General features: G+C 60.2%; 182 protein-coding genes and 5 pseudogenes (1 of these 187 cut by a window edge). 78 read left to right on the forward strand and 109 right to left on the reverse strand.

What is annotated here, in order from left to right:
* Both ACSQ8V_RS26550 and ACSQ8V_RS26555 read left to right on the forward strand, forming a co-directional pair.
* Positions 1–567: the 3' portion of a recombinase family protein gene (locus ACSQ8V_RS26550; RefSeq protein ID WP_436207673.1), read on the forward strand. Its footprint begins 48 nt before the window's first position; only the last 567 of its 615 coding nucleotides appear in the window; its start codon lies off the left edge, out of view; the stop codon is at positions 565–567.
* A 123-nt stretch (positions 568–690) separates the two neighbouring features.
* Entirely contained in the window at positions 691–1,428 is a 738-nt protein-coding gene (locus tag ACSQ8V_RS26555) for a 2OG-Fe(II) oxygenase (protein ID WP_436207674.1), read from the forward strand.
* Between the two features lie 33 nt (positions 1,429–1,461).
* On the opposite strand, the gene ribA is transcribed toward ACSQ8V_RS26555, so the two are convergent.
* A complete protein-coding gene (gene ribA, locus ACSQ8V_RS26560) occupies positions 1,462–2,112 on the reverse strand; it encodes a GTP cyclohydrolase II (RefSeq protein WP_213768786.1) in 651 nt (216 codons plus the stop codon).
* A 319-nt stretch (positions 2,113–2,431) separates the two neighbouring features.
* On the opposite strand from ribA, the gene ACSQ8V_RS26565 reads away from it, so the two are divergent.
* The gene (locus ACSQ8V_RS26565; protein ID WP_436184597.1) at positions 2,432–4,078 is read left to right on the forward strand and encodes an ABC transporter substrate-binding protein; all 1,647 of its coding nucleotides are present in this window, start codon (positions 2,432–2,434) and stop codon (positions 4,076–4,078) included.
* Between the two features lie 61 nt (positions 4,079–4,139).
* On the opposite strand, the gene ACSQ8V_RS26570 is transcribed toward ACSQ8V_RS26565, so the two are convergent.
* The gene (locus ACSQ8V_RS26570; protein ID WP_436184598.1) at positions 4,140–4,835 is read right to left on the reverse strand and encodes an NADPH-dependent F420 reductase; all 696 of its coding nucleotides are present in this window, start codon (positions 4,833–4,835) and stop codon (positions 4,140–4,142) included.
* A 294-nt stretch (positions 4,836–5,129) separates the two neighbouring features.
* Between ACSQ8V_RS26570 and ahpC the strand changes: the two genes are divergently transcribed.
* The 3 genes from ahpC (at position 5,130) to ACSQ8V_RS26585 (ending at position 8,183) form a co-directional block, all read left to right on the forward strand.
* A complete protein-coding gene (gene ahpC, locus ACSQ8V_RS26575; protein ID WP_213768783.1) occupies positions 5,130–5,693 on the forward strand; it encodes an alkyl hydroperoxide reductase subunit C in 564 nt (187 codons plus the stop codon).
* Positions 5,694–5,838: 145 nt separating this feature from the next.
* Complete coding sequence (gene ahpF, locus ACSQ8V_RS26580) at positions 5,839–7,428, forward strand: alkyl hydroperoxide reductase subunit F (protein WP_436207675.1); 1,590 nt, start codon at positions 5,839–5,841, stop codon at positions 7,426–7,428.
* 272 nt (positions 7,429–7,700) lie between these two features.
* The gene (locus ACSQ8V_RS26585) at positions 7,701–8,183 is read left to right on the forward strand and encodes a hypothetical protein (protein ID WP_213768781.1); all 483 of its coding nucleotides are present in this window, start codon (positions 7,701–7,703) and stop codon (positions 8,181–8,183) included.
* Between the two features lie 147 nt (positions 8,184–8,330).
* On the opposite strand, the gene tssF is transcribed toward ACSQ8V_RS26585, so the two are convergent.
* The 10 genes from tssF to ACSQ8V_RS26635 all read right to left on the reverse strand — a co-directional run bounded on the left by tssF (position 8,331) and on the right by ACSQ8V_RS26635 (position 24,571).
* Positions 8,331–10,100, reverse strand: coding sequence for a type VI secretion system baseplate subunit TssF (gene tssF / locus ACSQ8V_RS26590; protein ID WP_436207676.1), 1,770 nt, complete (start codon positions 10,098–10,100; stop codon positions 8,331–8,333).
* On the reverse strand, positions 10,097–13,471 hold the full coding sequence (locus ACSQ8V_RS26595) for an ImcF-related family protein (RefSeq protein ID WP_436207677.1): 3,375 nt from the start codon (positions 13,469–13,471) through the stop codon (positions 10,097–10,099). The genes tssF and ACSQ8V_RS26595 overlap by 4 nt, the downstream gene beginning before the upstream one ends.
* Positions 13,472–13,550: 79 nt before the next feature.
* Positions 13,551–14,720: a hypothetical protein gene (locus ACSQ8V_RS26600; RefSeq protein WP_436207678.1), complete on the reverse strand. Its 1,170-nt coding sequence runs from the start codon at positions 14,718–14,720 to the stop codon at positions 13,551–13,553.
* A 140-nt stretch (positions 14,721–14,860) separates the two neighbouring features.
* Complete coding sequence (locus ACSQ8V_RS26605; protein WP_436207679.1) at positions 14,861–15,118, reverse strand: PAAR domain-containing protein; 258 nt, start codon at positions 15,116–15,118, stop codon at positions 14,861–14,863.
* A gap of 1,506 nt (positions 15,119–16,624) precedes the next feature.
* Entirely contained in the window at positions 16,625–17,302 is a 678-nt protein-coding gene (locus tag ACSQ8V_RS26610; protein ID WP_436207680.1) for a hypothetical protein, read from the reverse strand.
* Positions 17,303–17,310: 8 nt separating this feature from the next.
* Positions 17,311–18,117 (reverse strand): hypothetical protein, encoded by an 807-nt coding sequence (locus tag ACSQ8V_RS26615; protein ID WP_436207681.1) that lies wholly within the window; start codon positions 18,115–18,117, stop codon positions 17,311–17,313.
* A 608-nt stretch (positions 18,118–18,725) separates the two neighbouring features.
* Positions 18,726–19,157: a hypothetical protein gene (locus ACSQ8V_RS26620; RefSeq protein WP_436207682.1), complete on the reverse strand. Its 432-nt coding sequence runs from the start codon at positions 19,155–19,157 to the stop codon at positions 18,726–18,728.
* Between the two features lie 57 nt (positions 19,158–19,214).
* The gene (locus ACSQ8V_RS26625; RefSeq protein WP_436207683.1) at positions 19,215–19,847 is read right to left on the reverse strand and encodes a hypothetical protein; all 633 of its coding nucleotides are present in this window, start codon (positions 19,845–19,847) and stop codon (positions 19,215–19,217) included.
* A gap of 1 nt (position 19,848) precedes the next feature.
* Positions 19,849–22,212: a peptidase M23 gene (locus ACSQ8V_RS26630; RefSeq protein ID WP_436207684.1), complete on the reverse strand. Its 2,364-nt coding sequence runs from the start codon at positions 22,210–22,212 to the stop codon at positions 19,849–19,851.
* A gap of 4 nt (positions 22,213–22,216) precedes the next feature.
* Positions 22,217–24,571 (reverse strand): type VI secretion system Vgr family protein, encoded by a 2,355-nt coding sequence (locus ACSQ8V_RS26635; protein WP_436207685.1) that lies wholly within the window; start codon positions 24,569–24,571, stop codon positions 22,217–22,219.
* 354 nt (positions 24,572–24,925) lie between these two features.
* Here ACSQ8V_RS26635 and ACSQ8V_RS26640 point away from each other — a divergent pair, with 354 nt between their 5' ends.
* The 7 genes from ACSQ8V_RS26640 (at position 24,926) to ACSQ8V_RS26670 (ending at position 34,013) form a co-directional block, all read left to right on the forward strand.
* The gene (locus tag ACSQ8V_RS26640; RefSeq protein ID WP_436184600.1) at positions 24,926–26,002 is read left to right on the forward strand and encodes an LLM class flavin-dependent oxidoreductase; all 1,077 of its coding nucleotides are present in this window, start codon (positions 24,926–24,928) and stop codon (positions 26,000–26,002) included.
* Positions 26,003–26,016: 14 nt separating this feature from the next.
* Positions 26,017–26,613 carry a cysteine dioxygenase gene (locus ACSQ8V_RS26645; protein WP_436207686.1) on the forward strand — a complete coding sequence of 199 codons (597 nt, stop codon included), beginning with the start codon at positions 26,017–26,019 and terminating at the stop codon, positions 26,611–26,613.
* On the forward strand, positions 26,610–28,199 hold the full coding sequence (locus tag ACSQ8V_RS26650) for a rhodanese homology domain-containing protein (RefSeq protein WP_436207687.1): 1,590 nt from the start codon (positions 26,610–26,612) through the stop codon (positions 28,197–28,199). The genes ACSQ8V_RS26645 and ACSQ8V_RS26650 overlap by 4 nt, the downstream gene beginning before the upstream one ends.
* A gap of 130 nt (positions 28,200–28,329) precedes the next feature.
* Entirely contained in the window at positions 28,330–29,265 is a 936-nt protein-coding gene (locus tag ACSQ8V_RS26655) for an ABC transporter substrate-binding protein (protein WP_255631810.1), read from the forward strand.
* 25 nt (positions 29,266–29,290) lie between these two features.
* The gene (locus ACSQ8V_RS26660) at positions 29,291–30,508 is read left to right on the forward strand and encodes an acyl-CoA dehydrogenase family protein (RefSeq protein ID WP_436207688.1); all 1,218 of its coding nucleotides are present in this window, start codon (positions 29,291–29,293) and stop codon (positions 30,506–30,508) included.
* A gap of 865 nt (positions 30,509–31,373) precedes the next feature.
* A protein-coding gene (locus ACSQ8V_RS26665; protein ID WP_436204582.1) for an IS3 family transposase occupies positions 31,374–32,554 on the forward strand; the annotation gives its coding sequence in 2 pieces (ribosomal slippage) (positions 31,374–31,626 and positions 31,626–32,554; 1,182 coding nt in all).
* Between the two features lie 340 nt (positions 32,555–32,894).
* A complete protein-coding gene (locus tag ACSQ8V_RS26670; RefSeq protein WP_436207689.1) occupies positions 32,895–34,013 on the forward strand; it encodes an LLM class flavin-dependent oxidoreductase in 1,119 nt (372 codons plus the stop codon).
* An 809-nt stretch (positions 34,014–34,822) separates the two neighbouring features.
* On the opposite strand, the gene ACSQ8V_RS26675 is transcribed toward ACSQ8V_RS26670, so the two are convergent.
* The 8 genes from ACSQ8V_RS26675 to ACSQ8V_RS26710 all read right to left on the reverse strand — a co-directional run bounded on the left by ACSQ8V_RS26675 (position 34,823) and on the right by ACSQ8V_RS26710 (position 40,817).
* Entirely contained in the window at positions 34,823–35,317 is a 495-nt protein-coding gene (locus ACSQ8V_RS26675; RefSeq protein WP_436207690.1) for an Lrp/AsnC family transcriptional regulator, read from the reverse strand.
* Positions 35,318–35,361: 44 nt separating this feature from the next.
* Positions 35,362–36,087 (reverse strand): haloacid dehalogenase type II, encoded by a 726-nt coding sequence (locus tag ACSQ8V_RS26680; RefSeq protein WP_436207691.1) that lies wholly within the window; start codon positions 36,085–36,087, stop codon positions 35,362–35,364.
* A gap of 116 nt (positions 36,088–36,203) precedes the next feature.
* Positions 36,204–36,929: a haloacid dehalogenase type II gene (locus ACSQ8V_RS26685; RefSeq protein ID WP_436207692.1), complete on the reverse strand. Its 726-nt coding sequence runs from the start codon at positions 36,927–36,929 to the stop codon at positions 36,204–36,206.
* 297 nt (positions 36,930–37,226) lie between these two features.
* Positions 37,227–38,213, reverse strand: a complete 987-nt coding sequence (locus ACSQ8V_RS26690) for an NrtA/SsuA/CpmA family ABC transporter substrate-binding protein (protein WP_436207693.1) — start codon at positions 38,211–38,213, stop codon at positions 37,227–37,229.
* 93 nt (positions 38,214–38,306) lie between these two features.
* Entirely contained in the window at positions 38,307–39,014 is a 708-nt protein-coding gene (locus ACSQ8V_RS26695; protein ID WP_255631834.1) for an ABC transporter ATP-binding protein, read from the reverse strand.
* The gene (locus ACSQ8V_RS26700) at positions 39,014–39,883 is read right to left on the reverse strand and encodes an ABC transporter permease subunit (RefSeq protein WP_436207694.1); all 870 of its coding nucleotides are present in this window, start codon (positions 39,881–39,883) and stop codon (positions 39,014–39,016) included. Before ACSQ8V_RS26700 ends, ACSQ8V_RS26695 begins: the two co-directional genes overlap by 1 nt.
* 336 nt (positions 39,884–40,219) lie before the next feature.
* Positions 40,220–40,510 (reverse strand): HigA family addiction module antitoxin, encoded by a 291-nt coding sequence (locus ACSQ8V_RS26705; protein ID WP_436207695.1) that lies wholly within the window; start codon positions 40,508–40,510, stop codon positions 40,220–40,222.
* Positions 40,511–40,520: 10 nt separating this feature from the next.
* The gene (locus tag ACSQ8V_RS26710) at positions 40,521–40,817 is read right to left on the reverse strand and encodes a type II toxin-antitoxin system RelE/ParE family toxin (protein WP_436207696.1); all 297 of its coding nucleotides are present in this window, start codon (positions 40,815–40,817) and stop codon (positions 40,521–40,523) included.
* 487 nt (positions 40,818–41,304) lie between these two features.
* On the opposite strand from ACSQ8V_RS26710, the gene ACSQ8V_RS26715 reads away from it, so the two are divergent.
* Entirely contained in the window at positions 41,305–42,045 is a 741-nt protein-coding gene (locus tag ACSQ8V_RS26715; protein WP_436207697.1) for a spherulation-specific family 4 protein, read from the forward strand.
* Positions 42,046–42,215: 170 nt separating this feature from the next.
* Positions 42,216–42,371 (forward strand): hypothetical protein, encoded by a 156-nt coding sequence (locus tag ACSQ8V_RS26720; RefSeq protein ID WP_436207698.1) that lies wholly within the window; start codon positions 42,216–42,218, stop codon positions 42,369–42,371.
* A 224-nt stretch (positions 42,372–42,595) separates the two neighbouring features.
* Here ACSQ8V_RS26720 and ACSQ8V_RS26725 read toward each other — a convergent pair whose 3' ends face one another.
* Positions 42,596–43,828 (reverse strand): sensor histidine kinase, encoded by a 1,233-nt coding sequence (locus ACSQ8V_RS26725; protein WP_436207699.1) that lies wholly within the window; start codon positions 43,826–43,828, stop codon positions 42,596–42,598.
* 198 nt (positions 43,829–44,026) lie between these two features.
* Positions 44,027–44,986 carry a LysR family transcriptional regulator gene (locus tag ACSQ8V_RS26730; RefSeq protein WP_436207700.1) on the reverse strand — a complete coding sequence of 320 codons (960 nt, stop codon included), beginning with the start codon at positions 44,984–44,986 and terminating at the stop codon, positions 44,027–44,029.
* Between the two features lie 156 nt (positions 44,987–45,142).
* Between ACSQ8V_RS26730 and ACSQ8V_RS26735 the strand changes: the two genes are divergently transcribed.
* Both ACSQ8V_RS26735 and ACSQ8V_RS26740 read left to right on the forward strand, forming a co-directional pair.
* Positions 45,143–46,075: a dihydrodipicolinate synthase family protein gene (locus ACSQ8V_RS26735; RefSeq protein WP_436184610.1), complete on the forward strand. Its 933-nt coding sequence runs from the start codon at positions 45,143–45,145 to the stop codon at positions 46,073–46,075.
* An 81-nt stretch (positions 46,076–46,156) separates the two neighbouring features.
* Positions 46,157–47,740 (forward strand): aldehyde dehydrogenase (NADP(+)), encoded by a 1,584-nt coding sequence (locus tag ACSQ8V_RS26740; protein ID WP_436184611.1) that lies wholly within the window; start codon positions 46,157–46,159, stop codon positions 47,738–47,740.
* A 20-nt stretch (positions 47,741–47,760) separates the two neighbouring features.
* Here the strand turns inward: ACSQ8V_RS26740 and ACSQ8V_RS26745 are convergent, their stop codons facing one another.
* Positions 47,761–48,501: a TenA family transcriptional regulator gene (locus ACSQ8V_RS26745; RefSeq protein WP_436207701.1), complete on the reverse strand. Its 741-nt coding sequence runs from the start codon at positions 48,499–48,501 to the stop codon at positions 47,761–47,763.
* The gene (locus ACSQ8V_RS26750; RefSeq protein WP_436207702.1) at positions 48,501–50,960 is read right to left on the reverse strand and encodes a putative bifunctional diguanylate cyclase/phosphodiesterase; all 2,460 of its coding nucleotides are present in this window, start codon (positions 50,958–50,960) and stop codon (positions 48,501–48,503) included. The genes ACSQ8V_RS26745 and ACSQ8V_RS26750 overlap by 1 nt, the downstream gene beginning before the upstream one ends.
* A gap of 563 nt (positions 50,961–51,523) precedes the next feature.
* On the opposite strand from ACSQ8V_RS26750, the gene ACSQ8V_RS26755 reads away from it, so the two are divergent.
* Positions 51,524–53,254, forward strand: coding sequence for a hypothetical protein (locus ACSQ8V_RS26755; protein WP_436207703.1), 1,731 nt, complete (start codon positions 51,524–51,526; stop codon positions 53,252–53,254).
* A 143-nt stretch (positions 53,255–53,397) separates the two neighbouring features.
* Entirely contained in the window at positions 53,398–54,480 is a 1,083-nt protein-coding gene (locus tag ACSQ8V_RS26760; protein ID WP_213768972.1) for a TAXI family TRAP transporter solute-binding subunit, read from the forward strand.
* Positions 54,481–54,544: 64 nt separating this feature from the next.
* Here the strand turns inward: ACSQ8V_RS26760 and ACSQ8V_RS26765 are convergent, their stop codons facing one another.
* Genes ACSQ8V_RS26765 through ACSQ8V_RS26780 form a run of 4 tightly spaced genes read right to left on the reverse strand, consistent with a single transcriptional unit; the run spans position 54,545 to position 61,100 of the window.
* Positions 54,545–57,277, reverse strand: a complete 2,733-nt coding sequence (locus ACSQ8V_RS26765; RefSeq protein WP_436207704.1) for an MGH1-like glycoside hydrolase domain-containing protein — start codon at positions 57,275–57,277, stop codon at positions 54,545–54,547.
* A gap of 41 nt (positions 57,278–57,318) precedes the next feature.
* Positions 57,319–59,286, reverse strand: a complete 1,968-nt coding sequence (locus ACSQ8V_RS26770) for an amylo-alpha-1,6-glucosidase (protein ID WP_436207705.1) — start codon at positions 59,284–59,286, stop codon at positions 57,319–57,321.
* Complete coding sequence (locus ACSQ8V_RS26775; protein ID WP_436207706.1) at positions 59,283–59,759, reverse strand: nuclear transport factor 2 family protein; 477 nt, start codon at positions 59,757–59,759, stop codon at positions 59,283–59,285. The genes ACSQ8V_RS26770 and ACSQ8V_RS26775 overlap by 4 nt, the downstream gene beginning before the upstream one ends.
* 60 nt (positions 59,760–59,819) lie before the next feature.
* A complete protein-coding gene (locus ACSQ8V_RS26780) occupies positions 59,820–61,100 on the reverse strand; it encodes a DUF445 domain-containing protein (protein WP_436207707.1) in 1,281 nt (426 codons plus the stop codon).
* A 1,304-nt stretch (positions 61,101–62,404) separates the two neighbouring features.
* Between ACSQ8V_RS26780 and cynS the strand changes: the two genes are divergently transcribed.
* Positions 62,405–62,854, forward strand: coding sequence for a cyanase (cynS, locus tag ACSQ8V_RS26785; protein WP_436184618.1), 450 nt, complete (start codon positions 62,405–62,407; stop codon positions 62,852–62,854).
* A 6-nt stretch (positions 62,855–62,860) separates the two neighbouring features.
* Here cynS and uvrA read toward each other — a convergent pair whose 3' ends face one another.
* Both uvrA and ACSQ8V_RS26795 read right to left on the reverse strand, forming a co-directional pair.
* Positions 62,861–68,698 (reverse strand): excinuclease ABC subunit UvrA, encoded by a 5,838-nt coding sequence (gene uvrA / locus ACSQ8V_RS26790; protein ID WP_436207708.1) that lies wholly within the window; start codon positions 68,696–68,698, stop codon positions 62,861–62,863.
* A 491-nt stretch (positions 68,699–69,189) separates the two neighbouring features.
* Positions 69,190–69,552: a translation initiation factor Sui1 gene (locus ACSQ8V_RS26795; protein WP_213764585.1), complete on the reverse strand. Its 363-nt coding sequence runs from the start codon at positions 69,550–69,552 to the stop codon at positions 69,190–69,192.
* A gap of 376 nt (positions 69,553–69,928) precedes the next feature.
* Between ACSQ8V_RS26795 and ACSQ8V_RS26800 the strand changes: the two genes are divergently transcribed.
* The 3 genes from ACSQ8V_RS26800 (at position 69,929) to ACSQ8V_RS26810 (ending at position 74,100) form a co-directional block, all read left to right on the forward strand.
* Positions 69,929–70,675 (forward strand): SDR family NAD(P)-dependent oxidoreductase, encoded by a 747-nt coding sequence (locus ACSQ8V_RS26800; RefSeq protein WP_436207709.1) that lies wholly within the window; start codon positions 69,929–69,931, stop codon positions 70,673–70,675.
* A gap of 363 nt (positions 70,676–71,038) precedes the next feature.
* Positions 71,039–71,893, forward strand: coding sequence for an SDR family NAD(P)-dependent oxidoreductase (locus ACSQ8V_RS26805; RefSeq protein WP_436207710.1), 855 nt, complete (start codon positions 71,039–71,041; stop codon positions 71,891–71,893).
* A 593-nt stretch (positions 71,894–72,486) separates the two neighbouring features.
* Positions 72,487–74,100, forward strand: a complete 1,614-nt coding sequence (locus ACSQ8V_RS26810) for an MFS transporter (RefSeq protein WP_436207711.1) — start codon at positions 72,487–72,489, stop codon at positions 74,098–74,100.
* Between the two features lie 105 nt (positions 74,101–74,205).
* Here the strand turns inward: ACSQ8V_RS26810 and ACSQ8V_RS26815 are convergent, their stop codons facing one another.
* Positions 74,206–75,099 carry an alpha/beta fold hydrolase gene (locus ACSQ8V_RS26815; RefSeq protein WP_436207712.1) on the reverse strand — a complete coding sequence of 298 codons (894 nt, stop codon included), beginning with the start codon at positions 75,097–75,099 and terminating at the stop codon, positions 74,206–74,208.
* 421 nt (positions 75,100–75,520) lie between these two features.
* Between ACSQ8V_RS26815 and ACSQ8V_RS26820 the strand changes: the two genes are divergently transcribed.
* A complete protein-coding gene (locus tag ACSQ8V_RS26820) occupies positions 75,521–77,149 on the forward strand; it encodes an FAD-dependent monooxygenase (protein ID WP_255631369.1) in 1,629 nt (542 codons plus the stop codon).
* A gap of 26 nt (positions 77,150–77,175) precedes the next feature.
* On the opposite strand, the pseudogene ACSQ8V_RS26825 reads toward ACSQ8V_RS26820, so the two are convergent.
* Positions 77,176–77,385: pseudogene (locus ACSQ8V_RS26825) on the reverse strand (hypothetical protein); the annotation flags it as partial.
* 108 nt (positions 77,386–77,493) lie between these two features.
* Here ACSQ8V_RS26825 and ACSQ8V_RS26830 point away from each other — a divergent pair.
* On the forward strand, positions 77,494–78,507 hold the full coding sequence (locus ACSQ8V_RS26830; RefSeq protein ID WP_436207713.1) for a GlxA family transcriptional regulator: 1,014 nt from the start codon (positions 77,494–77,496) through the stop codon (positions 78,505–78,507).
* On the opposite strand, the gene ACSQ8V_RS26835 is transcribed toward ACSQ8V_RS26830, so the two are convergent.
* From ACSQ8V_RS26835 to ACSQ8V_RS26895, 13 genes are all read right to left on the reverse strand, one after another.
* On the reverse strand, positions 78,496–79,743 hold the full coding sequence (locus ACSQ8V_RS26835) for an NAD(P)/FAD-dependent oxidoreductase (protein WP_436207714.1): 1,248 nt from the start codon (positions 79,741–79,743) through the stop codon (positions 78,496–78,498). The genes ACSQ8V_RS26830 and ACSQ8V_RS26835 overlap by 12 nt on opposite strands.
* A gap of 35 nt (positions 79,744–79,778) precedes the next feature.
* On the reverse strand, positions 79,779–81,464 hold the full coding sequence (locus ACSQ8V_RS26840; protein WP_436207715.1) for an NAD(P)/FAD-dependent oxidoreductase: 1,686 nt from the start codon (positions 81,462–81,464) through the stop codon (positions 79,779–79,781).
* A 61-nt stretch (positions 81,465–81,525) separates the two neighbouring features.
* Positions 81,526–82,893, reverse strand: a complete 1,368-nt coding sequence (locus ACSQ8V_RS26845) for an MmgE/PrpD family protein (RefSeq protein WP_436207716.1) — start codon at positions 82,891–82,893, stop codon at positions 81,526–81,528.
* Between the two features lie 24 nt (positions 82,894–82,917).
* A complete protein-coding gene (locus ACSQ8V_RS26850) occupies positions 82,918–84,006 on the reverse strand; it encodes a flavin reductase family protein (RefSeq protein WP_436207717.1) in 1,089 nt (362 codons plus the stop codon).
* Positions 83,999–85,273 (reverse strand): aromatic ring-hydroxylating oxygenase subunit alpha, encoded by a 1,275-nt coding sequence (locus tag ACSQ8V_RS26855; protein ID WP_436207718.1) that lies wholly within the window; start codon positions 85,271–85,273, stop codon positions 83,999–84,001. Before ACSQ8V_RS26855 ends, ACSQ8V_RS26850 begins: the two co-directional genes overlap by 8 nt.
* A gap of 34 nt (positions 85,274–85,307) precedes the next feature.
* Positions 85,308–86,204 (reverse strand): nitrilase-related carbon-nitrogen hydrolase, encoded by an 897-nt coding sequence (locus ACSQ8V_RS26860; RefSeq protein ID WP_436207719.1) that lies wholly within the window; start codon positions 86,202–86,204, stop codon positions 85,308–85,310.
* Positions 86,205–86,225: 21 nt separating this feature from the next.
* Positions 86,226–87,149, reverse strand: coding sequence for a glycine betaine ABC transporter substrate-binding protein (locus ACSQ8V_RS26865; protein ID WP_436207720.1), 924 nt, complete (start codon positions 87,147–87,149; stop codon positions 86,226–86,228).
* Positions 87,150–87,211: 62 nt separating this feature from the next.
* The gene (locus tag ACSQ8V_RS26870; RefSeq protein ID WP_436207721.1) at positions 87,212–87,946 is read right to left on the reverse strand and encodes an ABC transporter permease; all 735 of its coding nucleotides are present in this window, start codon (positions 87,944–87,946) and stop codon (positions 87,212–87,214) included.
* Positions 87,947–87,948: 2 nt separating this feature from the next.
* Complete coding sequence (locus ACSQ8V_RS26875) at positions 87,949–89,184, reverse strand: ABC transporter ATP-binding protein (protein WP_436207722.1); 1,236 nt, start codon at positions 89,182–89,184, stop codon at positions 87,949–87,951.
* Positions 89,181–89,918 (reverse strand): ABC transporter permease, encoded by a 738-nt coding sequence (locus ACSQ8V_RS26880; RefSeq protein ID WP_276572812.1) that lies wholly within the window; start codon positions 89,916–89,918, stop codon positions 89,181–89,183. The genes ACSQ8V_RS26875 and ACSQ8V_RS26880 overlap by 4 nt, the downstream gene beginning before the upstream one ends.
* A 356-nt stretch (positions 89,919–90,274) precedes the next feature.
* Positions 90,275–90,961, reverse strand: coding sequence for a GntR family transcriptional regulator (locus ACSQ8V_RS26885; RefSeq protein WP_213764571.1), 687 nt, complete (start codon positions 90,959–90,961; stop codon positions 90,275–90,277).
* A 42-nt stretch (positions 90,962–91,003) separates the two neighbouring features.
* Positions 91,004–92,677: a dihydroxy-acid dehydratase gene (locus ACSQ8V_RS26890; protein WP_436207723.1), complete on the reverse strand. Its 1,674-nt coding sequence runs from the start codon at positions 92,675–92,677 to the stop codon at positions 91,004–91,006.
* Positions 92,678–92,689: 12 nt separating this feature from the next.
* A complete protein-coding gene (locus ACSQ8V_RS26895; protein WP_436207724.1) occupies positions 92,690–94,036 on the reverse strand; it encodes an FAD-dependent oxidoreductase in 1,347 nt (448 codons plus the stop codon).
* Between the two features lie 122 nt (positions 94,037–94,158).
* Here ACSQ8V_RS26895 and ACSQ8V_RS26900 point away from each other — a divergent pair, with 122 nt between their 5' ends.
* Entirely contained in the window at positions 94,159–95,529 is a 1,371-nt protein-coding gene (locus ACSQ8V_RS26900; RefSeq protein WP_213764568.1) for an MFS transporter, read from the forward strand.
* A 207-nt stretch (positions 95,530–95,736) separates the two neighbouring features.
* On the opposite strand, the gene ACSQ8V_RS26905 is transcribed toward ACSQ8V_RS26900, so the two are convergent.
* Complete coding sequence (locus ACSQ8V_RS26905) at positions 95,737–96,213, reverse strand: Rieske 2Fe-2S domain-containing protein (RefSeq protein WP_436207725.1); 477 nt, start codon at positions 96,211–96,213, stop codon at positions 95,737–95,739.
* Between ACSQ8V_RS26905 and ACSQ8V_RS26910 the strand changes: the two genes are divergently transcribed.
* Positions 96,212–99,391, forward strand: a complete 3,180-nt coding sequence (locus ACSQ8V_RS26910; RefSeq protein WP_436207726.1) for an EAL domain-containing protein — start codon at positions 96,212–96,214, stop codon at positions 99,389–99,391. The two genes, ACSQ8V_RS26905 and ACSQ8V_RS26910, sit on opposite strands and share 2 nt — an antisense overlap.
* Before the next feature lie 108 nt (positions 99,392–99,499).
* On the opposite strand, the gene ACSQ8V_RS26915 is transcribed toward ACSQ8V_RS26910, so the two are convergent.
* Both ACSQ8V_RS26915 and ACSQ8V_RS26920 read right to left on the reverse strand, forming a co-directional pair.
* Positions 99,500–100,906 (reverse strand): DHA2 family efflux MFS transporter permease subunit, encoded by a 1,407-nt coding sequence (locus ACSQ8V_RS26915; protein WP_436207727.1) that lies wholly within the window; start codon positions 100,904–100,906, stop codon positions 99,500–99,502.
* Positions 100,907–100,921: 15 nt separating this feature from the next.
* Positions 100,922–101,350 carry a MarR family winged helix-turn-helix transcriptional regulator gene (locus tag ACSQ8V_RS26920; RefSeq protein ID WP_213764554.1) on the reverse strand — a complete coding sequence of 143 codons (429 nt, stop codon included), beginning with the start codon at positions 101,348–101,350 and terminating at the stop codon, positions 100,922–100,924.
* Between the two features lie 227 nt (positions 101,351–101,577).
* On the opposite strand from ACSQ8V_RS26920, the gene ACSQ8V_RS26925 reads away from it, so the two are divergent.
* The 5 genes from ACSQ8V_RS26925 to ACSQ8V_RS26945 all read left to right on the forward strand — a co-directional run bounded on the left by ACSQ8V_RS26925 (position 101,578) and on the right by ACSQ8V_RS26945 (position 105,932).
* Positions 101,578–101,904 carry a hypothetical protein gene (locus ACSQ8V_RS26925; RefSeq protein WP_436207728.1) on the forward strand — a complete coding sequence of 109 codons (327 nt, stop codon included), beginning with the start codon at positions 101,578–101,580 and terminating at the stop codon, positions 101,902–101,904.
* Between the two features lie 328 nt (positions 101,905–102,232).
* Complete coding sequence (locus ACSQ8V_RS26930) at positions 102,233–103,345, forward strand: ABC transporter substrate-binding protein (protein ID WP_436207729.1); 1,113 nt, start codon at positions 102,233–102,235, stop codon at positions 103,343–103,345.
* Positions 103,342–104,187 carry an ABC transporter ATP-binding protein gene (locus tag ACSQ8V_RS26935; protein WP_436207730.1) on the forward strand — a complete coding sequence of 282 codons (846 nt, stop codon included), beginning with the start codon at positions 103,342–103,344 and terminating at the stop codon, positions 104,185–104,187. The genes ACSQ8V_RS26930 and ACSQ8V_RS26935 overlap by 4 nt, the downstream gene beginning before the upstream one ends.
* Complete coding sequence (locus ACSQ8V_RS26940) at positions 104,180–105,064, forward strand: ABC transporter permease (RefSeq protein WP_436207731.1); 885 nt, start codon at positions 104,180–104,182, stop codon at positions 105,062–105,064. Before ACSQ8V_RS26935 ends, ACSQ8V_RS26940 begins: the two co-directional genes overlap by 8 nt.
* A complete protein-coding gene (locus tag ACSQ8V_RS26945) occupies positions 105,057–105,932 on the forward strand; it encodes a substrate-binding periplasmic protein (RefSeq protein WP_436207732.1) in 876 nt (291 codons plus the stop codon). The genes ACSQ8V_RS26940 and ACSQ8V_RS26945 overlap by 8 nt, the downstream gene beginning before the upstream one ends.
* A gap of 166 nt (positions 105,933–106,098) precedes the next feature.
* Here ACSQ8V_RS26945 and ACSQ8V_RS26950 read toward each other — a convergent pair whose 3' ends face one another.
* A complete protein-coding gene (locus ACSQ8V_RS26950) occupies positions 106,099–106,641 on the reverse strand; it encodes a hypothetical protein (RefSeq protein ID WP_436207733.1) in 543 nt (180 codons plus the stop codon).
* A gap of 486 nt (positions 106,642–107,127) precedes the next feature.
* Between ACSQ8V_RS26950 and ACSQ8V_RS26955 the strand changes: the two genes are divergently transcribed.
* On the forward strand, positions 107,128–108,081 hold the full coding sequence (locus ACSQ8V_RS26955; RefSeq protein WP_436208019.1) for an ABC transporter substrate-binding protein: 954 nt from the start codon (positions 107,128–107,130) through the stop codon (positions 108,079–108,081).
* A gap of 265 nt (positions 108,082–108,346) precedes the next feature.
* Positions 108,347–110,041 (forward strand): AAA family ATPase, encoded by a 1,695-nt coding sequence (locus ACSQ8V_RS26960; RefSeq protein ID WP_436207734.1) that lies wholly within the window; start codon positions 108,347–108,349, stop codon positions 110,039–110,041.
* Positions 110,042–110,205: 164 nt separating this feature from the next.
* On the opposite strand, the gene ACSQ8V_RS26965 is transcribed toward ACSQ8V_RS26960, so the two are convergent.
* On the reverse strand, positions 110,206–110,856 hold the full coding sequence (locus ACSQ8V_RS26965) for a BON domain-containing protein (protein ID WP_436207735.1): 651 nt from the start codon (positions 110,854–110,856) through the stop codon (positions 110,206–110,208).
* A gap of 49 nt (positions 110,857–110,905) precedes the next feature.
* Positions 110,906–111,016: pseudogene (locus ACSQ8V_RS26970) on the reverse strand (Hsp20/alpha crystallin family protein); the annotation flags it as partial.
* A 250-nt stretch (positions 111,017–111,266) separates the two neighbouring features.
* Between ACSQ8V_RS26970 and ACSQ8V_RS26975 the strand changes: the two are divergent.
* From ACSQ8V_RS26975 to ACSQ8V_RS26990, 4 genes are all read left to right on the forward strand, one after another.
* Entirely contained in the window at positions 111,267–112,094 is an 828-nt protein-coding gene (locus ACSQ8V_RS26975; RefSeq protein WP_436207736.1) for a universal stress protein, read from the forward strand.
* A 33-nt stretch (positions 112,095–112,127) separates the two neighbouring features.
* Complete coding sequence (locus ACSQ8V_RS26980; RefSeq protein ID WP_436184656.1) at positions 112,128–112,466, forward strand: c-type cytochrome; 339 nt, start codon at positions 112,128–112,130, stop codon at positions 112,464–112,466.
* 21 nt (positions 112,467–112,487) lie between these two features.
* The gene (locus ACSQ8V_RS26985) at positions 112,488–112,844 is read left to right on the forward strand and encodes a DUF3564 family protein (protein ID WP_436207737.1); all 357 of its coding nucleotides are present in this window, start codon (positions 112,488–112,490) and stop codon (positions 112,842–112,844) included.
* Positions 112,845–113,095: 251 nt separating this feature from the next.
* Entirely contained in the window at positions 113,096–114,190 is a 1,095-nt protein-coding gene (locus ACSQ8V_RS26990) for a PAS domain-containing sensor histidine kinase (protein WP_213764542.1), read from the forward strand.
* A 34-nt stretch (positions 114,191–114,224) separates the two neighbouring features.
* On the opposite strand, the gene ACSQ8V_RS26995 is transcribed toward ACSQ8V_RS26990, so the two are convergent.
* The 3 genes from ACSQ8V_RS26995 to ACSQ8V_RS27005 all read right to left on the reverse strand — a co-directional run bounded on the left by ACSQ8V_RS26995 (position 114,225) and on the right by ACSQ8V_RS27005 (position 121,520).
* Entirely contained in the window at positions 114,225–114,953 is a 729-nt protein-coding gene (locus ACSQ8V_RS26995; RefSeq protein WP_436207738.1) for a Crp/Fnr family transcriptional regulator, read from the reverse strand.
* Positions 114,954–115,372: 419 nt separating this feature from the next.
* Positions 115,373–119,857, reverse strand: coding sequence for a chemotaxis protein CheB (locus tag ACSQ8V_RS27000; RefSeq protein WP_436207739.1), 4,485 nt, complete (start codon positions 119,855–119,857; stop codon positions 115,373–115,375).
* 1,393 nt (positions 119,858–121,250) lie between these two features.
* Positions 121,251–121,520, reverse strand: coding sequence for a hypothetical protein (locus tag ACSQ8V_RS27005; protein ID WP_436207740.1), 270 nt, complete (start codon positions 121,518–121,520; stop codon positions 121,251–121,253).
* 562 nt (positions 121,521–122,082) lie between these two features.
* Between ACSQ8V_RS27005 and ACSQ8V_RS27010 the strand changes: the two genes are divergently transcribed.
* Together ACSQ8V_RS27010 and ACSQ8V_RS27015 are read left to right on the forward strand one after the other, a co-directional pair.
* Positions 122,083–123,942 carry a hybrid sensor histidine kinase/response regulator gene (locus ACSQ8V_RS27010; protein WP_436207741.1) on the forward strand — a complete coding sequence of 620 codons (1,860 nt, stop codon included), beginning with the start codon at positions 122,083–122,085 and terminating at the stop codon, positions 123,940–123,942.
* Positions 123,943–124,407: 465 nt separating this feature from the next.
* A complete protein-coding gene (locus ACSQ8V_RS27015) occupies positions 124,408–126,210 on the forward strand; it encodes a hybrid sensor histidine kinase/response regulator (protein ID WP_436207742.1) in 1,803 nt (600 codons plus the stop codon).
* On the opposite strand, the gene ACSQ8V_RS27020 is transcribed toward ACSQ8V_RS27015, so the two are convergent.
* From ACSQ8V_RS27020 to ACSQ8V_RS27065, 10 genes are all read right to left on the reverse strand, one after another.
* Entirely contained in the window at positions 126,152–126,901 is a 750-nt protein-coding gene (locus ACSQ8V_RS27020; RefSeq protein ID WP_436207743.1) for a response regulator transcription factor, read from the reverse strand. The genes ACSQ8V_RS27015 and ACSQ8V_RS27020 overlap by 59 nt on opposite strands.
* Positions 126,902–127,090: 189 nt before the next feature.
* On the reverse strand, positions 127,091–127,822 hold the full coding sequence (locus ACSQ8V_RS27025; RefSeq protein WP_436207744.1) for a GntR family transcriptional regulator: 732 nt from the start codon (positions 127,820–127,822) through the stop codon (positions 127,091–127,093).
* A 32-nt stretch (positions 127,823–127,854) separates the two neighbouring features.
* Positions 127,855–128,241, reverse strand: coding sequence for an oxalurate catabolism protein HpxZ (gene hpxZ / locus ACSQ8V_RS27030; RefSeq protein WP_436207745.1), 387 nt, complete (start codon positions 128,239–128,241; stop codon positions 127,855–127,857).
* Between the two features lie 14 nt (positions 128,242–128,255).
* The gene (locus ACSQ8V_RS27035) at positions 128,256–128,915 is read right to left on the reverse strand and encodes a cysteine hydrolase family protein (RefSeq protein ID WP_436207746.1); all 660 of its coding nucleotides are present in this window, start codon (positions 128,913–128,915) and stop codon (positions 128,256–128,258) included.
* Positions 128,916–128,940: 25 nt separating this feature from the next.
* Entirely contained in the window at positions 128,941–130,551 is a 1,611-nt protein-coding gene (locus ACSQ8V_RS27040) for an ABC transporter ATP-binding protein (RefSeq protein WP_436207747.1), read from the reverse strand.
* A gap of 2 nt (positions 130,552–130,553) precedes the next feature.
* The gene (biuH, locus tag ACSQ8V_RS27045; protein ID WP_436207748.1) at positions 130,554–131,246 is read right to left on the reverse strand and encodes a biuret amidohydrolase; all 693 of its coding nucleotides are present in this window, start codon (positions 131,244–131,246) and stop codon (positions 130,554–130,556) included.
* 36 nt (positions 131,247–131,282) lie between these two features.
* Positions 131,283–132,209 (reverse strand): ABC transporter permease, encoded by a 927-nt coding sequence (locus ACSQ8V_RS27050; RefSeq protein WP_213764531.1) that lies wholly within the window; start codon positions 132,207–132,209, stop codon positions 131,283–131,285.
* A complete protein-coding gene (locus ACSQ8V_RS27055) occupies positions 132,202–133,317 on the reverse strand; it encodes an ABC transporter permease (protein ID WP_213764530.1) in 1,116 nt (371 codons plus the stop codon). The genes ACSQ8V_RS27050 and ACSQ8V_RS27055 overlap by 8 nt, the downstream gene beginning before the upstream one ends.
* A 34-nt stretch (positions 133,318–133,351) precedes the next feature.
* Positions 133,352–134,449, reverse strand: a complete 1,098-nt coding sequence (locus ACSQ8V_RS27060; RefSeq protein WP_436207749.1) for a BMP family ABC transporter substrate-binding protein — start codon at positions 134,447–134,449, stop codon at positions 133,352–133,354.
* Positions 134,450–134,856: 407 nt separating this feature from the next.
* Positions 134,857–136,008, reverse strand: a complete 1,152-nt coding sequence (locus ACSQ8V_RS27065; protein ID WP_436207750.1) for an acyltransferase family protein — start codon at positions 136,006–136,008, stop codon at positions 134,857–134,859.
* 191 nt (positions 136,009–136,199) lie between these two features.
* On the opposite strand from ACSQ8V_RS27065, the pseudogene ACSQ8V_RS27070 reads away from it, so the two are divergent.
* The 3 genes and pseudogenes from ACSQ8V_RS27070 to zwf all read left to right on the forward strand — a co-directional run.
* Positions 136,200–136,373: pseudogene (locus ACSQ8V_RS27070) on the forward strand (GntT/GntP/DsdX family permease); the annotation flags it as partial.
* A 195-nt stretch (positions 136,374–136,568) separates the two neighbouring features.
* Positions 136,569–138,374, forward strand: a complete 1,806-nt coding sequence (locus tag ACSQ8V_RS27075; RefSeq protein ID WP_436207751.1) for an EAL domain-containing protein — start codon at positions 136,569–136,571, stop codon at positions 138,372–138,374.
* A 242-nt stretch (positions 138,375–138,616) separates the two neighbouring features.
* A complete protein-coding gene (gene zwf, locus ACSQ8V_RS27080; RefSeq protein ID WP_213764526.1) occupies positions 138,617–140,092 on the forward strand; it encodes a glucose-6-phosphate dehydrogenase in 1,476 nt (491 codons plus the stop codon).
* A gap of 1,115 nt (positions 140,093–141,207) precedes the next feature.
* Here the strand turns inward: zwf and ACSQ8V_RS27085 are convergent.
* From ACSQ8V_RS27085 to ACSQ8V_RS27120, 8 genes are all read right to left on the reverse strand, one after another.
* Positions 141,208–142,563: a sensor histidine kinase gene (locus ACSQ8V_RS27085; protein WP_436207752.1), complete on the reverse strand. Its 1,356-nt coding sequence runs from the start codon at positions 142,561–142,563 to the stop codon at positions 141,208–141,210.
* Complete coding sequence (locus ACSQ8V_RS27090) at positions 142,553–143,230, reverse strand: response regulator transcription factor (protein WP_213764599.1); 678 nt, start codon at positions 143,228–143,230, stop codon at positions 142,553–142,555. The genes ACSQ8V_RS27085 and ACSQ8V_RS27090 overlap by 11 nt, the downstream gene beginning before the upstream one ends.
* 142 nt (positions 143,231–143,372) lie before the next feature.
* Positions 143,373–144,665, reverse strand: a complete 1,293-nt coding sequence (locus tag ACSQ8V_RS27095; RefSeq protein ID WP_436207753.1) for an MFS transporter — start codon at positions 144,663–144,665, stop codon at positions 143,373–143,375.
* A 115-nt stretch (positions 144,666–144,780) separates the two neighbouring features.
* The gene (locus tag ACSQ8V_RS27100; RefSeq protein ID WP_213764523.1) at positions 144,781–145,770 is read right to left on the reverse strand and encodes a quinone oxidoreductase family protein; all 990 of its coding nucleotides are present in this window, start codon (positions 145,768–145,770) and stop codon (positions 144,781–144,783) included.
* Positions 145,771–145,840: 70 nt separating this feature from the next.
* Positions 145,841–146,863 carry an ABC transporter substrate-binding protein gene (locus ACSQ8V_RS27105; protein WP_213764522.1) on the reverse strand — a complete coding sequence of 341 codons (1,023 nt, stop codon included), beginning with the start codon at positions 146,861–146,863 and terminating at the stop codon, positions 145,841–145,843.
* A gap of 242 nt (positions 146,864–147,105) precedes the next feature.
* Complete coding sequence (locus tag ACSQ8V_RS27110; RefSeq protein WP_213764521.1) at positions 147,106–147,900, reverse strand: MetQ/NlpA family ABC transporter substrate-binding protein; 795 nt, start codon at positions 147,898–147,900, stop codon at positions 147,106–147,108.
* Between the two features lie 43 nt (positions 147,901–147,943).
* Positions 147,944–148,597: a methionine ABC transporter permease gene (locus tag ACSQ8V_RS27115; RefSeq protein ID WP_436184678.1), complete on the reverse strand. Its 654-nt coding sequence runs from the start codon at positions 148,595–148,597 to the stop codon at positions 147,944–147,946.
* Entirely contained in the window at positions 148,587–149,621 is a 1,035-nt protein-coding gene (locus ACSQ8V_RS27120; protein ID WP_213764519.1) for a methionine ABC transporter ATP-binding protein, read from the reverse strand. The genes ACSQ8V_RS27115 and ACSQ8V_RS27120 overlap by 11 nt, the downstream gene beginning before the upstream one ends.
* Before the next feature lie 333 nt (positions 149,622–149,954).
* On the opposite strand from ACSQ8V_RS27120, the gene ACSQ8V_RS27125 reads away from it, so the two are divergent.
* The gene (locus ACSQ8V_RS27125) at positions 149,955–150,620 is read left to right on the forward strand and encodes an NAD(P)H-dependent oxidoreductase (RefSeq protein ID WP_213764518.1); all 666 of its coding nucleotides are present in this window, start codon (positions 149,955–149,957) and stop codon (positions 150,618–150,620) included.
* A 1,089-nt stretch (positions 150,621–151,709) separates the two neighbouring features.
* Here ACSQ8V_RS27125 and ACSQ8V_RS27130 read toward each other — a convergent pair.
* The 3 genes from ACSQ8V_RS27130 to ACSQ8V_RS27140 all read right to left on the reverse strand — a co-directional run bounded on the left by ACSQ8V_RS27130 (position 151,710) and on the right by ACSQ8V_RS27140 (position 154,273).
* Positions 151,710–152,843, reverse strand: a complete 1,134-nt coding sequence (locus ACSQ8V_RS27130) for an IS701 family transposase (protein ID WP_436205429.1) — start codon at positions 152,841–152,843, stop codon at positions 151,710–151,712.
* Positions 152,844–152,921: 78 nt separating this feature from the next.
* Positions 152,922–153,732 (reverse strand): IS5 family transposase gene (locus ACSQ8V_RS27135; RefSeq protein ID WP_436180705.1). Its coding sequence is split into 2 segments (ribosomal slippage): positions 152,922–153,384 and positions 153,383–153,732, totalling 813 coding nucleotides; the frame shifts between segments, so codons are not numbered across the junction.
* A 325-nt stretch (positions 153,733–154,057) separates the two neighbouring features.
* Positions 154,058–154,273, reverse strand: coding sequence for a hypothetical protein (locus ACSQ8V_RS27140; protein ID WP_436207754.1), 216 nt, complete (start codon positions 154,271–154,273; stop codon positions 154,058–154,060).
* A gap of 369 nt (positions 154,274–154,642) precedes the next feature.
* On the opposite strand from ACSQ8V_RS27140, the gene ACSQ8V_RS27145 reads away from it, so the two are divergent.
* The 6 genes from ACSQ8V_RS27145 to ACSQ8V_RS27170 all read left to right on the forward strand — a co-directional run bounded on the left by ACSQ8V_RS27145 (position 154,643) and on the right by ACSQ8V_RS27170 (position 159,617).
* The gene (locus tag ACSQ8V_RS27145; RefSeq protein ID WP_436207755.1) at positions 154,643–155,575 is read left to right on the forward strand and encodes a TauD/TfdA dioxygenase family protein; all 933 of its coding nucleotides are present in this window, start codon (positions 154,643–154,645) and stop codon (positions 155,573–155,575) included.
* A gap of 72 nt (positions 155,576–155,647) precedes the next feature.
* Entirely contained in the window at positions 155,648–156,715 is a 1,068-nt protein-coding gene (locus tag ACSQ8V_RS27150) for an ABC transporter substrate-binding protein (RefSeq protein ID WP_436207756.1), read from the forward strand.
* A 29-nt stretch (positions 156,716–156,744) separates the two neighbouring features.
* On the forward strand, positions 156,745–157,584 hold the full coding sequence (locus tag ACSQ8V_RS27155; protein WP_213764514.1) for an ABC transporter permease: 840 nt from the start codon (positions 156,745–156,747) through the stop codon (positions 157,582–157,584).
* Positions 157,585–157,596: 12 nt separating this feature from the next.
* Positions 157,597–158,412 (forward strand): ABC transporter permease, encoded by an 816-nt coding sequence (locus ACSQ8V_RS27160; protein ID WP_436207757.1) that lies wholly within the window; start codon positions 157,597–157,599, stop codon positions 158,410–158,412.
* Between the two features lie 39 nt (positions 158,413–158,451).
* A complete protein-coding gene (locus ACSQ8V_RS27165; RefSeq protein WP_436207758.1) occupies positions 158,452–159,237 on the forward strand; it encodes an ABC transporter ATP-binding protein in 786 nt (261 codons plus the stop codon).
* Positions 159,238–159,401: 164 nt separating this feature from the next.
* The gene (locus ACSQ8V_RS27170) at positions 159,402–159,617 is read left to right on the forward strand and encodes a hypothetical protein (protein ID WP_031357276.1); all 216 of its coding nucleotides are present in this window, start codon (positions 159,402–159,404) and stop codon (positions 159,615–159,617) included.
* Positions 159,618–159,673: 56 nt separating this feature from the next.
* Here the strand turns inward: ACSQ8V_RS27170 and ACSQ8V_RS27175 are convergent, their stop codons facing one another.
* Entirely contained in the window at positions 159,674–160,621 is a 948-nt protein-coding gene (locus ACSQ8V_RS27175) for a TauD/TfdA dioxygenase family protein (RefSeq protein ID WP_436184682.1), read from the reverse strand.
* Positions 160,622–160,897: 276 nt separating this feature from the next.
* On the opposite strand from ACSQ8V_RS27175, the gene ACSQ8V_RS27180 reads away from it, so the two are divergent.
* The 4 genes from ACSQ8V_RS27180 to ACSQ8V_RS27195 all read left to right on the forward strand — a co-directional run bounded on the left by ACSQ8V_RS27180 (position 160,898) and on the right by ACSQ8V_RS27195 (position 164,541).
* Complete coding sequence (locus ACSQ8V_RS27180) at positions 160,898–161,689, forward strand: SDR family NAD(P)-dependent oxidoreductase (protein ID WP_436184972.1); 792 nt, start codon at positions 160,898–160,900, stop codon at positions 161,687–161,689.
* Between the two features lie 107 nt (positions 161,690–161,796).
* Positions 161,797–162,612 (forward strand): MetQ/NlpA family ABC transporter substrate-binding protein, encoded by an 816-nt coding sequence (locus ACSQ8V_RS27185; protein WP_436184683.1) that lies wholly within the window; start codon positions 161,797–161,799, stop codon positions 162,610–162,612.
* A gap of 106 nt (positions 162,613–162,718) precedes the next feature.
* The gene (locus ACSQ8V_RS27190) at positions 162,719–163,573 is read left to right on the forward strand and encodes a CmcJ/NvfI family oxidoreductase (protein ID WP_436207759.1); all 855 of its coding nucleotides are present in this window, start codon (positions 162,719–162,721) and stop codon (positions 163,571–163,573) included.
* A gap of 164 nt (positions 163,574–163,737) precedes the next feature.
* Complete coding sequence (locus ACSQ8V_RS27195; RefSeq protein WP_436207760.1) at positions 163,738–164,541, forward strand: MetQ/NlpA family ABC transporter substrate-binding protein; 804 nt, start codon at positions 163,738–163,740, stop codon at positions 164,539–164,541.
* Positions 164,542–165,908: 1,367 nt separating this feature from the next.
* Here the strand turns inward: ACSQ8V_RS27195 and ACSQ8V_RS27200 are convergent.
* From ACSQ8V_RS27200 to ACSQ8V_RS27235, 8 genes and pseudogenes are all read right to left on the reverse strand, one after another.
* The gene (locus tag ACSQ8V_RS27200) at positions 165,909–166,124 is read right to left on the reverse strand and encodes a TOBE domain-containing protein (RefSeq protein WP_031357267.1); all 216 of its coding nucleotides are present in this window, start codon (positions 166,122–166,124) and stop codon (positions 165,909–165,911) included.
* Between the two features lie 71 nt (positions 166,125–166,195).
* Positions 166,196–166,978, reverse strand: a complete 783-nt coding sequence (locus ACSQ8V_RS27205; protein WP_436208020.1) for an ATP-binding cassette domain-containing protein — start codon at positions 166,976–166,978, stop codon at positions 166,196–166,198.
* A 53-nt stretch (positions 166,979–167,031) separates the two neighbouring features.
* Positions 167,032–167,826, reverse strand: a complete 795-nt coding sequence (ssuC, locus tag ACSQ8V_RS27210) for an aliphatic sulfonate ABC transporter permease SsuC (protein WP_436184688.1) — start codon at positions 167,824–167,826, stop codon at positions 167,032–167,034.
* Positions 167,827–167,839: 13 nt separating this feature from the next.
* Positions 167,840–168,988 (reverse strand): FMNH2-dependent alkanesulfonate monooxygenase, encoded by a 1,149-nt coding sequence (gene ssuD, locus ACSQ8V_RS27215; RefSeq protein WP_213764505.1) that lies wholly within the window; start codon positions 168,986–168,988, stop codon positions 167,840–167,842.
* Between the two features lie 224 nt (positions 168,989–169,212).
* Complete coding sequence (locus ACSQ8V_RS27220; RefSeq protein WP_436207761.1) at positions 169,213–170,241, reverse strand: sulfonate ABC transporter substrate-binding protein; 1,029 nt, start codon at positions 170,239–170,241, stop codon at positions 169,213–169,215.
* A gap of 17 nt (positions 170,242–170,258) precedes the next feature.
* Positions 170,259–170,432, reverse strand: a pseudogene (locus ACSQ8V_RS27225) (c-type cytochrome); the annotation flags it as partial.
* A gap of 5 nt (positions 170,433–170,437) precedes the next feature.
* Positions 170,438–170,584 (reverse strand): annotated as a pseudogene (locus ACSQ8V_RS27230) (sulfite dehydrogenase); the annotation flags it as partial.
* A 7-nt stretch (positions 170,585–170,591) separates the two neighbouring features.
* Entirely contained in the window at positions 170,592–171,614 is a 1,023-nt protein-coding gene (locus ACSQ8V_RS27235; RefSeq protein WP_436184690.1) for an aliphatic sulfonate ABC transporter substrate-binding protein, read from the reverse strand.
* 211 nt (positions 171,615–171,825) lie between these two features.
* Here ACSQ8V_RS27235 and ACSQ8V_RS27240 point away from each other — a divergent pair, with 211 nt between their 5' ends.
* Positions 171,826–172,854, forward strand: a complete 1,029-nt coding sequence (locus ACSQ8V_RS27240; protein ID WP_436184691.1) for a S1C family serine protease — start codon at positions 171,826–171,828, stop codon at positions 172,852–172,854.
* 31 nt (positions 172,855–172,885) lie between these two features.
* Here ACSQ8V_RS27240 and ACSQ8V_RS27245 read toward each other — a convergent pair whose 3' ends face one another.
* The 5 genes from ACSQ8V_RS27245 to ACSQ8V_RS27265 all read right to left on the reverse strand — a co-directional run bounded on the left by ACSQ8V_RS27245 (position 172,886) and on the right by ACSQ8V_RS27265 (position 176,964).
* Positions 172,886–173,425, reverse strand: a complete 540-nt coding sequence (locus tag ACSQ8V_RS27245) for a cytochrome b (protein WP_436207762.1) — start codon at positions 173,423–173,425, stop codon at positions 172,886–172,888.
* Positions 173,422–174,516: a catalase family peroxidase gene (locus ACSQ8V_RS27250; protein ID WP_436207763.1), complete on the reverse strand. Its 1,095-nt coding sequence runs from the start codon at positions 174,514–174,516 to the stop codon at positions 173,422–173,424. Before ACSQ8V_RS27250 ends, ACSQ8V_RS27245 begins: the two co-directional genes overlap by 4 nt.
* Before the next feature lie 188 nt (positions 174,517–174,704).
* Positions 174,705–175,568 carry an anti-sigma factor family protein gene (locus ACSQ8V_RS27255; RefSeq protein ID WP_436207764.1) on the reverse strand — a complete coding sequence of 288 codons (864 nt, stop codon included), beginning with the start codon at positions 175,566–175,568 and terminating at the stop codon, positions 174,705–174,707.
* A complete protein-coding gene (locus ACSQ8V_RS27260; protein ID WP_165104522.1) occupies positions 175,565–176,083 on the reverse strand; it encodes an RNA polymerase sigma factor in 519 nt (172 codons plus the stop codon). The genes ACSQ8V_RS27255 and ACSQ8V_RS27260 overlap by 4 nt, the downstream gene beginning before the upstream one ends.
* Positions 176,084–176,241: 158 nt before the next feature.
* Positions 176,242–176,964: a transcriptional regulator gene (locus tag ACSQ8V_RS27265; protein WP_436207765.1), complete on the reverse strand. Its 723-nt coding sequence runs from the start codon at positions 176,962–176,964 to the stop codon at positions 176,242–176,244.
* 242 nt (positions 176,965–177,206) lie between these two features.
* Here ACSQ8V_RS27265 and ACSQ8V_RS27270 point away from each other — a divergent pair, with 242 nt between their 5' ends.
* The 5 genes from ACSQ8V_RS27270 (at position 177,207) to ACSQ8V_RS27290 (ending at position 180,219) form a co-directional block, all read left to right on the forward strand.
* Entirely contained in the window at positions 177,207–177,485 is a 279-nt protein-coding gene (locus tag ACSQ8V_RS27270; protein ID WP_436184696.1) for a DUF4148 domain-containing protein, read from the forward strand.
* A gap of 72 nt (positions 177,486–177,557) precedes the next feature.
* Complete coding sequence (locus ACSQ8V_RS27275) at positions 177,558–177,878, forward strand: DUF4148 domain-containing protein (RefSeq protein WP_213764495.1); 321 nt, start codon at positions 177,558–177,560, stop codon at positions 177,876–177,878.
* Between the two features lie 161 nt (positions 177,879–178,039).
* Positions 178,040–178,459 (forward strand): secondary thiamine-phosphate synthase enzyme YjbQ, encoded by a 420-nt coding sequence (locus tag ACSQ8V_RS27280; RefSeq protein ID WP_436207766.1) that lies wholly within the window; start codon positions 178,040–178,042, stop codon positions 178,457–178,459.
* 81 nt (positions 178,460–178,540) lie between these two features.
* The gene (locus tag ACSQ8V_RS27285) at positions 178,541–179,785 is read left to right on the forward strand and encodes an aspartate carbamoyltransferase (RefSeq protein WP_218627270.1); all 1,245 of its coding nucleotides are present in this window, start codon (positions 178,541–178,543) and stop codon (positions 179,783–179,785) included.
* Positions 179,786–179,880: 95 nt separating this feature from the next.
* Positions 179,881–180,219, forward strand: coding sequence for a hypothetical protein (locus ACSQ8V_RS27290; RefSeq protein WP_436207767.1), 339 nt, complete (start codon positions 179,881–179,883; stop codon positions 180,217–180,219).
* Positions 180,220–180,243: 24 nt separating this feature from the next.
* On the opposite strand, the gene ACSQ8V_RS27295 is transcribed toward ACSQ8V_RS27290, so the two are convergent.
* Positions 180,244–180,951: an aspartate/glutamate racemase family protein gene (locus tag ACSQ8V_RS27295; protein WP_436207768.1), complete on the reverse strand. Its 708-nt coding sequence runs from the start codon at positions 180,949–180,951 to the stop codon at positions 180,244–180,246.
* Positions 180,952–181,437: 486 nt separating this feature from the next.
* Between ACSQ8V_RS27295 and ACSQ8V_RS27300 the strand changes: the two genes are divergently transcribed.
* The gene (locus ACSQ8V_RS27300) at positions 181,438–181,806 is read left to right on the forward strand and encodes a type II toxin-antitoxin system death-on-curing family toxin (protein ID WP_436207769.1); all 369 of its coding nucleotides are present in this window, start codon (positions 181,438–181,440) and stop codon (positions 181,804–181,806) included.
* An 85-nt stretch (positions 181,807–181,891) separates the two neighbouring features.
* Here the strand turns inward: ACSQ8V_RS27300 and ACSQ8V_RS27305 are convergent, their stop codons facing one another.
* Entirely contained in the window at positions 181,892–182,686 is a 795-nt protein-coding gene (locus ACSQ8V_RS27305) for a CDP-diacylglycerol diphosphatase (protein ID WP_436207770.1), read from the reverse strand.
* Between the two features lie 40 nt (positions 182,687–182,726).
* Positions 182,727–184,118 (reverse strand): PLP-dependent aminotransferase family protein, encoded by a 1,392-nt coding sequence (locus ACSQ8V_RS27310; protein ID WP_213764491.1) that lies wholly within the window; start codon positions 184,116–184,118, stop codon positions 182,727–182,729.
* A 423-nt stretch (positions 184,119–184,541) separates the two neighbouring features.
* Between ACSQ8V_RS27310 and ACSQ8V_RS27315 the strand changes: the two genes are divergently transcribed.
* The 8 genes from ACSQ8V_RS27315 to ACSQ8V_RS27350 are packed head-to-tail and all read left to right on the forward strand — an operon-like array spanning position 184,542 to position 191,464.
* Positions 184,542–185,024 carry an MSMEG_0572/Sll0783 family nitrogen starvation response protein gene (locus ACSQ8V_RS27315; RefSeq protein ID WP_436207771.1) on the forward strand — a complete coding sequence of 161 codons (483 nt, stop codon included), beginning with the start codon at positions 184,542–184,544 and terminating at the stop codon, positions 185,022–185,024.
* Positions 185,025–185,062: 38 nt separating this feature from the next.
* Positions 185,063–186,076, forward strand: a complete 1,014-nt coding sequence (locus ACSQ8V_RS27320) for a Nit6803 family nitrilase (RefSeq protein WP_213764489.1) — start codon at positions 185,063–185,065, stop codon at positions 186,074–186,076.
* On the forward strand, positions 186,069–187,151 hold the full coding sequence (locus ACSQ8V_RS27325) for an MSMEG_0568 family radical SAM protein (RefSeq protein ID WP_436207772.1): 1,083 nt from the start codon (positions 186,069–186,071) through the stop codon (positions 187,149–187,151). The genes ACSQ8V_RS27320 and ACSQ8V_RS27325 overlap by 8 nt, the downstream gene beginning before the upstream one ends.
* A 2-nt stretch (positions 187,152–187,153) precedes the next feature.
* Complete coding sequence (locus ACSQ8V_RS27330) at positions 187,154–187,714, forward strand: MSMEG_0567/Sll0786 family nitrogen starvation N-acetyltransferase (RefSeq protein WP_436207773.1); 561 nt, start codon at positions 187,154–187,156, stop codon at positions 187,712–187,714.
* Positions 187,711–188,682, forward strand: coding sequence for a sll0787 family AIR synthase-like protein (locus tag ACSQ8V_RS27335; protein ID WP_436207774.1), 972 nt, complete (start codon positions 187,711–187,713; stop codon positions 188,680–188,682). Before ACSQ8V_RS27330 ends, ACSQ8V_RS27335 begins: the two co-directional genes overlap by 4 nt.
* Before the next feature lie 10 nt (positions 188,683–188,692).
* Entirely contained in the window at positions 188,693–189,862 is a 1,170-nt protein-coding gene (locus tag ACSQ8V_RS27340) for an MSMEG_0565 family glycosyltransferase (protein WP_436207775.1), read from the forward strand.
* Between the two features lie 9 nt (positions 189,863–189,871).
* Complete coding sequence (locus ACSQ8V_RS27345) at positions 189,872–190,156, forward strand: MSMEG_0570 family nitrogen starvation response protein (protein ID WP_436207776.1); 285 nt, start codon at positions 189,872–189,874, stop codon at positions 190,154–190,156.
* 27 nt (positions 190,157–190,183) lie between these two features.
* Positions 190,184–191,464 carry an MSMEG_0569 family flavin-dependent oxidoreductase gene (locus tag ACSQ8V_RS27350; RefSeq protein ID WP_436207777.1) on the forward strand — a complete coding sequence of 427 codons (1,281 nt, stop codon included), beginning with the start codon at positions 190,184–190,186 and terminating at the stop codon, positions 191,462–191,464.
* 112 nt (positions 191,465–191,576) lie between these two features.
* Here the strand turns inward: ACSQ8V_RS27350 and hydA are convergent, their stop codons facing one another.
* The 5 genes from hydA to ACSQ8V_RS27375 form a co-directional block, all read right to left on the reverse strand.
* Complete coding sequence (hydA, locus tag ACSQ8V_RS27355) at positions 191,577–193,055, reverse strand: dihydropyrimidinase (RefSeq protein ID WP_213764482.1); 1,479 nt, start codon at positions 193,053–193,055, stop codon at positions 191,577–191,579.
* Between the two features lie 30 nt (positions 193,056–193,085).
* A complete protein-coding gene (locus ACSQ8V_RS27360; protein ID WP_213764481.1) occupies positions 193,086–194,594 on the reverse strand; it encodes an NCS1 family nucleobase:cation symporter-1 in 1,509 nt (502 codons plus the stop codon).
* 125 nt (positions 194,595–194,719) lie between these two features.
* The gene (preA, locus tag ACSQ8V_RS27365; protein WP_436207778.1) at positions 194,720–196,012 is read right to left on the reverse strand and encodes an NAD-dependent dihydropyrimidine dehydrogenase subunit PreA; all 1,293 of its coding nucleotides are present in this window, start codon (positions 196,010–196,012) and stop codon (positions 194,720–194,722) included.
* Positions 196,013–196,049: 37 nt separating this feature from the next.
* A complete protein-coding gene (locus tag ACSQ8V_RS27370) occupies positions 196,050–197,387 on the reverse strand; it encodes an NAD(P)-dependent oxidoreductase (RefSeq protein WP_213764479.1) in 1,338 nt (445 codons plus the stop codon).
* 58 nt (positions 197,388–197,445) lie between these two features.
* Complete coding sequence (locus ACSQ8V_RS27375; RefSeq protein WP_436207779.1) at positions 197,446–198,705, reverse strand: Zn-dependent hydrolase; 1,260 nt, start codon at positions 198,703–198,705, stop codon at positions 197,446–197,448.
* A 383-nt stretch (positions 198,706–199,088) separates the two neighbouring features.
* Between ACSQ8V_RS27375 and ACSQ8V_RS27380 the strand changes: the two genes are divergently transcribed.
* The 3 genes from ACSQ8V_RS27380 to ACSQ8V_RS27390 all read left to right on the forward strand — a co-directional run bounded on the left by ACSQ8V_RS27380 (position 199,089) and on the right by ACSQ8V_RS27390 (position 203,738).
* Positions 199,089–199,772, forward strand: a complete 684-nt coding sequence (locus ACSQ8V_RS27380; protein ID WP_436207780.1) for a TetR family transcriptional regulator C-terminal domain-containing protein — start codon at positions 199,089–199,091, stop codon at positions 199,770–199,772.
* Positions 199,773–201,045: 1,273 nt separating this feature from the next.
* Positions 201,046–202,296 carry an amidohydrolase family protein gene (locus ACSQ8V_RS27385; protein ID WP_436207781.1) on the forward strand — a complete coding sequence of 417 codons (1,251 nt, stop codon included), beginning with the start codon at positions 201,046–201,048 and terminating at the stop codon, positions 202,294–202,296.
* Positions 202,297–202,358: 62 nt separating this feature from the next.
* Positions 202,359–203,738, forward strand: a complete 1,380-nt coding sequence (locus tag ACSQ8V_RS27390) for an MFS transporter (protein ID WP_213766110.1) — start codon at positions 202,359–202,361, stop codon at positions 203,736–203,738.
* A 36-nt stretch (positions 203,739–203,774) separates the two neighbouring features.
* On the opposite strand, the gene ACSQ8V_RS27395 is transcribed toward ACSQ8V_RS27390, so the two are convergent.
* From ACSQ8V_RS27395 to ACSQ8V_RS27410, 4 genes are read right to left on the reverse strand one after another with little or no spacing between them, the layout of a single operon-like run.
* Positions 203,775–207,980 carry a molybdopterin-dependent oxidoreductase gene (locus tag ACSQ8V_RS27395; RefSeq protein ID WP_436207782.1) on the reverse strand — a complete coding sequence of 1,402 codons (4,206 nt, stop codon included), beginning with the start codon at positions 207,978–207,980 and terminating at the stop codon, positions 203,775–203,777.
* A 28-nt stretch (positions 207,981–208,008) separates the two neighbouring features.
* Positions 208,009–208,356: a nitrite reductase small subunit NirD gene (gene nirD, locus ACSQ8V_RS27400; protein ID WP_213766108.1), complete on the reverse strand. Its 348-nt coding sequence runs from the start codon at positions 208,354–208,356 to the stop codon at positions 208,009–208,011.
* 31 nt (positions 208,357–208,387) lie between these two features.
* Positions 208,388–210,928: a nitrite reductase large subunit NirB gene (nirB, locus tag ACSQ8V_RS27405; RefSeq protein ID WP_436207783.1), complete on the reverse strand. Its 2,541-nt coding sequence runs from the start codon at positions 210,926–210,928 to the stop codon at positions 208,388–208,390.
* A gap of 13 nt (positions 210,929–210,941) precedes the next feature.
* The gene (locus tag ACSQ8V_RS27410) at positions 210,942–212,270 is read right to left on the reverse strand and encodes an MFS transporter (protein WP_436207784.1); all 1,329 of its coding nucleotides are present in this window, start codon (positions 212,268–212,270) and stop codon (positions 210,942–210,944) included.
* Positions 212,271–213,012: 742 nt separating this feature from the next.
* Here ACSQ8V_RS27410 and cobA point away from each other — a divergent pair.
* The 5 genes from cobA to ACSQ8V_RS27435 all read left to right on the forward strand — a co-directional run bounded on the left by cobA (position 213,013) and on the right by ACSQ8V_RS27435 (position 219,221).
* Complete coding sequence (gene cobA, locus ACSQ8V_RS27415) at positions 213,013–213,825, forward strand: uroporphyrinogen-III C-methyltransferase (protein ID WP_213766105.1); 813 nt, start codon at positions 213,013–213,015, stop codon at positions 213,823–213,825.
* A gap of 112 nt (positions 213,826–213,937) precedes the next feature.
* Positions 213,938–214,513 carry an ANTAR domain-containing response regulator gene (locus ACSQ8V_RS27420; RefSeq protein ID WP_213766104.1) on the forward strand — a complete coding sequence of 192 codons (576 nt, stop codon included), beginning with the start codon at positions 213,938–213,940 and terminating at the stop codon, positions 214,511–214,513.
* 9 nt (positions 214,514–214,522) lie between these two features.
* Complete coding sequence (locus tag ACSQ8V_RS27425) at positions 214,523–215,680, forward strand: CmpA/NrtA family ABC transporter substrate-binding protein (protein WP_436207785.1); 1,158 nt, start codon at positions 214,523–214,525, stop codon at positions 215,678–215,680.
* A gap of 396 nt (positions 215,681–216,076) precedes the next feature.
* Positions 216,077–217,411 carry a YihY/virulence factor BrkB family protein gene (locus ACSQ8V_RS27430; protein ID WP_436207786.1) on the forward strand — a complete coding sequence of 445 codons (1,335 nt, stop codon included), beginning with the start codon at positions 216,077–216,079 and terminating at the stop codon, positions 217,409–217,411.
* Between the two features lie 622 nt (positions 217,412–218,033).
* The gene (locus ACSQ8V_RS27435; RefSeq protein ID WP_213766101.1) at positions 218,034–219,221 is read left to right on the forward strand and encodes a porin; all 1,188 of its coding nucleotides are present in this window, start codon (positions 218,034–218,036) and stop codon (positions 219,219–219,221) included.
* Positions 219,222–219,499: 278 nt separating this feature from the next.
* Here the strand turns inward: ACSQ8V_RS27435 and ACSQ8V_RS27440 are convergent, their stop codons facing one another.
* The 7 genes from ACSQ8V_RS27440 to ACSQ8V_RS27470 all read right to left on the reverse strand — a co-directional run bounded on the left by ACSQ8V_RS27440 (position 219,500) and on the right by ACSQ8V_RS27470 (position 228,882).
* Complete coding sequence (locus ACSQ8V_RS27440) at positions 219,500–220,369, reverse strand: proteasome-type protease (RefSeq protein WP_213766100.1); 870 nt, start codon at positions 220,367–220,369, stop codon at positions 219,500–219,502.
* 252 nt (positions 220,370–220,621) lie between these two features.
* Positions 220,622–221,419, reverse strand: coding sequence for a transglutaminase family protein (locus ACSQ8V_RS27445; RefSeq protein WP_213766099.1), 798 nt, complete (start codon positions 221,417–221,419; stop codon positions 220,622–220,624).
* A 34-nt stretch (positions 221,420–221,453) separates the two neighbouring features.
* Positions 221,454–222,407, reverse strand: coding sequence for an alpha-E domain-containing protein (locus ACSQ8V_RS27450; RefSeq protein WP_213766166.1), 954 nt, complete (start codon positions 222,405–222,407; stop codon positions 221,454–221,456).
* A gap of 81 nt (positions 222,408–222,488) precedes the next feature.
* Positions 222,489–223,895, reverse strand: coding sequence for a circularly permuted type 2 ATP-grasp protein (locus ACSQ8V_RS27455; RefSeq protein WP_047847114.1), 1,407 nt, complete (start codon positions 223,893–223,895; stop codon positions 222,489–222,491).
* A gap of 685 nt (positions 223,896–224,580) precedes the next feature.
* Entirely contained in the window at positions 224,581–226,119 is a 1,539-nt protein-coding gene (locus ACSQ8V_RS27460; RefSeq protein WP_436207787.1) for an efflux transporter outer membrane subunit, read from the reverse strand.
* Between the two features lies 1 nt (position 226,120).
* Entirely contained in the window at positions 226,121–227,689 is a 1,569-nt protein-coding gene (locus ACSQ8V_RS27465) for a DHA2 family efflux MFS transporter permease subunit (RefSeq protein ID WP_213766097.1), read from the reverse strand.
* A complete protein-coding gene (locus ACSQ8V_RS27470; protein WP_436207788.1) occupies positions 227,686–228,882 on the reverse strand; it encodes an HlyD family secretion protein in 1,197 nt (398 codons plus the stop codon). Before ACSQ8V_RS27470 ends, ACSQ8V_RS27465 begins: the two co-directional genes overlap by 4 nt.
* A gap of 498 nt (positions 228,883–229,380) precedes the next feature.
* Between ACSQ8V_RS27470 and ACSQ8V_RS27475 the strand changes: the two genes are divergently transcribed.
* The gene (locus ACSQ8V_RS27475) at positions 229,381–229,779 is read left to right on the forward strand and encodes a hypothetical protein (RefSeq protein ID WP_436207789.1); all 399 of its coding nucleotides are present in this window, start codon (positions 229,381–229,383) and stop codon (positions 229,777–229,779) included.
* A 238-nt stretch (positions 229,780–230,017) separates the two neighbouring features.
* On the opposite strand, the gene ACSQ8V_RS27480 is transcribed toward ACSQ8V_RS27475, so the two are convergent.
* Entirely contained in the window at positions 230,018–230,500 is a 483-nt protein-coding gene (locus ACSQ8V_RS27480) for an HU family DNA-binding protein (protein WP_213766094.1), read from the reverse strand.
* Positions 230,501–230,686 lie beyond the last annotated feature (186 nt).

A 230,686-nucleotide genomic window follows, 5' to 3' on the forward strand; every position in this document is an offset into this window, starting at 1 on the left:
GACAACGACCTGTTCCAGATCGACGAAGCCGGTTTCCTGGTCGACATGGGGTACGTGCTGGTCGATCACTGCAGTCATGCCGTGAACGCCACCTCGCGCCCCGCGCTCCAGCGAGCCATCCGCCGCGTCAAGCCCGGCGACACACTGGTGGTCACGCGCCTCGGATACCTGGGAAGCAGCATCAGCGACGCCGTGTCGACACTCACCACGCTGGCGGCAAAAGGGGCGCACGCCATCTGCCTCGACGTAGGCAAAGCCGATCTTTGCGCGAGCGGTGAAGGCTCACCAATCCGCGTGCTCCAGCTTGCCGCCGAACTGGAGCGCGATGCCAAACGCGCCCGCGCACTCGACGCGGCCGCGATCGCCAAGAAGGACGGCATGCATCAGGGACGTCCCGCCTCGTTGTCCGATTCACAGCGGCAACAAGCGCTGAAGGCGCTTGCCGCAGGCAGCACCGTGACGGCAATCGCACGGGTGCTCAGCACGTCGCGGCAGACGATCATCCGCCTGCGCGACGCGGCATCGCGCGATTCCGCCGCAGTGGAATCACCGTCAGTGGAGCACTAGGAGCGCGCGAGCGGGAAGGCGTCAGTATTTTCATCAGAGGATTGTGCAGATCACTAATATGAACGCAACATCCGGAGTGTTTTGAAACCCGAGGCAGCGGACATTGGGGGCATCGAAACCTGCATGGAGAAACTGCCAATGGATGCCCTGACGACGAATATAGAAGCTCGCGTGAACGCCGTCGACTGGCATGCGGTGCAAGAGGAACTGGATGAATTCGGCTGCGCAACAGTCCAGCGCCTGCTCACGCCCGCGGAATGTGACGCGCTGAAAGCGCTTTATGTGCGTGACGAGTTGTATAGAAGCCGCGTGGTCATGGCGCGCCACGGTTTCGGGCGCGGCGAGTACAAGTACTACGCTTATCCGCTGCCTGAGGTGATCGGTACGTTACGCAGCGCGACGTATCCGCATCTTGTCGGAATCGCTAATCGATGGAACGAGATCATGCGTATCGACACCCGGTATCCACCGGACCACGCCGCTTTTATCGATCGATGCCACGCGGCCGGCCAGCTTCGCCCCACACCGCTGATCCTGCAATACGCGCAAGGCGACTACAACTGCCTTCATCAGGACCTGTACGGCGAGCACGTATTTCCGCTTCAGCTCGCGGTTCTGCTGTCGGTACCGGGACGTGACTTTACGGGCGGGGAGTTTGTGATGACCGAGCAGCGGCCGCGCATGCAGTCGCGGGCCGAAGTCGTGCCGTTAGTGCAAGGGGACGCCGTGATTTTTGCCGTGCATAACCGGCCGGTGAACGGAACGCGCGGAGCGTATCGCGTGAATCTCAGGCATGGCGTGAGCCGGCTGAGATCGGGGCACCGGCATACGGTCGGCATCATTTTCCACGACGCAACCTGAGACCCGGGGGACTACCGCTACCCCCGCGGTCAACTATTCATTTTCATCGAAGTAGTGGCCAAAGCGGACCTGCTTCGTCTTGATGTAGCGTTCGTTTTCTTCCCGCACGGGAATGGCCAGCGCCACTCGTTCGCAGACCGGGATATCGTGCTTGAGCAGCGTGTCGAACTTCGACGGATTGTTGCTCATCAAGCGCACCGACCGTACATCGAGCGCACGCAGGATAGCGGCGGCCGAATCATATTCCCGCGCGTCGTCGGGCAAACCGAGATGCAGGTTGGCATCAACGGTGTCGTACCCCTGCTCTTGCAGCGCATACGCGCGGATCTTGTTCGCCAGCCCGATGCCGCGCCCTTCATGACCGCGCAGATACAGCAAGATACCGCGATTTTCAGCCGCGATATAACGCATGGCGAGGTCCAGTTGCTCGCCGCAATCACACCGATACGAGCCGAATACATCGCCCGTGACACACTCGGAATGCAGCCGGCACAGCACGGATTCGCCATGGCTGACATCGCCCATGACAAGCGTCAGATGCTCGGCGCCCGTGCTTTTCACGCGATACACATGCGACTCAAACACGCCGTAACGCGTGGGAATCGTGGCCTTCGCCACGAGTTCGACGCATTCTTCGTGGGTTGCTACGGCAGTGGCTGCCGGTGAATCAGAAACGTTTTTCATGTTCTCTTGTACTGCCTAGGAGGGCGTGGGCCGCATACCGGTATTTAATCGGTAACTTTAGCAAGAAGCTGGAAGAAAGCGGGAGCGCCCGGTCCGACATGTTAAAACGCCCGGGAAATATTTGCAGCCCGCAGGCTGGAAGGACCTGTGGCCGTCCGATGAACCGGGTGAAACCGCCCCAGGTCCCGACGACGGTTTTCGACATATCAAAAGAAGAACGTATCGCTTCGTCAAAAATTCCGTGGTTGGTAAAGTACATGACTACTTAGGCGCGCCCGCGTGCCTCCGGGCAGCGCCCGTCAACCCTTACCGACCTTACATGCCATATCAAAGCCCGAATCAAAGCTCGACAGCCAGCTCGTTCTTCGCGCTGGCCCGCACTGCGGTTTGCACGCTTGCCGCCCTTGGGGCGCTCACCGGCACGGCCCAAGCGGCGGGCAAAACCTTGGTGTTCTGTTCGGAAGGCAGTCCCGCGGGCTTCGATTCCGCGCAATACACCACCAGCACCGACTTCGACGCCGGCGCGCACGCAGTCTACGACACCCTGGTCGAATTCGAGCGCGGTTCGCTCACCCTGGTGCCCGGTCTGGCCGAGTCATGGGACGAATCGGCCGACGCGAAGACCTTCACGTTTCATCTGCGGCACGGCGTCAAGTTCCAGACCACGCCCTGGTTCAAGCCCACGCGCGACTTCGATGCGGACGACGTCATCTTCACGTTCAAACGCATGATCGATCCGGACAATCCGTTCCAGAAAGCGCATCCGGTCAGCTTCCCGTATCTCAGCGATCTCGGTTACGACAAGAACATTGCATCGATTGAAAAACTCGATGACTACACGGTGCGCTTCACGCTGCACACCTCCGACGTAGTGTTCGTACGCAATATAGCGATGGAGTTCGCCTCCATCGTGTCGGCGCAATACGCCGACCAGTTGCTGAAGGCCGGCAAGGCGGAGGACCTGAACCAGAAGCCCGTGGGCACCGGGCCGTTCGTGTTCCGTGATTATCAGAAAGACGCGATCATCCGCTACGACGCGAATCCGGACTTCTGGAACAAGAAGGACGTGCATATCGCAAAACTGGTGTTCGCCATCACGCCGGACGCGGCTGTGCGCATGCAAAAACTCGCGAGCGGCGAATGCCAGATGACCGCCTTCCCGCGCCCCGCCGATATCCAGACCGCGCGCAGCAATCCGAACCTCACGGTGCTGTCAGGCGTAGGTTTCAACGTGGCTTATGTCGGCTACAACACCACCCACAAACCGCTCGATAACGTGCTGGTGCGCCGCGCGCTGGACATGGCCGTCGACAAACCGGCCATCCTGAAGAGCGTCTACGAAGGGGCTGCGACCGTGGCCTCGAATCCGATGCCGCCGTCACAATGGTCGTATAACAAGGCGCTGAAAGATGCGCCGTATGATCCCGCGAAGGCGCGTGAACTGCTGAAGCAGGCGGGTTTTCCGAACGGCTTTTCGATCACGTTATGGGCCATGCCCGTGCAGCGCGGCTATAACCCCAACGCGCGCCTGATGGCGCAATTGATTCAATCGGACTGGGCGAAGATTGGCGTGAAAGCGAACATCGTGACCTACGAATGGGCCGAATATAACAAGCGCGCGAAAGAAGGCGGCGAGCACGACGCCATCCTTTACGGCTGGATGGGCGATAACGGCGACCCGGACAACTGGCTCGGCACGACCCTCGGCTGCGACGCAGTGCATGGCAGCAACGTGGCGAAGTGGTGCGACAAGCAATTCGACGACCTGATCGGGAAAGCGCGGCTGATCACCGACCAGCCGGCCCGCACCAGGCTGTATGAGCAGGCGCAGGTCGTGTTCAAGGATCAGGTTCCGTATACGCCGATCGCCCACGCGAACGCGTTTCAGTTGATGACGAAGGACGTCAAGGGCTACGAGATCAGCCCGCTGGGCGGTCATCGTTTCGACGGCATCTCGCTCGACTGACAACCCGCCCCGGCTTCAAGGCGACGGGCTTTGAATTTGAAAGGCCCGTCGCCGTGTTGCTTCATGCGGGGTGATCGAAGCTGCCGGGGCTCTTGTCCGTCGCGCTCCATTGCGGCTTGCGAGCCTTCTCTGCCTTCTGCAAACCGGCCTTCAGGCCCTCGCGGTCGAAATCCTTCGTGTAGACCGGCGTGCCCGGCTGGTGACGCCAGGAGTCGTCAATACCGCCGTTATCTACCGGATCGAAGCCGATCTCGTTGACCAGTTGCATTACGACGGCTTTGGCATCGGCGTTATCGCCCGAGACCGGCAACGCCACGCGTCCCGACGTGCCCTCAGGCTTGCCGAGATCGCGCAAATGCGCCGCGTAGATGTTGTTGAACACCTTGATGACCGGACGCCCGATCTGCTGCGAGACCCACGCACTTTCCATCATGCCGGACTCGATCCCGTCGATACGGCCATCGCGCTCGCGCGGATAGTAATTTCCGGTGTCGATCACGACCGTGGTCTCCGGCACGTCGTCGAACAAGCCGGCCGGCAGATTCAGCACTTTCTTTTCGGGAATCGTGACCACGATCACGGCCGCGCCGCGTACCACGTCGGTAAGCTCGGCGGCCGTTGCCCCGGTTTCGGCCGCGACTTCGGCCAGCGTATCCGGCCCCCGCGAGTTGCCGATCAGGACCTCATGCCCATGCTCGACCCAGCGCAGCGCCAGTACGCGACCAATATTACCCGCGCCAATGATGCCGATTTTCATACACCCTCCTGTTGATTCCGTTAGCTAAAAGCGGGATGTGCGCAACGCCCATGCCCGTCGTGTTCGTTGAACCTGCCTGCGATCCCGGATTCCGGCGATCTTGATATTGGCAGCAGGTTCCAGGTAACGATAAAATGCGGCCCCGTTAATGCGGCGGCCTCACTCAGCCGTATTAACCCTGATAGCCTCACCACATCGGCCCCATTAAATCATTCGATTTTCCATATTGGGCGCCTCCCGTCATACTTCGTTCACTTCCTTACCACTTAACCACTTAACACAAGGACATACGCAATGCCGATCATCAACAGCCAGGTCAAACCGTTCAAAGCCAATGCTTACCACAACGGCGACTTCGTCACCGTGACCGAAGAAAGCCTGAAGGGCAAATGGTCCGTCCTGGTGTTCTACCCGGCTGACTTCACGTTTGTTTGCCCGACGGAACTCGGCGATCTGGCCGACCGTTACGCAGAATTCAAGAAGCTGGGCGTCGAAATCTACAGTGTGTCGACCGACACCCATTTCACGCACAAGGCATGGCACGACACGTCGGACACGATCGCCAAGATCCAGTATCCGATGATTGCCGATCCGACGCTGGTGATCTCGCGCGCCTTCGACGTGTTGATCGAAGAAGAAGGCCTGGCGCTGCGCGGCACGTTCGTGATCAACCCGGAAGGCGAGATCAAGCTGTGCGAAATCCACGACAACGGCATCGGCCGTGACGCTGGCGAACTGCTGCGCAAGGTGCAGGCCGCGCAATACGTCGCCTCGCATCCGGGCGAAGTCTGCCCCGCCAAGTGGACGCCGGGCGCTGAAACGCTGACGCCGTCGCTTGACCTCGTCGGCAAGATCTAAGCTTTAAATCCTCGCTGCTTTTGCTTTAAATCCTCGTTGTAAAGCGCTGTACAGTCCGGGCCGCTCGCGGCCCGGATGACGCTCGCCTCGCATTCCCTTGCGTTAATAGTTAATAAAAACCCTCGTCACACGGACTCGAATCGCCATGCTGGAAGCCAACCTCAAGACTCAGTTGAAAGCGTATCTGGAAAAGGTCAGCCGGCCGATCGAGATCGTCGCTTCACTCGACAACTCGCCGAAATCCGTCGAGCTGCAAGGCCTGCTGCATGAAATCGCCACGCTGTCGGACCGCATTGCGGTGATCGAGAAGCGCGACGATGCGCAACGCAAGCCCTCGTTTTCCATCGGCGAGCCGGGCAAACCCACGGGTATCCGTTTCGCGGGCATTCCGATGGGCCATGAATTCACGTCGCTGGTCCTGGCGCTGCTCCAGACCGGCGGCCATCCGGTCAAACTCGACGACGCGGTGATCGAACAGATCCGCGCGCTCGATGGCGACTATGAGTTTGAAACGTATATCTCGCTGTCGTGCCAGAACTGCCCGGAAGTCGTGCAGGCGCTGAACGTGATGGCGCTTATCAATCCGCGTATCCGCCAGGTCACCATCGACGGCGCGTTGTTCCAGGACGAAGTCGAGCAGCGCCAGATCATGGCCGTCCCCACCGTCTACATGAACGGTGAAGTGTTCGGGCAAGGCCGAACCGGCGTGAAGGAAATCCTCGCGAAGCTCGATAGCAACGCCGGCGCCCGCGCCGCGAAGGAACTCGAAAAGAAAGGCGTATTCGATGTGCTGATCGTCGGCGGCGGACCTGCCGGCGCGGCGGCGGCCATCTACTCGGCGCGCAAGGGCATTTCGACCGGCGTGGCCGCTGAGCGCTTTGGCGGGCAAGTGCTGGATACGCTCGCCATCGAAAACTTTGTCTCGGTGCAAGCGACCGAAGGGCCGCAGTTCGCAACCGCGCTCGAGCAGCACGTCAAGAGCTATGACGTCGACATCATGGACGTGCAGCGGGCCGAAGCGCTCGTGCCGGGCAAGATTCACGAGGTGCGCCTCGCCAACGGCGCGGTGCTGAAAGCGAAGACGATCGTGCTTGCCACGGGCGCTCGCTGGCGCGAAATCAACGTGCCGGGTGAGAAGCAATATCGCAATCACGGCGTGGCGTATTGCCCGCATTGTGACGGCCCGTTGTTCAAGGGTAAGCGTGTTGCGGTGATCGGCGGCGGCAATTCCGGCGTTGAGGCGGCAATCGATCTGGCTGGACTGGTCAGCGCGGTGACGCTGCTCGAATTCGGTACGGAGTTGCGTGCCGACGCCGTGCTGCAACGCAAGCTGCGCAGCCTCAAGAACGTGACCGTCATCACGCAGGCTCAGACCACGGAAGTCACCGGCGACGGCAAGAAGGTCAACGGCCTTTCGTACAAGGACCTGAGTTCGGGCGAAGCGAAGCACATCGAACTGGAAGGTGTATTCGTGCAGATCGGGCTGGTGCCGAATACGGAATGGCTCAAGGGCACGGTCGAGTTGTCGCGTCACGGGGAGATCGTGGTCGATGCGCGCGGCGCGACATCGGTGCCCGGTGTATTCGCGGCCGGCGATGTCACCACAGTGCCGTTCAAGCAGATCGTTATCGCGGTCGGCGAAGGCGCCAAAGCGTCGCTCAGCGCATTCGATTACCTGATCCGGAATTCGGAGACGGAAACGGTTGAGGCCGAAGCCGAGGAAGTTGTGGCCTGACGCGGTTGCGCCAAGCAGTTCACCTTACGGATAGCTGTTTAAGCCTCAATCCGATTGCTGCAGTCAAACGCCCGATAATCACTATCATATTGATTATCGGGCGTTTTTTCGTCTTTTTTGCGGCTTTCATCGTGTAAAAAATACCGTTAATCAGGCAGTGCTTAAAAAACCTAAAGAATTGCCCCGAGTTGCCGTAGATACCGGAAGAGTGCACATCTGCGGCCATCGGACAGCACTTGCCGATGAACAAATCATCTCGAGGTCATGACGGTATGGGAATTCTCGGAAACACCTTCAGCACCCTCTTTCGCGGCCACGGGCGATCGCACCCCGGCATGGCGCAAAAGCTCGAACGCGCGCTTCGGCGGGAAGGCGATTTGAAACGCGAACTGACCCAATTGCAGCTCAGGATGTCGGCGGATGCGCCAGGCATTGACGTCAAGGTGGACCTGATGAAATTCGACGTGGCGCAGGAAAAAGCCGCGGTCGCGAGTTTGACAGCGGCATTGCTCAGCGCGCAGGAAGACCTGGAACTCGAAAAGGCGAACCGGTCGGCTGCGGTTCATCTCTTGAAGAAACATGGCGTGATCGACGGCGTGGCGTATGCGAGTTTTACGCGCGAGCAACGGGTCGAATTGATCGCGGTGGCAATGGACGAAGTTGCTGGGAAAGAGACGACCAGCCGGTGGCGGGCAAGGTCGCCGGCTAGTGCGAAGTCGGGGTCGGGGTCGTCGGGGAAGAGTAAGGAGTTGTAAGGTCTGGCCGACGGCGGGCATTAAATGGCGACGGGTAATCCCGCCTTGTTCGCGCCGATGCCTTTGCGGCCATCCTCCGCTTTTAATCAGCGTGCGCTTCTTTTAGCTCCGGCAATGCGTCAATGCAAAGGCCAGGCGCGCACACCGTTAAAAGCTCGGCCCATCAAACTCGCAGGACGGATACCGCTTCTCAGCATCACCCGTCCTGACGACCAATCGCACAAAAATATTCGACGAGGTGTACCGCGCCATAAACCGGTTCAGCACATCGCTGAATAACGCGACGTCACCTGCGCCCAGAAACCCGCTGGAATGAAGCGACACCTCAATCTCAACTCCACGCTCCAACCGGTTACGCCCGAGGCGCTGCAAAGTCTGCAAGCGCACATCCTGCACCGCGTCAATACGACGCTGGTTTTGCTCATCCGAGGTCCAGTTATAGAGCGATAGTATTTCTCGCAAGACCACCGCGTCCAACATTGATAGTCCATTAGCCGCGAAGTGCGACATCACCTTCCACTGATAGCGCTTCGTGTCAGGAGGATAAGCAGGCATGCTTGGCTGCGTCAGATTGCGTACCTTCTCAATACCGGCGATCGCCGATATTGGTTCAGTCAACATGGTTTCGCGCAACTCCATGCGTGGCAACGTACCGTTATTAGCCAGCACACGCGCAGTAATATGGTCGTCAGGAACACTGCCGGGCACATCCCACGCAAGACCGCCTAGCGCCAACCACATCTCGCGCGTCCCGGATGGTCCAAGGACATTTCTAGTATGGAAGTAGCGTTCGGGCGCTTCGTGCCTTAGCATTCCACCGCGATGCCGGAACTCTTCGAACGGCACGTAATGGTGCTTTTCGGCTGATCTGTGATCGACTGCAATCACGGTCACCGCCGAATAGGATTCGACGTGCTCACCGGCTGAGCGAGACGTACGCACCCGGTAGTCGTGCTCAAATGCATCTGTCTGAATTGGCTCGGCATCCAGTTCAAACAGGTTGATCACAGGCGTGCAGTGCAGGCGGAAATTCGACGAATCGATCCGCGTGCCGGGCGGCAATGGACGGCTGAGCACAATCTCGAACTCGACATGCGTTTCGTCCACGGGAACCGTTGTCGCATCGAAGCCGCATAGATCGATGAAGTGAAACTTCTCGGGGAATGTGAAGTATTCGAGTAGGCCTTGTTCTCCGTCGGATTGCGGATTTGCATCGGGCCATACACGGGTCTCAGGGCCGAAGCCCGATGCCTCAATACGCAAACCCATTGCCAACTGGGCACGACCGTCGTGAATAGATGGCATACAAACCGCGATCGAACTTACGTCGCGGGTAAGCGCAGCGTAAAGCACCGACGCATCCGCGCGTTCACCGTGCAAGTAGAGGCGGATACACGACAAGTCACCAAGCGCGTGTTGATCAAAGCGTTGCGGTTCAAATACGACACGGACTACGCTGCGGCCGTCTGCACGTGTCGACGTAGAGGCATCGGTCAATGTTAGCGGTAGAACTTGAACCACCCTCGTGGTGCGATAGATGCAAGTGGTCTTCGCAGGTCCGACAGGTTTCGAGCGCAGTGCAGTGCCTGCCGGCACTGAATTGAATCCAACCCTGTCCGTGCGCGGTACGCACTCAAGAATCGCTAGCGACGGGATCGTTCGTACCATATGCGGCCAAAGCATGCTGACGATAGGCTCCGTTATTTCCGGTAGATCGTCGTCAAGCTTCTCGCGCAAGCGCGCGCTTAAAAAGGCGAAACCCTGGAACAAGCGCTCGACGTTCTCGTCTGGAGCACCCACATTCATCAATCCGAGACGATGCGCTGCTTCCGGATGCGCTTGCGCGAACTCCTTGCTGGCTTCGCGGAGATAGCGCATTTCCGCTTCGTAATACTTGAGGATTTTATTTTCGGTCACGGCTGCAGTTCCGGTGGCAGAGGAGGCAGTGTTGCGACCGCTGCTGTTTTTGAAGAGCCGGCACCAATGGCAAATATCCGCTCAGGCATCTTGAAGCCGCGTAGTTTGAGCAGGTCGAGCGGTCCAGCGCCGGTTTGAGTACGCATCACATAATGCAATGGCTCCGTGTTTCCCTGAGTCCAGGTCAATGCCGTACGAGTACTGTCCAGAGGGCTCGTTTCGGCCTTTTCCAGCAAACGCAAGAATGCCCAGTCCCCAGTGTTCTCGAAGGCGATTCGCGTGCCTGCATCAAACGTCTGCCAAGTCAGGATTGCCCGGCCGTTCAAGCCGTTGCCCGGCCACTGCATTGCCTTCCAGGTCTCGCGCTGATTGAAATACACGATCGGCACGCCATCGATATTCAGTTCCGTACGCGTTACGTCCACGGTGGAAAGCGCCATCAGATCGAAGCGATAGCCCGCATCGCCTTGCGCGTAGAGTCGTGCGCCGGTGGCGGATAGTTGCGCAAGCGCCTTCAGGAACGCGGGGTCGAATTGAAGCGCTTGCGGCGCAAGTTCGTTCGGCGTCCAGCGGTCGCCGCTTTGTTGAAGCACGCCGGCCAACTGCGTCGTTATGAAACGAGCGATCAGACCGGTGTCGGGGCGTATGTAGCGGCCAAGCTCTGCAAACGATGCATCGGCGGATGTGTCGGCGAAAGGATAGTGTCCGTCGAAAGCGGTCTTGAACGGCGTCGCGACACCCGTTCGCCAGAGATCATTCAGGCCAGCTGCAGCAGGGGTCAGGATTGTTTGCCAGGCTGTGTCGAGCGGTTGCGCAAACAGTGCATTGCCGAAGCCTGCCCAGTGCGCGCCGAGACTGGCTGCCGTCAGATTGGCATCGTCGCGAGCTTGCATCAGCTCTGACAACTTACCCTGGAATATGGCCTGCGCCAGTGATCGAGCCATTGCTTGCGGCTCGGGACTCGATGCGATTTGCTGCAGTTTCAGGCGAACCGCCGTCACACGATTGAGGTAGTGCGCGAGACTGATATCGTTTGATGCTACCGCTGTTTTCGCCGCGCTTCCGTTGTCCGCACTATCGCCCACCAACGCCAGTAGTGGTCCGAATGACAGGTCGAGGGGATTAATTGGCAGCGGTTGAATCTGCGAGCTTGCATCGCTACCGTGCAGGAGATCCTGAGCCTTGCGCACAAGCGTATCTGATAGAGCTTGTGATTGCCGTCCGGCTTGTGCTTGAAACTGCACTGATTTCATCAGCGCAATTAGCGGCGACTGCTGTGCGTCGGCGAGCCGGGTCAATTGATCGATAGCGCCACTCAGGTTTGTTGACGGCTGCCACCGCACGCTATTGAGAAAACCTTGCCACGCAGCAGCGTAGTCAGCGAAATAGCGCTTAGTGAGGCGTTGTTTGATGTCTTCCTGCGAGTCGTCGTCGGCGTCTTGCGCCGCATCTTTTTTTCCGGAACTTGCTGCAAGCACCCAATCGCCGCCGGTCTTGCGCTCACGAGAAATCTTGTCAATGGATTCGGCGACGACACCGTCCCAAGCGGCTCGCGTATAGATGCCCGGTACGCTTTGCGCCGTAGCAAATAAGCCGCGCGCATCTGCACCGTTCATAAGAGTGGCGAGCGTTGCATCGGAATACTTACCTTTGGCTTCGTCCAGCAGGCTCTTGTAAAGGGCATCGTCAGCGTTCTGCAGGCCAATCTGGTTGACTAGCGCATTGCGGGCGCCACCGATCGTTGGATCGAGCGAAACGTCATTGATAGCCGTCCGCCACTCCGGATGAGCCAGAAGTTGATCCGCGTAGAAGCCAGCGAGGCGCGGTGACTTGTCGAGCCATTCACCTATGGGCATGTCGGGCGGCGCTTCCCAGGTCGCGACGAGTTGTTGCGTGAGGAACGCTGGATCGGCTCGCTTTGGTTCAGCGAGCATCAAGTAAGCCTTCAGCGCGTTGTAATAACGCTGCATGGCCTCCGGACCCTGCGGACTGTCGGAGCGCAACTCCGCAAGCGTGACGAGCGTTGATTGCAGCGACTGCGCAACCGGCTCTTGCAGGTTGCGCGTGCTTACCGTCCTATACGGCCGCCAAAGCGTTGCGAGGATGGCATCGTTGGAATTCAGTCCCGCGCGCAGGTACCAGGGTGCGCCGTGTTGGCGGCGCTGCTCGAGTATCTCTATGGTTTGCTGGAGCTGCAATTGCGTACGTATCGCCGCACTGCTGCCCGGCGAAGCGGCCAACGCCTGCTTTGCCGCCGTATCCGCCGATCGCACGATGCTCTGATTGCCGATGAAAGAGATCACGAGCGCCACACACCACGCCATCGTCGCGACGGCGGCCATGGCAGCGATCACGTTCGGCCAATGGAAGCCGATGCGCTTGCCGCGTTGAGTGCTCGCCGCTGCGGCTAGAAACTGCCATGTGGGCAACACAGATGCTGGCAGCAGCATGGGTTGATCGGGGTCGAAAGCGGACGACGTCGGGTAGGCTGGTGTGAACACCATGCCGGCAAGCGGTGCACGCCGCCATTTCGATGCGACCAGCGCGTCGAATTGCACGATGATCCGAGTGCTTTGATGGTCCATGTATTGCGAGAGCTGCGCCATGTATGGAATCCGGCGCGGCTCGAACAACGCAAGCGTTCCGCGGTGGCTGCTGCCGCGCATGATGGTGTACAGATCAGACGAGAAGGTCGAGGGGTCGTTTAGCGTCAGGCCGACGGCCTCGTAGGTGTCGGGGCGGCCGCCGCCGACTTCCACGCTATGGAGCAGGTAGACCGGAGCAGCCCATTTCAGATCGATTGCCTGGGTCGCGAGAGTTCGGGCGAGTTCAGTGTCGGGCCGACTGGCATCGGTCGTGCGCATGACCTGCGCCACTGCATCGATAGGACGGCGCCACCGCATGCGGCTGATCTGCTCGCGCCAGGTTTTAGCATCTACGTTCTCAGGCGATGCATGCAGCAAGACCGCATGTTCGGTAAGTACAAAACCAGTCTGGCGCAGACCCGGTGCGACAGTTTCGGTTAGCGCGTCTTCGCCGGTGACGAGAAGCCAGGGCTGGCGGTATTTCCAGCGCCAGCCGAATTGCGCGTGGAGTTCAGCGCGGAGGTCTGTTAAGCGAGGGTCGTATTTCGACGGCTTCGGGACAACTTGCCCCGGCGTAGCATTGCCGGCACCCTTGCGGAACACCATACCGATCGCCGTCCATGCACCAGTGCGTGAGGCGAACAGATTAAGCACCATCAATCCTGTTAGCACGCTTAGGATCCAGATCGAGGCAGTTTTCTTCTCTTCGAGGCGCGGCGTGTGGACCAGATCACCATTGAGCCAGACCAAGCCCAACGCAATCGCGGCCAGTACGATTGCGGCCATCGCAATGCCCCATGTCGGGATAGGCCGTACCTCCGAAATCGGAGGGTCGACCGGCTCAATGCGAGCAAGTTCTTTGATGCTATTCGGCTCGATCTTCATGCCTGGACCGTGGGTGCGCATAGAGAACCGCCGACTGAACGGTTTCCGTGCGATTGATAATAAGTTGAGGGTCCTCCAGACCAGACTCGATCGCGGCAGCAATCGCGAGCCAGCCTGCGCCCGAGCCGGCATGGCCAATAACGCGGTCCGGTAAAAGTTGCGTATCCGGGGTATCAAGACCTGTCAGCGACGCTTCGCTGAATGCGCTCGCGAGCGTGGCATCGTCGTCGATATTGAAGCCACTGATCCAACTGCGCTTGATTTTGGCTGCTACGGTCTTGCCCCATAAGACCGCATTCGACAATCCTTCGTTGAGAGCATCCATGCCGACGGCGACCGGACGATGTAGCGTGCCGACGGCTGCAAGCGCCCCCGCAGACGGGCCAGCGCTCAGTAATACGGCAACGCCCCCTTCGGTGCTGCCTGGAGGCGGCAACGTGTCATGCCACTCCGCGGCGATCACGAGTAAAGGGCGACGCTCAAGCGCGTCCAGCCATGTATCGGCCAGCATGAGGCCGTCGCTCGCCGGCGCAGCCTCGCAATGAAACGGCGGCAATCCTAGCGCGGCGAGCGTATCGCGTACCTGCTGGACGCGTGAGGACGCTGCATCGGGATTAGCAGTCGCAAGTCGCACGATGGGCATGCGCTTTGAGCCCAACCGCGAGATCGTGTGCAACGAGTCGATGAGAGGAATTAGCACCTGCTTTACGACATGACCGAAACCATCTTGAGGCACGCGGCCAGCTTGCGAATCGGAAGCCTCTACTGTCTCCGGGATTTCTGCTTCAGAATCGTGGTCTGCATCGGCCTCGTCCACGAGGGGCGATTCGAAATCAGGAAACCGCATATGAAGGACCCGGTCAACTCCGGTGCGGGTATTCTGCGGCGCTATAAGCGGCTTACCTGACAGGATCCGCGGTACAAGCGCCTCCTTACCCAGCGGCAAATGATAGGCGTATGCCAACACGTAGAGCGGCTGCTGTGCATAGGTGACACGCTCACGCATCCAGTTCTGACGATGCTGGTTGCCATACAGCGCGTGCAGGTACGCCGTCTCATACGCAGCGCGAGCACATCCGAGCACGAACAAGAAGAAGCCGTTCGGTAATCCCACGACACAAAACCAAAAGAACGGGCCCTGCGCTGGCATGCTCGCGGGCCAGATCAGCAGCGCGAATCCAGATCCAATCGCGCAGCAGAGAGCCCAGATACCTAGCCACGGGAGAAAACCAGGATTCCGGGGAGGATAGGCAAGCGGAGGGCCAGCGGCGCTGAAATCGACTGACATGATCAGGCTATGGACGCATTGGTCAGAGACGATATCAGGCGACAGCCGCATACACATCGATGGAAGTGCAGCGCCACCGGGATGCCCTTATCGGTAAAGAATGGATGACCTTCAGCGATCGTTGTTTCGCCGTGGAGATCACAGATTGCTGAATCACCCTTGCGTGCCACACGGAGGTCGATGAACTCCATGTCCGGCGAGCCGCTTGTAACGTGGCCGCCATTTTCCAATGCGTCTCCGACGCGGATGGGATTTTGCATAGGTCTTCTACTTCGCCTCGAAAAGTTGAGCGCAAGACGCGTCATCAGTAATGACACGTCGATTTTTGTGTATGTCCCATACACCCCGGTAAGCATGCTGGTCGCAACTCATTGCGCCAGAAGGTGAGACGTAGTTGCCATCCGGCGAGATGATTGCATTCGGCCGTCGCCGGTGCTGATGAATGCGAGTCTCCTGAGTGCCGTTAGCGAGTGCCCCTGAACATATGCCCTGGGAAGATTCACCATATTTCGCTGGCTATCTATGCGCGACATGGTTGCCAACCAAGAGAGCGGCTGAACACTCACAAGCTCCACCGTCACATAAATTCATTTTCCTATATTTATATCTGACAATATTCTCGTACGACTTGGGATATTAGAAACGCACACGGAGACGTTATTTTTACAATTCTCTAAATCCTTCACGGTCACATATCCAAAAAGGCGAAACCATGACGGCTGATTTACCAAAGCTAACATCAGCAGATTTAGAGGGGGTGACTAAGATGGCACTCGTGAAAACTGCCATTTCCTGAGACGACGATCAAATCCCCCTTGATCCAATAATTTTCTTCGGCATGAACCAACCCAACAAAATATAAACTACTCAGGAAAATATAAAGGAAACATTTTGTCATAATTTCGACCCGACGAATGCCACCTCAATTTCTTGCGGAGCTTTGTTTTTGAGATGCAAGTCAATTGCAAAATTTTAAAATTTTACCCGAGTTTCCTAAAAAAACACGAGTACCACTGTATGTTTCCCCCATAAAGTTCTATTGTCCCTCTACGAAACGTATTGATTTAATCATCTCTATAAAAACCCGCAGGTGAGCCCGGCGTCGAGATCAAAATCTCGTGACCTCCGCCTCAGACAGTGTTTTGCCATAGTTTCACTCATTCGCGAACTCCCAATCACCAACGTAACGCATCGGTTGCTATCGGTATAACGTCGGCAATATTCGAGGGGGGGTGATTTGTACGGGGTTTTTCGATAGATATCTTCCATTAACCAGTCCCGCTTCTGTTGGAATACTCGGACTATCGCCAAGAATAAAATAGGCGTAGCGAAAAACTGCTCACGTTCGGGCAAGCCACCTGCGCCACCAACTAGGCTAAAACAGGATTGGGCATCCTGATTAGTGATTTTCATCGGTGAGAGGAAGCTAACATTTATAATCAGCGGCTACGCTATTGGGAGAACAGAACATCATCCTTGATTTATCGAAGTTCAGGATGTATTCATCTTGCATTCGGCGAGAGTTGTAGCCTTGACCAACTGATATTTTGAAGACGACAGTCCGAGCTGCTTTATAAGGCTTAGAAAAAAATTGCATGCCGGATCCCCGATTACTAGCTGATAAGAATACTTATTGGTTTTTTCGAACAAACTACAAGACGCAGTATTAGTCGATCTCCCGTGAACGGCAACGATAGTACCTTTGTCAGTAGAGGTCTTCCATTCAATGGCAGAAAATACTTTATCCGATTTTATATGCACACCCGTTATTTTTTAAAAGCAAGTGCTTCTTTGGATGTCGAAAATTTACTTAGCATCCTCACGGCGGGAAACCCTACTTCTGACCCGCCACGGACGTCGTTTTCACCCGCAGGTGGATTTGACGTCGATATTGAGCACTTATATTTTTCCGATATGCTATCTGGATGACAAAAGAGATTATTTGACGAGTCGAACAATAATTCAAAATCCATTTTATCCTCAGGACTGTCAAATGATTGTCTAATGAAAACTCCGAATTTTATAGTCGGCAAGCCGGTGGCCGCCTTGCCCACTGCGACATCGATAAAACCGCAGAACGGTTGACCTGTTACAAATGCGAAGGGCGCGTCCCCAACCTGTTCAAAGAAAGAGCAACTAGCTGCACGTCCGACGCCTTCGCGAACGGCGACCAACGTTCCTCGCTCGGATCCGGAATGCCATTCGACTACTCTAAATATCTTATGATTGGCGATATCAATATCTGGAACAGTTCGTAAACCATTTTCAATGATCCTCATGCGTTGGGTGGAAACGGCGCGCGGAGCACTGATGCGGAGATCATATGGATTTTCATTTTTTTGAAAAGCCTGCGCCACTAGTGCGAAGCTCAGACAGGACATCAAGACGCATATCGCGATATAAGCCCGCCCGTTGAGGTCTTTGAGAATTTTTTTTATATACATTTTCAACCCTAATCTGATGAGGTGAAATCGACCCGAACGGAACCGCGCGGCGTATTGATTACCTCCTGCATCACCGTATCCACCCCATCCAGCAAAAATCTAGCAACGAAGGCCGTATATGCCTGTCTTTCAATATAGCCATTTCCTCCTCCGTTAACTGAGCGACTGACATCGCCGATCATTTCGGGGGTCCAAGCGAGATCAGCTTTCCTACCAATATTGAGTCCACTTTTATACTTTTTCGAAACCCAATAGAATCCTCCAGAGTCACATGAACGAGCGGGATCGTCTGCGATTAAATTGGGGTTGTATCGACTAGCCCATCGAATTTCCGTTCCGCCATCATTGGGATGAACCGTCCAGTGAGTGGAAATAGCAGTAATCCTGGGGCTTAGCGGTAGCAACCGGTCACTGTAAGCGCCAGCATGTGGCAACATGTTGGGAGCAAAAAATTTAAGATAGTCATCATAGTTAGCAGCCCAGGTCAGCTGCATTATTCCTCGACCATAAAAAGCACCGTAGTATTTTGTAGCTGGATTTTTAATATTAAATTTTCCAAATCCCCATTCGTGCATCATTGGGTACCTAGTCAGATTTCGCCATTGCGCCGTCTCCCAATTAGCTTGCGCAATAAACAAGGCTTTTCTTTGAGCACCGTCTAACCCAAATTTACGAAGAGTGTTATTAAAATGCAGGAGATAAGGACTTTGATTCGATTTTACTGTTTCCAAGTGCATCGTCGTGGCCGCACCTGTAATGATGGCAACACTCATTCCACCCTGTGGTTGATAGAACGGAAACTTCGGTAGCGTCATTGCGAGTTCGTTGCCACTCAGCCGGCGATAGAGGCGGATAGTGCAACACGTCTTTAGATGCCGTTAGCGAGTGCCCCTGAACATATGCCCCGGGAAGATTCACCATATTTCGCCGGCTACCTATGCGCGACACCGTTGCCGACCAAGAGAGCGGCTGAACACTCACAAGCTCCACCGTCACATAAATTCCATTTCCTATATTGATATCTGACAATATTCCCATACGAGTTGGGATATTAGAAACGCGCACTGAGACGTTATTTTCACAATTCTCTAAGTCATTCGCGGACACGTATCCATAAGGCGAAACCGTGACGGCTGATTTATCGAAGCTAATATCAGCAGATTTAGGGGATTAACTAAGGCGGCATTCACGCAAACGGCCACTTCTTGAGACGACGATCAAATCCCCTTGATCCAGTACTTTCCTTCGGCATGAACCAACCCAACAAAATATAAACTCCTCAGTAAAATATAAGGGAAAAATTTTGTCATAATTTCGATCGACCTGATGACGCCACCTTGATTTCATGGAGTTTTGTTTTTTAGATAGGACTCAATCTCAATAGCAGAGCACATCAGATAACATGTAAAATAGCAATATTGTATTAACACATTTTTTTAAACAATTTAACAATCTCAAGTCTGTGTTGTGCGAATTGTAGATTTAGTTCAGCACCTAGCCATCCAGGAAAATGATCTGCTTCATTGACCACGCTCTTCGACAAGGTTGACGAATCATTGATGTATTTTTTTGCCATTTCAGAACATTTATGAGAAAGCGATTTGTTAATCTCGATTAAAATGATTTCCGTTTTTTTATCTACATCCATCGCCGCTTCGGCGTAGCAACTTTGCAAAATCATGCCGCAGCTCGAACCACAATTTTCGCGATCCGTTTCCGCATTTTTTAGACACGCGGAAAAAGAATGGGACCGACTGGCGGGTGTCAAAACGACATCGATTGGACCTCCCAGTGGCGACGATGCCGGTATCAACAAGATGATTAAACAGCAGATTGCAGGAAAATATTTCATCATCAGAGATCGGGTTACCTTTAACGATCGGCGCCAAAGGGTACGCTTGTTAAGCGCAAGTCAAGGAAAACTGAATAGCCGCTCACACGACTCATCGTCCATCACAACGTGCTTGTTTCTCGATATATCCCACACGCCCGGATACGCGTCATCCCGACATCTCAATTCGCCGCTCGGCGCGACAAAGCGACCGTCTGGGGAAATGGTGGCGGATCCCGCATCTCCTGATCCGCCGAAGGCGTATTTTTGTTGAATCGAAAGCTTGCTCCCTGGGACGTTTGCGCCGTGAAGTGTTACTAAATTTCTCGGGCTACCGATGCGACCCACTGTCGCCAGATACAAGAACGGTCGCACGCTCACGAAATCAAGCGCGATATAGAGCTGCTGACTCAAATTTATGTCTGCAAGAACGCCCGTTCCTTTGGGAATAGAGGAAACATGTACCGACTGCGCTGACGTACAGCTATCAAGAGACAATACCGAAACAAACCCCGTTTCAGAGACGATCACTGCGGATCTATCAAAGCTCTCAACAGCAAAACGAGGAAGTTGGTCCAGCTTGCAAATGCGTGACTGACCATTCCTTGATACTATTAAGTGGTTTCCATCCACGCCGTAAGTGCTATCGGGAGACGCGACGGCAGCAGATCCGGTGAGAAACAATACAAGTGCTAGTCGATTAATTTTTTTCATATCAGATCAGAATATCTTTGGCAGCCCGGGTGAACTCCAACCGTCGTGCATCATCCAGATAACCACCATTAATTGCGTACGTGACAGCTCGGACAATACGTTGCTCCTCTGCCCTGCCTTCAGTAGACAGTGCGATCCCAAGATCGCGATCGATTTCCCTAGCGACAGCTGGGCGCTTGCATCTCAAATAGAAACCCCCGCTATCCATACTATTTTTAGCAAGTGAGACTCGCTGAGGATCGCCAATCTGTGCTGGTTGCTTCTTCATTCCGTGTCGGTTGTGTGAAATGAACGACAAATCGGTCCACCACGACGATGAAAAACTAGACAGAGGCAGCCAGCCTCGAAAAACCCAATAATCGGCATAGTTACTTCGTCCGGTTAACTGTTTGAAACCGCGGCCGCGAAATTTCTGCGCATCCTCAGGATCACAGTTGCCGTTTTTCCATTCATAAGAGCCGGAGATTCGTGTGCCTTTACTATTAAATTTAACTGAGCGAAACCAAGCATCTTCCTCCGTCGAAATTTGACCATACCAATGCCCCAGATCAACTTCTTGAAGAAGTGAAGTAGGATTTTGGACTGTCCCATGAAAACCGGTCGAATCCAAGTTTCCGAGCATGCTTGTCTCCTGCATCGAGGCGAGCCATTCACTCTCCACTGCACCTTGACCCAAGAAATGCGCTTGCCTTACAGCCACAGTTAAACCGTACTTTCGCAACGCCAGATTCATGTGGGGAAGATAAACGGCCCGCATCTCCCCTGGGCTAGGACTTCGAGCACGGTGATAACGATTGTCAGGGTATATTTGTTCAAACTCATGCACACTCAACCACCCGCACTTCCTAAAATGCCGCACAAACGCCATCGGATGGAAAAACCACAATTTCTCGCCAGCCGGCAGTCCAGTCTTATCCCAGAACTGAAACGACTCCAGCAACTTGATGAACTTGTTGTATCCAGCCTCGTTGCCGTCGTAAAACTCGCCCGGCTCTTTCAGCTTCCGGAATCTCGCATCGTTGTGCGAGCCGTCCCATTCGCTGGGCGCTTCACATACAAACCCCCTTAACGCGTCACGAATCGGCTTATGCGTCTTGACGTAGCGAACCAGCTCGTCTTCCTTGTTGTATAGTGCCCGCTCCGCTTTTTCCTCAGCCGTTTCACGAGCCTTCGTATCGCTGAGAATCTTCTTCAGCGCATCGATGTCGCATAGTCCGTCGTCGCTATGCAATCCAGTGCCTTCGCTGATCTTCTTCCAGCCTTTGAAGAACGGAAAATCCGCATCCGAGAGCTTCAGAATCGAAGCCTGGCTGACATCGATGTAACCCTCTTGGCCTTTAGCGAACGCTACGCGCATCCATGTGCTTTGTGCGGTCGACGCAAGCGTGACCGGCGTGCTCAGAATCCGGCCAAAGCGCAACATCTCGTACCCGTCGCTCGGACAGTCGGGATACAAGGCCATCGCCCGCTTGTACAGGTTGTATTCGTAATCCGCCTCCCGCAGCGGCGCCTCGGTGAGCGCTTCCAGCCGCCCCTGACCCGCGCCGCGCGAGACCGTTGTGTACTTGCTGCCCTTGTGGAAATACGACTCCACGTACAGCGTGTCTTCGTTATTGCCTGTGTGCCGTGCATCGAACGCAATGCCGTGTAGTTGCCCCTTCGCATCTGAACCCGGTGGCATCGGATAAAACTGTTGCCCCGGTGGAATGACGTAGTAGCTGCTGCCCCAATAATCGGTTGTCGTCGGCGTTGACACCTGTTCACGACCCAACTGCGTATGCCCGAAATACGCCTCGAAATCCGGCTTGGTCATGAAGATCTCGACGTGCAGATGCGTGCGATCCTGGCATTTCCCAGTGAACCCCAACACGTCTTTTCGACGCACTTTCTTTCCTCCACCCGACTGGGCAGGAGGAACAATCGGAGACGCGGGGCCAGCGCCCGGTGAAGGCATGCGCAGGAAATCAGGCAGAAACTTTCCATCGGATCCAAGGCTCTGGTACCCGTTCAATTCCAGCAGGTGCATATAGAGCGAATAGAACGTCAGCGTGCGGCCTTCACCGGTCTCCGTCGTATGCTTGAGCAATACGAAACCGGCGTTGCTGTCCGAAGCGCCGCCGCCTCCGTCGTAAGCACGCTGGCATACTCGATACGCAATGACTTCGCCATCAGCAATCGCGTACACGCGCTCGTTGTACATTCTCGGCGCGAGATGCATTCCCGGATGCCAGCGCCGGTCAGCAGCAATTGGATACATTCCGCTCGTCGCCTCGTACGCATCGACTGTGTCCATCATCGGGTCGGTCGAACTCTCGTCATTGGATGTGCGGCCTGCATCGGGCAAGTAAGGTGGACTGATGATCATGGCTTTACGAAGTCAGGTTGTAGTAGGCGGTAGGCTTGAAATCACTCTTGGGGAGGTTCGGCAACGGAATATCGAAGCCCCCAGGTCCCTCGAACCTGAACGAAGCGGCCTTGATCGTGAAGCCGCCTGGACAAACGATCTCACCAGTACCATTCTCGAATTTGATGTAAGCACCGCCGCTGGTCATGACTGCCTTGCTGCGCGCCGCGATCAGCACATCCTCGTCAACACTGGCAATATGAACCTGCTTTGAGGCGAATAGATCCAGCCCATCGCTTTGCGCCTGGATCTCGACCTTGCCCTTGGCCGCAAAGAGCTTTATGCCGAGCTTGTGCGCGCACATGGAAATGAGCTCACCCGCGGCTAATGTGAAGCGCTTCACAGCGCTCACGTCAACGTGCTTACCCGCAGTGAGCATCACGCTATGGCCTGCTGCATGATGGATCGCACGCGGCGTTGTCAACGCAATGCCCGCTGGCGCGCTTGCAATGAGGCCGGCATCTTTTAGTTGGGTGAGCGCATCTTTAAGGCTTGCCTGAGCAGTTTTATCGGCGGGCGTGGCCCCCGCAACTGTACTGGCATCAACCAGGGCCGTCACGTTCGCCAGTGCCGACTGAAGCTGTGCAAGCGCAGCCTGCATCTCAAGATGCGGTGCACCAGGGCTGGTCAATCCGTCAGCGGACAGCAACACGCCTTTGGCGCCGCGCACAGTTGCCCAGCCCTGCGTCGTCGCTTCAAGTCCCTGCCCCCGCTCCTTCTTCTCGCTATCGACCAGAAACCCCAGGCTCACCGACGTATTCTGAAACACGGTCGCGACCTTGACGCCTTCATGTCCCTTGAAGTCTTCCAGGCGCACATCATTACGACGCAGCGGCGATCGCCATATCGAACGCGTATTCCATCCCTCGCGGCCGTAAACAATGTCGGTACGTTGAAAATCATGCACGGCGCCCATGATCACGGGGCGATCAATATCCCCACCAGTAAAATCCACCCTTACTTCGGTGCCTGGCAGAAGCGGATCATGCGAACCGCTGGTGAACGATGCCGAAGATCGCAAAAGCCGCAGCGGCGCGCTGCTAAACCCGGGCTTGGTCTCGCGCCAATCGAAGCCATACTTCACCGGGTAGCGACCATACTCATCCGGATGCGCATACTCGTCGGTGTAACGTGATTCGATCAATGCCTTCACTGGCCCTGGCATCCAGCGCCAGTGCTTTTGCGGATCGTATTCAGGCCGAAACGGCAGGTGCGACGGGATTGCTTCGAACTCGTTCACGAATGCCTTGCCGCGTGCGCCGCGACTCGTCACCGATGTAACCACCAACCCATACTTCGCATCCGGCAGTTCGCGGTTAGTCAGCCGCACAACCATCCCGGGCGTCAAGCCAACAACGTTGCTAGTACCGGCATAGGTTGTCTGGCGCGCAATCTGTTCCTCGCGCCGGAGGTTGGCAACGGCCTCTCCATCAGCCTGTGATCCATGATGCTCATTGCTGCGTCGAATCGTGCCAATAACCGAGCGGTCTTCAAAGGCAATGCTCGCTTCAGCCTTAAGCGGATCTTCCGGAATGCGGTAGTTGTGTTCCCGTAAGCTGATGGTTTCGGGAACCGTAGTGCGCAAAGTGCGCAGCGTATGGATCGACTCCTGTCCGGTGTTCGTCAGCCCTGCTTCACCCAGCACCGGCACTTCGAGCGCACGAACATATCCCTTGGCTGAATCGCCGAATACGATCGTTTCCCGGCGAGCGCCGTTTTGATCGTCCGATTGCTTGAAGTAGTAATAGACGCCGTATTTACGGCACAAACGCGAGATGAACGCCTCGATCGATTCCTCGTACATCAGGACCTGTTCGAAGACCGGCTCCTTACCTTCAAACTGCCATTCAATATCCCAATGGTTAAAAACTTTTTCGTCGATGATTGACGCGTTGATGATGTCCTTGAGACTTGCGTCCAGAAACACGCGTGAATCCGTAGTCTGGCGCAGGAGCGCGAAACGCGGTTTGATACAAATCCGATAAGTGGCTTCATCAGCGCTCGAGGAGACGTGTTCCCAACTGCTGACTACCCCGTGAAGCGTTCGCAGCCTCTCGACGTCTCGAGCTGACGACGACCAAGCAAAAGAACCTTCCGCATCGATATGGAAGATGGACCAGCGTCCGATGCTTTCGGCGCCGGAAATCGCCATGTTCGGCGAAGTAACAACAATATTGGCCCAGAAAGGCTCGTTGAAGCGTTCGACTAACTCGTATTCAATGATAGACAGCGAAAGCTTCGTACCGGGGATCTCTACGGCGTAGCGGTTGGTCGTGACATGGTTTGGATTTGCAACGGCGTTTCTGACGGTAGGCTGCATTGAATGCGGGGTCTCGGATTGTTGGTATCCAACCCGGCGGTAGCGCGTCAATCAGGCTATCGTTCGAATCGATCTCTCAGTCGGTGGAGAACCATACTTTCGATTGACCGCTCAAATCCACACGAAAACTCTTAAAGTTTCAATTTTTGAAACAATATTCGCATGATCGGCCGCCGCAGCGCCCAATTTTCCCCTCCAATTCGCCTGCCCCATCCGCCCCCGCCCCATATGTTTAGCTCGTTTTGATATTTAAGATCTGCGTCAGCCGATGTTAGCCTTTGAAGCTATCGGCAGCGTCCTGAAGCGTCTCTTCACGCACTGCCTTACAGTGTGAATCAACGAGGAGCGTCTTTCGTGAGCGTCGAATTCATCGGCATGATCCAGCAGCAAAAAGTGTCGGAGACGCATTTGGCGAGCGGTCCGGCAATCGATATCGACTACCTCCGCGACTTCGCCCAGGCGCACGAAAAGGCCGGCTTCGACCGCATTCTCGTGCCCTATCAGTCGACCAGCCCCGATGCCATGCTGACCGTCGGCTACGCCGCCGGCGTCACGCAGCGCATTCACTTCATGCTCGCGCATCGCCCGGGATTCGTCGCGCCAACTCTCGCCGCACGCCAGCTCGCCACGCTCGATCAGCTAAGCGGCGGCCGCCTCGCGGTCCACTTCATCTCGGGCGGCAGTGACGTCGAACAACGCCGCGACGGCGACTTTCTCTCACACGACGAACGCTACGCCCGCACCGATGAATATCTGCAGATCCTGCGGCGCGTGTGGACCGAATCCGAACCCTTCGATCACGAAGGCCGCTATTACCGCTTCGAAAAAGCGTTCTCAGAAGTGAAGCCCAAGCAAGCCCCGTATGTACCGATCTATTTCGGCGGCGCATCGGCACCGGCTATCGAAGTCGCGGGCAAGCACGCGGACGTCTACGCGCTGTGGGGCGAATCGAAGGAACAGGTGCGCGAACAGGTCACCCGCGTTCGCGCCGAAGCGGCAAAACATGGGCGCAACGTGCGCTTCTCCGTATCGTTCCGACCGATTCTTGCGGCAACGGAAAAGGCCGCGTGGGAACGTGCGGAACATATTCTTGCTGAAACGCGGCGGCTGCGTGCCGAGCAAGGCCTCGGTGAAGCAACGCCGCAGCAAAGCGAAGGCGCGCGCCGCCTGTTGGCCGCAGCGGGCGATGGCGTGCGCGCAGATGATCGCCTGTGGACCGGCGTGGCGAAGGAGATTGGCGGCCGATCGAATTCGACGGCACTCGTTGGCACGCCGGCACAAGTGGCGCAAACGCTGGCCGAATATCATGCGCTTGGCGTAACCACGTTCCTGATTCGCGGCTTCGATCCGCTGGAAGACACGCTCGATTACGGTCGCGAGTTGATCCCGGCCACGCGTGAACTGACCTCGCATATTGCACACGCGGCCTGAAGCTGTACTAAACGATGAGCCACGAAAAACTGCGCGGATTCATAAGCGAGATTGCGCAACTCGTCGATAAAAATTTACCCGAAGCGCACCTGCTCGAACAAGGTGCGGTTTCGCTGAGCAAACTGATAGCCGAAGACGACTGGCTGCCCGATGCCTACGCGCAACCGTCGCCTGATCGCTACCAGCAATTCCTGCTCTACGCCGATGCCCGTCAACGCTTCTCGGTCGTCAGCTTCGTGTGGGGACCGGGTCAGCAAACGCCCGTCCACGATCACACGGTATGGGGCCTCGTCGGCGTATTGCGCGGCGCGGAAGTTGCACGCTCGTATGCACGCAGCGACCACGGAGCGCTCGTCACATCGGGCGCAGACCAGTTACTCGAACGTGGCGCAGTGGCGGCGGTGTCGCCTTCCATCGGCGATATTCATCGCGTGAGCAATGCGTTCGACGACCGTGTGTCCATCAGCATTCATGTGTACGGTGCGAACATCGGCGGCATCTCGCGACACGTCTATCCTCCCGATGGTCCGCCGAAACCGTTCGTCTCCGGTTATACAAACGATACGCTTCCCAACCTCTGGAACCCCTCGAAGGAACGACTCGACTCATGAGCGCCATTCCCCAGCGCAGCTTCAACGACGTGCGCGACGCCCTGCTTTCAAAGCGCGAAATTGCATTCCTCGATGTCCGCGAAGAAGATCCGCACGCGCAACGTCATCCCTTGTTTGCAGCGAACCTGTCGCTGTCGAAGATCGAACTCGACGCCTTTACCAAGCTGCCACGCAAGAGCGTGCCGATCGTTCTGCTCGATGACGGCGAAGGTCTCGCGGAACGCGCTGCACGACGATTCGAAGAACTCGGCTATACCGATGTTGCGTTGTTCGAAGGCGGCCTGAAAGGCTGGGAACGCGCGGGCGGCGAAGTGTTCCGCGATGTCAACGTCCCCAGCAAGGCGTTCGGCGAATTCGTGGAAGCGAAGCAGCATACGCCGGCGTTATCGGCTGAAGCAGTCGATGCGCTGCTGAAAAGCGGCGAGGACGTGGTCGTGCTGGACGCGCGCCGCTACGACGAATATCAGACGATGAATATCCCCGGCAGCATCAGCGTGCCGGGCGCTGAACTCGTGTTGCGTGCCCGTGCGCTCGCGCCCGATCCCAAGACACGCGTGATCGTGAATTGCGCGGGGCGTACGCGCAGCATCATCGGCACGCAGTCGCTGGTGAATGCCGGCATTCCGAACCCGGTGGCCGCGTTGCGCAACGGCACGATCGGCTGGTTGCTCGCGGGCCAGTCGCTCGCCCATGGCAGCGCGCGGCAGTTCGCCACCGACGACGGCCGCACCGACGCCGCTTCGCGTGAATCAGCTCGCGCCGTGGCCGATCGCGCGGGCGTGACACGCACGACGCTAACGGACGCACAACGCTGGGCGGACGATGCGGAACGCACGACGTATCGTTTCGATGTCCGCACGCCGGCCGAATACGAACATGCGCATGCAGCAGGTTTTCAAGGCACGCCGGGCGGCCAGCTCGTGCAGGAAACGGAGATGTTCGCGCCGGTCCGAGGCGCTCGCGTGGTCCTCTTCGACGACGACGGCGTACGCGCCAACATGACGGCGTCATGGCTCGCGCAGATGAACATCGACGTGTATGTAATCGACGGCGCGACAAGCGCCGATCTGACCGAACAAGGCCCATGGCGCGCCGTGAAACCGCTGCCCGCCGCCACGCCCACGATCACCGCGAGCGACCTCGCCGCCTTGCTCGACGATCCCGCGAGCCAGACCATCGTGCTCGACTTCACGGCGAGCGCCAACCATGTGAAGGGACACATTCCCGGCGCATGGTGGACCGTGCGCTCGCGGCTTGCGCTCGACCTGCCTGCATTGCCGGATGGGAAGCAATACGTGGTCACGTGCGGATCGAGCGCGCTTGCCGCGTTCGCCGGACCTGAAGTGGCGGCGCTCACATCGAAGCCGGTGCTGTTGCTCGAAGGCGGTACCGCTGCCTGGACTGCGGCAGGCTTGCCGCTTGCGAAGGGCGAGACGCATCTGGCGTCGCCGCGTATCGACCGGTATCGGCGTCCATATGAAGGCACCGACGCTCCGCACGAAGCAATGAACGCGTACCTTGAGTGGGAGTACGGCCTTGTCGCGCAACTCGAACGTGACGGCACGCATGGCTTCTTCGTGATCTGAAACATCAGACATGACGCGGCTCGGCCCGATCCGCGTCATTCCAATTCCGGCGATTAGCAAAGCAGAACAATGCGTTTGTCTAATGCCGCGGCGAATCGTATCGTGAATGCTTTTTCCTGATGGACGATTCATGAAACGACGCAGCCTCCTGTTGATCGCCGCGCTGACTGCATTCACTGCGCTGCGTCCTCTTGCTTCGGTAGCCGAACCTGTTCTGAAGGTTGGCGACCAGCAATTGCAGACACGCGGCATTCTTGAGGCATCCGGTCAGTTGAAAGATGTGCCGTACAAGATCGAGTGGTTCAACTTTCCCGCCGCGCAACCGCTTGGTGAGGCCTTGAACGCGGGCGCAATCGATATAGGTGGGCTCGGCGATGCGCCGCTGATCTTCGCTTACGCCGCCGGTGCGCGTGTGCGTGCGGTAGCGGCAACCCGCTCACAACCGGTCGACCTCGCGATTCTCGTGCCGGCCGGGTCACCCATCAAGAACGCAGCCGATTTGAAAGGCAAACGCATTGCGACCACACGCGGTTCCATCGGCCATTTTCTGGCCATCGCGACGCTGGAACGTGCGGGCATCAAGCTCTCTGACGTGACCCTTGAGTTCATGCAACCCGCCGATGCCAAGTCAGCGCTGGAGTCGGGCAACGTCGATGCATGGTCTACATGGGACCCGTATGTCGCGCTCGGTGAATTGCGCGATAACAACCGCAGCGTGGCGAATGGTGTGGGACTTTCATCGGGGCTGAGCTTTCAGGCGGCTACCGACGAATCGATCAAGACCAAACGCGCGCAAATCGATGACTTCGTGCGTCGCGTAGCCGCTGGTCAACAATGGGCGTTATCGCATCCCGACGAGGTCGCGGCTATCCAGTCGCGCGTCACGCACCTGCCCGCCGATGTGCTGAAGGTCGTCTATCAGCGGGCGCAATTAAAGCCGATCGCGATCGACAGCAAGGTAATCGCCGAGCAGCAACGCACCGCCGACCTCTACGTTCGTGCAGGCGTGATCAAGACGACGCTGGACGTAACACCGAGTTTCGACGCCCAGTTCACGGCGCACTAAGAATATTTTATCAACGGACCTTCCGATGACCGTACGGCATCCACCCACAGCCTTGCAGGACCCGATCGCGCTTGACGCCCTCGCCGATCTCGACAGCGCCGCTGCCGATCAATGGCTCGCCGCGCTCACTCAGGATTTCGCTGCGAGCGCGGGCGCGCTGGATCGTGATGCGATCTTTCCCGACGACAACCTCGCGCGTTTGCGAAGCGCCGGCTTGCTTGCGCTGACGGTGCCGCAAGCGCTTGGCGGCCGTCAGGCGACGCTCCCGCAAGTGCTCAAGGTAGTGCGCGCGGTTGCACGGGGTGAGCCGTCGACGGCGTTGATCCTTGTGATGCAGTGTCTTTATCATCTGCGCTTGCAGGCCAATCTGAACTGGCCGCAAGCGCTGAAGGAACAGGTGGCGCGCGATGCGGTGGAACACGGCGCGCTCATCAACTCGCTGCGTGTGGAGCCCGAATTGGGCTCTCCCTCGCGCGGCGGTTTGCCCGGCACGATCGGTCGTCTGACCGATAGCGGCGACGCGTGGATTCTCAACGGCAGCAAGATTTATTCGACAGGCAGTCCGGGCCTGACATGGTTTGCTGTTTGGGGCCGCACGGACGAAAGTTCGCCGCGTGTGGGGACGTTCCTCGTACATCGTGATACACCGGGTATCCGTTTCGGTGAGCCGTGGAACCACCTCGGTATGCGTGCAACCGGCAGTCACGAAGTGATCTTCGAGAACGTGCGTGTTCCCGTGGCTCACGCAGTCGACCTGAATTCTCCCGAGATTGCCGCGAGCGGCATGGACCCGGTCACCACGTTGTGGATGAATGTGCTGCTTTCGTCGATCTACGATGCTGTCGCCCGGTCTGCGCGTGACTGGTTTGCTTCCTGGGCTGCGGATCGCAAGCCTGCCAACCTGGGTGCGCCGTTGTCGAGTCTGGGCAGTTTCCAGCAGACGCTTGGCCGTATCGATGCATTGCTGCTTAACAATCGCGTTCTGCTGGATGCGGGTTCGCACGGCGACATTCCGCTGCATGAAGCACCCGCTATCAAGTATCTCGTTACGCAGAACGCGATCACTGCTGTTGAACTCGCGGTCGAGGCAAGCGGCAATCCGGGGTTGAGCCGTAACAATGCGCTCGAACGTCATCATCGGGATGTGTTGTGTTCGCGGATTCATACGCCGCAGAATGATGCGTTGCTCGGCGCGCTTGGGCGGGTGGGGTTTAGCGCGCACGAAGCCGCGTTTTTGTCTTGAGGGTGGTGGGGGTTTATGGGTTGGGTGGGCGGGGTTGGTCGGTTGCTAGATTCCGGGTTAGCGGTTCTGGTTAATGCCGGGTTGCTGCTTTCAGCGTTAGTGGTCTGCGTGAGTCGGATTTTCTCTTTATCACTATTAGCCACTGTGCGTGGCGGCACGTCATTTCTTTGTCCAAAGCGACAAAGAAACGAAGCAAAGAAAGCGCTTTAACCGCTCTACCCTAAGTGTCCACAGCGTGCAGTTTCTATTCATAGGTGCCCCAAAAGCACGGTGCTCGCCAGAGCGGAGGATGTGTGAACCCCTCCTTCTCGCGAATCCTGACACGAACACGCTTCGCCCCGTACGCTCTCGGGCAAGCACGTGTGGCCAAGGAACCGGTACGGCCTCACGCGTTCTGCATGCTTCGTTTTTTGGTGGGTTGGCTGCTTGATCGGTTCGCTTATTTCGTAGGTCACAGCTTAATCCGCAGCAGCTCGACGTAACGCGTATTTACTGCCTCAGTCTTTGGTGAATTGACTACGCGGCCTACACCGGTATTTTCGTCGGTTACGGCCTTAAGCATTGTTGGGGCTTTACTACTTAGTAGGTTGGCGGCGTGGTTCGAGGTGCGTACAAATTGGTGGGGGTCGTCCGCGGATAGCGCGGGGTGCCCCTTGGGCAGGTTCAATCACTGGTGGCGAAGCGTGTGGGTATCGGTGTTCGGAGAAGGAGGGTTTCACACATCCTTCGCTCTGGCGAGCACCGTGCTTTTGGGGCACCTATGAATCAAAACTGCACGCTGTGGACACTTAGGGTAGTGAGCTTCCCCCGAAATTTAGCCTTCCACAGGTGACGTAAAATTGACGTTACTTTGGAAAGACTAGAAATGAAGAAGATACCGAAAAAGGCGTACACGGCAGAGTTCAAGGAACTTGCTGTCAAACGCGTGAGCGATGGACAGACGATCACGGAAGCGGCGAAGGAGCTCGGCTTGAGCAGCCAGAGTCTGCGCAACTGGATTAAGGCCGCTGTGGCGGGCAAGCTGACGGGGGCTGGCAGCAAGGTCGTCACGCCGGAAGCAATGGAGCTGTCCCACCTGCGCTCCGAGGTCGCTCGCTTGAAGCGGGAGAACGAGATCATAAAAAAAGCAGCGGCGTACTTCGCGCGGGATGTTCTGTGAAGTACGCCTGGATTGGCACGCATATCAAGGCGTTCGCGCTGCTTGAAATGTGCGTGGTGCTCGACGTTAGCATCAGTGGCTACAGAGCGTGGAAGCGCGGCGGCACGCCTGATCGCAAGCGGTTGACCGATGATCAAATGCTGGCCTTGATTGGCGCCATTCATGCCGAACTCAAGGGCGCTTACGGCAGTCCGCGCATGATGCGTGAATTGCGCCTGCGAGGCTTCAGCGCCGGCAAGCAGCGAGTCGAAAGGCTCATGCGTGAGAATGGCATCCACGCTCGTCACAAGCGGCGCTACAAGGTCACCACGGACTCAAAGCACGGCTTGCCGGTGGCTGAGAACCTGCTCGATCGCAACTTCACTCCGGCAGCGCCGAACCAGGTCTGGACATCGGACATCACGTACCTTTGGACCGACGAGGGCTGGCTGTATTTGGCTGTCGTTTTGGACCTGTTCAACCGCGAGGTAATTGGCTGGTCGCTCAAGCCGCGCATGACGGCAGACATTGCGACGGACGCGTTGGCGATGGCCTGGTTTCGCCGCCGGCCGGCCGCGGGCGTCATGCATCACTCGGATCGGGGCAGCCAATATGCCAGCCACGCGTTCCAAGACAAGCTCAAAGAATATGGCATGACCTGCTCGATGAGTCGCAAGGGCAACTGCTGGGACAACGCCCCCACTGAAAGCTGGTTTAACAGCTTTAAAAACGAGCGGTATCATGGCGTGCGTTACGCCACACACGCCGAAATGAAGGCGGCGAGCTTCGACTATATTGAAGTCTTTTATAACCGCAAACGGCAGCATTCAACGCTCGGCTACAGGTCACCAATCCAGTATCTCGACCGCTGGATCAGTGAACAAAATCAGGGCGAGCAAGCTGCATAAGTTCCACCTACTGGAAGACGAAATATCGAGGGAACCTCATAGAGCGGTTAAAGCGTTTTCTTTGCTTCGTTTCTTTGTCGCTTTGGACAAAGAAATGACGTGCCGCCACGCACAGTGGCTAATAGTGATAAAGAGAAAATCCGACTCTCGCAGACCACCACGGCCGAAAGCAGCAACCCGGCATCAACCCCGACCGCTAACCCCAGAACCGACCAACCCAGCATTGACCCCGACCACTAACCCCGAACCCCGAACCCCGAACCCCGCCCCAACCACTAACCCAAAAACCACCAAAACCCGTCCACCGGCGCGAGCAAAAAACCCAAGGAGTTATTTTACTATGAGCATTGAATTCATCGGCTACGTGAGCCATCAGGAATCAAGTGAAATCCACTTACCGCATGGACCCGCGGTCAATCCGCCGTACATCGCCGCAGTCGCGCAAGCGCACGAATATGGCGGTTTCGACCGCGTGCTAATCGCTCACTCAAGTGCGTCCCCAGACGGTTTCCAGATCGCGTCGTTCGTCGCGCAACAAACCAAGCGCTTGGGCATCCTGCTTGCGCATCGGCCGGGCTTTGTCGCGCCGACACTCGCCGCCCGTCAGCTCGCCACGCTCGATCACTTCAGCGCAGGCCGCACCGCCGTGCACATCATCTCCGGCGGCGACGATACCGAACAACAACGCGACGGCGACTTCCTCGAGCACGACGACCGCTACAAGCGCACCGATGAATATCTCGATGTCGTGAAGCGGTCATGGACCAGCGAAACGCCATTTGATCATGAGGGTGAATTCTATCGGGTGAAAGGTCACCGATCGCTGGTTCGTCCCCTGCAGAAACCGCATCTACCGGTGTATTTCGGCGGTTCGTCGGAAGCCGCAATCCAGGTCGCGGGCAAGCACGCCGATGTTTTCGCGCTGTGGGGCGAGTCGCTGGCCCAGGTCGCCGAAACCATTGCCCGGGTGCGCGCCGCCGCCAAGCCGTATGGCCGTGAAAACGCAATCCGCTTCAGCCTTTCGCTGCGCCCGATCATCGCTTCGACCGAAGATGCCGCATGGGCACGCGCGGAATCGATCCTCGCACGCGCGACAGAAGCAGTGAAAAGTAATCCTAACTTCACACGGCGACCGAGTGAACCCAAGAATGTCGGTTCGCAGCGCTTGCTTGCCGAAGCGGCGAAGGGAACCGTGGTGGACAAGCGTCTGTGGACCGGCATCGCCGCGCTGACAAAAGCGGCGGGCAACTCCACGTCGCTGGTCGGTACGCCCGAACAGGTGACGGAAGCGTTGATCGAGTATTACCGTCTCGGCATCTCGACGTTCCTGATCCGAGGTTTCGATCCGCTGGAAGACGCGCTGGGTTACGGCCGCGATCTGTTGCCGCTGGTACACGCGGCAGTGGCAAAGGAGGACAGCAAAGCGAGCAAGAAGGAACTCGAAGCAGTTCGGGCCTGAACCAAATCGGCTAACGTGAACGGCGGCGACATCGGGCAACGCCCATGAGTTTCTTTACTACCGTTGCGGCGCCGCCGACCCGTTGCAATTCCACTGTCGCGCGGTCGTGGACAATAAATGCCGCCGCAAGGTCGTCAACCGCCGTCGTCGCAAGACGTCTGGGCACAGCGAACGTTGTTCCTATGCCCTGAACGCTAACCCAAGAAGAAATCAAGTGATAAAGACGCGTGAGGCCACCTCGGTTCCTGGGCACATCGTGCTTGCCCGAGAGCACTGGTGGCGAAGCGTGTTCATGTTAGGAGATGAACGCTAACCCACCAAGAAATCGAGTGGTAAAGACGCGTGAGGCCGCCCCGGTTCCTGGGCACCTCGTGCTTGCCCGAGAGCACTGGTGGCGAAGCGTGTTCATGTCAGGATGAACGCTAACCGACCAAGAAATCAAGCGGTAAGGACGCGTGAGGCCGCCCCGGTTCCTAGGCACCTCGTGCTTGCCCGAGAGCGTACGGGGCGAAGCGTGTTCGTGTCAGGATTCGCGAGAAGGAGGGTTTCACACATCCGTGGCTCTGGCGAGCACCGTGCTTTTGGGGCACCTATGAATGAAAACTGCACGCTGTGGACACTTAGGGTAGCGTGGTTTAAAAGCGCTTTCTTTGCTTCGTTTCTTTGTCGCTTTGGACAAAGAAATGACGTGCCGCCACGCACAGTGGCTAATAGTGATAAAGAGAAAATCCGACTCTCGCAGACCGCTAAGGCCGAAAGCACCAACCCGGCATCAACCCGACCACTAACCCCAACAACCCAGCCCCACCTCACAGTTCGTCCGACAGCAGTCTGTCCAGCGGCGCGGCGTGCTTCACGAACGGCGACCTGATGACGATATAGCTAAAGTACTTCTCGATACCAATGTTGAGATCCAGCAGCCTTTCCACCACCTCCTGATAGTGGCCGATATCGCCGACGAGAAATTTCAACAGATAGTCATACCCTCCACTGACCAGATGACATTCGATGATCTCGTCGATCTCCCTAACGTTCGCCTCAAACCGTATGAAATCCTCGCGCCGATGGTCTTGCAGCATTACCTCGGTGAACACCGTCACCGTAGTCGTCAGCTTCGCAAGATTGAGACGCGCGCCGTATCCCGAGATGATCCCCGACGATTCGAGCCGTTTGACCCGCTGAAGACATGGACTCGGCGATAGCCCGACTGCGTTGGCCAGATTTGCATTCGTTATATTGCCGTTCTTCTGCAGTTCCGCCAGGATCTTGATGTCGATCCGATCCAGTTTCTGTCGAGTGGTCATGTCGTGCTCTCGCGTCCGGTGATTTCGCAGGCGGGTCTATCCGGTCACCCTCTGCTTAGCTCTTCGTGGTGCGCCTTCACCAGTTGCGCCATGCTCGTGAACTTGAACTCAACCGTCGGCTCATTGAGCGTGCGCATTGTGGCGCCAAAGCCCCGCTGCTCGAACCGACGATAGATCCAGCAAGATTTTATGCCAAGCTCAGCCGCCGGTTCGTGATCGTGAAATATGCTGTCGGCAATGTGCAGCGTCTCTTCCTTGCGCACGCCAAGGGAAGGGAGAATATCAAACATGTAGTCGAAGTTGCGATGAGACGGTTTATAAGAACCGACATCTTCCGCTGTGATGACCGCGTCGAAGTCTACTTGCAGCATCGAGCGGCTGTCGGCAAAACTTTCATTGTCAACGTTCGACAGGATGATCAGCTTGAAGTACTTCTTGAGATATTGAAGCGTACTCGCGGAGTCAGGGAACGCAGGCCACTGCCCCACTGACCGTCCGTATGCTACAGCCTCGTCCATCGTATAGTGAACGCCCCATTCCTCCGCGAGCCGCTTGAAGACGACGGCGAGCAGATCCCGATAAGGCATCTCCGGCGTGTAGCGCTGCTGGGAGGATTCGTGACGCGCATGCGCCTCAAGCACCTCGTCACGCGTCAACGGCTTCTCAAGGCGGTTGATCAGAGGCATGAGACTCGCCGTTATACCGCGTTCCCAGTCGATCAGCGTGCCGTAACAATCGAAGGTGAGCGCCTTGAAATCGGTAAGCCGCACGTGAACCTCCCAAGAAAATAAATCGCGTTGGACTGCGCGGCCCTTCATGCGGCCCCGGCCCGCCGCGCGACGTCCTGCGCGTTCGAATCAACGAGGCGGCGGACGCTATCAAGGCGTTACTTTTGCAGCAAGGCTTCCTGATGCGCTTTCACCAGGTCAGCCATATTGTTGAAACGGAAGTCCACCTTGGGCTGCTGGCCCGGATTCATTGTCGCACCGAAGCCTCCCTGATCGTGGCGGCGATAAATCCAGCACGACGCCAGGCCAAATTCGTTTGCGGGTTTGTGATCGTGAAACAGGCTCTCGGCGGTATGCAGGATTGTTTCTTTCCTTATCCCACGGTCACCAAGCTTGTCCAGCATGTAGTCGAAATTACGTGCTGACGGCTTGTACGAACCAACGTCTTCGGCCGTGATGATCGCGTCGAACTCGACCTGCAGTTTCGCATTGCTGTAGGTGAAGCTTTCGTTATCGATGTTCGAGAGCACAACGAGCTTGTAATGCTTCTTGAGGTATTGCAAGGCGCTTGCCGCATCTTCGAAAGCCGGCCAATTCTGCACCGACTTTCCATACGCTACGCAGTCGCCCAGCGTGAACGGCACCTGCCATTCTTCGGCCAGTCGTTTATAGACAATAGGCAGCAGTTCCTGATACCGCTTGGCAGGCGTGTATTTCTGCTGCGAGGATTCATGGCGTGCGTGAGCCTCAAGGACCTGATCGCGCGTCAGCGGCTGCTTGACGCGCTCAAGAAGGGGACGCAGGCCTTCGAAAATCCCGGTCTCCCAATCGATCAAGGTGCCATAGCAGTCAAAGGTCAACGTGTCGAAGTCGGTGAGTCTCATAACAGTTTGCCCTCAGTTGTTCACAGGATGAGCTCACAGTGTATTGACTCATGGCAGCAGCCGTAACTGATGTCGAGATCAGCATCAGCATGCGGTTTCGTCCGATGGCGCCCCGACAGCAGATTCTGCTGCCGGGGCGCCACCTCGCGGATTCCGGTCTCTGATCCTGCTCATCGCGCAGGGTATAGGCCCTGATTTCTGTCGGTCCGAGTCTTCCTGAACCCACCCTGCTTGAAGGACAAGATACCGCGTCGGAGGCGCTACAGCATGCCCCGCTCAATGCCGCACGACAACCCTTCAAACCTTCGCGAGATAGTCCGACACGTTGATCTTCTGCGGCAGGACGCTGCGCGCCGCCAGCCAGTCCGCTGCTTTCTGCAGCTCCTGCACGAAGGCTTTGTCGCCGACGCCGTGCATGTTGAACTTGCGCTTCATGCTGCTGAGCGTATCGCGGACTTCGTCGCTGTAATGACCCTGCTGCTGGGCGATCGTCTCGGCTTCGAGCGAGTTGTCCGATGCCCATTTCGCTTCCTGTCCGTATGCGGCATTGACCGCCTTCACCAGATCGGCGTTGTCCTCGGCGAACTTGCGCGTGGTCACATAGGAATTGAAATCGATCTGGAAATCCAGGTCCCGACCTTCGAGGAAAATGTTGTGGCCTTTGTAGTTCGCACGCGCAATGTCCACGCCGGGGCTCCACATCGACCATGCATCGATCTTGCCTTGCGAGAACGCGGGCGCCGCGTCGGGCGGATTCAGATAAACGATCTTCACCGCATCGCGTGGAACCTTGTGTTTTTCGAGTGCGGCCACAAGCAGGAATTCGCCGAGTCCTGAACGATTCACCGCTACCGTCTTGCCCACCAGATCTTCCACCCGGTTGATACCCGATCCGTCCTTCGCAATGATCGCCGTGCTGCGCGGATCAACGACGCAAAACTGCGTGAACACGAGTGGCGAACCCGCGATCATTGCCGCCAACGCGGGTGTCGTGCTGCCGCCGAAGCTGAAGTCCGCGCTGCCGCCGGTGACCGCTGCGAGCGATGGCGCGTGATTGGGGAAGGGTCCGATCCACTCCACCTTGATACCGTCTTTCGCGAGGGTTTTTTCGAATTCGCCGCGGACCTTTGCGAGCATCGGCAAGCCGCCGAGTCCCCAGCCAAGGCGAACCGTGTCGGTTTTCCGGCTGCCGCAAGCGGCGAGGCCGGTGGCCAACGCCGATGCAGCCACGGTGGTTTGGAGGAAGCGGCGGCGCGACCAGATAGAAGAACTTGGATTTGACATGGCGGGATGGAATCGAACAGATGAACGGAATCGCGCCCGCCGTTGAAGGCGGGCGAGAGGCAAGACAAATTGAATGGGATGAGACGCTGGGGACTAGTGAGTTGCCGTATCGTCCACGCCAAGTTGCGCGAGCAATGTCTCCCGCAGTGCGGGCCTGGCGGCATCCGTCACACGATACTCGGCGGCAATCGCGCCGCTCCGCATGATCAGCGCGCGATCCGCGAGCGCAATCGCTTCATCTACATCGTGCGTAACGAGCAATACACCCGGCTGATGCCGTTCGATCAAATGCTTCACCAGACGCTGCATCTTGATGCGCGTCAACGCGTCGAGCGCGGCAAACGGTTCGTCGAGCAGCAACAGTTGCGGCTCCTGCACAAGCGCACGCGCCAGCGCCACCCGCTGCGCCTGGCCACCGGACAGGTTACGCGGCCAGTCTTCCAGGCGTTCGCCCAGCCCCACTTCTGCCAGCGCCGCTTGCGCGGCCGCAAGGCTTTTCGGACCCGGCGCAAGCCCAAGCGCGACGTTGCGAGAGAGCGTCTCCCACGGCAACAAACGCGGCTCCTGAAACACGATAGCCGGCAAACGCGGCCCGTCAATCGAACCACCGTCGATAGGATCAAGCCCCGACAACGCCCGCAGCAAAGTGGTCTTGCCGCAGCCGCTTTCGCCCAGCAAAGCGACGAATTCGCCCCGCTCGATCCGCAGGTTCAAACTATCGATAACGATTCGTTCTCCGTACAAACGCCGCAGATTACGCACGACAACCGCCGGTCCCGACGACTTCAAAGTTGCACTCATCAGCGGGACACCTTCGCAAAATTCACGTGCCATGAGAGCAACCGGCGCTCGAGGAAACGCGCCAGCGAATCCGCCAGCACGCCGATCGCGGCATAGATCACGATGGTCATCACGATCACATCGGTACGCAGGAATTCGCGTGCGTCCATCGCGAGAAAGCCAATGCCCGTACTGGTCGCAATGGTCTCCGCCACCACCAGCGCGAGCCACGCCGTGGCCAGCGCATAACGCACGCCGGCAAGCACCGAGGGCAACGCGCCGGGCAGCACGATGCGCCGGATCAGCGTCCAGTTCGACAGCCCGAGCACGCGGCCGAGTTCGATCAGTTTGGGATCGACCTGACGAATCCCGAGAACGGTATTGATGTAGATCGGGAACATGACGCCGAGAGACACCAGAAAGATCTTGCCTGCCTCGCCCACGCCGAACCACACGATCACCAGCGGCAACACTGCAAGAAATGGAATGGCGCGCAGCATCTGGATGTTGCGATCGAGAAATGCCTCAGCCACTTTGGAAAAGCCCACGGCCGTGCCGAGCACGAACCCGATCGAGCCGCCAATGACGAAACCGGTTGCGGCGCGCAGCAGACTCACCGCCATGTCGCCGATCAGACGCCCTTCTTTCACGAGTTCGAATGCGGTGAGAGCGACCTTCGACGGCGCGGGCAGCACGTTCGGCGACAGCGCGCCGAGACGCGCGAACAACTCCCACACGATCAGCAGCAGAACCGGCATGCTCCACGACACATAACGCAGCCATGGAGACACCGGACCCGCATGATTGGGTTTCTGCGCGACGGTGGAATTTGCGTCGGGATCAAGATGCGAATGGAGAACGGATGCCCGGCGGGCGAATACGTCTGCCATCGGTTGAAGACTCCTTTTGTCCGGGTGGCTCGCCGCGCCCGGGCACGGCAACGAGCATCAGCAAATGCTAGCCACACGATGTTAAACAAAAGGAAAAATACTGGAACCACATAAAACTTCTATGCTTAGCAGCGGTGCCGGGAAACATCGAAACATCGGGTCCAGCGACACGCAACGACGGCCGTTTGCTGCGGGACTGCAGGAGACTAACCTCGTGAAAACCAACTGAACCGGGGGGAGAAACCGGATATGAAGCCAAGCGGGACCAGCGAAGCTGCACATTCTTTGGGTGTAAAAAAACCGCCTCCAAGGCGGTTCAGGCGAGGCGATTGCGCGTCAGGCCGCTCGTGCCAGTTCGGGAAATGGCTCAACCTTCCGGTGCGGTTTCTGTTGTGCCTGCCACAGATCGTAGCGCGCCTGCATGATGGTCCACATTTCGGCCGACGTTCCGAGCGCGGCACCAAGCAATACAGCCATGTCGGCCGAAATCCCGGCGTGACCATTGAGAATGCGCGAAAGCGCGGCGCGCGTAACGCCAAGCCGCTCAGCAACGGTCGTAATACTGAGTTCGCCCAGGTAGTCGCGCAACACCAGTCCGGGGTGCGCCGGGTTATACATCGATGTCATCGTCGGCTCCTTAGTGATAGTCCTGGTAATCAACAAGAACAGCATTTGTTTCTTCGAAAAAAAACGTCAAATGCCAGTTGCCGGTTACCCATATTGACCAGTGACCTTCGACATCCTGTTTCTTCGCGTTCTGCCCGCTGAGCGGGTGAAGCTTCCACGCCGCAGCGTTCATGTCATCGGGACCCGTCGCGGCATGGAGCGCCGTCAGGCGAACCTGCAGTTTCCCCGCATGAGCGGCGGTAATGCCAGCTTTTGATCCGGTTAGAAAAAACCGCTCCAGCCCTTTGTGTCGAAAGCTCTTGATCATTCGTATAGTGTATATGAACACTATACGAATGCAAGACCGCTCGATGGCGAGCCACCTAAGCAAGTTGCGATTGTTCGGCCTCGCTCAACGTCAACTCGAAGTCCGGTCCACCCGTTGGCAGCCTGGTATCTGCAGTTCCGTTGATAACGACATCCTACACAAACATAGTTCAGTGAAAACGGAATAGAACACTAGGTGATGCAGATCAATATCACTATCCTGATCACGACTCTGTCTTGCGTCAATCCACCGCACACGCGTGACACATTAATCGCGCATGAGTGGTCTGCCGTTTGTTATGCTCATTTTCGACGAGTCGTTTCACTCAGATTCCGAGAACGAATTTTTCTCACTTAGGTTATTTCGGTATTCTTATTAATTTATGAGAGGGAATGATCGTGAGCACAGCTCGTCAGCAAGGAAAGCGTCGCATGCGCGGCACTTTTTGAAGGATGGCCAATCAGGCCGCTATTTGGAGGATTTCAGAATGAGTATGTCCATCACCGTACCCGCTTACTTTGACCCGAGCGGCAGCACCGTCAAGTACTGGAACGATCTCGTGACGGCAGCGGCCAAGGTACCCCTCATCGTCATTTTCAATCCGGACAGCGGCCCAGGAAAAACCCCAGCCGCGGTGAAGAATGCGGCGGCAGAATACAATCCTTATATTCAGAAAGTTCAGGCTGCAGGCGGCAAGGTATATGGCTACATTGCGTCACGCGTTGGTTCCGACGCCGACGGGCCCATGCGCTCGCTATCTGCGGTCGAGGCAGACATCAACGCGTACGTCACTAACTATAAAAAGCTCAATGGCTTTTTCATCGACCAGATGAGCAACGATACCAACGCGTCGCACATCAGATTTTATAAGTCGATCTATAGCTTTATCAAGGGACTGTCGAGTTCGTACACGGTCATGGGCAATCCGGGCAGCAACGTTCCCGCGGGCTACGCAACGCCGTGGCCGCAAACAGCAGATCAGTTCGTTCTGTTCGAAGACACGAAGGCCAAATACACCAGCTACAAGCCCGAATCGTGGCAGAACAGCATGCCGACTAGCCGTTTCGTGCATATGGTGTACGGTGAGACGCAGAGCGATTTGAAGAGCGCGCTGTCGCTCGCGGTCAAGAATAAAGCGGGCAGTGTTTACCTGACGACAAATAACGCGTACAACACCTTGCCCTCGTACTGGAACGACTTGGTCGCCGATGTGGCCGCGATGAACTAGTGTCCTGTTCCGTTGTTATCGGAACTTTGTCTGCGTAGGATGTTGGTATCAACGAAACTGGAGATACCAGCAGCCAATGGGACGACCGACGGTAGAGTCAACTCGTACGCGAATCAGCGGACCTGGAGACCAGCCGCGTTGTCAGCGCATGCTCGCTGCCGACCGTGCCGATGTTGATGCCAGATGCGTTATCGATCGAGATTGGTCTGCCGGGTACGTGGGAGCATGCGCTCGCCACTGAGCTTCGAAAGCCGCCACGCGAGGACAGCTCCCCCCGCATGGTGCATTGGGTCGCGGTCGGCCAGGGGACCGGTGGTGGTCCCTAGCAGCGGGGTTTGACGATCATCTGATCAACCTATGACCCTTGCGTCTTTTGTCGGCCTGTTTGGCCGTTGCGGGCGCCTAAACACGTAACGAACGTCTATGGTTATCTAACGGGAACTCAATGCGGATAAATCGCCGATGGGTCGAAAAACTGATTGAGCATGTCTGCTAGGGAAACTGACGGCAGGCGGTTTTGGTACAACGGAAATATTCTGACCGTCCAGCCTCACCCCACCGAAGCCCCGCCCTCGATTTCAAGCACCAGCGGAAAACGCACTTCGAACACGCTGCCGCGGCCCTTGTACGATTCAAAGCGGATCACGCCCTGCAGTTCGCGCGCCAGTTCCTTCACGATCGCCAGTCCCAATCCGGTGCCGGGAATTTCGTCGGAAGCCGCGCGTTCGAATTCCTCGAACACCCGTTCGCGATCCTCCTCGCTGATTCCCATGCCCGTGTCCGACACACGCAGCGTCCAGTGTTTCGCGCCCGACGTGATGAACGCCAGCTCCACCTCGCCCGTCGTGGTGTATTTGATTGCGTTGGACAGCAGGTTCAGCGCAATCTGCTTCATCTTCAGCCGGTTGGACGTGATCATGCTCAATGCTGGATCGACGCGCCCCTTGAGCGTCAACCCCTTCACCCTGGCAGACGCCCGGCAAAGCAGCGTGAGTTCGTCGAAGAGTTCGGTCAGGTCGAAACGCTCGACCGTCAGGATGGAATCATCGCCGAGCACTTTCGAGTATTCGCCCATTTCATCGACGAGCGTGGCCATGTCGCTGACTTGCCGTTTCGCGAGCGCGATCGCCCGGTCGTTTTTCGCCTGCGAGCGGCCGATCAATTGCAGCACGGTGGCGAATACGTTCAGGAAGTTGCGCAGGTCGTGAGCGACACGCCGGGCAACCTGCATGCGCGTTTCGTAAAGGTCGCTGATCAACCGTTGCCGCAAGGTCAGTTCCTGATTCGCTCGCTCCAGCATGCCGGTGTATTCATCGAGTTTCCGGTCGCGTTCGCCCATCGCCTCGCGAACGGAGGCAAGCGTAACGAAACTGAGCGTCTGGTCGGTGATCAGGCGCGCGCGTTCCTCGCGCTTGCGGTCGAACGAGGGATGCTTCTGCGCGAAATCACCAATGGCCGCAAGCAAAACCTGGCGCAACAGATCAAGCTCCCGGACCAGTTCATCTATACGATACCCCTGCTGCCAGCGCCATTTTCCGTGTTCGCGCGCGTCGCGTTCGATCGCGTGCTCCTGCGAATCCATATCCTGCGATTCGAGCACCAGACAGATTTCGTCGAAAATGCGCGGGACATGATCGGCAAGCTGCCGGTAAGTGAGATCGTCGGAATGCTCTACCTCGGCGTCGCCAAAGACGAGTTGCATCCAGTGGTCGGTAAGCTGCTTCTGCTGCCCACGCAAGGCGCTGGCAAGGCCCTTCAAGGCGCCACTGGTAATTTGGCTCATGCCCGGGATCCGTAAGGCCGTAGCGCGCCTGATCGGCGCCTGGAGTCATGCTGATGCCCGCAAGCAGTGGTAATGCCCGCCGGAACGCCCGGTCCGGGTATTGGACGCGAGTGACTAAAGTATAAGACGACGCAATACCGGCGTGGTCGGATTGGTTTGCGCGCCCATGCCCGGCCGGCCAGCGTCAGTTCCCCAGCGTCAGTCTCCGCTTGCCGCCGCGAGCGGCATCGACTCGCTCGCGTCCATCAAGCGCTGAACAAACTGACGTGCCGACGGCGACAATACCCCCACCTTGCGCGTCACGATCCCGAACGTCTGCGACTTCGACTTGAATCCGATCGGCAGCGTGCGCAGCATGCGATGTTTGCAAAACAGCCTGGCAACCCCCGCCGGCAGCACCGACACCAGGTCGGCGCTACATTGCAGCAGCGCGACCGTCACGAACGTCGACGCCGTCGAGATCGCGCTCACGGGCACCTGCGCCCCCGCCAGATCCATCTCGCGCTGCAACAGCGCCTGCATCGGCATGGCGCTCGGGTACGTGACCCAGCGATGCCCATCCAGATCGGCAAACGTCAGCTCACCGGCCGCAAACGGCGGATGATCGTAGCCCACTACCACCGATAAAGGCTCGTCGCCAAGCGGCTGATAGAGATATCTCGACGGTTCATCGCTGACAATCGAGCGGCCAACGACGAGGTCCAGCCGCCCTTCGTCAAGCAGCGCCAGCATCCGCGCGCTCGTGTCCTCCACGATTTCTATCGACAAGCCCGGATTGCACGCTTGCAACTCGTTCAGGATCGGCACGACCAACTCCGGCACCGAGCCCATGATCGCGCCAACCGCCAGACGGCCGCCCGTGCCCGAGCGGATATCGGCGACTTCCTGGCACAGCGAGGTCAGGTCGGCCGCCAGCAGCCGCGCGTAACGGATGACGCAAAAACCGAACTGGTTCGGCACGAGCCCCTTCTTCGCGCGCTCGAACAATGGCGCTTCCAGCATTGACTCAAGCTCGGCGAGCGCCTTGCTCGCGGCCGATTGCGTCATCGACATCGCGCTCGAGGCCTTATGCAGCGACTTGTGGTCATCGAGCGCGATCAGCAACTGCAACTGCCTCATGCGCAAGCGGCCCATTAATACATCCAGCGTGGATTTCATCGCGCGTTCGTCAAACCTTGGAGGGGTGTAGTGGTCAACGGTAAGTCAAATAAGTAAGGGTGAGTCGCAAAAGCGATCACGAGATGGAAAGGTTTCACTATACAGCGCCTTCTGCCAGCACCTATAGTTCCCTCAAATACACAATGGAGACTTCCGATGTCCAATCCGACTCACCGCGCGACCTACCGCGGCGTGTTCCCCGTTGCCCCGACCGTTTTCGACGCCTCCGGACGCCTCGACCTGGACGGCCAGCGACGCGCGATCGACTTCATGATCGATGCCGGATCGCACGGTCTGTGCATCCTCGCCAACTTCTCCGAACAATTCGCGCTCACCGACGACGAACGCGCCGCCGTGCAGAAAGCCGTGCTGGAACACGTGGCCGGCCGCGTGCCGGTGATCGTGACCACCACGCACTTCAGCAGCGATGTCTGCGCGGCCCGCAGCCGCGCCGCGCAGGACGCGGGCGCCGCGATGGTCATGGTCATGCCGCCCTATCACGGCGCGACCATCCGCGTGGGCGAACGCGGGATCTACGAGTTCTTCAATCGCGTGTCGGACGCCATCGACATCCCGATCATGATCCAGGACGCACCGGTCGCCGGCACGCCGCTCTCCGCAGCGTTCCTGGCGAAGCTGGCGAAGGAAATCGCGAACGTGTCGTACTTCAAGATCGAAACGGCGCAAGCGGCGTCGAAGCTGCGCGAGCTGATCGAACTCGGCGGCGATGCAATCATCGGCCCGTGGGACGGCGAGGAAGCCATCACGCTGATTCCGGATTTCGATGCCGGCGCGACCGGCGCGATGACCGGCGGCGGTTATCCGGACGGCATTCGCAAGATTGTCGATGCCTACACATCCGGCGACACGGACGGCGCTGCAGCGCTGTATGAGCAGTGGCTGCCGCTCATCAACTACGAGAACCGCCAGTGCGGTCTCGCCGCCTGCAAGGCGCTCATGATGGAAGGCGGCGTGATCCGCTCCGACACCACGCGTCACCCGTTCGCAGCGATGCATCCGTCGACCCGCGCCGGCCTGCTGAAAGTCGCGCGCCGCCTCGATCCGCTCGTGCTGAGCTGGGGCAAGTAACGCACGTAACGCGGGACAAGCAGCGCGGGGCAAGCAACGCAATCCGGACACTTTAATTACACCAACAGGATTCAAACCATCATGGAAATTTCCGGCGATCTGCTGATCGGCAAACACACCCTTCGCGGCACGAACGGCTCGATCAAGGGCATCGATGCAGCCACGGGCGAGCCGCTCGCGCCCGCCTTCGGCGGCGCTTCGCTCGATCAACTGGAACAAGCCTGCGCGCTCGCCTGGCAAGCGTCCGACATCTATCGCGAACTGCCGCTTGAAACCCGTGCCAAATTCCTGGAAACGATCGCGCAGAACATCCTCGATATCGGCGATGTCCTGATCGAGCGCTGCGTGACCGAAAGCGGCCTGCCGCGCGGACGCATTGAAGGCGAACGCGGCCGGACCGTCGGCCAGTTGCGCATGTTCGCAGCCGTCGTGCGCGAAGGCGATTTCCTCGGCGTGCGTATCGACCCGGCGCAGCCGGAGCGCAAGCCGCTGCCGCGCGTCGACCTGCGACTGCGTTATGTGCCGCTCGGTCCCGTCGCCGTATTCGGTGCGAGCAATTTCCCGCTGGCGTTCTCGGTCGCGGGTGGCGACACCGCCTCCGCGCTGGCCGCCGGTTGTCCGGTGATCGCGAAAGCTCACTCGGCGCATCCAGGGACGTCGGCGCTGGTCGGACGCGCCGTGCAGAAAGCGGTCGCGGACTGCGGTTTGCCGGAAGGTACGTTCTCCCTGCTCTTCGATAGCGGCCGCGACATCGGCCAGGGTCTCGTCTCGGACCGGCGTATCAAGGCGGTCGGGTTCACCGGTTCGCGCGGCGGCGGCACGGCGTTAATGAAGCTCGCGGCGGCTCGTCGCGAACCGATCCCGGTCTACGCCGAAATGAGCAGCATCAACCCGGTTTTGCTGTTCCCGCACGCGCTGAAAAATCGCGGCGCGGCGATCGGCAAGGCCTTCGCCGGCTCGCTTGCGCTCGGCGCCGGCCAGTTCTGCACGAATCCTGGCCTGGTGCTTGCCATCGATGGTCCTGAGCTCGATGCGTTCATCGAAGCAACGGCTGCCGCCCTGGGCGAAATACCCGCCGCCACGATGCTCACGCCGGGTATTCACAAGGCTTACGAATCGGCTGTGAACAAAACAGCGGAGCACGGCGAGGTCAAGACGCTCGCGCGAGGCTGCGCGGCAAAAGGCGTGACGCAGGGGCAAGCAGCGTTGTTCTCGACCACCGCTGCAGCGTTCCGCGCTAACCCGGAATTGCACGAGGAGATTTTCGGCGCGGCTTCACTGATCGTGCGATGCCCGGACCTGGCCACAGTGCTCGAGTTGGTGGAGCAATTGGAAGGCCAGTTGACCGCGGCCTTGCACATCGACGAAGCGGATCATGACGATGCCCGCCGTTTCCTGCCGGCGCTCGAACGTCGCACCGGCCGGATTCTCGTGAATGGTTTCGGTACGGGCGTAGAGGTTGGACATGCCATGGTCCACGGCGGCCCCTTCCCCTCCACCGCCGACGGCCGATCGACTTCCGTAGGCAGTCTCGCCATCGACCGTTTCCTGCGGCCAGTGAGCTACCAGGACATGCCCGACGGCCTGCTGCCGGACGCGCTGAAAACCGCCAATCCGCTCGGACTGAACCGGCGGCTGGACGGCAAGCTGCAGTTATCGAAGTAAGGATATAAAGCGGCTCGCGGCTACGCTTCGAGGCAACAGTTCAGGCTGACCTCGAAGTATTCATAGCTGCGCTGGATGCCGCGTTTGACTTCGCGGATGTCGGCCATGCGCGGCGTGCGGCCCAGCAACGTGGCGACTATATCGAGTGCTTCCCACGGATGTGCGTCGTCGTAATGCGCGTGCATCCTGAGCCAGCGCATGGCCGTCTTGCGGATCGATTCAGGGTAGCTGTGCGCGAGCGTGTCGCGGCTGCAAAGCAGCCTCGACCATTCGCCGGTCACACCTTCAACGGCAAAATTGGTCGCCGCTATCGACGCATGCAGCGGGTCCGCATTGCTGCTTTTCCAACACCAGTGGCTCAGTGCAAATGCAAGCGCGGGCGCTTCGCCGGCTTGCAGATCTTCGCGCGAAACATCGTGGGCCGCGGCCCAGTCGACCCAATAATCAGCGTGATTCTGCTCGACGCGAATATTGCGCGTGAGATACCGCCGCGCCATGCGCGAGCCGACCGTTTCTTCGGGTCCGATCTTCTGCAGGTTCATGCCCATGTACTGCGGAAACTGATTGATCACCGGCCAGCCGTTGATCAGGAACGCACGCATTTCACGCAGGCCAAGCTCTCCGTCGCGCAAGGATCGAAAAAGAGGATGAGACGCCACACGGCTTTTTGCCGCGCCGGTTTCCAACAAAACTTCCTGCAACCAAAGTGGGTAGCTTGCTGTGTTCTTGAGGTCGCCCTCTCTGGTAAACCCACCCCCCATCACGCCTCCTTAGCTAGTGTCTGAACGGCCGGCTCTGTCCAAAGCGTTGGCCTTCCTATGTAAAACCCTTGCGCATAATCCACCCCGAGCCCATGCAGCGCTCGCAGGATTCCTTCGCTTTCCACATATTCCGCGATGGTCCGGCATTTCATTGAATGGCCCATCTCGTTGATGGCCGCGACCATCTCGCGGCTCACCGGATCGAGCACCATGTCGGTCACGAAGCTGCCGTCGATCTTCAAATACTCCACCGGCAGATGCTTCAGGTAACCGAACGACGACATCCCGGCGCCGAAATCATCGAGCGCGAAATGACAGCCGAGCGCATTCAGTTCATGCATGAACCGCGCCGCCGACGCCAGGTTGGCAATCGCGGTCGTTTCTGTAATTTCGAAGCAGATCATGCCAGGGGAGACGCCTGTGCGCTGGAATTGCTCGCGCACGAAACCGAGGAAACGTTCGTCGCCCACCGAGGCGCCCGACAGGTTGATCGCATATTCCTTGAAACGCTTATGGCGGGTACACGAAAGCATATCGAAGGCGTTGCGGATCACCCACCTGTCGATAGCCGTCATCAGGCCATATCGCTCGGCGGCAGGAATGAACAAGGTCGGCGCGATCACGCCGTTGGGCACGCCCGGGTCGAGCATGCGCAGCAGCAATTCGGCGCGCTGCCCTTCCGTGGAGGCGGGCACGCCGTCGCCCACGGCCACGATAGGTTGCACGTAGAGGCAGAAGTCATCGTGTTCGAGCGCGTGCTTGAGCCGTCGTCCCCACGATACTTCGCTCGCGTGGCGCGCCAGTTCGCGGTCGCCCAGGTCCGCCAGTTGCACCCGGTCGCGGCCGCGTTCCTTCGCCATGTAGCAGGCGATATCGGCGAGCCGCATGGCCTCTTCCACACTCATTTCCGTATTACGCAGGTCGACCACGCCGACGCTCACGCTGGTGCTGAACGGCTGCGCCTCCCAGTTGAAGACAAAGTCATTCAGGCATGCGCGCAGGCGTTCCGCGACCGCCTGAATGCCCGGGGTATCGTAACCCTGCAGCAGCACGCCGAACTCGTCGCCGCCCAGCCGCGCGAGCGTGTCGTCCGGTTGCAGGCTCGATTCGAAGCGCAACGCGACTTCACGCAGCATGGCGTCGCCGGCCGCGTGACCGCAGGTGTCGTTGACCACCTTGAAGCGGTCGAGATCGAGAAACAGCAGCGCCGATGCCGCCGGCAGCCACGACGCCACCTCGCTCCATCGCGTCCCCAGCGCGTGTTGCAGGCGCCGCTCGAATTCGGCGCGGTTCACGAGCGCCGTGAGCCCGTCGTGCGTGGCTTGCCAGGCCAGGCTTTCGATATATTCGTACTCGCGCGTCATGTTGCGCAGGATCAGCACGAAGCCGGATTCCGCATCCGCCGTGGTGGGACTCGCGCCGGCGGCGCTGATCCGCGACGTCACCGCCTGCACGCGGATCTCGCCGCCGTCACGCCGTTTCAGCAGCATTTCGGCGGCTTCGCCGTCGGGGCGCGTACCCGCCCGGGCATCCTCGATCGGGTTGAGCGGCTGGCGGTTATCAGCGTGCAGCAACCTGAAGGTCTGGACCAATGGCCGCCCGAGACAGTCGTCTGCCAGACGTCCGGCGATCCGCTCGGCCGCCGGGTTGATGAATTCGATATGCCCCGACGGCCCCGTCGCGATCACGGCCTCGCCGATCGAACCAAGCGTCGCCTTGGCGCGCGCCTCGCTCTGCTTGAGCGCGGCTTCAATGCGCCCCCGCTGCCTGATCAGCCGCCGCACATGCACCGTCGAAAGGCACACGAGCAGCAGCGCGGCGACCAGGTCGACGGTCAGCAGCAGCGACGCTGTCTTGCGGAATGCGGTACTCAATACCTGCGAGAAACCCCATGACAACGGCGCAATGGTCGCGTTGATGGTCCATATCTGCGATTTGTAGGCACCGACGAGAGCCATGGGCAACCCACCGGCCTCGACCCGTGCATGCAACTCGTTGCCGACCCGCTCCAGCTTCGCCAGTTCGGCGTCGCCGCGTGACCAGTAACCGACCGCCTCGCTGAAATAGCTGACGTGGCGAAACATCTTGAAGGTCCAGATGACGTCGCTGACGTCGTCCGGATCCACGCCGCTCGCGATCAGCGCCGCGCGCGCGGTAGCCGTATCGGGCTTGCTCTGGTCGAGCGCCAGACGGGCCGTGTGCATGTTGCGCGGGCCTTCCATGGCGGTCAGATATTGCTTGTAGCTGCTTTCGGAGCCGGTTTCGGCGTACAGGTTCAGATAGAAAGCCGCGTCTTTCTGGCCCTTCGACCAGATGCTTTCCCCGCCGATGTAAGCACGCACCGACGACATGATGTCGATACTGAAAATGGCGAGCGAAACGAGGACAAGAATGACGACCAGGAACGGCCAGGTGATCCGTATGAGCTGCGCATTCTCCCCCTTAGACGGCATGTCCATCGGTATGTCCCTTCTCCAGACCCGATGCACGGATGACCTGCCGAGGTCAGGCCGCGAGCATCGGATGGTGAGTCATTTGTATTTTTGACGGCTCGTGGGGTGCAGCGCCCAGCGGCTCGCCGCGCGCATACATCCTACCAAATCGCCAGTCTGTCTCAAATTTATTACTCAGTGTGCTAATCAGCGTGGACACCTGAAAATAATTGGGCTCCCGTTGTTGTTTTCGCCTGCGCGGCGGCCGGTTTCGGCGCGCCCCGAAGCGCCATATTCGGACAGAACCTAGGCGCCTGCCGACGAAACCACCGGCCGCTTTTACCTGTTCGCCCATGCCTTGACCGGCGCGGCCAAAGCAGGCATTTGAGCGGCGTGGCGCACGCGTCGCGTGGCTGTTCGCGGCCGTGTTGACGTCGCCTCGGAGATGTCACATATTGGTTCCGGCTCCCTCGGCGACCGTCCAGCATAGGGAGTCCGAAGCATTTTCATCATACGAGTGACCGTTTTGTCCGATCAAACCGGACACGCAAGCGGGAAGGACAACCCTTGTGTCCCGGGAGGTTTTTCGCATGGCCCGTCTCTTCTTTCCCTCATCATCCGATTCCGTGACCTGCAAGCGTTGCGGCAACGACATTCCGAGCGATGCGGATACCTGTCCGCATTGCGGCGCCGATCATGGCCCGGGCTTCGGCGCCGCGAAGACGGCCGCGCTCTCGACGGGCCTGCGCCTGCCCTTCGGCGCGCGCCGCGAAGCCCTCAACGTTCCATCGCCCTACCCGAGCGTACCGGAAGAGTCCGAACTGACCGGCGCCGGCGAGCAGCGCTGGGATAGGTCGAAGACCGTCACGCTGGGCGCCGTGGCGCTGGCGCTGGTAGCCGGCGGCGTCATCTATTCGCAGCACGGCAGCAGCGGTGACGATGCCACCCGTTCCGACCTGCCGGCCGGGCATAGCGCGTACGGCGCCGTCGATATGAAAACCGCGCACGATGCACCTGCGCGACTGGCTGCTCCGGCGGCCGCGGTGCCCCCGGCGAGGTCCGCAGCAGCGGTGGCGACCATGACGACCACCAGGCAGGCGCAAACGGCGGCAGCGCCCTCCGTTGCCGCCCGCGAAGCCTTGCCCACCGACACCTCCTCCAGTCGCGCAGCGGCCGCGCTCGCCAGCGCGACCGATAACTTGCAGGCCGCGCGTGACGCCATCGCGCGCGGCGACCTGACCACGGCGCGCCGGCGGTTCTCGAAGATCCCGGCGTCGCAACTGAACGCCGCCAATGTGCAGCGGACCCAGGCGGACCTAACCGGCCTCGAACACGCACGCGACGAGATGCTGCAAGTCGCACGCGGTTGCGAAGCGACGGGCTCGTGGTTGTGCGTGCGCCAGAATGCCCGCGACGTGCTGACCATCGATGCCAGCAATGTGGAAGCACAAACGCTCGTCGAACACGCCATCGCCCGGTCGGGTTGGCTCAATAAACCCCCTCCCGCGACCGCAGCGGTGCATGGCGCCCCCCACAACAACGCGCAGACGGCCGCAGCGGCGCCCACCGCTCCTGTGCCCATGTTCGTGCCCGGGCCACGCGTTGCGCCCGCGCCTCCCCCCGCGTCGACGCACAGGCCCACCGTCACCGTCTCGGCCGCCCAGCATGCGCGCGCGGTCGCCGCGATGGGCGTGCCTGCGCCTATCGTGGCACCCGTGCCGGCTGCGCCGGCCGCACCCGTGGTCGTCACGACCATGCGCGCGCCTGCCGCCGCGCAGGCTGTTCCAGAGCCGGCGCGCATAAGCACGGGCTCGCAGGCTCCGCTCACATCGTCGCCGTATACCCCGCTGCCGCCGCTGCAACAGGCCGCGCCGCCTCGTCCGCCAGCACCCGCGTTTGTCCCCATGCCGGACGGACCGAATGCGGCGCCGCCAGCGGTGCGCAGCGCCCCAGCGAACGCCACGGCGCGTGCACCGGCGCAGCCGGAACCTGAGCCTGCGGCCGCTATTCAGGCTCCAGGCAATACCGCGTCGCCTTCCTTGCACACAGTCGCGCCAATCGGCGAAGCCGTTCCGGTGCGGGCGGGCATTGTGTCGCCTCCCGTCGCGGCGAACAGCGCGCCGCCGGCTATGCAAAGCAATACGCGTCCAGCATCGCCCACGGCCAACCGCACGCTCGCGTCAGGAGACAACGCGGCAAGCGCAGCGCAGCCGCGTGCGCCCGGCTTCAATGCCACCAATCCCGACGACGAAGAGCGCGCGATCCTGGAGTCGGGCTGGGCCAGGAGCCAGTCACCGGCGCAGCGCCCGCCACCGCAGTAGAAGCGACGCAGCAAGGCAGGAGGCAGGAGGCAAGGAACAGGAGACTTTGAGGAGGTTGAAGGCCGCGCCGGGAGACGCAGGCCGCCGTGATCTATCCGTGTAATGAAAGTTGGCCAACACATTAAAACGACTCACACGACATCATGCACAAGACTTTTCTCATGCTGTTCGCCCTTTTCGGGCTCGCCGGCCTCGTTGCGGAGGCTCACGCGCAAGCCGACTACAAGATCGTCACCGGGCCGGAACGCGGCACTTACATCCAGATAGGCCAGGACCTGGCGAAGTGGGTAGCAGACCCGATCGGCATGGACCTCGATGTGCTCGCGTCGAAAGGCTCCGCCGAAAACGTGCAGCGCATGCGTTACGAGCCGGGCGTGAAATTCGCGCTCGTGCAGTCGGACGTGTACCAGGCTTACCTCGATATGGCGAAAGCCGGCAACGCTGAAGCAGGCAAGGTCATCCAGCCGCTGCGGCTCATCATGCCGTTGTATAACGAAGAGATTTACTTCGTTGTACGATCAGATTCGCCGCTTAACTACATCCACGAGATCAAGGACAAGAACATTAGCGTCGGGCTGATTGGCAGCGGCACGGCGCAATCGGCGACCACGCTTTACAGGTTGATGTTCAACGAGCCGATTCCCGACCAGAACGCGCAGCACTACAGCAACGAGGACGCGCTCGCGAAGCTGATCGTGCGCAAACTCGATGTGGCGGTCATTGTCGCGGGGCAGCCGGCCAAGCTGTTTCAGGACCTGAACCCCGACCTGCTGAGCCAGATCAAATTGCTCAAGCTCGATCCTTCAGTCCCCGAAACCGCGCGTGCTGAACAGACCTATTTCCCGGCCACCATCCGTACGTCGAGTTATCCTAACTGGATCAAGGAAGATTCGCCTACCTTGACCGTGAAGGCGTTTCTCGTCACCTACGATTACAACCTGCGCGGCACCGTCGGCGCGATGACACAATTCGCCGACTCGCTCTGCACGCACTTCGACGAACTGCAGGCCAACGGCCATCCGAAATGGAAGCAGGTGAAGATCGAATTGCCGCCGCTCAGCCGAGGCTGGAAATACTACCCGCCGATAGAAAAGCGCTTGCGGGCATGCATCCGCAAGATGGCGTCAACAGGCACCGGCGACGCTGTAACGCCCGTGACGCAACGCGCGCCGAAGCGCTCATGCACTGATGCCGAAAAGGTGTTGATGCTGTGCAATGACGAATGATGCGAACACGCATGCCGACCTGGGACCGGCGACTCAGGTGGGCAGAACCCGCCCGCCTGCTTCGTTACTTCGTCGCCAGTTCCACTTCGGGCTGAACCTCGCCGCCGACCGGCAGGTTCTGCGCCACGGTGCTCACGCGCGGCTGCAACAGCAACGCGACCAGCCCGCTCCAGCCCGTCTGATGCGACGCGCCCACGCCGCGTCCTGTATCGCCATGAAAGTATTCATGGAACAGCACGAGGTCATCCGAGCGCGGGTCCGCCTGCAGTTGCGGATACGCGGCCATGACCGGACGCACGCCGTCCTTGTTCTTCAGGAACAGGCGCGTCAGGCGTCGCGCGAGTTCATCGGCTATGTCGCTCAGCGACAGTTTCTGGCCCGATCCGGTCGGATATTCCACGCGGAAATCATCGCCGTAATAACGATGGAATTCGTATAGCGACTCGATCAGCAGATAGTTGACCGGCATCCAGATCGGCCCGCGCCAGTTCGAGTTGCCGCCGAACACGCGCGAGTCCGATTCCGCCGGCAGATACTCCACGCAGAAGCGGTCGCCGTTGTGCTCAAGCACAAATGGATTGTCCCGATGCACCCGCGACAACGCCCGTACGCCGTAGTCGGACAGGAACTCGCTTTCGTCGAGCATGCGCCGGAGCAACGCCTTCATGCGATGTCCGCGCAGCACCGACAGCAGCAGGCTATTGCCCTTGCCCGGCTCGTTCCAGCGTGACACCAGCTTGGCCAGATCAGGCCGGTGCTCGAGGAACCATGTCAGCCGTTCCCGCAGCCCCGGCAACTGGCCGTGCAGATGCTCTTCCAGCACATGCACCGCGAACAGCGGAATCAAGCCGACGATAGAGCGAATGCGCATCGGCACGCTCGTGCCGTCGGGGAGTTGCAGCACGTCGTAGAAGAACTCGTCGCGTTCATCCCAGAGGCCGGTGTCGCAGGTATCGCTGCAACCGACCGCCTCGGCGATGTACAGGAAATGCTCGAAGAACTTCACGCCGATATCGACGAACACGTGATTCGCCACCGCCAGTTCCAGCGCGATCCGCATCAGGTCGAGCGCGTAGGCTGCCATCCATGCAGTGCCATCCGACTGGTCGATACGGCCGCCGGTGGGCAACGGCGCCGAGCGGTCGAAGATGCCGACGTTATCCAGCCCGAGAAAACCACCCTGGAAAATGTTACGGCCGTCCGCGTCCTTGCGGTTCACCCACCACGAGAAATTCAGCAGCAACTTGTGGAACACGAGCTCCAGGAAGTCGCGGTCCGTCTTGCCCGTGATCGCACGATCAATTTCATAGACGCGCCATGTCGCCCATGCATGCACCGGCGGATTGGCGTCGCTGAACGCCCATTCATAGGCCGGCAGTTGCCCGTTCGGATGCTGGTAGCGGTCCTTCACCAGCAGCAGCAATTGTTTCTTCGCGAACGCCGGATCGATCAGCGCGAACGCGGCTGCATGAAAGGCGAGATCCCACGACGCGTACCACGGGTATTCCCACTTGTCCGGCATCGAGACAATGTCCGCATTGCACAGATGCCGCCAGTCGGCATCGCGGCCACGCTTGCGGGCCGCCGGCGGCGCCGGTTGCAACGGGTCGCCGTCCATCCAGCGGGTGACATCGAATTGGTAATACTGCTTCGACCACAGCATGCCCGCCAGCGCCTGACGTTGTACGAGCCGCTGGTCGGCGTCATCGATTTCGTGTTGCAGGCCCGCATAAAAGGCATCGGCTTCGGCGATCCGGCGGGCGAACAGCGCGTCGATATCGAGCGCTTGCCGCTCACGGTCTGCCTCCGACTCCGGACGCCAGCGCATGGTCACGACCGTGCGGCTGTTCGGGGCGAACTCTAGATGCACATGTGCGGCGGCGCGCGTGCCGGTATCGCGCCGGATGGCGTTTTCTTCGCCCTGCACGATGTAGTCGTTGAAGCCGTCCTTGAACGGTCCTGGCCCTTCTGAGTTGAACAGGCGCCTGACGTTGGTTTCGTTCTCGCAGAACAGCCAGTTGACCGTAGCGTCGCCACGGGCTTCGGCCGTCACGACCAGCGGCTCATGGCCGTCGCTTTGAGCGATCACGCGGCTGCCCTTCGCGTCGGAGTGCAAGGTGAGCGAAGGTTTCTTCGATGGCTGCCACGACCACGTGTTGCGCGCCCAGATCTGCGGCAGAAGGTCGAGCGACGCGGGGCAATCCCCGCGATTCTCGACCGTCACGCGCATCACGATATCTTCAGGCGTATTTTTCGCATATTCGACATGGACATCGAAATATGAATTGTCTTCGAACACGCCGGTGTCGAGCACTTCGTACTCCGGCATGTCCGCGCCGCGGCGGCCGTTTTCCGCAACGAGGTCATCGTACGGAAACGCCGCGTGCGGGTATTTGTACAGCATGCGCATATAGGAATGCGTCGGCGTGCCGTCGACGTAGAAGTACAGCTCCTTCACGTCCTCGCCGTGGTTGCCCTGCGCGTTCGTCAGCCCGAACAAGCGTTCCTTTAGAATCGGGTCGCGGCCGTTCCACATTGCGAGCGAGACGCACCAGTTGAGGTGATCGTCGCCGAATCCGGCAATGCCGTCTTCGCCCCAGCGGTAAGCGCGGCTGCGCGCATGATCGTGCGGAAAATAGTCCCAGGCGGTGCCGTTTTCGCTGTAGTCCTCGCGCACCGTGCCCCACTGCCGCTCACTGAGATACGGTCCCCAGCGTTGCCAGCGCGAACAGTCGGTGGAATGGAGCCGGGCTCCTTCTATGGTGTCGAGTGACTTGGTGGCGCGCAGTGGCGGCATGGGACGTCCTTGACTAAAAGCGTGACGGAAAGACCGATAATCTAGCGCGTTTGCGGCATCTCGGCAGAATCGGCTGGGTCGGCGGGTTGGCTATCAAGCAGACGTTCGAGGCGCATGAGTTCGCCGAGCGACCACGCCTGGAATGGCGTGCCGCCGGGCGTATGCGGTGCATCGCCGTCCGCGACTTCGGAAATGTGGTCCAGTCCCGCATGATGCAGGTGGTTGCGCAGCGGCCTGAGAAAACGCTCGCGGGCCACGGCTTTGGATGCTTGATCATCGCCATGAACCCTCAGCCACGCGTCGACAAACGGCCCCATGAGCCACGGCCAGACTGTGCCCTGGTGGTAAGCACCGTCACGTTCCAGCGGCGTGCCGGTGTAACGGCCCTTGTAGGCAGGGTCGTTCGGTGACAGGGTCCTAAGCCCCAGCGGCGTGAGCAAAAGCTGCTCGCATTGATCGACGATCGCGCGAGCCGTTGCGCTATTGTCGATCACCGCGAACGGCAGCCCGCCCACAGCAAAAAGCTGGTTCGGACGAATGGAATGGTCGAGCTTGCCCGGCTCGTGATCGGCGTCGACCACGTCGTAGAGCGCACCGCCGGCGGGATTAATGAAACGCTGCTGAAAAGCCTGAGTTGCACGCGTGGCCGGCTCCGTCCAGCGTGGGTTCCATGCCGCCGCTATGCGCAGCGCGTTGATCCACAACGCCTGCACTTCCACCGGCTTGCCGATGCGCGGCGTCACCACCCAATCGCCCACCTTCGCGTCCATCCACGTCAGTTGCACGCCGGGAACGCCTGCCCGGAGCAGTCCATCTTCAGGATCGGCTGCGATCTGGAAACGCGTGCCGCTGGAGTAACCGTCGAGAATGCCATCGACGGCTTGTTGCAACCGGTCCTGCGTTTCCCGTTGAGCGTGGCCCGTGCAAAGATAATCGTGCACGGCGATCACGAACCACAACGATGCATCCACCGAGTTGTATTCCGGCGCGCCGCTGTCCGGAAAACGATTCGGCAACATGCCGTCGGAGAGCGTTCCGGCCCATTCGAGCAGGATCGATTCGGCGTCGCTGGTTCGGCCGGATGTGATCAGCAGACCGCGCATGGCGATGAACGTGTCGCGGCCCCAGTCGGTAAACCATGGGAAGCCGGCGAGGATTGTGCTGCCCTCGTTTCGCGCCACGATGTAGGCATCGGCGGAACGATGCAGCGGCGTCGGAAAAGCCGCGCGACGTGCTCGTTCGATATCGGCAAGCTGCTTCGCGGTATCGGCCGCATTCGTCTTCGCACCCTCGTTCGCGCTCAACACGAGCACCGCTTCGCCAAGCGATAAATCGAACGAAAAGATCCCGGGCGTGGCGAGGTCCTCGTTGAAATCCATGCCGCGTTCGCGCTCGACGGTGTAGCAGAAATTACGATACCAGTCAGGCGCATGAACGTACGATCCATTCGATGCCGCGACCACCGCCGGCACATCGCCATACGCTTGCCAGCGAACCTGATCGCCCGTCGCCGTGTACGAGAAATTAAACGCCGGGTTCTCGTGATGCAGCGCGTGATAGTCGCGGCCGGAAAGCAACGGCCGAACTTTCAGCGTGAAGGCCTCGCCGTCGAGCCGCCAGCGCAGCACCGTCTGCGCGCTCTGCTTCGCGACAAATAGTTCGGCGGTCAGGATATGATTTTCGCCGACCTGGAAGCGCCACGTGGGCCAAGGGTCGGTATCGAAGGAAAGCAGACTCTCCGATGGGTCCGGCCAGACCGCACCGGCGCCATAACGCTGCATGGACAGCGGAATGCGTGTCTGCCCCGATGCATCCTCCAGCCAGGCCTCCACGCCGTTCACCAGCACCATGCGCCCCGCCGGCGGTTGCGTGGCGGTGAGAAGCAGTGCGTGATATCTGCGGGTCCGTTCGGTGCCAGCCGTGCCCGACGCAAAACCGCCCAGCGCATCGGCTTCGAGCCATTCGTCGTTGAGACACCCTTCGCTAGCAGGACATTCGAGGCGGGTCATTTTTTGGGTTGCTGCCGGTATGCGCGAAGACCCTTGCTCGCCTGCGCCCGGATCTTGTTCTGCATGAACGACGACCAGCCGAGCAGCACGCCCTTGAGTCCGAGCGCCTGGCGGCTCCAGGTCCAGAGGTCGAAGCTGTCGTGATGTTCGACGATCAGTCCATCGCGAATCGCAAACCGCGCGTTGATACGATTGACCACCTTGCGCCCCGTCTGGGTGAAACGATAGGTCGCGACCCATTTCGCCGTCGCCGTCTGCCCGACGGTCTGGATGTCGCTGAAGGTCAGCGAAAATCCCGTGGCGCGAGAGATCAGCATGCGCCACATATCCGAGGCTTCGCGGCCTCGCAGCACGCCGAACACGGGATCGCTGAACTGCACGTCGGGCGCGTAGCACGCGGCCATTGCTTCAGCGTCGGAACGCTGAAAGGCTTCGTAGAAACGCTGGATCAACGCGGCGTTCGGGTCCGTCATGTTCGGTCTCTTCAAGAGGGAAATTAGCTGACCGCGGCTACAAGGTTTTGATTCTGCAGCTTAAACCATGAACATGGAGACTGCGTGAATGATCAGACCAACCGCACCGCCCACCAGCGTGCCGTTCACCCGGATGAATTGCAAGTCGCGGCCCACGCTCAGTTCCACGTCGCGCACGAGCGTGGCGTCGTCCCAGTTGCGCACCGTTGCCGCAATATGCTTTGCAATGCCGTCGCGTAAATCCGGCGCCAGTGACTTGAGCGCGTCGCGCATGTGCTCGTTGATCGATTCACGCAGCGCCGGGTCGTTGCTCAACGCGGCCGCAAACGACGCCGATGCGCCCGTCACCTTTTTGTGCAGCGACGAATCTGCCTGCGCGAGATCGCGGCGCAGCCAGTCCTTGAACTCGTCCCATAGTCCGTTCACATAGGTACGCAATTCCGGGCGTTCGAGCCATTCGCGCTTGTGCTGGTCGATACGCGCCCGGAAGGCCGGGTCCGTTTTCAGACGTTCGATGAACCCTTCCACCGAGCGGTCGAAGGCGTGACGGCGCTCGTGTTCCGGGTTTTCGCTGATGTCGTGCAGCCACTTGTTTGCGCCGCGCACCAGGCCGCCCGCGAACTTGTTGCCGAGGTCTTCCGCGCTCAGGCCCACGAAACCGAGCATGCCGATCAATTTCGGATATTCCTCGCCGGCCACGTCCAGGATCTTGGCCGCGAGGATTGCTTGTACTTCCTCGCGGTCGAGCCATTGTGCGAGTTCGCGCAGGCCCTCGTCGAGCAGCATTTGATGGCGGCGATCCGCCGTCAGCGTGGACAGCAATCCGCCCACTGCGCCCGCCAGGTCGAATTGTTCAGCGCGGCGGCGCAGGGCTTCGTGGAGCATCGTTTTGACGCGTTCATCGTCGATGAAATCGAGCATCTGGGCCGCCGCCGCGACGGCTTTTGCGCCCAGCAGCGCTGCGTTCGCCGGTTCGGCCAGCCAGACCGCTAGGCGGCCGGCGGGATCGAAGGCGTTCACGCGGGCGACCAGTGCGTCGGTGCCGAGGAATTTGTCGCGGACGAATTCGGCGAGATTGTCCGCCACGCGGGCCTTGTTTGCCGGCAGGATGGCGGTGTGCGGGATTGGCAGCCCGAGCGGGTGGCGGAATAGCGCGACGACCGCGAACCAGTCGGCCAGCGCGCCGACCATGGCGGCTTCGGCGAAGGCCGAGACCCACGCCCAGGCGCCGGCGTCGTGGTGGCTCTTGGCGAGCAAGAATAGCGCGGCTGCCGCGACCAGGAGACCGGCGGCGAACCATTTCATCTTCTTTAGTGCGAGTGCTTTGTCCTGCGTGGCCATCTTGATCCGGGGGTTTCTTGGTGGAATGAGGCCGTCAGCATACCAGTGACACCGGGGCCCGGTGTGTGGCGGGGGAGGGTTTGGGGGGGGCGGTTGGCGGGGGCGGGGGTGGTCAGGTTATGGGGTTGGTGGTTGGGGTCTATGCCGGGGTGGTCGGTTCTGGGGGTAGTGGTCGGGGGTCGGGGGTCAGTGCCGGGTTGGTCGGTTCTGGGGGTAGTGGTCGGGGTCAGTGCCGGGTTGCTGCTTTCGGCCGTGGTGGTCTGCCTGAGTTGGATTTTCTCTTTATCACTATTAGCCACTGTGCGTGGCGGCACGTCATTTCTTTGTCCAAAGCGACAAAGAAACGAAGCAAAGAAAACGCTTTTAACCACGCTACCCTAAGTGTCCACAGCGTGCAGTTTCTATTCATAGGTGCCCCAAAAGCACGGTGCTCGCCAGAGCGAAGGATGTTTGAACCCCTCCTTCTCCGAACACCGATACCCACACGCTTCGCCACCAGTGATTGAACCTGCCCAAGGGACATCCCGCGCTATCCGCGGATAACCGAGCTCCGAATTTGTACGCGCCTCGAACCACGTCGCCAACCCTGCTGAAAATGAGGTCGCGAAGACGCGGGCGGCCGTAACCGACGAAATAGCTGTACAGAACGCGCAGCCAATTCACAAAAACTGAAGCAGTAACCACAAACACGCATCAAGCTGTGACCTATGAATACGGTCGCACAGACCAAGTAGCTAACCTGTCAAAAAACCGCAGCCGTAAATATCTGTAAGGCCGTGCGGGTTCATTGGCAATTGTGCTTGCCCGAGAGCGTACGGGGCGAAGCGTGTTCGTGTCAGGATTCGCGAGAAGGAGGGGTTCACACATCCGTGGCTCTGGCGAGCACCGTGCTTTTGGGGCACCCATGAATGAAAACTGCACGCTGTGGACACTTAGGGTAGAGCGGTTAAAGCGTTTTCTTTGCTTCGTTTCTTTGTCGCTTTGGACAAAGAAATGACGTGCCGCCACGCACAGTGGCTAATAGTGATAAAGAAAAAATCCGACTCTTGCAGACCACCACGGCCGAAAGCAGCAACCCAGCATTGACTCCGACCGCTAACCCCAAAACCGACCAACCCAGCACTGACCCCGCCGCTACCCCAAAACCCAGCCCCCCGACCTTGCCCCCTGCCCACAAACCCAAACCCAAAACCCACCGTCCACCGGCGCGAGCGAACCGAATTTCCCGCAGCTTTTTTGTCCGCCAGCCAGCCCCGCGATTAGCCAATACACTCGCTTGAAACCACCCTCAAGGAGCAACCCGAATGATTTCCGATCGCAGCGAAGTGACTCACATGATTCTCGCCGCCAAGGTGAGCAAAGGACTGAAATGGGCCGACGTGGCGGAGAAAGTCGGCTTGAGCAAGGAATGGGTAACGGCCGGTTGCCTCGGGCAGATGACGTTCTCCAAAGCACAGGCCGAAGTCGTAGGCGCCCTCTTCAACCTCTCCGATGAAGCCGTCGCCTGGCTGCAGATTGTGCCCTATAAAGGCTCCCTGCCGACCGCCGTCCCCACCGATCCTCTCATCTACCGATGGTACGAAATAGTGAGCGTTTACGGGAGCACGATCAAGGAACTGATCCACGAGGAATTCGGCGACGGAATCATGAGCGCCATCGATTTCTCGATGGATATCCAGCGCGAACCCGATCCCAAAGGGGACCGGGTCAACGTGGTTTTATCAGGCAAGTTCCTGCCCTACAAGAGTTACTGAACCGAGTTACTGAACCGCCTCGGCCGCCACGGCCCCGCGCTCGAGCACCGGCCGCAGCGCGGCGCCCGTGTGACTGCGCGGATTCTTCGACAACGTATCCGGATCGGTCGCGGCCACGATCGATCCGCCTTCCGTGCCGCCTTCCGGCCCCAGATCGATCACCCAGTCGGCTTCGGCAATCACGTCCAGATCATGCTCGATCACCACCACCGAATGCCCGCCATCGACCAACCGGTGCAGTACGCGGATCAGCTTCGCGACGTCGGCCATATGAAGGCCCACTGTCGGCTCATCGAGCACATACAGCGTATGCGGCGCCTTCTGCCCACGCCTGCCGATGTCGTCCCTTACCTTCGACAACTCCGTCACCAGCTTGATCCGCTGAGCCTCCCCGCCTGACAACGTGGGCGATGGCTGCCCAAGCGTCAGATAACCCAGCCCCACATCCTTCATGAGTTGCAGCGGATGCGAGATGCTTGTCATCGCGGAGAAGAACTCGACAGCCTCGTCAATCTCCATGGTCAGCACTTCGCCGATGTTCTTGCCGCGCCACGTCACCGCCAGCGTTTCCGGATTGAAACGCTGACCGTGGCAGACATCGCACGGTACTTTGACGTCGGGCAGGAAGCTCATGGCGATGGTGCGCACGCCCTGGCCCTCACAGGCCGGGCAGCGGCCATCGCCCGTGTTGAACGAAAAGCGCGACGGCGTATAACCCCGCGCGCGGGCTTCCAGAGTGTCAGCGAACAGCTTGCGGATGGTGTCCCACATGCCGATATACGTCGCCGGGCACGAGCGCGGCGTCTTGCCAATCGGCGTCTGGTCGACTTCCAGTACACGGTCGATGGTCTCGAACCCGGTCACCTCCGTGCACCCCTGCCAGCGATGCGCAACGTCGAACTTCACACGCGGCGCCTCGCGCGACAACACGCTCGAACGGTTACGCGCGGGCATGTCGGCTTGCGCGGTCTTGCGTGCGCGGCGCGTAGCCGGCGACGACAGAACCGAGCGGCCCACGGCATCGAGCAGGTTGGTCATCAGCACGTCACGAGCGAGCGTGGACTTGCCGGAACCGCTCACGCCCGTGATGGCAATCAGACGGCCGAGCGGCATGCTCGCGGTGACGTTGCGCAGGTTGTGCAGCGTCGCACCGTGAACCGTAAGCCAGTTCTCGGGCGTTGCGGCCCGCTTCGCGGTCGCCGTTTTTACATCACGACGCGCTTGCAACGGATGCTGGATCGGGTTCGCCAGATACTGGCCCGTGAGCGAATCCGGCTGCGCCGCGAGATCAGCCACGCTGCCTTGCGCCACCACCGTGCCACCGCGTTTCCCCGCTCCCGGACCGATATCGATGATGTGATCCGCCCGGCGAATGGTGTCCTCGTCGTGCTCCACGACCACCAGCGTGTTGCCCTTGTCGCCGAGTTTCTTCAGCGCATCCAGCAGGATCTTGTTGTCACGCGGATGCAGTCCGATGGTCGGCTCATCCAGCACATAACACACGCCCTGCAAGTTGCTGCCGAGCTGCGCGGCAAGGCGAATGCGCTGCGCTTCGCCACCCGACAACGTGGGCGCCGCGCGATCCAGGCTCAGATAACCAAGACCGACTTCTTCGAGGAACAACAAGCGGCCTTCGATTTCACTGACTACGTCGCGGGCGATATCGGCATCGCGGCCCTTGAGCTTCAGCTTCTTGACCCAGCCACGCGTCGCGCTGACCGTCCAGCGGCCGACTTCCGTTATCGGTTGATCGCCGAACGTCACCGCCCGCGCGACTTCATTCAGGCGCGTGCCGCTGCAATCCGGGCAAGGCTGATCGCCGACATCGTCCGGTTCCTGTTGCGCCGATGGAATCGTCTGCTCACGCCCACGGCCATCATCGGAGAGCACGGTGTCGTCGTAGACTTCGCGCTGCTCGCGCGTGAGCGTGACGCCGGTGCCCACGCAGGTGTTGCACCAGCCGTGCTTGCTGTTGTACGAGAACATGCGCGGGTCAAGTTCGGGATAACTCGTGCCGCAGACCGGACACGCGCGTTTGGTCGAGAATACCCGGATCTCGCCAACGTGCTTCGTCCCCTTCTTGCCGCCGTTCAACGCACCATGCAAGTCGTCGAGCGGCGCAAGCAGATGCATCACGCCCTTGCCGAGTTCGAGCGTCTCCAGAAGCATGGCTTTCAGCGTCGCTTCATCGTTCGCGTTGACGATCAGATCGCCGACCGGCAACTCGATGGTGTGCTCCTTGAAGCGATCGATCTTCGGCCACGGATCGACGGAAAGGAACTCGCCGTCCACGCGCAAATGCGTATGCCCGCGTGTCTTCGCCCACTTCGCGAGGTCCGTGTAAATCCCCTTGCGGTTCACCACGAGCGGTGCGAGCAAGCCGATATGCTGGCCTTTGAAATCCCGCATGATCTGCGCGACGATCGATTCGGGACTCTGCGCCGTGACGGGCGCGCCGTCGTGGATGCAATGCTGGATACCAAGCTTCACGTACAGAAGCCGCAGGAAATGCCAGACTTCGGAGGTGGTCGCGACCGTGCTCTTGCGGCCACCACGCGATAAACGCTGCTCGATGGCCACCGTTGGCGGAATGCCGTACACGGCGTCCACTTCAGGACGTCCGGCCGGTTGCACGATCGAACGCGCATACGCATTCAACGATTCCAGATACCGGCGCTGGCCTTCATGGAAGAGGATATCGAACGCTAACGTTGACTTGCCCGAACCCGATACGCCCGTGATCACGTTGAACTTGCCGTGCGGGATATCGACATCGAGCGACTTCAGGTTGTGCTCGCGTGCGTTGACAATCCGCACCACGTCTTCGCCCTGCAACGCGCGCCGCGCCGCCGCGATTTCCGCAGCCAGTTGCAGCGGAGCGCCCGCTGCGCGCTTCTGCGCTGCGCCCGGCGCCATCGACTCTTCGTAGTCGAGCAGCGCCTTACCGGTGTGCGATTGTTCGCATGCCGAAACATCGTCCGGTGTGCCGACGCAGACGACCAGACCGCCCGCATCGCCGCCTTCCGGACCAAGATCGATGATCCAGTCGGCCGCGCGGATCACGTCAAGGTTGTGCTCGATCACGATCAGCGAATGACCGCGTTCCAACAGGCGTCTCAATGCCTGCATCAGCTTGGCGATATCGTCGAAATGGAGGCCCGTCGTGGGCTCGTCGAACATGAACAAGCGGCCCGGCAGGTTGCCGCTCGCCTGTGCCGTTTCCGCCAGGAAACCCGCCAGCTTCAGGCGCTGCGCTTCACCGCCCGAGAGCGTGGGAACCGGTTGCCCAAGCTTCACATATTCCAGTCCAACATCGACAATCGGCTGCAACACCCGCAGCACTTCCTTGTCTTTCGCAAAGCACGCAACGGCTTCACTCACGGTCAGGTCGAGTACATCCGCGACGCTGAGCGACTTGCCGTCGCGTTCGATCTGCACATCCAGGATTTCCGCCCGATACCGCCGTCCATCGCAATCCGGGCAGCGCAGATAGACGTCGCTCAGGAACTGCATCTCGACGTGTTCGAAGCCCGAACCGCCGCAGGTCGGGCAACGGCCATCGCCGGAATTAAAACTGAACATGCCGGCGCTATAACCCCGTTGCGCGGCCAGTGGCGCCTTGGCAAACAGCTTGCGAATCTCGTCGAAAGCACCAACATAACTCGCTGGATTCGAACGCGCCGTGCGGCCGATCGGCGATTGATCCACGAAGATCACTTCACTCAAGGCATCCGCGCCCTTCAACGCGCGGAATGCGCCTGGCGATTCCGTCGCCTTGCCAAAATGACGCTGCAATGCGGGAGCGAGCACGTCCTGGATCAGCGTCGATTTACCCGACCCCGATACACCCGTCACGCACACCAGCCGCTGCAACGGGATCTCGACCGTGACGTCGCGCAGGTTGTGTTCGGTCGCGCCTTCGAGCACGAGCCGCGGCGCTTTTGCATCGACCGCGCGGCGCTGCCAGTTCGATGCGTGCGCCACATGTTTGCGGCCGCCGAGGTACGCGCCCGTCAGCGTGTCGCTATGCTCGATTTCGTTCGGCGGCCCGTCATAGACAATCTCGCCGCCGCGTTCGCCCGGTCCCGGACCCATATCGATAAGACGATCCGCCGCAAGCATCACCGACGGATCGTGCTCCACCACCACGAGCGTATTGCCCGCGTCGCGCAACCGGTGCATCGCTTCCACAATGCGATTCAGGTCACGCGGATGCAAGCCGATGCTCGGTTCATCGAGCACGAACAGCGTGTTCACCAGTGACGTGCCGAGCGCGGTCGTCAGGTTGATCCGTTGTACTTCGCCACCGGACAACGTACGGCTCTGGCGGTCCAGCGTGAGGTAACCGAGGCCGACATCGCAGAGATATTTCAGGCGCGTGCGGACCTCGTTATGCAGAAGCTTGAGCGCGTCGTCGAGCAGCGTGCTTGGCAAGGTCAGCGAGTCGAAGAACCGGCGAATGCGGTCGATCGGCATCAGCATCAGATCGTGCAGGGTGAGACCCGGCAGCGCTTCGAGTTGCGCCCGCGTCCACTCCACGCCTGCCGGCAGGAAACGATCGGCCGGCTTCAGCACGGCGTCCGCTTGCTCCTTCGTGCCGAGGCGCCACAGCAGCGCTTCTGTCTTGAGCCGCGCGCCTTCGCACGTCGGACATTTCGTATAGCTGCGATATTTCGACAGCAACACGCGGATGTGCATCTTGTACGCTTTCGATTCGAGGTAATCGAAGAAACGCTGCACGCCGTACCACTGGTTTTGCCACTTGCCGGACCAGTCGGGCGAACCGTTGATCACCCAGTCGCGCTCCTTTTGCGTGAGTTCGCTCCAGGGCACACCAAGGCGAATACCCGCTTTCGCGCCGTAGCGCAGCAGGTCGTCCTGATTCTCTTTCCATGCGGGCGTTTGCAGCGTCTTGACCGCGCCGCCGCGCAAGGTCTTGCGTTCATCGGGAATCACGAGGCCGAGATCAACGCCGATCACCCGGCCGAAGCCGCGACACGTTTCACACGCGCCATACGCCGAGTTGAACGAGAACAACGCGGGTTGCGGATCGGCGTAGCGGATGTCGCTTTCCGGGCTGTGCAGGCCCGTGGAGAAGCGCCACGTGGGAACGTCCACGGGCTTGTCCGCGTCGTCCGCGCCCGGCTCCGGCAGCACGTAGACATTCACGCGGCCCGTGCCGCGTAGCAACGCACCTTCAATGGCCTCCAGCGCCCGCGACCGCTCCGTCTTCTGCAAGCGGAACCGGTCTGCGACCACGTCGAGCATTTGCCGGCCGTCCACATGCCGCTTTGCCTGCACGCGCGTGTAGCCGCTGGCGGAAAGCCACTGTGCGACTTCGTCGTCGCTCGCGGACTCAGGCAGTTCCACCGGGAACGTGATTGCGATCCGCGGATCACTCACCTTCGTGCGCCCGAGCAATTCGACGTAGATGCTCTCCGGCGTGTCGTGCCGGACCTGATGCGAGGTCTTTTTATCGAAGAGCTCGGCGGCGCGTGCGTAGAACAGTTTCAGGTGATCGTTCAGCTCGGTCATCGTACCGACGGTCGAGCGCGAACTGCGCACCGGATTGGTCTGGTCGATGGCAATTGCCGGCGGCACGCCGTCCACGCGATCCACCTGCGGACGGTCCATGCGGTCGAGGAATTGCCGGGCATACGCGCTGAACGTCTCGACGTAGCGACGCTGGCCTTCGGCGTAGAGCGTATCGAACACGAGGCTCGATTTGCCCGAGCCCGAAGGACCGGTCACCACGGTCATCTGACCCGTGTAAAGGTCCAGATCGATGTTCTTGAGATTGTGCTGGCGAGCGCCGCGAATGCGGATTGCGTTGTTGGATGCCAATTTTTCCTAACCGGTTCAATGAGTTAGATCGTCCGCCAGTGCGCTTGGGCGAAGCGTGGCTCGCCTTGGGAAGCCATCGCTCGACACGCATTAGCGAGATAACGGCCGATGAAGTCGACACTGTACACCCATACAGTGTTTTCGGCAGGAGGGGAACCGGCAACACGGTCACAGCCAAACGAAACCTGTTCCGATTTTTTTCGACAAACAAACCCATCTCCGCGTCACGCTAAATAAGTAGGGTTACTGAACAACTGCTTTCAAATCGAAGCCAGCGATATGCCCGGCCGATCCTGAACCGGGCTGGCAAGCCCATCCGCCCTGCTCCGTCAAAAGTACGACTAGCGCCATGAGATAGAACATTGAGTACAAGGGACCGGTCTGCGATGCCGTCAAATTCCCAGCGGCTACACGTTTTGACATACCCTGGGCGGCACGCGATCATGCGGTCCGTGGTACTCAAGCACCTGCGCGCATTGAAGCTGAAGCGATTAGCCCCCGGCCCGCTTCGCGCTGTGGCCGTACTTTTTGAGCACTTCGATAACCCGCTCGCAATGGTCACCCTGCACTTCAATCACGCCATCCTTGACCGTTCCACCCGAACCGCAGGCCGTGCGCAACTGCTTCCCTAGCGAGGCCAAGGCAAGAGGATCGAGCGCCAGCCCTTTAATGATCGTCACGCTTTTCCCGCCCCGCCCCTTTGTCTCGCGAGTCACCCGCACCACGCCATCACCTGCCGGCAGTCTCTTGGTAACCGTCTCGCAGACACATTCCGCGAGCACCTGCCTGCATTCGGGACACATCCGACCGCCGTCGGTAGAATAAACAAGGCCGCCTTTTGCACTACTTTTCATAAATAATTGGCTTGCTCGAAGACACCCAGATCGGGAATCGGGCCGAGTTTAGCAGGTGCGCTTTAGCAACCCCCCTCTGCCCAAGTCCGGTCTCATTTTCGTATTTCCGGCGTCGACCCTTCATAGATCGCTCGCCGCCTCTCCCGGGAAACAACGGCTTACAGGAGACGACAGTCGTACGGTCCGTTGAGCGCTCCGCTCCTGGATCCGTTCCAGGTGGGGAGCGTTACTCTCAGGAAGGAGGCCGGCTTCGGCGAAAACGCCATAAAGGAGGCAAACTAGGATGCCTTGCGGCAACGCCTTGCTCGGCAAAACCACGCCTCGCAGACGCTGCCGCAGCAGGCTCTGCCAAAACCGCGCAAGAGAGGAGTTCTTCATGCCTGCACATTTACCCAATTTGAACGATCGTGTCGCCCTGGTGACCGGCGGCTCGCGCGGAATCGGACGCGCCATATCGATCGCGCTTGCCTCGGCCGGCGCAGCGGTCGCCGTCAACTATCGGGAACGCGAGAACGAAGCTGCCGGCGTCGTCGCGGAAATTGAACGCGCAGGCGGCCGCGCGATCGCGGTACGCGCTGACGTATCGGTCGGAGACGACGTCAAAGCGATGTTTCATGAAGTGGAGAACCGCCTCGGTCTTATCGACGTGCTCGTGAACAACGCGGGCACCGGTACGATCGTCGACATAGACGATCTCACGGAAGCGGAGTTCGATCGAACGCTCGCCGTCAATCTGAAATCGGCGTTCCTCTGCACGCAGGCAGTGCTGCCCGGCATGCGCGCGAGACGCTGGGGCCGGATCGTCAACCTCTCGTCGGCGGCTGCCCGCGGCGCGGGCCTGCTTGGCGTTCACTACAACGCATCGAAAGCCGGCCTCGAGGGCCTGACGCGCGGCTATGCGGCAAGGCTTGCCCGCGAAGGAATTACCGTCAACGCCGTTGCACCGGGGCCGATCGACACCGACATGGCTGGGCCGCTGAAGGCGTCCAACGTCGCGGAAAAACTGCCCGTGGGACGCTTGGGCGAAGCGAGCGAAGTTGCGCAGGCGGTACTGATGGTCATCGGCAACGCATTCATGACGGGCCAAACGATTCCCGTCAACGGAGGCGCAAGCTTCATATAGATCCTTGGCCGCATCGCGTCGCGCGCGGGCAAGATCCGATGCGCGAGCGCCGCACACGCTCGGTGCGCTGATCGTGGGAGAAATCGACATGCGCAAGACACGACGTCGCAGTGTCGCGGACGTCCCCGGTGCTCCGGTTCACGCCACGATCCCGCCTCGCTGCAAAGGCCGGCCAGGAACCCCGTGGCCCGGATCATCTTGCAGATGGCTTTCGACAGCCGCAAGGTAATCCCCTCGACGCACATCCTTTGCAAGTCCGTGATAAAAATCACCATGCGTGTTGCCGCGTGCTTTGCCGCGGGTCTCTCCGCATGAATGATTTGAATCTTCGCCTCCACGGCGGCCAACGACCAGGAATCTTGCATGACACTTTCTACCCTTGCTCCAGAGTCAGTTGCGGTCATCACCGGCGGCGCTTCCGGTATCGGACTCGCCGCCGCCATGCGCTTTGCCGCGCGCGGCTTGCGCATCTGCATCGCGGACACCGACGACCAACGGCTCGCCGCCGCTGCCGACGCCATTGCCCTCGTGAGCGCGAACGGCGCCGACGACGTGCTGGCGGTCAAGACCGACGTGAGCCGCATCGACGATCTGGAGCGGCTGCGCCAGCAGGTCGACGAGCGTTTCGGCGGCACCGACATCCTGATGAACAACGCGGGCGTGCAGGTCGGCAGCACGGTCTTCGGGCCGGCGCAGAACTGGGAACGCGTGCTCGGCGTCAACTTGATGGGCCCCGTCCTCGGCACCCGGACCTTCGTCCCTTCGATGATCGAACGTAAGCGTCCCGGCATCGTGATCAACACAGGGTCGAAGCAGGGCATCACCACGCCGCCGGGCGATCCGGCCTACAACGTGTCGAAGGCTGGCCTGAAGGCGTTCACGGAAGCGCTGCAGCACGAGCTGCGCAACACCCCCGGCTGCAGGATCAGCGCGCACCTGCTAATTCCGGGCTTCGTGTACACGGGCCTCACCGCCCGGGGACGCACGGAGAAACCGGCGGGCGCGTGGACCGCGGAGCAGACGGCGGATTTCATGATCGAACGGCTGGAGGCGGGCGACTTCTACATCCTCTGTCCCGACAACGACGTACCCCGCGCAACCGACGAGCGGCGCATCCTCTGGGCGGCGCAGGACATCATCGAGAACCGGCCGCCGCTCTCGCGCTGGCACCCGGACTACGCAAAGGCGTTCGAAGCCTTCAGCCAAAAGAAGAGCTGAACGGCCGCGCCGCGTTTCGCGTAACGGATCGATCCGCGCTGCACTGTGCGCGCATTTGCCGCGAAGATGCGCAGGCATCGAAAACGGGTCCGGCCGGCCGATCCGCTCTCTCTTTATGGGGACGTGATGAACCCGCGCGCGACGCCCGGCGCGGACCCCGAGCACGACGCGCAGGGGCGCGCCTCACGAGCCACTGACGGCGTACTACCCGGACGATTTTCCGAAACCGACGCGCTCGCCGAAACTGTGCATAGGGGGCCTGCGTCGGCGGTTGCGCAGACAGATATTGCCAATATGGTTAGTGCGCCTGTGGGACACGAAATGATCTAAGAGGCGGTGGTTGCGCCTCAATTGTCGCGCCGATCGCTTTGCGGATATCTAGCCGTGACGCGTGACGCCCTGCTGCTCTCCAACAGTTGACGATTCAACCGCGACATGCAGTCAGTTCTTCATTATTCGTGTTTCCCGACAGATGAATTCGCATTGTCTTTCTTTATCCATAAAACCAACACCCCTAGGATTGATGCCTTCCGGGACCGGAAGGCATCTATTGCGCCGCTCCTGTATAGCGTGAACCTTAGGGAATCTTATCGATGCACCAGCACTCCACGCATGCTTCCCCGACAGTGCCGCGGTCCACACGCGCTAAAACCCTTGTTCTCATCGCGGTCATCCTGGCCTGCATTAGCCTGCCTTTAAGTCTTTCGGCTGGGCCGGCCGCCCAAACGTTCATTGGTCGTGACCTTGCGGGAGGGACGGTTGCTCTTTCGTGGATCACCAATGCCTTCATGCTCGCCTGCGGCAGTACCCTGATGGTGGCAGGTGCGCTTGCCGATCACTATGGCCGCAAGAAAATCTTCTTCATCGGCATGTTGGTCATGACGCTCGTTTCGCTTGCGATGCCGCTCGCACCGAGCGTCTTGTGGCTTGACTTCCTTCGCGTTCCGCATGGTCTTGCGGCTGCCTGTGCGTATGCCGGCGGCGTATCAATGCTGGCCCAGGAATTCGAAGGTCCGGCGCGCGTCAGGATTTTCAGCCTTATCGGCATCGCGTTTGGCGCAGGCCTCGCTTTCGGCCCGACTCTGGCGGGCATTCTGATCGCTCTTTTCAACTGGCACGCGGTCTTCCTCAGTAGTGCGCTGATCAGTTTTATCGCACTGATATTGTGCGTTTTCTACATGACGGACAGCAAGAATCCTTCGGCCCATGGCCTCGACTGGGCAGGCGCCGGCACCTTCACCCTCATGCTGACGCTCTTCACCTTCGCCGTGGTTGAAGCCCCGGTGTATGGATGGACGGGCCCGCTTGTCCTGGGACTCTTTGTGGCAAGCGGTCTCGTGCTGGTCCTGTTTGTCGTGATAGAGACGAAAGTCTTGAATCCCATGCTTGACCTCAGCCTGTTTCGCTATCCGCGCTTCGTGGGCGCGCAGCTTCTACCGCTCGCGACAGCGTATTCATATATTGCGTTGCTCGTTATTCTGCCGCTGCGTTTCATCGGGATTGAAGGGCTGAGTGCCCTGGATGCCGGAATACTGATGCTTTATTTTTCGGCGCCGTTGCTCTTTGTCCCGTTCCTTTCAGCGATGCTTACCCGATTTATTCCGGTTGGCATCCTCTCGGGTGTCGGCATGCTGATCTCGGTCGCAGGGCTCTTTCTACTCACCCAGGTGCCGCTCGGAGATCATGGCATCCTGATGCGCGTGGATCTGCTCCTGATCGGCCTGGGCGCCGCCATTCCATGGGGGTTGATGGATAACCTTGCCGTCAGCGTCGTCCCTAGCGACAAAGCCGGGATGGCTGTCGGTATCTTTGGCGCTTTGCGCGTCTCGATTGATAGCACGGCCATGGCCATTGTTGGTTCATTGCTGGCGTTTTTCGCCCGGCAAACCCTGACCGACATCAGGCCTGATCAGAGTCCGGACACCCTGGCATCCGGTGCGGCGCAACTCGCCGCCGGAACGCTGGAGAAAGCCGGCTCGATTCTTTTGGGCTTCGATCACGCGCACCTGCTCCTGGCCTATGATCTCGCGTTCAAGAAGCTTCTTTGGGTGGCGATTATCCTGACCTTGGGCGCAGCCGTTCTGGTCTTTGCGCTGCTTGGGCGCGTTCGCTCCGACCACGGAGAAGTCGCTGCAGGAGAAAAGGAAGAGGAAGCGCGTCGGGAAGTATCCGCGTCGTTAGCACAAGAATCGCCGGCGCTGGATTAGCGGCTTCCTGATTCATTAATGCCCTGACGCCGAGGCACGCATCACCGATGCGTGCACTCCGATGCCGAGACCGTGCAAGGGGTCAGAGACCTCATGCGTGAAGCGTCAATCCGCCCACGCGTTGATATCAAGTACCGCGCTGACGAATGCGTCTGGCGCCTCCTGCGGAAGATTATGACCTGCGTTCGGCACGACGCGGTTCTCATGGCGTCCAGTGAACCGCTTTAAGCCCGCCGGTCTTCCCCCCGGCGGCGCGACGCCATCAGCGTCGCCTTCGAGTGTGATCGTGGGCACGGTGATCGACGGCATGGCGGACAAGCGACGCTCCATATCGTCGAACTGTGGATCGCCATCGACCAGTCCGGCACGGTGCCGATACGAATGGATGACAACATCGACGAAATCCGGATTGTCGAACGCGGCTGCCGAGCGCGCGTAGGTGTCGTCGTCAAAGCCCCAGCTCGGCGACCATAACGACCACAACAGGCGGCAAAACGCGCGCCGGTTTTCAGTCAGTCCAGCCCGGCCACGCTCACCATGAAAGTAATATTGGTACCAGAGCCGATGTTCTTTCTCCGGGTCGTCTGGCCGCATGGCGGTGGCTATATTCTGAATGTTGTAGCCATTAACCGAGACCAGCCCCCGCGCTCTCGACGGATACAGCGCCGCCACAATGCATGCTGCCCGCCCGCCCCAGTCGTATCCGCCCAGCACAGCCTGTTCAATCTCAAGTGCATCGAGCAGCGCTAACAGGTCCGCCCCCAGCGCTGCCTGCTGACCCGAACGAAGTGTTGCCGGCGCCAGGAAACGCGTAGGCCCATATCCCCGAAGATAAGGTGCGATAACACGAGCACCCTGGGAGATAAGGTGTGGCGTCACTTCCTTATACGCGTGGATATCGTAGGGAAAACCGTGTAGCAGGATGACCGGCCATCCGTCGACATCACCTTGTTCGTCATAGGCGATGTCAAGCAGGTTGGTTGCAATTCTTTTAAGCATGAAGCCCCCCTTTCGCATGAAGTTGTCCAGCCGGTCGCGGCGGATTGCCGTCGGAATAACGAGTCTGACAGCATCCAGCCGACTTGCCCGGTCACGTGGCTACGCAAGAGCAACAATAATGCGCTTCAAGCGACGTCAAATCCCCAGACAAACCGATCGTCATTGGCAGCGACCGTATCGGCGTCCATAGCGCGACGAACAGCACGGGCATCACCCATGGAACACGAACCTCCACGCGCCTTGCGGCGATATCGATCCCCTGGAGCCCTGCCCACGGGTCTATAACTGATTTGGGCGCATCATAGCGAGGCGCTGTTGTCGCGGCGCCGGCGACGTTCCGGACAGCGCGCCCGTTCCCCGTTCGGCCCATTGCGGGCATTTCGCTGGCGGCCGAATCGCAACCCCACTGGAGGCCAATGACATGATGCAGGAATCGACAGATGTACTGATCGTGGGAGCGGGCCCGGTCGGTCTGCTGCTTGCAACCGAACTGTGCCGCGACGGCGTGAACGTATGCGTGATCGAGCAACACGCCGGGCGCACGTTTTTTTGCAAGGCCCTGGGCGTCACGGCTCGCACGCTGGAGATTTTCGACGACCTGGGCATCGCGCTCGATGCAATCGACGCCGGCGTGTGGCTGACGGGCGTGGAGACGTGGAGCGACGGCACACCCGCGCAGCGTATGCAGGTGCCGTCGGAAGGATTGCCGTACGGGTCCCTGTCGTTAGCACAGTACGAGACGGAGCGCCTGCTCGAAGCGGCGCTTGAGCGGCAGGGCGGCCACGTGACCTATGGCTGGTCGCTCACGGGTTTCGTCGAAACGGCGGACGACGTCGCCGCGCAACTGGCGGGACCGGACGGCGAATCGCAGACGCTGCGCTGCCGCTGGATCGTGGGTTGTGACGGAGCCCGCAGCGCCGTGCGCGCGCAACTGGGATTGCCGTTCGAAGGGGGCCAGTATCCGCAGACGTTTGCGCTGGCCGATGTCGATGTCGACTGGACGTTGCCGCGCGGCCCGATGTACCGCTTCAACTGGTCGGAGGGTGCCGGACGGACGCAAACCTCGCTGGCGGCCGTCCCGGTGCGCGGGTCGGTTCATCGTTACCGCCTTTCGATCATCATTGCGTCCGACGAGACCGCTACGCGACTTGCCGCCACACCATCGCCGGATTTCAACGAGGTTTGCCGGCTCATGTTGCCTGCCCTGCCGGACGGCACCCAGCTATCAGCGATGCGATGGTCGTCGGTGTACCGCGTCAGTCACCGGATCGCCTCGACTTATCAGGCTGGACGCGCCTTCATCGCGGGAGATGCCGCGCATCTTCATCCGCCGGTTGGCGGCCAGGGCATGAACACCGGCTTGCAGGACGCGCACAATCTCGCGTGGAAGCTCGCGCTCGCCGCGAAAAACCAGGCGCTGCCGGCACTGCTGGATAGCTATTCGGCGGAGCGCCATCCGGTCGGCCTCGACGTCGTGCAGTCGACCAGCCGCGCGCTGAACACGGTTCTCGCGCAGGGCGTGATGACTCCGGCGTTGCGGGAGACCCAGCTTTTAGTGAGCTACCGCGATAGTCCGGTTGCGATCGACGCCTGTGCGCAGTTCGCCGCTGAACTACCCGCGCCGGGGGATCGCGTGCCGGAAGTGGGCGGTCTGCGACAAGCTTTTATTGGCCATCCACTGCGCCTGCAAGACCGTCTCGGACGTGGCCGGCACGTCCTTGTTGGCTACGTCGATTGCGCGGAAGAGCAGTACGTGGCGTTCGTCGAGGGCTACCGCGCGCTGCATGCGGTGCTGGGCTCCGCAGCGGCCGGGATTTTGATTCTGGCGCCGGGCAGCGCGGTGCCATCGGATGAATCGATCACGGTATTGAACGACACCGCCGGTGAATTTGCCGCCGCTTTCCACGCGCCCGGAGGCACCGTCTGGATGGTCCGGCCTGATGGGCACATTGGCTGGCGCAGCAGCGAATGCTCGGCGCTGTCGGTCACGTCGTGGCTGCAACGCTCGGTTGTTTTGACGAATCCGATCGCGAGGCGAACGTCAGCTTGACCGTCACAATCCCGGTCAGGGATGCCTTACCCTAATCTCTTGCAAGCTGGCGACAGCGGCGGTCGCGGCGACTTGCCGAGGACGATATGCCCCCCGGCCGTGTCCTCGATAAAGTCGTGGCTGACGCCGCCAATGCTTCGTACGAACAGCATGCCGGCCGGTATGTGCGGAGCGATGAGCTGGGCATCATGACAGGCCTCGCTCGGCATGCGCATCCACTGCCCGAGAGCCATAGCCGTACCAGAAAAAGACGGCCGTTTTATTGAAGGCGTACGATACTTGAAGGAGTCTCCGCACAGTACCGTCCGCGCGAGCGTTGCTCGCAGATATGCCTTCAGTGAACCATGAATTCTGACAGCCTCGACACGCTAAACCCGCCCCACATGTCCGAATCGCAGACCGTCGCCGTTATGCGGCGCTTCGTGTTCCTGCTGGTGGAAGGACTGTCCATGATGAGCCTGTCGTCCGCTATCGAGCCCTTGCGCTCGGCTAATCGCCTCGCCGCCCAGCCGCTTTATGCATGGGACATGGCCAGTCTCGACGGAACACCCGTACAGGCCTCGAACGGCATTGAACTGCAGGCTCGCCCGCTCACCGAAGCCATGCTCCACGCGGACTATGTGTTCGTGTGCGGCGGCCTGCGGCTCGACCCCGAACTCGAACCCCGCTACCTGCGCGCGCTGCGCACGGCGGCACGCAGCAAGGCTGTGATCGGGTCGTTATCGACGGGCAGTTATCTGCTGGCCCGCGCGGGATTGCTCGATGGTTACCAATGCACCATCCACTGGGAAAACCTGCCGGCGTTCGCGGAGGAATTTCGCGACTTGCTGTGCTCGGGAAAGATCTACGAGATCGATAGAAACCGGATGACCTGCTCAGGCGGCATCGCGGCAATGGACATGATGCTGCATTTGATCTCAGAGCAGCACGGCGCCGAACTCGCGGTGCGCGTGGCAAACCAGTTTCATCATGAGCGCATCCGCGACGGCCGCGACGATCAGCGCGGCTGGCGCGACCACAATCACGCCAGCCTGCCAAGAGGCATCCGGCGAGCGATCGACCTGATGCGGGCGAACGTGGAAGCACCGCTGCCGATTGCGCAGATCGGCACGACTATCGGCATGACATCGCGGCAACTCGAACGCCTGTTCCTGCGTCATCTGAACGCCACGCCCGCACGCTACTACGTGCAGTTGCGGCTCGAACGCGCGCATGAATTGCTGGCCTATTCAAGCGTGCCCGTGGCCGACATCGCGCTCGCTACGGGCTTTGCCTCGCCATCGCATCTGGCGCGATGGGTACGTCGTGTCTATCAGGCGAGTCCGTCGGACCTGCGGGGCGCGCAGTCACGATCCTAGTGGCGCGAGAATGTCTTGCTCAGGTTCATTGCAACGTGGAAAAGCCAGCGGCGAAGGGAACGGCAACCAGCCCTGTAACGTCCGCCAGTCCGGTTCAAGATTCGCAAATCGCGAAAGTGCAAAGCTCGAAAGATCCGCGAAGCTGCATGTGCCGTCGATCACGAGATCGCGGATGGCGTGGCCGCTAGCCGGCGATAATCCGAATCCCACGCTCGACAACGTCGCCAGGGTGAGGTTATCGAATTGAGCGGGCTGGTCGATGATCGGCCGGCCGTCGGGAGTATTCTCTATAAAGCCCGCCCAGCTGCGAATCACGCGCGCATGCGCGACCTTCGGGAACAACGCAGCCACGCGGGCCGCGATGCTGCATTGCAAAGGTGTGGAATGAGGCCGCTGGCGGTTCACGTCGGCGAGATCGATCCACTCGTGCGGACCGCCGCCATAGGCAAGATTGCCGCGCAGCGTCTGCCGTCCATACAAGCCATTACCGTCAACGCCGCCTATGCTCATGGGCGGCAGCGGTTCCGTCACGATCATCTCGGCGCGCGCGCTCGCAAGCGGGACATCCACGCCGAGTTGCGCGGCAAGCTCGCCGGTGTGCGGTCCGGCGGCAAGCACCAGATGATCGCAGGCAATGTGGCCACGATTTGTATTCACCCCGCTGACGTGGTCGCCGTTCGTCGTGAAGCCGGTCACGTTCGTATGCTGCAGCAAGCGCCCGCCGCGGTCCTGCATCGCCCATGCGTAAGCCTGCAGCGTCCGGTGTGGATTCGCGTGGCCGCCGAAGTGATAGAAATAACCGCCAAAGACGTTGTCGCCCGCGAACGGCACGAGTTCGCGGACCTGCCTCGGATCGAGAACGTCTGAGCGCAAACCGTGAAACGCACCGTTATCGAGCGCCCGGCGATAGAGCAGGAACTGATGCGCGTCGAGTGCAATGCGAATGCGGTTGGGGCGAAATTCGGTAGGATAGCCAAGCAACTCGTCCATCATCGGCCAGAGCCGCTGCTCTTCCAGGAACAGCGGGCTGTGATGATGCGAGCAGCCGCCGCCGTTGCGGCCGGACGCGCCCCAGCCAATCAGGCCGGCATCGAGCACCAGCGCGTCGACGCCGGCCATGGCCAGCCACCATGCTGCGCTCAGGCCCGTGACGCCTCCTCCGACGATGACTACCGAGGCGCCTGCCGGTACGTCGCTGGGACCGGAATGGTTGGTCGGGTGGTGTTGCGCTGTCATTGTGCTTGTCCTCGTGCTTGCGCGTTTTTTGAAGCCTACTCGCTCGCCACGGCTGCGCCGCGCTCGCGTCCCGCCGCCGTATAAAGCGGCATGGGCCGCCAGAACGGCACCCATTGCGAGGCCATCCCAAACCAGCTATCCCAGTGCTCGCGAAGTTCGGGCACTTCTTCCAGGGTCGCAAGCTGACGCAGCGGCAGCGGGCGCACCGGCGAGCGGAATGTGGCGAGCGGTATGGCCGCCAGCGCGATGCCCGAGCCGATGGACATCAGTGCCGCGACCTGCTCCCGGCACCGGCGTCCCTGGCATGGGCCCATGCAGGCGCGCGTGAGACGTTTGACGATGTCGGGGTTCGGCGGCGCATCGCCGGCCAGTTGTGCGAGCGTGTGCGGGTGCTCATCGTCCTTCTTGCTTTCCCAGCCGATGTACCGCGGTGGGCGAACCAGCAGGATCTCGGCGGCCGTTACCTCCTCGCATTGGCAGACATAAGGCTCGCCATCCGCTTCGATCACCGACGCACGCACCCACGCGCAGCGCTCGTGTGCGGGATCGATGTGAACCGCATCGGGCACGATGGGCGCTTCTTCAGCAACGTCCTGATCATTCACGCCCAGCGCGCTCAATGCGGCCGCCGCTGCAATCCGCCCTTCGCGCCTCGCGATCGAGGGCGTTACACTTTTATCGGCCCATGTCCCCGCGCAATCACCTGCCGCGAAAATGAACGGCAACGACGTGCGCTGCGCTTCATCGACCCGCGCAACGTGCCCGCCGCGCTCCGGGATGAACGCGGTATCGCAGCCGGCTGCCTCAAGTAATTCGATAGCCGGTACTGTCGCAATCCCGAGCAACACCGTGTCGCAAGCCAGGCGCTTCAGTTCGTCCTTCCGATGCCGCCCGTCAGCGTCCACTGCCGCGAGCGTCACGGCCTCGACCTCGCCCGATCCAGTACCACCGCCCTCCGCCCGTTCGATCACATGGCGCGTGAACACCTGCGTTCCCCGTGCGATCAGGCGTGCGAGCAAACCAGCGTCGCCCGTCACGGTTTCGCCTTGCTCGATCACCGCCGCAATACGCACGCCTTTGTCGGAGAGTACATTGGCTATCTGCAACGCAGCGGTACTGCTGCCGACCAGCACGGCCACGCGCGCGCTGAGCGCGTCGTAAGTCACTGCAAGCCGATACGCCGCGCTCGCGCCCATCACGCCCGGGCGTTCCCACCCCGCGAATGCGAGCCCCATGTCACGGCTGCCCGACGCGACGATCACCTGCTTGAAACGCAGCAAATAAGCACGTTCCTCATCTGCCAGGCCCACGACGCGGCCATCGATCCACGCTGCTGTCGGACGTTGCGGAAACAGTCCCCATGCAACCGTACCGAGGCGCACATCGACGCCGGCTTCCAGCGCATCGGCGAGTTCAGGTGTGCTCTCGAGCAGCGCTTCGAGCATGGCGTTCCGGTTTGCCACGATCGCGCCGATACGACCGCCGAAGTGCAGCGGAATCTCTTCGCCCATCGTCTCTAACGGCACCGGGTTTTCGTCGATCAACGTCACCCGCACGCCCCGGTTCGATGCAGCCAGCGCAGCGGCAAGCCCCGCCGGTCCCGCGCCGATCACGAGCAGATCGGTTTCGTCGGCGATGGGCGGTTGCTTGCCTGCGACCGACGCGGGATCGTATTCCACAGGACCGGAAGGTTCAGCAGGATGCCGCACGGGTTGGTCCACGAGTTGTCCTCGATCGATGAAGGGTTGTCCGATTATCAGGTGATGCGCGCAGCGCGCCAGATCACAAAACCGACCTGATCGCTTCCACGAGCGACGTTTCCGGCTGGGTCAGCACGAGATCGAGAAGCGGGCTCAGGGCGTGCGCCGGTTCGCTCAGCGCGAACACTTCCCTTTCTATCCGCGCCGTCCGGTCCGGGCTCATGCGCACCTCGGAAAAGGCGCGAAACTTCGCACGCAACGCATCGCGCGGCAACGGCCGTTCAGGGTCGCCTTGCGATTGCATCGGGCCGGAATCAAGCGTCCTGCCATCGCGGGTGTGCACGATGACACGGGCCCAACGCTGCGCGGGGAAAAGCGCGCTGAACGAAGCGGAATCACCCAGCTTCATGCGCGGAATCAGACCGCACAGACGAACGTCGGCGAGACCCTTCGACCCGATCGTTTCCGCATCCACGCGTCCGTCCAGCAATGCTGCCGCGACAGGAAAGAGCACGCCGTACTGGGCTTCCTCGGTCGTGACCGGAACAGATGCGCACAGCCGGGTCGCCTCGTGAAACGTCTCGATCTCGACGCTTTCAATCGCATCCGCCGCGAAGACATTCGTCTCGCGCAAATGCAGCGCACAAGCGATTGCCGGATGTGCCCAGCGGCACACGGGGAATGGCTTGAAATACTGGTCGAGAATGAACCAGCGGCGCCCGAGATCGGACCACAACGCACCTTCTTCGCCGGCTTCAACCGTTAGTGCGGGAGCGCCGGTAAAGTGACGCGCGGCGAGCAGCGCGGCGCTCACGCCCGCCATGCAACCCCAGCCCGAGCCGTCCTTGAGCATGGTCGGAAAATCGATGCAGCGCATCATGTCGCTGCGTGGTCCGTGATACTCCGCGATACCTAACGCATGACGCGTTCGTTCAACATCGAGCTTCAGCCCTCGCGCGATTATCGCCGCCGCGGCCAATGCGTTCCACGCGCCGGACGTGTGGTATTCGCTGCTGGTTGCGTGCAGCGCGATGCCGGCACGCGTACCGATCTCGTAGCCGAGCACAAGGCTCGTGAGGAAGGAACGGCCGTCCATCGACGGGTCCAGTTCTGCCATTGCCAGCAAGGCGGGCAGCACGGCCACGCCGACGTGGCCCTTCGTCAGCGAATGGCCGTCGTGGCCGTCGAAGCTGTCGATCGTCATAGCACCGGCCAATGCCGCACCGAGCGGACTCGCGATACGTCCGTTGAACAACAGCCGTGTGCGCATGCTGCCCGCGCCGAAAAATTCAGCGGCATGATCGCAGGCTATCTGCGCGAGTTGCGTGCTGCTGCCCGCCGCCGCGACACCGAGCAGATCGAGCAGGCAGTATTGCGCCTGCTCGACCACGGCATCGGGCAGATCCTCGAAGCGAAGCGAGTGGATGAATTGTCCAACGTGATCGTTCATTGTGCGTGGTCTGCCGGAGAAGGGTTAGAAGTCAAGCACCAGATCAGATAATGGCCGGCTTGAGCAAGCAAGAATGAAGCCCTCCGCTTCGTCATGGGTGGAGAGCCCTCCTTGATGCTGCATGTCCACCGCGCCCGAACGTTTGTGCAGCTTGCAGGTCCCGCAGATGCCGCTCGCGCAAGCGCAGGGAATGACGACCTGCTGCCGCGACGCGGCCATCAAAACCGTTTCGCCCGCGCGTGCAGTGAAGTGCTTGTTGCCCAGCGTGACATCGAAACTCTTGTCTGTTTCGGAAGCTTCGCTGTCTGCCGGCGGAGTCGATACCGTCACCGCGCCGAAATGCTCCACATGAAAACGTGCATGCCTGGCGCCATCGGCGGCGTGAATGCGCCGGATATCGTCCATGAACGATGCCGGGCCGCAGCAATAAACTTCACGCGTGAAAAAATCGGGCATGGCCGCCGCAATAAGCCGCCGCGATGCGCGCCCGCGCAAACCAAACCAGCCGGGTCCAGGCAGACTCAGCGTGACGGTCGCTTGCAGCCTGGGCATGCGCGCTTGCAACCTAGCAATTTCGTCGGCAAACAAGATGTCTTCCACACGGCGTGCCGCGTGAAACCACGCGATATCCTGCTCTGGCGCGTGGTGCGCGAGCGTGCGCAGCATCGACATCAACGGCGACGCACCTGATCCTGCCGAGACCAACGCGAGCGTCCCTTGCGGCATGGCGTCGAGTCGAAATACGCCTAGCGGGTAACGCGAACTTACGCGCATGCCGGGCTTCAGTTCGTCATGCAACCAGCGCGTGGCGCGTCCTGCCGGTTGCCGCTTGAGCGTGAGTTCGAGCGTCTCGCTACCGGCAACAGTACCCGGCGCCGATGCTATCGAAAACGTCCGGTCCACGCGTTCACCGTCAATATGGAGCGTCAGCAGCATCGATTGCCCGGCAACGAACCGAGGTGCATCGCGCGTGGTATCGCGGAAAACAAACGTCTTCACATCGGGTGATTCGGACCTCACGGCGACGCATTCGAGCACGCGGTCCACAGGCGCATCCGGCATGCCGGGGAACGGCGCTTCGAGCCCAGTGATATCGCCAGGGACGTTAGCCATTGGACACCTGCAATTCGATCGTCCGGGGCTTCGAACTCGTGCGCTCGACATACGCGGCAAGTTTGTCCGCGTACCAGTTCGTGAAGTTGCGCAACATGAACTCCGACGGCGCGTACGGTCCCGGCACATAGGCTTTCGATGCAATGCCCAAATGATTGTTTGCCGCCAGCCGCGCGTCCTGGTCGTTGGTCGCGCGCCAGACCGACGTGAGCGTTTCGACATCGTAGTCCACGCCTTCCACCGCGTCTTCATGAACGAGCCAGGTCGTGCGCAACTCGGTCCGGTTTGCGGAAAGCGGCAGGATCCGAAAGTGGATGATGTGATCGGAGAGAAAATGATTCCAGTTATTAGGTACCCTGAACATTCTCACCGAACCCAGGTCCGGTTCGGTCAACTCACCGAGCAGCTTGGTACAGGCCGGCGAACCATCGGCCGTGAACGATACCGCGCCGCGATGGAACGGCAAGCGGATGCAACGGAACTCGTTGCCACCGTCCGCGGGCTGATGCGGCAAGCTCAGGCTGTCCCACTGGCGGCCTTTATCATTCATCAACTGGCGAAAATCCTGCGAGCCGCGCGGATCGTCGGGCAACGCGAATTCGATCAGCGTGGCGAGCAGTTCGGGATGATTGCCCGAGCAGTGGTAACACTCGCGGTTGTTCTCTATCACGAGCTTCCAGTTCGCGTTTTCCACAATGGTCATGGAACACGCCACCTTCGTCCGTTCAGGCTGATGTGGCGCAATGTACGGCGTCACCGCACGGCGAAAGCGTGACAGGTCAGGCGTGATCGAGTGGGGATCGGAAGGATCGGCGAGACAGATATAGACCATGCCGCAGATAACTTCCACCTGCACCGGCGCGAGTCCATAACCGTCGCGTTCGAAATCAGGCGGCATCTGGCGCGCGTGCAACAGCGCGCCGTCCAGGTCGTACACCCACTGGTGATACGGACATACCAGCCTATGCACATGCCCCTGCGGTTCCATGCAGATACGCGATCCGCGATGCCGGCAAGTATTGAAGAATGCCTTGATCTCGCCATGCGGATCGCGCAACACGATCACGGACGTCCCGCCGACTTCCAGCGTCTGATAGTCGCCGGGCTGGGGAATCTCGCAGGCGTTCAGCGCGAACAGCCAGTCGTTCATAAAGACGGCGTCGAGATCCAGCGCATGAAACGATTCGTCGATATAAAACGGCTGGGCCAGACTGAATCCTTCGCGCCGGCTGGCCAGTAGAGCGTGAACCCGTGCTGCGTCCAACATCGTCATGTCCGCCCAAGAAAACATTCGTGTGAAGCTATTGTGTTCCGCCGTTTTGCGGCGTGAGCGCAGGTTCACGACCAAGCCCATCACGAAACCGACACGATGCAACAGCCGGATTCAACTTCAGCGCGTTGGCGTCGCGAATAGTGGGCAACGCGAAACGCGCCTGGCGCACGGCGTCGTAGTCCAGTGTCGCGATCACCAGTTCTTCGCGGGCCTGTTCGCTTTGAGCAATGACGTGACCATCGGGGCCGACGATGCGCGAACCACCCCAGAAATGGAGATCGCCCTCGCGGCCCACGCGGTTTGCCATCACGACCGGCGTACCGTAGACCAGCGCGTAGAAACGCAAGGCAAGATCCCAGCCGCGCGGGTTATCGAAGTCCTGGCCGACGGCTTCGAGCGCCGAGCTGACCGGCGCCGCGAACAAGGTCGTGCCCGCACACGCCGATGCATGCACGAGCGCCGGATTCCACAGGTCGGCGCAGACCGGCGTAGCGACGCGCCAGTGCGCATCGAGATCGAAACCACCGAGCGCGTCGCCGGGGGCAAAATACTTGCCGTCGTCGAGCTTTCCGTAGGTCGCCAGGGAAATCTTCCGATGCACATGGACCACGCAGCCTTGCGCCAGCGTGGCCACGCTGTTGTAGAACTGCGCGCCCGGCGCTTCTTCCATGAAGCCGACCACCGCGTGTATGCCGGTGCATGCAGCCGCTATTTGCAGCAGCACGGGGTCATCGGCGGGCATGGCGAGACGCAGCGCATCCGCACCCGCGCCGTGGCCCACCAGTGACAGTTCCGGAAATACCAGCAGTTGTACGTTCGACGCTGCGGCGGCCGCGAGCATCGACAGATGCTTGTCCACATTCGAAGCAATCGAGCCCGGCACGCTTTCCATCTGTGCGGCCGCCACCACGAGTTCATGTTTCATGTTTGCGCGCGAACCCTCGGTCTAGATCAGTCCCGACGACTTCAGGAACTGCGCCGCGACGTCGTCCACCGACTTCTTCGACACATCCACTTCAGCATTCAGACGCGCCATGGTCTGATCGTCGAGTTTCGCGGAAAGTGCGTTAAGAATGCCCGCGAGCTTCGGATTGGCGTCCAGTGTTTCTCGACGGATGACCGGTGTCAGCGCGTAGGCCGGGAAGAAACCCTTGTCGTCGCGCAGCACGATGAAGTTGAACGCAGGCACGCGGCCATCGGTGGTGAACACCAGCGCGAGATCGACCTGCCGGTCCTTCAGCGCCTGATACGTCAGGCCCGAATCCATCCGCTTGACCTGCGGTGGCGAGAAGCTGAAGCCATAGGCTTGCTGCAGCGGCTTGAGCCCGTCGGGCCGTGCGTAGAACTCTGAATTGCACGCGAACGTCAGTTCCTTGCCGCTATTGAGGACCTTCGACAAGTCGCTTAGCGTGGCAATGCCAAGCTTCGCGGCTTCGTCGCGATTCATCGCCAGGCCATAGGTGTTATTTGCCTTCGATGGATCGAGCCATACCAGTCCCTTCTTCGCATCCAGCTCTTTCACGCGCTGATAGGTCTGCGCCGGATTCAAATGATCCGTGACTTTGTTGTAGGTGATCAACGAGGTGCCCGTGTACTCCCAATACACATCGATCTGGCCATTTTCCTGCGCCTCGCGCAGCACGCTGCTGCCCATGCCGTCCTTTTTAACGACGGTGAATCCCTTGGCCTCCAGCAAGGCGGTGGTCATCTGCGCCATCAGCACCTGCTCGGTGAAATTCTTGCCGCCGACCGTGATCGTGGCTGCACCGGCGGACGTCGATGCAAACGCCCCGGCGATACAAAAGCCTAGCGCACAGGTAAATGCGGAAATCGAAGCGCGGGAAAATAACCGGGAGAGCCGAGTGTGCATGGAAGGTCCGAAATGTGGTTAAGGGACAAACTGACTTGGCAAACGAAACGAAAAAAGACCCGTCAACGCTGCGGATTCACGCCACGCGGCACCAGCCGAAGCTGCATCTGCGCGACCAGCATGTCGGTGGCAATGGCGAGTGCCGCGGTTGGAATCGCGCCGGCAAGCAGCATCGGAAAATCGTTCAGGTCGATGCCGGTAAAGATCAGCTCGCCCAGCCCGCCACCGCCGACCAGAAATGCGAGCGGCGCGGTGCCGACAGTGATTGCCAGAGCCGTTCTGAGTCCCGCGAAAATGACGTACATCGCGTTGGGCATTTCCACGCGCCACAGGATCTGCCGGCGGGTCATGCCAATGCCGGTCGCAGCGTCGATCAGCGTCGGCGGCACGGCACGCAGGCCTTCATAGGTATTCATCGTGATCGGCAGCAGGGTCGCGACCCACAAGCCAAAGATGGCTGGCCTTGCGCCGATTCCAAGCAGGCTCATGGCCAGCGCGAGCAGCGCGAGTTTCGGCACGGCTTGTCCCGCGTTGAGCGCGAGCAGCACGAGATGCGCCGCGCGGCCGCGTCCGGGCCGGCTGAGCCAGATACCCGTGGGGATCGCGACCACGATGGCAGCAAGACCGGCAATTGCAACCATGAGCATCTGCTGACCCGCCTGATACACGATGTCCGCGCGATATTGAGCAAGCGACGAGAACAAGCTGTCGGCATGAGCGTCGGCACAAGCGGCGAGCATCATGAGCGCCACGAAAAGACATCGGCCGCGCACGCGATGAACGGTAGGCGGGCCCATTCTCATGCGCCCTCTTCCGCACGCGTGAGCACGCTGGGATCTTCCTGGCCGGCGAGCGAAGCAGAGCCCGCGGTGTCATCGGTGAAGACACCCAAGCCCGCTTGAACGCATGCGTCCGGGTGCGCCGCACGCGCCAACGCCGCGATCGCCGCATAGCTGACATAACCGGCGAAGCGGCCGGCATCGTCGAGCACGGCGAACCATGAGACGCCGTGCGCGAGCATGGCGGACACTACGCTGCGCAAGTCGTCGCCTGCACGGGCCGTTGCAGTAAGCGGCATCGCAATCGATGCATCCAGCCGGTCGTCCGCGTTCACACCCGTGGCGTCCAGGCATGCGGTGCTGAGATAGCCGCACGGTACGCCGTTGGCATCGACCACGATGACCTCGCCGCCGGGATGCGTGCCCAGCGCCGCGCGCACGTTGCGGTGCGTTTCTCCAACGCGCGCGACCGCTCTCGAACTCATCAGCGCATCGCTTGCGCACAGCAGGCGCAAGCGCTTCAACGCGCGATCCGAGCCGACGAAGTTCGCGATGAACGCGCTGGCCGGCCGTGCCAGCAATTCTTCCGGCGGTCCATATTGTTCGAGCTTGCCGTCGCGGAAGATCGCGATCTTGTCGGCCATCTTCACGGCTTCGTCAATATCGTGGCTCACGAACACCACGGTCTTGTTCAGGCGCCGCTGGATCTTGCGAAACTCGTCCTGGATCGCCGTGCGGTTGATCGGATCGATGGCGCCGAACGGTTCGTCCATGAGCATCACGGGAGGATCGGCGGCGAGTGCGCGCGCGACCCCCACGCGTTGTTGCTGACCACCCGACAGGTCACGTGGATAACAGCGCATGAACACGGCCGGATCGAGCGCGACGAGTTCGAGCAACTCCTCCACGCGCTTGCGCGTGCGCGCCTTGTCCCAACCAAGCATCTGCGGCACGAGCGCGATGTTGCCTTCCACCGTCATGTTGGGGAACAGGCCGACCTGCTGGATCACATAGCCAATGCGCCGACGCAACTCGACCACGTTGAAGCCCGCGGTGTCTTCTCCGCCGATCAGGATCTTGCCCGACGTCGGCTGCACCAGCCGATTGATCATCTTTAGCGTGGTGGTCTTGCCGCAACCCGAGGGTCCGAGCAGCACGCATAACTCCCCTTCGCCAATCTCCATCGTGAGGTTGTCGACCACCGCTTGCGACTGGCGCGATTCGAAGCGCTTGGTGAGATTCTGAAGCTTGATCATCGGCTCTCCGCAATGGTGATGGGGTCGACTGCGCGCACGTCGGCCGAGACCGCGCGCCTGCCCCAAGCCAGCAGGGGCAGGCGTGCCGTGCGCAGCCCGGCAGGCGTGAGGCGGCGTTGCAGGCAGGCCAATCCAAAGTCCGCCACGATCGCAAGGGCACCCACGATCACCGCCCCGGCTATCAGTTGTCTCGGGTCCGACTGCGAGATGCCGCGGCTGATCAGCTTGCCGAGCCCGCCCGCGCCAATATAGGTTGCGATCGCCGCAATGCCGATGTTGATGACCACGGCCATCCTGATGCCGGCCATGATGATGGGCACGGCAATGGGCAGTTCGACGCGGAAGAGCCGTTGCTTCGTGGTCATGCCCATGCCGCGCGCGGCTTCTCGCATGGCAGGGTCGAGATTGCGGATCGCCGTGTAGGTATTGCGCACGATCGGCAACTGGGAGTAAAGGAACAGCGCAATCACCGCCGGCAGGAAACCGATACCTTGTCCAATCAGCGACAGTACCGGGATCAGCAAGCCGAACAGCGCGATCGACGGCACCGTCATGAGGATGGCGGCCACATAGAGCACGATCCGCGCCACACGTTCATTGAGGCTGATGGCGATACCCAGCGGTACCCCGGTGAGGATGGCAAAGCCGACGCCCACCGCCACGATCTGCAGATGCTCGACGAGCATGTGCAAGATCGAAGGACCGTTTGTCCAGATGAAAGCGAGCGTTTCCAAGCGTCCTCCGGAAGAGAGCCCAGCCGATTGGGTCGATAGCGCTGCGGGATCAGGGTTTGTCGGTATATGGGCGTGGACCATGGACCGTTTTCCAGACCTCCTCGCCGCCAGAGAACTGTAGCGGCTCAAAATGCACGGCAGCACCACGTTTTCGACATCAAGTGTCACCGAGGCGACGCCCGCGGGTTTTCGCCTGGGACCGGAGTGGGTTTGGGAGTTGGGTTTGCGGGCGCTTTTAACGCGATTCTGCTTGCGGCCAAGCCCGGTCCCGTTCGCGCTCGGGAGCTTCGGAGGCTGGGGTCTGCCTACGCCCAGAAGGGGGTAGATCTCGTGCAGAGGGGAACTATGCGCTTCGGCTATCGATAGGAATCGAGCGCCGCCCGTGTAAACGTCTCGACATTATCAATCAGCCGATCCAGCGCATCGCGCGCCAGATCTTCGTCACCGTCCGCGATCGCCGATGCAATTCGCGCATGCAATCGTGCCGCTTCAGGCAGATTCGCCGATTCCTTGTAATGCGCGTACCAGAATCGCCGCGACAAACCCTGCATGAGTTTCATGGCGGAAGTCGCGTATTCATTGCGGGCACTTTCGAGCAGCAAGCGATTGAACGTCCGGTCATGGGCAAGAAACGCATCGCCGTCATTCTCCTGCGCCGCCTGCTCCATCTGCTCGGCCAGCGTGGCGAATTCCGCGCGTTGCTGCGAGTCTGCGCGTTTCGCCGCGACTGCCACCAGATACCGTTCGAGTTCGCGCCGGACTTCGAGCAGCTTCAGTTGCTTGCGCACGTCGATCTCGGAAATGATGATGCCGAGCTTCGGCACGATCACCACCAGACCTTCGCGCGCAAGCTGCTGCAACGCTTCGCGCACGGGCGTCCGGCCCAGACCCAGCAGCTTCGACAAGCCGTTTTCGGAGACGATCTGCCCCGGCCTGAGGCTGAGTGTTGCTATGCGCTCCTCGATCTGCGTGTACGCCTGGCCTGCGAGGCTTTGCTCTTCGTTGTCGACAATGACAGGATTGACCGGCACGGGTCCGTTCATAAATGGGCCTTCAGAGTGATTGGCGGACCCGGCCGGCAACCATCAGCGCTTGCCGAGCACCGCGCCTTTTGAAAGCGGCTGCACCAGTTGCTGGTACATGGAAAGCCAGCCCTTTTCAGTCGTTGCGCGCAGGGGCGGAAGCGCCGTGAGGCGCGCCTCCATTTCGCCGTCCGAGATTTCAAGAGTCATTGATTTCTCGTTGAGGTCGATCGTTATTATGTCGCCGTTTCGCACCACTGCCAAGGGACCGCCCTCCGCCGCCTCCGGCATCACCTGCCCGATGGTAATGCCGCTGTTCAAGCCCGACAGCTCGCCGTCAGTCACAACGGCAACCGTGTCTCCCAGCCCCGCGCCGACCAGCGCCGCCATGAAGCTGGCAGCGAACACCGTGCCCGGCCCGCCCTTCGGTCCCATCATGCGCAAGACCACAACCGAGCCGCGCGCGATCTCATTCTTCTCGATTTGCGCGATCGCATCGTTCTCGTCTTCGAATACCGTCGCGGGTCCGGAAAAGCGCCGCACGTGTTTCGGCACGGCGGAGAGCTTGACCACCGAACCGTCCGGCGCAAGATTTCCCCTGACGATGATCAGGCCCGGCTCAGCAAAAAACGGCGTCGCGAGCTTGGCGATAACCGCTTCGTCCGGCGCCGGACGCGCGTCCAGGTTCGCTTGCAAACTGTTGCCCGTCACGGTCATGACCGAGGTATCGAGTACGCTTTGCAGTTGCTTCATCGCCCCGGCGCAGCCGCCGGCGGCCGCAAAATCCTCGATCCGGTCGGGCCCGTTCGGACGCACCTTGGTGATCTGCCCGACCAGCGCGCCGGCTGCTTCGAATTCGCCGATGATATTCACATCACACTCACTTTCGATAGCGGCAGCCAGCAGGTGGCGCATCACATTGACCGAGGCGCCGATTGCCACCGCCACCCGGACCGCGTTACGAAACGCCGCCGCCGTCATGATCTGGCGCGGGCGGATATCCCGGGCGACCAGGTCCATGATCGCGACACCGGCGCGTGCCGCGTAGTCGTTGAGCGCTTCGCTGCCCGCGCGGATCGGCGCGTTGCCCGGCAGCGTCATTCCCAGCGCTTCCGCCATGCAATGCATGGAATTGGCGGTGGCGAGGCCCGCGCACACGCCCGGCCCCTTGATCGCGTGGCATGTCATCTCGGTCAGGTCATGCAGCGTGATCTTCTTCGCCTTGTACGCGCCGACCGACTTGTAGACCTCTTCAATATCGACATGATGGTCGCCGCACTGAGACCCCAACTGAAACCCGCACGTGACGATGATGCTCGGCACATTCAGCCGCCCCGCGGCCATGAGTTGCGCGGGCGTGGTCTTGTCGCATGAAGCGAGCAGCACCATGCCGTCCAGTTCGGCGCCTTCCACCTGGACCTCGACGTCGTTGACCAGCAAGTCGCGCGTGGGCATCAGGTAGCGCCCCTGCTTGCCGGCGCTGGTGACGAAATCGGATGGCGCCACCGTGCGGATTTCCAGCGGCACGCCGCCGGCTGCGCGAATCGCGTCCTGTACAACCTGCGATACGCCATCGAGATGCTGATAACACACCGACAATTTGCTCGATGAATTCACGATCGCGATCTTCGGTTTTTCGAAGTCCGCTTCCGTCAGGCCCATCGCCAGCCATTGCGAACGGCGCACGGCCCAGCGCGTGGTGCCCGGCGTGAAATTACTGCGCAATTTTTGAGTCATTGTGGAGTTCCTTTAATCGAGTTGTGCGCCATCGCGGTTAAGCAGCAAGCGGATATCGCGACCTGCCAGCCGGCTCACCGGAATGTGTTCGTTGACAGCCAGCGCCGCGGCGTGGCCGATTGCGTGACCATAGGAAAAGCACTGCGCCGTGACGCGCGCGGACGCCACCGCTTCGTGTTCCGCTGATAAACATCGCCCCGCCGTCAGCAGCCCGTCGCCCTGCTGCGGCACGAAACAGCCGAACGGGACTTCGTAGTAATCGTTGAGCAGCCACTCGACGCGCGGCCGGCTGCCGCTATGCAGCTCGATTGGCCACGGTGAACGCGCGATGCCATCGGCGAATTTCTTGCCCGCGAGAATGTCGGCATTGAGCAGCGTCTGCACGCCGAGCGCCTGACGGCTTTGTCGAATGCCGACCTGCACACCGGTGTCGTTGACCCAGCTCGTCTCGCATCCCGCCAGATGGTCGCGGAAGAAGCGCGCATACTCACGCACTTGCAGGCGGCCTTCGAACTCCGCTTCTGTGAAATCCCGATGGATCATGGAATTGAGCTCGCGGCCATCAGCGCCCGTGATACGCGTGCAGTTGCAAAGCAGTTCGCTCGGACGCGGTGTAGGGAACAGCCAGATCTTGGCGCGCGGCAGCGTATAGCCGCAGCCATTCGCCTCCACGAGCTGCGCCGATATCTCGGGCGGCATGATCGTGTCGTGGCCGTATGTGCTGAGAAACCGCTCCACGTCCACACCGCCGAGGCGAAAGATCATGGTCGGATTCTGAACGTGACCGTTGTCCCCCATCGAGGTCGGCCAGCCCGCCATGGTGACCAGGTCAGCGTCGCCGCTGGCATCGATCGTAATGGGAGCCAGCACCCGCACCTTGCCGCTCTTCGTATAAATCTGCGCGCCGGCGACCCGCCCTTCGTCCAGCACAACTTCCGTCACCGTCGCGTGATAAATCACGGTAATACCGGCTTCGCGCAGCATTGCATCCGCCACCTCGCGCCATACCAGCGGATCGTGGACCACCGTATAGGTCTTGCCGTATTTCACCGGATCGCCAAGGCCGCCCCGCGCGTGCATCATCGCGATGAATTCATCGACGAATCCATGCACCAGCTGGTTGGGCGGCGCGTCTCCATTGCTGGCTTCGTACAGGCCGCACACCGTGCCCGACAGGCCCGCGACCGCACCACCTCCGCAGAACCCGTAGCGCTCCGCCAGCACGACCCGGCAGCCCTGCCGTGCCGCCGTGACCGCCGCGGCGAGGCCCGCCGCGCCGCCGCCCGCGACGAATACATCCGCTTCGATAGTCTCGACCGGACGGACGTCGCGCGTCTCCAAAACGATCGTTCGAGTCATGAATCTCCTCCATCCAAGGTTCGTTTTCTGGTTGACACTCTAAGCAACAACATCATATTCTGTCAACATGTCACTGACATACTACCAACATACAAGATCATTTCGACTTAGGAGACAGCCTTATGAGGCCGCGCATTCCGTACCGGTGGATCATTGCCATCGTTCTATTTGTTGCCTACAGCATCCAGTACCTTGACCGGGTAAAAAGCAGCGTCCTGAACCCGATGATTGCGCACGATATCGGCCTCAGCACCGGTGATATCGGCACGGGTGCATTCCTGATGCTGCTGTTCTACGGGCCGTCGCAATATGTGTCGGGCCTCCTCACGGACAAGTTCGGACCGAAGCGCATCCTGGTGTTTTCGGTGGTCGCGTGGTCGGTGATGACCATGTACATGGGCGCGATCCAGACGCGCAACGAATACCTCTTGCGCATGGCGTTGTTCGGCATGCTGGTGGGAACTGAATACGTGCCGTCGGCGCGTATTCTGATGCGCTGGTTCAACAAGGAAGGCCGGGCGCGCGCGCAGACTATCCTGGCGTGGGCCTGGATTCTCACGCCCGCGTGGGCAAGCGTGGTGGCGACCCAGTTCGCCGCGCATGCGAACAGCTGGCGGATCGTATTCGTGGTCACGGGCGCGCTGGGTGTCGTCCCGCTCGCGATGATCCTGCTCTTCGTGTTCGATCGCCCCGAGCAGTACAAGAAGATCACGGAAGAAGAGCTGGAATATGCTTACCGCGACGAGATCGCTTCCGGCACCATCAAGCGCGGTGAATATCGCAACGCGCAGCAGGACATCATGCGCAATGGCGCGGTGAGCTTTCTCGACCTGTTCAAGAACAAGACCTACGTAGCGGTTGTTTTTGTCGATATCGTGATGCAGATCACCTTGTACGGCGCACTCACCTGGATCCCGCTTTATCTCTCGGACACCTTCGGTTTCAAGCTGCAAACCATGGGATGGTGGAGCGGACTCTATTTTCTCGCGGGTGCGGTGGGCAGCTTCGTATCGTCCTACCTCTCCGATAAAGTCTTTCACGGCAACCGCAAGATCATGATCCTTGCGTGCTTTATCGGCCTCGCACCGTTCGTGGTTTTGCTCGGCTCATTGCAGCATGCCAATCAGTTGCTGCTGACTATCGCGCTTTGCGGCATGGGATTCTTCGGCAACATGGCGTGGGGACCGTTCCTCGCATTGCCTGCTGAAATTTTCACGCCGGAGGTGTATGGCAAGGCGATGGGCTTCATGAACGGCGCGGGCTATTTCGTCGCAGCGTTCTCCGCGAAAATCTTCGCGATTCTTGTCACTGTCGATGCCCTCGGAAAGAAGGACTACAGCAACGGATGGTATTTCATCGCGCTGTGCGTGGTTGCAGGGGTATTGGCGGCGAGCCGGATCAAGACCGGATCTCCGGCCGGCGAGCAAAGACACCCGGACCATGGGCTGAATGGGGCGCCAGGGCCGCGAGAAAAAGGGCAGAACGTGCTCTAGCTTAGGTGGGTGTGCATGGATTCCTGCGCGACTGCGTCAATGCTTGCGAACCATACGCACGCATGCTCGCACGCGCAGCCGGCCAGCGCTGCGGCCATGCGCACCGCACTGTTTTATAGCCAATCATTGTTGTGCTCCTCCATGATTCGATGGAATGCCGCCAGATCGGCGGCCTGTGTTTATGTATATTTCCTTAAAGTCTGTTGCTTAGTTTTCCTCCTTTATTTCAATTTCGGCGAACAGGTGCCCATCCTGGTGCAGCGGGCATTCGACCGTCTCCCCGTCTATATCTCCATCCGGCAGATGCGCGTAAGCGTGGGTGCAGCTCACGTCAAAGACCGCGATACATGTGCCGGCTGCTTCGCAACGTTCCACATCGCCCTCTTCAATACCCTCCGCGCGCGCAAGCGAGGGGTGCATGGCGAGTGCTTCGTTACCGTTACGCGGACACCCCCAGCGGCAAGCCTTGCGAGCGCTCGCACCATCGTGTCGCGTTTCCGGCACCGTCTTGGGGAGTTTTAAGCGCAGGCTAAAGAAGTCGTTCAACCGGTCGATAGCATGAACAGGGAGTTTCCTCGACCGGACCTGACCCAGGTCCGACGTTCCCCGCACGGAGAAACGCAGTGAAACGTCTGACTTATGACAGCCGGGGAGAAAGCTTCGCGGTCGAGCGGCAGCGCTCATGAAACGTAACCTGTTCTTCCGGTTTCTTGCGCGCCTTCGCGTCGGCCGCAAGCTGCTGCTGATCTATCTGCTCGACCTGAGCGCAGTGCTGTATATCAGCGGCATCCTGATCCACGAGAAGTACATCGCGATCGACTTCTCCGACAAGGAGCTGATCGGCAACGCCTACGTCGCGGCCGCGCACGACGCGCTCATCGACTTTGCACTCGCGGGGGCCGGGCAGCCGCAGACGGCGGCCCAATTGCAACGCACAGCGAACCGCCTCGCCGACGCGGAGCGCCTCTATGGCGCGAACATGCAGAGCGCCGAGCTCAATGCGCGCGTGCTGGCCGTGCTCGCGGCCAGCGCGGCGGCGCATGCGAGCACCGCAACAGCGGACGGCGGCCTCGAGGCGACACGCGAACTGGTGACGCGGGTCGGCAACCAGTCGAACCTGATTCTGGACCCGGACCTCGACAGCTACTACTCCATGTCGCTGTCTATCCTGCGCTATCCAGAGCTGCTCAACGACGTCAACCGGATCGGCCGCCACCTGCACGATGCCGGCGCGAATCGTCGCGCCGCACCGATGAGCCGTGACGAGATGCGCACCCGCTACCTCGTGCTGGAAGGGCAGCTCGACGCCGTATTGCAGGGGCTGCGTTCCGACTACGCGGAGGCTTCCGCTGCGAACCCCTTGCTGGCAGGGACGATCGGACCACCAGTCGAGCGCATGCTGGCCGCGATCGACGCGTATCGCCATGTGGCTGGTGCCGCGGTCGATGCCGGCTCGGCGGTGGACACGCTTGCCGCGCTCGACGCCGCACAGCAGCGCGTAGTAATGAGCGTGAGCGAGGCGTGGAGTGTGACCGCCAATCAGCTCGAAACACTGCTGCATGAGCGCGTGCGCGGCCTCTTTGAGCGCATGTGGCTGCACCTCGGCACGGCGCTATTCCTCCTGTGCGCGATCCTGAGCATGGTGTATTCCGTCGCACAGCAGATTTCGCGGCCACTGCGCCAGCTCGCGCGCGTGATGGACACGGTGCGGCGCACGGGCGACCATTCGCTGCGTGCCAGCTGGCATAGCCAGGACGAGATCGGACAGCTTGTGCGAGGCTTCAACGACATGCTCGCGCAACTCGACCGCGAGCGCGACGTGCAGAAGGAACTCGCGGCGACAGCGCGCGCGTCGGCCGCGCAGCATGCGCTCGTCGAAGCGACCCCCGTGCCGATGGTCGTCACTGCGATCCCCGGGCACGAGGTGCTGCACGCGAACACGCCCGCGCTCTACTGGTTGAATGGCTGCACGGTCGACCCGTGGGCCTTCGGTCTCGACTCGGAGGTTCGCGCTCGTTTCTTCCAGCAACTCTCCGACCGCGAGGCCGTCGACGAATTCGAGGTGCACTGGAAGGCCGCGAGCGAACCCACCTGGGCCATGCTGTCAGCGCGGCGCTTCAACTTCCAGGGACGTGACGCCGTGCTGACCGCGTTCACGCCGATCAACCAGATCAAGCTGATGGAGCAGCGCCTCGAGCTGTGGGGCAAGGTGTTCGAGGCGTCATCCGAAGCAATCCTGATTCTCGATGCGCAGCGGCGGCTCGTGACTGCCAACGCGTCGTTCTATCGTGCGACGGGGTATCGTGCCGACGACGTGGCGGGCAAGGAACCGGCTTTCCTTTTCGGCGCGCAGGAGCACGACGACATTTTCCCGACCGTTATCGATTCCGTCGATCGCCTGAGCGCATGGCATGGCGAAGCGCACGTGCGGCGGCGCGCGGGCAGCGACTATCCGGCATGGCTGATGCTGAGCGCGGTGCGCGACCGGCGCGCGAACCTGTCCCACTACATCTGTACGCTGATCGACATCACGGACCGCAAGAAGAGCGAGGCGCGCATCCAGTTCCTGGCCGAGCACGACGTGCTGACGGAGCTGCCGAACCGCGAGCTGTTCGTGAAGCGCCTTGGCGTCGCGCTCGGCAACGCGCGCCGCACGGGGCAGCGCATCGCGGTGCTGTTCATCGATCTCGACCGCTTCAAGAACGTCAACGATTCGCTGGGCCATCACATCGGCGACAATCTTCTGCGCTCAGTCTCGCGGCGCCTGTTGCAGGCCGTGCGCAGCAAAGACACGGTTAGCCGCCTCGGCGGCGACGAATTCACGGTGATCCTGAACGGCGTCAGCAACGCGGCCGACGTCACGCGCACGATCGATGAGCGTTTGCTGCCGCTCGTGCGCCAGCCGCACGAACTCGGCGGCCTCACGCTGCAGGTGTCGTGCAGTATCGGCGTGGCGCTTTTCCCCGACGACGGCGAGGACATCGAGACGCTGATGCAGAACGCCGACGCCGCGATGTACCAGGCGAAGGGCGCGGGACGCAATCTCGTCAAGTTCTTCGCGCCCGACATGGCCGAACGCGCCCACTACCGGCTGACGCTCGAAGCGTGTATGCGCACCGCAATCGAGACGCACGAGTTCCGGCTCGAGTACCAGCCGTGCGTGGATGCGCACACGGGCGAACTGGTGGCCGTCGAAGGCTTGCTGCGCTGGAACAGCCCGCAGATCGGCAAGGTGTCGCCCGCGCAGTTCATTCCGGTCGCGGAAGATACGCGGCTCATCATTCCAATCGGCGCGTGGGTGATAGACGAAGCATGCCAGCAGATCGCCGCGTGGGATGCAGAAGGACTGATGCCGCTGCGCGTCTCGATCAACCTGTCAGCGATCCAGTTGAGCGGGCCGGACCTGATCGGGACGCTCGCGGACAGTCTCGCGCGGCATCGCGTGGACCCGTGGCGTCTCGAACTCGAGATCACCGAGACCGTGCTGATGGACAACGCGGAGAACTATCTCGCCACGATCAACGCGATCCGCGCGCTCGGGGTCAAGCTATCGCTCGACGATTTCGGCACCGGTTACTCAAGCCTCAGCTATCTGAACCGCTTTCCACTGGATCGGCTCAAGATCGATCGTGCGTTCGTGCTCGACATGCTCGATGCCCCGGCGGATCTCGCCATCATCCGGGCGATCATCGAGCTCGGCCACGAACTGGGGCTGCGCGTGGTCGCCGAGGGTGTCGAGAGCGAGCATCAGGCTCGCATCTTACGCACGATCGGTTGCGACGAGCTGCAGGGCTTCCTGTTCTCGAAGGCGTTATCGCCTGCCGATTTGTGGTCCTGGACCAACACGCGCGAGGTGGCGTGAGCGGCGCGGCAGCTTCTTTCGTGGCGGTGGGGTGGTACGGATTCAGGAGAAGGCAGGAAGGCAGTCACGGCATTTGCGGCTAATCCGGCAACGACAAACCGTGAACGCTCACACTTCAGATGCGCGATGTATTCGTAGCGGAAGAAGCGTTGCCGCCCCGAAAGCCAACAAGTGAAAACAGGAGAGCATCACAAAGGCCATCAGGAATTGCCGTGGCTGAGCGTTCGCCGGCTTGTGCATCGTCAACGAAATCACCACGGCCAGGAGCGTGGTCGCAACTGGACCGCCAACCCTTTGTGCAATGTTCAACGCGGTGTTCGCGACGGCAAGCCGCGCTTTCGGGATCGATGAATAGGCTGCCGATATCGACGGTATGCTGATCGTTCCTTGACCCGCCCCGGCCAGGAAAAGGCTGACCACGGCCCACGCAACCGAGAACTGATGTCCTGTCATCCAGAGGAACGTGATCGTGCTCAGGAAAGCCAGCAACGCACCGCCCGCCGAGACTCCGCGGCAGCCATATCTTTCTGTCATGAATCCCAGAAGTGGAAACGAGCACATCATGCCGACACCCGTCGACGCGATGATCCAACCCGCATGCGCGGCGGGCAACCCACAGCCTGCGATCAGGTACAAAGGAACGACAAGTTGCCGGCCAAACAAAATGCCGTTGGCGAAAAATTGCGTGGCGGCAGCGACGGAGAAAGTCCGGTCGGCAAAGATCCGCACATCGATCAGCGCGGAACTGCCCTTGCGTTTCGCGTGCCGCAAGAATCCCGCAAGAAACACGGCGCCGGCGAGCAGAACCCATCGTCCCTCTGTGTGCGACGCATTTTGAAGCCCGTAGATGAGCGCAACGAGGCCAGGTGAAATCAGCGCGAAACCGAGGAAATCGAACGGGCGCTTTTGTAGAGAGATGGCGTCGCCCGGAAGCAGCAAGAAAGCCAGCCCGACACCGAGAATGCCGACCGGTACGTTGAGGTAGAACAGCCAGGACCACGTGGACACGCCAAGAATCGTCCCGGCCAATACCGGACCAAGGATGGGACCAAGCAGAATAGGCAGAGCGGTATAGCCCATCACACGCGCCATGTTTTTTCCCGCCACGCGCGCAATCATCATCTGTGTCATGGGCGCCAGCACGCCGCCTACCAGACCCTGGAATACGCGGGCACAAATCAGCTCACCCATGGTTCGGGACGCCCCGCATAGAATGGAGGCCAATGTGAATGTCGCGAAGCCGATGATGTAGAGGCGCTTCGCGCCAATGCAGTCCACGAGCCAACCGTTGAGTGGCAGCATCAGCGCCATTGCCAGCAGGTAGCCGCTGATGATCCACTGCGCAGTCGCAATCGACGAGTCGAGCGTGTGACTGATGGTCGAGAGCGAAACGTTGACCACGGTGGAATCGAGCTGCGTCATGAACGGCCCGATCACGGCGACGAGGGCCACTTTCCAGACAGACGGATCAATCCCGCCAGGCGCGTTGGCACTCTTCTTCATCTCGTTTTTCATTCGCTTTTCATGCGCCTATTTCTCGGCCAGCCTCTTGATGATCCCGGCAGCCTTGAACAGCGTGTCTCGCTCCTCGGCATCGAGTTCCGCGATCACCTGCGATAGCCACATCTGCTTCGCCTCGCGATTTTTCTTGCGTAACCGAACACCTTTCGGCGTCAACGCGATAAGCATCTGCCGCCCGTCGGTAACATGCGGCGTACGTTTTACGATACCCATTTCCTCGAGCGAGGTAATGGTCGTTCCCATGGACTGCGGCTTCATCCCTTCGGCGCGCGCGAGTGCCGCGATAGTGGCGGGCCCGTCATTAGCCAACCGCGACATGACGACAGATTCCGTCATCGAGAGCTCACTCGCATGGGATTCGTTGCGGGTACGCCGTACGAGCAGTCCTACTGCTTGCATCAAGTCGATGACGGCTTGCTCGAAAGTCCTGGTAGACATGATTTTTCAAACGCGGTCGGGTTGAGTGTGTGTCAAGGATGAATGTCATCAGTCAAACTTGCAAGATAAACTTGCAAGTTTGACTGGTTAGTGCGAATCTTGACCTGTGCGTTGGCCGGCCGTCGGCATGATGAATCGGCAGACGCGCCACGGACCACATTGACCACCCGCTTCGCGGCACAAGGCGGTCTCAACAAATACTGTTATGACGATTGGAGAGCCATCAAATGTCCTGGTATCAGTACCTTTCCTACTTCCTGGGCGGAGCGGTTGTTGCCAACGCGATTCCACACGTCGCAAGCGGAATGATGGGGCGATCTTTCCAGAGTCCATTTGCCACGCCATCGGGCAAAGGGTTGTCCTCGTCAACCGTTAATGTCTTGTGGGGAGCGTTCAACGTCGCGCTGGCGTACCTTCTGATCTACCGGGTTGGAAATTTCGATATACGCGTCACGGCGGACGCCGGCACCGCGGGTCTCGGTGCATTGTTGATGGCGATCTTCGCCGCCCGGACGTTCGGGCGGTTTCATGGTGGCTTCCCTGCCGCCAGATAACGGGCTAGGTGCCTGGCTGAGCGTGTCGGCCCCGACCTGAAGGTCAGACCACGGTGGTAGCTGGCAGCCAGGACGTTGACAGTGTTGACGCAGGCGACCGGTTACACGAATGCTTCCGGCACATAAACGGTTTCGCCCCTTTCCCGGAAGAGTCGGCACCTTACGGCAACCTGCATGTTTCCTGCTATCGAAAGAATTTTTAATTAGTTAGGCGCGGGACCCGCAAAAGCGAAAATCGTCTTTAGCTCAGGTTGCGAACATGCGCGCTTTTATGCGCAGCCGCGTTCGTGCCTGAAGATTTCGCCGCTTCCTTTTGCCAGGTATCCCGATGCTCTCTACCCCGACCCGGTCCCGCCTGCGTGACCGCACGATCTCCATCGCCGTCGCATCGATCGCGGCGTCGCTGCTGCTCCTCCAGAGCGGCTGCAATTCCCGCAATGGCGCCCCGAGCGTCGCGTCCACAAGCGGTGCGCAAGCCCAGAACGTGACGTATTTCAAGTATCCCGACAATCCGGCATTCGACCTCGTTTATCTGGCAGACAAGCTCGGCTACTTCGACGGTACGAGTACGCGTCCAAAGTATGTCGGGAAGGTCTCGGCGCCGCAGATCATTCCGCTGGTCGGCACGGGTGAGATCGACTTCGGTACACGCATGGTGCCGCTTGTCATCTCCGCAATCGCTAGCGGCGCCGACATCAAGGTCATTTCCGCCGGCGGCGAGACCCTGCCCGACGCACCGCACATGAAGTACTTCTCGCGCAAGGACTCCGGCATCACGCAGCCCAAGGACTTCGAAGGCAAGACGGTCGCGTTCAACAGCTTCGGCGCGTGCGCTGAGTTCGTCACGAAGAAATACCTGTCGCAGCATGGCGTGGATGTGTCGAAGGTGAACTGGCTGGTCGTGCCCGACAATCAGTCCCAACAGGCGCTGGTCACGAAGAATGTCGACATCGCGATCATTCATCCGCCGTTTTCCGGCGCCGCCGAACATGACCCGCAGCTTCACAAACTGTGGAGCGACTGGGACGAGGATCACGGCCTTGGCGGGATGGCGCCGTACAGCGTGAACGGTGCGTTTGCGCGTGCTCATCCGCAGGCGGTACGCGACTTCGTGACCGCCATTGCCAAGGCGGGGAACTGGGTCAACGCGCATCCGGACGAAGCGCGCAAACTGACGGCCGAGCGGCTCGGGATCGATGTCGACGTGGTCGAACGCTATGCCTACGTCAAGGACCTCGTCGTCACCACCCCGCCGATCCAGTATTACATCGACATCCTTGAACAAGCCGGCAAGATCCCGAAGGGCAAGGTCAAGGTCGAAGACGTGTACACCAACGAATACAACCCGTACGCGCAGCCGCCCGCACGCGCGAATGCGCCCGCGGGCTTGAGCAAGTCCGCATCGGCCGCGCCGGGTCACGACGCGGAAGCGGCATCGTGAGCAGCGTATCACCGCACCGCGACAAGATCGTCGCCGAGCATCTCGGCCTGACTTATGTTGACCAGGGAACGCCGGGGCAAGCGCGCAGGAATGCCGTGCTCCAGGATTTCAACCTGTCGGTGCGCGAAGGAGAATTCCTCTCGGTGCTGGGACCCAGCGGCTGCGGCAAGTCGAGCCTTCTCAACATACTCGCCGGACTCGTCCCGCAGACCACGGGCGATGTTCGCATCGACGGACAGATTCTGAGCGGCGTCAGCCGAAAGCTGGGGGTCGTATTCCAGGGATATGCGCTGTTCCCCTGGCGCACGGTCATCGAGAACGTGGAAATCGGCCTTGAGATCCGCGACGTAAAACGCGCCCAACGCCGCGAGCAAGCCGCGCACTTTCTTTCGCTGGTCGGATTGCAGGCGTACGGCAATCATTATCCGCACCAGCTTTCCGGCGGCATGCGTCAGCGCGCGGCCATTGCACGAGCGCTCGCCTACGGACCCGAAGTCCTGCTGATGGACGAGCCCTTCGGCGCGCTCGACGCCCAGACCCGCGAGACGCTCCAAAGTGAACTGCTTACCATCTGGGAGAAAAGCGCCAAGACCGTGGTCTTCATCACCCACAGCATCGATGAAGCAATCTTCCTCTCCGACCGTGTAGCAATCATGACGCGCGGTCCCGGCCGGGTGAAGGCGATCATCGACATTCCCCTGCCTCGGCCACGCGACGACACCGTGCGCAATTCAGCTCAGTTCCTGGAGTTGCGGCAGCGCGCGTGGGCGTTGCTAAAGACCGAGGTCGCCGAGACGCGCAGCACGACCGAGCGCGAAGATACAAGGACCATCAATGCCTGATCGATCTTCCGCGACGGCCGCCCTTCCCGCCAGCGAGCAATTCGCTTCCGACACCGCCGCCTCGCAATCGAAAGAACCTGCGCGGGCCGCAGCATTTTCACGCGTGCGCGCTCACACCGTGCGCATCTTCGAGCGCAGCGTCGCGCTGGTTGCGTTCCTGCTGTTATGGGAATTTCTGCCACGCGCCGGCATTGTCAACTCGGCCTATCTCAGTCCACCTTCCGCTGTCCTGGTCGCAATCGCGCATCTCTTCGAAAGCGGCGAAGTGTGGAAACACCTTGGCAGCAGTGCGTTTCGCTCTATCGCGGGCTTGTTGCTCGCCGTGACGGCCGGGATCATCGGCGGCTTTTTGCTGGGCTGGTTCCGTCGCGCTGAACGGATCGCCGATCCGCTTTATCAATTGTTGCGACAAGTCTCCGCATTCGCGCTGTTCCCTGTCTTCATGCTCTTCCTGGGCATAGGCGAATCGTCGAAGATAGCGATCATCGTGTGGGCCGCATTCTGGCCTGTGCTGCTCAACACCCTGTCCGGCGTTAAGCAAGTGGAGCGAATCTTTATCGATTGCGCACGGTCGATGGGCGCCAAGCAAGGATTCATATTTGCCAAGGTCATCTTGCCGGCAGCCTTGCCGCAAATACTGACCGGCATCAGGCTCGCCGGTGCGTACAGCATCACCGCGCTGGTCGCAGCCGAGATGATCGGCGCCCGCTCAGGGCTGGGTTTCTATACGCTCAACTCACAGGAAACATTCCAGATCCCCGATATGTATGCAGGCATCGTATTGCTTGCACTCTTCGGATTACTGATCAACTACGGCCTCTCGTTGCTTGAGCGCAAACTGCTGCGCTGGCGCGTCGGCATTGCACAAAATGGCTAGCGACGGAGCCGGCGCCGGTACGCTCGGTCCGCGCTATGGGACGAGGACGCGCAATCGTACGGCCGTTTTTCTGCTGGTGCTTGCGTGTATTGGCGCGGTATTGAGCCGGTTCGTCACGCTTGAAAAACCGTTCGCGGCCGCCAGCCTTCGCGGCCGGCTGATTGTCGCGGTGCCGCCCCGGCCCGCCCCTGTGTTGACGGTCGGGCACGTGGACCGCACGCTGCGATCGCCTGATCCTTTCTCGGCTGCATTGGCCGCGGATCTTGGACGGCGACTGGGACTGCCCGTCGATCTGTTGCTTAGCGAGCCCGATGCTGCGGCGGTCGCGGTCGCAACGGGCAAGGCCGATGCTGCAATCGAAGGCTTGCCGTTCCGGCCGGGTTCGACGCTATCTTTCTCACCCGTCTCCTATGCGAGCGGCCGCGGACAAGCGCTGGTCCTGCGTCACGGAAACGTACACGACTGGGCGGCCTTGCGCGGAGGCTCGATCTGCACATCGACAGGTAATGCTTATGGCCCCCGAGCCGCACGGCTCCATAACGTGCGTCTTATTACCTACGACCGGCCACTCGACGCGCTGCTGGCGTTCCAGGCCGGCGAATGCACCGCCCTGGTCGACGATGAGCTCGTCATCAAGTCGCTGTTGAAACAGCCCGACTGGAGCTATTACAGCGTGCTCCCCGGCAATATCGATCCAACGCCCTCGTTCATTGCGACGCGGGGCGGGGATGCGGCAAGCATGCGGTTCGTCGACGCCACCATCCGCGAGTGGCGCCAGAGCCGATGGCTGACGACAGCGCGCGAAAGCGTGGCGAAGCAGCTCGCGTTCGACATGTTCATCGCCGAGAACGACTTGTACTGCCATTGACTTGATGCACCGCTCAAGGTCTTGGAAACTATCCGGTCACCGGCTGCTATCCCAACGGCCAGACCGTGCCTTCACCCGAGGGGCCACTCGGCTTCAAACCGGGAGTTCACTCAGATACTCCGCGCCAAGGTGACATGCGCACGTCGTCACCCACCCGCCCGGCATGTCATCCGTGATCTGCCGGGAGAAGCCTCATGCCGTGAATCTCGCAGAAAACCCGCTGACGCAATTCAACCGTCGCACAGGGATGCGTCATCAAGGCCCAGTAAGTGCCGGGCAGATCGCGATCCTGTTGTCTGGCTCCCCAGATCTCGTACAGTTCGCACACGTCTGTCACCTCGCCAAAACGCGCCAACATCGCGCTCCAGCGATGGTCGAGCGCCTCATGCAGGATATCGGCAGCGGCTCCGCCTTCGGCGGCAAGCTGGACAGCGGCGTGATGCACTTCGAAATCACTGCGGCCACGCCAGCCGGGTCCGCTGAAATAACGAACGATGCCGTGCAGCACCGGGCCGCTGAGACAGGTTCCAAGGACCGAGCAGTGGAAATGCGGCTCCAGTTCAGCTAACCTCAGGCGCCCGTCGCCCGCGTCGGCAATCGGACCGTCGTCCGGATTTCCTTGATCAGTCGATCGATTGTTCCGTGCCGGACCGTACGTCGCACAATCGTCCGCCGGCGTCTGGGCACGCGGATGTGGCAAACCATGCATCGGGACACCTCTCACCGGATAATCAGCGCAGATCCAACGCGTGACGGGCCGCAAAAGATGGCTGGCTTCGTCGTTTCGTAATATACAGCCAAATATAACGTCTTGTCCCTTGTCCTGCTGCCTGGATAACCCACCGCAGTCGAGAGCCCGACCGCGCGCGGGCGCCGCTCCCTGCACAAGAGCAGTACAGTGAGCAAACAAACCCGCCGAGCGCGAGAAATCCTGGTGGCGGGAATGGCGACGGCTGTTGAAAACACATGCACCCGAGCGTATATGCATATTCCCAAACGTCATTTACCCGGTACATATTGTGGCCTGTAGACTACCCGGCAATTATCGGTGTCGCCTGGAGTGCTTGTGCGCCTCGGCCGCCCGCATAACAATTCACGAACTGGCACAAAGCGTCGCGATAAAGATATGAAAAATGGTATCCGGGGTTCAGTGGTCAAGCGTCTGGCGCATGCCATGGTTCTTTGTGGCGCTGCAATGCTCGCATGCACGGTGCATGCCGAGGGCAAGATCAGCATTGCGCAGCAATTCGGTATCGGGTATCTGATACTCGACGTCGTCCAGGATCAGCACCTGATCGAAAAATACGGCAGGCAGCAGGGGCTGGACATCAAGGTCGAGTGGCGCACCATTTCCGGCGCGACAGGCATGAATGAAGCACTGCTCGCCGGAGCCCTGGATGTGGTGTCGGCGGGCGTGCCGCCCATGTTGACCGTCTGGGACCGCACCCGTGGCAAACAGAACGTCAAGGCGGTCGCAGCGCTCGGCTCCATGCCCAATTATCTGCTGACCAACAACCCCAACATCAAGACACTCAAGGACTTCACCGACAAGGACCGCATCGCCGTGCCGGCGGCGGGCGTCGGCTTCCAGTCGCGTACCCTGCAGATCGAAACCGCGAGGGTCTTCGGCGACAGCGACTACAAACGATTCGACACGATCTCGGTCAGCCTGCCTCATCCGGATGCGACCGCCGCGCTAATTGCAGGCCACACGGAAATCGACGCGCATTATTCGAGTCCACCGTTTCAGTACCAGGCACTGGAGCATTCCAACATCCATAAGGTGCTGAGTTCCTATGACACACTGGGCGGTCACGCCACGTTCAACGTGCTGTACAGCACGCAGAAATTCCACGATGAAAATCCAAAGACGTACCGCGCCTTCTATGACGCGCTGGCGGAAGCGGCCCGCATCATCAACAGCGACAAGAATGCCGCCGCTGCAGCCTATATTCGCGTAGAGCATTCAAACCTGCCGTTGGCGCTAGTCCAGAAAATCGTCAACGATCCCGAAATCGAATTCACGATTTCCCCGCAACGCAGCTTCGTCTACGCGAGCGAACTCAACCGGCTCGGTGTCTTGAAGAACAAGGCAACGTCATGGAAGGATTACTTCTTCCCCGAGGCGTATGCCTTGCCGGGTAGCTGAGACGCGGCGAAGCGCCCGTCGTTTTCCCGGCCGCAGATCGCCGCCGCAGCGCCGGGTCGGACTCCTGAACTGAAGCCAGCCGGCTCCGGCTTTAGACGCGGCACCCGACCCGTATCTGCCGGTATCCTGCCCGTCCCACCCCACCGACTTCCCTCAATCGACGCACGCCCTTGATCTGGGTCAAGCGGGCCTACGCTGGAAACGCGCGAAATGGAGTGATGGCGCGGCATGAAAAGCCGCGTGAAAATCTCTCAGGGCGGTCACCATGACAGCACATAGCTCGATGCGCGAAAGGAAAGCGACGCATGAATGGCGGTTGATCGATACGGCACTGCGCCGCTCATGTACATATCGACATCCTGCCGGACAGATCCGCAGAATCGAAACGCATATATCGGTGATCTATCTGGCCGGGAGACACGCATACAAGGTCAACAAACCGGTGACGCTCAGCTTTGCCGATTTCACGCGGCTGACAACGAGACAGCATTGCTGCGAAGCCGAAGTACGGCTGAATCGGCGCCTCGCCAAGCGTCTCTATAGAGGCGTGATGCCACTCAGCCGAGTTGGACGTACCGCGAGGCTTGGCGGAGACCGATGCGTGATCGGCTATGCGGTGCACATGAAGCGTTTCAAGGACGGCTGCCTGTTCTCCGATCTGGTGAACGCGAATCGGCTGGGCGACACAGCAATCGAATGTGCAGCGGAGCGTATCGCCGGTTTTCATCAGTCCATTCCGGCGCTTGCGCCCCGGCGAGAATACGGATCCGCGCCTTTGTTCCACACACAGGTGAACGCTGTTCTCGACGGACTCGAAGGCGCTGGTGTGGGGGTTCCATCGGCCATACGCGCGTGGTGTCACTCAGAGCTTGAACGACTGGCGGATGACATCGAAGAACGCCGGCGCCAGGGCTTCGTTCGCGAATGCCATGGCGACCTGCACCTCGACAACCTGGTTCAAACAGGACGCGATGTGCTCGTCTTCGATTGCATCGCCTTCAGCGAATCGCTGCGCTGGATCGACGTGATGAACGACGTTGCGTTCCTCGTCATGGATTTGCAGGCGCACAAGCGGCCCGACCTGGCAGCCCGTTTCCTGAACCGATGGCTATTTTTGACCGGCGACTTTTCAGGGCTACGCGTCCTGCGGCTTTATGTGGTGTATCGCGCGCTGGTGAGAACCTTGGTCGAAACCCTGAAGACACGCGGCGACCCATCGGCGCAGCGCGCCCGTCGCTACCTCGACTGTGCGATCGAGGCAATCCAGCCGCAACATGCAACGCTTCTGCTGTGTCATGGCCTATCAGGATCAGGCAAGTCAGTGGCAACGGCAGAACTGGCGCCGTTCATCGGCGCGGTGCGGATTTCAAGCGATGCCGAGCGCAAACGTGATCGGCCGCTTCAGGCCGCCGGGGGCAAAACCCTGCCACGTACCGCCTACACACACGCCGCAATCGATGCTCACTACATCAGGCTCCGCACTCTGGCCAGCCGGGCTATCGAGGGTGGCTACAGTGTGATCGTTGACGCAAGTTTCCTCAAATACGACCATAGGCAGCGCTTTTTTGAGCTTGCCCAAGCGTTGTCAGTCCCGGTGCTTATCCTCGACTTCCACGCGTCCACCACCAGTTTGTTCCGTCGTATCAGGGAACGGAAATTGGACCCGCAAAGACTCAGCGATGCCGACGAGCAAGTCCTCGTGAAGCAACTGGCGAATGAGGATCCGCTGCTACCGGAAGAATGCGCGCGAACGCTGTTCTTCGACACCGATGTGCCCCAGACCAGGTTCGGCGAGCGCGCGTACTGGAAGCCGCTACTTTCATTTTCAAGCTCACGCGTGACGCTGCACACCGTTCATCCCGTTCATCCCGTTCATCCTGTTGAGCCGACCGCAAGCGCGCACATGAGGCCAGACGCAAGCTTGACTTGCATCAGCCATGCGAGTGCTGCAAATGCCTAGACTTCGCGAAGACCGTCGAGTGCTGCCTCGCGCCCGGTTGCAAAGATTTTAGAGTGCGGAACGTGCCGGAACTGATGCTTTAATTCCTCACCCCAACCGGTGACGGTCCAGCTGGCGCTTGTCACTTGCTCTTTGAGAGTCTTGGCGCCTGTCCTTTATTCCACCTATTCCACCACCAGGTGATCGACCACCGCGTGTACGCCAGGCGCGGACCACGCAGCGCCACGAGCGGCCTCCCGTTCGCCGTGGCTTCCTACCGTGCCACTCAGGGTCACGACACCGTCATGCACCTCGATGCCGATGTGTTTGGCCTCGCGCTCGGCGTGGCGCAGCAGGGCCCGACTGATCTGTTCACCGACGTCGGACGGAGCGAGACCGCCGTGCATCTTGATCATGTTTGTGACACCCGTCACGCCGCGCATGTGCGTAATGCGCCGTGCTGCGCGATAACGTTGCCAGTTCAACTCGACATCGCCACGCAGCGTTACCCAACCCTTTTCAACCTGGACCTTCACGGCGCCTTCCTTCAGCCCGACCGTCCATTGCAAGATCGAATTGGCAGCCCGGGCGATATCGGCATCGCCCATCACATCCTTGGGCGGCAGACGGACCTCCGCCTGGGCAACGGTGGCCTTGACACCAGACACCCGTTGCACCGCCTTTTCAGCGGCGAGTTTTTCCGCATAGCTTGCCGGATGACCGAGCAGAGTCACAATGCTGTCCTGCACTTCAACCACGAAGCTCGACGAATCGACTTCCGGCGTCCAGTCCAGTTCCTCTTCCACGTCCTGCTTCAACTGTAGGTCGGTTTTCATAAAATCCTCTGCGACAAATAAAGCGCGCGGCAGACCGCGCGCCAACGGCTTAACTGATCTGAAGGCGTTTTTGCTCCGATGGCGCCTTCTTCGGAAGCGTCAGTGACAGCACGCCATCCTGGTCAAGATTTACCCCCGAGGCGAGCGGGCGAGCGAATTCGGTTGCCATGATCGAGTCCTCATTCCGTATGAACCAAGGCGCGAAGAGCGCCGCATGGTCAATGTCAATTTAGGCGTGGGACTCGGCTGGCCGTTGACCTATATCAACCAGTCTGCCCGCGATGCGACGCCCGCTCGCACTTGATCTACATCAATCGGCGCGCAGTAGCAGCTCATAGACTTTCTTATCAGGAGTTCACGACCCGGATTGATGCGGGCGCCTTCACTGACTCACCCATGGAGCACTCGTGATGAGCTATAAGACAATCCTGGTACATATCGACGACAGCCAGCGCAGTGACGCGCGCGTGGCGTTCGCCGTCGACTTTGCGCTCAAGCACGACGCGCACCTGATCGGACTTTATGTCGTGTGTCAGGACCTTCTGCGGCCTCTGTTCAGACGTGGCGAAAGCCTGAACCTGGCCGTCAACGAAGCACAGAGCGCAGCACGGCAGCAGCGGGCTCAAGACCATTTCGCGGCTGAGGCTCAGCGCGCGGGCATCAACGGCGAGTGGCGCGCACCGCCCGGCCCTGCCATCGAAAACGCCACGTTGCACGCACGCCATGCCGACCTGTTGATTCTTGGTCAACAAGATCCAGCGGACCCGGCGGCGTATGTCGCAAGGCATTTCCTGGAAGACCTGTTGATGGGCGGCGGTCGACCGGCCATGCTGCTTCCGTATGCGGGGCGTGTGAAGCGTTTCGGCGACTCGGTGTTGATCGCATGGGATGGCGGGCGGGCAGCCGCGCGCGCGGTGAAGGACGCCCTTCCCATTCTGCAATGTGCGCGTTTAGTGAAGATTGCCTGCGTGATCCGGCATCTTGAAGAAGGGGAGACGGCCGGACTCGAACTGACGGCCTATCTGGAACGGCAAAACGTACGCGCCGGGTTTACTTTATTGCTGCACGTATCCGGCGTCAGCACCGGCGCCATGTTGCTTAATGCCCTCGCCGATACGAACTCGGATCTTCTGGTGCTCGGCGCATACGGTCACGCACGCGCCGAAGAACGGGTGCTTGGCGGCGTGACCAGAACCATGCTCGAAAGCATGATCGCCCCGGTATTCATGTCTCATTGAACGATGACGTTGCGTCACTTTTGGAGCCTGTCGATGCAGCCACTTCAGCTATCACGTCAGGCCGGTATCGCGGGTCTTTTACTGTGCGCAGGGATGCAAGCGCTCGCGTCGCCGGAGCCGGTCGCACTCGTCGATCAGCAACACTGCATGTTCTGCCATACCGTCGACTCACCCTTTCTTGCGCCATCGTTTCAGCAGATCGCGGAGCGTTATCGCAACGTTCCGAACGCCGCTCTGATGCTCGAAGAAAAATTGCGGGTCGGCGGCCCCGCACATTGGGGCGATATGGCCATGCCGGCGCCAGCGGATCGCGGTGGCCCGCTTTCGCGAGAAGACGCCCGCACGCTCGTGCAATGGGTATTGAGTAACTAACCTGAAGTTGCGGAGGACACAATGCGTATCACGATCAAGTTGGACCAACCCGCAGACCCCGACGCGTTTGCAGTCCTTTGGGTGGATCTGGAATTGCACCACTGGTCGCGGGAAATGCACAGCGGCGTCGACATTCCGTCCTGGGGCCTTTTGCGCACCGCGCCGAGCGCAACGTTTATCTGCGACCCGGATTCAGCAGACGCACTGTGCACCTTGACCGGACTCGATCTGGACGACCGTATTCGCCTGATCGAAGGCCAGTTTGGACATGTGGTGTGGCATGGCGAATCGAACTTGAAAGTGCGCCTGGATCGCTGGCATGTGCAATGCATCGAGTCCGATTCGATTGAAGCCGAAAACGAGGTATTTGACGAGTAAATGCGTGCACCTCAAAGGACGCCGGAGAGGGCTGTTCACCACTTCATCATCTGTTTCCCCCTCTCATGCGCAAGGGCAAAATTGATTCAAATCAATGCTGGCTCAAGCCACTGCCCGTAACAATGCGGGAACGCTCGGCGGGCTATCACAGCGCCGCTTGTCGTGGGCGTGTCAGTCTTTATCGCTCGCAGTGTCGAACGATCCCTGCCGCTCATGCGGCGATTCAGTATGACTGCCCTCGCGCAATGCCCATGAACAACCAAGCCAAAGAGTCGCCGCAACGAGACAGACCGCATGTCGATCTGCTGCTTGCAAGCGATGCGAGTTTCCGGATGTTGGTCGAGGCAATCGACGGCTACGCCATCCTGATGCTCGACATGTCGGGTGTCGTCGTAAGCTGGAATGCCGGTGCGCAGAAGATGAAAGGCTATCGCGCCGATGAAATTATCGGGCGCCACTTCTCGGTCTTTCATACGCCTGAGGATCAGGCGGCCCTAAATCCGGCTACCCAGCTCGCCAAGGCAGCCGCGAACGAAACGTCGGAAAGTGAGGGCTGGCGCTTACGCAAGGACGGTTCGAAGTTCTGGGCGAACGTGGTCATCACCGCGATCCGCGATCAGGCGGGCACCTTGATAGGTTTCGGGAAAGTGACGCGTGACATGACCGAGCGCAAACGCCTCGCCGACCTCGAACACATCAGCTTGATGTCAGCGAGCATCGAGGCTGCCCGGGAAGAGGAGCAGGTTCGCATCGCGCGCGAGCTTCACGACGATCTCGGGCAGCAACTGACCGCTCTCAAAATGGCCCTCGTCAATACGGAGCGCGACCTCGGGCCTGATCAACACTCGGAGCCGCGACGCAATCCTTACACGAAGGACATGCTCGACTTGCTCGATCGAACGATGGATTCGGTTCGAAGAATCGCAAGCGGCCTGCGCCCCATTCCACTCGACACTTTGGGCTTGCAGCCCGCGCTTGCATGGTTCATCGAAGATTTCACGAAACGACACGGCATTGATGTCCTGGCGCGCATTGAGATCGGCAACATGGATCTGGGCGAGCCGGCCCAGACATCCCTATTCCGAATCGTCCAGGAAGCACTGACCAATGTGGCCAAGCACTCGTTTGCGACGCAGGTAAGCGTTGAACTGGCGCGCGCGGGCAAGACGTGCGTCGTTCACATTGAGGACAATGGGCAAGGCTTGGCGACCGGAACCACGCCCAGCCCGACATCGTTTGGTCTGCTGGGGATGCGCGAACGCGTCCATCGGCTGAACGGCACAATCTCGGTCGGGAACGCGCCTGGCAGTGGGCTTCGCATCAGCATCGCGTTGCCTTTATGGTGATCGACGAAAGCGGTGAACCCCGAAACGGCGACCGTTATTCCAGTCCTGCCAGCCTGCGAAGTTTGCTGATGTCCAGCAACGTGATAAAGCGCGGTCCGTTCCGAAGGATTGCTCCTTGCGATTCGAGTGAATGAAGCGCGCGACTGACGGACTCGACTGACAAGCCAACGTAGTCGGCAACGTCATGCCGCGTCATTGGCAACATGAGTTCTCCGACGGGTTGACCGGGCGTCACATAAGCCCGCTCTATCCAGAGCAGGAAATTCGCGAGCCGCGCCGGACCGTCGTTCTTCGAGACGGTAATCGTATGATGCTGCGACTGGCGAAGTTCATGACACAGCTTGCAAAGCAAGTTGATATCCAGTCGCGGGTCGCGCTCGAGTATGGCCCCTAGCGCATCGATCGGAATCTTGTAGGCGATGACCGGCGTAAGCGACTGCGCTGTCGCAACATAAGTGCCATTTTCGCTAAGCCCCAGCAAGTCCCGGGGAAACAGGAAGGAGGTAATTCGCCTGTCCCCGTTTGGCTGAAGTTGGTATGTTTGCGCGACGCCACTCACGATGTTGTAGACGAACAGCGCCTGCCCTCCCTCCGGATAAAGCACGGTATGACGCCGAACGTTGATAAGCCTTGAAATGCCGATCAATTCATCCTGTTCGGAAACTGACAGCAACTCCACGGCAGCGCCATCGCCGCTGCGTTGAAATGGTGTTGCATAGATGGAAGGCCGAAAACCCTGGGCCGAGATGGAGTCGTCTGTCATTCGACGTTGTGCCCTAATCTTTCATGGTCCGATGGTTTATGCAACCAGGCGAATCGCATGATAACTGTGTTGTAAAAACATGCGTTCCGATGCATATCCGGCTTCGTCGAAGCCAACCGAAGGCAAGCAACCGAAGGCAAGCAACCGACTGCTGCGTTTGCAGCGTATAAGCTGACTCTACTTTGTCAATTGATTCAGATCAACTGATCGGATTCGCGGCCCGTGGCAAAGCTGTAATCCGCCTGGCTGACCACGCGCGCGACCAATGGCGGCGCACATTCCACCATCACCTGTCATGACATTGGCAGGGCCTTTCCCAGTCAGGATACGAGCGGCCAACATATGCCGCGAACGATAGCTTGCCGCCCATCTTCCCCGGCCCGGTAACGGGCTCGACAAGATCCATTACGTCAGCACGCCTACGGTCTCGCGAGAGCACTCGCTGCCGGGCCGCCTTGCCCGAGTTGACCATCCGTGTGCCCCCACGCGGCAGCCAGTGCGAGACGGGCCAGCGCCGGAAGCGATTTGCAGCCCGTTTTCTTCATGATCGCGGCGCGGTGGTTTTCAACCGTGCGCTGGCTGATGCCGAGAGCCGTTGCAATAACTTTGCTGGGCTGGCCGGCAAGGACACGATCCATGATCTCGCGCTGCCGGGCGGTGAGGTCCGCCATGTGATCGGCTGCGCTTTGCCGCCAGGCAATTGACTTGTTTGAATCCACCGACTTTTCAAACGCCCGGTCAATGCTCTGAAGAAGCTCACTGCGGCCAATGGGCTTTTCGATGAAGTCCAATGCACCCGCCTTCATGGCTTGCACCACCGTCTGTACGTCGCTGTGCCCGGTGATCATGATGACCGGCAACCAATGGCCCGCGTCGTGAAGTCGCTGCAGCAATTCGAGACCGCTCATGCCGGGCAAAGAGGCATCGAGCAGGAGGCAGCTTTCGCGCCCCGGGTGCCAGCCTTCCAGGAATGCCTCCGCGCTCGCGAAGTCCTCGACGCTCCGGCCCGCGTCCTCGAGCACGCTGCGAATTGCCCCGCGCACCTGAGCATCGTCGTCGACGACGAAGATGACCGGCGAATCTTTATCGCCTGCAGTCTCCACAGGCTGAGCAGCGGGCATAGGCGTCGCAGCTTGCGAGGTTGCCAGCAAACGCTGGATGACGTGCGTCAACTCCTCGAACTTCACCGGTTTGACGACCTGTTCACAATGGTGAAAGGCAATGTCGCGCAAGGTTTCCGTTGAGATGTCGCCGGTCAGAATAATCACGGGAAGTTCGCTACGCAGCTTATCGCGCATCTTCACGACAGCCTGGACTCCGTTCATGCCGTTTGGCAAGTTGTAGTCCGCCAGTACCAGGTCGGGCAGGACGCTACCGTGGGCCAGCCATTCGAGCGCGGCGACACCATCGGGTACGCCCACCGCATGATGCCCCTCTTCGTTGAGCGCGAGCTCAAGCGCCTCGCGCACCTCGGGATCGTCTTCGATGACCAGAATCATGCCTGGGCGGCGCGCGCTTCGAATCGCCTCTTGATCTGTCGCATACGAGGGCGTGCGTTGAGACTGCGGCGGGGTGCCCGGCGGCGGAAGATCGACCTCGATAGCGAATGCTGAACCCTTGCCGAGCTGGGAACGCACCCGCAATCGGTGACCCAGCAAATCCGCGAGTCGTTGGACGATGGACAGGCCGAGGCCCAAGCCCCTGCTCCGTTCACGCGCGGGGTTATCGAGTTGATGGTACTCCTGGAAGATCGCCTGAAGTTCGTCTTTGGCGATCCCCACCCCCGTGTCCCATACCTCGATGCTCAACGTCCCGTGGCGTCGCCGACAGCCCAGCAGCACCTTGCCGTGTGGGGTGTATTTCAAGGCGTTCGACAGCAGATTCCGGATCACTTGTTCGAGAAGGCGCGGGTCGCTGTATAGCGTGAGGCTACAGGTAGCGACGTGCAGAACGATTCCCTTTGCTTGCGCCTGAAAGCTGAACTCATTCTTCAGCCGGTGAAGCAGCTCGTTGACCGGGAAACTGACCATGTCGGCGTGGACCGTACCCGCTTCAATCTGGTTGATGTCGAGCAGCGTATTCAGCATCTCAGACATCGCGCTGATCGTTTCATCGAGCCGCGTCAACAGATCCTGCCCTTTGTCACCCTCGACCGTTTTCACCAACAACCCCTGGAGCAAGGCAAGCGTCTGGAGCGGTTGGCGCAGGTCATGGCTCGCAGCGGCAAGAAAGCGGGACTTCGCGATATTCGCCAGCTCGGCTTGTTTCCTGGCGAGTTCCAGCGCCTTCGCCGTACGCTTGCGTTCAGTGATGTCCGTAAAGGTGATCACCACGCCGCCCACCCCGCCGTCCTCAGTACGATAGGGCAGTATCCGTCGAGTGAACCACATGTCGCCTCGGGTTTCGATCTCCCGCTCGACCGGTACAAGACTGCGCAGCACCGTCTGCACATCGATCGGGAGCGCACCGTCGGTCGCAAGCGAATTCAGGTCCGCGAGCGGCCGGCCGATATCGCCTGGAATGACGCTGAAGAGCGATCGGGTAGCAGGTGTGAAGAAGCGGATCTTGAGTTCGGTGTCGAGGAAGAGCGTCGCGACATCCGTGCTGTACAAGACATTCTGGAGATCGTTGCTGGTTGTCCGCTGCCGTTCCAAGGTTTCCTGAAGTTGCCCGTTGAGAGCGGTAAGTTCTTCGTTAAGCGACTGCAACTCTTCCTTGGAGGTGAGCAATTCCTCGTTTGTGGACTGGTATTCTTCATTGGCCGACAAGGCTTCTTCGTTGATTGCCTTCTGTTCTTCGCTCGATATCTCAAGATTGCGAATGGCGCTCTGCAATTGCGCCCGCGTAGCTTCAAGTTCCTGCTCCAGTTCGGTAGCCTTTGCCTCGTTCTGCGGCTCGGTGGGATGAGCGCTTTCCTTGTGTTTCAGTTCGACTTGCTGCTGGTCGATGAAGCAGACCAGCAGCAACGCCTCGCCCTCCGTCATCACGGGCTGGACCTCAATGCTGAACGCCAGGGGACGACCATCGTAGGTCACTCGGCCGCCGTTGATGACGGTGCGTACGTTTCCCTGACTGGCCTGTTGGATCGCCGACCGGAGTTTGGTGCGCACGCCCGGTCGCGCCATGGCGAAGAGGTCGTGAGTGGGCTGCCCCGGTGCGACGCTCAGATAACGATCCGTCGCACCCAGCGAGTAGAGACACTCGTGCTGGTGATTGACCAACACCGCCGCCGGCGCATAACGCTCGATCACCAACCGTCGACAAAGCTCGGCGAGAGCGGACTGGCGCGCAGGTTCCTGGCCCTGTCCCGGACCTGCAGGAACTCGCATGCCGCCACCGGCAGGCATCGAAAAATTCAGATCCCCGGGCCCGCTGCGACCGATATGCCGATAGAGCCTTTCCTGCTTGGAGATCAGTTCGAAGCGGCCTTCGGCGTGGCTGATTGTCTCTGCATTACCCAGCAGCAGAACGCCTCCCTCGCGCAACGCAAAATGAAACAACGAAACCACCTTCTCCTGAGCCTCAGGGAGCAAATAGATAAGAAGGTTTCGACAGGAAACCAGGTCGAGACGGGAGAAGGGAGGATCTGCAAGCACATTCTGAACAGTGAAAACGATCGCTGCACGCAACTCGGGCAAGACCCGGTAATGGTGATCCTCCAGCGAGAAGAAGCGCGCAAGGCGTGCTGGCGACACGTCGGCCTGGATGGTTTCAGGATATACACCCTCCCGAGCCGTGGTTACAGCATCCGGGTCCACGTCAGAAGCGAGTAACTGGACTTTGATATTGCGCTTCGAGACCGCAATCTCCTCGATGAAGAGCATCGCGATCGAATAGGCTTCTTCTCCCGTACTGCATCCAGCCACCCAGATTCGTATTGGGCGATCACCCGTGTGACTGCTGACCAGATCGGGAATGATTTTCTGCGCAAGGAAATCGTAGACCTTCGGGTCACGAAAGAAGTGGGTGACATTGATCAGAAGATCCTTCGCAAGGAGCTTAAGTTCGCCCGCGTCGTTTCCAAGTATTTCCAGGTACCGGTCGATGTCGCCGTTCGCCACTCCAGCCATCGCCATGCGTCGTTCGATACGACGCTTCAGCGTTCCCGGTTTGTAAAGCGTGAAATCGTGCGCGGTTTTTGTGCAAAGAAGTTGAATGACCCGCTCCAACGCGTGCGGCACGCCGTCCAGGTGTTGCCGCGTAATCAATGCCACCGAATCATTCTGCGTTGGCGTTGGCGTGAGCGTTATGCTCCGATCGTATTTGATCAGCGCTTCGGCAATCGCGGCCACCGGCAGCACCCGATCCACTATCCCGGTTGCGATTGCGCTGCGCGGCATGCCGTCATATTCGGCCTCGTCAGGATCCTGCGCGATAACGTATCCGCCTTTATCCTTCAACATTTTCAGCCCGATGCTGCCATCGGCACCCGTTCCGGAAAGGACGACACCGATGGAACGTGGACCCTCTTCCTCGGCCAGTGAATGCAGCAAAAAATCGAAGGGCAGACGCGCGCCGTGGCGCTCTTGAGGTTGAGAAAGATGGAGTGCGCCGTTAGCCACCGAGAGATAGGCTCCGGGAGGAATGATGTAGAGGTGTTCACGCTCGAGCGACATGCCGTCCACTGCCTGCACTACCGTCATTGACGTGCGGCCGGCGATTAACTCCACAAGCATGCTTTCATGCGTGGGATCGAGATGTTGGACCAGGATGAAAGCCATGCCGGTACCGGCGGGTAGCGCATCCATGAGCTTTCTGCAGGCCTCAAGGCCGCCCGCCGATGCGCCTATGGCAACGACCTGAAAAGCCGCCGACGCACTGTGCAGATGGCCGGCCGACAATGCGAGCCCGCCCCTCGATCGGGATTGACCCGTTCGCGGCTGATGCCGTGAGATGTTTAACATCACATATTCGTTCCGGAACGTGCCTCCAGACGGAAGGCGAGTGATCGGCAGGCGGCGTGATGCAATCGATCTTGAAACAGTATCTGTACGGGGCTAAGGCGCAGAAAGTCCAACGTTGGGTAATTCGACTAACCCTGCCCATAGCACTTTCCATCGCGAAGGCCCTATAAGCCAATGACTAGACGCCCGATGTCATGATTCCGGCCACGCTACATAGACTTATCGAAACGCGGTGCTACTAGTCGGAGGTTAGCGCCCCATTAAGAAGCGACGCAATCCTTCATCTACGATGGTGCCTATAGGTTTAATAACAAAGGTGATATAGAAATGCATTGACTCAAATCAATTCCCGGGGTCGCGTGAATCCGAATGGACGCCCAGAGCGGGCAGAGTGGATGCCTTCCGTGGCCGACCGATTGTTGCGTGGCCTATCCGTTTAGCACCTGCCTATCCCACAGTGGCATATCCGGAGACGTGCACTCCAATAAGAAGTGCAACCGGCCACACACCTTTTGGCTGGAGCCGTTCCACAGTTTGTGGCTCTTCTGAAATTACGAGAATTAAAACGGCAATTCACTTACGTTGGCATTCTTGAGTTGTCAGACCTTGAATGGAATGCCATTAAGGGCATTGCTCGTTATCGCGAAGGACGTCAGAGCCCCAGACGGCAATACGACCCCAAGCTTATTGTTAGTGGAATTCTGGAGAAGTTAGGTACAGGTCGAAGTTGGGCCGAAACCGAAATCCAATGGCCCAGCCGTTCCGCTTTAGGAGGTGCTTACTCGTACTTGAAAGAGACGGGAAGATGGGAAAACATGCTGGTCGCTCTTCGGAAGGTTCGAGCACATTCGGGACCGACTGCGCACCCGCACCAGACATAGATTTAATTTCGTGGCGCCGCAGGTTTGCAATTTTCTAGCCCGGCCGAACCGCTAACAAGGAACGTCCCAGCGAGGAAGTCGAGCGCGCGGGAAACGGAAGCAGCGAGGCTGGGACCCATCTCGCGAGACCGGACATGCTGAAATGGTGGGGCTGCCGGACGCGTTTGTGCCGGGGAGCGCCTCCAGCCATTGGACAAGGAAACCGCCGCGGTGGGAGTCGAAGTGACCCGGCCGCCTATTTATTTCGACAGCTGAGAATGCGGCCTCGGCATGTTCCATGCGTAAGCCCCCGCGGCCGGAGCATGTGCAACAGGCGCTCCGAGCGAGCCGCCCATAACACAGCGATACGACATCGATAACCATGCCTTCATTTATATACTACGGATAACTGATCATTAGATAAGTATCTTGCTGCTGCTCCCACCTCCACAACTACAAATCGTGATAATAGTGCTTCATGATCTGGACAGAATCGCTAGACCAACCTCTCCTTCTGGCCCGCGACATCTCCCTCAACTGCCTCCCCGATAAAGATCACGCATCTGAGCTGCCTGGTCACTATTCTGAAAATCTTCCAGCTCGCGCCTTACTTGCTCACGTGTTTTTCCCATGGAAACAGGAGCCGCCGGAGTGACAGCCGGAACCGCGACCGCTGGATCCTGCGGGGTGCTGCCAGCCACTACCGACTCGTTCTGATTGGTCGCTGATTGGGCGAAGCATCCGTCTGCCGTGACTCCCGCGATCAGGGCAAGACAGACGGCGATCGATTGATGAAGTTTCATGAGCGTTCTCCTTTGGAGTTTAAGAGATCGGCCTGTGCATCGTTTGCCGACCGACAGCGGTCCTCGTACAAGCCAAGGCAGGTTCGGCTCGGGCGACGGCCAACCCGATCCGGGTATGCTTGAAGAGTGCTCTCGCAGCGTTGCTGTCATATTCATTCTTGGTCAGCCGACACGCCGTCACAACGCACATGCGTAGGCGACGGACAAGGAACGCAGGTGAAAGATGTATGCACTCCCGTTCGCCGATCCAGGTGACGTATCAGCTAGCCGCCTTCCATGACCGAACTCCTTGCCAAACCGCCCAGTTGCGGGCACCGCGCATCATCTTGCCGATACATTTGTGGCTGATGGCAGGGATCGCGACCTGTTATTCTGCTTTTATCGCGCTGTGGCCAGGCATCAGGGTGTTGTGCACCCGTCACCACCCGCCGCTTTCGCTGGAATTTGCCGTCTTTCCGTTAGCCACGTTCAGTGGGAACCGGTCTAACCCGCGGTGCGCCGACCAAGCCTCTCAATGCCGCGCACTATCCGCCCACGGCGGCTTTCCTGATCAAGCAGCCTTATGAGATCGTCAGGCTTCGTAGTACGCAAGTTCAGGTCGGCGGCAATGGAGCGTGCGTTCCGTATGGACTACGCACGTCGCTACGCGGGCCAACGCAGGCTGGCTGGCGTCAGTCTCATTCTGCTATGGATCGCGGTTTTTGCCCGTGATTGGTTGCTGCTGAACACACTTGATCCCCGCATCCTCCTCCACGTTGGCTATGTGCGACTTGCAGGCACCGTGGGTATGGGTGTGCCGCTATGGTTGATGTGGGGACCACGCGCCTATGACGAACGCTGGGCCGTCAGATTACTGTGTCTAGTGACGCTAAGCTGCTGGGCCGCCCTATTGGGATTGGTGAACGTTTACCCGGCGGCCCGGATCGGACAGGAGGTTTTCCCCGGCTTTTTTGTTGTCCTTTTCCTGATATTCACGTTGTTCCGACTTCGCGCAATCACGGCAGCATGGTTAGTCGGACTATGCGTTGTCACCTTCCATTTTATAGAACTGAGTCGTTACATCTCGGGTAGTGTTTCCACGCCGTGGTCTCACTGGATCACCCGTGGGGCTATGGTGTTGACGATGTATCTCGCCGGCATTGTCGTCTGCATTCAGTTTGAACGCACCGCGCGGCGCGAATTTGTGTTCCGGCGGACGTTGCGCGCAGCCAAGGCACGCGTTGAAGCGGCGTCCCGGGCTGTCAACCAGCAGAATGAACGCATGAGAGAATTCGTTAGAGAGAAGGAGCGGTTTTTTTCATCGGCCTACCACGACATCCAACAGCCTCTCGCCGCGATCAACCTCTTCATCCGTAGCGCACGGATAAAACTCGAAGGTGAACACGCCGCGAGCCATGATCTCGACGTCATCGAGGAAACCGCGCGCGACATCCTCGCCATGTTCAAGGATATCCAGGACTATAGTGAACTAGGCTCATACGTCCCGCACCTGGCGCCAGTCGACACACAAGCCGTGCTCACGGAAGTCCTCGAGCAATACCTTGAACCGGCAAGGTCGCGGGGCATCGAGTTGAGAATCAGCGGGCGTCGGCACCCCCCGCCACCCATTGAAAGTGACCGCTCCTTGTTCAAGCGGGCATTGTCCAATTTCGTATCGAACGCGATCAAGAACACTTCCGCAGGGGGTGTCGTCATCGGCTGGGTGGAGATCGGGGAACAGCTTCGCATCGATGTGCGGGACACGGGCGTCGGCATCTCGCCCATGCATCGGGAGGCGATATTCACCGAGTACTATCAGATCGACAACCCGGGCCGCGATCGCTCGAAAGGCCTGGGGCTCGGGCTGTCCATCGTGCACCGGGTCATTGGCATTCTGCCGCAGCACAGCATGAGTTTCTGGTCGGTCGAAGGCCGTGGGTCGCGCTTTTCCCTCTACGCTCCGATTTCTGAAATGACACCTGCCACTAAGACGGACGATCCAAAGAGCGACGCATCCACGTCCGTCCTCAGGGGAAAATACGTCCTGCTGTGCGACGACGAACCGATCGTCCTGGAGGGCCTGCGCCGGTTGTTCGTTAGTGCTGGCGCGCTGGTGGATACCGCCGAGTCGATGGCGGGATTCGATGCCATTTTGGCCGATGACTGCCGCATACCCGACGTCATTGTCGCCGATATCCGGCTGCGAGTCGGCCCAACCGGTATTGAGGTTGCCGAACGAATCAGGCAGCATTTCGCGTGGGCGGGCGTGCTTCCCGTCGCATTCATCACGGGCGAACTGGTATCTCCCCGAACACTTCGCGATTTCGCCGAACCGTTCGTTCTGCTGCGGAAGTCTTCCGCGCCGGAAAGCACGCTCGCTGAGGTCAGTCGGCTCATTGCCGACAGGCAGCCGGCAGGCTTCGGTCACGTGCAGGATCAGTGACTGGCGGGACCAGCCTCGGATAGAAGTATGTCCCTATATTCCCTATATGCCCCTATTAGCCAGCGGCAGTACGAAGGCTGGCCGATCCGGGCAACGCATCAGGTAGTTGCCCTCCATGACCGAACTCCTTGCCGAACCGTCCAGGTGCGGGCGAGGACGCATCACGTTGCTGATACATTTGTGGCTGATGGCAGGAATCGCGACCTGTTATTCTGCTTTTATCCTACTGTGGCTACGCATGAGGGTGTTGTGCACCCGTTACCACCCGCGCCGCTTTCGCCGGAATTCGCCGTCTTTCCGTTAGCCGCGTTCGGTGGGAACCGGCTAACCCGTGGTGCGCCGACCAAGCCTCTCAATGCCGCGCACTATCCGCCCACGGCGGCTTTCCGAATCAAGCAGCCTATGAGATCGTCAGGCTTCGTAGTACGCAAGTTCAGGTCGGCGGCAATGGAGCGTGCGTTCCGCATGGACTATGCGCGTCGCTACGCGGGCCAACGCAGGCTGGCTGGCACTATCCTCATACTGCTATGGACCGCGTTTGTTGGCCGTGATTGGTGGCTGCTGAACACGCTTGATCCCCGCATCCTCCTCCACGTTGGCTATGTGCGACTTGCAGGCGCCGTGGGGATGGCTGTGCCGGTATGGTTGATGTGGGGGCCACGCGCCTTTGACGAACGCCGGTCCGTCAGATTACTTTGCATAGTGATACTAAGTTGCTGGTTCGCCCAATTGGGGGTGATGAACGTTTATCCAGTGACCCGGGTCTATGAGAACATTTTTCCCGAATTTTTTCTTCTCACTTTCCTGCTATTCACATCGTTCCGACTTCGCGCAATCACGGCAGCGTGGTTAGTCGGACTATGCATTGCAAGCTTTCGTCTTACCATTTACCTCTGGCTATGGGCTAACGTTTCCACGCCAGGGTTTCACCGGGTTTCCTGGGCTTCCCGAGGCAATACGGTGTCTATCATGTATCTCGCCGGCATTGTCGTCTGCATTCAGTTTGAACGCGCTGCCCGGCGCGAATTCGTGTTCCGGCGGACGTTGCGCGCAGCCAAGGCACGCGTTGAAGCGGCGTCCCTGGTTGTCAACCAGCAGAATGAACGCATGAGAGAAATCGTTAGAGAGAAGGAGCGGTTCTTTTCATCGGCCTACCACGACATCCAGCAGCCTCTCGCCGCGATCAACCTCTTCATCCGTAGCGCACGGATAAAACTCGAAGATGAACATGCCGCAAGCCATGATCTCGACGTCATTGAGGAAACGGCACGCGACATCCTCGACATGTTCAAGGATATTCAGGACTATAGTGAACTAGGCACTTACATCCCGCACCTGGCGTCAGTCGACACACAAGCCGTGCTCACGGAGGTCTTTGAGCAATACCTTGAACCGGCAAGGTCGCGGGGCATCGAGTTGAGAATCAGCAGACGTCGGCGCCCCCCGCCGCCCATCGAAAGTGACCGCTCATTGTTCAAGCGGGCATTATCCAATTTCGTATCGAATGCGATCAAGAACACTTCCGCAGGGGGTGTCGTGATCGGCTGGGTGGAGATCGGGGAACGCCTTCGCATCGACGTGCGGGACACGGGCATTGGTATCTCGGCCGCGCATCGGGAGGCAATATTCACCGAGTACTATCAGATCGACAACCCGGGTCGCGATCGCTCGAAAGGCCTGGGGCTTGGGCTGTCTATCGTCCACCGGGTCATTGGCATTCTGCCGCAGCACAGCATGAGTTTCTGGTCGGTCGAAGGGCGCGGGTCGCGCTTTTCCCTCTACGCTCCGATTTCTGAAATGACACCTGTCATCGGGACGAGCGATCAGCAGAGCGGCGTATCCACGTCCGTCCTCAGGGGCAAATACGTCCTGCTGTGCGACGACGAACCGACCGTTCTCGAGGGCCTGCGCCTGTTGTTCGTCAGTGCTGGCGCGCTGGTAGATGCCGCCGAGTCGATGGCGGGATTCGACGCCATTTTGGCCGATGACGGCCGCATACCCGACGTCATTGTCACCGATATCCGCCTGCGAGTCGGCCCAACCGGTATTGAGGTTGCCGAACGGATCAGGCAGCATTTCGCGTGGGCGGGCGTGCTTCCCGTCGCATTCATCACGGGCGAACTGATGTCTCCCCGAACACTTCGCGATTTCGCCAAACCGTTCGTTCTGCTGCGGAAGTCTTCCGCGCCGGAGAGCACGCTCGCTGAAGTCAGTCGGTTCGTTGCTGCCCAACAGCCGACAGACTTCGGTCATGTGCGGGATCCGTGACTGGCGGCACGCCGAGCTTGATCCCTCTATCAGCCAACATGACGATAAGTTCCGTACGGCGCCGCAGATTGAAATGCGTGAGCAGATGACTGACGTATTTTCGAACGGTAATGTCCTCGAGCCCCATTTTCAGGGCAATTGCCTTCGAGGGAAGTCCGCGTACCAGCCACGCCAATGTTTCAAACTCTCTCGGACTGAGCCCCAGATCGGATGCGCTACTCATGTCGGAATTACCGCTCGGCTGCGCTTTCCCAGGACCATTTGCCGGAGCCTCGCCCGTGCCCATGTCATGCCTGAGCCTCGCGATGCTGGCCGCAGGCAGGAACACGCCTCCGGCAAGCACTGCGCTTATTGCTGCATGAAGCGCTTCAGGAGGTGACGACTTTGGCACATATCCCATGGCGCGAAGTTCGATGCAGCGACTGATGGTTTCCACGCTCTCGTCGGCCGAAATCACAATCACCGGTAACGACGGTCGCGACTCCCTCAATTCGGCAAGTGCGTTGCAACCGTAACCGTCAGGAAGGTCGAGATCGAGAAAAACGATGTTCAGGAGTTCGCCAAGCGCATGCTTCAAGCCCTGCGACAACGTACTCGCGTGCAGCAACTCGATCCCGGGAAAGAGGTCTCTCAATAGCAACGCCAATCCGGCCCTGAACAGTTCGTGATCGTCGACGATCAGTACGCGCATTCCATCGTCTCCCAGGAACACATTCGAGGCGAGCTGCCGTTATACCTGCCGTTACATCGTTACACCATTACGCATTCGGATACTACACGCAGTACAGCCATTTCAGTTGCCTCTGAAGTCAGCCATTGATCAAGCGAACGCTTGATCTGGTTGATCGCGCGCTCGCGCAGCACGGCTCGTGCCACATACCTAAGACACGAATGGCAGCTTCACATCGCGCGCCGCATCCAGCATCGACACCGTGATCTTGCGGACTTCCAGCTTGCTCTGCGTGATATGGGCACGCAACAGGATGGTCGCTTCGGTCAGCCGGTTGCGCTCGATGAGATGCAGCATCGTCGAGTGCTCGTCGTAGGTCGCGCTGGTCCGATGAGGCTTGAGAAAGTCGAGCCGGCGCACGATGCGGATACGCTCGGTGACGTCGTTATGAACGCGCACCATCTCCGCGTTGCCGGTCGCGGCCACGATCTGCCGATGAAAATTTTCGTCCATGCCGAACATCTTCACCGGATCGGCTTCGCGCGCTTTCGCCTCGACGCACCAGATTGCCTTGAGCGCCTCGATAGCCTCACGCGCCCCCTCGCTTCCCGATGTCAACCGTTCAAGCGCGGCCACTTCAAGCACGATGCGCAAGTCGTAGAGCTGATCCATCTGGTCGAAGTCGATTCGCGCGACCTTCCATCCCCGCCGGAAACCCACCTCCAGATAACCCTCGCGTTGCAGCCGGAACAAGCCGTCGCGCATCGGCGTGCGCGATACGCCGTAGTACTGCGCAATCCCGTTCTCCGAAAAACGATCGCCCGGAAAAAGCCGGAAATTGAAGATATCGTTTTTCAGCCGCTGGTAGACCTGCTCGGCAAGCGGGTTGGCGGCGTTCGGCTCGATCGCTTCCATACCTGTTTCAATTGTGTCTTCCGGCATGCGGGTTCCCCTTTGTTCTTATTATCGGCGTTTCAAGGCCCGGGAATAAGGCTCACGTGCGCGGCGACGATTGTGAAGCCTTTGGCAGGACCGAGGCGCGCCCAGGTCTGCATCTGACGTCCGACCAACGGCGTCGCGTCGCTGGTGAATTCCGTGCTCACAGTCGCGAAGTCGCGGCCGAATGTTGTGATGACAGTCCGATGCAACATGCGCGAGGCGGGCACCGGCGCACATGTTTCGCGCCATTGGCGAATTGCCTCGCCGCCATGCTGGATTTCGGCAATGCCATAACGCACCGTCTCCGGTGCGTTCCAGAACAGTGCGTTCATCGTTTCGATATCGTTCGCCACGAGCGCGCGCTCATACTCCACGAACGCCGCACACACCTCGGCGATGACGTCCGGCAGGTTGATGTCCATCGTCGGTAGGTTCCTCACGCAGCGGTAAAAGATGACAAAGGCGCGGTCCATCCAACAATACCGCCTTGGGAGCGCACCATTTCCAGAGTCGCCTGCTTGAACGCCGGAAAATAGCTGGCGGTTGCGTCCTCGACAAGCAGGCAGTCGTAACCGCGATCGTTCGCTTCGCGCATGGACGTCTGCACGCACACCTCCGTCGTCACACCGGCGAAAACAAGATGCGTGATATGCCGCGCCTCCAGTTCCTGAGTCAGCAATGTCGCGTAAAATGCGCCCTTGCCGGGCTTATCGACGACAAGCTCGCCTTCGGCCGGTGCAAGTGCATCGACGATCGCATTGCCCGGTTCCCCCCGAATCAGGACGCGGCCCATCGGACCTTCGTCACCAATGCGTGCATTGGGCGCGCCGCGAAGGCGCTTGGACCGCGGACAGTCCGACAGATCCGCCGCGTGCGATTCGCGCGTATGGACCACGAACCACCCGCTTTCACGCGCTAAAGCCAGCAGCGCGGAGACAGTCGGCACGATCTGCGCAAGCAGCGATACATCGTTGCCCAGCGACTCGCCAAAGCCACCGGGTTCAATGAAGTCCCGCTGCATGTCGATGATGACAAGCGCAGTTGTCGAGGGCTCGAATGTAAAGGGACTGGGTAACGCCGGTATCGTGATCGTCATGGCCGTTCCCCGCAACGGTTTAGTCTCATTCGATGACCTCCTTCAACGCTTCGGCAACTGGAGCAACCTGGGCCGTCGAGTCGCCATGCCCCGCCATGTAGTGGCCGAGCGTCGCGCGTTCGGCACTCGCCGCAGGCGTCTCATACACGAGTTCCCCCTCCGCGATCACGACAATCCGGTCCGCCAGTTCCAGCAATTCGTCGAGGTCTTCGCTCACGAGCAGGACCGCCGCGCCGGCATCGCGCGCCGCCATGATGCGTGCGTGAATATCTGCCACCGATGCGAAGTCGAGACCGAACACCGGGTTCGCCACAATCAAGACATCGACCGGCTGACCCAGTTCGCGAGCGAGCACCGCGCGCTGGACATTGCCGCCCGACAGCGTGCCGATAGCGCGTTCGGGCAACGGCGGGCGGACGTTGAAATCGTCGATGAGAAGCGCGGCGCGATCCCGCATCGCGCGCCGGTCGAGACGCCAGCCGCCGCGACGCAATGGCGTGCGATCGAAGTCGCGGAGAGCCAGGTTTTGCGCGACGCTCATGTTCGCCACGCACGCGTTTTTAAGCGGCTCTTCAGGGATGGCGAACACACGGCGGCGCGTCATTTCCTCGCGCGTGGCGTGGTACGCGTCACCGGCTATCTCCATCTCACCCGTCTTCACGCGGCGTTGCCCGACCAACGCCTCGACCATCTCTTTCTGACCGTTGCCCGATACCCCCGCGATCCCGAGTATTTCGCCCGATCGAACCTCGAGCGACGCGCGTCTGACCGCGGCATGGCCCCGGTCATCGTCGATAGATATATTCCTCATGGCAAGGCGTATTCGCGCTGCGGGGTCCACCGGCTTGCGCGCGACCCGCTCGGCATTGACCGCGTCCATGACCGCGGTGTCGCGCGTCTCGGCGGCGCCCATCATCAAACCAGCGAGCGCGTCGCGGCTGGTCGCCGATACCGCGCTCGTCCCGACCTGCCTGCCCTTGCGCAGCACGGTCACGTCGTCGGCATACGCCATCACTTCGCGGAACTTGTGCGTGATCATCAGCACGGTCAGCTCGCCGCGCATCGTCAGGTCGCGCATCAGGCCGAGCACTTCATCCGCCTCTTGCGGCGTCAGCACGGAAGTGGGTTCATCGAGAATCAGGAAACGCTGCCGGAGATACAACTGCTTGAGAATTTCGAGCTTCTGCTTTTCTCCGGCGGCAAGGCCAGATACCGGCGCGTCGAGCGGCAGGCGAAACGGCATGCGCTGCATGAACGCATCGAGCGCTTCGCGTTCCGCGGTCCAGTCTATTTTCCAGGGCAGGCTCCCGCGTGCCAGCAGCAGGTTCTCCTCCACCGACAGCCCCGAGGCCAGCGTGAAATGCTGGTACACCATGCCGATACCCAGCGCTTGCGCATCGCGCGGGGAAGCGATGTGAACCTCACGGCCATCGGCCGAAATCTGGCCTTCGTCGAGCAGGCCGTAACCCACCAGCCCTTTCACGAGGGTACTCTTGCCCGCGCCGTTTTCACCGAGCAGCGCGTGAACCGTGCCCGGCCGGACCTTGATGGACACGTTATCCAGCGCACGAAAGGCACCGAACGACTTGCCGGCGTTGTGCACTTCCACCCCTAACGCATGCAAAGGAGTCGACATGGTCAGCCGCCGAGCGTGGTCAGGAGTGCGTTCGAATCGGATACCGCGCCGAACACGCCGCCTTGCATCGTGATCATGTGCAGCGCCGCCTGATGGTTGGCGGGGTCGGTCGCACCACAGCAGTCCGCGAGAACGGTGCATTCGAAACCGCGGTCGTTCGCTTCGCGCATGGTGGTATGGACGCAGACGTCCGTGGTGATCCCTGTCAACACCAGGTTCACGATACCCCGCGTGCGCAGGATCAGCTCGAGATCGGTCGCACAGAACGAGCCCTTGCCAGGTTTATCGATGACAATTTCGCCCGGCAACGGCGCCAGTTCACTGATGATTTCCCAGCCCGGCTCGCCACGCACGAGGATGCGGCCGCACGGGCCGTCGTCGCCAATGCCCACGCCTTCGGTGCCCGCGCGGCGGCTGCGCCAGCGCTTGTTCGCCGGCAGGTCCGACAAATCCGGCCGATGCCCTTCGCGCGTATGAATGATCGTGAAGCCCTGCTCGCGCATCATGGCCATCACGCGCTTGATCGGCTCGATCGGCGCGCGGGTCAGTGACAGGTCATATCCCATCTTGTCGACGTAACCACCGTGGCCGCAGAAATCCGTCTGCATGTCGATCACGACAAGCGCCGTGTTATCCGGGCGCAGGTTGCCATCGAAGGGCCAGGGGTACGGAGAGGCATTAATGAATCGGTTCATGGTCATGGCCGCCTTGAAAATGGGTAAGCAGGTCGTTCAGCGTGTAAGACTCAGCTCGCCCGGTGCGCCGGCAAGCGTGCGGTCCGGACGGCAATTGATGATCATGATGGCGAGCGTGAGCACGTAGGGCGCGGCGTTATACAGGTAATAACCGCTCGTCACGCCAATCGACTGCAACGCTGGCCCGAGCGCCCCCGCTGCGCCGAAAAGCAGCGCGGCCCACAGGCATCGCAACGGTTGCCAGCGCGCAAAAATAACGAGCGCGACGGCCATCAACCCTTGCCCGCTGGAAAGCCCTTCGTTCCAGCTTCCCGGATAAACCAGCGACAAATATGCCCCGCCGATCCCCGCAAAAAATCCGCCCACTGAGGTTGCGATTATGCGAATCCGCGTGAGCGGATAACCCATCGCACGGGCCGTCTCGGCGTGATCGCCGACCAGACGCAAGGTCATGCCCCAGCGCGTCGTGCGCAGCCCCCACTGCAATACGAACGCCAGCACCACGCCGATCACGAACAGCGGGTTGATATGCAGCGCGTTGTGCAATTGCGGAGAACTCGTCCATGTGCCGAGATCGAATGATTGAAGACCCGGCGCCTGCGGTTCGATAAACGGCTTGCCCAGATAAAACGCGAGCCCCGTTCCAAGCAACATGAGCGCGATGCCGAACGCGATGTCCGACACCCGGGGCAGCGAACAGACAAGCCCGTGCAGGCATCCGAGCAGCAAGCCGACCAGCCCGGCCGCGAGCACCCCGGCCCACGGCGAGCCGGTCAGGAAAGAGGCGGCATAACCGCTCATCGCGCCCGACACGAGAATACCCTCAAGCCCGAGATTCACGCGCCCGCCCTTCTCGGTCAGGCATTCGCCCAGGCTCACGAACAAATACGGCGTGCTGACGCGGATCGCGCCGGCGAAGAGGGACAGCAGCAGGATCACGAAGGGCGAATGTGCGTCAGGCATGGGTCTGCTCCATCGGCAAGTTGATGTCGGCGAGTGCGGCGGCTTGCAGTTGCACTCGCCACGCGGCGATCCTCCCGCCCAGCGCTTCCCATGCGAGCAGGTTCGCGAACAGCAAGCCTTGCAGCACGAGCGTGGTGGCGTCGGGAAGATCGAGCCGGCGTTGCAGCAGACTGCCGCTCGCTTCGATCCCGCCGATCATCAACGCGCACACAATGATCGCGAGCGGATTCTGGCGGGCGGCGAAGGCGACGAGAATGCCCGCGTATCCGTAACCGGCGAGCAGCGATGCGTTGGCGCTGCCCTGCACCGCTGCGACTTCGAACATGCCGGCAAGACCCGCCGCCGCGCCGCCGAGCGCGCAGGCGGCCAGCGCGAGCAGGTTCACCGGCAAGCCGACCAGCCGCGCCGCGCGATTGCTGCCGCCGACCACGCGCATCGCAAAGCCCTTGGTGCTGTACTTGACGAAGACCCACGCGCCGATGCACGCAAGAACGCCCCACAGGAGGCCCCAGTGGACCTCCAGGCCCGGGAGCGACCCAATCATCATGGAAGGGGGCACGGGGAGCGTGGAGGGCTTGTTGAGACTTGCCGGGTCGCGCAACGGCCCTTCGACCAGATGCTTGAACAGCGCAATGGCGATGTAAGCCATCAACAGGCTGCTGATGGTTTCATTCACGCCGCGCCATTGCCTTAGCGCGCCGACCGCGCCAATCCAGATCGCGCCCGCCAGCATGCCCGCGAGCGCCATCAACGGCGTGGCAATCAGCCATGGCGTACTGGCCGGGAGCATCTCCGGGACGATGGCCGCGCACATGCCGCCGAGCGCCAGCGCGCCCTCGCCGCCGATCACGATCAACCCGACCTGTGCGGGCAACGCGACGCACAGCGCAGTCAGCATCAGCGGTGAAGCGCGCAACAAAGTGCTTTGCCAGGCGAACGACGAACCGAACGCGCCCTGGAAAATCAGGCCGACGGCATCGAGGACCGGCTGGCCCTGCACCAGCAGGAATAACGAAAACAGCACCAGGGTTCCAACGAGCGCGAGCACCGTCGGGATCGCCGGCAACAAGGCGAGCAGAACGCGGGCAGTCTGGGCATGAGGACGCATCACGGCTCCTTCAGGAGATCAGTATGACTAATCATCAGATCTGGCCGGCCACGCCCGCCACGAGATAATTCATGCTCTCCAGCGTGTAGTCGGTCTGTATGTGGCTCGTTCCGGAGGCGATCGCGACGCCGCCCTTGTTGTCCTTCATCGGCCCCTTGAAGATCACGAAGTCGCCCGCCATCATGCTGCCCTTGATCGCGTCGGCTGCCGTCTTCGCGTCGGGCGTGACCTTCGCGCCGTACGGCGACATCTTGACGAAACCCTCCTTGAGACCGCCGCGCAGCACGTTAGGCTGAGGCTTGCCGGCCTGCGCATCGGCGACGAGCGCCTTGTACGGTGTCGCCCAATCCCACTCGGCGCCGGTGAGATAACCCTTGGGCGCGAGAGCAGCCTGGCTCGCGTGATAGCCGCAACTCATCACGCCGCGCTTCTCCGCCGTTTCCACCACGACCTTCGGACCATCGACGTGGCAGGTGATGACGTCGCAACCCTGATCGACGAGACTGTTGGTCGCTTCCGCTTCCTTCACGGGCATCGACCAGTCGCCGGTGAAAATAACCTGCGTGGTGATGGCCGGATCGACGGACTGCGCGCCGAGCGTGAACGAGTTGATATTGCGCAGCACTTGCGGAATCGGCTTCGCCGCGACAAAGCCGAGCTTCTTGCTCTTGCTCATGTGCCCGGCCACCACGCCATTCAGGTACTGGCATTCATCGATATAACCAAAGTAGCTCGCAATGTTCGGCGGATTGCCTTGCTTCCATAAGCCGCCGCAATGCGCGAACCGGACGTTCGGATACTTGGCGGCCATCTTGAGCACATGCGGATCGAAGTAACCGAACGAGGTCGCGAAAACGAGCGTCGCGCCGTCCTGTTCGATCATCGCTTCCATGGTCTTCTGGACCGCGATGGTCTCGGGCACGTTCTCTTCTTCCACGACCTTGACGTTGGGCAGTTTCTTGATGATTGCCGCCGCCGACGCCTGCGCCTGGTTGTAGCCATAGTCGCCACGCGCACCGACATAGATCACGCCAACCGTTGTGTTGCCCGCGGCAAACGCCGACCGGAACGGGGCCATGGTCGCGAGCGCCAACAGGCTCGCGTCTTTGATAAAAGTGCGGCGGCTAGTCATGTCATTCGACTCCTGGTTAGCGGTTATCGAGCTGTTTTCTGAAGACTGTAGAGATAGGCGATCCAGCGCCGAGAGCCGGCATACCGTACGCGCCACAAGAGCGGCTAACAAAGCCGCGACGCGTGAACGGATTGAATGGATCAGAGGGTCTGGACATGAATTCCGTCTTGAATACAAGATGGAATTCATCAATGCAGGAGCTATGCCAGGAGAAAGGCGCGCTCGCGTTCAACCCCGCCAAGCGTCACGGCACAAGGCTTTGCGCCAATCACGCGGGCTCCGCGCATTGGCTTGCTGAGTGCCCGGTGCTTTAGCTGCTGGTGCGCGATGCACCGTCGAGTAACGTGCGCGCACAAAAGCGGCGCTTGTAAGCGCCGAGAATCACAAGCCATCCTGAACAGTTCGGGTCAGGACGCCTGGTTCGCTCGCGAGGACGCGAGCGCACTTCGTCCCGTCAGGAATTTCCCCAGATAAATCGACGGACGCTCCACCACGAAGTGAGTCACGGCGGCAACGGGAATGACAAGCAACGCCGCTGTCATGATCGAGCGCCATGCCGGAACCGAAGCAGGCATTAGATGGATTACTGTAAGGAGAACGACAGTATGGGTCAGATAGAGACTGTAGGAGATCGTGCCCAGGAATACGATCGGGCGTCTGGCCAGCGCCAACGTGAAGCGCCTGGATACGATTGCCGTACAGGTGATACCCGCAGCACCCGCCACGACACACCAGTCGAAAATGTACTGGCCCAGGACACCCGACGTAATCGACATTATCGAGCGCGACAGGAAATAGAGCGTGACCGAAGCTGCGAGGACGAGCATGGTTCGATCGCCCTTCGCTAGCCATTGTTGCCAGCCCACGCGGTGGAAAGCCAGCGTCGCACCGACGATGAACATCCCCAGGTAATGCGCCGTCATCGCCCACTCGCCACTGAAACTTGGGCTGCTGGTCACGTCCGTATTTCGCCCCATCGCGAACGCGAAGGAAACCAGGGAAATACCCAGCGCCGCCGCCAGACACGTGCGTGCAGAAACGCGCCTGACGCAATATACGACCAGCGGCATCATCAATGAGATACGCATTTCGTAGATCAAGGACCAGATAACGGGAAGCACGCGATTGGCTTTATATTGTCCGATGAATAACAAATGCTCCAGTATTTCGCCGCCAGAGAATGATCCGGTCCATATATGGTTGAACCATGAACCGGCCCATTTAACGGGCTCTATATTGATCAGATAAATGGCCGAAAAAGCGGCAAACAACACAACGAGATAAGGCAGGTAGATCCGGCAAATCCGCTTGATCACATAGTCGCGATACGTAATGCGGCGGTCCGATATTAACTGGAGGGTCAGGACAAATCCGCTAAGTATGAAGAATAAGATGACCGCTTCATGGCCGAGCGCCAGCACGCGCAACGGTGACCTGGGTATCCACCGGAGCGGGCCGACCAATACAAAATGATTAATGACGACCATCAGGGCAGCTATGCCGCGCAATGCATCCAACTGAGGATAATGGCGACCGCGAAAAGGACTTGTTTCATTCATCCGATAAATACCTTGAAGTGGTGGTTATGGGTGAGTGATGCCAATGTTCGGTTGATACGCTCTACCAAATTAATTATTTGGTAAAGGAAAGTTTAATTGGCGGCTGAATAGCCAATTCGATCCGTATTACTTTCTAATATTTTTTTACTTTATTGCCGATGAATCCGGCACGAACACGCGTAGTTTTTGCCAGCGTGATTCAGGCAGCTTCATATTGGAACCTGGAGTACGTCGGCATGACCGTGACGCAGACGTTCAAGACGTGGACCGTGTGCGAAACGATTATTTCGGTGTTCACGCCGGGGTTGTCGATGGTGCCTTGTTGCGGATCGTATGGAACAACGTCTCCTGGTCTTCGGTATTGATCTTTCTCCGCAGCCGGCTTATCGGCAGATGCGCGCCACATTGATCAAAAATGCGGACGCATCCCACCGCAATCTGCTGTCGAGACCCAAGGAACAGCCCGCAAGCCCGCACCCCCTTGGTGCTCCAAGTCATCAAAGGTTCATTCAACTCGTCCACTGTCGCGCCGTTAAGTCAGTCAGATCAACGGAATTCCCATGCAATTCTCTACCCTCCATGTCACACACGGCGCGCCATCGACGGTCGACGCGTTGATTGCCGACCGTGCGTTGTGGGCGGTATTTCAGCCTATCGTGCATCTTTCCGATGGCGAAATTGCGGGCCATGAAGGGCTCATCCGCGGCCCGGCGGACACCTGGCTGGAAACTCCGCGCGGCTTGTTCGCACAGGCGCAGCAGGAAGGGTCGGCACACCGGCTGGAGATAGCGGCGGCACAGGTATGTTGCGAGTCCTTTGCCCGCCTCAACGGCAGCGGCCTGCTGTTCGTCAACGCAAGCGCCGCCGTAATCGAAGCAAGCATCGGCGAGGGCGACGGCATTGCCAATCTGCTCGGCGCCAGTGCGCTTGCGCCCGAGCGCGTCGTGATCGAACTGACCGAGCAGAGCGTCATTGCCGACCTTGATCGTTTCGACGCGACCGTTCGCGCATTGCGCGCAAGCGGGGCCGCGTTCGCGCTGGACGACTACGGCAGCGCGAACGCGAACATGAATCTCTGGGTACGGCTCGCACCCGGTTACGTGAAGATCGACCGGTTTTTCATCGACAACATCGCACTCGACCCGATGAAATTCGAGGCCGTCAAAGCGATGGCCGCATTTGCAAGAGCCAGCGGCGCCGAGCTGATTGCAGAGGGCATCGAGCGACCAGCAGATCTGGGAATTGTCCGCGACCTGGGCATTACGTATGGACAAGGGTTCTTGCTGGGGCGCCCGGCGGCACTGCCCAGTCAGGCATTGCCCGCGCCCATCCTGCACTTGCTGCGCTCGTCCCGGATCACTGTCTATCCCTCGCATACCCATACGCACCGCGAGTCACGCGCGAGCGGATTTGAACTCGACCGGATGCTGATTCTCGCGCCCTCGTTGCCGCTGGACGCGCGCAACGATCACGTGGTCGACCTGTTCAACGCGGCGCCGGACTTGCACGCGGTAGCGATCATCGACGACGGCCGGCCGGTCGCGCTTATCAATCGCCGCGCCTTCATGGACCAGTACGCGCTGCCTTATCATCGCGAGCTGTTTGGCAAACGGCCTTGCCTTCAGTTTGCCAATCCGGCGCCGCTGGTGGTCGAGCGTTACGCCACGCTGGAGCAGGTGGCGCATATGCTTGCCAACGACGACCTGCGTTATCTCTCCGACGGTCTCATCATCACCGACGCAGGCCGCTACGTAGGGCTCGCCACCGGGGAGCGGCTGGTGCGCGCCGTGACGGACATCCGGCTGGAAGCGGCACGTTATGCCAACCCGCTGACGTTTCTTCCCGGCAACGTGCCGATCAATTCGCATGTCGAGCGGCTGATCGACAATGGCGTCGACTTCGTGGCGTGTTACGTCGATCTCGACGACTTCAAGCCATTCAACGACTGCTATGGTTATTGGCAAGGCGACGAAGTGCTCAAGGCGGCCGCTGCGGCGCTACGCTCGGTCTGCGAACCAGCGAGCGATTTTCTTGGGCATATCGGGGGCGACGACTTCCTGATGCTGTTTCAAAGTGCGGACTGGCGCAACCGCAGCCTCCAGGCCATTGACCACTTCAATCAAGAGGTCAAACGTTTTTACTCACCGGAAGACCGGCTTGCGGGCGGCATCTACAGCGAAGACCGGAGCCGGCACCGGCAGTTCTTCGGCTTCGTCACCATGTCCATTGGCGCAGTCAGGGTAGCTGCGGGAACGGCGCGCATCTGCGAGGAAATAGGCACAGTCGCGGCTGTTGCCAAGCGTCGCGTCAAGAAGGAAAAGACCGGGATCGTCGCGATCGATTTTGCTCATCACCGGTCCGTCTGATTATTCCGCACGCGGCGTCCGCTGCATGCTTACACTAAAGTTACATGCGCGCCGTTGCATCGCTCCCCGACCGGTCGGACGTTTTTTCTCCAGTATTCTGATGATCGCGAACGGAGCGGCCGCTCGCATGCGTGAACCAAGCCTGTTTAAAGCGTAACTGGTATAACGACATACTTAGCGTCGCACACGGCCCGCTCCGCGGAGCGCAATTCTGACAGCAAACTCGCGATTCCTTACGCACCATGACCACTCAAACTCATTCAGCCGCGCCCGATCTTCCTGTCGACATGATCATCTTCGGCGGCGGCGGCGACCTGTCCGCACGCAAGCTCCTGCCCGCTCTCTACATGGCGCATTTGCACGGCAACCTGCCTGTGCAGACCCGCATTATCGCGATCGGCCGCCGTGACTGGTCGCGCGAGCAGTACGTGCAATTCGTGGAAGAGCAATCGAAACCGTTCGTCGACAAGAAGGCGCTCGATCCGCAAGCGTGGGACAGTTTCCTGGCGCTCTTCGATTACGTGCGCATCAACATTGATTCGGCAAGCGACTATCTGCGGCTGGCGGAAGTTGCGCGCAGGGAGGTATGCCGCGTGTTTTATCTCGCGACGTCGCCGGACCTGTTCACGACCATCTGCGACAACCTCGCGGCCGCCGGTTTGGTCGACGGCAACTCGCGCGTCGTGCTGGAAAAACCGCTCGGCCATGATCTTGCCTCGGCGCAAGCGATCAATGCTTCCGTCGGCCGTCATTTCGCCGAAGCGCAGATTTATCGCATCGATCATTACCTCGGCAAGGAAACGGTGCAGAACCTGATGGTCCTGCGTTTCGGCAACGCGATCTTCGGTCCGCTATGGCAGGCTCCGTATATCAAGAGCGTGCAGATCACGGTGGCGGAAACGGTGGGCGTGGGCAGCCGTGCGGGCTTCTACGACCAGACCGGCGCGCTGCGCGACATGGTGCAGAACCACTTGCTGCAACTGCTGTGCATCGTGGCCATGGAGCCGCCTGTGTCGCTCGATCCCGATGCCGTGCGCGATGAAAAGCTCAAGGTGCTGCGTTCGCTGCGCAAGATGACCGTCTCCGATATTGCCCGCGATACCGTGCGTGGCCAGTACAGTCCGGGCGCGATTGGCGGCGAGCCGGTCAAGGGTTACATGGAAGAGGACAACGTGCCGGTGGAGAGCCGTGCCGAGACCTTCGTCGCCATTCGCGCGCATATCAACAACTGGCGTTGGGCGAATGTGCCGTTCTTCCTGCGTACGGGCAAGCGCTTGCAGAAGAAGCAATCGGAGATCGTGATCGACTTCGCCGACCTGCCGTTCTCGATCATTCCCAGCGGGCCGCGCAACTATGGCAACCGGCTGATCATCCAGTTGCAACCGGAGGAATCCATCCAGTTGCAGATGCTCGCGAAGGAGCCCGGCAGCGGCATGCATATGCTGCCGGTGAATCTGAATCTGGATTTGCAGCAGGCCTTCACCGAGCGTCGCGCGGAAGCGTACGAGCGGCTGTTGATCGATGTGATGCGCGGTCGCCTGACGCATTTCATGCGCCGTGATGAACTCGAAGCGGCGTGGGCGTGGGTGGAGCCGATCCTCGACGGCTGGAAGGAACTGAACGACCGGCCGCGCACCTACACGGCCGGCACGTTCGGCCCGGCCGCCTCTTCGGCGCTGATGGCGCGGGAGAACATGGCCTGGGCTGAAGAGGCTTAAAAGGGGTTTTCGTTCGCACTCGGGTTGGGTTTTTTGGGGGCGATGCTGGGTTGCGGGTTGGCGGGCGGGGTTTTGGGGTGCCGGGTTGGTCGGTTCTGGGGTTAGTGGTCGGGGTCAATGCCGGGTTGGTGCTTTCAGTGTTAGTGGTCTGCGAGAGTCGGATTTTCTCTTTATCACTATTAGCCACTGTGCGTGGCGGCACGTCATTTCTTTGTCCAAAGCGACAAAGAAACGAAGCAAAGAAAACGCTTTTAAACCACGCTACCCTAAGTGTCCACAGCGTGCAGTTTTCATTCATAGGTGCCCCAAAAGCACGGTGCTCGCCAGAGCCTGGAATGTTTGAACCCCTCCTTCTCGCGAATCCTGACACGAACACGCTTCGCCCCGTACGCTCTCGGGCAAGCACAATTGCTAAGGAACCCGCTCGGCCCCACCCGCATTTAAGGCTTCGTTTCTTGGTAGGTTCGGTGAGTGGCTTGCGCTGGAGGACCCCCGTGGCCAACTTCGCCAATCACAGCCTAATGTGTATTTACCGCTTCAACCTTCGGCTGGTCGGTTGCATGGAATTCGTCCGTTACGGCCTCACGCATCCTGCGGCCTCGTTTCAACGTAGGTTGGCGAGGTAGTTCGTCGTGCATACAAATTAGTAGTCGGTCGTCCGCGGATAGCGCGGGGTGCTCCTTGGGCAGGTTCAATCACTGGTGGCGAAGCGTGTGGGTATCGGTGTTCGGAGAAAGAGGGGTTCACACATCCGTGGCTCTGGCGAGCACCGTGCTTTTGGGGCACCCATGAATCAAAACTGCACGCTGTGGACACTTAGGGTAGCGTGTTTTAAAAGCGCTTTCTTTGCTTCGTTTCTTTGTCGCTTTGGACAAAGAAATGACGTGCCGCCACGCACAGTGGCTAATAGTGATAAAGAGAAAATCCGACTCTTGCAGACCACTAACACTGAAAGCAGCAATCCGGCATAGACTCAGACCGCTAACCCTGGAACCTAGCAACCCAGCACTAACCCCGACCGCTAACCCCAGAACCGACCACCCCGGCACTGACCCCGGACCACTAACCCCAAAACCGTCCCCCCGCCACCCCAACTCCCCCGAGTGCGAACGCCCCTAAAGCGAAAACCGCACCTCGGCCGCAAGACCCTTGCCACCCGGGCCGTCATCAAGCCTGATGCTCGCCCGGTGCGCCCGCACGATCTCACGCACGATGGCAAGGCCTAGCCCGCTGCCCTCCTCCCCCGATGCCCTGAAGAACGGCTCGAACACGCGATCGCGGACATCGGCGGGAATGCCAGGACCGTCGTCAGTGACGGCAAGCACAATCGTCTTCTCGCGCCGCTCGATCAGCAACGTCACGTGACCTGACGCGGGGGTGTATCGAATAGCATTGTCGACCAGGTTGAACACCAGCACCGACAATAAACGCGCGTTCCCTAATACGATCGCGTCGTCGGCAAGCTGCGCGGCCAGCTCGATCCCCCGACGTTGCGCCAGCAGCGCCAGCTCTTCAATCACGGTTGTCGCGACTTCGCGCAAATCGACACGCTCGCCCTCGAAATGGCTGTAATCAGCGGTCTCGGCTTGCGCGAGCAACAGCAACTGATTCGTCAGCGACACCAACGCCCCATTGCTCTTGTGCATGGCCGACAAGGTCTCTTTTACCGTGGCGAGATCGTCATGGCGTCGGGCGTATTGCAGTTGCGCACCGAGCAACGTCAGCGGCGTTCTCAACTGATGCGCGGCATGCGCAATGAAACGGCGCTGCATGGCGGTCTGCCGCTCGATCCTCGCAATGCACTGATTGATCGCATCCACAATAGGCCGCAGCTCGCTCTGAAGATGCTCCGAGCGCAACGGCACGAGTTCGTTCGGCGCCCGGTCGCGCACGTCGTTAGTCAGCGCCATCAGATGCCGCAACTCGAACGTCAGGCCGACGCACACCAGCACAATTGCAATCGCAATGATCTCCGCGAAATGCTGCAGTTGCGGTCGCCATAACTCGGTCGCCAATGCATCGCGCTCCAGTTCCGTACGGCCCACCGAAACAAGGATGCGCTTGCTCTCGCCAGAGTCGTACATCGGCCGGATGATGGAAACTGCCCGCACCGGTTGACCGTCGATCTCGGTGTCGTACCAGCCGGCTGAACTCGGCGGCTCGACCTGCTCAAGATCCGACGTGCCCGCAATCGCCGGTCCGTCAATCACGCGGATACGAAAAAACACCCGGTCGCCATAGGGCGAACTCAGGATTTCGATTGCGCTCGGCGAGATGTCGGCGTGCAGGAAACTGTCGTCCCACTTGACGTCGCCGGCCATCACGCGCGCAGACGCGAGCAACGCATTGTCCTGGATCAGGCTCGCGGTTTTCTGAGCGCCTTCACGGGCCATGTAACCCGCGGCGAGCACATAGACCGTCAGCGGCAGCAGCAACCACAGCAGAAGCCGCAGGCGCAGGCTATTCGTCATCGCTGCTGGCTTGCAACAGATAACCCAGGCCCCGGAGCGTAATGATGGTGGCGGTACTTTTCTCGAGCTTCTTGCGCAGCCGGGAGACGTATATCTCGATGGCGTCTTCGCTCGTGTGGGTAGTCGAACTGCCGAGGGAATCGGCCAGCATCGGCTTGGAGACCGTTTTCTTGGCCTTGAGGATCAGGGTCTCTAGCACGGCATGCTCTCTCGGTGTCAGGCTCAGCACTTCGCCCGCTACCGAGAACTGCCGCCGGTCGATATCGTAGGAAAGATCGCCGCAGCGCGTGCTGTTGGAACGCGAAGGCAACTGCCGCCGCACCAGTACCTTGACCCGTGCGACCAGCTCGCGCGCATCGAACGGCTTGACGACGTAGTCGTCCGCACCGGCGCTCAGGCAAATCACCTTTTCATCCACGGAACCACTGGCGGTCAGGATCAGCACCGGCGTGTGGTCGCCCCGTTCTCTCAGCCGCCGCAACACGCCCTTGCCGGACAGGTTAGGCAAGTTGAGATCGAGCAGCACGACGTCGTAGCGCGTGGTGCGCAGGAACCGGTCGGCCGCGTCGCCGTCGCTGACGCGATCGAGCACAAAACCATCGTCTTCCAGAATCTTAGCGAGCCAGTGAGCCAGTTGCTCATTGTCCTCGACCAGCAGTAGCTTCATCACGTTCACCGCGTTATGCGTGGGCATTGTCCGTCGACCCGGCATAGGCGTGATTCGAATGAGCCTCACGCCACGCCGGTCCACGGCCCTCAGGCGAAGTGTATCTCGCTCGGGGCGTGGTCATGGCGTCGTGCGGTGCCCGTCAAGCGGTCTTGTACTGACTGCGCGCTTCCGTGGATCGATACAGCACCAGCGTCGCGATCAACCCGCAGACCGCGGCAACGGCCATCCACGCGCCCGGCGCCGCCTTGTTGCCGGTCGCGTGAATCAGATACGTGGAAATGGCAGGCGTGAACCCGCCGATAGTCGTCGCCAGGCTATACGCCAGCGAAAAACCCGTCGTCCGTACTTCGACCGGCATGACTTCGGTGAGCGCCACGACCATCGCGCCGTTGTAGCTGCCGTACAAGAACGAGAGCCACAACTCCACGCCGAGCAGGCGCAGGAACGATGGATCGGCGACCAGCCACTGTACCGCCGGATACGACGTGAGAATGGTAAGGACCGTGAAGAACAGCAGCACCGGGCGGCGTCCCACACGATCAGACAACGCACCCGAGAGCGGCAGCCAAACTAGGTTCGACAAGCCCACGAAAACCGTCACCACCAACGCATCGATAGAAGAAAGCTTGAGCACTTCCTTGCCGAAGGTCGGCGTATAAGCCGTGATCATGTAGAACGACACCGTGGTCATGATGACCATGCCCATGCCGGCGAGCACAATGCCCCAGTTCGAGAGCATCGACTTCATGATCTCGCCCATCTGCGGACGATGCTTGCGTGCAAGGAACTCTTCAGTTTCCTGCAGCGAACGGCGAATGATGAACAGGAACGGAACGATCAGGCAGCCGATGATGAATGGCACGCGCCATCCCCAGGAAGTCATCTGGTCGGGCGGCAGGATGCGGCTCATGCCCACGCCGATCAACGCCGCAAACACCACGGCCACCTGCTGGCTACCCGACTGCCACGAGCAGTAGAAGCCCTTGTTGCCCTTGGTCGCGATTTCGGAGAGATACACCGACACGCCGCCGAGTTCCACGCCGGCCGAGAAGCCTTGCAGCAAACGTCCGAGCAACACGATGATCGGCGCCAGCACGCCAATGGTCGCGTACCCCGGAATCACCGCGACCAGCAAGGTGCCGGCTGCCATCATGGCCAGCGTGAGGATCAGGCCCTTGCGCCGGCCGTGATGATCGATATACGCACCGAGCACAATTGCACCAATTGGCCGCATCAGGAAGCCCGCGCCGAACACGGACAGCGCCAGCATCAGCGACGCAAATTCGTTACCGCTCGGGAAGTAGGTCTTGGCAATGGCCGAGGCGTAATAGCCGTAGACCATGAAGTCGTACATTTCGAGGAAGTTGCCGCTGACGACCCGAAATACCGATTTGAATTTCGAGTCGTTGGCAGACGTAGCGTGTGAGGACATGAACTTGACCTTCTCAAAGGATGCGGCGTGCCGGCGCACGATGGCGACAACAGTCACTGCATTCGATAACAATTAACCACGGCCGGCGCGAGTGCGACGGACGCATTGGTGATGCCTATCCAATCATCAATACCGACTTGCCCACCTGGCGCCGTGCCTCAAGCTCGGCATGCGCCTCTTCAACCTGATCGAACGTATAGCGGGCGCTGATGGAGATGCTGAGCGAGCCATCGGCCAGCGCGGCGAACACGTCGTCGGCGCGGCGCTGCACGGTTTGCGCGTCGGCGAGATGATCGGCCAGCCGCGGACGCGTCAGGAACAACGAGCCGCTTTCGCCCAGTTCGATGGGATCGAGGTCGTTCAACGAACCCGACACCGATCCATAATTGACAACCAGTCCACGCACGCGCGTCGCGCGGAAACTGTCGCGCAGCGTCGTGCGGCCGACTGCGTCATACACCACATCCACGCCCCGGCCGCCGGTCGCTTCCCGCACACGATCAGCAAAGCGGCCATCGTCGTAAAGCATCACGTGGTCCGCACCGAGCTTGCGCGCGACATCCGCCTTCTGCTCGCTGCTGGTAGTGGCAAACACCGTCGCGCCGCGACGCTTGGCAAACTGGACCAGCAACTGGCCGATACCGCCGGACGCCGCATGGATCAGGCACGTGGTGCCGGCGCTCACATGGCCGACATCGTCGATCAGGTAATGAGCAGTCGATCCCTGGAAGATAGCGGCGGCGGCGAGGTCAAAGGGAATCCAATCGGGAATTCGCGCGAGCCGTGCTGCTGGTACGACGGCATAATCGGCGTAAGCGCCCCACGAAATACACCACGCGACTCGCTCTCCCAGTTCGAACGACGTCACGCCCGGGCCGGTTTTAACCACGTCGCCGGAACCTTCCATGCCAAGCGTGCACGGAATTCTCACGGGGTACGTCCGCGACGCCTTGTATTTCCCCTGGCGCGTGTGGATATCCATGAAGTTGATACCGGCGCATCTGACCTTGACCAGCACCTCGCCATGCCCCGGTTCAGGAACTTCGATATCCTGACGAATCAGGACTTCGGGGCCGCCGTACTGTTCTATGCGTATCGCTTTCATGGCATCGCTTCGAATAGAGGGAAATGAGTCGCCGGTTCCACGTTATTGTTTCGACGTTATTGTTTCGACGTTACTTGGCGCCGAGCTGCACGCGATCCACGAACTCGTTCGTGTAGGTCCTCGACAGATCGATATGGCGCGGATCGATCGACGAGTTGGCGAGCGTGAGCACCTTCAGCACGGCCGCAGGCGTACCGTCCGGCATCCGCCCGTCCTTCGTAAACATCGGCAGGGAGGACTTCAGGGCGCTGATGTAAAGCGCCTTGCCCGGTCCCGGTCCATAAAAATCGCTTGGCACCTTGGCCGTTATCTCTTCGGCGCTATGGCTCGTAATGAACGCAAGCGAACGCACCATCGCGCGCACGAGCTTCTGCGCTTCATCGTGGTGCGAGTTGACCCAGCTTCGCTGAGCGTAGAAACACGGGCCGGCATACGGGCCACCCAATGCCGCCACCGTGCCCGCCGCACTGCGCATGTCGACCAGCACTTTCGCATCGCCGCTGGCCAGCAGCCGGCTCGCGACCGGCTCCTCGATCATGCCTGCGTCGATACCGCCCTGATTCAACGCCGAGATGAAACTGTCGTCGGAACCCACCGGCAATATCGAGTATTCCTTCGGCGACAACCCCGCGCGCGCGGCAAGATAATGAGTCAGGAAGTTGGTAGACGATCCCAGCCCCGTCACGCCCAGCGTCTTGCCTTTCGCGTCAGCCATGGTGTTGAAACCCGCCGCGGATTTCTTCGAGACCAACTCGACCAGCCCCGCGCTCTTGCTGAATACCATGAGCGCTTCAACGTCCTTGCCGCGGCTCTGCAGGTCGATGGTGTGATCGTAGAAACCGACCGCTCCCTGGATCGCGCCGGCGAGCAGTTCCGTCGCGGTATCGACGCCGGCCGGCTGGGACAGGATCTCGAATTCGAGTCCTTCATCCTTGAAATAACCAAGTTGCGACGCAAGGATCAAGGGCAGATAGACGATTTTGGAGGTGCCTCCCGCCATCAGCGTCAGCTTTTCTGCCTGCGCGGGCGGCGCGGCGCACATCAGCGCGGCCAGCGTGCAAGCGAGCGTGAAAAGGCGGGGCGAAAACTGCATCGAGAAACGTCTCCTTCTATCCCTGGCAAACCGGCATCTTGTTCTAATGTGCGCAAGTATAAGAAGGCAAAGCCTTCTGCCTGCTTTCTGCCAGGGTGGAAAAATATCGGCGTTTACCCTTGGCGGGTGGAATTGGCCGCGTTTTATGGGCCTTGTTTTAAACGACTACGCGCTCAAACCCGTAAGGGAGAGAGCGCGTTTTATATCCAGACTTTGTTACGGCGTCTTGCCTGAATCCGGGCTTACCAGGCGGCGATCACCGCGCCCGCGTACTTCGCTTCAATAAACTGCTTCACTTCGGGCGAGTGATAAGCGGCCACGAGTTTCGCCACCCACGGCTTGTCCTTGTCCACGGCGCGAATCGCGATGATGTTCGAGTACGGGCCGTTCGGATCTTCAATCGCGATCGCGTCCTGCTTCGGCTTCAATCCGGCTTCCATCGCGAAGTTCGTGTTGATCGCGGCGGCGTCCACATCCGCGAGCGAGCGCGGGATTTGCGCGGCGTCGAGTTCGACGATCTTCAGCTTTCTCGGGTTATCGATAATATCGAGCGGCGTTGCTTTCAGGCCTGCATCGGCGCGCAACTTCAGCAAGCCGTTCTTTTGCAGCAGCAACAGCGCCCGGCCACCGTTGGTCGGATCGTTCGGCACGGCAATGCGCGCGCCCACCGGCAACTCGGCCAGCGTCTTGAACTTCTTCGAATAGATGCCCATGGGGAACGTGACGGTATCGGCGATCTTGATCAGCTTGTAGCCGCGGTCCTTCACCTGCGCGTCGAGATACGGTGCGTGCTGATAGCTGTTCGCGTCGAGATCGCCCGAGGCCAGCGCCGCATTCGGCTGGACGTAATCGGCGAACTCGACAATCTTGATGTTCAGGCCGTTCTTCGCAGCTACCTGCTTCACGATTTCCATGACCTGCGCATGCGGACCACCGGTCACGCCCACCTTGATGGTTTCGTCGGCTTGCGCGACGTTGGCGAGCAAAACCGTTGCGCTGAAAACAGCGGCCAGCTTGAGAATGAATCGACGTTGCATGAACTACCCTATGAGCTTTATATGAAAAATTATTTGTGGCTGATTATTTGTGACTAAGACGACGCACGAGCCAGTCACCGAGCGACTGCACAAGCTGCACGAAGACGATCAGGATCACCACCACCGTCAGCATCACTTCCGGCAAGAACCGCTGATACCCGTAGCGAATGCCCAGGTCGCCCAGACCACCGCCGCCGATTGCACCGGCCATGGCCGAATACCCCACCAGTGACACGAACGTAATCGTCAAACCAGCCACCACCCCCGGCAAGGACTCCGGCAGCAACACCTTGAATACGATCTGGCTTGTGGTCGCGCCCATGGCCTGCGCCGCTTCAATCAAGCCGCGATCGACCTCGCGCAGGGCAGTTTCGACCAGCCGCGCGATGAACGGCGCGGCCGCGATAGTCAGCGGTACAACCGCGGCCATCGTCCCGATCGACGAGCCGACCACCAGCCGCGTGAACGGGATCACCGCGACGAGCAGAATGATAAACGGTGTCGAACGCACCGCGTTCACGACGCCGCCCATGACCCGGTTCACGGCGAGATTGCGCAGCACGCCGTCGCGGTCGGTGAGATACAGCAGCACGCCCAACGGCAGCCCCAGGGCCGCGCCGACCAGCCCGGAAATGCCCACCATCACGAGCGTTTCCCAGAACGACTGGACGAACATATCGAACATTTCACTCAACATGGGACATCTCCTCTACCACTACACCTTGTTCACGCAGATAAGCAATGGCCTCGGCCACGTTCGCCGGTTTCCCTGCCGCGAGCACCGCCAGCGAGCCGAACGCCTGGCCCTGGATCTCGTCGATCTGGCCGTGCAGGATGTTGAAATCAAGTTCGAAGCGGCGAATTGTTTCGGACAGGATCGGCTGGTCGACGCCGGAGCCGGTGAATGCGAGCCGCAGCAAATGGCCGCTGCCCGTTTTCAAACGCTCGGCCACACGCAGCTTCAACGCAGGCGGCAATTCATGCGCGATCACGTCACCAATCAACGCGCGCGTGACTTCGTGATGCGGCTGCATGAAGACATCGACTACATTGCCCTCCTCTACCACGCGGCCGGCGTCGAGCACCGCGACGCGATCGCAGACCTGCTTGATCACGTCCATCTGATGCGTGATCAGCACGATCGTCAGGCCGAGCTCCTTGTTGATCTTGCGTAGCAGATCAAGAATTGAGCGCGTGGTTTCAGGATCGAGCGCGGACGTGGCTTCGTCGGAGAGCAGCACTTTGGGCTTGCTGGCAAGCGCCCGGGCGATCCCCACGCGCTGCTTCTGGCCACCGCTGATCTGGGCCGGGTAACGATCTTTTTGCGTGGTCAGCCCGACGAGTTCCAGCAGCGGCAACACGGTCGCCTCGATCTCGCCGCGTTTCATGCCGACGAGTTCGAGCGGCAGTGCGACGTTGTCGAACACCGTGCGCGACGACAGCAAATTGAAGTGCTGGAAGATCATGCCGATGTCACGGCGCGCCGTGCGCAATTGCGCAGCGGGCAGCGTGGTGAGATCGCGGCCGTCCACGATCACGCTGCCTTCGCTTGGCCGGGTCAGCAGGTTGATGGTGCGCACCAGCGTACTTTTACCGGCGCCGCTGCGCCCGATAATGCCGAACACTTCGCCCGGCGGGATCGTCAAATTGACGTTATGCAGCGCTTCGATCCAGCCTCGTGGGCCCGCGAAGCGTTGCGAAAGATTGCGTATTTCGATCATGTAAACAAAAAAAGCGGCGGACTCCCTGTTGAGCGAGTTCGCTCGGGCAGCCGGCCGCCGTTCATCCCTGGTTCGTGAGAGGCGAAAGTTTAACGTAACCCGCGTCGCGGCTTAATAATCTATTGCGCAAGGCTAATTACTTATCCGTATGTACGTTGCGTGGCGGGGCCGTCAGGGGCGTTGATCGTCCTTGAAATACGCAAAGCTCATATCGATTCAAGCAAAGCTCGGTTCCATCGCGCAAAATCGCTCGATAGAATGGCTCGCCGAGATGGCGGGTTGATTCTGATTTGATCATCGCGCGATAAAGCTGCGGTGCTTTGCGTACGAACAATGCGCACGTGGCTCCACTGCAATCCTGGGAGTATTTCGTTGAAGAGCTTTGAATTTCGCCGGCCGCTTGTGGTTGGCATTGGCGGCACGACCCGCGCGGCTTCATCGACTGAACGCGCGCTTCGTCTCGCCCTGCTCGGCGCCGAAGCCGAAGGTGCACGCACGCGGCTGTTCGGCGGCACGTTCCTGCACTCGCTCCCGCACTATGCGCCCGAACATGGCGAACGCTCGGCAGAACAGCTCGAATTGATTGAGGCGGTGCGTGAAGCGGATGCGGTCATCATCGCGACGCCGGGTTATCACGGCGGCGTCTCGGGGCTGGTCAAGAACGCGCTGGACACGCTGGAGGAACTCAGTGACGACAAGCGTCCCTATCTCGACGGCCGTGCGGTGGGCTGCGTGGTGACGGCATATGGCTGGCAAGGCGCCGGCGCTGTGCTCACGTCGTTGCGCTCGATCGTGCATGCGTTGCGGGGCTGGCCGACGCCGTATGGTGCTGCGGTCAACTCGCTGGAAACGCGCTTCGAGACGATTGATTCCTGTTCGGACCCGAAGGTGGCGGAGCAGTTGGCGACGGTGGGGCGGCAGGCGGCTCAGTTTGCGCTGGCGTTCAACGCACGCGATGCGCTGGGTGAACTGGGTCTGCCATTGACCATATCCGATTGAAAGTTTCGCTCGCGCCGGTGGACGGGTTTTGGGGGGATTTGGGGGTGGGGGGTGGGGGTGGGGGGTGGGGGTGGGGGTTGGGCGTGGGGTTGCCAGGTTCTGGGGTTAGTGGTCGGGGTTGATGCCGGGTGGTTGTTCCTGGGTTTGTGGTCAGGGTCTATGCCGGGTTGGTCGGTTCTGGGGCTAGTGGTCGGGGTCAGTGCCGGGTTGCTGCTTTCGGCCGTGGTGGTCTGCGTGACTCGGATTTTCTCTTTATCACTATTAGCCACTGTGCGTGGCGGCACGTCATTTCTTTGTCCAAAGCGACAAAGAAACGAAGCAAAGAAAGCGCTTTTAAACCACGCTACCCTAAGTGTCCACAGCGTGCAGTTTCTATTCATAGGTGCCCCAAAAGCACGGTGCTCGCCAGAGCCACGGATGTGTGAAACCCTCCTTCTCCGAACACCGATACCCACACGCTTCGCCACCAGTGATTGAACCTGCCCAAGGGGCACCCCGCGCTATCCGCGGACGACCTCCCACCGAATTTGTATGCATAACGAACCACGTAGCCAACCTTCATAGAAACGAAGCCGCAATGGTGCGCAGGCCGTAGCTGGCGAAAAGAATCGTGCAGGCCGCGCAACAACCCGCCAAACGTGAAGCCGTAAATATGCGTTCGGCCGTGTAGCGCACCAAAAAGCAGCGCACGCTCGGCCAACGCACCAAGAAGCGCGGCAGCGAATGCGCGTGAGACAGTGCTCATTCGTGGGCGTTCGTGCTTGCCCGAGAGCGTACGGGGCGAAGCGTGTTCATGTCAGGATTCGCGAGAAGGAGGGGTTCACACATCCTCCGCTCTGGCGAGCACCGTGCTTTTGGGGCACCCATGAATCAAAACTGCACGCTGTGGACACTTAGTACTACAGCCGTAGATACTAACTGACAGGCGGGGTAAAACCACGGCGTCGGTAATGGGACTGTTGTGCGCGCCACTGGTGAGTACGTCGCCAAATTGACCATGCAATCACATGATTGATCGGATGGACGGCGCGCCATAACAGGCGGCATAACAGTCGACGAATTTCCTGCGGGCTGAGAGGCATCATGCCTTCAGGAGTTTTTTTTACCCTCGATCCGAAGGGTGACAAGTACTGCGTGCGCCAGAAGTGCCAGGGTGATATGGCGGTACCACCCGCGCCATAGACGCACCTCATACTGATCCAGGCCGCACTCCCCCTTGGTCGCCTCGAAGCCAGTTTCGATTTCCCATCTGCGTCCTGCGACATTCACCAGAATCTGCAGTGAAGCTTTACTGCATGGAGCGTAGACGACATAGTAGGCATGCTCGCGCTTTTCATCCAGACTGCGCCGTACCAGCAGGTAGTGTCCGAAGCTATATTCCTCGGCGGTGATCTGCAGCCTCCACAGTGGCGTCATTGCCCAATCGTACAGACGTTCGCCTTTGGCGCCCACGCCAGCCGATAGGCGCTCCCATGCCGTTGACGGCAACGCTTCGGCTATCTTGTCTGCGCGAACGTACTTCGGCCCTTGCCACCATAGCGGCTCATTCTTTGCGACTGCCAGCACGAAGGCCTGCCCGCGTGACTCCAGCCACAATCGCAGGTCACGGTCACCACCATAAACCTCATCACCTGTGACCCAGCCGCATGGCAGGCCGGCATCCAGCGCACGCTCAAGCATGCTGCGCGCGAGCTGTGGCTTCGTTGCAAACTCCAACGTCGGCGGGACGCCGGCTGCTTTGCAGCGAGCTGGGTCATCGGTCCATGCCCGCGGCACATACAGCTCGCGGTCGATGAATGCACTGCCGCCATGACCGGCATAGCAGAGGAATACGCCGACCTGGCAATTCTCGATTCGGCCCGCCGTGCCGCTGTATTGGCGTTGCACGCCGGCCGAGTGCTCACCTTTCTTGACGAAACCAGTTTCGTCCACGATCAGCACTGCATCACGCTCGCCGAGTCGTTCACCCACGTATTGGCGCAGTACATCGCGCGCGGCGTCGGCGTCCCACTGTGCCCGCTCGAGCAGGTGCTGCACGCCGTCCGGTGTTGCCTCGCCAATCCATTCGGCAAGTTGCCAGCCGTTCTTGCGCTCGACTGTGCCCAGCAGCCCCTTCATATACGCCAGTGAGCGCTGCCGGGGTTCAGGGCGTCTGAACAGGTGTTCGAGACGTTCATGCAATGCGTACAGTTCACGTTCCCACGATTTCGCAATTGCTCGCATCGGTTTATACTCACATAGTAGTACTAATGAATTATAGTAAAAAAATCTACGGCTGTAGTATTAGAGACTGTTGCAGAATTAAGTTTGCATATTTTTTAGCCGGGTCCAGCAAGTTAAAGCGCACGCGAGCGTGAGGAAGGCTTCGTGTATGTGCGCATATTTCTCGTAGCGCATCTTCAGGCGGCGATAGGAGTGCAGCCAAGCGATCGTACGCTCGACAGGCCAACGTGTTTTGCCTAGACCACTGCCATGGGGTGAGCGCAGTTTCGCGAGTTCAGGAGTGATGCCGCGTTTGCGAAAGCGTCGCCGATGTGGCTCAGAGCTATAGCCTCGGTCGCCCTGAACAATTTTGGGCTTACGCAAGGGCCGTCCTGGCTTGCCTCGAATTGGCGGAATGGCTTCGACCAGTGGGTCAAGCTGAGTGACGTCATGGCGGTTTGCGCCCGTCAGGATGACGCCGAGCGGGATGCCTTGCGCATCGACGATGATATGGTGTTTGCTGCCGAGTTTGCGCCGGTCCGTGGGGTTTGGGCCTGTTTTTTCCCGCGTACAACGCGCGAATGGAGGAGCTGTCGACCAGTACTCTGGCCATATCGAGTTGGCCCCGACGGCGCAGTTCCGCCAGCATCGTTTCGTGCATGCGTTGCCATACGCCCGCTTTATGCCACTGGTCCAGGCGCCTCCAGCAAGTGGAGCCCGACCCGCAGCCCATTTCCTGCGGCAGCAAATTCCACGCGAGGCCTGCGCGCAGCACGAACACGATGCCTGTGAGCACGGCGCGATCAGGTATTGGCTTGCGTCCTGCATACCGGCGATTGCGCGGCGCAGCTTTGGGCAGCAACGGTTCGATGAGTGCCCATAATTGGTCGTCTATAAGTTCCTTAGCCATGGCTTCCTGTCAGGGAAAACAAGACAGAAGTTAACACCAGAGCCAAAAAGTTAACAGCCCCTTTTTGTAATTTCGCAACAGTCTCTTAGGGTAGCGTGGTTAAAAAGCGTTTTCTTTGCTTCGTTTCTTTGTCGCTTTGGACAAAGAAATGACGTGCCGCCACGCACAGTGGCTAATAGTGATAAAGAGAAAATCCGACTCTCGCAGACCACTAACACTGAAAGCACCAACCCGGCATAGACCCCGACCACAAACCCAGAAACAACCACCCGGCATCAACCCCCACCCCCAACTCCGTCCACCGGCGCGAGCGAAAAACCCTTGGCTAATCCCTGAACGGTAACTCCGGCGTGAAAACAAACGGATCGAGCGCGTAACCCGTGTGGAAATAGCCGCTGCATGCACACGTTGCGATGCGTTCAAGGTCGTACGGCTCGCGTGCCGCCCCGCGCGACTGATCAACGGCCACCGTACGCCGCTCGCGCCAGTGCCGCAGCACTTCACTCCCCCAGTTTCTAAAAATAGCTCTCGGTTCAGACATCGCAGTTCTCCTTGAAAGCGTTCCGGTACGGGCTACCGCTAAGTACAAGGTAGGTCAAACTTAAACGTACAGGAACCATCTTTTATTCATTTGGATATCTGACGATGAATAGAAAACCTATCGATCCGGAATCGATCCCTATTAAGCCAGCGTCACGGAGTGTCATTAAGGGTCCCTCATAAACGACCCATGTCCGGTGTGTAAAGCAAAGTCCAATCGCTTCGTTGCCGCGCCCGCGCACGGATGCTTCAATTTATTGCCGCTGCATTTTTCCGCCTGCCCCAGCGCGCAAGCATCCCGATACACAACGATCGACAACGATCAACAACGACACCCGACAATATCCAACGATTCCCCAAGGAGCACCCGATGACCCTCATCGCCACGCCTGCCGTTGCCGCCGAATCCTCAACCGCGCTGGACCTCGACGTCCATGCAGTAGGCGGCCGGATCGGCGCCGAAATCCGCGGCGTACGCCTCGGGCCGGATCTGGCCGACTCGACCATCGCGGCCATCAACGCCACGCTGCTGCGGCATAAGGTGATCTTCTTTCGCGGTCAGTCGCATCTGGACGACGCCGCGCAGGAAGCGTTCGCCAGCCGCTTCGGCGAAACCGTCGCTCATCCAACGGTGCCATCGGTTGCCGGCAGCAATCGTCTGCTCGAACTCGACTCGAAGGACGGCACGCGCGCCAATTCCTGGCATACGGACGTGACCTTCGTGGAAGCCTATCCAAAGATCTCGATCCTGCGAGGCGTGGTAATCCCGCCCGCTGGCGGCGATACGGTCTGGGCCAACACTGCCGAGGCCTACGCCCGTCTGCCGGACCCGCTGCGCGCCTTGGCGGACTCTCTGTGGGCCATTCATACGAATACCTACGACTACGCGGCGAACCGCAGCGCACCCGCCACCGACGCCGAGCGCGCGTATCGCGAACAGTTCACCTCGACGGTCTATGAAACCGAACATCCGGTCGTGCGCGTGCATCCGGAAACAGGCGAACGCAGCCTCGTGCTGGGGCATTTCGTGCAGCGCTTCGTCGGCTTGTCACAACGCGATTCGGATCGCCTGAAAGAGCTCTTTCACGATCACGTCACGCGCCTCGAAAACACGGTGCGCTGGCGCTGGACCCAAGGCGACGTGGCGATCTGGGACAACCGGGCAACGCAGCACTACGCGGTAGCGGATTACGACGAGAGCGCACGCCGCGTGGTCCGGCGCGCGACGGTGCATGGTGATGTGCCCGCGGGTATCGACGGCCGGCGCAGCCGCGCGTTGCGCGGTACGCCTGCACCAAACTGATCCCGCCCCCGGCAGCGTTGCAGGCCGCGCTGCCTTTCGCTTCCCCTTCATTGTGTCTTCCTTACGAATTCAATGACCCTACGATCCCTTCTGCATTCCCTCATTGTCACGCTGGGCATGGTTGCCGCCACGAGCGTCCTGGCTGCCGCCCCGGCTGTCGTCCGGATCGGCGTGGCGACGCAAGGTTATGGCGATCCGCCCGTGTTCGGCGGCTCGCCGGCCGCGACCGCCCAGTTGCAGCACCGCGTGGAAGACGCGCTCAAACCCGACGGCGTCAAGGTGGAATGGCTGTTCTTCAAAGGCGCCGGACCCGCGGTCAACGAGGCGTTGGCGAATCGTCAGATCGACTTCGCCTACCAGGGCGACCTGCCCGCCGTGCTCGGCCGCGCGAATGGCCTCAAGACAAAATTGCTGCTGGAATCCGGCGTGCGTACGGGCGTCTACCTGGCCGTGCCGCCCGACTCCGACATCAAAAGCGTCAAGGACCTAAAGGGCAAGCGAGTCGCGATCTTTCGCGGCACCAACCTGCAACTTGTAGTCGATAACGTCCTGAAGGCGAACGGTCTCTCCGAGCGCGACCTGCGCGTGATCAATCTCGACGACGCCGCGTCGCAAGCCGCGCTTGCATCGAAGGGCGTGGACGCCGTGTTTCTCGACTTCAAGCTCTTCAAGCTCCAGCGGCAGGGTCTCGCGAAGATCATCTACGCATCGCGTGACGGTGGCTTGCAGTACACGCGACAAGCGCATCTGCTGGTCCTCGACGACTTCGACCATGACCACGCCGACATCGTGCAAAAGGTAGTGACGTCCGTCGTGCAAGCGTCGCAGTGGTCCTCGGACGAAGCCAATCGCAGCGCGCTTTTCACGCTGTGGGCGAAGAGCGGTGTGCCAGTGGAATCGTGGCAATCGGAGTACGCGAACCAGACACTCAAGGAGCGCACCTCGCCGTTGATCGATCCGTTTATCGTGGCGCGCTATCAGGCCGTTGCCGACGACGCGCTGCGTCTTAACCTGATCCGTCAGCCCGTGAGCGTGAACGGCTGGTTCGAACCGAAGTATCTCGATCAGGCCTTGAAAACGCTAAAGCTCGAGAACTACTGGCCCCGTTTCGATCCGTCCGGCAAGCCGCTGGCATCGTGAACGTCTGAACTTTTCTGGAGAAGCCGGTCATGGCGAACAGCATTGCTCGCACTGTGTCTCCCAACCGCCGCCAGGCTTCGCTCGACAACGCGCACGGTCACGCGGCGAGCGTGGCGCGCTCGCTGGGCTGGATCGCGTTGCCCTGGCTCGTGCCCGTGGCTTGCGCCGTGTTGTGGGTGCTCGGGTCCCACTACGGCTGGATCTCGCCGCAAATCCTGCCGTCGCCCACCCTCGTCTTCGATACCCTCGGCGGCCTCGCCAGCACCGGCGAACTGTGGATGCATATCGGCGCGAGTCTGTCGCGGATCGCGGTCGGATTCACCGGCGGCGTCGTGCTCGGCTTGCTGCTTGGCGCATGGCTGGGACTGTCGCGCACAGCCGAGGCTTACATTCTGCCCAGCTTCAATGCCGTCGTGCAGGTGCCGGTACTGGGATGGCTGCCGTTTCTCATGATCGTGGTGGGTATCGGCGAGCCGTTGAAGTATTTGCTGATCGGGCATGCCGCGCTCGTGCCAGTCACCTTGAGCACGCTGCAGGGATTCCGCCGGACACCCCCCGCGTATCTCGATGTTGCGCGCGTGTTCCGTTATTCACGCCGCCAGACGATCTTCAGCGTGATCCTGCCTTCGGCCGTGCCGGTCATCGGCACCGGTATTCGCCTCGCGTTCACCAAGGCATGGCTCACGCTGGTCGTGGTTGAACTGGTGGCATCGTCGGAAGGGCTGGGTTATCTGATCGTGTACGGACGGCAGTTGTTCCAGCTCGATCTGGTGCTTGCATCGGTGCTCATCGTGGGTGCGATCGGGTATGCGGCGGATCGCCTGCTTACGGTTCTGGAACACAAGCTGTCGCCCGCGCGGCCGGCCTGAAGGAGTATCGAAATGGCCACGTCGTCTCTTGAACTCGAAACCGGCTCCGCGGCTATCGCAGCGTCGGGCGAACCGGGCAAAACGGGACGCTGGCGCGGCTGGGTCATTCCGGCTGTCGCCCTGTTCTCCTGGTGGTTTGTCTCGCGTCATGTGGTCGCCGGGCACGGCATGATGACTTCGCCTGCGCAGGTGTTGCATACCGCTATCGATCAGGCGCGAAGCGGTGCGCTGTGGCGGGCGCTCTCGGCATCGCTTGCACGCGAACTCACCGGCTTCACGCTCGGCGCAAGTCTTGGGCTCGTGCTGGGTGCGTTGCTCGGTGTCTCGCCCTTCGCGAACCGGCTGATCGGACCTAGCTTCAATGCGTTCAAGCAGGTCTCCCTGTTTGCCTGGATACCGCTGATTTCCGTATGGTTCGGTCTCGGCGATGTCGCGAAAGTCGTGTTCCTTTCGCTCGCCGCGCTGGTGCCCGTGGTCGCGCATACGAGCGACGGCATCCGCGCGGTCTCCCCTGCGCTGCTCGATGTCGCCCGCGTGTTCCGCTACAGCAAGTTGCAGACCGTCAGACACGTCGTGCTTCCCGCTGCGTTGCCGTCCATCTTCACCGGCATCTATCTCGCGCTCATCTATTCGTGGCTTGCAACGCTCGGTGCGGAGTATCTGCTGGTCGCCGGCAGCGGCATCGGCAACACGCTGGTCGACGGCAGCGAACAGTTCCGCATGGATCTCGTGGTGTTCGGCGTGATCGTGATCGGCATCACCGGGTGGGCGTTGAATGCGTTAGCCCGTGCCATCCAGCAACGCTGGTTTCGCGATCCGGCCATGTGATTGCGCATTTTTAATATTTCATAAAGAGTCCATATCATCATGGCGACTGTCCCCAACACCCGAACAAGCGATCTGAACCTGCATCACGTCTCCAAGCGTTTTGCCGGCGACGACCACGCCGTGCCTGTGCTCGATCGCATCGACCTGTCGGTGAAGAGCGGTGAGTTCGTGGCTATCGTGGGGGCCAGCGGTTGCGGCAAATCCACCCTGCTGCGTCTGATTGCAGGACTCGACGACCAGTTCGATGGCGATATCGAATTCAGCGGCGAGCGCGTTCGCACCACCGATCTTGCGCGCGGTATCGTGTTCCAGGATCACAGGCTGTTTCCGTGGCTCAACGTCGAGCAGAACATTGCGGTTGCGCTGAAGAATTCAGGGCGTAGCAAGGAAGAGAAACGCCGTGCGGTCGCCGAGCATATCGCGCTGGTCGGCCTGAAGGGCAATGAAGGGCATCATCCGCATCAGCTTTCGGGCGGCATGGCTCAGCGCGTGGCAATCGCCCGGGGGCTCGTCAACCGGCCGAAGCTCCTGCTGCTCGACGAGCCGTTCGGCGCGCTCGATGCGCTCACGCGCAGCCGCCTGCAGAACGAGTTGCGACGCATCTGGGAACACGAGCGGATCACCATGATCCTGGTCACCCACGACGTTGACGAAGCCGTGTTCCTTGCCGACCGCGTGGTCGTCATGCAGGCGCGGCCGGGGCGTATTGGCAAGATCGTGAAGGTCGATCTGGAACGGCCGCGCAATCGCAGCGATGCCGCGTTCGTGCGCTTGCGCGATGAAATACTGGCGGACTTCAGCGTGCCGCAGGACGTGGCCGCCTGATCAGGCGCGTTCTCTCATGCACATGCTTCGCAACTTTTTCTTCTTTCCAATCCCTGGCTGCAACGGGTTTGCTTTTGCCAAATGCTTGTTTCCATTGTCTTGCGAGGCTCGTTAATGTGGGGCACATGCATTCCACTGCATTGTGTACCGGAGGAAAAACAAGCATGCATTACAAGGGTTATGAAGTCGCTCCCGCGGCACAAGCGCTGCCCAGCGGATTGTTCGCCGCCAATCTCGTGATTCAGGACGAAGCGTCGCTGCAAAAGCGCGCTTATGTATTCGACGCGCTCGACTACTTCTTCGAATCCGATCTCGCCATTGCTTACGCTGCGCGCTGGGCTCGCATGTGGATCGACAACCGGCGGCTGCCGCGCGCCTGACGTTGGTTTCCATCCATCCCCCCGAATTCACGGAGGGGGGAGTTCCGTAACCGATTTCAGTTCAATGCCACGGCTGCTGCCGCATTGACCGGCGACCCTTCCAGGGCGACCGAAGCACGACCGTCCGGTCCCACCGGCACGTCGCCCACCAGCGTTGTCCGATACAGTTGCCGGTCGAACTCCAGGTCGAAGATATCCGATGGCGCGAGGTGCGCCGTCGACCGGTTGTCCCAGAACGCTATGCTGCCGGGTTCCCATTTGAACCGTACCGTGAACTCCGGACGCGTCACGTGCTCCCACAGCAGTTCGAGAATCGCCTGACTCTCACGCGGCGTCACACCAACAATGTGCTTCAGGAAACTTGGGCTGACATACAGCGCCCGCTCGCCGGTTTCAGGATGCACGCGCACCAACGGATGTTCAGTGACCAGTGCGCGTTGCTGCACGGCTTGCTCAAATGCGCTGGTGGCACTGGCCCCGGCGGGCGCCGTAAATTTATGCACGCCGCGCAAGCCATCGACAAAATCACGCAGCGGCGCCGAGAGTTTTTCGTACGCGGCAACAAGGCTTGTCCATTGCGTGTCGCCGCCATAGGGCGGAATGGTGACACCCCGCAGGATCGATGCGAACGGCGGATTGACGGCAGCCGTTACGTCGGTATGCCAGCCGGTCCACGGACGCAACAACGCCTGTCCTTCGAAACGCGTTGCCTTGCGATACTTGGAAATGGAATAGATCTCGGGGTGCCCGTCAACGTGCCCAAACACGGGATGCCCCAGCGTAAGCTCGCCGAACTGCGCGGAGAACGCCACGTGCTGCGCGTGCGTGAGGAACTGCTCGCGAAAGAAGATCACGCGCCACTTCAACAACGCCGCGCGAATCTGCGCAACCTGATGGGTGTCGAGTGGCTGCGATAGATCGACGCCGCTGATTTGCGCCCCTATGAATGCCGACAGCGGCGTGACCTGGACCGACTCCGTAGTACTTGCGACGGCTGCGTTCATTATGTGTCTCCTGAAAGGGGATCGCCAGCTTGAGGGTGGGGATATTCGGGTCTTACGATTGAAGCTCAGGCATGCGCGGCGGCATGACAAAGGACCCCGACGTTTCGATATGCACCTTACGACCGCCTCGCAGTGGCCTCAACCAATCGATCCGCATATACAAACCACGCCGAACGCAAAAGATGGCCGAAGACTAGAATCAATCTCGCCATGTCGAATAACGTTATCGTGTTTTCTTCCTTTCCAATCGCCACGAGCCGGTCTAACTTCACCGCCATGAACTCAACCATCCAGTCACCTTCCAGTCTTCCGCATGAACAACCGCCGGTCGCGTGGATCGCCGGGGTCGGCGCCAGTGCGGGACTGGGCGCAGCAGTCGCCCGGCGCTTCTCGGAGGGCGGCTTCACGGTCGCCCTCACGGGACGCACGGCCGAACGTGTGGAGAGCATCGCCGCAGAGATTCGCGCCTCAGGCGGCGTGGCCCACGCATTGCCTGGCGATATTTCGGATGAAGCAACCGTTGCCGAGCTTGCCGAGCGCGTGCGTGAACTTGGTCCGCTAACGGCGGCCGTATTCAACGCAGGCGGTGCAAGCCGTGCGCCCACGCTTGAACTGAGCGCAGCGGACTTCGAGCAAGCGTGGCGTACCGGCGTGCTCGGCGGTTTCCTGTTTGCGCAGGCAGCGCTGCGCCGGATCTTGAACAATGGACTGAATGGCGGCAGTTCAACGGGGCGCGGCACGCTGCTGTTCACGGGCGCTACGGCCGCGTTGCGCGGCAAACCACCCTTCGCGGCGTTTGCTGCTTCGAAGGCGGCGTTGCGCTCTCTCAGCCAGACCCTCGCGCGCGAGTTCGGCGCCCAGGACGTGCATGTCGCGCATATCGTGATTGATGGGGGTATTGACGGCGAGCGTCTGCGGCAATCCGCGCCGCAGCGCGTGCAGCAGGCCGGTGACGATGGCTTGCTACATGCAAGCGCCATAGCAGAGAGCTATTGGCAGTTGCACCACCAGCATAGAAGCGCATGGACGCAGGAACTTGATCTGCGTCCGTTCAAGGAAACGTTCTGAACAACGAGCCGCGCGTTGAAACGTTGCGCGCCGTTCGCTTTGATTTCGCTGTCATGCGTTGCTTGTGGGCGCGCATGCGGTCATTTACTTCCTCTATTTATCCCCTCATGTCTAAACGCCCCTTCCTCCTTGCGTTGGCGCTGTGCGCTGCGCTCGCTCCATTCAGTGCCCGCGCCGCTGGTGCAAACGAACTGCGCATCGGCTTCGTGCCGGGGCCTTACGCCGATGAATTCAAGGCCGGTGTCGAACCGCAATTGCGCCAGAAGGGTTACACGATCAAGTACGTGGAATTCAGCACGGGGCTGGAGGCTAACCAGGCGGTGTATCGTGGGGAGATCACAGCCGATGTCATGCAGCACGAGGTTTATCTGAAGTCATACAACGACCGCAACGGAACCGATCTGGTTGCCGTCGTGCAAGTACCCACGCCGCCAATGGGCCTTTATTCGAAGAAGCACCATGCGTTGACGGACGTCCGGGCCGGCGCGACAGTGGCCGTGCCCAACGATCCGGTCAACCTGGAGCGCGCGCTCAAGATCTTGCAGCGGATCGGCTGGATCAAGCTTCGTCCGAACAGCAATCCAGTGGATGTGACCGAGCGTGACGTGATCGCGAATCCGGCCGGCATCAAGATTGTTCCGCTTGAAAATGCGCAGGCGCCGCGTGCGCTCGATGACGTCGATTTCGCCGCCATCCAGGGCAATTTCGCGATCTTCAGCGGTTACAAACTCACCGACGCGCTCGCCCTGGAGCAGATGACGCCGCCGTACATCAACCAGGTCGTGGTGAGGGCTGTGAACAAGACATCGCGCAGCACGCGGGACATTGTCGATGCGTATCAGTCGCCCGCGTTTCAGCAGGCCATCCTGAACAACCATTTCTACGATGGTTTTCGTCTTCCCGAATACTTCGCCAGCAAGTAGGGTTATCGCCATGCCGACCGAATAACCTTATGGAATTTTATTCGTTCAGCTTCGAGTCATGCGGGTATAGCTTAGAAAGTTCTGACTTCCAGGCCGAGGAACGACCATGAGCACCGTATTCGAAGAACGTCCGCGCGCAGAAACACTGCACGCGGTAGAGGCTGAACTCAATTATTTGCGTGCTGGCGAAGGGCGGCCGGTGAGCTACACGTTCGAGCCGCCGCCTGGCGTGCCCTGGACTTCCGGCGCACTCGAACCCCGGCGCGTGACGATCCGCGACGCTCGTCCGCTCGCCGCGGCGGGAGAGCTATCGCTGGATAAAAGCGGCTTTGAACGCATCGCGCACGCGAGCGCGCTGACCGACTTCAGCGACGACGCCGCTATCCGCTCGATCTACTACAACGAATCCGCACAGGTCCTGATCAAGGCGACGGGCGCCGAGAAGGTTGTGGTATTCGATCACACCTTGCGCGACAGCTTGAACGGCTCGCGCGCCACCTCGTCCTTGCGCGAGCCTGTGAGGCGTGTACACAACGACCAGACATTCGTCTCCGGGCCGCGTCGGGTGCGTGACCATCTGACCGCCGATGAAGCCGCTCAACGCCTCAAGCACCGCTTTGCGATCATCAACCTGTGGCGGCCGCTCGACGTAGTCGAGCAGCTACCCCTCGCCCTCTGCGACGCACGCTCGATCGCGGCGAGCGATCTGGTGCCAAGCGATCTTGTGTACAAGGACAAGGTCGGCGAGACCTTTTCCTTCACGCATAACCCGGCGCATCGCTGGTATTACTTCCCGAAGCTACGGCCCGACGAAGCGCTGCTGCTCAAGATCTACGACTCTCGCGACGACGGCACGGCCCGTCTAACCGCACACACGGCGTTTGAAGATCCGACCACACCGGACGGCGCCGCGCCGCGCAGAAGCATCGAATTGCGGGCACTTGTTTTCTGGAAGGAATGACAAGCGACAACTAGCCGGCAATCGGTGCATGCCAACCCTGTTTCTCGCATGCACCGGATCTTAGCTAAGCTTTCAAATTTGCATAAACACATGAAAACAGAATGGTTAGGCTAGTGCGCAAGTCATGAGAGGATTCGCGCCTGCCAACCAGAAAGAGTTTCAACATGCATCGTAGAACTGTTCTTGCAAGTATTGCCTTCGTCGCACTCGGCGCTGTCTTTGGCGTCGCCCATGCGGAAGACGCCCCGCTTAGAATCGGCACCATGAGCGGCCCCGACGCGCAGATCTGGACCGAAGTATCCAAGGTTGCGGCGCGCGAAGGCCTCAAGATCAAGGTGATCGAATTCAACGATTACATCCAGCCCAACGCCGCCCTTGACGCTGGCGACCTCGATGCAAACGGCTTCCAGCACCAGCCGTTCCTCGACAGCCAGATCAAGCAGCGCGGCTACAAGATCGTCAACGTGGGCCTGACCTATGTTGCGCCAATGGGCTTCTACTCGAAGAAGTTCAAGTCGTTGAAAGACCTGCCGCAAGGGGCGAAAGTCGGTATCCAGAATGACCCGTCGAATGGCAATCGCGCGCTGTTGCTGCTGCAGAAAAACGGCATCATCAAGTTGAAGGCCGGCGTGGGTAAAGATGGTGTGAACGCAACGCCGCTCGACGTGATCGAGAACCCGAAGGGCATCAAGCTGATCGAACTCGACTCGGCGCAATTGCCGCGTTCGCTTGACGACCTCGCCGCCGCGTCGATCAATACGGACTACGCCGTGAAAGCGGGCCTGTCGCCTACGAAAGACGCTATTGCCATTGAAGACCTGAAGGGTCCTTACGCCAATCTGATCGCCGTTCGCACTCAGGATCGCAACGCACCCTGGGTCAAGAAACTGGTCGCCGCGTATGAGTCGCCGGATGTGAAGAATTTCATTAATACTCAGTTCAAGGGTTCGATTATTCCGGCGTTCTAAGCGGGATATCCTCGCTGCGGGCGAATCGTATCTGCTTGAACCAGGCTAGCGTTTGACGTGCTTAGGTCGTGGGCTTTTATTGGTTCGCCGTGGCGGCGGTTTTCATTATATTGACCGGTCACTAAAAATTGCATCAAGATCACCGGGATCAATCGATCGAACTTCGCCAGGGGCAGTTGCGACGAGCCTGCGCGGCGAATTGTTGGTCGGGGTTAGTGGTTTGGGGGTTAGGTTCCGAGGTTTGCGGTCAGGGTCGGTGCCGGGGTGCTAGGTTCTGGGGTTAGTGGTTGGTCGGGGCCGGGGTGGTCGGTTCTGGGTTAGTGGTCGGGTTCAGTGCCGGGTTGCTGCTTTCAGTGTTAGCGGTCTGCCTGACTCGGATTTTCTCTTTATCACTATTAGCCACTGTGCGTGGCGGCACGTCATTTCTTTGTCCAAAGCGACAAAGAAACGAAGCAAAGAAAACGCTTTAACCGCTCTACCCTAAGTGTCCACAGCGTGCAGTTTTGATTCATAGGTGCCCCAAAAGCACGCTGCTCGCCAGAGCCACGGATTTGTGAAACCCTCCTTCTCCGAACACGGATACCCACACGCTTCGCCACCAGTGATTGAACCTGCCCAAGGAGCACCCCGCGCTATCCGCGGACGACCGACCACCAATTGTATGCATGACGAACTATCTTGCCAACCTACGTTGAAACGAGGCCACAGGATGCGTGAGGCCGTAATCAACGAATTCCATGCAGCCGACTCGCCGAAGGTTGAAGCGGTAAATAGACATCAGGCTGTGATTGGCGAAGCTGGCCACGGGGGCCCTCCAGCGCAAGCCACTTACCGAACCTACCAAGAAACGAAGCCTTAAATGCGGGTGGGGCCAAGCGGGTTGCCAGGTGAATGGTGCTTGCCCGAGAGCGAAATTAGACCATTACACCTCCAGCGCAAGCCACTCACCGAACCTACCAAGAAACGAAGCCTTAAATGCGGGTGGGGCCGAGCGGGTTGCCGGGCGAATGGTGCTTGCCCGAGAGCGTACGGGGCGAAGCGTGTTCGTGTCAGGATTCGCGAGAAGGAGGGGTTCAAACATCCTCCGCTCTGGCGAGCACCGTGCTTTTGGGGCACCTATGAATCAAAACTGCACGCTGTGGACACTTAGGGTAGCGTGTTTGAAAGCGTTTTCTTTGCTTCGTTTCTTTGTCGCTTTGGACAAAGAAATGACGTGCCGCCACGCACAGTGGCTAATAGTGATAAAGAGAATATCCAACTCTCGCAGACCACCACGGCCGAAAGCAGCAACCCGGCATCAACCCCGACCGCTAACCCAGAACCGACCACCCCGGCCACTAACCCCAGACCCTAACCCCCGCCGCCCCTCAAAGCCTCGCAATAGAAACCTCCGTAGACTTCACAAACGCAATAACTTCACTCCCTACCTTCAGTTCGAGCTCATCGATCGACCGCGTAGTAATCACCGACGTGACAATTCCATACGGCGTTTCCACATCGACTTCCGAGACCACCGAACCGCGAATAATCTCCTTGATATGCCCCTTGAACTGGTTGCGTACATTGATCGCCGTAATGCCCATGGTAATGCTCCGTATTGATTAAATAGTGCCGGGGCCAATAGACAGCGGCAATGAGTGATCGATAACCAAATCTAGCCCGGCTGCGCACCGTTCCTGAGAACACGCGACAAGACCTGTTCTTCCAACTCGGCAAACCCTTCCGCCGTGCGCAAACGCGGACGCTGCAAGGTGATGGCGGCATCGAAGGAAATCTTCCCCGCTTCGATCAGCACAATCCGCTCGCCCAGCGCCACCGCTTCCTGCACATCGTGCGTGACAAGCAGTGCGGTAAAGCGATGCTCGCGCCACAAACGCTCAATCAACGCATGCATTTCAATGCGCGTCAGCGCATCAAGCGCGCCCAGTGGTTCATCCAGCAACAACAGGTCTGGCCGGTGCACCAGCGCACGCGCAAGCGCCACCCGTTGCCGCTGACCACCCGACAGTTGCGCCGGCCAATCGCCCTCCCGCGCGCTCAGGCCCACTTCAGCCAGCGTCGCCCGGGCATCCTCACGAGACGAACGCGGCAAGCCGAGCATGACGTTTTGCAGCACGCTTTTCCACGGCAGCAAACGTGCATCCTGGAACATGATGCGAGTCTCAAGCACACTGGATCCCGCAGCCGCATTACGCTGAACAACACCACCGGTCGCTTTTTCAAGCCCCGCGATCAGGCGCAACAACGTAGACTTGCCGCAGCCGCTGCGGCCGACTATCGATACAAAACTGCCTCGTTCAATGGCGAAATCAAAGCTCGACAACACCTTGCGCTCGCCGAAATGCTTATCGACGCCTTGCAGCGAGACCGCCATGTCAGCAGGGAGCTCACGGGGCGCAACCGCCGCCGGTGCACGTCCGCGTGTGGCAACGTCCAACTCGCCATCTTCCAGCAAGACTTTGCCCGATGCATACGATGCATAGCTTGATGTCACGGTTTTGCTCCCTTCTGATACGCAGGATGCCAACGCAGCGTTGCGCGCTCGATCGACTTCGCGAGCATGTCGGCGAGCTTGCCGAGCAGCGCATAAAGCAGGATGCCGACCACCACCACATCAGTCTGCAGGAACTCGCGCGCATTCATCGTCATATAGCCAATCCCCGATTGCGCGGAGATGGTCTCAGCCACAATCAGCATCACCCACATCAACCCGAACGCAAACCGCACGCCCACCAGAATGGAAGGCAATGCCCCCGGCAGAATCACGTCGCGATACAGCGCAAAGCCCGAGAGTCCGTAGCTGCGAGCCATCTCGATCAGGTCTGCATCAACGGAACGAATGCCGTGATACGTGTTCGTATAGACAGGGAAAAATACGCCCAGTGCGACCAGGAACAACTTCGCTTCCTCACCGATACCGAACCACAGGATCACCAAGGGAATCATCGCGAGCGCAGGGATATTGCGGATCATCTGCACGGTCGAGTCGAGAGCGATCTCAGCCGGCTTGAAGAGTCCTGTCCCCAGCCCGAGCACGAAGCCGATACCACCGCCGATCGCGAAGCCCGTCAACGCGCGCCATGCGCTGACCTTCACGTTCGCCCACATGTCGCCCGACTGGATCAGCTCCCACGCCGCTTTGACAACAGCCAGGGGCTCGGGCAATACCCGCGACGACAAACCGCCCGTGCGCGCAGCCAGTTCCCATGCGATCAGGATCAGGATGGGCACGAGCCATGGCGCGGCCTGTACACCGGCGCGGCGAAAAAACGGGGCGACGTTCATCGGACCTCCGGGTTCAACTTTGCGACGCGCGCGGCAAATACGACGTGCCGACGATTTCACCGAACGGCCCCGACAACGGTCCCGACGTGCGCTCTTTCTGTTCACGCGGCAGCAGCGGGAATACGAGTTCGGCGAACCGGTACGACTCTTCAAGATGCGGATAGCCCGACAGAATGAACGTGTCGATACCGAGCGCCGCGTACTCTTTCATCAAGCCCGCGACCTGCTCCGGATTGCCCACCAGCGCCGTGCCCGCACCGCCACGTACGAGGCCGACACCGGCCCACAAATGCGGATAGACCTCGAGCTTGTCGCGCTGACCGCCATGCAACGCGGCCATGCGCCGCTGGCCTTCCGAATCCATCTTTGCAAACGATGCCTGAGCGCGCTGGATGGTTTCGTCGTCGAGCTTGCTGATGAGCCTGTCCGCGTCGGCCCACGCTTCCTGTTCTGTCTCGCGCACGATCACATGGAGGCGAATGCCGAACTTGATCTCGCGGCCTTTATCGGCTGCGCGGCGACGGATATCGGCGAGCTTCTTTTCAACTTCAGCAGGCGGTTCACCCCAGGTCAGATAGGTATCGATATGATCGGCCGCGATCTCGTGCGCAGCCGGCGACGAGCCGCCGAACCACAGCGGCGGATGCGCCTTCTGCACGGGCGGATAAAGTACCTTGCCGCCCTTCGAGCTCAGATGCTTGCCCTCGAAATCGATCGTGCCGCCTTCATGCGACGACTCGAGCAGACCGCGCCAGATCTGCAGGAATTCGTCCGTGACTTCATAGCGGGTGTTGTGGTCATTGAACACGCCGTCACCGGCCAGTTCGATCGGGTCACCGCCCGTCACCACGTTGATCAGCAGACGGCCGCCGGAGAGCCGGTCGAAGGTCGACGCCATGCGTGCAGACAGCGCAGGTGAGGTCAGACCCGGGCGGATCGCGACGAGGAACTTGAGGCGTTTCGTGGCCGGAATCAGGCTGGATGCAACCACCCATGCGTCTTCGCAGGAACGCCCCGTCGGCAGCAATACGCCCTCGTAGCCGAGCGTATCGGCGGCCACCGCGATCTGGCGAAAGTAGTCGTAGTCCGCGGCGCGCGCGCCTTGCGTCGTGCCGAGATAACGGCTGTCGCCGTGGGTCGGAATGAACCAGAAAACATTCATTGGGGGCTCCTGCCTTGCGGGTGTAAGTTCAAGTTTCGAGTAGGAAGCGAGCGCAGACGCGACGAACAAAAGTGCGGCCCATGTTCGTGCGAACGAGTCACCCGTCCCCGTTCAGATGATTCATCTTAGCGATGCCCACTTTAGGCATGAACGATTTATTTAAGCTAAGGTTCTCGCCAATTCTGCTTATGCGTCTCTAGTGATGCAGGAGCGCAATATCCAGCCTAAACGACGCTCCAGCGCGCATCGGTCACCACCAGCTTTTTCGGAATCAGCTTGAGCTCGGTGAAGGTATCGGCAATCTGTTGCTGGTACGCAAGGGTCTCCGGCGTGATCGGCTGCACGCCATAGGCCGTCCGTTTCAATGCGCGTTCAAGCGTCGGCTGATCCAGTCCGACCAGCGGTGACAAAAGCTTCGCGGCATCCGGGACGTTGTCGCGCCCCCATCTGTCGACGTGGTCAAGTTCCTCCAGCAGCGCATGCACAAGCTGCGGCTGGGCGGTCGCGAACTTACGGGTCGCAAGGTAGTACTGCGTGTTGCGCACCAGCCCGGTGCCGTCCGCAATCACGCGTGCGTTCGCCTGACGTTCAACGGCCGCGAGATACGGGTCCCAGATGACCCACGCGTCGACGCTGCCCTGCACGAACGCCGCGCGCGCGTCGGCGGGAGCCAGATAGACCGGCTGGATATCCGCATATGAAAGCCCGGCTTTCTTCAGCGCAACGACCAACAGGTAGTGGACATTCGAGCCCTTGTTCAAGGCCACTTTCTTGCCGCGCAGATCTTCTACCTTACGGATAGCCGAATCGTGCGGCACGACAATCGCTTCGCCTTGCGGTGCAGGCGGTTCGTTGCCAACATAAACGAAGTCCACGCCCGCGGCCTGAGCGAAGATCGGTGGCGTTTCACCTACCGTACCGGCATCGACCGCGCCTGCGTTGAGCCCTTCCAGGAGCTGCGGTCCGGCGGGGAATTCAAGCCATTGCACGGTGACGCCTTGCGCCGCGAGCCGTTTGTCGAGCGTACCCCGCGCCTTCAGAACGACGAAGTTGCCGTACTTCTGATAACCGATGCGGAACGTTTTCCCCGACTCCTCGGCGCGTGCCGTCTGGCTCGCCAATAGTGCGGCGCCGCCGGTCAGGATGCTGGTGGCTCCGGCGCTTAAGGCGGCTATCTTCAGCAATGTACGACGGCGTGATGGAATGGCCAGTTGCGGTAACGTTTCGTTTTTTGTTCGGTAATGGTCGGACATGCTTTGCTCCTTGATATTCAGAGGCGGCCGGGACGTGGATCGGGTACGAAACAGTCACAGTTCGGCATCCTTACTTTTTGTAGAGACTGTGCATCGAGCCGCGCGTCGGGCGGCGCAATGCCGTTCTGATTCAACAGGAATGCGCCAAGCGCATAAACCTCGTCAGCCGACAGGGACTCCGGCGCGTTATAAGCCGTGACGGCCGGCCGTAGGGATGTTCGAGGATCGGTGCACCGGGCGTCTTCGACCATGATGCGATCTCAAGTGGTTTGAGTAAGTCGGCAGCGAGACTGCCGAGCGGACGCCGGCGTCCCGGTGAAGGTGAGAACTGACGGGAGGTCATCGGAAAATTACGGCTGTGTGGCGGCCAGCGATGCCGTCGCCACATTCGCCGCGACCGCCTTGCGCGCGGCGAAGTCCCAGACGAGCGCACCGGCGGTATCGACGGGCTTGGGCAGCAGCTTCGCCTGATAGAAGATGTCGGCAATCGCTTGCTGCTCGCCGAAGTTCTTCGCCACGACCGCACGCACGACGTAGGTGCGCCGCGTGTTGGCGCGCTCGACCGTCGCCTGGTCGAGACCCCACACCGGGGCCAGGATCTTCGCCGCTTCCTGCGGATGCGCCTTGGTCCAGACGCCCGCTTCAACCAGTTGCTTGAACACGATGTCGATGATCTGCGGATGCGCTTGCGCAAAGGGCGTGGACGCAAGGTAATACCGCTGGTATGACGCAAGCCCGTCCCCGCGAATCAGAATGCGCGCGCCCGGATCTTGCTCGACGGACGCCACGTAAGGGTCCCACGCGAACCACGCGTCCACGTCGTTGCGCTCAAAGGCCGCGCGCGCGTCGGCGGGCGCCAGGTAGCTGATCTTGACATCGGCAGGCGAGAGTTTGGCACGTGCCAGCGCGGCGAGCAGCAGGTAGTGGCTGCCGGCAGCCTTCGTCACCGCAATGCGCTTGCCCTTCAGATCGGCGAGCGTGTGGATGGGTGCATCGCGATGCACGATCACGGCTTGCGCCGAGGGCGACGGCGTTTCCTGCGCGACGTAGACGAAGTTGGCGTTGGCTGCCTGAGCAAAGACCGGGACGGTATCTGCCACGTCGGCGCTGAAGTCCACCGCGCCCGCATTCAGCGCTTCGGTAAGCGGCAGCCCGCTCGCGAATTCACCCCATTCAATGCGCACATTAAGCGGCGCCACGGCCCGTTCCAGGGTGCCGCGCGCCTTCAGGATCGCGATCAGCGTGGAGGATTTCTGAAAACCGATTCGCAGCTTGACGGGGTCGCCCGAAGGCGTTTGCGCCATGGCGCTCGTAGCGCTCAGGGCAGTCACAGCCAGCGCGAGACACGCGGCCAGACGGATGAAGATTTTCATGGGGGCATCGCAGGCAGATTAGGCAGCCGACCATACTAACAACGCACGCGTCCAGCACTAAACGATCAATCGTGATATCGATTGCAGCGCAGATGCTGAGACGGCTGCGCGCCTTGGCGCGGGCGCTCTCGGCTGCGGGGCATGGGCTCGACGGGCTTGAAATAGCCGCAAGAATCCCGCATCTCATGATCCATTTATCCGGAGCACGATCATGGGAAGCCGTCCCCAATTCATCGATGATCTCTCGCGCGGCCCCGCCGGCGCCGCGTTCGCAAGCCCGCTCGGCGACGAGGCCCTGCTGGACGCTTACTCCCAGACCGTGATCAGCGCACTCGAACGCGTGCAGCAGGCGGTCGCCTTTATTTCAGTCGAACGACGTTTGCCCGGAGACAAGAGCGGCCGCGGCGCGCATGGAGGTTCGGGCTCGGGATTCATCTTCACGCCCGATGGTTATCTGCTGACGAATAGCCACGTCGTGCACGGCGCCACGCAGATCCGCGTGACGCTCGCGGACGGCGCGAAGTTCGATGCCGACCTCGTCGGCGACGATCCAGACAGCGACCTCGCGGTGCTGCGCATTGGCTCAGCCGATGCTTTGCCGCACGTCGAACTGGGCGAATCGGGCAAGCTGCGAGTCGGGCAGATCGCGATCGCCGTGGGGAATCCTCTCGGCCTCGCGCAGACGGTCACGACGGGCGTAGTCTCGGCACTCGGACGGTCCCTGCGATCGAACTCCGGACGCATGATCTACGACGTGATCCAGACCGACGCCGCGCTCAATCCCGGCAACTCGGGCGGCCCGCTGATCAACTCGGCGGGTCAGGTGATCGGTGTCAATACGGCGATCATTGCCGGCGCCCAGGCGATCTCGTTCGCGACTGCAATCGATACCGCCAAATGGGTCATCATGCAGCTCTTCGCGTATGGGCGCGTGCGGCGCGCCTATATCGGCGTGGCCGGTACGACAATGCCCATCTCGCGCCGCGTGCAGCGTTATTTCGAGCTGCCGGCGGCAAGTGGCGTACACGTAATGGAGGTCGTGAAAACGAGCCCGGCCGCACTCGGCGGATTGCGTACGGACGACAGGATCGTCGCCATCGACACGCTGGCGGTAGATAGCGTGGATAGCCTGCAACGCTCGCTGGATGCTTCACGTATCGACCGGGCGGTGAAAGTGACCGTGTTGCGCGGCACGCAAAAGCTGGAGCTGGACGTGACGCCGGTCGAACAGGCTGGATAAAACGACCGGCGTGGTGCGACAGGCAGGCCGTCTAGTCGCGGCCCTTCGCCATGCTCGAAAACACGCCGTCGCGTCGAATCAGTCCATGGAACAACGCCGCGGCGAGATGCGCGAGGAAGGTCGCGAACAGCAGCAAGGCGAGCACCGTATGCGCTGATCGGAGCAACGCATACAGGCGCACGTCCTGCGGGACGATGGGCGGCAGGTTGACGGGTCCGAACAAGTGGATCGGAAAACCGCCGGCCGACAGCATCGACCAGCCGACCAGCGGCATGGCGAACAACAACGCGTAGAAAACCCAGTGCGACAGATGCGCAATGTGCTGCTGCCAGCGCGGCATGTCGTCGGGCAGCAGCGGTATGCGATGGGTTAGCCGCACAATGAAACGCACGCTCACCAGCACAAGAATTGCAATGCCCAGCGGCTTGTGAATCGCGAGCAACGTCTGATGCCATGAAGATAAAGTGGCCACCATCCCCACGCCGATGAACAACATTGCAATGACGAGCGGCGCCATGAGCCAGTGCAAAAACCGCGCTGACGGGCTGAAGTGCTTTCGATCGGCGCTCATTCGTGACCCCGTGCCGGTGATTGAGCGGAGGCCAGATGCTGCGCCTCCTCATGCGTGCGGCGGTTGTAAGAGACCGCATAAGCGGAAGAGCGCGCGGCCAGCAGCGGATCGGCCGATGGCTCCAGGCCATCGGGAAGAATGGTCGGATCGTAGTTGATGTCCCGGCAATCGCCGTCGCTCTGCGCGCTCTCGTGCTCTATCACCAATGTTCCTGCGTCAATGTGCGGCCGATCTTCGGGCCACGCTTGAGTTGCGTCGGTGGTTGGGTCGCCGGGCTTGGCCACCGTCAGGATCAGGTGCCAACGCAACGGACCGCTTGCCAGCCTCCCGCGCAGTTCGTTATCGAGAAAGTCGTGTTCACCCGTCTGTTCCGCGGTGACGGGTGCGTATGGCGCCTCAGGCACCATCGACCAGCGGACGAAGTGAGTCTTGCCGCTTGCATCGATTGCACGAAATGCATTGATGCCGTAATAAGCCGCATTGCCGAAACTGGAAGACGGCGGATGGTTTTTCACCCAGCTCTGGAACGGCGCGGTCTCGGGATGCGCCGCAAAGAACGCCTTGAGCTTTGCCGGATCGGGCTTGCCCGTGACAGGGTCCGGCTTCGACGCCACCAGTTGAGCGAAGAAAGCCTGCGGTGTATTGACGATAAACACCGGCGTATTGTTCATGCCCGTGCGCCATTGCTGACCGTCGGGTAACTTGAAATCCAGTGCCATGCTGCGCACCGGCACGCTGGCGTCCGGAGCTGATGGATCGCTGCCCGGTATGGCGAAACGTCCAATGATTGGCGTCCGCACGGCCTTGAACACGTCAGCGCGAGAGATGTCCGACGCCTGGTCATTGCCTTCGAAATATCCCGACACGCAGACGCCCTTCGCATGATTGCGGCGGAATCCGGGATGAACGCCCGAATTCGATTCGAAGGTATTGATAATGCGCTGCGGCGTCAGGCGATGCGGTGTCGCGAAGCCGGCAACATAGACAAAAGCGCCGCCGACAGCCGCCACGACCGCGCCGATAGCCGCAAGCCTGAATAGCGGAATGGTTTGCCGCCCGCGAGGGCGAGGTGAGAATGGGTCAGTCGTCATATGGAGTGATCCGGTTTGTTGCCCTTGCCATTAATTCGATATCCTTATCGATTCGAATTTTCAAAGAGCGCGCAATTTTCTTCTATAAGGGGGTTCTACAATGGTAGTGAACTACTTTGCGTAGCCGAATATTCCGGGGCCTGTGCAATTAACCGGCCAACGCTGCGCCCCGGAACAGATACAGTCACTTATTGCGTAGACACTGAAGCGCCCGAGGGTGCCTTTGCCCCGCCCATCGCGGTCAACTGCGAATAGACGTCGTGTGAGAGGTCAAGCAGCACCTTGCGGTCGATCGCGCCGGACACGGCGTAGCCAAAATCGCCGTCGATCCAATAAAACACGTTCACCGAGCCGTCCTGATACAGCTTGAACGCGGTCGTGTCCGAGCTGATCTTGCGATGCGATATACACAGCGTAATACGCTCGCCCTTCGCGTCGTGGTACATGAACTGCGCTACCGGGCCGTCGTCGCCAGGCAGCAAGCGGCCGCCCATCAACTCGAAGCCCGAGCGGGTCAGTACGGGCGGACGCACGTCCGTACCCAGCCGGTTCGAGATCCACTGCACCAGTTCCTGCTCCCGATCCGCGCCCACTTCTACAGGCCGCACCACTTCCGGCGCGTACATGACATGAGCGATCGCCGATTGCCGCGCGAACGATTCGCCAACGGCATAACTTGCACGTTCCACCGATCCCCCGCCGCTTCCGGGCATCAAGGTGTCGTGGCCCATGGTCCCTGTCATGCCCGCCACGCCAATCCCGACGCCCAGCACAAGCGCCGCCGCCATGCCCGCAAACTGCGGCCAGTTGGCGGCAGCACGCCAGCGCTTGGGTTCGGGCGGTAGCAGACGCTGCGGCACGGGTTCACTTAGCACGCGGTCATAGCGGTCATGAAACATGCTGTTCAGCGAGAAATAGTCGCTGACCTTCGTAGCCAGTGCCTCGTCGCGTTCCAGCAGGCGATCGATCTCCTCGCGGCGATGTTCCGCCAGCGATCCGTCGACATAAGCGTGAATTTCGTCTTCACTGATGGGTGTTTGTTGGTCGCTCATCGCACCACCTGTAATTTAGCGCCCGGTTGCGCGCCGGCCATCAACGCGCGCAGTCTTTCACGTCCGCGCGAGAGCCGCGACATGACGGTCCCGATCGGGATTTCCAGCGCCTGCGCCACATCGGCGTAACTCATTTCTTCCAGTCCTACCAGCAGCACGACCTGCCGCTGGTCAAGCGGCAAACGCTGCAACGCGAAGTCCAGATCGCGCATTTCAAGCGACTGTGTTTGCGTGCCCGGCACGGCAAATTCGCGCTCGGAAATGTTCTCGTCATCGACGGAAACATGCACCGCCTTCACGCCCGCCCGGCGCGCCTGATTCGCGAACACGTTGTGCATGATCGTGAACAGCCACGCGCGCAGATCGGTCCCGGACTGAAACTTCTCGGTATGCCGGAGCGCGCGTTCGAGCGTGTCCTGCACCAGATCGTCGGCGAGATCGCGATTGTTGATCAGTGCTCGCGCGTAGCGGCGCAATCGCGGCACATGTTCCATTAACTCGTCACGGACGCCCATCGGCCTTCCTTCATTTTGTAAGCTTACGCAACGTTCGATAAAACGCCGCCCTGAAGATGGACTAACACCGGGTCGTGGCAAATATTCCCGTTGTCGGCGTGCTTTTTTGCCGAGTGCGCGATTATGCCGTCGGCAACTTCATGGCAACGGCTTGATACCTAGCTGCCCGTCATCAGGTCGGCGGCCAGCATCAAGCCGCGAGTCTTCGCACGACCCGCCAGCACGTAACGCTTGCCACCCGCCGTCCATGCAAGCAAGCGGCTCGCGCCCACGCGATGGGCTCTCCATTGAGGCTGCGGCTGCGCAAACGGGCCCGGCGCCATAAGCAGCACGGCGGCCTCGCCGCCTCGATTGCGGTAGACGAATTCGGTTGCCGAAGCGAATGGCCCCACGGACATTTGCCGGCGCGCAACGGCACGAAAACCGACACCTGACAGATCTGGGGCGCTCGCCAAAACCTTCACCGAGCTTTCATAGCCCACCGCACCCGATGCCATCTCCTGGGCGGCGACGGCCTGTTCGAGCGCCATCATGGAGGCATTGTCGAGCGCTGAATCGGAAATGTCGAACGCAAAGATTGCTGCGGCAGCGACTGCCAGCATCATGACTGCCGCGACCAGCAGCGCACGAAGGCTGCGTCTTGACATGCGCCTCACCGGAGCCGGCGCAGGTGGCGCATCTTCGTTGTCGGTTTCGTGAAAGGCGTTCTGCATCTGCCAGTTCAGGCGACCGTAAAACGCGACCCGATCCGCCTCGTCAGGGCGGCTCTTCAAATACGTTGCTACGCTCGCGGCGCGTTTCGGATCCAGCATGCCGTCGGCGAATGCCTGGACGTCCGACTCCGAGAGCCTGGGTTCCGTTGGGGGTTTTGTTATGGGCATGATCTGGCAATGTTTGGCTGTTCGTACAGGGGCGAACACGAAGTGCCGGAGTTTATTCCACGCCAGGCGTAAAAATCCCCTACGCGCGTAAACACCGTCTCCAGCGGGTTATTCCGCGTCTCCTCAAATAAATTTTCATTCTTCCGAACATAAAAATAATCAAATTCATCGGGAATATCCCGATGCCATTCCGGGTTCTCTCCATTGCAAGCCGCACACATTCAACCTCGCAGGAGAGAGCCATGAAAACCCTTAGCGTCGCAGTACTGTTTCTCGCCACTATTGCCTCGGCACACGCATTCGCTCAAACCAAGACCCGTGCCCAGGTCTATCAAGAGTTGATCCAGGCTCAGCAGGACGGCCGCGATTTTGTCACCGATACGTCCTACCCCGACGTCAACCCGATCTTCGCGCATCAACTCGAACAGCAACAAGAAGCGCGCCTGGCACAAAACCAGACGACCCACGCCAACTCGGTAGCCAGCGCAACGGCCGGCAACTCGTCCAGCGCAGCGAACTGATTCATCGCGTCAAATCAGCCCATGCAAGCCGGTTAAACAAATCGGAATCCTAACTTTATTATTGAGGTCATCATGAAAAAATTCCTTATTTCGGCTCTCGTTATCTCGTCGGCACTGGCCGCCCCTGCCTTCGCTTTCGCGCAAAGCAACATCCCCGTCACCCGCGCCCAAGTCGAAGCCGAACTCGTTCAACTGGAAAGAGCCGGCTACAACCCGGGCGGCGAAGACGTCAACTACCCGCAGGACATTCAGGCCGCAGAACAACGGGTCGCCGAACAACAAGGCATTGCGTCTTCGTCGTATGGATCGGCGGACAACGGCACGTCGGCATCGGGTACCCGCGTGCAGGTTGCGCCGGACGACGCCACTCAATCGACCTACTTCGGCCATTGAGCCGCATGTGCGGCAAGACCGCAGCGCGCGACGATCACCGCCAGCATTTTCCTCGTCCGATCCGCGCGCTCGATGTCTGCCGAAACCCGCTCCAGCCGATAAACTTCACAGGCACGCGCGACTCTTTCCCCAATCGCGCATTCCCTTCCGGAGACATCGACATGAAGCAGGCGCTCCATCATCTGAGCGTGCCCACACGCACGCGCGGACTGCACGAAATTACCCGCGACATCCATCGCTGGATCGATCTTCAGGACATCCGCACCGGTCTGCTGACCGTGTTCCTGCGGCACACCTCGGCTTCCTTATTGATCCAGGAAAACGCCGACCCCGACGTCCGCACGGACCTGGAACAGTTCTTCGAGACCATTGCGCCGGAAGCGCCCGGGCGCTACGTCCACGACGCGGAAGGTCCTGACGACATGCCCGCGCATCTGCGAACCGCCCTGACGCAAGTCCAGTTATCCATTCCCGTCGATGCCGGCCGGATGGTCCTCGGCACGTGGCAAGGCATTTATGTCTTCGAACACCGGCGCGCGCCAAGTAGGCGTGACGTCGTATTGCACCTTTTCGGCGAGTGATTTAATATACGCATCGCGTACATAACCACCTACGGAGCGCCCATCGTGCAAGCTCAACAGCAAACCCTCCTGCGCGATGCCATGCGCCGCCTGAACATGACCCGCGACGCGTTCGCGAACCGAATTGGCGTGACGCGCCGGGCATTGGACACCTGGCTGCTCCCGGACGAATCGGCGGAATCGCGGGCCATGCCCGAGATTGCGAGCCGCTACGTCATGGAGCTGGTAGAAAGAATCCCATCCGGCGACGAATATACACAACGCGTATATTCCCCATCCATTCTTCACGAAGGGCGGCCGCATCTGCTTTCCGTCGATCAGTTTTCCCGTGATTCGGTCGAAGCGCTGTTCCAGGTCGCCGACACCATGCAACCCATCGCGCGCCGCCAGAAGATCACGCGCGTGCTCGAAGGCGCGGTGCTTGCCAATCTGTTCTTTGAAGCCAGTACACGCACGCGTGTCAGTTTTGGTGCGGCGTTTTGCCGGCTGGGCGGCTCGGTGTGCGACACGACCGGCTTCACGTTTTCGTCGATGGCAAAAGGCGAGTCGATCTACGACACCAGCCGCGTGATTAGTGGTTACGCTGACGCGCTCGTCGTTCGTCATCCGGAGAAAGGCTCGGTGGCGGAATTCGTGCGCGCGACCAACGTACCCGTCATCAATGCCGGCGACGGCCCCGGCGAACACCCCAGTCAGGCGCTGCTCGATCTCTACACCATCCAGCGCGAATTCTCGCGCGTGGGGAAGATCGTCGACGGTTCACATATAGCAATGGTGGGCGACCTTAAATACGGCCGCACGGTCCATTCACTGGCCAAGCTGCTGGCGTTGTATCGAGGACTGAAGTTCACGCTGATCTCGCCCACCTCGCTTGAGATGCCCGCTTCCATCCTCGATCAGATCACACGCGGCGACCATGTGATCGAGCAGACCAACGACTTGCAGACGGGGTTGAAGGGCGCGGATGTGGTGTATGCAACGCGGATTCAGAAGGAGCGTTTTGCGGACGAATCCATTGAAGGTTACACGCCGGATTTTCAGATTAACCAGGCGTTGGTGGACAGCGTCTGCGGGCCTGATACCTTGATCATGCATCCGTTGCCGCGCGATGGCCGACCAGGGGCCAATGACCTGAGCACCGACCTCAATCACGATCCAAGGCTGGCAATCTTTCGGCAGACAGACAACGGCATTCCGGTGCGCATGGCGATCTTCGCGGTGCTATTAGGCGTCGAGCGCCAAGTCCAACATTCAATGCGCGACGCCGCATGGAAGTCGCCGGCTTACATCGGACCTGACGACGCGGTATTCCACGGCATCGATTAAGCGATCTATACAGCGCCGCAAGCAATATTAACGCGGCGTTTACACGCAAAAAGATACGCTGCAAGTGAATCCCGAATACAGGAGCTTGCAGCGTAATGAACCTCGTCCTTGAAAGAATTTCCGGCTCGGCTACATCGAAAAGCCCCGCCGCGCAGGAAGCGATCTCTGCGTCTTGCGTTTCCCGCGTCCATCTCTCAGCCGTCCTGCACAGCCGGCAGGATGAGGCGGCACGCGAGCGTATCAGGCGGCTATTCCATTCGCCGCTGGGCGTGTATGTCAGCCAGGCGTCGCGCGACCACGACGACCTCCGGCTGGTCTTCGACGTGGCAATGGAAGACCTCGACTTCACGGTGCGCACGCTGCATCAGGTCCTGCCCGAAGCAGTAATCGAAGCCGTGCGTCCGCGGGTGTTTACGCATCGCCACGAGCATTGAACCGCAGCTTCAACGCCTGATCGCTCACGCTTGCGCCAGCGAGAAATCGACGGCGGCGCGGGCGTGAAGCGCGGTGGTATCGAGCAATGGCACGGGACTGTCGGCTTCGTTCACCAGCAGCATGATCTCGGTGCATCCCAGCACGATCGCTTCCGCGCCACGCGCAGCGAGCCCGTGAAGGACATCGCGATACAGCTTGCGGGAATCGTCGTTGACGATCCCGAGACACAACTCGCGATAGATGATGTCGTGAATGACGGCTTGCTCGGCGGGCTCGGGCAAGAGCGTGGAAATGCCATGCCGTTCTTGCAGGCGGTCGCGGAAAAAGCTTTCGCGCATTGAAAACGCCGTGCCGATAAAACCGACCTTGCGTATGCCCCTCTTTTGCGCTTCGATGCCCGTCGGATCGACGATATGCAGGAACGGCACGGACACCGCTGCGGCAATTTGCGGCGCAACGAGATGCATGGTGTTCGTGCAGAGCACGATGCAATGCGCGCCGCCCGCTTCGAGATGACGCGCGGCGTCGGCCAGCCGGATGCCCGCGATGTTCCACTGTCCGTCACGCTGAAGTTGTTCGATCGGTGCGAAATTCACGCTATGCAGCAGGACTTGCGCGGAGTTCAGGCCGCCAAGGCGCGTGCGCACATCCCGGTTGATCAGCCGATAATATTCCGTAGTCGATTCCCAACTCATGCCGCCGATCATGCCAATGGTTCGCATGCTGTTCATGATGCCCGTCCTGCAAATCAGATTGGTCGAAGCGACATAGTGCAGCGAAGCGGCATGGAGGGCTAGGGCAAAATTTGGTTCTGTCGCGCCAAGGCGTTGCGGTAAAATTTTGTCGACCCGAATAGACAAAATCGCAGATGAGCCATTGCCTGACACGGCGTGCCGGAGACCGGCATCGCCGTTATGTTCATTGCGATCGAAGCGCGTTATGATGGAACGCAATGTGTATCAGAAGAAAGCTATGTCGCATGCAACCCAGCAAGAATTTTTAAAGTCGGTGAAGGACCCGCTTGGCCTCACTTGAGTTGAAAAGACACAAAGGTGAATGACGATGAAAAATTATGGCGTAACGATTAAAGTTCGAACCTCACCTCAGCGGCCTGTTGAAATGCAGTTGAAGGGTAGTGAGGGATCGCGGGTGGTGATGAGCGCTGCAAAGCGTGTTATCGCGACGCACGAGAAGGTAATCAAGGCTCTCGCGAATCGATGATAGACGCCCAGCAAGTCGTTGAGATTCACGACCTGATCTTGCGACAAGAGCCGGGACTTGCGGGTGGTCACGGAGTCGGCCCGCTTGAGGGCGCGCTGGCACGCGTCGCGAGCCGCATGCTCTACGGGCAGCTCTCGGATGTTTTTGATATCGCAGCAATGTACGCAGTAGCGCTCGCCAGGGGGCACGTCTTTAACGATGCAAACAAGAGAACAGCGTTGGTAACTGCGTTGACCTATCTCGCTTTGCAAGGCTACGACGTACCAAGGTCCGACGTGCTGGAGGACATCATGGTGGACGTTGCGGAAGGCACGTTGGATGAGAGCGGCCTTGCGACCCTATTATTCTCAATCGCCGTCGAATAGCACCGAAAACGGGACACGCGTATGTCGGTGGTCTATCGCTTGCTCCGGCAATTCTATTTCCTCGTTTCCTACTCCATCGCCAGACCTATTTCGAACGCGCAATGGCGCAGGTATGGTCCTGCAACTCCTCCGACGACCCGAAGTCGCCCGTATCGCGTTGTACGTGGTCGTTGAGAAGGAAGAAGGCGGGCTTGCCGTCGGGCGCCGTGGTACCCGCGAGCAGCAAGGTCTGGTCAGCCATGACCTGACCCTCTCTCGCCACGTCGGGGGCCAGGAGTTTGAAGGGATCGATAGACACAAGGTCTGCGTCATCAATACGGCGAATGCGATATGCATGCCCGCGTAATAGCGTGGGGAATGCAGTCCATTCGGTGCCGATCTTCGGGCCTTGCTCACGCAGTGCGCGAACCACATCCGGGGCAAGACAATCAATATGGATGTGCAACTGGTTTTGCGTTCGCCCGCTGGTTGAGTTGATGGCGAGCGAGAGTTCGTCGCGGGGGAGGTCTTGCCCTAGCTTCGCTTCAACAAAACGTCGTGCTTCCCACGCTGCACGCCAATAATTCGGCGAACCCGGTATCAGCAGATCGGGACTTTCAATGCCACCGATGCGAGCAGTCGGAATCAACAAGTACTGGGCAATGCCATTGATATCCTTGAGGATCGCGAAACCGCCAGACGGATCGACATCGACACATTTCTGCGGGACATCGGCACCGCGCGCGGCGGGCTCACACGAGTTGTGAACGATCTGCCATAACGCGTCGGGGTTGCCCGCGTGAGCGGCGGAGAAAAAAAGCGCGGCAACGGTGAACGAAGCTAAGCGAACGAGGAGCCGGACATTGCGCATGGGATAAGCAGTCGACACGAAAGCGTGCATCGTAACAAGACTTCGTGACGACGGCGTGCAACTCAAGCCCCTACATCACCGGCAAATGCAGATGATGAGGATGTTCGACAGTGTCCGCAATCAGCCTGAGCGCGTCTTCACACTCATCAAGATTCTTCGGACCGCCAAGGCATACGCGAATGGCTTCGGGCGGATTGCCATCGGTCGCGAAAGCCGACGCGGAAACCGCGCCAATCCCTTGTGAGCGCAACTGCAATGCAAGTTCGGACGCGTTCCATCCGCAATCCGCCGGAATGGGCATCCACAAATGGAACCCGGCCGGATCGGCGTCGAACTTCCAGTTGGAAAGCACGCGCGCCGCCAGCTCCTGACGCGCCGCGGACTCGGCACGAATCGCATCGAGCATAAGGTCTGCCGTACCGTCGCCGACCCACTGCGTCGCCAGCAGCACGGTGAACGGACTCGCCATTACCGTCGTCGCGCGCAGCGCTCCGGCAAGATGCTGGGAGCGCCGGGCGGACGGCGCACGAATGTAAGCCACGCGCAGACCGGCGCCAAAACTCTTGGAGAACCCGGTGACGTAGTAAGTCAGATCGGGGGCGAACGTAGCCAGCGCATCGGGCGCCTGGACCGGCAACATGCCATACGCATCGTCTTCGATAATAGGCACGCTGTACCTTAGCGCGACATCGGCAAGCGCCTCACGCCGCTTCGACGACAAGGTCACCGTGCTCGGATTCTGGATCGTCGGATTGCAATAGAACGCGCTGGGTTTGTCGCTCTTGCACAGCGCCTCGAACGCATGGGCCAGCGGGCCGTCGTCGTCGCGTGCCAGCGCCTGCAAACGCACACCCAGTTGCGCCGCAATTGCCTTGATGCCCGGGTAAGCCAGCGTATCGAGGCAAATGGTCCCGCCCGGCCGCGCAAGCTGCGAGACCAACGCCACCAGCGCGCTATGAATGCCGGGACAGACCAGGACCTTGTCCTCATCGCAATCGTCGAAACGACGCTTCAGCCACTTCGTTCCGGCAGCACGATCGTCAGCAGTGCCACCGAAATCCTGATACCTCAGCAGCCGATACGGGTCCGTAGCCGACAACAGCCGCGCTGCTGAATCGCGCAAGCGCGCGGCGAGTTCCGCCGGCTCGGGCGGCATGTTCATGGTCATCTCGACACTGCTGCCGCCGGACAGCGGCAGCGTCGCGGTCCGCCCGCGTACGAACGTGCCACTGCCGGCACGGGAGTCAAGCAACCCTCTTTTGCGCGCCTCGGCGTAGGCCCGCGCCACGGTCGTGTAATTGAGCTGCAGTTCGTCAGCCAGGTCGCGCAGACCCGGCAGTCGATCGCGCGGACGCAAACGCCCGCTCGCCAGATCTTCTTCAATTAACTCGGGAATCAGCAAATAAGCCGGCTTGCGGCTTTCTGTCAATTTTCTGATCCAGTGATGAGTAAGACTGGCCATGAAACGCTCACGAATAAATGCGGTTTAAAAACGATAGCACGCCGGCGCTCGAAAAAAATAAATTGATCGCTTATGTGACATTAAGTGATCGTATGGAGAATCCGATAAATCAGGGGCCAATGCACATATCCGGTGTTTATTGCACCAGACGGGCGCGGCTGCACCACTGTGATCACGCCATGCTGGTGCGCGCTCATTGCCTCACCGGGCCTGAATTCAGGCCCTGAAAGGCTTCCGGGGATCATCGTAAAAAAATTTCACTGCTCCGCGTGCAATGATCGTTTGAATGATCGGGCATTGATCGCATTAACACGGTCATTGAATGGCATGCCCGTTGCATTAACAGCTTCGTATCTCGCGGTTTGGCGCCGGGTTAAAAACTGCGGCGCCACTGATTAAATTGCCTATTTACTGGAGATTAGAATGCCTGCCGTCAATATTCCGATGCACAAGAAAGGCGATTACCTTGTCGATTATGAAGAAAAGGTGTTTGAAGACGTCAAGGCCACGCCGGGCGAGAAGGCGCTGGTGACATTCCACACGGTCGCGTTCGAAGGTTCTATCGGCTTCGTCAACTTGCTGCAAGCCACCCGGCTGCTGCGCAAGGGCTTCGAAACCTCGGTGCTGCTGTATGGGCCGGGCGTGACGCTCGGGCTTCAACGCGGCTTCCCGACGCTCGGCGACGAAGCATTTCCCGGCCACCTGAACTTCAACAAGCAGATCCAGAAGTTCATGGAGGAAGGCGGCAAGGTCTATGCGTGCCGCTTTGCGCTGCAAGCGCTGTATGGGCAGGGAGAGGCTTCGCTGATCGAAGGCATCAGGCCAATCAGCCCGCTCGACGTGCTCGACATCCAGTTGCTGCATCGCAAGGACGGCGCGCTGATCATCAACACCTGGACCGTCTGACGCTTAAGTCCGAAGCCTTTCATCAACACGGAACGACCATGCCTGACAAGAGAATCGTCCGCGCCGCCGCGGTCCAGATAGCACCGGACCTCGAACGGCCCGGTGGCACGCTCGAGAAGGTCCTCGAAACGATCGACGACGCCGCACGCCAGGGCGTGCAGCTCATCGTCTTTCCGGAGACCTTCCTGCCTTACTACCCGTACTTTTCGTTCGTGCGGGCGCCGGTGGCGTCGGGTCCCGAACACATGCGCCTCTATGACGAAGCGGTAGTCGTGCCCGGTCCGGTGACGCATGCGGTCGCGGAGCGGGCGCGGCGGCATGGCATGGTCGTCGTGCTCGGTGTGAACGAGCGTGATCACGGCAGCTTGTACAACGCACAACTGATCTTCGATACCGACGGCGAGTTGCTGCTCAAGCGCCGCAAGATCACGCCGACGTTTCACGAACGAATGATCTGGGGCATGGGCGACGCAGCCGGCCTGAAGGTGGCGGAAACCAGCATCGGCCGGGTGGGTGCGTTGGCCTGCTGGGAGCACTACAACCCGCTCGCGCGTTATGCGCTGATGACCCAGCACGAAGAGATTCATTGCAGCCAGTTCCCGGGCTCGCTGGTCGGTCCCATCTTCGGTGAACAGATCGAAGTGACCATCCGGCATCACGCACTGGAATCCGGCTGCTTCGTGATCAATTCCACGGGCTGGCTGACCGAACCGCAGATCGAGTCGATCACGAAAGATCCAGGCCTGCAGAAGGCGCTTCGCGGCGGCTGCAACACGGCGATCATCTCGCCCGAAGGCCAGCACCTCGCCCCGCCGCTGCGTGAAGGCGAGGGGCTGGTGATCGCTGACCTGGATATGTCGCTGATCACCAAACGCAAACGCATGATGGATTCTGTCGGTCACTACGCGCGGCCCGAACTACTGAGCCTCGCCATCAACGACCGGCCGGCAGTCACATCGGCACCCATGAACAGCTTCTCACCTTCAACCGGGGGATTGCACCTTGAACGCGAACGAGACCTTGTCGGCCGTGAGCCGGCAATTGATGACTGAACTGCAATCGGCGGGCTTGCGTCTCGCCGATCCGGGCTCGGGTGCCGGTCTCAGCGTGGCCAGCCGTCGCGGCGGCGCGGGTCCGTCCGATCACAAGGCGGTCACCATCGACGGCGTGACCATCATGGTGCCCGTGCATACGAACACCGCATGGCACTCGCCGTTCGTGGCATCCGCGCCCGACGCTCACGGCAGCAGTGCGTTGCTGCGCGGCTCGATCCCGATCGCGAGCATCAGCTTCCCCAAGTCCCCGCGCTTCTATGCCATGCAGACCTTCGACGGCGTGCCCTACTCGCACATCGCGACGCTGCATGGGTCGGACGTACTTGCCACGACCGTGCTGCAAACCTGCATCCGGTATGAAAGCCGCAAGAAGACCTGCAAGTTCTGCGCGATCGGGCAATCGCTTGCGGCGGGCAGGACGATCGCCCGCAAGACGCCCGAGCAACTGGCGGAGGTCGCACGGGCCGCTGTATTGCTCGATGGCGTCAAGCATATGGTCCTGACCACCGGCACCCCGCCGACCAAGGATCGCGGCGCACAGATCCTGTGCGAAAGCGCGTTCGCGATCAAGGCCGCGGTCGACCTGCCGATCCAGGCGCAATGCGAACCCCCGGATGACGATAAATGGTTCGAGCGCATGCGCGCAAGCGGCATCGATACGCTTGGCATGCATCTCGAAGTGGTCACGCCGGCGCTGCGTGAACAGATCATGCCGGGCAAGGCGAGCGTGCCCATCTCGCGCTACATGGAAGCCTTCAGGGCGGCCGTGGCGGTGTTCGGCCGGGGTCAGGTGAGCACCTACATCCTCGCAGGTCTCGGCGATACGGCAGAGGCCATTCTCGCGATCTCGCGCGAGCTGGTCGATCTCGGTGTGTATCCGTTCGTGGTCCCGTTCGTGCCGATCAGCGGCACGCCGCTCGAGGATCATCCCGCGCCTTCGCCCGAGTTCATGAAGTCGGTCCTGCAACCATTAGGCGCGATGGTATCGGCAGGCGGCATGCGCTCCGCCGACATCAAGGCGGGCTGCGGCAAATGCGGCGCGTGCTCGTCGTTGTCATCCTACGAGGTCTGATCATGCTTGCCGATACCGAAGATCTCGCGCGCCTTTATACCCCCTCCAGCTACACGATCAAGTGGACCACGCTGCCGTGGGAAGCAAACGAAGCGTACAAGCTGCGGCGGGCGGTGTTCTGCATCGAGCAGGGGATTTTTATCGGCGATGACCGCGATGAGATCGATGAACGCGCGCAACTCCTCGTGGCGGTGAGTTGCATTGGCGGGATGCCTGAACAGGTGGTCGGCACGGTGCGGATTCACGAGGATGAACCCGGTGTATGGACCGGCTCGCGGCTCGCCGTGCATGCCGCGTTCCGGCGGCACGGCAAGCTTGGCGCAACGCTGATCAAGCTGGCAGTCAGCAGCGCACATGCGCTCGGCTGCACGACCTTCCTCGCGCATGTGCAAAGCCAGAACGTGCCGTTGTTTCATGCGCTGCACTGGACCACGCTCTCTGAAGAACTCATGCATGGGCGGCCGCATCATCTGATGCAGGCGGACCTTGGCTTTTATCCGCCTTGCGTGACACCGCAGAGCGGTTTCACCACGCATCAGTCGCCTGCGCGGAGCACTTTATGACGTTGACGGATCTCGTCGCCGCGCTAAGGGAAACGCGCGGCTTTCGCCACAAGACCGATATAGCGGGCGTGATGTCGTCGCTTGCCCGGTACATGCCGCGTGACGCTTCCGACGGTTCGCAAGCGATCGCCATCGGCGACGACTGCGCAGCCATCGCCGACGGAGAGTCCCACCTGCTGTTCGCCATTGAAGGTCTGGTCAGCGACTTCGTGCGCGACATGCCCTGGTTCGCCGGCTATAGCAGCGTGATGGTCAACGTCAGCGACATCTACGCGATGGGCGGCCGCCCGATCGCGGTCGTTGACGCACTCTGGAGCGACGGTTTGGGCGCGGCTGAAGACGTGCTCGCAGGCATGGCGGCGGCATCATCCGCGTACGGCGTGCCGATCGTCGGTGGCCATAGCAATACGCGCAGCGATCAGGCTCAACTGGCAGTGGCAATTCTTGGGCGCGCGAACAAACTGCTGTCCAGTTTCAACGCCCGTCCGGGCGACCGCCTGATGATGGCGGTCGATCTGCGCGGTGCGTTCGAAGATCCGTATCCGTTCTGGAATGCCTCGGTTGGGGCACCTCCCGCGCGCCTGCGTGCCGACCTCGAGTTGCTGCCCATGCTGGCCGAAAGCGGTCTCTGCGATGCAGCCAAGGACATCAGCATGGCCGGCGCACTCGGCACCGCGCTGATGCTGCTCGAATGCTCGGGCGTAGGCGCGAGCATCGATCTTTCGTGCCTGCCGTCGCCGCCTGGACACGATCGCCTGCGCTGGTTAAGCGCGTTCCCCAGCTTTGGCTTCGTGATGTCCGTACGCGAAGAACACGCGGCTCAGGTAGAGCAGTTGTTCGTTGAACGCGAGCTGGCGTGTGCGGTGATCGGTACGGTCGATGCCTCGCGCAAAGTGGTGCTGCATGAAGGCGGAGGATCGGCCGAGCTTTGGAACTTCAACGATGACGCGTTCATCGTCGGAAGGTAAGGAGCCGGACATGACACCCATTGCGATGCGGATTGCCCTCACCACGCACTCGGTCAATCCACGCGGCGGGGTGGTGCATGCACTCGAACTCGCGAGCGCACTTGTTGACGAAGGCCACGACGTAACGCTTTTCGCGCCGGCCGCAGCCGGAGAAACGCTCTTCCGGGAGCCGCCATGCCGCGTGATTCTCGCCACTATCGAAGGGTCGCAACACAGCACGGTCGCGCTCGTCGACGCACGGCTTCGCGCGCTCAAGGCCAGCGTGAAGGCCTGCGATCCGCGCAGCTTCGACGTGCTGCACGCGCAGGACAGCATCAGCGGAAATGCGCTTGCCGAGTTGACGGCGGAAGGTGAAATAGCGGGTTTTGTGCGAACCGTTCATCACCTGGATCACTTCGACAACCCACGCCTCGCCGCCTGGCAAACGCGTGCATGGCGCGATGCGGATCGTGTGCTGTGCGTGAGCGAAGTATGGACGCGCGAGATGCGCGACACGCACGGGATTGAAGCGGCGACCGTGCCGAACGGCGTCGATCTGAAACGCTACTCGACACAGCGCACGCCCCACGACGAAAGGTTGCGGCAACGTCTTGGCATCGACGGTGACGGCCCGGTCGTGCTTGCGGTCGGTGGCATTGAAGCGCGCAAGAACACGCTTGGTTTGCTCGACGCTTTCGCGGAACTGGTCAAACATCATCCCCATGCGCGCCTGGTGATTGCGGGCGGTGCAAGTCTGCTCGATCACGATAGTTACGCGCGCACCTTCATGGATCGCGTGTCCGGGTTCGGGCTGTCGCAGGCGGTGAGTGTCACTGGTCCGCTCGACGACGCCGACATGCCCGCGCTTTTCCGTTGCGCCGATGTCCTGGCCATGGTCTCGCTGCGCGAAGGTTTCGGTCTCGTTGTACTCGAAGCGCTTGCATGCGGCACGCCGGTCGTCGCCTCAAACATTGCGCCATTCACCGAGTATCTCGACAACTCGCTGTGCTGCTGGGCCACGCCCACCGATCCCGCGTCAATAGCTGACGCGCTCGCACGCGTGATCGATGGCCGTCATCGAACCGACTTCAACCATGCCGTGCCTGCGCTGCTCGATCGAATGAGCTGGCAGGCATCGGCACGAAAGCATCTCGACATCTATAGCGCCTTGCTTGCAAGCCGCTCTCTTCCAACACTTTAGGAACCCGTCATGCCGGTCATGCATTTTCGAATCCAGTGGCCCGATAACACTGAAGCAAACTGTTATTCGCCCTCGCAAGTGGTCAGCGATTTCTTTACGGCGGGCCACGATTATCCCGTCGATGACTTCGTCTCGCGCGCCCGTGAAGCGCTGAACATTGCATCCGAACGCGTGCGCGAAAAGTACGGCTTTGCATGCTCGGCTGCAATGGATCAACTCGCGAAGATTGAAGTCGAGGCCGAACGATTTATCGGTGAGCCGAACGCGAAGGTCAAGGTCATCGCGCTCGTCTGAGCGCCACACTTTTCGAAAGGACAAGTCATGTCACAAACATCGGACAACACGACGCACACCAGCGTCATTGTGGTGGGTGGCGGTCAGGCGGGATTGTCGGCCAGCTATTACCTGAAGCAGGCGGGAATCGATCATCTCGTGCTGGAGAAAAACACCGTCACGCATACATGGCGCACGCAACGCTGGGACGCGTTCTGCCTCGTCACGCCGAACTGGCAATGTGCGCTGCCCGGCTACCCCTACACCGGCGACGATCCGCATGGCTTCATGAAGAAGGACGAGATCATAGAGTATCTCGATGGCTTCATCCGGACGGTCGACGCCCCCGTTCTCGAGCACGTGGAAGTGCAGCGGGTCGCGCGTAACAGCGAAGGCGGCTTCAGCGTATCCACCAGCCAGGGGCAGTTCACGGCGGACCAGATCGTGGTAGCGTCAGGCGGTTATCACACGCCAATCGTGCCGCGCATGGCGGAACGCCTGCCGCGTTCCATCAAACAAATCCAGTCGTCGGAATATCGCAACCCGCAGTCTTTGCCCGAGGGAGCGGTACTGGTGGTTGGGTCAGGGCAATCGGGTGCGCAAATCGCGGAAGACCTGCATCTGGCCGGACGCAAGGTGATCCTCGCCGTGGGCGAAGCACCGCGTTGCGCGCGCTTTTACAGGGGCCGCGACGTGGTCGACTGGCTCGCCGACATGAAGTATTACGACATGCCCGTCGATCAGCACCCCCTGCGTGAAGGTGTCCGCGACAATACCAATCACTACGTAACCGGCCGTGATGGCGGCCGTGATATTGATCTGCGCAAGTTCGCGGCCGAGGGCATGGAACTGTACGGCCGGCTTCAGGATCTGCAGGACGGCGTGCTCCATTTCGCCCCCAACCTGACCGAGAATCTCGACAGCGCGGACAAGACCTTCAACGGCATCAACGCGGGAATTGATTCGTACATCGAAAAGAATGGCATCGATGCCCCGCCGGGATCGCGCTATGAGCCCGTTTGGTCGCCCACGGAAGAACGCACCACACTCGATCTGCAAGCGAGTGGAATAGGCTCGATCGTCTGGTGCATCGGCTTCACGCCGGACTTCAGTTGGCTCGATGCGCCTATTTTCAACGGTCGCGGTTACCCCGCGCATACGCGTGGACTGACGCCGCTCGACGGTCTCTATTTCGTCGGATTGCCGTGGCTGCATACATGGGGATCGGGCCGCTTTTCTGGCGTTGCCCGGGACGCTGCGCATGTTGTGGAAAAGATCAGCGCTTGCCGGGAGGCGAAAGCGCGTGCGCACGACGAAGCGACCGTCTGACTAGACAAAGACTCTATATTCCGGGCTTAATGCCCAACAAACGCTTCGTTACATGAAAGCAAAAAATAACCGGCGCATCGAGCGCCGGTTTGTTGTGACATTACCTTGAACCTCACGCCGCCTTCACGACCTTGTCGCCGGCACGATGGATTGGATGCGGTTCCTTCAGGTGGTTCGCGATCCGTGTGGCATCGAAATAAGCCCCGTTCGGCGGACGCTTCAGATACTGACCCGCCCCGCGCACTGCGCGCAGATCGCCGTCCGTCCACGCAAGCGCACCGCGCGTCAGCGTGTGAGTGGCCACACCTTGCACGGTCATGCCTTCGAACACGTTGAAATCGACCTTCTGGTGATGAGTCTTGACCGAGATCGTCCTGGTCGCCGCCGGGTCCCACACCACGAGATCGGCATCCGCGCCCACCTGAACCGCGCCCTTGCGTGGGAACAGATTAAAAATCTGCGCGGCGTTGGTAGAGGTCACGCGCACGAACTCATTCGGAGTCAGCCGGCCTTTATTCACGCCGTGGTGCCAGAGGATCGACATGCGGTCTTCCACCCCGCCGCAACCATTGGGAATGCGCGTGAAGTCCTCGCGGCCCATCGCTTTCTGCGATGCACAAAACACGCAGTGATCAGTCGCCGTGGTGTGCAATTGTCCCGATTGCAGGCCACGCCACAATGCTTCGCGATGCTCGCTGGTACGGAACGGAGGGCTCATCACGTGCGCAGCCGCCCTCGTCCAGTCCGGGTCGCTATAGACCGATTCATCGATTACCAGATGGCCCGGCAAGACCTCAGCGAACACGCGTTGACCTTCGCTGCGTGCACGCGTGATGACATCGACGGCGTCTTTCGACGACACATGCACGATATAAATGGGCACGCCCAGCACTTGCGCAATCCTGATCGCACGGTTCGCCGCCTCGCCTTCCACCTCAGGCGGCCGCGACAACGGATGTGCTTCCGGCCCCGTGAAACCTTTCGCGAGCAATTGCTTTTGAAGCTGGAACACGAGCTCGCCATTCTCCGCGTGCACAGTGGGCAGTGCTCCCAGTTCCAACGACCGTGCGAAGCTGTTCACGAGAACTTCGTCGTCGGCCATGATGGCGTTTTTATACGCCATGAAGTGCTTGAAACTCGACACGCCATGTTCATGCACCAGCGTGCCCATGTCGCGATGCACCGACTCGTCCCACCACGTCACCGCCACGTGAAAACCATAATCGGCCGATGCTTTCTCCGCCCAGCCGCGCCATTCGTGAAACGCTTCCATCAGCGGCTGCTTCGGACTGGGAATCACGAAGTCGATAATGCTTGTCGTGCCGCCCGACAACCCCGCTGCCGTACCCGTATAGAAGTCGTCGCTCGCCGTGGTGCCCATGAACGGCAACTCCATGTGCGTATGCGGATCTATGCCGCCGGGCATTACATACTGGCCCGATGCATCGACCGTTTCGGTACCTGCCGGAACGTCGAGATCGAGGCCGATCTGCAGGATCGTGCCGCCGTCCTTCGGGTCTGCGCACAACACGTCCGCACGGTAGGTACGGTCCGCGTCAATCACCGTGCCGCCGCGAATCAGGATCGTCATCTTGCTGTCTCCCAGAGAAATCACGCGAAATCAGGCGCTGGCAATCCGCGCCGTCGGGCGCTTGCCCATCTTCATCCATGCGCCATAAACAATCGATGCCAGCGCGAGGCCCACGAACCATGCATAGGTATAAAGCGTGTTGAAGAATGCCGGCACGTTCGGGAACGACGCGGGAAATGCCGTGTGCAGGAAGCCGGGCAAGTTGGGCAATACCCCCACGAGCAACGCGACCACAGCAGCTATATTCCAGCCGCCCGTGTAGCTGTATTCGCCGTTCTCGTTGAAAAGTTCGCGCGTGTTCAGACGCGTGCCGCGGATCAGGAAGTAGTCGACCATGAGAATACCCGCGACCGGTCCGAGCAGCGCCGAGTAACCCACGAGCCACGTGAAAATATAGCCCTGTGTAGTCGCCAGGATCTTCCACGGCATCATCACAATAGCGATAAACGCTGTAATCATCCCGCCCACGCGATACGAAATACCTTTCGGCCAGAGGCTCGAAAAATCATAGGCAGGACCGACCAGGTTGGCGGCCAGATTACAACTCATGGTGTCGAGCGTCAGGATGATCAGCGCCACGCCCACGCCAATACCGGTCATGCGGCTGGTCAGGTCGATCGGGTCCCAGATCGCCTTGCCGTAGATCACGACGGTTGCCGACGTCACCACCACCGAGATGACCGACAGCAGCGCCATGGGGGCCGGCAGACCGATCGTTTGCCCGATGATCTGATCCTTCTGCGAGCGGGCGAAACGCGTGAAGTCCGGAATGTTAAGCGCGAGCGTGGCCCAGAACCCGACCATGGCCGTGAGACCCGGCCAGAAGGTTGCCCAGAACAAACCCTCCTTCTTGCCGCCGGCCACGAACTGCGAAGGCTGCGCGAGCATGGAGCCGAGACCGCCCGCCTTCGAGGTTGCCCACCACACCAGCGCAAGGCACATCACCACCTTGATTGGCGCGGACCAGCTTTCGAGGAAACGAATGGAGTCCGTGCCGCGCAAGATGAAATAGACCTGGATCAGCCAGAAGAACAGGAAACACGCCAGTTGCCCAAGCGTGATGTCCAGGAAAGGTAGCGGCGTACCGGGCGTCGAGTTACCGGTGAGGATATTCAGGAGCGTATGGATCGCACTGCCACCGAGCCATGTCTGGATTCCGTACCATCCGCATGCGACGATCGCTCGTAACAATGCCGGCAGCCTCGCGCCCTTCGTACCGAATGACGAGCGCACCAGCACTGCGTACGGAATGCCATGCTTCGCGCCAGCGTGACCGACCAGCAGCATGGGCACGAGCACGATCATGTTGCCGAGGAGCACGGTCAGCACCGCCTGCCACGGCGACATGCCTTCCTCCGTGAGCCCGGCCGCGAGCATGTACGACGCAATATTCATCACCATGCCGACCCACAGCGCCGCAAAGTGATACCACTTCCACGTCCGTTGCGCGGCCGTGGTTGGCGCCAGGTCGTCGTTATATAGACTGCCGCTGGCGCCGGCCGCGAACTGCGGGTCGACAGAATGCGCTGTCTGCTTCATCAGGTTGATCTCCTCAAGATCGTTGCGGTCCGCGCCCGCGGATCAGGCTGTGATTCCAGTCCGGGCGTCGGGGGACGTTGGTGGACGTAAGCGACAGGCGCTACTTTTTATACGGGTTCCAAACTCTATGCGGCCTTCACACTTTCTTCAACGTCGGCGTCCACGCGTGCGGGATTGTTCGGATGGGTCGTCCAGTTCGCATATTCGCCGGCATCCACGCGTTCCATCGTGATGCATTGCTCGACCGGGCACACATGCATGCATAAATTGCAGCCGACGCATTCTGAATCGATGACTTCAAAATGCCGTTTGCCATCCTTCTCGCGCATGATCGCCTGATGCGCCGTATCTTCGCAAGCGATGTGACACAGGCCGCACTCAATGCACTTGTCCTGGCTGATGCGCGCCTTGATGTCATATTTCAGATTCAGATACTTCCAGTCAGTCACATTCTGCACCGCCCGCCCGCGGATATCGTCGAGCGTGGCGTAGCCTTTTTCGTCCATCCAGTTCGACAGACCGTCCACGAGATCGGAGACAATGCGAAAGCCATAGTGCATGGCCGCCGTACAGACCTGCACGTTGCCCGCGCCCAGCACCATGAACTCGGCTGCATCGCGCCATGACGAAATGCCGCCAATGCCGGAGATCGGCAAATCGGGCGTTTCCACGTCGCGGGCAATCTCCGCGACCATGTTCAGCGCGATCGGTTTGACCGCCGGGCCGCAGTATCCCCCATGCGTACCCTTGCCGTCGACTGTCGGCATCGGCGCCATGAGATCCAGGTCCACCGCGACAATCGAATTGATCGTGTTGATCAGCGACACCGCGTCCGCGCCGCCCTTGTAAGCCGCGCGTGAGCTGGTGCGGATGTCGCTGATATTCGGCGTCAGCTTGACGATGCACGGCAGCTTCGTGCCTTCCTTTACCCAGCGCGTGACCATCTCCACGTATTCGGGCACCTGGCCGACCGCCGCGCCCATACCGCGCTCGCTCATGCCGTGGGGACAGCCGAAATTCAGTTCGACGCCATCGGCGCCGGTATCTTCCACCAGCGGCAAGATCCACTTCCAGTCGCGTTCGTTGCACGGCACCATCAGCGAGACGATCAGCGCCCGATCTGGCCAGTCGCGCTTGACCTCGGTGATCTCCTTCAGGTTGATGTCGAGCGGCCGGTCGGTGATCAGTTCGATATTGTTCAGTCCTGCGATGCGCTGGCCATTCCATTGCACCGCGCCATAACGCGAACTCACGTTCACCACATGCGGGTCGAGTCCGAGCGTTTTCCATACGACGCCGCCCCAACCCGCTTCGAAGGCGCGATTGACGTTGTAGGCTTTATCGGTGGGCGGTGCGGATGCGAGCCAAAAAGGATTCGGCGACGTGATGCCGGCAAACGTATTGCGAAGATCGGCCATGAGCTGGCTCCCTTATTGTGGGATCGTGGGGGTGTTTTTATGCGGCCTTGATGGCCGTTGCCGCGAAGAACGCGTGGATGGACTCGGCCGCAATCTTGCCGTCCTGCACCGCTTGCACCGTCAGGTCGAGCCCGCTGGTGGCCGCGCAGTCGCCGCCGGCCCAGACGTTATCAAGCGACGTACGGCCATTCGAATCCACCGCGATACGGCTGCCGTCGAGCGTGAGCATGTCGCTCTCAAGACCCTCAGGCACGAGCGTTTGCCCGATCGCCTTCAGTACCATGTCGGCTTCAATGACGTAGCGATCTCCCTTCGGAGTTTCGAACTCAACGCCGGTAACCTGGCCACCTGTATCGGTTAAACGCACAGGCTTTGCGTGCGTGATGATCGTCACGCCGTTGGTCTGCGCGAACTCCCGTTCGGCCCAGGTGGCGCCCATGGTTTCCACGCCGCGACGGTATGCCATCGTCACTGTTTCAGCACCCAGCTTGCGGCTTTGCACCGCCGCATCAATTGCCGTGTTGCCGCCGCCGATCACCACCACGCGACGCCCTACCGGCACGCTCCCGAGAGCATCCGCCTGACGCACCTGCTCGATGAAATCGACCGCGTTGTACACGCCTTGCAACGTCTCGCCTTCGAGTTCGAGCGCGCGCACGCCGCCCAAGCCGATGGCGAGAAACACGGCGTCATGCTGCTTTCGCAAGTCGCTCAACTTCACGTCGCGGCCGAGCATCACGTCGTTCTTCACTTCGATACCCCCCACCGAATACAACCACTCCACTTCGCGCTGAGCGAAATCCTCGACCACCTTGTACGCCGCGATGCCGTATTCATTCAGGCCGCCGGGCTTGGGCCGGGCGTCGAAGAGCGTCACCCGGTGACCGTCGAGCGCAAGGCGATGCGCACAGGCCAGTCCCGCCGGCCCCGCTCCAACCACCGCCACGTGACGCCCCGTATTCGCCGCGCGCTTGAAAAGCGGCTCGCCGCGCGCCATTGCCCAGTCGGTGGCGTGACGTTGCAATGCACCGATCTGAACTGGTTTGTCATCCTGATGATTTCTGACACATGCTCCTTCACAAAGGATTTCGGTCGGACACACGCGTGCGCATGCGCCGCCCAAGGGGTTGGCCGACAAGATGTCCATGGCCGCGCCCTTCATGTTGCCGTTACCGATCTTGCGAATGAAGCTGGGAATATCTATTTTTGTGGGGCACGCGTTGATACATGGTGCGTCGTAGCAGTAGTGGCAACGGCTCGACGCTGCAGCCGCCGCGGTGGCATCGAGTAACGGCGCAACATCTGAAAACTGACACGACAGTTGCTCTTGCGACAGCCGGTTCGATGCTATGTCGCCAATGTGCTTCATGGTCATACACGTTCCTTCTTCAAGGTGGGGACGCAATGGTCTTTCGACTAGAACCAACCCAGGCTTAACGGCCCGCGCGTTCGAGCATGGCGTGGAGCAGCACGTTTGCGCCCGCCTCGATCCATTCCTCCGAGGCATCCTCGATCTCGTTATGACTGATCCCGTCGACGCAAGGCACGAAGACCATCGACGTGGGCGCGACCTTCGAGAGGTAACACGCGTCGTGTCCTGCGCCCGAGACCATGTCCCGATGCGCATAACCAAAGCGCTCGGCGGCTGCGCGCACGGACTTCACGCAGGCGGCGTCGAAGGCGATAGGCGCGTAATAGAAGATCTGTTCAAGCTGCGTTTCGAGGCCCGAAGCGCTTGCGATTTTCTCCACGCCCTCGCGCAAGGCGGCGTCCATTTTTGCGAGCACGGCGTCGTCGGGATGACGGAAATCTACGGTGAAAAACACCCGGCCCGGGATCACGTTGCGCGAGTTCGGATGCACCTGCATCATGCCGACCGTCGCGCACGCCAGCGGCGCATTGTCGAGCCCAATGCGGTTAACCAGTTCGACCACCCGCGATGCCCCAAGCAACGCATCGCGACGGCGCGGCATCGGTGTCGGGCCCGCATGGGCTTCCTGACCGGTCAGCGTGATCTCATACCAGCGCTGCCCTTGCGCGTCGGTGACCACGCCGATCGTCATGTTTTCCGCTTCGAGAATCGGCCCTTGTTCAATGTGCAGTTCGAACGCTGCGTGCAGCTTGCGGCCGCCGCACGGCTCATCGCCTGCATAACCAATGCGCTTGAGTTCCTCGCCAATCGTCTTGCCATCCACGTCCTTGCGGGACAACCCGTAGTCGAGCGTGAACTCGCCGGCAAACACGCCGGACGCGACCATGGCGGGCGCGAAACGCGAGCCTTCCTCGTTGGTCCAGATCACGACTTCCACCGGATGTTCAGTCTCGATACCTCGATCATTGAGCGAGCGAATCACTTCGATGCCGCCCAGAACGCCGTAGATGCCGTCGAAGCGACCGCCTGTGGGCTGCGAGTCCGCATGCGAGCCTGTTACGACCGGCGCGGCATCTGCGTTACGCCCGGCACGGCGCATGAACACGTTGCCCATCTGGTCCACCTTGACCGTGCAACCCGCTTCCTTCGCCCAACTGACGATCAGGTCGCGCCCTTCGCGGTCGAGATCGGTAAGCGCAAGCCGGCATACGCCCCCCTTCTTTGTCGCGCCAATTTTTGCCATCGTCATGAGGCTGTCCCAGAGACGTTTGCCGTTGACTCTGATCGACGTATCCAGCGCTGAATCAGTTACCGCGTCCATTTCGCGTTCTCCTTGCGTATTGCTCGATTTAGGGTTTTGACTGATACGAATCTGGTGCATCGGCGTCGGCTTTTGGGGCGCTGGCGCACGGCAGCGGTGCAACCTTTATCCGCTCACCTTGTCCGTTTCCTAGCGGTGAATCCATCGCAATCCGCCGCCTCTCAAATCCTGTCCAACTGGACAGGTTGTAGCCGATTAATATTTGCAAATCAACGTCTTTCGGCGTTTCCGATTAGAGTAAAAGCATAGCGAGAAGCGTGCCATTGCAATGCAGCAGAGCCTTGGGAACGGGAAACGACGGGCTATGCAGCGGTGGCGTCAAAGCGCATAGAATGAGGCGCGATCAAGATGGAGAAGGCGCACGGCGCCATGCAAGGAAAACGATGAGAGATGACGAAGCAACAGCCGAGGCGACGAAAAACGATGTTGCGCCCGTTCCATTGCGGCGGCGCAAGGCACACATTCGCGAGACTAATGAAGCGCATCTTTTAGCGTGCGCCGAGGCCGTGTTCGCCGAGCGCGGACTCGAAGGCGCGAGTACCGCGATGATCGCGGAACGTGCAGGCTTGCCGAAAGCTAACCTGCATTATTACTTTCCGACCAAGCTGGCGCTTTATCGGCGCGTGCTTGAGGATTTGTTCGAAGACTGGCATCGTGCTGCCGATACCTTCGAGTCCAGCGATGACCCGGTCGAAGCAATCGGGGGTTATGTACGCACGAAAATGGAGTTGTCGCGGCGGCGTCCGCTCGGCTCGAAGGTGTGGGCAAGCGAGATCATTCACGGCGCCGTGCACATGCAGGACATCTTGAACGAGCGCGTCAAGCCGTGGCTTGACACGCGGGTGATCGTGATTGATGGCTGGATCGAGCGGGGCTTGCTCGCACCTGTGGACGCGCAGACGCTGATGTTCATGATCTGGGCCACGACCCAGCACTACGCGGATTTCGATGCGCAGATTCGCGCGTTGAAAGGTAAGCGGGCGTTTTCCCAGAAGGCCTTCGATGCCTCCACTGAGGAAGTGGTCAAGCTCGTGATTCGCGCATGTGGTGCGAAATCAGCGAAGTGACAAAGTTGTTTCGCTCGCGCCGGTGGACAGGTTGGGGGTTTTGGTGGGGTTGGGGTTAGTGGTTGGGGTTAGTGGTCGGGGTCCTGGTTCCAAGGTTCGCGGTTCTGGGTCTATGCCGGGGTGGTGCTTTCGGCCGTGGTGGTCTGCGAGAGTCGGATTTTCTCTTTATCACTATTAGCCACTGTGCGTGGCGGCACGTCATTTCTTGGTCCTTAGCGACAAAGAAACGAAGCAAAGAAAACGCTTTCAACCACGCTACCCTAAGTGTCCACAGCGTGCAGTTTCTATTCATAGGTGCCCCAAAAGCACGGTGCTCGCCAGAGCGGAGGATGTTTGAACCCCTCCTTCTCGCGAATCCTGACACGAACACGCTTCGCCCCCAACGCTCTCGGGCAAGCACAGTTCGCCAAGGGACCCGCACGGCCTCACGCGTCTTCACTGCGTCATGGCTTGGCAGGTTGCAGGCGTAGTTTGCGCCGTCGTCTTCGCGGGTTACGGTCGGACGCATATTTAAAGCTTCGTTCTTTTTGGATTACTTGCGTGGCCTGCACCTTATTTTCGCCTACTATGGCCTCGCGCATTTCGATGCGCCTCGTTTCTGCGCGGGTTAGTGATATGGTTCGACATGCGTACTAATTCGGCGGGAGGTCGTCCGCGGATAGCGCGGGGTGCCCCTTGGGCAGGTTCAATCACTGGTGGCGAAGCGTGTGGGTATCCGTGTTCGGAGAAGGAGGGTTTCACACATCCGTGGCTCTGGCGAGCACCGTGCTTTTGGGGCACCTATGAATACAAACTGCACGCTGTGGACACTTAGGGTAGCGTGGTTTAAAAGCGTTTTCTTTGCTTCGTTTCTTTGTCGCTTTGGACAAAGAAATGACGTGCCGCCACGCACAGTGGCTAATAGTGATAAAGAGAAAATCCGACTCTCGCAGACCACTAACGCTGAAAGCAGCAACCCGGCATAGACCCCGACCGCTAACGCCGAAAGCACCACCCCGGCACTGACCCCGACCACTAACCCCAAAACCCAGCACCAACCCCAACCGCTACCCCCAACGACCGGGCATCGCCCTAAGCCACATCAGACAAGTCCAAAACCGAACCCCGAGTGCGAACGAAACCCAATTCCGCGACGACTCCTTATGCAATTAATGACACGCTAGCGCGCTCGCCCACGCGCAGCGTATAGTTTGATGCTCGTGCAATCGAGCCAACCTGGCGCGTCCACTCCCGCAGTCCGCGCCCCGGATTCCACCTTCTCAGGAGAGTCGCGATGACGTCGGTGTTGTTTCGCAACGGCGCGCTGCTGGACCCGTTGCAGCCAGAACTAATCCCCGGCCACGAGGTATTGGTCGAAGAGGGCCGAATCAAGGAAGTCTCCGACCGCCCGATCAAAACCGCCAATGCCCGCGTGATCGATTTGAAAGGCAAGACGTTGATGCCCGGCCTGATCGATCTCCACGTGCATGTCATCGCGGTCGAGTTCAACCTGCCACGCGTGGCAACCTTACCCAACGTGCTTGTCACGCTACGCGCCGTGCCATTGATGCGCGCGATGCTGCGTCGCGGCTTTACCAGCATCCGCGACGCCGGCGGCGCCGGCTACCCGTTCAAGCAGGCCGTGGAAGCCGGACTGGCCGAAGGCCCACGCATGTTCGTCTCCGGCCGCGCACTGAGCCAGACCGGCGGTCACGGCGACATGCGTACACGCACCGACTACATGCCACCGGACGCGCCTTGCGGCTGCTGCGTACGCGTCGGTGCGCTCACACGGGTAGCGGACGGCGTGGACGAGGTGCGACGCGCCGTTCGCGAAGAACTCCAGATGGGCGCGGACCAGATCAAGATCATGGCATCCGGCGGCGTTGCCTCGCCGACCGACCCCGTGGGTGCATGGGGATACTCCGAGGACGAGATCCGCGCGATCGTTGCCGAGGCGCGCGGCCGCCAGACCTACGTACTGGCTCACGCCTACACGCCCGACGCGATTGCACGCGCGGTGCGCTGCGGCGTGCGCACGATCGAGCACGGTAATCTCATCGACGACGCGACTGCACGTCTGGTTGCCGAGCACGATGCCTTCGTGGTTCCCACGCTGGTGACGTACGAAGCGCTCGCCAGCGAGGGCGGCAAATACGGCCTGCCCGAAGCGAGCTTGGCGAAGGTGGCCGACGTCCACGAAGCCGGCCTCAGGTCGCTCGAAATCATGAAACGCGCGGGCGTGCGCATGGGCTTCGGCACGGATCTGCTGGGTGAATCGCAACGTCTGCAAAGCGATGAATTCCGGCTGCGCGCCGAGGTTTTATCGCCGGCTGAAGCCATAGCAAGTGCAACGATGGTAGGCGCCGACGTGCTTGGCATGACGGGCAAACTCGGCCGCCTCGTGCCGGGCGCGTTCGCCGATGTGCTGGTTGTGGACGGCAATCCACTTCGATCCATCGACTGCCTGCTCGGTCAGGGCGAACACATTCCGTTCGTGATGAAAGGCGGTCACATCCACTTCGATGAACTCGAGCACGCCTGACTCGAGCACGCTTGGACCCCCAGCCGAATCCGTTCATTCCTGACAGCGAGGCGCGTTACCCAATGTCGACGATTTCCGCCCGTATCGAACGCATGCCGTTTTCTTCGTTTCATCGACGGCTATTGCTGATGGGCGGTCTCGGCTACACCTTCGACGCCATGGACGCCGCCGTGCTCGCGTTCCTGCTGCCGGTGCTGCGCACGCAGTGGTCGCTCAGCAGCGTGCAGACGGGCGTGCTCGGCAGCGGTACGTTCATCGGCTATTTCCTCGGGGCGATGCTCGCAGGCATGCTCGGCGATCTGATCGGACGGCGGCGCGTGATGATGGTTGCGCTGGTGATCTACTGCGTCGCATCGCTGGCCAGCGCAACCGCCCACGACTGGCCGTTCTTTCTCGCGACACGCATTGTCGCCGGACTCGGCACGGGCGCCGAAAGCGCGATCGTCGCACCGTTCCTGTCGGAGTTCGTGGCGCGCCGGTATCGCGGTGCGTTCACGGGCAGTCTCGCCGGCTTCTTCTCATTTGGCTTCGTGGCTGCTGCGCTGCTTGGTTATCTCGTGATTCCGCTTGCACCGAACGCGTGGCGCGTGGTGATGGTAATCACCGCCTTGCCTATCGTAATGTTGCTCTGGTGGCGACGCGCGTTGCCCGAATCGCCGCGCTGGCTGGTCGCGCGCGGGCGGCACGCGGAAGCCGAGGTAATCGTCGCGCGGGCGGAAGCCGAATTGATGGCTGCGGGCGTGAAACTGGAACCCCTGCCGGCAACCGATGCGGCCGCCGAAGCGGAGGTTCCCATCGCGGCGCAACGTGCTTCGGTGCTCGCGAACGTTAAGGCCCTCTGGTCGCGCAAGCTCGCGCGCATCACCACCATGACGTGGCTCATGTGGCTTTCGATCACCTTCAGCTACTACGCGTTCTTCACGTGGATTCCAAGCCTGCTCGTGCAGAACGGCATGACGATCACACGCAGCTTTTCTTACTCGCTCGTGATCTATATCGCGCAGATACCGGGTTATTTTTCAGGCGCGTGGCTGAACGAAAAGATCGGCCGGCAAGCGACCATTGCGTCGTACATGGTGCTGGGAGGCGTCTCGGCATTAGGACTTGCGCTCACGCGTAGCGACGGGGGCATCATGCTATCCGGCGTGCTGCTGTCGTTCTTCATGAATGGCACGTATGCGGGTGTCTACGCCTACACGCCCGAGGTTTTTCCAACCGATGTCCGCGCAACCGGCACGGGGCTGGCTTCATCGATTGGTCGGCTAGGCGCTATCGCCGCCCCTATCCTGGTTGGGTATGTGTATCCGTTGCTGGGCTTTCCAGGCGTGTTTGGGGCGACCACATTCGTACTGCTGATCGGTGCGGCGGCAGTGGTGCTGATGGGCGTGCCAACGCGCGGACGATCGCTTGAAGACATCGCGGCGCAGCAGTTGCGCGATTAGCGAGAGCGCGGGGCTCATGCGCGACTCAAGCGAAACTCAATACACGTCCCGCACATAACGCTTGTCCCTGACCATGCCACTAACATATTCCTGAGCCTTGTCGTCGTTCATGCCGGCATGCTGAGCCACGACAGACTTGAGCGCTGCGTCAACGTCCTTGGCCATGCGGCCCGCGTCGCCGCAGACATAGAAATGCGCGCCGGCCTCAAGCCACGACCACAGCTCGGCCCCGCGTTCACGCATACGATCCTGCACATAGATCTTGTCGGCCTGGTCCCGCGAGAACGCGAGATCGAGACGGTTCAGCAGACCCTTGCGGCGCATCTCATCGAGTTCATCGCCGTAGTAATAATCCGTGGCGGCATGCTGCTCGCCAAAGAACAACCAGTTGCGGCCGGTGTCGCCGCGCGCGAGGCGTTCATGCAGGAAGCCCCTGAACGGGGCCACGCCGGTGCCGGGGCCGACCATGATCATGGGTGCATCGCCACTATGGGGAAGATGGAAATGCGCCGATTTCTGCACGAACACCGGCACGCTGGCATCGCCCGCGCGATCGGCCAGAAAGGTCGAGGACACGCCCTTGCGCTGACGCCGGCCGTTGTTATACCGGACCGCCGACACGGTCAGGTGTATCTCGTCAGGGTGTGCCTTGGGACTCGATGCAATCGAGTAAAGGCGCGGCTGCATGCGCTTGAGCATGCCGATCAGTTCCGTGGCTGAAAGCTCCACCGGGAATTCATGCAGCACGTCAGCCAGTTGCTGACCCCAGAGCCATTTCTTCAGGTCCGCCTTGTTGTCCTCGCGAAGCAGCCTGCCCAATGCATTATTCGCACCATTCGCACCCCCTGCACCGTTGTGCGTCCGGGCTGCGATGAACGTCAACGCGTTGTGATTCGGCCGCGCTATTTCATAGTGCTTGCCGAGCGCGTCGGCCAGCCGCATCTCACCCGCGCCCGCCACATTGACGGCGGCATCGGCGCTAAGGCCACTCAGTCCGATGAGTTCATCGACCAGTTCGGGACAGTTTCTCGGCCACACCCCGAGCGCATCGCCGACCTCATAATCAAGACCCGAGTCAGCGGTATCCAGCGAGAAATAACGCGTGTCCTTCGTCGCGCCCTGCTTGTTCAGCCGCAGATTCTTCACCAGCCGCGACGCTGCCGGATGGGTCTTCGAAGGCCCGGCGCCGGGCAGCACGGCCGGAATCATGCCGTCGGCCGGGACTGCATGCAGCGCCGCATCTTCTTCCTTGATACGCGCGACGATTCGCTCGAGCCAAGCGTCGGCTGCGGGCTGGTAATCGGCATCGCAGTCGACCCGCTCCAGCAAAGGTATCGCGCCGCGTTCGAGCAAACGGGCATCGAGCTTGCGGCCGTGACCGCAGAACGCATCGTAGTTGCGATCACCAAAAGCCAGCACGGCGTAGCGCACGCCATCCAGGCGCGGGGCGTTATCGGCACTGATCCCGGTCCAGAAACTCGCGCCGTTATCGGGGGCATCGCCGTCGCCGAACGTACTCGTCATCAGCAAAACGTACTGCGCTTTCTCCAGGTCGGAAACCGCATAGTCGGCCATGCACGTGGTGCGTATTTCGAAGCCGGACTCCATCAACTGGGTCGCATATCGCTCGGTCAACGATTCGATATTCCCCGTCTGAGAAGCCCACAGCAACACGACTTTTGGCCGCGCCCGCGCAATGCGCACAGAGGACTCGGCGATGGTTGCTGCAACCGGTGCGGTCAACGTAGGCATAGCCGTTTCAGCGCGGCTGAAGAGCCCCGCGAGGACACCATCGAGCCAAAGCCGCGTAGCAGGGGCGATGGGCGCACTAAGCGGCAACGTCGGTACGCCACCTGTTCCGCGGCCTTCCGTCGAGCGCAGGCCGCTCATGAAACCGTCGATGTAGATGCGTTCGGTCTCGCTAAGTTCGGGGGGCGGCGTTTTCGGAATACCGAGCAGCGCGGCAAGGGCATCAATACGGGACATGTCCAGTTCCTGGTTCGGACGGGCGTGATCGGCGGCGACGGGCTCGACGCGTTCCGAGCTGGCGGCATCGTCACGCGTCTCAGGATTCGCCGTGTCAGCTTTAGGCGCTACGCGGCTGAGCGCAACAGCACAGAACTTGAATTCAGGCTGCTGCGATATCGGGTCGATCGCGTCATTCGTCACGGCGTTGATGCAGAGTTCTTCGCCAAAGACGTCGTTCCAATGCATGGGGGCAAAGCAGTTGCCGGCACGAACCCGATCGGTGACCACCGCCGGCAAAACGGCGCGGCCGCGGCGCGAGCGAATCTCGACCGCGTCCTTCGCCTTGATACCCAGCGCCGCCGCATCTTCGGGATGAATTTCCACGAACGGAGCAGGATTCAGCTTGTTCAGCATGGGCACCTTGCCGGTCTTGGTCATGGTGTGCCACTGGTGCTGCAAGCGGCCCGTATTCAGCACGATAGGCCGTTCACTGTCAGGCATTTCCGCAGGAGCCACATGCGAGCGAGCGAAGAAAACGGCCTTGCCGGTTGAAGTGGGAAAGCTCAGGCGCGGGCGGCTGCCGTCAGGCATTTGCCTGAGCGTCTGGCTCACGCCGTCGTTGATATAACGCACCGGATTGCGATCGGCTGCAACGTCCGGTGCACAGGGCCATTGCAACGGCGTCTCGCGCAAGCGTTCATGGCTCGCACCGCGCAGGTCGTAGCCCGTCTTGAGATTCGACGTCCGGGTGATCTCCGCGAATACCTCTTCTGCCGATGCATAACTGAATGCATCGGCGAAACCCATTTCACATGCGACGCGCGCGATGATCTGCCAGTCCGGCAACGCGGCGCCCGGCGGCTCGATGGCCTTCTGCGTGAGCGTCATGTTGCGCTCGGAGTTGATCATCACGCCTTCGGCCTCAGCCCACAGCGCGCCCGGCAGAAGGACATCGGCGTAGCGATTGGTTTCAGTATCGAGGAAGGCGTCCTGTGCAATGACCAGCTCCGCGGCCTGCAACCCCGCAATCACGGTCTGCCGGTTCGGCACGCTTGCAACAGGATTGGTGCAGATGATCCAGCAGGCCTTGATCTCGCCGGTCGACATGCGCGAGAACATGTCCACGGTGCCTTGGCCGAGCGAAGTCTTGAGTGTGCCCTTAGGGACATTCCACAGGTCTTCTATGAAATCCCTATCCTCCGCTACCAGCACCGAACGCTGGCCGGGAAGCCCGGGTCCCATGTAACCCATCTCGCGCCCGCCCATGGCATTAGGCTGGCCGGTGAGCGAGAACGGCCCGCTGCCCGGCCGGCATATCTTGCCCGTGGCGAGATGCAGGTTGCAGATGGCGTTCGTATTCCAGGTCCCGTGCGTGCTTTGGTTGAGGCCCATGGTCCAGCAGCTCATCCACTCGGGCGCCTCGCCCATCCATTGCGCCGCTCGGCGAATGTCCGCTTCGGGAATACCGGTGATCTCAGCCACCTTATCCGGCGCATAGTCCTCCAGAAAGGCAGGCATCGCGTCCCAGCCCTCAGTCGATTCGGCGATGAAATCAGCATCGGCATGACCGTTCCGATGCAGCAAATAAAGCAGGCCGTTCAGCAACGCGAGATCGGTGCCCGGCTTGATCTGCATGAAGAGGCTGGCTTTGTCGGCGGTCGCGTTGCGGCGCGGGTCCACCACGATCAGCTTCGCGCCGGCCTTCACGCGATCCATCATGCGCAGGAACAGGATCGGGTGACAGTCGGCCATGTTCGCGCCGATCACAAAAAACAGGTTCGCTTTATCGATGTCCTCGTATGAGCCCGGTGGCCCGTCAGCACCCAGCGAGAGTTTGTAGCCGCTGCCGGCGCTCGCCATGCAGAGCCGCGAATTGGACTCTATGTTGTTGGTGCCGACAAACCCCTTCGCGAGCTTGTTGACGAGGTACTGCGCCTCGATCGACATCTGCCCCGACACATAGAACGAAAGCGCGTCCGGGCCGTGCTCGTCAAGCAGCCCACGCAGGCGCTGAGCGGTGTCGGAAATCGCTTGCGCCATGGGTAACGGGATCGGGTCGCGATCCCGTTCGCGGCGAATGAAAGCGCCCTCCAGACGGCCCGATTTGCGCAAGACCACATGCGCCGACGAACCCTTGGTGCACAGGCGTCCAAAGTTGGCCGGATGCTCCTTGTCACCGGACACCTTGACCACTTCTCCCTTCTCGACTTGCAAGACCATGCCGCAGCCAACGCCGCAGTATGGACACACGGTTTTTACGCTGCCGGAGATCATGACCGACGCTCGAACCCGCTCACCTTGGTCATACCGCGACCCACACGTGGCCGTCCTCTACGCGCGCGGCAAAAGCGTTGACCGAGTTCGCCGGTATCTCGATGCATTCGCCCGTGCGAAGATCATAGTGATGCTTGAAGATCGGCGATGCCACCACAATGCGCTCGCCCAGATTGCCGATCAGTCCACGCGACAGTACAGACGCCTGTGAGCCCGGGTCGAAGTTATCGATCGCGTACACGCTTGGGGTTCCATCGAAGAGATGGAACACGGCGACCTGCTCGCCGTTGATAAGCGCACAGACGCCGGTGTTCGGCACGATGTCGTCAAGCGGGCACACAGGCACCCATGAGCTTGAGATTCGATCGTTGTTCATGATGATGTCCTCAGTGTGTTTCACGTGCGCTTCAAACCGTCTCGACAACCACCGGAATGTCGATTCGCTTCAGGTGCCGTTCAGCCGGCGTCGCGGGGCGAATCTGGCCGCGCTCTTCGACGAAACTCACGTTCGCATCGGCTTCATCGCTGTTCACGAAATGACGGAAGCGCTTGCGCGTGTCCGGATCGTTGACTGCCTTTTTCCACTCGCATTCGTAGGTGTCGACCACGTACTGCATCTCCGCTTCGAGTTCCGCGGCAAGCTGAAGCTTGTCGCGCACCACGACATCGATCAGGTATTCGAGCCCGCCTTCCAGGTTGTCGCGCCAGACGCTCGTGCGCTGCAGGCGGTCCGCGGTACGGATGTAGAACATCAGGAAGCGGTCGATGTACTGGATCAGCGTGACACGGTCGAGATCGGAGGCGAGCAGCTCGGCGTGGCGCGGTTTCATGCCACCGTTGCCGCATACATAGAGGTTCCACCCCTTCTCGGTCGCAATCACGCCGATGTCCTTGCCTTGTGCCTCCGCACATTCGCGTGTGCATCCGGAGACGCCGAACTTGATCTTGTGGGGCGTGCGCAAACCCTTGTAGCGGTTCTCTATGTCGATCGCGAGACCGACCGAATCGCCCACGCCATAGCGGCACCAGGTCGAACCCACGCAGGACTTCACGGTCCGCACCGACTTGCCGTACGCATGACCGGACTCGAAGCCGGCCGCGATCAGTTCTTCCCAGATCAGCGGCAGCTGTTCAACCCGCGCGCCGAACAGGTCAACACGTGCCCCGCCCGTGACCTTGGTGTACAGGCCATACTTTTTTGCGACCTGGCCGACGGCGATCAAACCGTCCGGCGTGACCTCGCCACCGGGCATCCGGGGGACGACGGAATAGGTGCCGTCGCGCTGGATATTCGCGAGATAGTAGTCGTTCGAATCCTGCAGGCTTGCATGCTCTTTCTTCAGCACGAACTCGTTCCAGCACGATGCAAGAATCGCGGCGGCAGCCGGCTTGCAGATATCGCAGCCAAGACCGTGGCCATGCTTCGCGAGCAACGCGCCAAACGTCTCGATGCGCTCGACGCGCACCATGTGATAAAGCTCCTGACGCGAGTAAGGGAAGTGCTCGCACACGTGGTTATTAACTGCGAGCCCTTGCTTTTTCATCTCGGCCTTCATCACCTGTGTGACCAGCGCCACGCAACCGCCGCACGAACTGCCAGCCTTGGTTGCGGACTTCAACGCACCAATGCTGGTTGCACCCGCGCAGACCGCTTCGCATATCTGCCCTTTCGACACGTTGTTGCACGAACAGATCTGCGCAGCTTCGGGCAGCGCTTCGACACCAAGACCAGGCTTTTGCTTGCCATCGGCGGAAGGGAGAATCAGGAATTCCGGAGCGTCAGGCAACTCGATGCGGTTCAGCATCATCTGCAGCAGCGTGCCGTATTCGCCTGCGTCACCGACCATCACGCCACCGAGCAAATACTTGCCGCACTCGGACACCACCAGTTTCTTGTAGACCTGCTTGCGTTCATCGCTGAACTGGTATGCACGGCTGCCCGGCGTCTTGCCGTGCGCGTCGCCAATACTCGCCACGTCCACGCCCATCAGCTTGAGCTTCGTGCTCATATCGGCACCGGTGAAACCAGCCTGTTCGCCAGCCAACTGTTTTGCAACAACACGGGCCATGTCATAACCCGGCGCGACCAGCCCGAATATCTGCCCGTTCCAGAGTGCGCATTCGCCGATCGCATAGATATCGGCGTCACTCGTGCGGCAGTTGTCGTCGATCACAATGCCGCCGCGCGCACCGACTTCAAGGCCGCTGATTCGCGCAATCTCATCGCGCGGGCGGATGCCGGCGGAGAACACGATCATGTCGGTGTCGAGATGGCTTGCGTCGGCGAACTCCATGCGGTGCGTGCCGTTCTCGCCATCGACTATGGCTACGGTGTTCTTCTGCGTATGAACCGTCACCCCCAGCTCTTCGATCTTGCTGCGCAATACGCGCGCGCCGCTGTCGTCAACCTGCACGGCCATCAAGCGCGGCGCGAACTCGACCACGTGCGTCTGCAAGCCCATGTCGCGCAACGCCTTGGCGCACTCAAGCCCCAGCAGTCCGCCGCCTACCACCGTGCCCGTTTTCGAGCGTGCGCCGCATTCCTTCATGGCTTCGAGATCTTCAATGGTGCGGTACACGAAGCAATCACGACGCTCATTGCCCGCCACCGGCGGCACGAACGGATAGGAGCCGGTTGCGAGCACCAGCTTGTCGTACGCCAGCACTTCGCCGGTCGACACCGTCACGGTACGCGCCGCGCGATCGATCGACACCGCCTTCGCATTGAGCTCAAGCCGCACGCGCGCGCGCTCGAAGAATCCCGGCTCGACCAGCGACAGGTCCTGCGCCGTCTTGCCCGAGAAGAACTCCGACAGATGCACGCGGTCGTAAGCCGGCCGCGGCTCTTCGCATAGCACGGTGATATCAAGCTCGTGCGCTGCGTTTTCAGCGAGGCATTCAAGGAGTTTATGGCCGACCATGCCATGACCGACGACGACGATTTTCATGATCAGGACGCTCTCAATTGGCAATGCTGTTATTGACACCCAATGCATCTGCACGCAGCGCGGCTTCCTGTGCCTTGTGCTCGGAGCTAAAGCGCACGGCGAGTGCGCACAGCGCGGACAACGTGACCAGCACGCCGAGCATGGCGAGCGTCTGCTGGACGCTGCCGAAGCCCTTCATCAGGAAGCCGGCGGCCACCGCACCCACGTTGCCGCCCGCACCGATAATCCCCGCCACGCCGCCCAGCGCCTTGCGATCGATGAACGGCACAAGCGCATACGTCGCGCCGCACGCCATGTGCGTGAACAGGCCGAAGCTCAGCATGGCGACCACGGCGAGCACCGCGCTATCCGCATGCGAAAACCATAACAGCCCGAGACCTTCGCCCGCTATGAGCGCGAACAACAAAGTCGAACGAATTTCCAGGCCGCGACGTGCAGCGGCCTTGTCCGATATCCAGCCGCCGAGCGCACGGGCGAACAGGGCGAGCAGTCCAAAGCTGCCGGCAGCGGCACCGGCGGCTTTCAGCGAGAGATGAAAGTGATCGACATAATAGATAGCGGCAATGTTGTGGATGAACACTTCGACGCCAAAGCAAGCCGCATAGGTAATGAAAAGCATCCATACGCGATAGTTCGCGCAGGCCGTGCGAAAGCTCGCCCAGCCGCCTTTCTTGCCACCATCGATGGTGATGCCTTGCGCGCGCAACTGCGTGAAGTTGCCTTGCGGGCAGTCCTGCGTGAAGCGCCAGTAGAACCAGGCCATCACCGGCATGGCCAGCCCGGGAACCACGAGCGCCAGGCGCCATGCGGATGCATCTGCGGCGCCGAGCGCGAGCATGCCCGCGAGCAGCAACGGGACCAGTATTTGCGCCGCGCCGGCCCCGGCATTACCCCAACCGGCGCTGGTCGCATTGGCCGTGCCGACCACGTTCGGCGCGAACATCACAGATGTGTGGTACTGCGTAATAACGAAGCTCGCCCCCACCGCGCCAATGCCCAGGCGGCACAGCAGGAAGCTTTCATAACCGCCCGAGAGCGCCGCGCCGAACACGGGGAATGCACCCAGGAGCAGCAGCCCCGTATAGACCTTGCGCGGACCGTAGCGGTCGCACATCGGGCCAATGATGAGCCTTACCAGGATCGTCGCGGCAACTGCTGCGATATTGATATTGGCGACCTGATCGATGGACAGGCCGAACTCGCGCTTGATCAACGGCATCAGCGGCGCACAGGCGAACCACGCGAAGAAGCAGACGAAGAACGCCATCCATGTGAGGTGGAAGGCACGCATGGGCACGGTGCGCAGGCTGAAGAGATCGATCCGGGTTGCTTTGTCTGCCATTGTCTTTCCACAAAACAAAAAGGCGTCCCGTGAACCCAGCCGATGACTGAGTTCAGGGGACGCCATTGTCCAAAAAGCCCGTCATGGGCCGCTGCTGAAGCCTTGCGATGAAACCGGACCGCCGTTGGTCCATGGACGCTCTCGTTGCAAGGGCCATGCCATACGCGGCGTTTCTATATTTGGCGGGCGTTTGCGCTCGGCGGCGCGTTTGTCAGCCGATTACGGGCGATGCATTTTGATGCAACGCCGCACACTCGCGGTGCGACGCGGCACTGTCCGCGTGCGAGTGGGACGGCACCCTGCTTGGGGCGTTCCGGTCCGCTATGCAAGATCAAAGAGGGCCTTCTTCGTGCGGGCACGCTTAAGGAGCGCAGCTTCGCGCGGCGGACGCGTTATTGCCCGCATCGTTCGTTGCCGGGCGCGCCAGGGCAATACTCGTCTGGCCTGGATATTGCCTATCACTGGCTGTGCGCGGCAACGATGTCGGGCGCTTGGATACACAGTTTTATCGATTGAATGCCGGTCACCATCGGCGACTCAGGACAACGGCGTCCCTTCGTGCAAGAGCACGAGCGGATGCCGTTTTTCGTTGGAGCGCCGTGTTGTCGCATTGCCCGAATGCAGGTCATCTGATCTGCGCGACGCGCGACCCATGCGGCTCATTCCGAACTTCGGTCTTTTAAGCAACGCGGCGGTGGCTGCGCTTTTCTCAAGCTTTCTCAAGCCGCCAAAGGACATCACGATGACAACTGGCAAGGTCACCTTGCTTAGCGCCGGTCCCGGCGATCTGGACCTGCTCACGATCAAAGCCGCCAAAGCATTGGCGCTGGCGGATATCGTGTTGCTGGACGATCTCGCCAATCCCGACATCGTCTCGCTTGCGCCCCGCGCGCGCGTGATCCGCGTCGGCAAGCGCGGTGGCTGCAAGTCGACACCGCAAGCGTTCATTCAACGGCTGATGCAACGTTATGCCCTCAAAGGGTTGCACGTGGTTCGCGTGAAGGGCGGCGACGCGCTGCTGTTCGGACGCGCGGGCGAAGAACTCACAGCACTGCGCCACGCGCAGATTCCGGTGGAGATCATCAACGGCATTTCGTCGGGCTTTGCAGCGGCCGCGAGTCTAGGGATATCACTGACGCATCGGGAACATTGCCAGGGAGTGACCTTCGTCACGGCGCACAAGCAGGATCATGGCGAACCCAACTGGGCCGCACTCGCTGCAACCGGCACGACGCTCGCGATCTACATGGGCATGACGCGCATCGAAAGCCTCTGCCATGCGCTGCTCTCGGCGTTACCGGCATCCACCCCTGCCGCCGTGGTTCAATGGGCCGGTACCGCATCCGAGCGACGCTGGCTTGGACCGCTGGACCGCCTGGCTATCGACGCCGTGAAGGAAGGGCTGGGAAGCCCCGCCGTGATCCTCGTTGGCAATGCGATCAGCGAAGCGGTAGATTGGGTGACTCACAACGGAAGCGGCGCTCTTGCCGTGGACAAGCATGCCGCCTTCAACGCATGGCAAGACATCACTGAAGCGGTTCAGCATGCAGCCTGACCGGCGCAAACGGCATCGAGCGGCGAAAGCGGTCTTTATGGCGCGCGCTGATCGTCCGCCAGAGAGCGTTGCGTCAAGCATTCCATGCATGAGCTATCCCGGCGCCTGACCCATGCTTCGCGTACTGCTCGTCACCGACACCGACAAACCCATTGGCGATCTTCGCCAGGCACTCGCACGCCTGGGCTACGACATGCTGGCCGAGGTCGCGACCCCCGCGGCATTGCCCAAGGTGGTGGAGGAACAGCGCCCGGATGTGGTCATCATCGATACTGAATCGCCTTCACGCGATACGCTCGAACAACTTGCCGTGATGAACGAGACCGCGCCGCGCCCGGTCCTGATGTTCAGCAACGACGGCGACCAGCAACTGATTCACGCCGCGGTCGGTGCAGGCGTGAGCGCTTACCTTGTCGAAGGCCTGGAGGCCGCGCGTCTCGCCCCCATTCTCGAAGTCGCGCTGGCGCGTTTCGCCCGCGAGGAGCAATTGCGCAAGCGGCTCGCCAAAGCCGAAAATGAACTCGCCGACCGCAAGCTGATCGACCGGGCCAAGCGCCTGTTGATGGACCGGCGCAAGATGTCGGAACCTGAGGCCTACGCCATGCTGCGCAAGCGCGCGATGGACGAGGGACTGAAGCTTGCCGAGGTTGCGCGCCAGTTGGTGTCGATGGTCGATTTACTAGGGTAGCCCTACTACATGAATACGCCCAAAGCCGTTTTGAACCGCGCGTCCGCGCAACCCGAGAAGACCCACATTCGCCTGGGTTTCGTGGCGCTGAGCGATGCCGCCCCGCTCGCCGTTGCCAAGATCCTCGAGTTTGGCCACAGCCACGGCCTGACGCTCGAGTTGTGCCGGCAGCCTTCCTGGGCGGCTGTACGCGACAAGCTGTTGTCCGGCGAGATCGATGCGGCGCACGCGCTGTACGGGCTCGTGTACGGCGTGCAGCTCGGTATTGGCGGGCCGCAAGGCGACATGGCCGTGCTGATGGTGCTGAACCGCAATGGCCAGGCCATCACGCTGTCGAACCCCCTTGCCGATGCGCTGAGCAGGAGCGGCAATTTGAAGGAGGCGCTTGCGACGCTCGGCCGTCCTCCGGTTTTCGCACAGACCTTTCCGACCGGCACGCACGCGATGTGGTTGTACTACTGGCTCGCAGCTCTTGGCGTGCATCCGCTGCGCGACATTCGCAGCATCGTGATCCCGCCGCCGCAAATGGTCGATGCGTTGGCCGAAGGCCAGCTCGACGGATTCTGTGCCGGTGAGCCGTGGAACGCGGTTGCCGAGGCGCGTCACGCGGGCAGGACCGTCGCGATTTCGAGCCAGATCTGGCCGGACCACCCGGAAAAGGTGCTTGCCAGCCGGCGCGATTTTATCGCCCTTTATCCGAACACGGCACGCGCGCTGGTCCAGACCATGCTCGAGGCGTGCCGGTGGCTTGACGACCCCGCGCATCGAGCCGAGATCTCCAAGTGGCTCGCCGCGCCGGAACTGTTAGGTGTGCCTCAGGAATTGATCGCGCCGCGGCTGCTCGGTGAGTATGACGCAGCGCAATTCCCCGGGCAGCCGCGCCCGCTCCCCGTTCGCTTCTTCGATAAAGGCGCCGTCAACTATCCGCGACCGTCCGATGGCCTGTGGTTCCTGACGCAATATCGGCGATGGGGTTTGCTGAGCGGCGCTCACGACGACGCCGCCATTGCATCGGCAATCAGCCAGACGGCGCTGTATCGCGAGGCCGCTGCCTTGGCGGACGTTCGCGTGCCGGACGAGATTCGCGCGGACATGCTGATCGATGGGCGCGTCTGGGACGGACAAGATCCCGCCGCCTATCTCGACGGATTCGCCATACGCGCCTGACGTTGTGGGCGCGTTTGTCCGTTTGTCCGTTTTGTCGCCGGCTGCAACGGCTCGGCGACGCATGTCACCTCGTGACGGCGTGGCGTTCATTCGTTCATTCGCCCATTCACATGCCCACATGTGCCCATTCCCGCGCCGATTGAAAACCCCACTGCCCCCAAACGTAGAACTACGTAAAACAAAGTTAACGATTGGTGACGAAAGTGCGCGCCAAAGGCATCCGAACGGCCTATGAGCCCGATTTGGGTTGCCAAGCTGCGACGGGATGACGGATGCTCCATGAGTCCCGGCGCGCAGTGGCGCGATCGCAGGCTTAACGGCCGTGGGAACGCATCGTGCTCCGACGCGTTACAAACCGTCAAGATCATCATTACCATCAGCGAAGTTGAGGTTTCCATGAGCACATTGTCCACCGAGAAAATTCAGGCTGCCGTGAAAAAGGACGCATCCTGGGTGATGGGCGCGCTCAGGAAATTTGGCGAGGATCGCTGTGCCGCCATGGCGGCGAGCATCGCGTTCTACTCCGCGTTTTCGCTGGCGCCGACGCTGGTCATGGTCATCGCCGTGGCCGGCTGGGTGTTCGGGGCCGACGCCGCGCGCGGCCAGTTGTTTCATCACGTCAATGGACTGCTCGGCGATCAGGCCGCGGCGAGCGTGCAGAGCATTGTCGAGAATGCCCACCGTAGCGGCGGCACGGGAGTCGCCGCCGTGATCTCGTTCGTGTTGCTGGCGCTGGGTGCATCGGCGACATTTTCATCGCTCAACACCGCGCTGAACCTCGTATGGCCACTTACCGGCGAGCAGAAATCCAGCGTTTTCGCGCTGGTGCGGGTGCGGCTGATCTCGTTCGGCCTGGTGCTGGGGGTGGCGTTCCTGCTGATCGTCTCGCTAGTCCTCGATACCGCCATCCAGGCCGTGGGCAAATGGCTTTGGGGTAATTCGCCGTTCGTGATCGTCGGCGACATCGTGCAGTTGCTGGTCGGACTGGTGATTCTCTCGCTTGCGTTCGGAGCGCTGCTGAAGTTCCTCCCCGACGGCCGGGTGCAATGGCGGGACGCACTGGTCGGCGGGTTTGTTGCCGCGATCCTGTTTTCGGTCGGCAAAAAACTGTTTGCGTTCTACCTGACTCACGCGGGCACGGCGAATTCATTCGGCGCGGCGGGCTCGCTTGCGGTGTTGCTGATGTGGCTGTACTTCTCGGCAGCAGTCCTGCTGCTTGGCGCGGAGTTTTCAGCCGCGCGAGCACGTTTGCACGATCCCCGCGGTGCGTGGGGCCAGCAAAGCACCCGGGTCCCCCCAGGCAGCCGCGCCAAGATCGGCTCGATGCTGGCGGGCTCGACAGTTCCCGGAGCCGGCCGTGTGGACACGGACAACCCCGGAAACACAAAAGCCTTTACGGTCGTGCCGGGACGTTCGCGAGCATCCATCGAAAGAAGGGCTGAACACGCGCAGCATTTGACGCAGCAGGCGCGCAAACGGGTATCGGCGTTGAGCACCGCGTTGACCCTCAGCCGCAAGCTGGCCCGTGCGGAGACCGTGGCTACCCGGGTGACGGCGCAAGCCATGCGGGATTGCGGGCGCAAGGCGGTCCAGGCAAATGACCTGGTGAAGCGGTATCCGTGGCGCGCCGTGTTGCTGGCCGGCGGCGCAGGTTTGGCGCTCGCGCTGTTATCGGGACGTGAAACCGGACGCGAAGCCGGACGTGATCATCCTGCGGCAAACGACGAATAACGCCGTCAAGCCGAGCGGGATCAGGAGCGGAATCAAGTCGCAAACCAGAGTAATCCGCGACACGACAGTTTTCCGTGTCAAAAGCTTGACTGCCGAAACTTCGTCAAGTCGCATGGACTCGCCGCGACGAGTGAGCACAGCGCGTTTGTTGCGCTGGACGCAAAAATGGCGCTCTCAATGAGTAAAGGTGTTGGTAATACGCCACGCGCGAACTCATCTCGCGGTGTCGGACGCTACGCGGCTGCGTCGGGCCGCCTCCCGGCGTAAACCCTCGCCGAGCCATGCGCAGCGCTCCTCTCGCCTGTAAAAGCCTTCCTCGCAAGGGCCTCCCGGCATACCTCGCTTATAACGCCGAATTAGTAAAAAACTAATAAAAAGCGCCCATTCTCGCTGAACCAATTGCGTTAAAAGGAACTTTATGACGGCATCCATGCTAATGCGCTTTCGCTAGATGAATCAACGGCTAAAGCCTTGACAGGCTTGCCTTACAAGACATCACACGGTCGACCATAAAGTGTCTTTTTTTCGAGACATGTTTTAATTTTTCAGTTCTTAAGTTTTGTAACGCTGCGTTATTCTCTGCGCCGGCAACAACGAATTTAATCCTAGCGTGGAGAACCTGATGAAACGTTTCGCACTGACTTCCCTTTCGCTGGCATTGCTCGGCACGGCTGGCGTGGCTCACGCGCAAAGCAGCGTAACTCTGTATGGCTTGATCGATGAGGCTGTTGGTTATGTTGGCCACGCGTCCGGCAACGAGAAGCAGGTCGGCCTCTTTGCCGGCAACTTGTCCGGTGACCGTTGGGGCGTGAAGGGTACGGAAGACTTGGGCGGTGGTTTGAAGGCAATTTTCCAATTGGAAAACGGCTTCAACCTCAATACGGGCGGATTGGGTCAAGGTGGTCGCGAATTTGGCCGCCAGGCATTCGTCGGCTTGACGGCTGATAAGCTCGGTACCGTCACGATCGGTCGTCAATACGATCCGCTCGTCGACATGGTGCAAGGCATCACGGGTGACAACTACTGGGCGTCGATCGTCGGTACGCCGGGCGACGTTGACAACTACGACAACAGCTTGCGTGTTTCGAACACGGTGAAGTATGTTTCGCCGAACTACGCCGGCCTGCAATTCGAAGGCTTGTATGGCTTCAGCAACCTGGCTGGCACGACGGGTCAAGGCCAGACGTGGAGCGGTGCAGTTGCGTATAACAACGGCCCGTTGGGCTTGGCTGCTGGTTACTTCTACGCAAGCAACCCGAGCGCAGGCCGTACGGCTGCAGCAGGATCGGTCTGGAGCGCCAACCAGTCGTCGGACTCGATTTTCGACGGTCCGATCAACAGCGGCTACACCTCGGCTCACTCGCTCAGCATCGCTCGTGCAGCAGCTCAGTACGCTATCGGCCCGGTAACGCTCGGCGCTTCGTACAGCAATGCGCAATACGCTCCGGACGCCTTGTCGGCATTCACGTCGACGCAGAAGTACAACATCGGCAGCGTGTTCGCGAACTACCAGCTTACGCCGGCTTTGCTGGTCGGTGCAGGCTACACGTACGAGAAAGCTAGCGGCGACACGGCTGCCAAGTACCATCAAGTGGGTATCGGCGCGGACTACACGGTGTCCAAGCGTACGGACTTCTATGCAGTCGGCGCTTACCAGCACGCAAGCGGCACGCAAGCTGTGTACACCACGAACGCAGCAGGCCAGACGGTTCGCGTAGACCAAGCAGCCCAAGCATCGATCGGTTCGTTCGGCTTCGCCGGTACGAGTTCGCAAGAAATGGTGCTCGTCGGTATCCGTCACAAGTTCTAAAGCCGGACCCGGTGCGCAGCAGTTCAGTGCATAGCGCGCCGATTTCGACTGCGGTTCAAAAACAGCCATCGGCTCCGCCGATGGCTGTTTTTTTATGCGCGCAGGGTATTGACCGGCGGTTCACGGCGATCAATATGCCAAAGCCAAAAACAAGAACGGCCCAATCTGCGTAAAGCCGATCGGGCCGTTCTTGTTCAGGCTACCTGTCTTGCAGAGTTTCCAGCACGCGCTCTCAAACCGCCTCTACTAATCTACTAAATTACCAATCCCAGTCCGGTTCAATGCTGCGACTGCCCGCTTTCCGGCTGCATCAAGGTCTGAAACGGCGGCGCTGACGTATCGGGTTCGGCCCGCAGATCGCTGCCTGTCACGCGCGGCACGTTCGATACCGTTTCGCGCGCCCGTAGCGGCACATTGGCAGGATCGGCCCAGGTCGGATTAGGAATCTCCCCGAAAATCTGCCGCAGCCGTTCACCCCAGGTGCGATGAATCATCTGGAAATAGTGGTTGTCGTTATCGATTGTGGAGAACCGCGTGACCCGCAACGCGTCCTTCTCATACACGAGCAGATCGAGCGGTAATCCCACTGATAAATTGGACCGCAGCGTGGAGTCCATTGACACCAGCGCGCATTTCGCGACTTCGTCCAGCGGCGTGGACGGTGTGACAACGCGATCGATGATCGGTTTGCCGTACTTCGATTCACCGATCTGGAAATACGGGCTGACCTGCGACGACTCCACAAAGTTACCCGCTGAGTAAATCATGAACAGGCGCGTATTCGCCCCGCGGATCTGGCCGCCGAGAATGAAGCTGCAATTGAAGTCGACGCTGAATTCCGCAAGCGTAGCCGCATCCCGCCGATGTACCTCGCGCACCGCATCGCCCACCAGCCGCGCCGCTTCCGCCATGGTAGGTACGTTATACAGCGTGGGTTTATCTTCGGGCGCCGGTTCCGACAGCAGTTGCATGACTGCCTGCGTCAGGGCGAGATTGCCCGCGGCGAGGAGCACGAGGACACGGTCGCCGGGCTGCTCGAAGACTGCCATCTTGCGGGCTGCGCTCACATGGTCGACCCCGGCATTCGTGCGGGTGTCGGACAGGAACACCAGTCCTTCGTCGACGCGCATTGCCACGCAATAAGTCATGCGTCCAATTCCTGAAAGAAGCAAATACGTATTGTAATCGGGTAATCGGGTCATCGCCCGGATCGGGCTGATCGAGGTGACTCGTGCACAGGCATGAGTCCTCCGCCAAACGCGCCGCCTCCCGTCACCCGGTCAAGGTGCGGTAAACCAGGCCGCGCCACCTCACCTTCTAATAGTTATCGGCAGATGGGGGCGCGGCTTGAATGTTCCGGCGGCGCCGGAGGAATACGAGCGCCGCGACCGACGTGTCACTCACTGGTCGGCCGAGGCCTGCACGGAGACGTCAACGCTCATGCGCTCTTCCTTGCCGCCCACGCGCGAGCCGCGCACAGGTGCGGCCGCCTCATAGTCGCGCGCAACCGCGAGCCGGCAGTAGCGGCCGCTGGCGAACGCTGTGTGCGTAACGTCCACTGACACCCATCCGTCGTCGATCCACACATCTACCCAAGCGTGGCTTGCCGCGTGCGGGACATCGCCTGGATCGATGTAACCGCTCACATAGCGCGCCGGGAGGCCCCGGGCGCGGCAGCACGCCAACATGATGTGAGCGTGATCCTGGCACACGCCGTTACCGAGCTGCAGCGCCTGAGCAGCCGTGCTCGTGACCTCGGTTACGCCCGCCTTGAACTGCACCCTGGCTTCAATATTCTCCGCCAGCGCAATCAGCGCCGACGGTGAGTCGAGCTTGGGCACCGAGTTCGCGAGTTCGCGGATCACTGCGTCCGGCTCGGTCAGCGCGGTCGCACAGGTGTAGTGCTGGAGCGGAATCCGGCCGGGACCGTCGTTGAGGCGGCCGCCGTCGAGCAACGTGGTTTCCACCTGACCGGTCACGGAAAGATGGATCTCCATGTGCGGTTTCGTCAGCACCAGCGTATGCAGCGTGTTGGCGTAGGCATCGCGGGTGACGTCGAGCTTGCCCACTGTGTCGATATTCCAGCGCCGCACCATCTGCGCCGACCCGTTGGCGGGCGTCATGCGCAGTTGCTGGATGGAGTACTGCACGGGCACGGCGTAACGGTAGCTTGTGTGATGACGAATGGTCAGAAGCATGATGGTTTCCAGGACGGATGCGGGACGGACGCGTTCAGGCGAGAGGCAACATGAGGAAGGTGCGCATCACGCGAACACCGAGCTCATCGACCCGTTTCAGGAATTGCGTCAGATAGGCGTGCACTCCGGTTTCAAGGATCTGGCGGATATCCATGTACAGCACGTCCGCGCGCAGCTTGCCGGCGAAACGTTCACATTCGTTCGAGCCGCTGGTGCGCAACTTGTCGAGCGTCGCGCAGACCCCGTCCAGCGACGCCAGCAGCGAGCGCGGCATCTGCGAGTTGAGGATCAGCAGTTCCACTACTCGCGACGGCGTCACGACGTCGCGATACACCTTCCGGTAGATTTCCAGCGCGGACACTGAACTCAAGATGGAGGTCCAGTAGTAGAAGTCTTCCAGTTGACGGGCGGCTTCGCGCGAGTTCGGTTCGGCATCGGCGAAACGCACGTCCAGGATCCGCGCCGTGTTGTCCGCGCGTTCCAGGTACATGCCGAGCTGGATGAACCAGAAGGCGTCGTCCTGAAGCGCGGTGCCGACCATCACCCCGCGACACAGATTCGAGCGGTACTTGACCCATTCGAACAGCATGTCGGGGCTTTTTCCCAGCTCGCCCACGGCGAGTTTTTCGCCGAATTCGAGCCACGTGAAATTGATGGTCTCCCACGCTTCCGTGGTCAGGGTCCCGCGTACGGCACGCGCGTTTTCGCGAGCCGCGTGCAGGCACGAAATGATGCTCGACGGATTGCCGGTATCGGCGACCATGAAGTGCAGCATGTCTTCGCGCGAATCCGAGCCCGGGAAACGCTCCTCGAACCTGGATTCAAGTTCCGAAATACGGAGTACCGAGCGTTGTGCGCGGGCGGCCTGATCCGGCGTCTGCGGCAGCAGCATGCCCTTCAGGTTGATGTCGAGCATGCGGGCGGTATTTTCCGCTCGCTCCATGTAGCGAGCCATCCAGAAAAGGTGATCGGCTGTGCGGCTTAGCATCATGATGGCGTTCCGTTGTTGTGTGGCGCGCGCGGGCGCAGCGCTTGGAAGCACGCCCGTGCGAACAATCCCGGTGGGTGCTTAGTCCACCATCCAGGTGTCTTTCGTGCCGCCGCCCTGCGACGAATTCACGACGAGAGAACCCTCCTTCAACGCCACGCGAGTCAGGCCGCCGGCGGCCATCGTCACTTCTTTACCCGACAGCACGAACGGCCGCAAGTCGATATGGCGCGGCGCGATACCCGATTCCACGAAGGTCGGGCAGGCGGAGAGCGCCAAGGTAGGCTGGGCGATATACCCATCCGGCCGCGCGATCAGGCGTTCGCGGAACGCCTCGATTTCGGCTTTCGTCGATGCCGGCCCGACCAGCATGCCGTAACCGCCCGCGCCGTGAACCTCCTTCACGACCAGCTCGGGCAGATGCGCGAGCGTGTAGGCGAGATCGTCGGGCTTGCGGCACTGGAACGTCGGCACGTTGTTCAGGATCGGGGTTTCGCCGAGATAGAACTCGATCATGTCCGGGACGAACGGATAGATGGATTTATCGTCGGCGATACCCGTGCCCATCGCGTTGGCCAATGCCACGCGGCCCGCGCGATACGACGTCAGCAGGCCCGGCACGCCGAGCGCCGAGTCAGTGCGGAACGCGAGCGGGTCCATGAAGTCATCGTCGAGCCGCCGGTAGATCACGTCGACGCGTTTCGGCCCTTGCGTCGTGCGCATGAACACGTAGTTTTCATCGACGAAGAGGTCCTTGCCCTCCACCAGCTCCACGCCCATTTGCTGCGCGAGGAACGAGTGCTCGAAGTACGCCGAGTTGTACATGCCGGGTGTGAGCACCACCACGTTGGGGTCGTCCACGCCGGCGGGTGCGATCGAGCGCAAGGTTTCGAGCAGCAGATCCGGATAATGCGCGACCGGGGCAATGCGGTTTTGCACGAACAATTCGGGGAAGAGCCGCATCATCATCTTGCGGTTTTCGAGCATGTACGACACGCCCGACGGCACCCGCAGGTTATCTTCAAGTACGTAGAACTCGCCCGCGTCACCCGCGCGCACCACGTCCACGCCAGCGACGTGCGCGTAGACGTCGAGCGGCACGTCCACGCCCTGCATCTCCGGGCGATATTGCGCGTTCGTGTACACCTGCTCGGCGGGAATCTTCCCCGCCCGGACGATGTCGTGATCGTGGTAGACGTCGCGGATAAACATGTTCAACGCGCGTACCCGCTGTCGGAGGCCAGCTTCCAGCTTGCGCCATTCATCGCCGGGGATGATGCGCGGGATCATGTCGAAGGGAATCAGGCGCTCGGTGCCCGACAGATCGCCGTTCACGGCAAACGTGATGCCGACACGCCTGAACAGCAGATCGGCTTCCGCACGCTTGCGTGCGATGGTTTCGGGGCTTTGAGTGGAAAGCCACCGGGAGAAACGTGCGTAGTGCGCCCGCACGGTTTCCTCGTGACGCATTTCGTCGTAGATCTGCATCTTGCGTCCTTTTTTGATCGCGGCCTGGTGCCGCCTGTGCGTGGAAATGCCGCTCGATACCGCTCTTCAAGCTGGGCCACGCCTGTCCGACGCTTCGGTAGTTTCAGTATCTACAATTAAGCAACAGACGTGCCATTTTTTCTACTACTTGTTTTTACTCATTGTTTTGGCGGGTTAGGGGGGAGTTTGCTTCAAATGAGTGCGGTGGGGGCGGTGGGGTGGTTGATGGGGTGGAGGGGGCGCCCTGTTTTGGTGCGGGAGGGATGTTCGTTCGCACTTGGGGTTGGGGTGGTCTGGTTGGGCGGTTTTGGGGTTAGCGGTCGGGGTCAATGCCGGGGTGGTGCTTTCGGTCGTGGTGGTCTGCGTGAGTCGGATTTTCTCTTTATCACTGTTAGCCACTGTGCGTGGCAGCACGTCATTTCTTTGTCCAAAGCGACAAAGAAACGAAGCAAAGAAAACGCTTTCAACCACGCTACCCTAAGTGTCCACAGCGTGCAGTTTTCATTCATAGGTGCCCCAAAAGCACGGTGCTCGCCAGAGCCACCGATGTTTGAACCCCTCCTTCTCGCGAATCCTGACACGAACACGCTTCGCCCCCAACGCTCTCGGGCAAGCACCAGTTGCCAAGGAATCGGCACGGCCTTAACTGTCTTCGCCAAGTGTTTTCATCGTGCTGTCTGCCCCCTCACCGAACTCCCACCGCCTCCGGTGTGCCCTGCCATCCGCCTCCCAGCGCCTTATATACAGCGATCAGATCCGTCGTCACACTTACCGTCGATTGCGCCAGTTGTTGCCGCGTCTCAGCCAACTGCCGCTCCGCATCCAGAACAGTAATGAAACTCACCAGGCCCTTCCGGTAACTGTCGGTCGCAAGCTGCAAACTGATCCGGTTAGCCTCCACCGTACGCGTCAGCGCCTCGCGACGGTCCTGGTCCGTCCGGTACGATACCAACGCATTATCCACGTCCTGCAACGCCTTCAGCACCGTCGAGCGATATTGCAGCGCCGCCTGACCCGCCTGCACCTTCGCTATCCGCACGTTCGCCCGCAACGCACCACCTTCGAAAATCGGCAGCGAAATGCTAGGCCCGACCGTCCAGAACAAACTCGACCAGTGCGCCAGATATTTCGCCTGAGTAGCACGCGTTCCCACAGTCCCCGTCAACGATACATCCGGGTACATCTGCGCCACCGCCACTCCAATCTCAGCAGTCGCCGAATGCAAATCACTCTCCGCACGACGAATGTCAGGACGCCGCCGCGCCAACGTGGACGGCAAACCAATCGGTACGCTCGGCGGCACCGGCGGCACAGCCCCCGCCACCTCCAACTCCGCATCCAACGCCCCCGGCGCACTGCCGGTCAATACGGCAAGGCCATTCATCGCCTGCGCAATCTGTGCATCGAACTGCGGTAACTGCGCCTGCAACGATCCCACCTGCGCTGTCGCGCTCTCCACGTCGCTCTCGCTCGTCAGCCCCACCCGTGCCTGTTCACGGGTCAGATCAAGGATCTGCTGCTCCGAATCGATCTCGGCCAGCGTGATCCGCTTCAGTAGTTGCGCCCCGCGCAGCTGCGAATAGGTCTGCGCAACCTCCGCTTCGAGCGAGACAAGCGCATCGTTACGGTTCTCTATCTCCGACTCCGTCTGCGCATTCGCAGACTCCACCGAGCGCCGCACTCGCCCGAACAGATCAAGTTCCCAGGAGGCATCGAAACCATCCTGGAACAGGTTCACCGGAGCCGTCAAGGAATTCAGGGCGCTGGTCGCGCTCGCGCTGTTCGACCCGAGCGCATTGACCTTGTCGTAGATACCCTGCGATTGCAGCAAACCCTTCAGGCCCAGTTGCTCACGCTTATAGCTCGCGTTCGCACTGACTTGCGGCAACCCCTGCGCGCCCGATACCACCGCCTGTTCACGCGCCGCCGCAATGCGCAGCACGGCGCCCTGCAAATCCAGATTGCCCGCCGCCGCACGGTCGATCAGCGAGTCCAGCGTGGCATCGTTGAATTGCCGCCACCAGCGAGGATCGGGGTCCGCATTGGTATCGACCAGCGACGGCACGCTGGCATGGGGGAAACGCATGTCATCGGGCGGGTTCTGCGCGCGCTGCAGATCGTGCCAGTTGTCCCGCGCTTTTGCGTCGGGCGGCGTGAAATTCGGACCGACCGAACACGCGCCGGCGAGCATGGAAAGCAGCAGCGGAATCAAGCGTTTGCTCATCTCAATGCCCTCCCCCGCCACCCGCGGCTTTCACCGGCGAAAAGAAAAAGGTGATCGGCACGAAACACAACGCAAAGATCGCCACCGCGCCGAACACGTCCAGATAGGCCAGGATCGTGGACTGCGAAATGTATTGCTTGTACATCAGACCGGTTGCCGTGGTCATGGCCTGCTGCATGGTCTGCCCCATGTCCATCAACGTGTGCGTGAGACGTTGTATCGAATCGTTGTAGTTCGGGTTCAACGGCGTCATATGCACGGCCATGTGCGCCATGTTCGCCTGCGTGCGCTCGACAATCGCAGCGGTGGAGAGCGAAATTCCAATCGATCCCGCCACGTTGCGGAACATGGTGAACAACGCGGAAGCATCCGCATTCTCCGATGCTTTCAGCGTCAGATAAGCCAGCGTGGTGATCGGCACGAACAGGAACGCGATGGCGATGGATTGCGAACTTCGCATCATGGTCAACGTCTTGAAGTCGATGTTCGGCACCAGGTGATGCGTATAAAACAACGCACACGCCATGAGGAAAAAGCCGAAACCGACCAGGTAACGGGTTTGTATGATCGGCATCAGCTTGCTCACCACCGGAATGATGGCCACGATCATCATCGCGCCCGGCGACAACACCAGCCCCGCGAGCGTCGCGGTATAACCCAGTTGCTGCTGGGCAAGCTGAGGCACAAGCACCGCACTTCCGTAAAGGATCGTTGCAAAACCCGCCATGCATACCGAACCCAGCGCAAAATTCCTGTCCTTGAATACTCGTAGATCGACCACCGGTTTCTTCGCGTAAAGCAACCAGAAGATCGCGCCGACTATGCCGATCGCCGACAGGATCGCGAAGGTCGTGATGAAACCCGACTTGAACCAGTCGTCGTCCTCGCCGCGATCGAGGAACACTTGCAGGCAGCCGAGACCCAGCGCAATCAATCCAATGCCGATGAAATCGAGCCCCAGTTCCTTGCGATCCTTTTTCCGCTCCCACGGCGGGTCTTCAACAAACTGCATCACGGCAATGGTCGTGATCACGCCGATCGGCACGTTGATCAGGAACACCCAGCGCCACGTGAGATTGTCGGTGATCCAGCCGCCGAGCGTCGGCCCAATCACCGGCGCCACCACGATCGCCACGGCCGAGATCGAGAACGCCCGGCCGCGCTGCTCGGGCGGAAAGGTATCGAGGATGATGGACTGCTGGTTCGGTTGTAATCCACCACCGAAGAAGCCTTGCAAGACCCGGAATACGATCAGTTGCCACAGGTCGGTGGCCAGGCCGCACAGCAGCGAACAGACCGTGAATGCGCCGATGCAGATCAGGAAATATCGCTTACGTCCCAGCAGTTTCGAGAAAAAAGCGGAGATGGGAAGCACAATGCCGTTCGCGACAAGATACGCGGTCAGCGTCCAGGTGGCTTCGTCGTAACTCGCGGACATCGCGCCCGAAATGTGCGGCAACGCGACGTTCACAATGGTGGTGTCGAGCACTTCCATGAACGCCGCAAGCGTGACCACGACCGCAATCAGCCAGGGGTTCGACTTCGGTTTCCAGCCGGAATGGTCGCTCATTTCAACATCACCTTCGGCACCACGGAAAGTCCGAGCGGCAGCGGCAGGTCGGGCTGCATCCCACTATCGATCAGGATCTTCACCGGCACGCGCTGCACGATCTTCACGAAGTTGCCCGTCGCATTCTCAGCAGGGAAAGCCGAAAAACGCGAGCCGCTGCCGAGCTGGATACTATCCACGTGACCGTGCAGTTTCAGATCAGGATAGGCATCGACGGATACATCCACCGGATCACCCGGGCGCATGCGCTCGAGTTGCGACTCCTTGAAGTTGGCCGTGACCCAGACGGTGGTAGTCACCAGTGAGAAAATCGACGTGCCCGCCTGCAGGAAAGTGCCGTACTGCACGTTGCGTTTGGTGACCCAGCCGTCCGCAGGCGCGCGCAGTTCCGAGTAAGACAGGTTCAACGCGGCCGCTTCCACCTGCGCCTCGGCCTGTTCAACCTGCTGCCGGCGTTCCTCTACCGTTGCCTGCGCCTGGCTGATTTGCTGGGGAACCAGGCTCGCGGTTTTCACCTGCGCCTGTGCCTGCGCGACGTTGGCCAGCGCGCTCTTTTGCTGGGCCGTCGCGGTATCGATGTTTTGCTGCGATGTCGCCCGGACATCGACGGCACGCTGCCGTTCGTAAGCCGCGCGGGTCTGCGCCAGGCTCGCTTGCGCGCTTTGTTCCTGAGCCTTCGCCTGCGTCAGTTGGGCTGGATATTGCACGCGGGCAATATCCAGTTGCACTTGAGCCGCGTTGAGTTGTGCCTTCGCCAGGCCAAGTTGAGCGTTCGCCTGGTCCAGTTGAGCCTGATAGTCGCGCGGATCGATCTTGATCAGCAGATCGCCCTTGTGGACGAACTTGTTGTCGCCCAGGTTCATGACCACGACGTAGCCCGAGACCTTCGGCGCGATCATCACTGCATCGCCGTCGGTGTACGCGTCGTCGGTACTGACCTGATTGCGGGTCGAGAACAACCAGATCAAACCACCCAGGATCAGCAGCACCACAACGATCGCCAGGATGATCAGCGGCTTTTTGCCCGGGCCTTTCTTTTCCCCGTTGGATTTGTCGTCGGATTTGTCGTCGGATTTGTCGTTGGACTTGTCCTGGCCGCCGTTTTTATCGTTATCGTTTTTTTGCCCGCCGCGGTTTGAATCATCCCCGGCCTTGTCTTCGTTATGGTCAGGTCGTGCGTCTTGATCTGGCATCAGGCCCTCTCTCACTCATTGAAACGCGGAATGACACAGGTGTCTGGCCACTCCCCAGGTCGCAGGTCGACAGAATGGGAATCTCTTGCTGTTGAACTTTTTTCTTCTTTTCACGCGACGATTCAGCGTAAGGGCAAGCCTTAAGCAAGCCACGTGCCGTCGTTACTGAGTGGCGGGTGAGCCGCTTTCAGTTTGTTTTCAGATGGTTATACCCGCGCCGGGGACATTCAATTCGGCCCGGGTTTCAAGCGTCTTTATTGTGTTGCCCCTGTTTTGGCGCGAAAGCCGTACGGCTTCCACACCTTTTATGCTTGGCTGGACGCTCTGCCTCACTGCGATCGTTTCAGGTAAATGGCCGCGTAAATGTGACATTGACAGCGCGTTCCTACCCGCGCTTTTTATCCGGCATCGGTGTTGCTTTCCTTCTCGAACTTCCAGCGCAGCATTGCGTGTGGGTTCGAAAACTATCTCGCCGCTTTTTCTTCGAAGGATTTCGTCATGCTGACCGACCAGGAAATCTCATCGCTTCAAGACGTCGTGCCGCACCTTCTCAGTGAAGCTAAAACTGCTTCGCCCGATAACGCCAGCTTCATCTTCACCATGGAACTCGGAACGCATCTTCAGCCTGGGCTGCGTATCCGCGCGCCGAATTTTTCCATCGATTCCGCGCCGCCGTTTCCGCTGAATCTTTTCGTCGGCATCCCGATAGACGAACTGCGAACGCTCGCGCATGCAACTCCCACACAACGCGATCAACTCATCGCTCACTTCGGCGTCACGTTCTCGCCTCGCCTCCTGCGCGCGATCCAGCGCTTCGATGCGCATACCATCGACTATGACGCGGGTTGCCAAAGTGAGCCGGGACCGTCGACGGTGATCCTTGAAGAGCCGGTTTGAGCCGAGCCTTCGCGCCACGCTAAGCCACACTTTGTTACGCGAAACCCGGGCAGAGCTCGACAGGAATTGCTGTTTGGACATCAGCCATCACGTTCGAACGTCGTTGTCATCCAGCCTCGCATCATCGGAAGAAGGCAAAAAAATGGCCGGTTTCCTCGCGGAAACCGGCCATTTTTTTTCGACTACGGTTCGCCTCTACTCCTGCGCTGCCATAGTCCTTCGATGCTGTTCCGTCAGCTTACGCTGCGGCGTCCTTCAACTTCTTCAACGCACGTGCCTTGATACGCACGCTCGCCGGCTTTGCATCGAACCAACGGTCTTCACCCGAGAACGGGTCCTTGCCGAAGCGCTTCTTCTTCGCCGGCACGACTTGCGCTGTAATCTTCAAGAGGCCCGACAGCGTGAACTCGCCTGCACCCTTCTTGTGAACCGCACCGAGGATGGTGTCCTCGAGTGCCGACAAGACGGCCTTCACTGCTTTCAGGTCGACAGTCGCACGGTCCGCCAGATGCGCGGCGAGCGATGCCTTCGTGAACGTGTCCTTGATCGGCGACAGCGTTGCCGTCGTCTTCACGGCCGCTTTCTTCGCCACAGTAGCCGGCGTCGATGCGGCCTTCTTGGCAGCTACCTTCTTGACGGGCGCTGCTGCAGTTTTCGTTGCAGCCTTGGGAGCAGCTTTGGTCGCAGCTTTCTTGGCGGCGGTTTTTGCGGAAGTCGGCATGTTTCTCCTACCTGTTGAGGTCAGTGTTTTTAGAATACGGTCGCGTGAATGCATCCGTATCAACGCCGGATTCTACAAGCGCCATTGAACTTCGTGCGAGTCTTTTTGTGTTTCTAAGCCTTTTTTTAAGGGGTTTTCGTTACAACCGTCTTTTTTAAGGCGACAAGGATAGCTGCGCGATCAACT

The organism is Caballeronia sp. LjRoot31 (genome assembly GCF_964253885.1).
In the GTDB taxonomy this organism is placed as follows: domain Bacteria; phylum Pseudomonadota; class Gammaproteobacteria; order Burkholderiales; family Burkholderiaceae; genus Caballeronia.

Excerpts from the sequence above, each read along its gene's own strand:
- ACSQ8V_RS26555 (WP_436207674.1), top strand. The coding sequence starts at position 691 with ATGGAGAAACTGCCAATGGATGCCCTGACGACGAATATAGAAGCTCGC.
- ribA (WP_213768786.1), bottom strand. The coding sequence starts at position 2,112 with ATGAAAAACGTTTCTGATTCACCGGCAGCCACTGCCGTAGCAACCCAC.
- ACSQ8V_RS26565 (WP_436184597.1), top strand. The coding sequence starts at position 2,432 with ATGCCATATCAAAGCCCGAATCAAAGCTCGACAGCCAGCTCGTTCTTC.
- ACSQ8V_RS26570 (WP_436184598.1), bottom strand. The coding sequence starts at position 4,835 with ATGAAAATCGGCATCATTGGCGCGGGTAATATTGGTCGCGTACTGGCG.
- ahpC (WP_213768783.1), top strand. The coding sequence starts at position 5,130 with ATGCCGATCATCAACAGCCAGGTCAAACCGTTCAAAGCCAATGCTTAC.
- ahpF (WP_436207675.1), top strand. The coding sequence starts at position 5,839 with ATGCTGGAAGCCAACCTCAAGACTCAGTTGAAAGCGTATCTGGAAAAG.
- ACSQ8V_RS26585 (WP_213768781.1), top strand. The coding sequence starts at position 7,701 with ATGGGAATTCTCGGAAACACCTTCAGCACCCTCTTTCGCGGCCACGGG.
- ACSQ8V_RS26595 (WP_436207677.1), bottom strand. The coding sequence starts at position 13,471 with ATGGCCGCAATCGTACTGGCCGCGATTGCGTTGGGCTTGGTCTGGCTC.
- ACSQ8V_RS26600 (WP_436207678.1), bottom strand. The coding sequence starts at position 14,720 with ATGCCAGCGCAGGGCCCGTTCTTTTGGTTTTGTGTCGTGGGATTACCG.
- ACSQ8V_RS26605 (WP_436207679.1), bottom strand. The coding sequence starts at position 15,118 with ATGCAAAATCCCATCCGCGTCGGAGACGCATTGGAAAATGGCGGCCAC.
- ACSQ8V_RS26610 (WP_436207680.1), bottom strand. The coding sequence starts at position 17,302 with ATGTATATAAAAAAAATTCTCAAAGACCTCAACGGGCGGGCTTATATC.
- ACSQ8V_RS26615 (WP_436207681.1), bottom strand. The coding sequence starts at position 18,117 with ATGACGCTACCGAAGTTTCCGTTCTATCAACCACAGGGTGGAATGAGT.
- ACSQ8V_RS26620 (WP_436207682.1), bottom strand. The coding sequence starts at position 19,157 with ATGATGAAATATTTTCCTGCAATCTGCTGTTTAATCATCTTGTTGATA.
- ACSQ8V_RS26625 (WP_436207683.1), bottom strand. The coding sequence starts at position 19,847 with ATGAAAAAAATTAATCGACTAGCACTTGTATTGTTTCTCACCGGATCT.
- ACSQ8V_RS26630 (WP_436207684.1), bottom strand. The coding sequence starts at position 22,212 with ATGATCATCAGTCCACCTTACTTGCCCGATGCAGGCCGCACATCCAAT.
- ACSQ8V_RS26635 (WP_436207685.1), bottom strand. The coding sequence starts at position 24,571 with ATGCAGCCTACCGTCAGAAACGCCGTTGCAAATCCAAACCATGTCACG.
- ACSQ8V_RS26645 (WP_436207686.1), top strand. The coding sequence starts at position 26,017 with ATGAGCCACGAAAAACTGCGCGGATTCATAAGCGAGATTGCGCAACTC.
- ACSQ8V_RS26650 (WP_436207687.1), top strand. The coding sequence starts at position 26,610 with ATGAGCGCCATTCCCCAGCGCAGCTTCAACGACGTGCGCGACGCCCTG.
- ACSQ8V_RS26655 (WP_255631810.1), top strand. The coding sequence starts at position 28,330 with ATGAAACGACGCAGCCTCCTGTTGATCGCCGCGCTGACTGCATTCACT.
- ACSQ8V_RS26660 (WP_436207688.1), top strand. The coding sequence starts at position 29,291 with ATGACCGTACGGCATCCACCCACAGCCTTGCAGGACCCGATCGCGCTT.
- ACSQ8V_RS26670 (WP_436207689.1), top strand. The coding sequence starts at position 32,895 with ATGAGCATTGAATTCATCGGCTACGTGAGCCATCAGGAATCAAGTGAA.
- ACSQ8V_RS26675 (WP_436207690.1), bottom strand. The coding sequence starts at position 35,317 with ATGACCACTCGACAGAAACTGGATCGGATCGACATCAAGATCCTGGCG.
- ACSQ8V_RS26685 (WP_436207692.1), bottom strand. The coding sequence starts at position 36,929 with ATGAGACTCACCGACTTCGACACGTTGACCTTTGACTGCTATGGCACC.
- ACSQ8V_RS26690 (WP_436207693.1), bottom strand. The coding sequence starts at position 38,213 with ATGTCAAATCCAAGTTCTTCTATCTGGTCGCGCCGCCGCTTCCTCCAA.
- ACSQ8V_RS26695 (WP_255631834.1), bottom strand. The coding sequence starts at position 39,014 with ATGAGTGCAACTTTGAAGTCGTCGGGACCGGCGGTTGTCGTGCGTAAT.
- ACSQ8V_RS26700 (WP_436207694.1), bottom strand. The coding sequence starts at position 39,883 with ATGGCAGACGTATTCGCCCGCCGGGCATCCGTTCTCCATTCGCATCTT.
- ACSQ8V_RS26705 (WP_436207695.1), bottom strand. The coding sequence starts at position 40,510 with ATGACATCGATGTATAACCCGGCGCACCCCGGACTGGTGTTGCGCGAC.
- ACSQ8V_RS26710 (WP_436207696.1), bottom strand. The coding sequence starts at position 40,817 with ATGATCAAGAGCTTTCGACACAAAGGGCTGGAGCGGTTTTTTCTAACC.
- ACSQ8V_RS26715 (WP_436207697.1), top strand. The coding sequence starts at position 41,305 with ATGAGTATGTCCATCACCGTACCCGCTTACTTTGACCCGAGCGGCAGC.
- ACSQ8V_RS26720 (WP_436207698.1), top strand. The coding sequence starts at position 42,216 with ATGTTGATGCCAGATGCGTTATCGATCGAGATTGGTCTGCCGGGTACG.
- ACSQ8V_RS26725 (WP_436207699.1), bottom strand. The coding sequence starts at position 43,828 with ATGAGCCAAATTACCAGTGGCGCCTTGAAGGGCCTTGCCAGCGCCTTG.
- ACSQ8V_RS26730 (WP_436207700.1), bottom strand. The coding sequence starts at position 44,986 with ATGAAATCCACGCTGGATGTATTAATGGGCCGCTTGCGCATGAGGCAG.
- ACSQ8V_RS26735 (WP_436184610.1), top strand. The coding sequence starts at position 45,143 with ATGTCCAATCCGACTCACCGCGCGACCTACCGCGGCGTGTTCCCCGTT.
- ACSQ8V_RS26740 (WP_436184611.1), top strand. The coding sequence starts at position 46,157 with ATGGAAATTTCCGGCGATCTGCTGATCGGCAAACACACCCTTCGCGGC.
- ACSQ8V_RS26745 (WP_436207701.1), bottom strand. The coding sequence starts at position 48,501 with ATGGGGGGTGGGTTTACCAGAGAGGGCGACCTCAAGAACACAGCAAGC.
- ACSQ8V_RS26750 (WP_436207702.1), bottom strand. The coding sequence starts at position 50,960 with ATGGACATGCCGTCTAAGGGGGAGAATGCGCAGCTCATACGGATCACC.
- ACSQ8V_RS26755 (WP_436207703.1), top strand. The coding sequence starts at position 51,524 with ATGGCCCGTCTCTTCTTTCCCTCATCATCCGATTCCGTGACCTGCAAG.
- ACSQ8V_RS26760 (WP_213768972.1), top strand. The coding sequence starts at position 53,398 with ATGCACAAGACTTTTCTCATGCTGTTCGCCCTTTTCGGGCTCGCCGGC.
- ACSQ8V_RS26765 (WP_436207704.1), bottom strand. The coding sequence starts at position 57,277 with ATGCCGCCACTGCGCGCCACCAAGTCACTCGACACCATAGAAGGAGCC.
- ACSQ8V_RS26770 (WP_436207705.1), bottom strand. The coding sequence starts at position 59,286 with ATGACCCGCCTCGAATGTCCTGCTAGCGAAGGGTGTCTCAACGACGAA.
- ACSQ8V_RS26775 (WP_436207706.1), bottom strand. The coding sequence starts at position 59,759 with ATGACGGACCCGAACGCCGCGTTGATCCAGCGTTTCTACGAAGCCTTT.
- ACSQ8V_RS26780 (WP_436207707.1), bottom strand. The coding sequence starts at position 61,100 with ATGGCCACGCAGGACAAAGCACTCGCACTAAAGAAGATGAAATGGTTC.
- cynS (WP_436184618.1), top strand. The coding sequence starts at position 62,405 with ATGATTTCCGATCGCAGCGAAGTGACTCACATGATTCTCGCCGCCAAG.
- ACSQ8V_RS26795 (WP_213764585.1), bottom strand. The coding sequence starts at position 69,552 with ATGAAAAGTAGTGCAAAAGGCGGCCTTGTTTATTCTACCGACGGCGGT.
- ACSQ8V_RS26800 (WP_436207709.1), top strand. The coding sequence starts at position 69,929 with ATGCCTGCACATTTACCCAATTTGAACGATCGTGTCGCCCTGGTGACC.
- ACSQ8V_RS26805 (WP_436207710.1), top strand. The coding sequence starts at position 71,039 with ATGACACTTTCTACCCTTGCTCCAGAGTCAGTTGCGGTCATCACCGGC.
- ACSQ8V_RS26810 (WP_436207711.1), top strand. The coding sequence starts at position 72,487 with ATGCACCAGCACTCCACGCATGCTTCCCCGACAGTGCCGCGGTCCACA.
- ACSQ8V_RS26815 (WP_436207712.1), bottom strand. The coding sequence starts at position 75,099 with ATGCTTAAAAGAATTGCAACCAACCTGCTTGACATCGCCTATGACGAA.
- ACSQ8V_RS26820 (WP_255631369.1), top strand. The coding sequence starts at position 75,521 with ATGATGCAGGAATCGACAGATGTACTGATCGTGGGAGCGGGCCCGGTC.
- ACSQ8V_RS26830 (WP_436207713.1), top strand. The coding sequence starts at position 77,494 with ATGAATTCTGACAGCCTCGACACGCTAAACCCGCCCCACATGTCCGAA.
- ACSQ8V_RS26835 (WP_436207714.1), bottom strand. The coding sequence starts at position 79,743 with ATGACAGCGCAACACCACCCGACCAACCATTCCGGTCCCAGCGACGTA.
- ACSQ8V_RS26845 (WP_436207716.1), bottom strand. The coding sequence starts at position 82,893 with ATGAACGATCACGTTGGACAATTCATCCACTCGCTTCGCTTCGAGGAT.
- ACSQ8V_RS26850 (WP_436207717.1), bottom strand. The coding sequence starts at position 84,006 with ATGGCTAACGTCCCTGGCGATATCACTGGGCTCGAAGCGCCGTTCCCC.
- ACSQ8V_RS26855 (WP_436207718.1), bottom strand. The coding sequence starts at position 85,273 with ATGTTGGACGCAGCACGGGTTCACGCTCTACTGGCCAGCCGGCGCGAA.
- ACSQ8V_RS26860 (WP_436207719.1), bottom strand. The coding sequence starts at position 86,204 with ATGAAACATGAACTCGTGGTGGCGGCCGCACAGATGGAAAGCGTGCCG.
- ACSQ8V_RS26865 (WP_436207720.1), bottom strand. The coding sequence starts at position 87,149 with ATGCACACTCGGCTCTCCCGGTTATTTTCCCGCGCTTCGATTTCCGCA.
- ACSQ8V_RS26870 (WP_436207721.1), bottom strand. The coding sequence starts at position 87,946 with ATGGGCCCGCCTACCGTTCATCGCGTGCGCGGCCGATGTCTTTTCGTG.
- ACSQ8V_RS26875 (WP_436207722.1), bottom strand. The coding sequence starts at position 89,184 with ATGATCAAGCTTCAGAATCTCACCAAGCGCTTCGAATCGCGCCAGTCG.
- ACSQ8V_RS26885 (WP_213764571.1), bottom strand. The coding sequence starts at position 90,961 with ATGAACGGACCCGTGCCGGTCAATCCTGTCATTGTCGACAACGAAGAG.
- ACSQ8V_RS26890 (WP_436207723.1), bottom strand. The coding sequence starts at position 92,677 with ATGACTCAAAAATTGCGCAGTAATTTCACGCCGGGCACCACGCGCTGG.
- ACSQ8V_RS26895 (WP_436207724.1), bottom strand. The coding sequence starts at position 94,036 with ATGACTCGAACGATCGTTTTGGAGACGCGCGACGTCCGTCCGGTCGAG.
- ACSQ8V_RS26900 (WP_213764568.1), top strand. The coding sequence starts at position 94,159 with ATGAGGCCGCGCATTCCGTACCGGTGGATCATTGCCATCGTTCTATTT.
- ACSQ8V_RS26910 (WP_436207726.1), top strand. The coding sequence starts at position 96,212 with ATGAAACGTAACCTGTTCTTCCGGTTTCTTGCGCGCCTTCGCGTCGGC.
- ACSQ8V_RS26905 (WP_436207725.1), bottom strand. The coding sequence starts at position 96,213 with ATGAGCGCTGCCGCTCGACCGCGAAGCTTTCTCCCCGGCTGTCATAAG.
- ACSQ8V_RS26915 (WP_436207727.1), bottom strand. The coding sequence starts at position 100,906 with ATGAAAAACGAGATGAAGAAGAGTGCCAACGCGCCTGGCGGGATTGAT.
- ACSQ8V_RS26920 (WP_213764554.1), bottom strand. The coding sequence starts at position 101,350 with ATGTCTACCAGGACTTTCGAGCAAGCCGTCATCGACTTGATGCAAGCA.
- ACSQ8V_RS26925 (WP_436207728.1), top strand. The coding sequence starts at position 101,578 with ATGTCCTGGTATCAGTACCTTTCCTACTTCCTGGGCGGAGCGGTTGTT.
- ACSQ8V_RS26930 (WP_436207729.1), top strand. The coding sequence starts at position 102,233 with ATGCTCTCTACCCCGACCCGGTCCCGCCTGCGTGACCGCACGATCTCC.
- ACSQ8V_RS26940 (WP_436207731.1), top strand. The coding sequence starts at position 104,180 with ATGCCTGATCGATCTTCCGCGACGGCCGCCCTTCCCGCCAGCGAGCAA.
- ACSQ8V_RS26945 (WP_436207732.1), top strand. The coding sequence starts at position 105,057 with ATGGCTAGCGACGGAGCCGGCGCCGGTACGCTCGGTCCGCGCTATGGG.
- ACSQ8V_RS26950 (WP_436207733.1), bottom strand. The coding sequence starts at position 106,641 with ATGCATGGTTTGCCACATCCGCGTGCCCAGACGCCGGCGGACGATTGT.
- ACSQ8V_RS26955 (WP_436208019.1), top strand. The coding sequence starts at position 107,128 with ATGCTCGCATGCACGGTGCATGCCGAGGGCAAGATCAGCATTGCGCAG.
- ACSQ8V_RS26960 (WP_436207734.1), top strand. The coding sequence starts at position 108,347 with ATGACAGCACATAGCTCGATGCGCGAAAGGAAAGCGACGCATGAATGG.
- ACSQ8V_RS26965 (WP_436207735.1), bottom strand. The coding sequence starts at position 110,856 with ATGAAAACCGACCTACAGTTGAAGCAGGACGTGGAAGAGGAACTGGAC.
- ACSQ8V_RS26975 (WP_436207736.1), top strand. The coding sequence starts at position 111,267 with ATGAGCTATAAGACAATCCTGGTACATATCGACGACAGCCAGCGCAGT.
- ACSQ8V_RS26980 (WP_436184656.1), top strand. The coding sequence starts at position 112,128 with ATGCAGCCACTTCAGCTATCACGTCAGGCCGGTATCGCGGGTCTTTTA.
- ACSQ8V_RS26985 (WP_436207737.1), top strand. The coding sequence starts at position 112,488 with ATGCGTATCACGATCAAGTTGGACCAACCCGCAGACCCCGACGCGTTT.
- ACSQ8V_RS26990 (WP_213764542.1), top strand. The coding sequence starts at position 113,096 with ATGAACAACCAAGCCAAAGAGTCGCCGCAACGAGACAGACCGCATGTC.
- ACSQ8V_RS26995 (WP_436207738.1), bottom strand. The coding sequence starts at position 114,953 with ATGACAGACGACTCCATCTCGGCCCAGGGTTTTCGGCCTTCCATCTAT.
- ACSQ8V_RS27000 (WP_436207739.1), bottom strand. The coding sequence starts at position 119,857 with ATGTTAAACATCTCACGGCATCAGCCGCGAACGGGTCAATCCCGATCG.
- ACSQ8V_RS27005 (WP_436207740.1), bottom strand. The coding sequence starts at position 121,520 with ATGAAACTTCATCAATCGATCGCCGTCTGTCTTGCCCTGATCGCGGGA.
- ACSQ8V_RS27010 (WP_436207741.1), top strand. The coding sequence starts at position 122,083 with ATGAGATCGTCAGGCTTCGTAGTACGCAAGTTCAGGTCGGCGGCAATG.
- ACSQ8V_RS27015 (WP_436207742.1), top strand. The coding sequence starts at position 124,408 with ATGGACTATGCGCGTCGCTACGCGGGCCAACGCAGGCTGGCTGGCACT.
- ACSQ8V_RS27020 (WP_436207743.1), bottom strand. The coding sequence starts at position 126,901 with ATGCGCGTACTGATCGTCGACGATCACGAACTGTTCAGGGCCGGATTG.
- ACSQ8V_RS27025 (WP_436207744.1), bottom strand. The coding sequence starts at position 127,822 with ATGCCGGAAGACACAATTGAAACAGGTATGGAAGCGATCGAGCCGAAC.
- hpxZ (WP_436207745.1), bottom strand. The coding sequence starts at position 128,241 with ATGGACATCAACCTGCCGGACGTCATCGCCGAGGTGTGTGCGGCGTTC.
- ACSQ8V_RS27035 (WP_436207746.1), bottom strand. The coding sequence starts at position 128,915 with ATGACGATCACGATACCGGCGTTACCCAGTCCCTTTACATTCGAGCCC.
- ACSQ8V_RS27040 (WP_436207747.1), bottom strand. The coding sequence starts at position 130,551 with ATGTCGACTCCTTTGCATGCGTTAGGGGTGGAAGTGCACAACGCCGGC.
- biuH (WP_436207748.1), bottom strand. The coding sequence starts at position 131,246 with ATGAACCGATTCATTAATGCCTCTCCGTACCCCTGGCCCTTCGATGGC.
- ACSQ8V_RS27050 (WP_213764531.1), bottom strand. The coding sequence starts at position 132,209 with ATGCCTGACGCACATTCGCCCTTCGTGATCCTGCTGCTGTCCCTCTTC.
- ACSQ8V_RS27055 (WP_213764530.1), bottom strand. The coding sequence starts at position 133,317 with ATGCGTCCTCATGCCCAGACTGCCCGCGTTCTGCTCGCCTTGTTGCCG.
- ACSQ8V_RS27060 (WP_436207749.1), bottom strand. The coding sequence starts at position 134,449 with ATGACTAGCCGCCGCACTTTTATCAAAGACGCGAGCCTGTTGGCGCTC.
- ACSQ8V_RS27065 (WP_436207750.1), bottom strand. The coding sequence starts at position 136,008 with ATGAATGAAACAAGTCCTTTTCGCGGTCGCCATTATCCTCAGTTGGAT.
- ACSQ8V_RS27075 (WP_436207751.1), top strand. The coding sequence starts at position 136,569 with ATGCAATTCTCTACCCTCCATGTCACACACGGCGCGCCATCGACGGTC.
- zwf (WP_213764526.1), top strand. The coding sequence starts at position 138,617 with ATGACCACTCAAACTCATTCAGCCGCGCCCGATCTTCCTGTCGACATG.
- ACSQ8V_RS27085 (WP_436207752.1), bottom strand. The coding sequence starts at position 142,563 with ATGACGAATAGCCTGCGCCTGCGGCTTCTGCTGTGGTTGCTGCTGCCG.
- ACSQ8V_RS27090 (WP_213764599.1), bottom strand. The coding sequence starts at position 143,230 with ATGAAGCTACTGCTGGTCGAGGACAATGAGCAACTGGCTCACTGGCTC.
- ACSQ8V_RS27095 (WP_436207753.1), bottom strand. The coding sequence starts at position 144,665 with ATGTCCTCACACGCTACGTCTGCCAACGACTCGAAATTCAAATCGGTA.
- ACSQ8V_RS27100 (WP_213764523.1), bottom strand. The coding sequence starts at position 145,770 with ATGAAAGCGATACGCATAGAACAGTACGGCGGCCCCGAAGTCCTGATT.
- ACSQ8V_RS27105 (WP_213764522.1), bottom strand. The coding sequence starts at position 146,863 with ATGCAGTTTTCGCCCCGCCTTTTCACGCTCGCTTGCACGCTGGCCGCG.
- ACSQ8V_RS27110 (WP_213764521.1), bottom strand. The coding sequence starts at position 147,900 with ATGCAACGTCGATTCATTCTCAAGCTGGCCGCTGTTTTCAGCGCAACG.
- ACSQ8V_RS27115 (WP_436184678.1), bottom strand. The coding sequence starts at position 148,597 with ATGTTGAGTGAAATGTTCGATATGTTCGTCCAGTCGTTCTGGGAAACG.
- ACSQ8V_RS27120 (WP_213764519.1), bottom strand. The coding sequence starts at position 149,621 with ATGATCGAAATACGCAATCTTTCGCAACGCTTCGCGGGCCCACGAGGC.
- ACSQ8V_RS27125 (WP_213764518.1), top strand. The coding sequence starts at position 149,955 with ATGCGCACGTGGCTCCACTGCAATCCTGGGAGTATTTCGTTGAAGAGC.
- ACSQ8V_RS27130 (WP_436205429.1), bottom strand. The coding sequence starts at position 152,843 with ATGCGAGCAATTGCGAAATCGTGGGAACGTGAACTGTACGCATTGCAT.
- ACSQ8V_RS27140 (WP_436207754.1), bottom strand. The coding sequence starts at position 154,273 with ATGTCTGAACCGAGAGCTATTTTTAGAAACTGGGGGAGTGAAGTGCTG.
- ACSQ8V_RS27145 (WP_436207755.1), top strand. The coding sequence starts at position 154,643 with ATGACCCTCATCGCCACGCCTGCCGTTGCCGCCGAATCCTCAACCGCG.
- ACSQ8V_RS27150 (WP_436207756.1), top strand. The coding sequence starts at position 155,648 with ATGACCCTACGATCCCTTCTGCATTCCCTCATTGTCACGCTGGGCATG.
- ACSQ8V_RS27155 (WP_213764514.1), top strand. The coding sequence starts at position 156,745 with ATGGCGAACAGCATTGCTCGCACTGTGTCTCCCAACCGCCGCCAGGCT.
- ACSQ8V_RS27160 (WP_436207757.1), top strand. The coding sequence starts at position 157,597 with ATGGCCACGTCGTCTCTTGAACTCGAAACCGGCTCCGCGGCTATCGCA.
- ACSQ8V_RS27165 (WP_436207758.1), top strand. The coding sequence starts at position 158,452 with ATGGCGACTGTCCCCAACACCCGAACAAGCGATCTGAACCTGCATCAC.
- ACSQ8V_RS27170 (WP_031357276.1), top strand. The coding sequence starts at position 159,402 with ATGCATTACAAGGGTTATGAAGTCGCTCCCGCGGCACAAGCGCTGCCC.
- ACSQ8V_RS27175 (WP_436184682.1), bottom strand. The coding sequence starts at position 160,621 with ATGAACGCAGCCGTCGCAAGTACTACGGAGTCGGTCCAGGTCACGCCG.
- ACSQ8V_RS27180 (WP_436184972.1), top strand. The coding sequence starts at position 160,898 with ATGAACTCAACCATCCAGTCACCTTCCAGTCTTCCGCATGAACAACCG.
- ACSQ8V_RS27185 (WP_436184683.1), top strand. The coding sequence starts at position 161,797 with ATGTCTAAACGCCCCTTCCTCCTTGCGTTGGCGCTGTGCGCTGCGCTC.
- ACSQ8V_RS27190 (WP_436207759.1), top strand. The coding sequence starts at position 162,719 with ATGAGCACCGTATTCGAAGAACGTCCGCGCGCAGAAACACTGCACGCG.
- ACSQ8V_RS27195 (WP_436207760.1), top strand. The coding sequence starts at position 163,738 with ATGCATCGTAGAACTGTTCTTGCAAGTATTGCCTTCGTCGCACTCGGC.
- ACSQ8V_RS27200 (WP_031357267.1), bottom strand. The coding sequence starts at position 166,124 with ATGGGCATTACGGCGATCAATGTACGCAACCAGTTCAAGGGGCATATC.
- ssuC (WP_436184688.1), bottom strand. The coding sequence starts at position 167,826 with ATGAACGTCGCCCCGTTTTTTCGCCGCGCCGGTGTACAGGCCGCGCCA.
- ssuD (WP_213764505.1), bottom strand. The coding sequence starts at position 168,988 with ATGAATGTTTTCTGGTTCATTCCGACCCACGGCGACAGCCGTTATCTC.
- ACSQ8V_RS27220 (WP_436207761.1), bottom strand. The coding sequence starts at position 170,241 with ATGTCCGACCATTACCGAACAAAAAACGAAACGTTACCGCAACTGGCC.
- ACSQ8V_RS27235 (WP_436184690.1), bottom strand. The coding sequence starts at position 171,614 with ATGAAAATCTTCATCCGTCTGGCCGCGTGTCTCGCGCTGGCTGTGACT.
- ACSQ8V_RS27240 (WP_436184691.1), top strand. The coding sequence starts at position 171,826 with ATGGGAAGCCGTCCCCAATTCATCGATGATCTCTCGCGCGGCCCCGCC.
- ACSQ8V_RS27245 (WP_436207762.1), bottom strand. The coding sequence starts at position 173,425 with ATGAGCGCCGATCGAAAGCACTTCAGCCCGTCAGCGCGGTTTTTGCAC.
- ACSQ8V_RS27250 (WP_436207763.1), bottom strand. The coding sequence starts at position 174,516 with ATGACGACTGACCCATTCTCACCTCGCCCTCGCGGGCGGCAAACCATT.
- ACSQ8V_RS27255 (WP_436207764.1), bottom strand. The coding sequence starts at position 175,568 with ATGAGCGACCAACAAACACCCATCAGTGAAGACGAAATTCACGCTTAT.
- ACSQ8V_RS27260 (WP_165104522.1), bottom strand. The coding sequence starts at position 176,083 with ATGGGCGTCCGTGACGAGTTAATGGAACATGTGCCGCGATTGCGCCGC.
- ACSQ8V_RS27265 (WP_436207765.1), bottom strand. The coding sequence starts at position 176,964 with ATGCCCATAACAAAACCCCCAACGGAACCCAGGCTCTCGGAGTCGGAC.
- ACSQ8V_RS27270 (WP_436184696.1), top strand. The coding sequence starts at position 177,207 with ATGAAAACCCTTAGCGTCGCAGTACTGTTTCTCGCCACTATTGCCTCG.
- ACSQ8V_RS27275 (WP_213764495.1), top strand. The coding sequence starts at position 177,558 with ATGAAAAAATTCCTTATTTCGGCTCTCGTTATCTCGTCGGCACTGGCC.
- ACSQ8V_RS27280 (WP_436207766.1), top strand. The coding sequence starts at position 178,040 with ATGAAGCAGGCGCTCCATCATCTGAGCGTGCCCACACGCACGCGCGGA.
- ACSQ8V_RS27285 (WP_218627270.1), top strand. The coding sequence starts at position 178,541 with ATGCGCCGCCTGAACATGACCCGCGACGCGTTCGCGAACCGAATTGGC.
- ACSQ8V_RS27290 (WP_436207767.1), top strand. The coding sequence starts at position 179,881 with ATGAACCTCGTCCTTGAAAGAATTTCCGGCTCGGCTACATCGAAAAGC.
- ACSQ8V_RS27295 (WP_436207768.1), bottom strand. The coding sequence starts at position 180,951 with ATGAACAGCATGCGAACCATTGGCATGATCGGCGGCATGAGTTGGGAA.
- ACSQ8V_RS27300 (WP_436207769.1), top strand. The coding sequence starts at position 181,438 with ATGATAGACGCCCAGCAAGTCGTTGAGATTCACGACCTGATCTTGCGA.
- ACSQ8V_RS27305 (WP_436207770.1), bottom strand. The coding sequence starts at position 182,686 with ATGCACGCTTTCGTGTCGACTGCTTATCCCATGCGCAATGTCCGGCTC.
- ACSQ8V_RS27310 (WP_213764491.1), bottom strand. The coding sequence starts at position 184,118 with ATGGCCAGTCTTACTCATCACTGGATCAGAAAATTGACAGAAAGCCGC.
- ACSQ8V_RS27315 (WP_436207771.1), top strand. The coding sequence starts at position 184,542 with ATGCCTGCCGTCAATATTCCGATGCACAAGAAAGGCGATTACCTTGTC.
- ACSQ8V_RS27320 (WP_213764489.1), top strand. The coding sequence starts at position 185,063 with ATGCCTGACAAGAGAATCGTCCGCGCCGCCGCGGTCCAGATAGCACCG.
- ACSQ8V_RS27325 (WP_436207772.1), top strand. The coding sequence starts at position 186,069 with ATGACTGAACTGCAATCGGCGGGCTTGCGTCTCGCCGATCCGGGCTCG.
- ACSQ8V_RS27330 (WP_436207773.1), top strand. The coding sequence starts at position 187,154 with ATGCTTGCCGATACCGAAGATCTCGCGCGCCTTTATACCCCCTCCAGC.
- ACSQ8V_RS27335 (WP_436207774.1), top strand. The coding sequence starts at position 187,711 with ATGACGTTGACGGATCTCGTCGCCGCGCTAAGGGAAACGCGCGGCTTT.
- ACSQ8V_RS27340 (WP_436207775.1), top strand. The coding sequence starts at position 188,693 with ATGACACCCATTGCGATGCGGATTGCCCTCACCACGCACTCGGTCAAT.
- ACSQ8V_RS27345 (WP_436207776.1), top strand. The coding sequence starts at position 189,872 with ATGCCGGTCATGCATTTTCGAATCCAGTGGCCCGATAACACTGAAGCA.
- ACSQ8V_RS27350 (WP_436207777.1), top strand. The coding sequence starts at position 190,184 with ATGTCACAAACATCGGACAACACGACGCACACCAGCGTCATTGTGGTG.
- hydA (WP_213764482.1), bottom strand. The coding sequence starts at position 193,055 with ATGACGATCCTGATTCGCGGCGGCACGGTGATTGACGCGGACCGTACC.
- ACSQ8V_RS27360 (WP_213764481.1), bottom strand. The coding sequence starts at position 194,594 with ATGAAGCAGACAGCGCATTCTGTCGACCCGCAGTTCGCGGCCGGCGCC.
- preA (WP_436207778.1), bottom strand. The coding sequence starts at position 196,012 with ATGGCCGATCTTCGCAATACGTTTGCCGGCATCACGTCGCCGAATCCT.
- ACSQ8V_RS27370 (WP_213764479.1), bottom strand. The coding sequence starts at position 197,387 with ATGACCATGAAGCACATTGGCGACATAGCATCGAACCGGCTGTCGCAA.
- ACSQ8V_RS27375 (WP_436207779.1), bottom strand. The coding sequence starts at position 198,705 with ATGGACGCGGTAACTGATTCAGCGCTGGATACGTCGATCAGAGTCAAC.
- ACSQ8V_RS27380 (WP_436207780.1), top strand. The coding sequence starts at position 199,089 with ATGAGAGATGACGAAGCAACAGCCGAGGCGACGAAAAACGATGTTGCG.
- ACSQ8V_RS27385 (WP_436207781.1), top strand. The coding sequence starts at position 201,046 with ATGACGTCGGTGTTGTTTCGCAACGGCGCGCTGCTGGACCCGTTGCAG.
- ACSQ8V_RS27390 (WP_213766110.1), top strand. The coding sequence starts at position 202,359 with ATGTCGACGATTTCCGCCCGTATCGAACGCATGCCGTTTTCTTCGTTT.
- ACSQ8V_RS27395 (WP_436207782.1), bottom strand. The coding sequence starts at position 207,980 with ATGATCTCCGGCAGCGTAAAAACCGTGTGTCCATACTGCGGCGTTGGC.
- nirD (WP_213766108.1), bottom strand. The coding sequence starts at position 208,356 with ATGAACAACGATCGAATCTCAAGCTCATGGGTGCCTGTGTGCCCGCTT.
- nirB (WP_436207783.1), bottom strand. The coding sequence starts at position 210,928 with ATGAAAATCGTCGTCGTCGGTCATGGCATGGTCGGCCATAAACTCCTT.
- ACSQ8V_RS27410 (WP_436207784.1), bottom strand. The coding sequence starts at position 212,270 with ATGGCAGACAAAGCAACCCGGATCGATCTCTTCAGCCTGCGCACCGTG.
- cobA (WP_213766105.1), top strand. The coding sequence starts at position 213,013 with ATGACAACTGGCAAGGTCACCTTGCTTAGCGCCGGTCCCGGCGATCTG.
- ACSQ8V_RS27420 (WP_213766104.1), top strand. The coding sequence starts at position 213,938 with ATGCTTCGCGTACTGCTCGTCACCGACACCGACAAACCCATTGGCGAT.
- ACSQ8V_RS27425 (WP_436207785.1), top strand. The coding sequence starts at position 214,523 with ATGAATACGCCCAAAGCCGTTTTGAACCGCGCGTCCGCGCAACCCGAG.
- ACSQ8V_RS27430 (WP_436207786.1), top strand. The coding sequence starts at position 216,077 with ATGAGCACATTGTCCACCGAGAAAATTCAGGCTGCCGTGAAAAAGGAC.
- ACSQ8V_RS27435 (WP_213766101.1), top strand. The coding sequence starts at position 218,034 with ATGAAACGTTTCGCACTGACTTCCCTTTCGCTGGCATTGCTCGGCACG.
- ACSQ8V_RS27440 (WP_213766100.1), bottom strand. The coding sequence starts at position 220,369 with ATGACTTATTGCGTGGCAATGCGCGTCGACGAAGGACTGGTGTTCCTG.
- ACSQ8V_RS27445 (WP_213766099.1), bottom strand. The coding sequence starts at position 221,419 with ATGCTTCTGACCATTCGTCATCACACAAGCTACCGTTACGCCGTGCCC.
- ACSQ8V_RS27450 (WP_213766166.1), bottom strand. The coding sequence starts at position 222,407 with ATGCTAAGCCGCACAGCCGATCACCTTTTCTGGATGGCTCGCTACATG.
- ACSQ8V_RS27455 (WP_047847114.1), bottom strand. The coding sequence starts at position 223,895 with ATGCAGATCTACGACGAAATGCGTCACGAGGAAACCGTGCGGGCGCAC.
- ACSQ8V_RS27460 (WP_436207787.1), bottom strand. The coding sequence starts at position 226,119 with ATGAGCAAACGCTTGATTCCGCTGCTGCTTTCCATGCTCGCCGGCGCG.
- ACSQ8V_RS27465 (WP_213766097.1), bottom strand. The coding sequence starts at position 227,689 with ATGAGCGACCATTCCGGCTGGAAACCGAAGTCGAACCCCTGGCTGATT.
- ACSQ8V_RS27470 (WP_436207788.1), bottom strand. The coding sequence starts at position 228,882 with ATGCCAGATCAAGACGCACGACCTGACCATAACGAAGACAAGGCCGGG.
- ACSQ8V_RS27475 (WP_436207789.1), top strand. The coding sequence starts at position 229,381 with ATGCTGACCGACCAGGAAATCTCATCGCTTCAAGACGTCGTGCCGCAC.
- ACSQ8V_RS27480 (WP_213766094.1), bottom strand. The coding sequence starts at position 230,500 with ATGCCGACTTCCGCAAAAACCGCCGCCAAGAAAGCTGCGACCAAAGCT.